At 40.6% G+C, this 230,686-nt stretch carries 204 protein-coding genes, 1 tRNA gene, 3 pseudogenes and 1 CRISPR repeat array (1 of these 209 cut by a window edge); of the genes and pseudogenes, 107 read left to right on the forward strand and 101 right to left on the reverse strand.

Annotated elements, in window-relative coordinates; all coding sequences use genetic code 11:
- Positions 1–1,159, forward strand: the 3' portion of a protein-coding gene (locus tag OKW21_RS06645) for an AI-2E family transporter (RefSeq protein ID WP_277487619.1). 74 nt of this gene lie to the left of the window's left edge; only the last 1,159 of its 1,233 coding nucleotides appear in the window; its start codon lies off the left edge, out of view; the stop codon is at positions 1,157–1,159.
- A 24-nt stretch (positions 1,160–1,183) separates the two neighbouring features.
- On the opposite strand, the gene OKW21_RS06650 is transcribed toward OKW21_RS06645, so the two are convergent.
- Together OKW21_RS06650 and OKW21_RS06655 are read right to left on the reverse strand one after the other, a co-directional pair.
- Entirely contained in the window at positions 1,184–2,236 is a 1,053-nt protein-coding gene (locus OKW21_RS06650; RefSeq protein WP_277478495.1) for a PA0069 family radical SAM protein, read from the reverse strand.
- 778 nt (positions 2,237–3,014) lie between these two features.
- A complete protein-coding gene (locus OKW21_RS06655; RefSeq protein ID WP_277478497.1) occupies positions 3,015–3,749 on the reverse strand; it encodes a hypothetical protein in 735 nt (244 codons plus the stop codon).
- A gap of 429 nt (positions 3,750–4,178) precedes the next feature.
- On the opposite strand from OKW21_RS06655, the gene nudK reads away from it, so the two are divergent.
- From nudK to OKW21_RS06675, 4 genes are all read left to right on the forward strand, one after another.
- Positions 4,179–4,760, forward strand: a complete 582-nt coding sequence (gene nudK, locus OKW21_RS06660; protein WP_277478499.1) for a GDP-mannose pyrophosphatase NudK — start codon at positions 4,179–4,181, stop codon at positions 4,758–4,760.
- 175 nt (positions 4,761–4,935) lie between these two features.
- Positions 4,936–5,145, forward strand: a complete 210-nt coding sequence (locus tag OKW21_RS06665; RefSeq protein WP_277478501.1) for a hypothetical protein — start codon at positions 4,936–4,938, stop codon at positions 5,143–5,145.
- A 50-nt stretch (positions 5,146–5,195) separates the two neighbouring features.
- Positions 5,196–5,882, forward strand: coding sequence for a GOLPH3/VPS74 family protein (locus OKW21_RS06670; protein ID WP_277478503.1), 687 nt, complete (start codon positions 5,196–5,198; stop codon positions 5,880–5,882).
- Between the two features lie 114 nt (positions 5,883–5,996).
- Positions 5,997–7,421 carry an alkaline phosphatase D family protein gene (locus OKW21_RS06675; RefSeq protein ID WP_277478506.1) on the forward strand — a complete coding sequence of 475 codons (1,425 nt, stop codon included), beginning with the start codon at positions 5,997–5,999 and terminating at the stop codon, positions 7,419–7,421.
- Positions 7,422–7,442: 21 nt separating this feature from the next.
- Here OKW21_RS06675 and OKW21_RS06680 read toward each other — a convergent pair whose 3' ends face one another.
- Both OKW21_RS06680 and OKW21_RS06685 read right to left on the reverse strand, forming a co-directional pair.
- Positions 7,443–8,177 carry a hypothetical protein gene (locus OKW21_RS06680; protein ID WP_277478508.1) on the reverse strand — a complete coding sequence of 245 codons (735 nt, stop codon included), beginning with the start codon at positions 8,175–8,177 and terminating at the stop codon, positions 7,443–7,445.
- A 151-nt stretch (positions 8,178–8,328) separates the two neighbouring features.
- On the reverse strand, positions 8,329–10,155 hold the full coding sequence (locus OKW21_RS06685) for an alpha-amylase family protein (RefSeq protein ID WP_277478510.1): 1,827 nt from the start codon (positions 10,153–10,155) through the stop codon (positions 8,329–8,331).
- 329 nt (positions 10,156–10,484) lie between these two features.
- Here OKW21_RS06685 and OKW21_RS06690 point away from each other — a divergent pair, with 329 nt between their 5' ends.
- The gene (locus OKW21_RS06690) at positions 10,485–11,324 is read left to right on the forward strand and encodes an outer membrane beta-barrel protein (protein WP_277478512.1); all 840 of its coding nucleotides are present in this window, start codon (positions 10,485–10,487) and stop codon (positions 11,322–11,324) included.
- Here the strand turns inward: OKW21_RS06690 and OKW21_RS06695 are convergent.
- The 11 genes from OKW21_RS06695 to OKW21_RS06745 form a co-directional block, all read right to left on the reverse strand.
- Positions 11,321–12,067, reverse strand: a complete 747-nt coding sequence (locus OKW21_RS06695; protein ID WP_277478514.1) for a sulfite exporter TauE/SafE family protein — start codon at positions 12,065–12,067, stop codon at positions 11,321–11,323. The two genes, OKW21_RS06690 and OKW21_RS06695, sit on opposite strands and share 4 nt — an antisense overlap.
- A 240-nt stretch (positions 12,068–12,307) precedes the next feature.
- Positions 12,308–12,928: a YdeI/OmpD-associated family protein gene (locus tag OKW21_RS06700; protein ID WP_277478516.1), complete on the reverse strand. Its 621-nt coding sequence runs from the start codon at positions 12,926–12,928 to the stop codon at positions 12,308–12,310.
- A 9-nt stretch (positions 12,929–12,937) separates the two neighbouring features.
- Positions 12,938–13,324: a DoxX family protein gene (locus OKW21_RS06705; RefSeq protein WP_277478518.1), complete on the reverse strand. Its 387-nt coding sequence runs from the start codon at positions 13,322–13,324 to the stop codon at positions 12,938–12,940.
- Positions 13,321–13,794, reverse strand: a complete 474-nt coding sequence (locus OKW21_RS06710) for an SRPBCC domain-containing protein (protein WP_277478519.1) — start codon at positions 13,792–13,794, stop codon at positions 13,321–13,323. The genes OKW21_RS06705 and OKW21_RS06710 overlap by 4 nt, the downstream gene beginning before the upstream one ends.
- Before the next feature lie 6 nt (positions 13,795–13,800).
- Positions 13,801–14,124 (reverse strand): ArsR/SmtB family transcription factor, encoded by a 324-nt coding sequence (locus tag OKW21_RS06715; RefSeq protein ID WP_277478521.1) that lies wholly within the window; start codon positions 14,122–14,124, stop codon positions 13,801–13,803.
- 228 nt (positions 14,125–14,352) lie between these two features.
- A complete protein-coding gene (locus OKW21_RS06720) occupies positions 14,353–16,005 on the reverse strand; it encodes a hypothetical protein (protein ID WP_277478523.1) in 1,653 nt (550 codons plus the stop codon).
- Between the two features lie 285 nt (positions 16,006–16,290).
- Positions 16,291–16,506, reverse strand: a complete 216-nt coding sequence (locus tag OKW21_RS06725) for a hypothetical protein (protein ID WP_277478525.1) — start codon at positions 16,504–16,506, stop codon at positions 16,291–16,293.
- Positions 16,507–16,618: 112 nt separating this feature from the next.
- Positions 16,619–17,380 (reverse strand): hypothetical protein, encoded by a 762-nt coding sequence (locus tag OKW21_RS06730; protein WP_277478527.1) that lies wholly within the window; start codon positions 17,378–17,380, stop codon positions 16,619–16,621.
- 474 nt (positions 17,381–17,854) lie between these two features.
- A complete protein-coding gene (locus tag OKW21_RS06735) occupies positions 17,855–18,421 on the reverse strand; it encodes a lipoprotein (RefSeq protein ID WP_277478529.1) in 567 nt (188 codons plus the stop codon).
- A gap of 118 nt (positions 18,422–18,539) precedes the next feature.
- Entirely contained in the window at positions 18,540–18,959 is a 420-nt protein-coding gene (locus tag OKW21_RS06740; RefSeq protein ID WP_277478531.1) for a hypothetical protein, read from the reverse strand.
- Positions 18,956–19,333 (reverse strand): hypothetical protein, encoded by a 378-nt coding sequence (locus tag OKW21_RS06745; RefSeq protein ID WP_277478532.1) that lies wholly within the window; start codon positions 19,331–19,333, stop codon positions 18,956–18,958. The genes OKW21_RS06740 and OKW21_RS06745 overlap by 4 nt, the downstream gene beginning before the upstream one ends.
- Before the next feature lie 794 nt (positions 19,334–20,127).
- On the opposite strand from OKW21_RS06745, the gene OKW21_RS06750 reads away from it, so the two are divergent.
- Positions 20,128–20,772: a PQLLE family protein gene (locus OKW21_RS06750; RefSeq protein WP_277478535.1), complete on the forward strand. Its 645-nt coding sequence runs from the start codon at positions 20,128–20,130 to the stop codon at positions 20,770–20,772.
- A 15-nt stretch (positions 20,773–20,787) separates the two neighbouring features.
- On the opposite strand, the gene OKW21_RS06755 is transcribed toward OKW21_RS06750, so the two are convergent.
- Entirely contained in the window at positions 20,788–21,000 is a 213-nt protein-coding gene (locus tag OKW21_RS06755; RefSeq protein WP_277478537.1) for a hypothetical protein, read from the reverse strand.
- Positions 21,001–21,074: 74 nt separating this feature from the next.
- Here OKW21_RS06755 and OKW21_RS06760 point away from each other — a divergent pair, with 74 nt between their 5' ends.
- Positions 21,075–21,401 carry a GIY-YIG nuclease family protein gene (locus OKW21_RS06760; RefSeq protein ID WP_277478538.1) on the forward strand — a complete coding sequence of 109 codons (327 nt, stop codon included), beginning with the start codon at positions 21,075–21,077 and terminating at the stop codon, positions 21,399–21,401.
- A gap of 296 nt (positions 21,402–21,697) precedes the next feature.
- Here OKW21_RS06760 and OKW21_RS06765 read toward each other — a convergent pair whose 3' ends face one another.
- Together OKW21_RS06765 and OKW21_RS06770 are read right to left on the reverse strand one after the other, a co-directional pair.
- Entirely contained in the window at positions 21,698–21,865 is a 168-nt protein-coding gene (locus tag OKW21_RS06765; protein ID WP_277478541.1) for a hypothetical protein, read from the reverse strand.
- A 468-nt stretch (positions 21,866–22,333) separates the two neighbouring features.
- On the reverse strand, positions 22,334–22,723 hold the full coding sequence (locus OKW21_RS06770) for a hypothetical protein (protein ID WP_277478543.1): 390 nt from the start codon (positions 22,721–22,723) through the stop codon (positions 22,334–22,336).
- A gap of 62 nt (positions 22,724–22,785) precedes the next feature.
- Between OKW21_RS06770 and OKW21_RS06775 the strand changes: the two genes are divergently transcribed.
- On the forward strand, positions 22,786–23,082 hold the full coding sequence (locus tag OKW21_RS06775; RefSeq protein WP_277478544.1) for a hypothetical protein: 297 nt from the start codon (positions 22,786–22,788) through the stop codon (positions 23,080–23,082).
- A gap of 37 nt (positions 23,083–23,119) precedes the next feature.
- Here OKW21_RS06775 and OKW21_RS06780 read toward each other — a convergent pair whose 3' ends face one another.
- A complete protein-coding gene (locus tag OKW21_RS06780) occupies positions 23,120–24,346 on the reverse strand; it encodes a S8 family peptidase (protein WP_277478546.1) in 1,227 nt (408 codons plus the stop codon).
- A 373-nt stretch (positions 24,347–24,719) separates the two neighbouring features.
- Here OKW21_RS06780 and OKW21_RS06785 point away from each other — a divergent pair, with 373 nt between their 5' ends.
- Positions 24,720–25,109 carry a DUF302 domain-containing protein gene (locus OKW21_RS06785; RefSeq protein ID WP_277478548.1) on the forward strand — a complete coding sequence of 130 codons (390 nt, stop codon included), beginning with the start codon at positions 24,720–24,722 and terminating at the stop codon, positions 25,107–25,109.
- 12 nt (positions 25,110–25,121) lie between these two features.
- On the opposite strand, the gene OKW21_RS06790 is transcribed toward OKW21_RS06785, so the two are convergent.
- A complete protein-coding gene (locus OKW21_RS06790) occupies positions 25,122–26,375 on the reverse strand; it encodes a sterol desaturase family protein (RefSeq protein ID WP_277478550.1) in 1,254 nt (417 codons plus the stop codon).
- 146 nt (positions 26,376–26,521) lie between these two features.
- On the opposite strand from OKW21_RS06790, the gene OKW21_RS06795 reads away from it, so the two are divergent.
- Positions 26,522–26,983, forward strand: coding sequence for a hypothetical protein (locus tag OKW21_RS06795; RefSeq protein WP_277478553.1), 462 nt, complete (start codon positions 26,522–26,524; stop codon positions 26,981–26,983).
- Positions 26,984–26,988: 5 nt separating this feature from the next.
- Here the strand turns inward: OKW21_RS06795 and OKW21_RS06800 are convergent, their stop codons facing one another.
- Positions 26,989–28,821: a TonB-dependent receptor plug domain-containing protein gene (locus tag OKW21_RS06800; RefSeq protein WP_277478555.1), complete on the reverse strand. Its 1,833-nt coding sequence runs from the start codon at positions 28,819–28,821 to the stop codon at positions 26,989–26,991.
- Positions 28,822–29,005: 184 nt separating this feature from the next.
- Here OKW21_RS06800 and OKW21_RS06805 point away from each other — a divergent pair, with 184 nt between their 5' ends.
- A complete protein-coding gene (locus OKW21_RS06805) occupies positions 29,006–30,136 on the forward strand; it encodes a glycerate kinase (RefSeq protein WP_277478556.1) in 1,131 nt (376 codons plus the stop codon).
- 45 nt (positions 30,137–30,181) lie between these two features.
- On the opposite strand, the gene OKW21_RS06810 is transcribed toward OKW21_RS06805, so the two are convergent.
- Positions 30,182–31,123, reverse strand: coding sequence for a universal stress protein (locus OKW21_RS06810; protein WP_277478558.1), 942 nt, complete (start codon positions 31,121–31,123; stop codon positions 30,182–30,184).
- Positions 31,124–31,330: 207 nt separating this feature from the next.
- Entirely contained in the window at positions 31,331–32,410 is a 1,080-nt protein-coding gene (locus tag OKW21_RS06815) for an aminotransferase class V-fold PLP-dependent enzyme (RefSeq protein ID WP_277478561.1), read from the reverse strand.
- A gap of 174 nt (positions 32,411–32,584) precedes the next feature.
- Here OKW21_RS06815 and OKW21_RS06820 point away from each other — a divergent pair, with 174 nt between their 5' ends.
- The 3 genes from OKW21_RS06820 (at position 32,585) to OKW21_RS06830 (ending at position 34,280) form a co-directional block, all read left to right on the forward strand.
- Positions 32,585–32,899: an ArsR/SmtB family transcription factor gene (locus tag OKW21_RS06820; protein WP_277478563.1), complete on the forward strand. Its 315-nt coding sequence runs from the start codon at positions 32,585–32,587 to the stop codon at positions 32,897–32,899.
- A gap of 86 nt (positions 32,900–32,985) precedes the next feature.
- Entirely contained in the window at positions 32,986–33,444 is a 459-nt protein-coding gene (locus tag OKW21_RS06825; protein WP_277478566.1) for a DUF937 domain-containing protein, read from the forward strand.
- A gap of 47 nt (positions 33,445–33,491) precedes the next feature.
- Positions 33,492–34,280, forward strand: a complete 789-nt coding sequence (locus OKW21_RS06830; RefSeq protein ID WP_277478568.1) for a YwqG family protein — start codon at positions 33,492–33,494, stop codon at positions 34,278–34,280.
- On the opposite strand, the gene OKW21_RS06835 is transcribed toward OKW21_RS06830, so the two are convergent.
- Complete coding sequence (locus OKW21_RS06835) at positions 34,277–36,094, reverse strand: S9 family peptidase (protein WP_277478571.1); 1,818 nt, start codon at positions 36,092–36,094, stop codon at positions 34,277–34,279. The genes OKW21_RS06830 and OKW21_RS06835 overlap by 4 nt on opposite strands.
- Before the next feature lie 8 nt (positions 36,095–36,102).
- Positions 36,103–36,858, reverse strand: coding sequence for an arylesterase (locus OKW21_RS06840; protein WP_277478572.1), 756 nt, complete (start codon positions 36,856–36,858; stop codon positions 36,103–36,105).
- Positions 36,859–36,952: 94 nt separating this feature from the next.
- Between OKW21_RS06840 and OKW21_RS06845 the strand changes: the two genes are divergently transcribed.
- Complete coding sequence (locus OKW21_RS06845; RefSeq protein WP_277478573.1) at positions 36,953–37,669, forward strand: ABC transporter ATP-binding protein; 717 nt, start codon at positions 36,953–36,955, stop codon at positions 37,667–37,669.
- Between the two features lie 9 nt (positions 37,670–37,678).
- Entirely contained in the window at positions 37,679–40,222 is a 2,544-nt protein-coding gene (locus OKW21_RS06850; protein ID WP_277478575.1) for an ABC transporter permease, read from the forward strand.
- A gap of 69 nt (positions 40,223–40,291) precedes the next feature.
- Here OKW21_RS06850 and OKW21_RS06855 read toward each other — a convergent pair whose 3' ends face one another.
- The 4 genes from OKW21_RS06855 to OKW21_RS06870 form a co-directional block, all read right to left on the reverse strand.
- The gene (locus OKW21_RS06855; RefSeq protein ID WP_277478576.1) at positions 40,292–41,887 is read right to left on the reverse strand and encodes an amidohydrolase family protein; all 1,596 of its coding nucleotides are present in this window, start codon (positions 41,885–41,887) and stop codon (positions 40,292–40,294) included.
- A gap of 276 nt (positions 41,888–42,163) precedes the next feature.
- Positions 42,164–42,574 (reverse strand): hypothetical protein, encoded by a 411-nt coding sequence (locus OKW21_RS06860; protein WP_277478578.1) that lies wholly within the window; start codon positions 42,572–42,574, stop codon positions 42,164–42,166.
- 473 nt (positions 42,575–43,047) lie between these two features.
- Entirely contained in the window at positions 43,048–44,172 is a 1,125-nt protein-coding gene (locus OKW21_RS06865) for a Gfo/Idh/MocA family protein (protein ID WP_277478580.1), read from the reverse strand.
- Between the two features lie 1,139 nt (positions 44,173–45,311).
- Positions 45,312–47,414, reverse strand: a complete 2,103-nt coding sequence (locus tag OKW21_RS06870; RefSeq protein WP_277478582.1) for a tetratricopeptide repeat-containing sensor histidine kinase — start codon at positions 47,412–47,414, stop codon at positions 45,312–45,314.
- A gap of 261 nt (positions 47,415–47,675) precedes the next feature.
- On the opposite strand from OKW21_RS06870, the gene OKW21_RS06875 reads away from it, so the two are divergent.
- Complete coding sequence (locus OKW21_RS06875; RefSeq protein WP_277478585.1) at positions 47,676–48,809, forward strand: sugar phosphate isomerase/epimerase family protein; 1,134 nt, start codon at positions 47,676–47,678, stop codon at positions 48,807–48,809.
- An 89-nt stretch (positions 48,810–48,898) separates the two neighbouring features.
- Here the strand turns inward: OKW21_RS06875 and OKW21_RS06880 are convergent, their stop codons facing one another.
- The 8 genes from OKW21_RS06880 to OKW21_RS06915 form a co-directional block, all read right to left on the reverse strand.
- The gene (locus tag OKW21_RS06880) at positions 48,899–49,711 is read right to left on the reverse strand and encodes an ABC transporter permease (RefSeq protein ID WP_277478587.1); all 813 of its coding nucleotides are present in this window, start codon (positions 49,709–49,711) and stop codon (positions 48,899–48,901) included.
- Entirely contained in the window at positions 49,704–50,609 is a 906-nt protein-coding gene (locus OKW21_RS06885; RefSeq protein ID WP_277478589.1) for an ABC transporter ATP-binding protein, read from the reverse strand. Before OKW21_RS06885 ends, OKW21_RS06880 begins: the two co-directional genes overlap by 8 nt.
- Complete coding sequence (locus OKW21_RS06890; RefSeq protein ID WP_277478591.1) at positions 50,606–51,139, reverse strand: DUF4252 domain-containing protein; 534 nt, start codon at positions 51,137–51,139, stop codon at positions 50,606–50,608. The genes OKW21_RS06885 and OKW21_RS06890 overlap by 4 nt, the downstream gene beginning before the upstream one ends.
- Before the next feature lie 82 nt (positions 51,140–51,221).
- The gene (locus OKW21_RS06895) at positions 51,222–51,755 is read right to left on the reverse strand and encodes a DUF4252 domain-containing protein (protein WP_277478593.1); all 534 of its coding nucleotides are present in this window, start codon (positions 51,753–51,755) and stop codon (positions 51,222–51,224) included.
- Positions 51,756–51,850: 95 nt separating this feature from the next.
- Entirely contained in the window at positions 51,851–52,354 is a 504-nt protein-coding gene (locus tag OKW21_RS06900) for a hypothetical protein (protein WP_277478595.1), read from the reverse strand.
- Entirely contained in the window at positions 52,335–52,862 is a 528-nt protein-coding gene (locus OKW21_RS06905) for an RNA polymerase sigma factor (protein WP_277478597.1), read from the reverse strand. Before OKW21_RS06905 ends, OKW21_RS06900 begins: the two co-directional genes overlap by 20 nt.
- A gap of 721 nt (positions 52,863–53,583) precedes the next feature.
- Entirely contained in the window at positions 53,584–55,191 is a 1,608-nt protein-coding gene (locus OKW21_RS06910) for a CHASE3 domain-containing protein (RefSeq protein ID WP_277478599.1), read from the reverse strand.
- A gap of 165 nt (positions 55,192–55,356) precedes the next feature.
- Positions 55,357–56,469 carry a transporter substrate-binding domain-containing protein gene (locus OKW21_RS06915; protein WP_277478601.1) on the reverse strand — a complete coding sequence of 371 codons (1,113 nt, stop codon included), beginning with the start codon at positions 56,467–56,469 and terminating at the stop codon, positions 55,357–55,359.
- 94 nt (positions 56,470–56,563) lie between these two features.
- Here OKW21_RS06915 and OKW21_RS06920 point away from each other — a divergent pair, with 94 nt between their 5' ends.
- The gene (locus tag OKW21_RS06920; protein ID WP_277478603.1) at positions 56,564–57,208 is read left to right on the forward strand and encodes an HAD family hydrolase; all 645 of its coding nucleotides are present in this window, start codon (positions 56,564–56,566) and stop codon (positions 57,206–57,208) included.
- Between the two features lie 26 nt (positions 57,209–57,234).
- On the opposite strand, the gene OKW21_RS06925 is transcribed toward OKW21_RS06920, so the two are convergent.
- Positions 57,235–57,894, reverse strand: a complete 660-nt coding sequence (locus OKW21_RS06925; protein WP_277478605.1) for a hypothetical protein — start codon at positions 57,892–57,894, stop codon at positions 57,235–57,237.
- Between the two features lie 164 nt (positions 57,895–58,058).
- On the opposite strand from OKW21_RS06925, the gene OKW21_RS06930 reads away from it, so the two are divergent.
- Together OKW21_RS06930 and OKW21_RS06935 are read left to right on the forward strand one after the other, a co-directional pair.
- Positions 58,059–58,670: an RNA polymerase sigma factor gene (locus tag OKW21_RS06930; RefSeq protein WP_277478608.1), complete on the forward strand. Its 612-nt coding sequence runs from the start codon at positions 58,059–58,061 to the stop codon at positions 58,668–58,670.
- Entirely contained in the window at positions 58,663–59,505 is an 843-nt protein-coding gene (locus tag OKW21_RS06935; RefSeq protein ID WP_277478611.1) for a tetratricopeptide repeat protein, read from the forward strand. Before OKW21_RS06930 ends, OKW21_RS06935 begins: the two co-directional genes overlap by 8 nt.
- On the opposite strand, the gene OKW21_RS06940 is transcribed toward OKW21_RS06935, so the two are convergent.
- Positions 59,473–62,271, reverse strand: coding sequence for a CHAT domain-containing protein (locus OKW21_RS06940; RefSeq protein WP_277478615.1), 2,799 nt, complete (start codon positions 62,269–62,271; stop codon positions 59,473–59,475). The two genes, OKW21_RS06935 and OKW21_RS06940, sit on opposite strands and share 33 nt — an antisense overlap.
- 14 nt (positions 62,272–62,285) lie before the next feature.
- Entirely contained in the window at positions 62,286–63,326 is a 1,041-nt protein-coding gene (locus tag OKW21_RS06945; protein WP_277478617.1) for a hypothetical protein, read from the reverse strand.
- Positions 63,327–63,927: 601 nt separating this feature from the next.
- Between OKW21_RS06945 and OKW21_RS06950 the strand changes: the two genes are divergently transcribed.
- The 5 genes from OKW21_RS06950 (at position 63,928) to OKW21_RS06970 (ending at position 67,672) form a co-directional block, all read left to right on the forward strand.
- A complete protein-coding gene (locus OKW21_RS06950) occupies positions 63,928–64,638 on the forward strand; it encodes a sensor histidine kinase (RefSeq protein ID WP_277478618.1) in 711 nt (236 codons plus the stop codon).
- Between the two features lie 152 nt (positions 64,639–64,790).
- A complete protein-coding gene (locus OKW21_RS06955) occupies positions 64,791–65,471 on the forward strand; it encodes an SCO family protein (protein ID WP_277478620.1) in 681 nt (226 codons plus the stop codon).
- Between the two features lie 119 nt (positions 65,472–65,590).
- The gene (locus OKW21_RS06960; RefSeq protein WP_277478623.1) at positions 65,591–65,935 is read left to right on the forward strand and encodes a c-type cytochrome; all 345 of its coding nucleotides are present in this window, start codon (positions 65,591–65,593) and stop codon (positions 65,933–65,935) included.
- A 266-nt stretch (positions 65,936–66,201) separates the two neighbouring features.
- On the forward strand, positions 66,202–66,741 hold the full coding sequence (locus OKW21_RS06965) for an RNA polymerase sigma factor (RefSeq protein WP_277478624.1): 540 nt from the start codon (positions 66,202–66,204) through the stop codon (positions 66,739–66,741).
- A 4-nt stretch (positions 66,742–66,745) separates the two neighbouring features.
- Positions 66,746–67,672 (forward strand): hypothetical protein, encoded by a 927-nt coding sequence (locus tag OKW21_RS06970; protein ID WP_277478626.1) that lies wholly within the window; start codon positions 66,746–66,748, stop codon positions 67,670–67,672.
- Positions 67,673–67,709: 37 nt separating this feature from the next.
- Here OKW21_RS06970 and OKW21_RS06975 read toward each other — a convergent pair whose 3' ends face one another.
- From OKW21_RS06975 to gpmI, 12 genes are all read right to left on the reverse strand, one after another.
- Positions 67,710–68,291 (reverse strand): sugar transferase, encoded by a 582-nt coding sequence (locus tag OKW21_RS06975; protein ID WP_277478628.1) that lies wholly within the window; start codon positions 68,289–68,291, stop codon positions 67,710–67,712.
- 14 nt (positions 68,292–68,305) lie between these two features.
- The gene (gene serA, locus OKW21_RS06980) at positions 68,306–70,198 is read right to left on the reverse strand and encodes a phosphoglycerate dehydrogenase (protein ID WP_277478629.1); all 1,893 of its coding nucleotides are present in this window, start codon (positions 70,196–70,198) and stop codon (positions 68,306–68,308) included.
- A 6-nt stretch (positions 70,199–70,204) separates the two neighbouring features.
- Positions 70,205–71,125: a mechanosensitive ion channel family protein gene (locus OKW21_RS06985; RefSeq protein WP_277478631.1), complete on the reverse strand. Its 921-nt coding sequence runs from the start codon at positions 71,123–71,125 to the stop codon at positions 70,205–70,207.
- Between the two features lie 860 nt (positions 71,126–71,985).
- Positions 71,986–72,606 (reverse strand): HmuY family protein, encoded by a 621-nt coding sequence (locus OKW21_RS06990; protein WP_277478633.1) that lies wholly within the window; start codon positions 72,604–72,606, stop codon positions 71,986–71,988.
- Between the two features lie 97 nt (positions 72,607–72,703).
- Positions 72,704–73,372, reverse strand: coding sequence for a TonB-dependent receptor domain-containing protein (locus OKW21_RS06995; protein ID WP_338130112.1), 669 nt, complete (start codon positions 73,370–73,372; stop codon positions 72,704–72,706).
- Positions 73,332–74,993, reverse strand: coding sequence for a TonB-dependent receptor (locus OKW21_RS07000; protein WP_277478635.1), 1,662 nt, complete (start codon positions 74,991–74,993; stop codon positions 73,332–73,334). The genes OKW21_RS06995 and OKW21_RS07000 overlap by 41 nt, the downstream gene beginning before the upstream one ends.
- Before the next feature lie 41 nt (positions 74,994–75,034).
- Entirely contained in the window at positions 75,035–75,361 is a 327-nt protein-coding gene (locus OKW21_RS07005; protein WP_277478637.1) for a DUF6686 family protein, read from the reverse strand.
- A 205-nt stretch (positions 75,362–75,566) separates the two neighbouring features.
- The gene (locus tag OKW21_RS07010; protein ID WP_277478639.1) at positions 75,567–76,652 is read right to left on the reverse strand and encodes a hemin-degrading factor; all 1,086 of its coding nucleotides are present in this window, start codon (positions 76,650–76,652) and stop codon (positions 75,567–75,569) included.
- A gap of 22 nt (positions 76,653–76,674) precedes the next feature.
- On the reverse strand, positions 76,675–77,484 hold the full coding sequence (locus OKW21_RS07015; protein ID WP_277478641.1) for a heme ABC transporter ATP-binding protein: 810 nt from the start codon (positions 77,482–77,484) through the stop codon (positions 76,675–76,677).
- Between the two features lie 4 nt (positions 77,485–77,488).
- Positions 77,489–78,574 carry a FecCD family ABC transporter permease gene (locus OKW21_RS07020; protein ID WP_277478643.1) on the reverse strand — a complete coding sequence of 362 codons (1,086 nt, stop codon included), beginning with the start codon at positions 78,572–78,574 and terminating at the stop codon, positions 77,489–77,491.
- A 6-nt stretch (positions 78,575–78,580) separates the two neighbouring features.
- A complete protein-coding gene (locus tag OKW21_RS07025; protein ID WP_277478645.1) occupies positions 78,581–79,480 on the reverse strand; it encodes a heme/hemin ABC transporter substrate-binding protein in 900 nt (299 codons plus the stop codon).
- 285 nt (positions 79,481–79,765) lie between these two features.
- Positions 79,766–81,289: a 2,3-bisphosphoglycerate-independent phosphoglycerate mutase gene (gene gpmI, locus OKW21_RS07030; RefSeq protein WP_277478647.1), complete on the reverse strand. Its 1,524-nt coding sequence runs from the start codon at positions 81,287–81,289 to the stop codon at positions 79,766–79,768.
- 152 nt (positions 81,290–81,441) lie between these two features.
- Between gpmI and OKW21_RS07035 the strand changes: the two genes are divergently transcribed.
- Both OKW21_RS07035 and OKW21_RS32690 read left to right on the forward strand, forming a co-directional pair.
- Entirely contained in the window at positions 81,442–81,609 is a 168-nt protein-coding gene (locus OKW21_RS07035) for a Uma2 family endonuclease (protein ID WP_277478648.1), read from the forward strand.
- A 15-nt stretch (positions 81,610–81,624) separates the two neighbouring features.
- A pseudogene (locus tag OKW21_RS32690) lies at positions 81,625–81,864 on the forward strand (Uma2 family endonuclease); the annotation flags it as partial.
- 117 nt (positions 81,865–81,981) lie between these two features.
- Here the strand turns inward: OKW21_RS32690 and OKW21_RS07040 are convergent.
- Positions 81,982–82,662 (reverse strand): endonuclease III domain-containing protein, encoded by a 681-nt coding sequence (locus tag OKW21_RS07040; RefSeq protein ID WP_277478650.1) that lies wholly within the window; start codon positions 82,660–82,662, stop codon positions 81,982–81,984.
- Positions 82,663–82,792: 130 nt separating this feature from the next.
- On the opposite strand from OKW21_RS07040, the gene OKW21_RS07045 reads away from it, so the two are divergent.
- The 3 genes from OKW21_RS07045 to OKW21_RS07055 all read left to right on the forward strand — a co-directional run bounded on the left by OKW21_RS07045 (position 82,793) and on the right by OKW21_RS07055 (position 87,132).
- Positions 82,793–83,788 carry an aspartate-semialdehyde dehydrogenase gene (locus OKW21_RS07045; RefSeq protein WP_277478652.1) on the forward strand — a complete coding sequence of 332 codons (996 nt, stop codon included), beginning with the start codon at positions 82,793–82,795 and terminating at the stop codon, positions 83,786–83,788.
- Positions 83,789–83,892: 104 nt separating this feature from the next.
- The gene (locus OKW21_RS07050) at positions 83,893–85,083 is read left to right on the forward strand and encodes a THUMP-like domain-containing protein (protein WP_277478653.1); all 1,191 of its coding nucleotides are present in this window, start codon (positions 83,893–83,895) and stop codon (positions 85,081–85,083) included.
- Positions 85,084–85,170: 87 nt separating this feature from the next.
- Positions 85,171–87,132, forward strand: coding sequence for a transglutaminase family protein (locus OKW21_RS07055; RefSeq protein WP_277478655.1), 1,962 nt, complete (start codon positions 85,171–85,173; stop codon positions 87,130–87,132).
- Between the two features lies 1 nt (position 87,133).
- On the opposite strand, the gene OKW21_RS07060 is transcribed toward OKW21_RS07055, so the two are convergent.
- Positions 87,134–87,961 (reverse strand): DUF2797 domain-containing protein, encoded by an 828-nt coding sequence (locus OKW21_RS07060; protein WP_277478657.1) that lies wholly within the window; start codon positions 87,959–87,961, stop codon positions 87,134–87,136.
- A 72-nt stretch (positions 87,962–88,033) separates the two neighbouring features.
- Here OKW21_RS07060 and OKW21_RS07065 point away from each other — a divergent pair, with 72 nt between their 5' ends.
- A complete protein-coding gene (locus OKW21_RS07065) occupies positions 88,034–88,870 on the forward strand; it encodes an SDR family oxidoreductase (protein WP_277478659.1) in 837 nt (278 codons plus the stop codon).
- A 53-nt stretch (positions 88,871–88,923) separates the two neighbouring features.
- On the opposite strand, the gene hemA is transcribed toward OKW21_RS07065, so the two are convergent.
- Positions 88,924–90,216 carry a glutamyl-tRNA reductase gene (gene hemA / locus OKW21_RS07070; RefSeq protein ID WP_338130032.1) on the reverse strand — a complete coding sequence of 431 codons (1,293 nt, stop codon included), beginning with the start codon at positions 90,214–90,216 and terminating at the stop codon, positions 88,924–88,926.
- Between the two features lie 413 nt (positions 90,217–90,629).
- Between hemA and OKW21_RS07075 the strand changes: the two genes are divergently transcribed.
- Positions 90,630–94,121, forward strand: coding sequence for a pyruvate carboxylase (locus tag OKW21_RS07075; RefSeq protein ID WP_277478661.1), 3,492 nt, complete (start codon positions 90,630–90,632; stop codon positions 94,119–94,121).
- Positions 94,122–94,224: 103 nt separating this feature from the next.
- Here the strand turns inward: OKW21_RS07075 and OKW21_RS07080 are convergent, their stop codons facing one another.
- Positions 94,225–94,509, reverse strand: a complete 285-nt coding sequence (locus tag OKW21_RS07080) for a hypothetical protein (RefSeq protein WP_277478664.1) — start codon at positions 94,507–94,509, stop codon at positions 94,225–94,227.
- Between the two features lie 142 nt (positions 94,510–94,651).
- Positions 94,652–95,326 (reverse strand): TetR/AcrR family transcriptional regulator, encoded by a 675-nt coding sequence (locus OKW21_RS07085; RefSeq protein ID WP_277478667.1) that lies wholly within the window; start codon positions 95,324–95,326, stop codon positions 94,652–94,654.
- Between the two features lie 212 nt (positions 95,327–95,538).
- Here OKW21_RS07085 and OKW21_RS07090 point away from each other — a divergent pair, with 212 nt between their 5' ends.
- The 3 genes from OKW21_RS07090 to OKW21_RS07100 all read left to right on the forward strand — a co-directional run bounded on the left by OKW21_RS07090 (position 95,539) and on the right by OKW21_RS07100 (position 98,016).
- Entirely contained in the window at positions 95,539–96,621 is a 1,083-nt protein-coding gene (locus OKW21_RS07090) for a hypothetical protein (RefSeq protein WP_277478669.1), read from the forward strand.
- 165 nt (positions 96,622–96,786) lie between these two features.
- Positions 96,787–97,044 carry a hypothetical protein gene (locus tag OKW21_RS07095; protein ID WP_277478671.1) on the forward strand — a complete coding sequence of 86 codons (258 nt, stop codon included), beginning with the start codon at positions 96,787–96,789 and terminating at the stop codon, positions 97,042–97,044.
- A 60-nt stretch (positions 97,045–97,104) separates the two neighbouring features.
- Entirely contained in the window at positions 97,105–98,016 is a 912-nt protein-coding gene (locus OKW21_RS07100) for a mechanosensitive ion channel family protein (RefSeq protein ID WP_277478673.1), read from the forward strand.
- Positions 98,017–98,122: 106 nt separating this feature from the next.
- Here OKW21_RS07100 and OKW21_RS07105 read toward each other — a convergent pair whose 3' ends face one another.
- Positions 98,123–98,455 (reverse strand): YegP family protein, encoded by a 333-nt coding sequence (locus OKW21_RS07105; protein ID WP_277478675.1) that lies wholly within the window; start codon positions 98,453–98,455, stop codon positions 98,123–98,125.
- A gap of 186 nt (positions 98,456–98,641) precedes the next feature.
- Here OKW21_RS07105 and OKW21_RS07110 point away from each other — a divergent pair, with 186 nt between their 5' ends.
- Entirely contained in the window at positions 98,642–99,214 is a 573-nt protein-coding gene (locus OKW21_RS07110; protein WP_277478676.1) for a DinB family protein, read from the forward strand.
- Between the two features lie 52 nt (positions 99,215–99,266).
- Here the strand turns inward: OKW21_RS07110 and OKW21_RS07115 are convergent, their stop codons facing one another.
- Complete coding sequence (locus OKW21_RS07115; RefSeq protein ID WP_277478678.1) at positions 99,267–99,809, reverse strand: hypothetical protein; 543 nt, start codon at positions 99,807–99,809, stop codon at positions 99,267–99,269.
- 943 nt (positions 99,810–100,752) lie between these two features.
- Here OKW21_RS07115 and OKW21_RS07120 point away from each other — a divergent pair.
- Positions 100,753–101,208 carry a CBS domain-containing protein gene (locus OKW21_RS07120; protein ID WP_277478680.1) on the forward strand — a complete coding sequence of 152 codons (456 nt, stop codon included), beginning with the start codon at positions 100,753–100,755 and terminating at the stop codon, positions 101,206–101,208.
- A 352-nt stretch (positions 101,209–101,560) separates the two neighbouring features.
- Here OKW21_RS07120 and OKW21_RS07125 read toward each other — a convergent pair whose 3' ends face one another.
- The 3 genes from OKW21_RS07125 to OKW21_RS07135 form a co-directional block, all read right to left on the reverse strand.
- Entirely contained in the window at positions 101,561–101,830 is a 270-nt protein-coding gene (locus tag OKW21_RS07125; RefSeq protein WP_277478682.1) for a hypothetical protein, read from the reverse strand.
- 527 nt (positions 101,831–102,357) lie between these two features.
- Complete coding sequence (locus tag OKW21_RS07130) at positions 102,358–104,769, reverse strand: ribonucleoside-diphosphate reductase subunit alpha (protein ID WP_277478684.1); 2,412 nt, start codon at positions 104,767–104,769, stop codon at positions 102,358–102,360.
- A gap of 150 nt (positions 104,770–104,919) precedes the next feature.
- Complete coding sequence (locus OKW21_RS07135; protein ID WP_277478686.1) at positions 104,920–105,915, reverse strand: ribonucleoside-diphosphate reductase small subunit; 996 nt, start codon at positions 105,913–105,915, stop codon at positions 104,920–104,922.
- 467 nt (positions 105,916–106,382) lie between these two features.
- On the opposite strand from OKW21_RS07135, the gene OKW21_RS07140 reads away from it, so the two are divergent.
- The 18 genes and pseudogenes from OKW21_RS07140 to OKW21_RS07215 all read left to right on the forward strand — a co-directional run bounded on the left by OKW21_RS07140 (position 106,383) and on the right by OKW21_RS07215 (position 126,015).
- Entirely contained in the window at positions 106,383–106,880 is a 498-nt protein-coding gene (locus tag OKW21_RS07140; protein WP_277478688.1) for a replication/maintenance protein RepL, read from the forward strand.
- Positions 106,881–107,058: 178 nt separating this feature from the next.
- Positions 107,059–107,361, forward strand: a pseudogene (gene rplU, locus OKW21_RS07145) (50S ribosomal protein L21); the annotation flags it as partial.
- A 111-nt stretch (positions 107,362–107,472) separates the two neighbouring features.
- Positions 107,473–107,664, forward strand: coding sequence for a helix-hairpin-helix domain-containing protein (locus OKW21_RS32515; RefSeq protein WP_338130113.1), 192 nt, complete (start codon positions 107,473–107,475; stop codon positions 107,662–107,664).
- A gap of 28 nt (positions 107,665–107,692) precedes the next feature.
- Complete coding sequence (rpmA, locus tag OKW21_RS07150; RefSeq protein WP_277478690.1) at positions 107,693–107,956, forward strand: 50S ribosomal protein L27; 264 nt, start codon at positions 107,693–107,695, stop codon at positions 107,954–107,956.
- Between the two features lie 271 nt (positions 107,957–108,227).
- Positions 108,228–112,283 (forward strand): tetratricopeptide repeat protein, encoded by a 4,056-nt coding sequence (locus tag OKW21_RS07155; RefSeq protein WP_277478692.1) that lies wholly within the window; start codon positions 108,228–108,230, stop codon positions 112,281–112,283.
- A gap of 106 nt (positions 112,284–112,389) precedes the next feature.
- Positions 112,390–112,887 (forward strand): lycopene cyclase family protein, encoded by a 498-nt coding sequence (locus tag OKW21_RS07160; protein ID WP_277478693.1) that lies wholly within the window; start codon positions 112,390–112,392, stop codon positions 112,885–112,887.
- Positions 112,838–113,548: a lycopene cyclase family protein gene (locus OKW21_RS07165; protein WP_277478695.1), complete on the forward strand. Its 711-nt coding sequence runs from the start codon at positions 112,838–112,840 to the stop codon at positions 113,546–113,548. Before OKW21_RS07160 ends, OKW21_RS07165 begins: the two co-directional genes overlap by 50 nt.
- Before the next feature lie 127 nt (positions 113,549–113,675).
- Positions 113,676–115,589, forward strand: coding sequence for an asparagine synthase (glutamine-hydrolyzing) (asnB, locus tag OKW21_RS07170; RefSeq protein WP_277478697.1), 1,914 nt, complete (start codon positions 113,676–113,678; stop codon positions 115,587–115,589).
- 328 nt (positions 115,590–115,917) lie between these two features.
- Positions 115,918–117,720, forward strand: coding sequence for a translation elongation factor 4 (lepA, locus tag OKW21_RS07175; RefSeq protein WP_277478698.1), 1,803 nt, complete (start codon positions 115,918–115,920; stop codon positions 117,718–117,720).
- A 26-nt stretch (positions 117,721–117,746) separates the two neighbouring features.
- Entirely contained in the window at positions 117,747–118,625 is an 879-nt protein-coding gene (locus OKW21_RS07180) for a bifunctional 5,10-methylenetetrahydrofolate dehydrogenase/5,10-methenyltetrahydrofolate cyclohydrolase (RefSeq protein ID WP_277478700.1), read from the forward strand.
- 196 nt (positions 118,626–118,821) lie between these two features.
- A complete protein-coding gene (locus OKW21_RS32695) occupies positions 118,822–119,037 on the forward strand; it encodes a four helix bundle protein (RefSeq protein WP_420870133.1) in 216 nt (71 codons plus the stop codon).
- Positions 119,038–119,152: 115 nt separating this feature from the next.
- Positions 119,153–119,785: a 7-carboxy-7-deazaguanine synthase QueE gene (locus OKW21_RS07185; RefSeq protein ID WP_277478703.1), complete on the forward strand. Its 633-nt coding sequence runs from the start codon at positions 119,153–119,155 to the stop codon at positions 119,783–119,785.
- A 138-nt stretch (positions 119,786–119,923) separates the two neighbouring features.
- A complete protein-coding gene (locus tag OKW21_RS07190; RefSeq protein ID WP_277478705.1) occupies positions 119,924–120,175 on the forward strand; it encodes a type B 50S ribosomal protein L31 in 252 nt (83 codons plus the stop codon).
- A gap of 120 nt (positions 120,176–120,295) precedes the next feature.
- A complete protein-coding gene (locus OKW21_RS07195) occupies positions 120,296–121,531 on the forward strand; it encodes a DNA polymerase III subunit (RefSeq protein WP_277478707.1) in 1,236 nt (411 codons plus the stop codon).
- A 43-nt stretch (positions 121,532–121,574) separates the two neighbouring features.
- Positions 121,575–122,507 (forward strand): hydroxymethylbilane synthase, encoded by a 933-nt coding sequence (gene hemC / locus OKW21_RS07200; RefSeq protein WP_277478709.1) that lies wholly within the window; start codon positions 121,575–121,577, stop codon positions 122,505–122,507.
- Between the two features lie 76 nt (positions 122,508–122,583).
- Positions 122,584–123,396 (forward strand): peptidylprolyl isomerase, encoded by an 813-nt coding sequence (locus tag OKW21_RS07205; protein ID WP_277478711.1) that lies wholly within the window; start codon positions 122,584–122,586, stop codon positions 123,394–123,396.
- A 20-nt stretch (positions 123,397–123,416) separates the two neighbouring features.
- Positions 123,417–124,340, forward strand: coding sequence for a dTDP-4-dehydrorhamnose reductase (gene rfbD, locus OKW21_RS07210; RefSeq protein WP_277478713.1), 924 nt, complete (start codon positions 123,417–123,419; stop codon positions 124,338–124,340).
- 145 nt (positions 124,341–124,485) lie between these two features.
- Positions 124,486–126,015 (forward strand): alanine/glycine:cation symporter family protein, encoded by a 1,530-nt coding sequence (locus tag OKW21_RS07215; RefSeq protein ID WP_277478715.1) that lies wholly within the window; start codon positions 124,486–124,488, stop codon positions 126,013–126,015.
- A 3-nt stretch (positions 126,016–126,018) separates the two neighbouring features.
- Here the strand turns inward: OKW21_RS07215 and OKW21_RS07220 are convergent, their stop codons facing one another.
- Positions 126,019–128,898, reverse strand: coding sequence for a WG repeat-containing protein (locus OKW21_RS07220; RefSeq protein WP_277478718.1), 2,880 nt, complete (start codon positions 128,896–128,898; stop codon positions 126,019–126,021).
- Positions 128,899–129,076: 178 nt separating this feature from the next.
- Here OKW21_RS07220 and OKW21_RS07225 point away from each other — a divergent pair.
- The 3 genes from OKW21_RS07225 to OKW21_RS07235 all read left to right on the forward strand — a co-directional run bounded on the left by OKW21_RS07225 (position 129,077) and on the right by OKW21_RS07235 (position 130,067).
- A tRNA-Pro gene (locus OKW21_RS07225) sits at positions 129,077–129,151 on the forward strand.
- Positions 129,152–129,451: 300 nt separating this feature from the next.
- Positions 129,452–129,670 carry an Arm DNA-binding domain-containing protein gene (locus tag OKW21_RS07230; protein WP_277478720.1) on the forward strand — a complete coding sequence of 73 codons (219 nt, stop codon included), beginning with the start codon at positions 129,452–129,454 and terminating at the stop codon, positions 129,668–129,670.
- Between the two features lie 163 nt (positions 129,671–129,833).
- Positions 129,834–130,067, forward strand: coding sequence for a cupin domain-containing protein (locus OKW21_RS07235; RefSeq protein WP_277487625.1), 234 nt, complete (start codon positions 129,834–129,836; stop codon positions 130,065–130,067).
- Here the strand turns inward: OKW21_RS07235 and OKW21_RS07240 are convergent.
- The 4 genes from OKW21_RS07240 to OKW21_RS07255 form a co-directional block, all read right to left on the reverse strand.
- A complete protein-coding gene (locus OKW21_RS07240) occupies positions 130,042–130,554 on the reverse strand; it encodes a recombinase family protein (protein WP_277478721.1) in 513 nt (170 codons plus the stop codon). The genes OKW21_RS07235 and OKW21_RS07240 overlap by 26 nt on opposite strands.
- Positions 130,490–131,047, reverse strand: coding sequence for an IS630 family transposase (locus tag OKW21_RS07245; RefSeq protein WP_277478723.1), 558 nt, complete (start codon positions 131,045–131,047; stop codon positions 130,490–130,492). Before OKW21_RS07245 ends, OKW21_RS07240 begins: the two co-directional genes overlap by 65 nt.
- Positions 131,048–131,144: 97 nt before the next feature.
- Complete coding sequence (locus OKW21_RS07250) at positions 131,145–131,453, reverse strand: COG3415 family protein (protein ID WP_277478725.1); 309 nt, start codon at positions 131,451–131,453, stop codon at positions 131,145–131,147.
- Positions 131,454–131,524: 71 nt separating this feature from the next.
- Positions 131,525–131,734 (reverse strand): hypothetical protein, encoded by a 210-nt coding sequence (locus tag OKW21_RS07255; protein WP_277478727.1) that lies wholly within the window; start codon positions 131,732–131,734, stop codon positions 131,525–131,527.
- Between the two features lie 182 nt (positions 131,735–131,916).
- Between OKW21_RS07255 and OKW21_RS07260 the strand changes: the two genes are divergently transcribed.
- Positions 131,917–133,266 (forward strand): IS4 family transposase, encoded by a 1,350-nt coding sequence (locus OKW21_RS07260; RefSeq protein ID WP_277478160.1) that lies wholly within the window; start codon positions 131,917–131,919, stop codon positions 133,264–133,266.
- Here the strand turns inward: OKW21_RS07260 and OKW21_RS07265 are convergent.
- The 8 genes from OKW21_RS07265 to OKW21_RS07300 all read right to left on the reverse strand — a co-directional run bounded on the left by OKW21_RS07265 (position 133,251) and on the right by OKW21_RS07300 (position 142,151).
- The gene (locus tag OKW21_RS07265; protein ID WP_277487627.1) at positions 133,251–134,303 is read right to left on the reverse strand and encodes a hypothetical protein; all 1,053 of its coding nucleotides are present in this window, start codon (positions 134,301–134,303) and stop codon (positions 133,251–133,253) included. The genes OKW21_RS07260 and OKW21_RS07265 overlap by 16 nt on opposite strands.
- Positions 134,192–135,100, reverse strand: coding sequence for a beta-N-acetylhexosaminidase (locus OKW21_RS07270; RefSeq protein WP_277478729.1), 909 nt, complete (start codon positions 135,098–135,100; stop codon positions 134,192–134,194). Before OKW21_RS07270 ends, OKW21_RS07265 begins: the two co-directional genes overlap by 112 nt.
- A 171-nt stretch (positions 135,101–135,271) precedes the next feature.
- Complete coding sequence (locus OKW21_RS07275; protein ID WP_277478731.1) at positions 135,272–136,528, reverse strand: 3-keto-disaccharide hydrolase; 1,257 nt, start codon at positions 136,526–136,528, stop codon at positions 135,272–135,274.
- Positions 136,529–136,571: 43 nt separating this feature from the next.
- The gene (locus OKW21_RS07280) at positions 136,572–137,891 is read right to left on the reverse strand and encodes a Gfo/Idh/MocA family protein (RefSeq protein ID WP_277478732.1); all 1,320 of its coding nucleotides are present in this window, start codon (positions 137,889–137,891) and stop codon (positions 136,572–136,574) included.
- Positions 137,892–137,951: 60 nt separating this feature from the next.
- Positions 137,952–139,001 carry an amidohydrolase family protein gene (locus tag OKW21_RS07285; RefSeq protein WP_277478734.1) on the reverse strand — a complete coding sequence of 350 codons (1,050 nt, stop codon included), beginning with the start codon at positions 138,999–139,001 and terminating at the stop codon, positions 137,952–137,954.
- Between the two features lie 67 nt (positions 139,002–139,068).
- Positions 139,069–139,887, reverse strand: a complete 819-nt coding sequence (locus OKW21_RS07290; RefSeq protein ID WP_277478736.1) for a class II fructose-bisphosphate aldolase — start codon at positions 139,885–139,887, stop codon at positions 139,069–139,071.
- Positions 139,871–140,830 (reverse strand): carbohydrate kinase family protein, encoded by a 960-nt coding sequence (locus tag OKW21_RS07295; protein WP_277478737.1) that lies wholly within the window; start codon positions 140,828–140,830, stop codon positions 139,871–139,873. The genes OKW21_RS07290 and OKW21_RS07295 overlap by 17 nt, the downstream gene beginning before the upstream one ends.
- An 88-nt stretch (positions 140,831–140,918) precedes the next feature.
- Complete coding sequence (locus tag OKW21_RS07300) at positions 140,919–142,151, reverse strand: SIS domain-containing protein (protein WP_277478739.1); 1,233 nt, start codon at positions 142,149–142,151, stop codon at positions 140,919–140,921.
- Between the two features lie 248 nt (positions 142,152–142,399).
- Between OKW21_RS07300 and agaR the strand changes: the two genes are divergently transcribed.
- From agaR to OKW21_RS07365, 13 genes are all read left to right on the forward strand, one after another.
- Complete coding sequence (gene agaR, locus OKW21_RS07305) at positions 142,400–143,179, forward strand: transcriptional repressor AgaR (protein ID WP_277478741.1); 780 nt, start codon at positions 142,400–142,402, stop codon at positions 143,177–143,179.
- A 537-nt stretch (positions 143,180–143,716) separates the two neighbouring features.
- Positions 143,717–146,905 carry a SusC/RagA family TonB-linked outer membrane protein gene (locus OKW21_RS07310; RefSeq protein WP_277478743.1) on the forward strand — a complete coding sequence of 1,063 codons (3,189 nt, stop codon included), beginning with the start codon at positions 143,717–143,719 and terminating at the stop codon, positions 146,903–146,905.
- A 29-nt stretch (positions 146,906–146,934) separates the two neighbouring features.
- Positions 146,935–148,602, forward strand: coding sequence for a SusD/RagB family nutrient-binding outer membrane lipoprotein (locus OKW21_RS07315; RefSeq protein ID WP_277478745.1), 1,668 nt, complete (start codon positions 146,935–146,937; stop codon positions 148,600–148,602).
- 196 nt (positions 148,603–148,798) lie between these two features.
- A complete protein-coding gene (locus OKW21_RS07320; RefSeq protein ID WP_277478748.1) occupies positions 148,799–149,665 on the forward strand; it encodes a DMT family transporter in 867 nt (288 codons plus the stop codon).
- A 60-nt stretch (positions 149,666–149,725) separates the two neighbouring features.
- On the forward strand, positions 149,726–152,008 hold the full coding sequence (locus OKW21_RS07325) for a fibronectin type III domain-containing protein (RefSeq protein WP_277478752.1): 2,283 nt from the start codon (positions 149,726–149,728) through the stop codon (positions 152,006–152,008).
- Between the two features lie 140 nt (positions 152,009–152,148).
- Positions 152,149–154,368 (forward strand): alpha/beta hydrolase-fold protein, encoded by a 2,220-nt coding sequence (locus tag OKW21_RS07330; RefSeq protein ID WP_277478754.1) that lies wholly within the window; start codon positions 152,149–152,151, stop codon positions 154,366–154,368.
- Between the two features lie 7 nt (positions 154,369–154,375).
- A complete protein-coding gene (locus OKW21_RS07335; protein WP_277478755.1) occupies positions 154,376–156,601 on the forward strand; it encodes a hypothetical protein in 2,226 nt (741 codons plus the stop codon).
- A gap of 150 nt (positions 156,602–156,751) precedes the next feature.
- Positions 156,752–157,414 (forward strand): RNA polymerase sigma factor, encoded by a 663-nt coding sequence (locus OKW21_RS07340; protein ID WP_277478757.1) that lies wholly within the window; start codon positions 156,752–156,754, stop codon positions 157,412–157,414.
- Between the two features lie 222 nt (positions 157,415–157,636).
- Entirely contained in the window at positions 157,637–158,659 is a 1,023-nt protein-coding gene (locus tag OKW21_RS07345) for a FecR family protein (RefSeq protein ID WP_277478759.1), read from the forward strand.
- A gap of 84 nt (positions 158,660–158,743) precedes the next feature.
- Positions 158,744–162,190, forward strand: coding sequence for a SusC/RagA family TonB-linked outer membrane protein (locus OKW21_RS07350; protein ID WP_277478762.1), 3,447 nt, complete (start codon positions 158,744–158,746; stop codon positions 162,188–162,190).
- 29 nt (positions 162,191–162,219) lie between these two features.
- On the forward strand, positions 162,220–163,947 hold the full coding sequence (locus tag OKW21_RS07355) for a RagB/SusD family nutrient uptake outer membrane protein (RefSeq protein ID WP_277478764.1): 1,728 nt from the start codon (positions 162,220–162,222) through the stop codon (positions 163,945–163,947).
- Between the two features lie 15 nt (positions 163,948–163,962).
- Entirely contained in the window at positions 163,963–165,354 is a 1,392-nt protein-coding gene (locus tag OKW21_RS07360) for a sulfatase family protein (RefSeq protein WP_277478765.1), read from the forward strand.
- A gap of 87 nt (positions 165,355–165,441) precedes the next feature.
- Positions 165,442–166,917 (forward strand): sulfatase family protein, encoded by a 1,476-nt coding sequence (locus OKW21_RS07365; protein ID WP_277478767.1) that lies wholly within the window; start codon positions 165,442–165,444, stop codon positions 166,915–166,917.
- Between the two features lie 118 nt (positions 166,918–167,035).
- Here OKW21_RS07365 and OKW21_RS07370 read toward each other — a convergent pair.
- The 4 genes and pseudogenes from OKW21_RS07370 to OKW21_RS07385 all read right to left on the reverse strand — a co-directional run bounded on the left by OKW21_RS07370 (position 167,036) and on the right by OKW21_RS07385 (position 173,550).
- A pseudogene (locus tag OKW21_RS07370) lies at positions 167,036–168,282 on the reverse strand (IS256 family transposase).
- A 57-nt stretch (positions 168,283–168,339) separates the two neighbouring features.
- Positions 168,340–169,182 carry a hypothetical protein gene (locus OKW21_RS07375; protein WP_277478769.1) on the reverse strand — a complete coding sequence of 281 codons (843 nt, stop codon included), beginning with the start codon at positions 169,180–169,182 and terminating at the stop codon, positions 168,340–168,342.
- Positions 169,183–169,317: 135 nt separating this feature from the next.
- Entirely contained in the window at positions 169,318–172,065 is a 2,748-nt protein-coding gene (locus OKW21_RS07380; RefSeq protein WP_277478771.1) for a hypothetical protein, read from the reverse strand.
- Positions 172,066–172,773: 708 nt separating this feature from the next.
- Positions 172,774–173,550 carry an AfsR/SARP family transcriptional regulator gene (locus tag OKW21_RS07385; RefSeq protein ID WP_277478773.1) on the reverse strand — a complete coding sequence of 259 codons (777 nt, stop codon included), beginning with the start codon at positions 173,548–173,550 and terminating at the stop codon, positions 172,774–172,776.
- A gap of 255 nt (positions 173,551–173,805) precedes the next feature.
- Here OKW21_RS07385 and OKW21_RS07390 point away from each other — a divergent pair, with 255 nt between their 5' ends.
- Positions 173,806–174,657 (forward strand): HARBI1 family protein, encoded by an 852-nt coding sequence (locus tag OKW21_RS07390; protein ID WP_277478775.1) that lies wholly within the window; start codon positions 173,806–173,808, stop codon positions 174,655–174,657.
- Between the two features lie 36 nt (positions 174,658–174,693).
- Here the strand turns inward: OKW21_RS07390 and OKW21_RS07395 are convergent, their stop codons facing one another.
- The 8 genes from OKW21_RS07395 to OKW21_RS07430 form a co-directional block, all read right to left on the reverse strand.
- Entirely contained in the window at positions 174,694–175,293 is a 600-nt protein-coding gene (locus tag OKW21_RS07395; RefSeq protein WP_277478777.1) for a hypothetical protein, read from the reverse strand.
- 135 nt (positions 175,294–175,428) lie between these two features.
- Positions 175,429–176,190 (reverse strand): hypothetical protein, encoded by a 762-nt coding sequence (locus OKW21_RS07400; protein WP_277478780.1) that lies wholly within the window; start codon positions 176,188–176,190, stop codon positions 175,429–175,431.
- Positions 176,187–176,798 (reverse strand): hypothetical protein, encoded by a 612-nt coding sequence (locus OKW21_RS07405; RefSeq protein ID WP_277478782.1) that lies wholly within the window; start codon positions 176,796–176,798, stop codon positions 176,187–176,189. The genes OKW21_RS07400 and OKW21_RS07405 overlap by 4 nt, the downstream gene beginning before the upstream one ends.
- A 42-nt stretch (positions 176,799–176,840) precedes the next feature.
- A complete protein-coding gene (locus OKW21_RS07410) occupies positions 176,841–177,791 on the reverse strand; it encodes a TraJ family protein (protein WP_277478783.1) in 951 nt (316 codons plus the stop codon).
- 113 nt (positions 177,792–177,904) lie between these two features.
- The gene (locus OKW21_RS07415; RefSeq protein WP_277478784.1) at positions 177,905–180,448 is read right to left on the reverse strand and encodes a VirB4 family type IV secretion system protein; all 2,544 of its coding nucleotides are present in this window, start codon (positions 180,446–180,448) and stop codon (positions 177,905–177,907) included.
- 18 nt (positions 180,449–180,466) lie between these two features.
- Positions 180,467–180,793, reverse strand: coding sequence for a hypothetical protein (locus tag OKW21_RS07420; RefSeq protein WP_277478785.1), 327 nt, complete (start codon positions 180,791–180,793; stop codon positions 180,467–180,469).
- Positions 180,793–181,170, reverse strand: a complete 378-nt coding sequence (locus OKW21_RS07425; RefSeq protein ID WP_277478786.1) for a hypothetical protein — start codon at positions 181,168–181,170, stop codon at positions 180,793–180,795. Before OKW21_RS07425 ends, OKW21_RS07420 begins: the two co-directional genes overlap by 1 nt.
- Positions 181,171–181,223: 53 nt before the next feature.
- Positions 181,224–181,511, reverse strand: coding sequence for a hypothetical protein (locus OKW21_RS07430; protein WP_277478787.1), 288 nt, complete (start codon positions 181,509–181,511; stop codon positions 181,224–181,226).
- A 441-nt stretch (positions 181,512–181,952) separates the two neighbouring features.
- Between OKW21_RS07430 and OKW21_RS07435 the strand changes: the two genes are divergently transcribed.
- Complete coding sequence (locus OKW21_RS07435; protein WP_277478788.1) at positions 181,953–182,957, forward strand: Fic family protein; 1,005 nt, start codon at positions 181,953–181,955, stop codon at positions 182,955–182,957.
- A 186-nt stretch (positions 182,958–183,143) separates the two neighbouring features.
- Here OKW21_RS07435 and OKW21_RS07440 read toward each other — a convergent pair whose 3' ends face one another.
- Complete coding sequence (locus OKW21_RS07440; protein WP_277478789.1) at positions 183,144–183,848, reverse strand: DUF4397 domain-containing protein; 705 nt, start codon at positions 183,846–183,848, stop codon at positions 183,144–183,146.
- Between the two features lie 304 nt (positions 183,849–184,152).
- On the opposite strand from OKW21_RS07440, the gene OKW21_RS07445 reads away from it, so the two are divergent.
- From OKW21_RS07445 to cas2, 14 genes are all read left to right on the forward strand, one after another.
- A complete protein-coding gene (locus tag OKW21_RS07445) occupies positions 184,153–185,040 on the forward strand; it encodes a helix-turn-helix transcriptional regulator (RefSeq protein WP_277478790.1) in 888 nt (295 codons plus the stop codon).
- A 69-nt stretch (positions 185,041–185,109) separates the two neighbouring features.
- Positions 185,110–185,898 carry a CRISPR-associated endoribonuclease Cas6 gene (cas6, locus tag OKW21_RS07450; protein WP_277478791.1) on the forward strand — a complete coding sequence of 263 codons (789 nt, stop codon included), beginning with the start codon at positions 185,110–185,112 and terminating at the stop codon, positions 185,896–185,898.
- Positions 185,899–185,912: 14 nt separating this feature from the next.
- On the forward strand, positions 185,913–187,889 hold the full coding sequence (locus OKW21_RS07455) for a hypothetical protein (protein WP_277478792.1): 1,977 nt from the start codon (positions 185,913–185,915) through the stop codon (positions 187,887–187,889).
- 27 nt (positions 187,890–187,916) lie between these two features.
- The gene (locus tag OKW21_RS07460) at positions 187,917–188,849 is read left to right on the forward strand and encodes a type I CRISPR-associated protein Cas7 (RefSeq protein ID WP_277478793.1); all 933 of its coding nucleotides are present in this window, start codon (positions 187,917–187,919) and stop codon (positions 188,847–188,849) included.
- A gap of 21 nt (positions 188,850–188,870) precedes the next feature.
- Positions 188,871–189,659, forward strand: a complete 789-nt coding sequence (gene cas5b, locus OKW21_RS07465) for a type I-B CRISPR-associated protein Cas5b (RefSeq protein WP_277478794.1) — start codon at positions 188,871–188,873, stop codon at positions 189,657–189,659.
- Between the two features lie 13 nt (positions 189,660–189,672).
- The gene (cas3, locus tag OKW21_RS07470; protein WP_277478795.1) at positions 189,673–192,402 is read left to right on the forward strand and encodes a CRISPR-associated helicase Cas3'; all 2,730 of its coding nucleotides are present in this window, start codon (positions 189,673–189,675) and stop codon (positions 192,400–192,402) included.
- A 19-nt stretch (positions 192,403–192,421) separates the two neighbouring features.
- A complete protein-coding gene (locus OKW21_RS07475) occupies positions 192,422–193,000 on the forward strand; it encodes a plasmid pRiA4b ORF-3 family protein (RefSeq protein WP_277478796.1) in 579 nt (192 codons plus the stop codon).
- Between the two features lie 57 nt (positions 193,001–193,057).
- On the forward strand, positions 193,058–193,327 hold the full coding sequence (locus OKW21_RS07480; RefSeq protein WP_277478797.1) for a DUF433 domain-containing protein: 270 nt from the start codon (positions 193,058–193,060) through the stop codon (positions 193,325–193,327).
- Between the two features lie 29 nt (positions 193,328–193,356).
- Positions 193,357–193,668, forward strand: a complete 312-nt coding sequence (locus OKW21_RS07485) for a nucleotidyltransferase domain-containing protein (protein ID WP_277478798.1) — start codon at positions 193,357–193,359, stop codon at positions 193,666–193,668.
- Positions 193,659–194,048 carry a HEPN domain-containing protein gene (locus OKW21_RS07490; protein ID WP_277478799.1) on the forward strand — a complete coding sequence of 130 codons (390 nt, stop codon included), beginning with the start codon at positions 193,659–193,661 and terminating at the stop codon, positions 194,046–194,048. Before OKW21_RS07485 ends, OKW21_RS07490 begins: the two co-directional genes overlap by 10 nt.
- 29 nt (positions 194,049–194,077) lie before the next feature.
- Complete coding sequence (gene cas4, locus OKW21_RS07495; RefSeq protein ID WP_277487629.1) at positions 194,078–194,569, forward strand: CRISPR-associated protein Cas4; 492 nt, start codon at positions 194,078–194,080, stop codon at positions 194,567–194,569.
- Positions 194,570–194,621: 52 nt separating this feature from the next.
- Positions 194,622–194,828, forward strand: a complete 207-nt coding sequence (locus OKW21_RS07500; RefSeq protein WP_277478800.1) for a hypothetical protein — start codon at positions 194,622–194,624, stop codon at positions 194,826–194,828.
- 52 nt (positions 194,829–194,880) lie between these two features.
- Complete coding sequence (gene cas1b / locus OKW21_RS07505) at positions 194,881–195,885, forward strand: type I-B CRISPR-associated endonuclease Cas1b (RefSeq protein ID WP_277478801.1); 1,005 nt, start codon at positions 194,881–194,883, stop codon at positions 195,883–195,885.
- Positions 195,886–195,936: 51 nt separating this feature from the next.
- On the forward strand, positions 195,937–196,197 hold the full coding sequence (gene cas2 / locus OKW21_RS07510; RefSeq protein WP_277478802.1) for a CRISPR-associated endonuclease Cas2: 261 nt from the start codon (positions 195,937–195,939) through the stop codon (positions 196,195–196,197).
- A 211-nt stretch (positions 196,198–196,408) separates the two neighbouring features.
- Positions 196,409–198,481: a CRISPR direct-repeat array (repeat unit 30 nt; unit sequence CTCTTAATCGCACCATACTGGAATTGAAAT).
- A gap of 130 nt (positions 198,482–198,611) precedes the next feature.
- On the opposite strand, the gene OKW21_RS07515 is transcribed toward cas2, so the two are convergent.
- Positions 198,612–199,463 carry an HARBI1 family protein gene (locus tag OKW21_RS07515; RefSeq protein ID WP_277478775.1) on the reverse strand — a complete coding sequence of 284 codons (852 nt, stop codon included), beginning with the start codon at positions 199,461–199,463 and terminating at the stop codon, positions 198,612–198,614.
- Positions 199,464–199,725: 262 nt separating this feature from the next.
- On the opposite strand from OKW21_RS07515, the gene OKW21_RS07520 reads away from it, so the two are divergent.
- From OKW21_RS07520 to OKW21_RS07565, 10 genes are all read left to right on the forward strand, one after another.
- Positions 199,726–200,322, forward strand: a complete 597-nt coding sequence (locus tag OKW21_RS07520) for a TetR/AcrR family transcriptional regulator (RefSeq protein WP_277478803.1) — start codon at positions 199,726–199,728, stop codon at positions 200,320–200,322.
- The gene (locus OKW21_RS07525; RefSeq protein WP_277478804.1) at positions 200,319–201,458 is read left to right on the forward strand and encodes a hypothetical protein; all 1,140 of its coding nucleotides are present in this window, start codon (positions 200,319–200,321) and stop codon (positions 201,456–201,458) included. The genes OKW21_RS07520 and OKW21_RS07525 overlap by 4 nt, the downstream gene beginning before the upstream one ends.
- Before the next feature lie 6 nt (positions 201,459–201,464).
- Positions 201,465–202,169, forward strand: a complete 705-nt coding sequence (locus OKW21_RS07530) for an ABC transporter ATP-binding protein (RefSeq protein ID WP_277478805.1) — start codon at positions 201,465–201,467, stop codon at positions 202,167–202,169.
- Positions 202,170–202,174: 5 nt separating this feature from the next.
- Entirely contained in the window at positions 202,175–202,741 is a 567-nt protein-coding gene (locus tag OKW21_RS07535; RefSeq protein WP_277478806.1) for an ABC transporter permease family protein, read from the forward strand.
- A 24-nt stretch (positions 202,742–202,765) separates the two neighbouring features.
- Complete coding sequence (locus OKW21_RS07540) at positions 202,766–203,332, forward strand: ABC transporter permease (RefSeq protein WP_277478807.1); 567 nt, start codon at positions 202,766–202,768, stop codon at positions 203,330–203,332.
- Positions 203,329–204,603 (forward strand): ABC transporter permease, encoded by a 1,275-nt coding sequence (locus OKW21_RS07545; protein ID WP_277478808.1) that lies wholly within the window; start codon positions 203,329–203,331, stop codon positions 204,601–204,603. The genes OKW21_RS07540 and OKW21_RS07545 overlap by 4 nt, the downstream gene beginning before the upstream one ends.
- A 65-nt stretch (positions 204,604–204,668) precedes the next feature.
- Positions 204,669–205,403, forward strand: coding sequence for an outer membrane lipoprotein-sorting protein (locus OKW21_RS07550; RefSeq protein WP_277478809.1), 735 nt, complete (start codon positions 204,669–204,671; stop codon positions 205,401–205,403).
- Between the two features lie 462 nt (positions 205,404–205,865).
- Positions 205,866–206,426 (forward strand): helix-turn-helix domain-containing protein, encoded by a 561-nt coding sequence (locus OKW21_RS07555; RefSeq protein ID WP_277487631.1) that lies wholly within the window; start codon positions 205,866–205,868, stop codon positions 206,424–206,426.
- A 439-nt stretch (positions 206,427–206,865) separates the two neighbouring features.
- The gene (locus OKW21_RS07560; protein WP_277478810.1) at positions 206,866–207,219 is read left to right on the forward strand and encodes a cupin domain-containing protein; all 354 of its coding nucleotides are present in this window, start codon (positions 206,866–206,868) and stop codon (positions 207,217–207,219) included.
- A gap of 84 nt (positions 207,220–207,303) precedes the next feature.
- Positions 207,304–207,501, forward strand: coding sequence for a hypothetical protein (locus OKW21_RS07565; protein ID WP_277478811.1), 198 nt, complete (start codon positions 207,304–207,306; stop codon positions 207,499–207,501).
- Between the two features lie 688 nt (positions 207,502–208,189).
- Here the strand turns inward: OKW21_RS07565 and groL are convergent.
- Positions 208,190–209,812, reverse strand: a complete 1,623-nt coding sequence (gene groL, locus OKW21_RS07570) for a chaperonin GroEL (protein WP_277478812.1) — start codon at positions 209,810–209,812, stop codon at positions 208,190–208,192.
- 436 nt (positions 209,813–210,248) lie between these two features.
- Positions 210,249–210,470, reverse strand: coding sequence for a hypothetical protein (locus OKW21_RS07575; protein ID WP_277478813.1), 222 nt, complete (start codon positions 210,468–210,470; stop codon positions 210,249–210,251).
- A 281-nt stretch (positions 210,471–210,751) separates the two neighbouring features.
- Between OKW21_RS07575 and OKW21_RS07580 the strand changes: the two genes are divergently transcribed.
- The 4 genes from OKW21_RS07580 to OKW21_RS07595 all read left to right on the forward strand — a co-directional run bounded on the left by OKW21_RS07580 (position 210,752) and on the right by OKW21_RS07595 (position 214,103).
- Positions 210,752–211,417, forward strand: a complete 666-nt coding sequence (locus tag OKW21_RS07580) for a sll1863 family stress response protein (protein WP_277478814.1) — start codon at positions 210,752–210,754, stop codon at positions 211,415–211,417.
- Positions 211,418–211,465: 48 nt separating this feature from the next.
- Positions 211,466–212,116, forward strand: a complete 651-nt coding sequence (locus OKW21_RS07585) for a porin family protein (RefSeq protein ID WP_277478815.1) — start codon at positions 211,466–211,468, stop codon at positions 212,114–212,116.
- Positions 212,117–212,284: 168 nt separating this feature from the next.
- Positions 212,285–212,437, forward strand: coding sequence for a lmo0937 family membrane protein (locus tag OKW21_RS07590; RefSeq protein WP_277478816.1), 153 nt, complete (start codon positions 212,285–212,287; stop codon positions 212,435–212,437).
- Positions 212,438–212,630: 193 nt separating this feature from the next.
- The gene (locus OKW21_RS07595) at positions 212,631–214,103 is read left to right on the forward strand and encodes a glycoside hydrolase family 130 protein (RefSeq protein WP_277478817.1); all 1,473 of its coding nucleotides are present in this window, start codon (positions 212,631–212,633) and stop codon (positions 214,101–214,103) included.
- On the opposite strand, the gene OKW21_RS07600 is transcribed toward OKW21_RS07595, so the two are convergent.
- The 3 genes from OKW21_RS07600 to OKW21_RS07610 form a co-directional block, all read right to left on the reverse strand.
- Positions 214,095–215,099 carry a glycosyltransferase family 4 protein gene (locus OKW21_RS07600; RefSeq protein WP_277478818.1) on the reverse strand — a complete coding sequence of 335 codons (1,005 nt, stop codon included), beginning with the start codon at positions 215,097–215,099 and terminating at the stop codon, positions 214,095–214,097. The genes OKW21_RS07595 and OKW21_RS07600 overlap by 9 nt on opposite strands.
- 124 nt (positions 215,100–215,223) lie before the next feature.
- Positions 215,224–217,494, reverse strand: coding sequence for a glycosyltransferase family 4 protein (locus OKW21_RS07605; RefSeq protein WP_277478819.1), 2,271 nt, complete (start codon positions 217,492–217,494; stop codon positions 215,224–215,226).
- Between the two features lie 84 nt (positions 217,495–217,578).
- A complete protein-coding gene (locus OKW21_RS07610; protein WP_277478820.1) occupies positions 217,579–218,736 on the reverse strand; it encodes a sensor histidine kinase in 1,158 nt (385 codons plus the stop codon).
- 474 nt (positions 218,737–219,210) lie between these two features.
- On the opposite strand from OKW21_RS07610, the gene OKW21_RS07615 reads away from it, so the two are divergent.
- The 3 genes from OKW21_RS07615 (at position 219,211) to OKW21_RS07625 (ending at position 222,634) form a co-directional block, all read left to right on the forward strand.
- Complete coding sequence (locus OKW21_RS07615; protein ID WP_277476649.1) at positions 219,211–220,203, forward strand: IS4 family transposase; 993 nt, start codon at positions 219,211–219,213, stop codon at positions 220,201–220,203.
- A gap of 217 nt (positions 220,204–220,420) precedes the next feature.
- Positions 220,421–221,398, forward strand: coding sequence for a fatty acid desaturase family protein (locus OKW21_RS07620; RefSeq protein WP_277478821.1), 978 nt, complete (start codon positions 220,421–220,423; stop codon positions 221,396–221,398).
- Between the two features lie 120 nt (positions 221,399–221,518).
- Positions 221,519–222,634 (forward strand): AI-2E family transporter, encoded by a 1,116-nt coding sequence (locus OKW21_RS07625; protein WP_277478822.1) that lies wholly within the window; start codon positions 221,519–221,521, stop codon positions 222,632–222,634.
- A 111-nt stretch (positions 222,635–222,745) separates the two neighbouring features.
- Here the strand turns inward: OKW21_RS07625 and OKW21_RS07630 are convergent, their stop codons facing one another.
- The 7 genes from OKW21_RS07630 to OKW21_RS07660 form a co-directional block, all read right to left on the reverse strand.
- Complete coding sequence (locus tag OKW21_RS07630; RefSeq protein ID WP_277478823.1) at positions 222,746–223,924, reverse strand: glycoside hydrolase 100 family protein; 1,179 nt, start codon at positions 223,922–223,924, stop codon at positions 222,746–222,748.
- A 9-nt stretch (positions 223,925–223,933) separates the two neighbouring features.
- A complete protein-coding gene (locus tag OKW21_RS07635) occupies positions 223,934–225,076 on the reverse strand; it encodes a glycosyltransferase family 4 protein (protein WP_277478824.1) in 1,143 nt (380 codons plus the stop codon).
- Positions 225,073–225,714, reverse strand: a complete 642-nt coding sequence (locus OKW21_RS07640) for a PIG-L deacetylase family protein (RefSeq protein WP_277478825.1) — start codon at positions 225,712–225,714, stop codon at positions 225,073–225,075. The genes OKW21_RS07635 and OKW21_RS07640 overlap by 4 nt, the downstream gene beginning before the upstream one ends.
- Positions 225,715–225,765: 51 nt before the next feature.
- Positions 225,766–226,239 (reverse strand): Dps family protein, encoded by a 474-nt coding sequence (locus OKW21_RS07645; protein WP_277478826.1) that lies wholly within the window; start codon positions 226,237–226,239, stop codon positions 225,766–225,768.
- A 309-nt stretch (positions 226,240–226,548) separates the two neighbouring features.
- Positions 226,549–226,737, reverse strand: a complete 189-nt coding sequence (locus OKW21_RS07650; protein ID WP_277478827.1) for a CsbD family protein — start codon at positions 226,735–226,737, stop codon at positions 226,549–226,551.
- Positions 226,738–227,168: 431 nt separating this feature from the next.
- Entirely contained in the window at positions 227,169–227,636 is a 468-nt protein-coding gene (locus tag OKW21_RS07655) for a carbonic anhydrase (protein WP_277478828.1), read from the reverse strand.
- Between the two features lie 474 nt (positions 227,637–228,110).
- Positions 228,111–228,527 carry a SulP family inorganic anion transporter gene (locus tag OKW21_RS07660; RefSeq protein WP_277478829.1) on the reverse strand — a complete coding sequence of 139 codons (417 nt, stop codon included), beginning with the start codon at positions 228,525–228,527 and terminating at the stop codon, positions 228,111–228,113.
- Positions 228,528–229,207: 680 nt separating this feature from the next.
- Here OKW21_RS07660 and OKW21_RS07665 point away from each other — a divergent pair.
- Positions 229,208–230,632 (forward strand): tyrosine-type recombinase/integrase, encoded by a 1,425-nt coding sequence (locus tag OKW21_RS07665; RefSeq protein WP_277478830.1) that lies wholly within the window; start codon positions 229,208–229,210, stop codon positions 230,630–230,632.
- Positions 230,633–230,686: the final 54 nt, after the last annotated feature.

A 230,686-nucleotide genomic window follows, 5' to 3' on the forward strand; every position in this document is an offset into this window, starting at 1 on the left:
ACAGGCAAAGGCATTCTTGGTTCCTCTTTCCGTAGCTGCCTTACTTGCGATGGTAATGCTGCCTGTCTGCAGATGGTTTGAAAGAAAAAAAATAAACAGGGGGTGGGCTTCTTTTTTCTCAGTTTTGATCATCATGTCTTTCTTTCTCATTCTGTTCACATTAGTCGGGAGTCAGGTTGAGAGTTTGGCAGATGACTGGCCAGAGATCAAGCAAAGAATTGAGCCTAAGATAGAGCAGTTGCAAGAGTACATTGCTAAAAAGACGGGCATTTCAGTGCGGGAGCAAGAGCAGAAAATAGCGGAAACCATCCCTGGTAATGCTGATTCGGCTTCGCCAAAAGCTAAAGGGGAAAATCAAAAGGCTGCGCCTCAGGATAGCACACAGCAGCAGGCACAGAGCAGACAAACTTCCCCATCTTCAGGAAAAGGCACATCCGGCGCTATTTTACAAAGCGCAGGAAGCGTGGCAGGTAAATTCATCGGTTTTCTGGGCACTTTTCTGCTTACCTTCATCTATATCTTCTTCTTTCTGCTTTACAGGAAAAAATTCAGGCTTTCCGTTCTGAAAATGATACCTGAACATAAGAAAGGTGTGGCACAGAAAATTCTCTATAAGTCAACTGAAGTATCGCAAAACTATCTTTCTGGCAGGCTGATCCTGATCATTTTCCTCGCTATCCTTTACACCATTGGCCTGACAATCTCGGGAGTGCCTAATGCCATGTTGATAGCGCTGCTGGCCGCTGTGCTTTCTCTTATTCCTTATCTGGGTAATGTAATAGGCTATGTTCTGACAGTTGGGATGGCCCTTTTCTCTGCTGCGGGCATTACGGGTGTCATTGGAGTAAGCATTACTTTTACAATTGCCCAGTTTGTAGAAAGCTATATCCTTGAACCTTATGTTGTGGGCGACAAGGTAAATCTTAATCCTGTGGTGACTATCATTGTAGTAGTATTGGGAGAGGCTGTATGGGGAATTATAGGGATGCTGATCGCCATCCCTGCCCTGGGCGTGCTGAAAGTAGTATTTGATAATATTCCATCGCTTCGGCCATTTGGCTACTTGTTTGGTTCTGAAGACATCAGCCAGGAAGACGATGAGGATAAAGATAATTTTTTCTCTAAAGCCAAACATTGGGCATTGAAGCGGTTCAAATAAACTGCTGTTCTATTGCACTAAAATTTAGAACAGCCGTAAAGTACCACTCGGTCTGAATGCAGATGTGTTGTAGCCGGGCATACCCTTCTTACCTAAATATTTATTTAAGGCTAAAGTGAAGAGTTGATGGATACTGTCTGAGATCACACCTTCCCCTTTGATACGCCTGCCAAATTGTGAATCGTTGAGTTGTCCTCCATGCATCGCTTTGATTTGTTTTTCTACTTTAGAAGCCCTGTCAGGAAAGTTTTTGTGCAGCCAGTTTAAAAAGATAGGACCGATAGCGCCATTGAGCCTGACCACGGTATAACCGGCCGCCAGGGCACCTGCATCAGCAATTCTTTTCATGATCTCAGGAATCTCATGGTCATTCAAGGCCGGAATAATAGGCGCGATCATCACCCCGCAGGGGATACCGGCTGCCGATAACTTTTCCAGCGTGGTCAGCCTCTTCGCGGCACTGGCTGTCCGGGGTTCCATCCGGGAGCGGAGTTTTTCATCAAGAGAGGTAATAGAAATGTAGACATGTATCAAGCCTTCTTCCGACAGGGCTTTTAATATATCCAGGTCTCTAAGGATGAGGCCGTTTTTAGTAATCATACTCACCGGGTTACCAAACTTCAGGAGTACATCAAGTAGCTTACGCGTAATCTTAAGCTCTCGCTCTATGGGTTGGTAACAGTCGGTGTTGCCCGATAAAGTGATTGGCTGCCCCTGCCATGATTTCTTCTGTAGATGTTGGATCAGGAGTTGGGGAGCGTTGGGTTTAGCCACGATTTTGGTTTCAAAATCCAGTCCGGCACTGAAGCCCCAGTACTCATGCGAGTTGCGGGCATAACAATAGATGCAGCCATGCTCACACCCCTGATAAGGATTGATAGAAAACATATTTCTCAGGTCAGGGCTATCACTATAGCTTATGATCTTTTTGGGATGTTCTATAAATACCTGCCGCTGAGGGTGGCGCAGATGAGGCTCATCCAGACCTTCAATATGCTCCTGTACATATTGCTGCCTTTCAAATTTGTTGTGCGCATTGTATTGGGCTCCCCTCCCTTTCAAATAGTCGTCTGTCATGGTGTAGATTTTGATCAATGTACTTATTAAAAGTATATTTTGTAAGGAATAAACCTTAAAGTTCTTAAAAAAAGCATGAATTGCTAAAAGCAAAGCGGAAAAGCAGGCATGAGCAGGGATGGATGTTAGGCTAAAAAGGGGGGCTTACACCAAATATTGCTCCTCAAACAGGGGATGGCTTACCTTTTTGTGTGAGCTAAAGTTATTTATGCTTAAGCACGCTTTTAAGTAAGATTAAATGATTACCTTCGGCAAGAGACACTTCTCGTGCGATTCAAGTATGCTGGCTTTTCAAAATGATCGGTGCAAGTGAGCAGGATAGCTAACAACCATATTTAAGTTCATCATTAAGCCTCTCATCAATCAGATTGTCCTTTACAGGTACAACGGGCAGTTCGTTTGAATCAAAGGTTTGCCTGTCTGATAAGCCTGGGGGGTAGTTATTTTTTCACTATATAAACTTCACGATTATGTCTAAAGACAAAGGTGCCAAGAAAGATGTCAAAAAAGCTCCGGAAAAGAACCTGAAAGAAAAGAGAGCCGACAAGAAGGCGAAGCGTAAAGAAAAGCAGAGGGAGCAGTAATTTTCGCCCAATCACTATCAAACCTTAAGCCTTGAAAATATACGTCTAACCCACGTATATTTTTTTTTGCCTCGCTCATCTTCATCCGCCTACCTTCCCTTAAATTGACAGCACTTCAAAATACTCTGCTGGCAGGGCAAAGTTATTGATGCTCACATATTGCCATCATTACTTCAGCTTCATATGCTCAATTTCTATTGCTCCAGAAACTGCTGACAATAGAGGATGAGTGCTTTAAGGTCTTCTTCCTTACTAAAATTGGTTTTGTTTTTACTGATAAAATCACGGAGACTTTGTCGGTACTGAGGAAAGATCTTCCAGAGGCTGGAACGTACGGCAGGGTAGAAGCGGATATTTTTATCAACAAAAAAGTAATTTTCCTGATAGCTGATGCGCAGATCTTCCAGACTGGGTAAATTGTAAAACTCGTATAAGCTTTCAGCTATTATCCGGTTGTCCTGCTCATAAACAAAATTTTCGTAAAAGGTTTTGTTGGCATCCACATACCCCTTGATCATCTGCGTGTTACGGTCAAAGACCTGATAACGCTTGTAGATGAGCAGGCTAAGCACCTGCGACTCATACACAGCTTCCAGATAAATATCATAATCAGGATGATAGTAGAAAGCATGATCACCAATAAAGACATACCTTACCAGAGGTTCGGGGGCAATAGAAAGCGTATCCCCCCGCACATCTATGAACTGTATTTCGCTGTATAGATAGTTATAGTTAAGGCGGGAAGAAGCAGTATTTCCTTTGGCAAACAGTACTGTGCCTTTTCGAAAGCTTTCAAAGCGATACTGATCCTGATAGGGGATTCGCTCAGTGATAATTTCTCCCTTTTGTATGCTGTATGAAGCAGGTGTCTGAGCAGAGAGGAAGTGAAAAGCGGAAAGCAGACAAGAGATAAGTAAGCTTTTTCTCATAGAAATAGAGTTACATACAGATCCAATCTTCGGACTATTACTACTTTTTCATGCTCGGTGAAACTGTTTCTGGAATACAGTAAGCTTAAGAGTGCTAGCGATAACCTGCTATACTTAACTGACAAGCAGATGTTAATGTTTGGCAGGCACCTGCTCTTCCCCTTGTTCTTGAGTTCCTTCGGGAGTACTGATAAGTGCTGGCAGTATTGCTTAGAAAATTAAGGGAAGAGTAATAAGTAGGGTTAGAAGGATTACCCTGAATGAAGAGGATGGGAGTAATACAGAGCTTAGAATGTTATTACTGGCTGGGGCAGCTAACGTATGGAATATCTGTGGATATATAATTCACAATATCTACCTACAGTAGCATTAGAAGAAAGAAAAAGAAGTATGTTTGTTTAAAATATAATCAGGTAAAATGTAGTAACAATGAATAATGACAGAATTGTTATAAAGGAGACAAAAGTACTCTCTGATAACTGGTATATACTGAACAAGGTTACTTACGATTATCAAAAAAAGAACGGTGAATGGGAAACTCAATCCCGGGAAGCTTACGATAGGGGAAATGGCGCAACCATCTTATTGTATAATAAAGAGCAGAAAACTGTCATACTGACGAAGCAGTTTAGACTGCCAACCTATGTAAATGGAAATGAAAGTGGAATGATGATAGAAGCATGTGCGGGTCTACTGGATAAAGATAATGCTGAAGATTGCATCAAGAAAGAAACTGAGGAAGAAACAGGATACAAGATATCTAAAGTCAGAAAAATATTTGAATCTTATATGTCACCCGGTTCTGTAACTGAGATGCTTCATTTTTATGTGGCTGAATATGACAAGGCCATGAAAGTACATGAAGGAGGAGGATTAGCCGAAGAACAAGAAAATATTGAAGTATTGGAATTGGCATTTGATGAGGCTTATAGCATGATCCTTTCAGGAGAAATCAGAGACGGAAAAACTATTATGCTACTTCAGTATGCCAAAATTCATGCCCTCTTATGAAGAATTTGGATACAGCAACATCTAAGCGATCATGTGCTGGAGCATTTTGAACATTAAAACCCCTATTATCCAGACACTAAGCCACTGGAAAAAGCATTCGGCAATATCATTGGAGAAGTGTTAGAGATTCTGTTTATTCATTGCTGAAACTCCTGAGTAAGTAAACGCAATCAGCATGAAAAATAAGCGGGAGATAGTACAAAGACTGGTAGGCTTTATCATTAGCCTAAGCTTTATCATCCTGAGCATACATAACTTTTTTGAGGCATTGGAAAACATGATTACCTGGAAGATGGTATTTTCAGTGATTGGCTTCATGGGTTTTTTCTGGATAGGAAGTATGGCTTATCATCAGTTGTTTAAACTACTGGCAGAAGATGAATGAACAGACCGCTTTATCATAGCTACTGATAAAAAAAACAGGATACTCAAACCATGAAGTCCTTTACACTTGCCGAAAAATTTCTGCTGCTCATCCACCATCCTGAAAAGTCACGCTACCTCATTACCGAACAGATGAGAAATACAGGCTTGATAGGAGCCCTGCTGCTGGACCTGGCACATGAAAAGAAGATTAGGCTGGAAGCTGACAGCATGTGGGCTACAAGCCACCAGACAAATTTATCCCCTGTCCATCAGCAGATACTAGCGCGGATAGCAGCCTACGGCAGGCCCAAGAAGGTAAAGTTTTGGATATCTAAACTTTCCAATAAGAGCAGAACCTACCGACATGCTTTGTTGGCCCGGCTGGAAAAGAAAGGCATACTCAGCGTAGAGCATAAAAAGTTTTTATTCATTTCCTACCTCAATACCTATCTGTTGGATCAGCAGAAAAGGTACACGCTGCTTCAAGACATCAGAGCCGTGATTTTTGAAAAAAAGGAGATAAGAGCAGATGATGCCGCCCTGCTGGGGCTGATTGAAGCCTGTAAAATGCATAAAGTAATTTGCGAAGACAAAAGCGAAATCAAATACTGTAAAGCCAGACTGAAAGCACTGGTACAGGAAGATGCTATTGCCCAGGGTGTAGACAAGGTGATCAAAGAAATACAGGCGGCTTTGATCGCGGCTATGGTTGCCACCACTGCTGCTTCAACAGCCACTACAGCAGCTTCTAACTGAAAGGATTGTGTTCGCTGAGGATACTTACAGTATAAAGTACTGCTAAATCTGAATAGATATTTGGAATAAGCCTGCTGCATTTGTTAGATTAAAGCCGTTTATAACCTAAAACTTATGAAGACACGATGCCTGGCCCTGTTTGTACTTATCCTTTTGTCCATTCAACCACTGTCAGCACAGCAAATAGATAGTGTATACTTTACCACTGGCTTTAGAACGGGAGAACTTACCGATACCAGTGTGGTTGTCTGGACAAGATTGTGTAAGCAGCCAGAACCTGTTCCCATCTGGCATGAGCAGCATGAAGCACCTTTTAAGGACCCAGTCGATTTTGATAATGATATGCCGGTACTCGAGATGGATGGAGCGGTAGAAGGGATATTTGGCCAGGTGAAAGTCATATTACGTTCTGATGACAGTGAGATCGCTACTGACTGGGAATATGTCTCTTCTTATAAGGATTATACCTTCAAAAAAGAATTTGGTGGACTACAAGCCGACACACGCTATAGCATAAGGATACTGGGCAGGCACAGGGAAGAGGGGCCGGTTACTGAGATCAGTGGCCATTTCACTACTGCACCCTCACAGGATAAAGCTATTCCGGTGCTTTTCACTTCCTCTACCTGCCAATATTTTTGGGATTATGATGATCCGGTGAGAGGCTTCAAAATCTACGACCAGATGCTGGCGCTTGAGCCGCTCTTTCATTGCCAGACCGGGGATTATGTGTATTACGATAAGCCCGGCCCTATGGCATATACTGTGGAGATGGCAAGACATAAGTGGCATGCCATCAATGCCTGGCCTTCTTTGTCAGACTTCTATGCAGAAACCCCCTTGTACATTCAGAAAGATGACCATGACATCAGCTGGAATGATGCTTCTCCCGCCAGTTCTCCCTTCGGAGAGATCACTTTTCAGGATGGGCTGGCCCTTTGGTATGAGCAGACTCCCACTATTACCGAACGCCCTTACCGTACGCATCGCTGGGGTAAAGACCTGCAAATCTGGTTCGTAGAAGGCAGGGAGTACCGGAGTGATAATGACAAAGCCGATGGAGCAGACAAGACGATCTGGGGAGAAGCGCAGAAAGAATGGTTTACCCGAACGATTGAAGCTTCTGACGCTACTTTCAAAATATTAATGTCGCCCACACCGGTGGTAGGACCCGACCGGGCTAGTGGTAAAAGTGACAATCATTCCAACAAAGCTTTTTCTTTTGAGGGAGAATGGCTGAGGAATTTTCTGGCAGAGCAGGAGAACACCTATGTGGTCAATGGTGACCGGCACTGGCAGTATGTTTCTGAGGATGAAGCCACGGGAGTTTTGGAATTTAGCCAGGGACCATCCAGCGATGCGCATGCCCAGGGATGGAAAGAAGGTGATGTACGTCCCGAGCATAAGTTTCTGCGGGTAAAAGGGGGCTTCCTGGCGGTAAAGGTATATCGCGAAGGAAATAGTGCCTTCATCAGCTTCATGCACTATGATGTAGATGGGAATATTGTCAATGAAGAGGTTATAGAAAAAGCGCTATAACCTCTTCAGGAAAAAGCCTGTTTATTCTTCTACCGTCCACACTTCGTGAAGGGGATCACCTTTGCTGCTTTTGCCTTTATGGTACCAGTCATCGCCTTTACGTTCAAACTGGAAAGACAAAGAAGCTCCTACGCGGCTATCATCACGGGAAAAGAATTCTATATTTTCTGTATAGGTGCCGTCTTCAGCTTCATAGGTTCCGCCTCCGGTACCCATGAACTCTTTGGTCTCATAATTGAAAGCTGCCCACTGAAAACGGCCGCCTCCCAGTAGTTTTACGGTTTGCCGGGGGCCCGGTGTTCTTCTGTTTCCTACATTGCCATCTTCATCTACCCGGGCAGCAAAACGCCAGTCTCCATCCAGGGGAGCAGGCTCTGCATCTAACTGTTCCCATTTTTGGGTAAATTGTGTGCCGCTTATATTTCCTTTCAGCGTAAATTCATCACTGGAGAGGTCAAGACTGTAATTCTGAGGTACCCTTACAATAGAGTTGTCGTCAGTGTAAAAATCAAAGGTTAGCTGTATCGCATCACCATTGAGTTCGTATGATCCACCCCCGGCGCCAATAAACCGACCATCTTTGTAGTAATTGCCAAACATAAAGTAGTCATCACTGAAAATGGCAACCATTTCCCGCTCTGATGCTGGCTGTACGTCATCGTAAGTAAGCCTCCACGCACCTTGAAGCGGCTGGCTCAAAAGAGGTGTAAGAAGAGTGAGACAAAACAGATATAAAGCTAAAGTCAGTCTTTTCATAGTTGTAGGTTTAGGTTTGAAGAAATAGCTTAAAAGATAAATACGTTAGAGGAGATATTGTGTTATAATTCTTATAGTTATTGAGTGCTAGTTTTAACAGTGATTTTTAGACGGTATACAAGCTTCGTACTTCTCATTTCCAACGTATCCCTCACTTAATCTCGAAAACAAAAGACTGAAGAGGGGCCAATTTCATAGGTATACCAATTTCGCCCTCACTGATAATGACCTCGGAGGTGTTCATTTCCAACTCAGTATCGGTAAGAAGTATGTCTGTTAACTGATAAGTTTCGTTTTGTGACATGTCCATGGCTTCAATAGCTGTACTTGGGATCTTTAGCTTAAACGCCTGGCCATGATTTGCATCAAAATTACTCACTATGAGTAGCTTTTGTGCTTCATTAAAACGCAGAAAGGCATATATCATATCATGGTATCCTTGCGTAAAATAGCTGTTGTGCCTGTGCAGATCGTAGAAATAGCCAGAGGCAATTGCTGGCTCCTGACTTAAGTTGAGCACCTGGCTGTAATAGTCCCTTAAGCTTGCCTGGCTTTCACTGAGCTGTCCTCCATCATAAGCATGCTCGTTGAGCCATTTCTGATGCTCAGGCACCCCCCAGTAGTCAAAGATGGTGGTACGTCCGTCATCACCGCTAAATCCGGAATCACCTTCTGCCGGTTCTCCTACTTCCTGACCGAAGTAGACCATAATAGGGCCGGTGTGGAGTAAAGCGCTAACTACCATTGCTGGTTTAGCCTTTTCAGGGTTTCCTGCAAAGAAGCGGGAAGCAATGCGTTGCTCATCATGATTTTCCAGAAAGCGCAGCATATGATGGTTTTTTCCTCTCAGGTACTGCCAGATGTCAGTAATATGCCGAAGGTCAGCATGGCCTTCCATCACTGCCCGCAGTGTATCGTATAACTGTACCTTATCGTAGAGATAATCAAAGCGGCCGTGATCAATATAGTTGCGGTACTGCTCAGGATTATAGATTTCTGCGATAAAAATAAGCGCTGGGTATTCTTTTTTAACCACAGGGATCACCCAGTGCCAGAATTCCACAGGAACCATCTCTGCCATGTCACAGCGGAAGCCATCCACTTTTTTAGCAGCCCAGAAAAGTAAAACATCCCGCATCTTGAGCCAGGTATCGGGTATAGGGTCAAAGTAGGTCTGGCGGTTGTTCAGGTAATCTACGCCATAGTTGAGTTTTACCGTTTCAAACCAGTCGTTGACGGTGGGGGTAGCGGTAAACTGATCGTTGCCGGTAGCCTTGGCAGGATATTCCTCAAACTTGCCATCCTTGCCTGGAAAAGAATGATCACCTAATGGATTATATGCTGCAGGAACCTGAAACGCCTGTCCTGGTATATAGTAAAAATTGTTGTTGGGGTCAAAGGCCTTGGATGTGTCATCGGAGGCACCAAGATCCTGTACTCCATCAGGCTTGGCATTTGAGGAATATTGCCGGGCTACATGATTGGGAACAAAGTCAATGAGTACTTTCATTCCGGCAGCATGGGTTCGTTCTACCAGCGCTTCAAACTCCTGCATACGCTGCTTTACATCTTCTGCCAGATCGGGGTTGACATCATAATAATCTTTGATCGCATAGGGAGAACCTGCCCGTCCTTTGACGACATCCGCATCATCCAGCGGCACACCAAAATCAGTGAAATCCGTGAGTACCGCATGCGCTATAATGCCAGTATACCAGATATGGGTACTACCCATTGCCTTGATGCTTTTTAGCGCAGCCTCATTGATGTGGTTGAATTTACCTACACCGTTTTCTTCTACTGTACCGTAGGGTATATTTCGTTGATTGGTATTGCCGAACAGGCGGGTAAAGATCTGGTAGATCGCTATCTTTTCATTCCCTTCTACCTCCTCAAGCAGCAGATTTGGATCTTGCCGGGCTATGGTTTCTAATTTTTCTCTCAGCGTCACTTTTTCTGATGTTAGGTTTTGTGGCATACAAAATACAGGAGCAGTTAAGACTGATCCAGCGAGTAAACTTAATGATATGCATACTTATCCCCATAATAAAATAAATAATTCTAAGGAAATGCAGTCATGTTACTAACATTATCCGATGAGTAGACTTGTAATAGTATAATCTTGCTTAAGTGCTACTTTCATGGAGGGTAAAGAAACTCTGTAAAGCTTACAATTTATCCTTTTTTAATCATACAGTTTCATATTTCTAGTGTGATTTTCTAGTGAATGACAATAAAGCTCATCAGCTCAGGGTTATACTAATAATTTATTTAACTTCGTAAAAACTACATCAAACTTACATGCTCATGTTGCTAAAAGCCCAAAGTAAGAGCGTACAAGTGTTTACAAGCTGCGTCATCTTAAGTTGCCTCACTATATTCATATCACTTCCCACCCAAGCTCAGGACTGGAGCTTTGCAGTAGGTCCCGGTATCAGTAGTTATATAGGTGATGTAAGCGACCAAAAATTAACGAAGCCCGGTTTTGCGCTCAATGCGGAGGCCTGGTATTACCTCAACGATAATTTCCAACTCAAATCGGGACTTAGCTTTTACAATATAAGTGCCGATGATGTGGATTCTACCCGTATGCGCAGTTTCCGCGCCAGTAATTTTGAGGTATATACTTCAGCGATGTATTATTTCAAACGTGGTTTTATTACGCCCTTTGCCTATGTTGGGATAGGCTTCACCACGAATAATCCTATGGGGCAAAGTACCATTGGAGAATGGGATTTGAGAGATGTTGAACCGGAAGCTGAAAAGGTACCTGGATTGGTGGGTATTGTACCTTTCGGTATGGGACTGGAATACGAAATTACCCCCGTATTATCAGTAGTAGCTGACCTGTCTTTACGTTATGCACTCAGTGATCAGCTGGATGCCGTAAGCAAAGAAATTATTCAGGTGGATGCGCTGGGCGCAGATGCGCTGGAATATCATTCATCGCTGTCTGAATACGTAGAACGTCAGGTGAATGAAGAGCCTGCCCTGAGAGGGGGCAGTTCTTCTGAAGGTGATATGTACGGCATGTTTAGCCTGAAAATCAAGTTCATCCCCACAGCCTCTATATTCGGCTGCATAGACCCTTATAAATACTCACGTCCCGACCGAAGACGAAAGCAAAGAAATTACGATCCACTTTAGAAAAATAACAGAAGTGAGGAAATCGCGGTTGTGAGGATGATGAAGATACGAAAGGCACGCTCAGGAAACTTCTTGACCAATACAATGCCTAACATAATGCCTCCCGCGATCACAGGGCTCATTGCCAGATTTACCACCAGGCTTTTTAAGGTGATCGTGTGCCAGATGAACATCTGCAAAGGTAGCTTGAGTACATTGATGATCAGAAAGAACCATGCTGCCGTACCGATGTAATGATTTTTAGGCAGGCGCATAGATAAAAGATACACTGCCATGATTGGGCCTGCGGCATTGCCAATCATGGTTGCGAACCCACCTCCCAATCCCACAATCGCGGAAAATATCCAACTGTTAGGCACGCTGAGCTTGCGCTTTCTGCTATCCTGCCAGACCATCAGCGCCAGGCAGATGAAAATGATGATCGCGATCATCTCTTTGAATACCTGATCGGATACGATGTCGCCTATCCAAACGCCTATGCCAATGCCGGCAAGTGTCCAGGGTAAGAGGCGGAAAAGGTAAGACCATTGCGCATGCCGATGATAATAGCGTACCGCAAATACATCAGCAATCACCAGCATGGGTAGCAGAAAACCGGTAGATTGCTGTCCACCGAAGATCTGTGCCAGTATGGGTATGACTACAATACCTGCTCCTGATATACCTGCTTTGGAAGTACCCACCATCAAGGCACAAAAAATGACTAGTCCCCATTCGGCGGGAGGAAGATCTATCCAGCTCATGTTTTTACTTTGGTCTAAACAGGCAAGTTAAGCAGCAGTGCCATATTTCACCAGGCCCTGATAGAAAGAATCCTTATCTAACTTGTATAAAGCTTCTTTGACTTTGTCTGCCAGGGTAGCTTAAAACTGTTATGCACCCATAAAGACATATATAAAGCCTGACAAGATTCTCCGCCTGCGGCTACAGAATGACAGGCTGGTTTTTTCCGGAACTGATGCCTGGTCTATCGCTTCCTTTTATTATCTGTCATTCAAGCCTTTTCCATTGAGGATATTAGGTATACATTTTTCAATTCTGCTAAACCTTGTCTCAGTTTTTTTAGGCTGAGAAAAGTGTATAATGTATCCTCTTTGACGTCCTGGTGTCAAAGCGTAAAAGGCTTTTTTTAATGCAGGGTTTTCATCAAACTTTTGAAATAGTTCCTCAGGAGTGGGTTCAGGATTTTTCTTGAACTCAACTTTTACCCCTGATTTTTCAATTTCAATGGCTTCTAAAATATAGGTTTTCAGAACCTCCTGCTGTTGAATGATCTGCTCGGGATTTGTAAACTTTATCAATCGGGCAGATTGTGAACTTTTACCTTGTTGTTGAAGAATTTTTTTTGGGTCTTTTAACAATACACCTTTAAAAAAACTGAGCGAGGAGTAGTCTTTAAAGGCACTAACTAAAGCGATGTTTTTATTGCCTGAAGTATAGCAAGGAACTCCCCATTTCAAGTCTTCGGTTAAGCCACATGCTAACATAATATGTCTTAACAGTACCAATTCTTCTTTCCAATTATTGACTTTACATTGAGGTGTTCCTCCATATTTGCAGCGCATACAACCATCAATAAGGTATTGATCTATTTTTGGATTCATAATTTTCTCTTAATTCTGCGTGCTTGTGATTAGTTTTCTATCTGCTGGCCTGAAATACCATGATAAGCAAGTGAGGATTAATAGCAATGTCGGACCAAAGAGCGTAGCGGGGGCATCTCCGTTGGCTAAGTGCGAAATAATAGCCCCTGACATGGTAAAGAAAAAGCCAGCATAGGCCCATTCCTTAAGCAGTGGATATTTAGGTATGAGCGTGGCGATAACGCCCAGTATCTTCCAGATACCCAATAGGGTCAGCAGATAAAGGGGATAGCCTAATTGGGTAAAGTTAGCTACTTCCCCTTCCATTTTGATGAGCTGCACTATTCCGGTGGATAGCATTCCTAATGCCAGCCAGAGCGTAGCAACCCAGTAGATGATGTTGTTTCGCTTGCTCATGTTGCACTATTTTTTTTACTCATTATTTCTTCCAATCGTATGTGTGCCATATTGATGCCTTGTGCAAAAGGTAACTTTAGCATCTTGTCTCTGTCGGCAACTGATTTATAGATGATATGCATATTGAGTTTGCTACGCTTGTCACTCAGTGGTTCAAATTCCAAAAACTCTAATTGAACAGGAAAGGAGGTGTTGTCCATTTCAAATGTACGAATGATTCTTTGGTTTGTGCTGAACTCATGGATCACACCATTGAAGCCATGCTTGTTCCCCTGAGGATCGGTGGTTTCAAACTGCCAGCTACCATGTTTTTTACACTCAAGTTTCAGCACTTTAGTGCCCATCCATTGCTCCACAATTTCAGGCTCTATGTAGGCTTTGAAGAGTAATTCCAATGGTAAGTCAAACTCTCGGCTGATGCTTAACTCCTGCTTTCCATCTTCGGCATGTACTTTTGTTTTGAGCTCCATAGACTTTTATTTATCAGTTTGATGTTTCTTCATGATGGTCTCCAGCTTATTGAATCTGTCATCCCACATTTTGCGGAAGGGTTCTATAAAGTCAGCTATTTCCTTGAGCTTAAAGGGGTTTAGATGATAGTAGACCTCCCTGCCTTTTTGCTCCTGGGCAAGCAGTTCGCACTCAGTGAGAATTTGCAGATGCTTTGAAACCGTGGGCCTTGCTGTATCAAAATTTGAAGCGATAGCGCCGGCTGTCATAGATTGTGAGGTCACCAATACCAGTATGGCCCTCCTGGTCGGATCAGCGATGGCCTGAAATACGTCACGTCTTAAATTCATTATGTAGCTATTTGACTACAAATATATATGTAGCTATTTAACTACGCAAGTCTTTGTGGTGATTTCGTAGAAAATTAGCGGAAACAGATATGTCTGACGAAAGAAGGGGTGAGGGAGAGTGAGTTGCTTAAGGTACGTTTGCCATTTTTCTGCTACATTTTGTAGGTGACCGTAGTGCCCTCCCCCTCTTGAAGCGCTGCACTAAGGGCAAAAGCTGACGCACTCCTCTTATTCAGTGACTACTTCTACATCTTCAAACATGTACGGATTGTCACTGATCTTCAGGTCTTTACCGCTCTCAGTGGTCACATTCCTGAGAATGACTTTCTCGCTTCTGACATAGGGGTACTTCTCCTCATAAGATTCGTCTGTCATTTGTGAATTGAAATCAGTGAAAATAGCAGGTCCCTGATAATCCTCCGGATGATTGGAGTCGTCAATATGAAGATCTTCTACGATAATCTGTTCCGGCATGTAACAGGTGTAGCCGAAATCATGCTGACCGGAATACGATCCGCTGATCAGAGCAGCGCTGGCAGTTCTACCGTCTTCAGGCACAAATACGCAGTCACGGATGATAAATTCTCCCTGCCAGGTGCTGCCGTAGTCGGAGCGCAGGTTGATGAAGCTCCTTCCCCTTACTGTGGTGTTCTCCACCGTCAAGGTACCGCTACCAATGGCATTGATGCCCATATGACCCAGGGTAGAGTTGCGGATGGTGGCATTGGCTACTCCCTTATGGGCATCAAAGCGGGAAAAGCTGCAATTATCATAAAGAAGATTCTTACAGTAGTTAGAGCCCAGGATTCCCCAATAGGTACGGTCGTTGATATCATTAGTTTGACTACAATTGATGAATGATACATTAAGAGCACGTCCGACTGAAAGATCATATGAGCCCATAGAGACAGGCTTGCCTGCTGAGCCAATGGTACGGTATGTCTTGTGGCCGGTCAGGATCGTGTTTTTTACTGTCACATAAGCACAATCACTAATACTGATGAAGCCTCTGTAAGGCGCACCATGCTCTCCTTCGCCCATGATGCGATGTTCCAGTCCATCAACCACCACATGGGAGCGACTGATCGCGAGGTTTCGGCTGTGGTAATTGTACTTGGATTCGGCCTGGTTGGCAATGGTGGTAAAGCGCCCTCCGCGGATGGTCAGTGTATCTTCATCTATAGGAAGTGCTGTAATCTCTGTGATCTCCTCAAAGTCCCAGATGATGGGAGCGTCCATGTCCACATTGCCGTTTTTATCTACCACAAAAATATCGGTCTGCGGAGATCCATTGTCCTGGTTCAGCCCATAGCGGATGTAATGATTCACATTGGAGTTGTTGACTGTGACAAGACAGGGGCCGGGCAGGGAGGTATCAATTTTTTCCTGATTTCTTTTAAGCTTACTAATACCATCCAGTTCAAACGCCTCCTGGCTGGAACTGACCATGAAAACTGACGCATTACGATTTTCCACCTTGGTATCGTCAATGAAGAAGACCGCAGTTCCAAAATCAGTGTCAGTGCGGATCACTGCGGTACGCTCCTTTCCTCCTATATAGTAGATGGCACCTTCGTCAGCTTTTACCGGAAGGTCATGTTGGTTGGCGAAGGCATGAGCGGCAGCGATAGCATCTATGTCATCGGTTATGCCGTCGCCTTTGGCGCCAAAATCACTGTAGCGAACTGCAGCATGGGCCTTGAATTTACGGACATCTTCTGGGGATACATTCACAAGTAATTCTCCTTGTTCATTGGTGCGTACTTCAGTTTTACCTTCCTGGCTGGTGATCATTACTTTTTCCAGTGGGTCTTCGTTTTGCCCATTTGCCAGTATGACGCTGCATAAAAAGAAGAATAGTAGAAGCTTGAATTTCATCATGAGTAGATTGTATAGGTTATTAAGTATCAGATTGAAGCATCTTGTGCGGTACAAACTGGCAATATTCATGCATAAACGCAAAAAAATATGCGATGGGATGTCGAGCTTACCTAATTTTTCAGGAGAGGAAAAATTGGGGGTAACTGATGTGTGTGTATTACACTTTTGATGGTATGAAAAAAATTATAAGCTTAGAATTGATAATGACATAAGCGAGGTGCTTTCGCCATTTCTGACTTAAGTTTATTTTAACGGCCACAATGGAATTGAAGCCTACTGATACTGTCAAGTTAAAACTTGACATGATCCATAAGCTTCAGTAGCATACTGAAGCAAGAGAGGAGCATTAAAACCTTCAGACATTTGAATTTTACCTTTATACTTTCCGACTTCCCTCTCTCCTTTGACCGGGAGGTGCTTTCGCCATTTCTGACTTAAGTTTATTTTAACGGCCGCAATGGAATTGAAGCCTACTGATACTGTCAAGTTAAAACTTGACATGATCTATAAGCTTAAGTAGCATACTGAAGCAAGTGAGGGCTGCGCTACGATGGCTACGCTAAGCGCTCCCGAAAGAGGGGGACATGGTTGCATTCCATACATAGTAATCATGCTAATAGTTAACGGATGCTGAAAACATATTTTCCAAATGCTTTATAGAAGCTTCAATGGATTGCATCTCCTGATCAAGCTTCATAAGTTCCCCTTTCTGATTAATCATGATCTTATCCAAAGCTTCAATACGAGATTGCTTAGCAATTTTTTGGTTGTTGAGTGCATACTTCTTAGGCCCTTCCGACTTGTCTGAAGCTAATTGTTTGTCAATTTTCTTCAGGCTTTTATTTAATTTTCTTTGCTCACGCTTATCTTTTTTATAATTACGTTCTACGTTTTTTTTCCTGCTTGCCAGTACAGATAATTGTTCCTGATATTGGCCAATTTTGTACTGCTTTACGAATTCCTCAACGAACTTGCGAAGGTTTGCCATCTCTGTTCTATTATCTGCCGAACTCAATGCAATGTCATAACCCGGCATAAAGGCTAGTGCCAGCATATTTTCCTTGTTTTCAGTAAAAAATCTGGCTTTCAGGTCGCCCTGAAGTGCTGAGATAGTAGGTATTTTTGCGGCCCTGGCAATGAGCATGTCTCTACCTTCTTTTTTTGCCTTTACTTTTAACTGCTTTCTAGCATAACGGACAAAATCTTCTTTTAAAACATCTAGAGGCTCATTGCCTACAAGCATGACCCAAGCATTCACGGATTGCTTATCCATTTGCACTAATTTTTCTACAGTTCTGTATTGTTGGGTAAAGGCTGTAGTGGATACTAGAAGAGCCAGTATCACCAGTAGTAGTTTAAAGGTTAATCTTTTCATCGTAAATAAATTTCGGAATTGATTTTCATAATCGTGCGCCAGAGAAACTATGATAGTATTTGCTATCAGTGGCCGGAACCATCCAGGATGAAAGCGCTGCTTGCTTTCAGCAATTTAATCCTTGCTATTTATGTTAAGGTTCTCCTAAAATGGTCATTGATACTGCTATATTCAATGATGTAAATCATCAGCAGTAATAATTGATATCATCATCGCCAGTATAGCTGGTCTTCTTAGGGGTTTACTGCTTTATTTTGAATGCGAAGGTAACCTAGACCTGACTTAAAATAGTCTAGCGCTTACCACATTTAAACTGCATTCAACTTAGGGTAGGGGTAGAACTGGAAGAAGCGAACGTATTGTGCCGGGTCATGATGGCTAAGCTAAACGCGGAGTGGAAGACCCAAGCGGTATGCTTGAGCTAGTTTGGGGCAATGGATACCTGAATCACCTTACCATATGTGCCGCTTTCTATCATAGACTGTCTTGTCTATTTTCATACAGTTCTATGGCTTTCAGGTAGTTTTTTGCACCCTTCATCGTCAAGTCATGAATGAATCCATCCAGTTCAGGGTGATGCATATTGATCCAGTTAACCAAGGAATCTCTTTCATTTTGCCAGACATTCCAATCGGCATCTAAGCATTCCAGTGCTTCAAGCCTGCTTATTTTGTCCGACTCAAATGATACCTTAAATCTACAGGTCAAAGGATCATTTTTCAGAAATGCATAACGTTTGGAACTTGAAGCTACTGTCGCAATGATCTGCTCATTTTGGTCATCTAAGTTGACAATTTTATAAGTCGTCTGGAAGACAGAATCCCACTTAAAATTTTCATAAAAACTTTCATGGGAGAAAGGCATAATATAATCTCCTTCCACAATGGTGATGCTATCCGTAATCAGTGGGACAATTTGAGAAAAGTCAGAAGCATTGAAAGCATCGTAATATTGTGTTACCAGCTCAGTGGGACATAATTTTTTGTTACCACATCCCGTCAGGAAGGCTATGAGAGAAAATAGGATAAAGTACTTTTTCATGAATTGCTACTAATGTGTGCTTTGTAACAAACCTACTGGTTCATTTTGATTGCAATGGAAAATTGGAGCTAGCTTAACTGTATTTACGCTTCGCTAAACTTGCGGTAGTGGATGAAGCTCAGTTTTCACTGGATTTAACTTCGTCCAAAGCTTTTCTTTCTAGCTTTTTAGCTAGCTCCTCGGGAGTATAAATATTAAGAGAAATAAGTATTAAACATAAACCTGTTATTCCCGCAATAGTTGAGATTATCCAATTCTCATAGTTATGCTGAATGATGAATATAGTCGTTCCCAATAGTAGAAATAGAGCTAGAATTGAAATTTTCGTCAAAACCGGGTTCAGTAATCCAATCCAAACAACGCAGCTTAATATGAAGAAGCATGGAATAATGATCGCAAGCCAAGTTTTGGAAATGGTCTTCTTTACCGGTTTTTGATTTAGATATGTTGATATATCAAAACCCAAGTCTTTACACAAATTAGTGATTTGTTTAGCATCACCCTCAATATCCTTTATTTTTATCCTACCCTCATTCATGATGCAGTCTTTTGAGGGTTAAGTATTTTATTAACATCTTCAAATGCCTGTTTTTCAGTCCATTCCTTATCCGTAAAATCCTTAACTAAAGCTACTTGGTTGTTATCCATTACCAAGTTCGTTCCATGAAATATAATATTTACAGGATTTTCCCCAAATATTGTTATTTGAGCTTTCTTCAGTGCTTGAGCAATATTGCTGGATTTTGCACGGAATTCATCCTTATTTTGGAGGTTTATTCCAAACTCAAAAGAAAGTAAGACTCCCTTATCGTACTCATAGACTATTGTACGAATACCTACATTAGGCTTAAGAAAACGACTAATTGATCGCCTGAAATTATTTATGTAATGTTGAATATTTTCTCTACTCATCTATTTATCACTCAATTGAACCCGACGGGTACTGTATAAATGCAATTGCGTTCATTTTCTATAAACACCTTAATCCATGTTTCGGAGATATTCCACCCAAAGCTTTCTAGTTGAGTTGACTATAATATTTGGTAACCTTCATATTAGGTGATTTAATCCTTATAATAGCAGCTTACCGCTAATACTATTGCTTAAATTAAGCAATTCTCTAATCCTTTTCACAGGAATTATGTGAAATTATCATGATAAGTATGAGTTTCTGTCATGCATCAACTTCATGAATGCAAAATAAGGTATGCATCAGACTGTAATGATGTCTCTATAAAGGTATCCCTACGACAAATCCATACTGTTCTGCCTACCTCAAGCCAAAATAGTTGACAGGTTCAGGCTGCGCGATGTCTGATTCCTGAAAATAAGTGGTAGAACGTGCGCGCATGATGGGCCGCAACTGACATTCTGGCGTAAATCCTCCGTGAATCATCACTTATTTTACAAAATAACTGACAGAACACACTGAATCTTAGCCTTATATGTAAGATTCAGAGGCTGCGCAGTATGCTTGTGCATGGTCGGTGTAAGAATCATGCATAGAATCACAGTGATGTGTGAGTTATTCTCCAAATTCAACGACCAAAGCCCTGCATTCTTTCATATATTCTTCGGTCATTGCTTAAGTATTGTTTGCTGAATATCAGTCAGATATGTAATTAATATTCGTACGTATTTTGTCATACGCTGAGGGATTATACCCTAGATAATCCTTATGAATTGATAACTAAACAGATTAGATCATGAAACTTAATACCGTGGATGGCGTAATGCTGGCGGCTCGCCTGATTCTTAATAATACCAGCAAAGACGCCGAAGTCAGCAAACTAATGGGGCAGTATAATTTTAACGCCAGGCGCATGCAGGAAGGGGAGAACCTGATGCTGCTCCTGAAGGATATACAGGCGTCCAAGAAAAGCGCCTATGACGCGCAGTGGAACATTTCTAACCGTATTTCACAGGAGGTAAGCAGCCTGCGTCCACTTTTTATGGAGCATGTGGCAGTCGCCCGCTTTGCCTTCAGGCGTGATCCCGAGCTGCTGAATGCGCTGAATATAAGCAAGGTTTCCAGTAACCAGTGGGCCTGGATAGCGCAGGCAGAAGCCTTTTACCAGCAGATCGCGGATCATACTGATAAAATGCTGCCCTTCGGCCTAACGGTAGAGGAACTGGAACAGGCCAAAGCTTCAGTAGAGGCATTGCTGGCCCTGCGTGATGACCGTATGCTGAAAAAAGGAGAGGCAGAAAACTGTACGGTCAGCAAGAATGATGCGGCTAAGCAGCTTAGAAGCTGGGTCAGGGAGTTTCATGCCGCCGCCCGTTTGGCGCTGAAAGATCAGCCACAGAAACTGGAAGCCTTCGGCATCAGAGTACGCTCTCTTCAGTAAGGGGATTTCAGAACATTAATAAACCACCGAACTGTCATTCCGTAGCATAGCGAAGCCGCCGTGGCCCGGGAATCCTGACCATCCCTGAGTATCAAGGACTTTCATAGTGGTTAAGATCCCTATCGGGATGACTTCAGGACGATAATATAACTCCGAACTATCATCGGTAAAGCAGCTGCTGCGGAGTGAAGCTACCGAGTTTCGGGGGACGCCTAGAGGAGATTGCAAAGCTAGAGTCTTCTTAAAAGCTGAAAACTAGGTAGTTTATATCGGTTGGTAACAGTTCATTTCTTTGAGTCATTATGGGAAACTATTTTGTATATATCATCACAAATTCCAGCAAAAATGTACTATACATTGGAATGACTAATGATCTTGAACAAAGGGTAACAGAACATTATCTGAACAGGGGGCAACCACAAACCTTTGCCGGAAAATATTTCTGTTACTACTTGCTGTATTACGAAAGATTTAATTCTCCTACCCATGCTATTGAAAGGGAAAAAGAACTTAAGGGCTGGAACAGGAAACGAAAAGAGGCGTTGATTTCTGCTCTCAATCCTCAATGGAATTTTTTGAATACTGAGGTTATGGAATGGCCTCCTCACCCTGATATCACTTCCAGATAAATATTACAGGATTTGCATTGCGGCCTTCGTGTGTGGGTTAGAATATCTCACTTTAATGCTGATGATTTTCATGGTGGCCGCCACGGAGTGGTTAAGATCCCTTAGGGACGACTTCAGAACGATAAAATAACTCCGGACTGTCATTCCGTAGCCACAGGCGAAGCCACCGTGGTGAAGGAATCTTGACCACTCTTCCAGGATCAATGACTCACATTGCGGCCTTCGCGTGTGGGTTAGGATATCTCCCTTCAATGCTGCTGATTTTCATGGTGGCCTCCACGGAGTGGTTAAGATCCCTAAGGGACGACTTCAGAACGATAAAATAACTCCGGACTGTCATTCCGTAGCCACAGGCGAAGCCACCGTGGTGAAGGAATCTTGACCACTCTTCCAGGATCAATGACTTGCATGGTGGCCTTCGTGTGTGGGTTAGGATATCTCCCTTCAATGCTGATGATTTTCATGGTGGCCTCCACGGCGTGGTTAAGATCCCTATCGGGGTGACTTCAAAACGGTAATATAACTCCGGACTGTCATTCCGTAGCCACAGGCGAAGCCACCGTGGTGAAGGAATCTTGACCACTCTTCCAGGATCAATGACTTGCATGGTGGCCTTCGTGTGTGGGTTAGGATATCTCCCTTCAATGCTGCTGATTTTCATGGTGGCCTCCACGGCGTGGTTAAGATCCCTATCGGGATGACTTCAAAACGGTAATATAACTCCGGACTGTCATTCCTTAACGCAGCCACTGTAGCGCAATGGAGGAATTCCGGCCTGGAAGGCTTGACCAACCTGAATTTCAGAAGTTTGGGTTGCGGTAAAGATCCCTAGCGGGATGACTATATGAAATAAGTTACACTAAAATATAATTCTGCAGCATAGCGAGGAATTTTAGCCTAGATGGCTTTAGCACACCACTGCAATTTGCAATTCAATAATTCTTAAAACTAATCTCATTGGCCAGCCCTACTGAATTGAAACGTACGTACATGGTGAGCGGTTCTTCGTCTGTAGTATTGCCTTCACAGGAGGGAGCGGGTTCTATAAAGTAAATCAGGTATTTCTGGCTGCGGTTGGATAACTCCTGCCGGTCAGCCTTCCCCAGCGTCTTCTGGATTTCCTGCTGGCTGAGACCACTCAGGTGCTGAGGCAGTTTGAGTATCTGCTCCTTCATCTGTATACGCTGCCCCAAGCAACCTTCAGCATCTTTCATAAAGGCAGCTTCATCAAAATTTTCTATATCCACCGCCTGCTGGCACCGGAAGAAAGTGGTAGTGAATAAAACCAAAAGGCCGCATCTTTTCAGGAATAAGTAAGGCATAAATCCATCCGAAATTTGTGTACACAATATTAACTACTGCGTATACTAATAAAAATAATAAGATGAATGTTTTAGCGGTAAAAGGTATGATTATGCAAAGCGGTAAACTGAGCGAGGAACTCAAAGCATATGTGGTGAAAGCGGACAGCGATGCCCTGATCCCTGTATTGGTCACTACCCATGAAGAGGTTACTGATAAGGAAACTCTAAAACAGGCGGGATTGATCATCAGCAGAAGTATAAGCAGCATCCCCTTGCTGATGGGCAAAATCCAAGCTGCAAAACTGGATGACTTAGCCGCACTGGCAGCAGTAGAAAAGGTAGAACTAGATAGCGAAATTAGTCTAGAGCAGGGCTGAGCCTGCCATGTGAGGGTTTACATCATAAACATGCGGCCTACGGCAGTCCGGGGATAGGACTTGGCGCGGTATTGGAAAAAGCCGCCTGATGGGGATCTACCCTGCCATAGCCGAAGTCATCATCATGCCCGGGATTCCCCAGCTCATCAGCAGTACGGGCCAGCAAACTGCGGATCTCCACATTGGAGGCATAACGGTGCGTACCCTTGGCAATCGCCGCTGCTCCCGCTACATGCGGACATGCCATACTGGTACCTGAGTACTTCACATAACCCCCTCCAGCTTTGGTAGACAGTACGTTTACTCCGGGAGCGCAAAGCTCCACTTCCGAACCACGACAACTGAAGGACGCCAGAGTATTGGTATTGTCAATAGCGGATACGGCTATTACCGAAGGAAATAGGGCAGGGGCACCTACCGGGCCTCCGCTATTACCTGCTGCGGCTACCAGTATTGCGCCTTTCTTCCAGGCGGCCAGGCAGATAGTTTCTACTGCCGATGGTGCGCTGCTGGCCCCCAGACTCATGCTGATGATGTCCATGTTCTTTTTGTTGATACACCAGTCAATCCCGGCGATAAGGTTACTCCAGGCCCCTGAACCGGTTCTGCTCAGCACCTTAACCGCATAGAGATAAGCAGAGGGAGCTACGCCGACCACCCCTTCACCATTGATGGCAGCAGCAACTGTACCCGCGCAGTGGGTGCCATGTCCGTTATAATCCATGGGGCTGCTTTCATCATCTATAAAGCTGATGCCAAATCTGTAGTTGTCCTTCAGATCAGGATGATTATAATCAATGCCGGTGTCCAGTATGGCGACCTTAATTCCCATGCCTTGTGTAGCCTGCCAGGCATTGGGGGCTTTGATCTGGTTGATGCCTTCGGGGATCGTCTCTGACTGGACGATAGGCTGCCCTTCATACTGCAGGTGAGAAAACTGTCCATGCTGATGGAAAGCATGCATTTCACCATCTTCCTCTACCTTCGCGATATTATTGTTCTTTTCCAGTTTCTTGATTTCGTCATCGGTGAAAGAACCCATCACGATAGGGGCTTCATATTGATTCACATCGTAACCAATCTGTTCTGTGGGCATGCCCGAAGGCACCGCCTGACCGCGGGACCAGTCATTGGCATTGAAGAAATGAGTATCGGAAGAAGATATGGTATTTTTTACGATATCTACCTTATCCTCTTTTTTATCAGCACGCTTTTCTTTGGGTTTAAAGGTGATGATCACGCGTTTTTTCTGTGATTTTGCCATAGTAATGTGGGTTAAAAATGAATAAAATCAATGATTCGTATTATATATTAGGTGTATTTAAGTGCATTTTTGTAACCCGGCTGTAGCGTTAATTTAGCGCTTAGCCGAAAATCTATCCCTTTAGTTATCTCCACACAATGAGCCGCTGAAGCCCGGGAATCTTATTCAAGGTCTGAAAAGATACCTGCGCAGCGTCCGCTTACACCTCGGTATGATATGCAGAAGGAAAAGATAAGTTTTCGGGTAGACGCTTCATGCATTGATGATACAGATCATTTTTATAGTGGTCAAAAAGCATCACTTTGAAGGCGCGCACAAAATTAGAATAAACACTAAGCGTGTAGCTTGGTTAAAACCTAAAACATAAAGAACTATGCAGTATTACTTCAGTAAAAAATTAACCAACACCACTTTTGAACAGGCTTTGGAGAAAGTAGCAGAAGTATTGAAATCCAAAGGTTTTGGCATACTCACCGAAATTGACGTACAGGCCACCATGAAAAAGAAGCTGGATGAAGACCTAAGGCCCTACAAAATCCTGGGAGCCTGTAATCCTTCCTTTGCCTTCAAAGCATTGCAGGCGGAAAATAAAATAGGCACTATGCTACCCTGTAATGTCATTGTGCAGGTACTGGAAGATGGCGTAGTTGAAGTGGCGGCAGTTGACCCTATGGCTTCCATGCAGGCGGTAGAAAATCCAGGGCTGGAAAGTATCGCAGGAGAGGTGCAGGACCAGTTAAAGTCTGCGATAGAAGAGCTTTAATCAAACAGTTAATTAAGCTCCGGCAGTAAATGAATGGCTGCTTTTCTTCGCCCTGACAGCAGTGTACAGCCAGTAGGTTGAAATCAGCACATAGCTTGAACCGAACACCAAAATGGCGTTGATCCACTGCTCATTCTGACCAAAATACAGGACAGCGAGCAGGGTACAGACTATGCGGACAATTTCCAGTGGAATCGTCCTGCCGGGTTTTTCAAAGAGGCTGCCCAGACTGAGTAGCGAAAATAAAACCAGACCCGCCATCGCTACTTTTTCAGGCATCAGCAGCTGAGCTTCGGTGAAGAGGAAGAGGGCTGTCCCCAGCAGTGCGATGATATACTGAAAGAAGATGTAGTAGTTCAGGCGTGGAGAACCTTTAACATCATACTTCCGGTATGTATTCTTATCCACTTCCTGCGGAGCCTGATAGCCTCCTATATTGGCGGGCCTCCAGCCGGGCCTCCAGCCGGGCCTCTTAAAAAGGATACGCATACGGTCATCCCAGCGAGGCGTTTGCTGTAGTTGCTTACCCATCGCTATATAAGGTTTGAGGTTGGCCCAGATGGGGTTCCAGCTATCCAGCGGCTGGGTAACACCGTAGGTAGGTTTCTCCTCTTCTTCCTGAAAAGTGCCAAACAGTCTGTCCCATATGATAAAGACACCCGCGTGGTTTTTATCAATGTATTTGGGATCACGGCCGTGATGTACCCGGTGATGAGATGGGGTATTAAAAATCCACTCTAACCCGCCCATTTTTCCAATGGTTTCGGTATGTATCCAGAACTGATAGAGGGTAACGAAGGCAGAAACCGTTACAAAGGTAAGGGTATCAAAGCCAAGAAAAGCAAGTGGGAGGTAGAATATTGAGGTCCAGAGTACTTGAAATGAACCCTGACGCAGGGCCACGGATAGATTATAATCTTCACTTTGATGATGCACCACATGCCCGCCCCAGAATAGGTTCACCTCGTGGCTCATACGGTGTGCCCAGTAGTAGCAAAAATCTACCAACACAAATAGGATGGCAATTGTCCACCAGTTGACAGGAATCTGAATAATCGCCAGGTATTCGTAGACCAATTGGTACATGGCAATCACGATGACTTTGAAAAACAAAGCGCTTACCTGCTGTGTTACTCCACAACCCATATTGGTAAGTGCGTCATTAAGACGGTACAATTTCCTTTTCTGTATCACCTGTATGATCAATTCAATGCCAATCAGCAGAAAATAGATAGGGATAGAAAGTATAATAGGGTTAATGTCCATAATGCTGATGATCTATAGCGCATGCAAAAAAAAACAGAAGCGCTAAGGGTTTTAGATCATTTTGGTAAACTCAAAATAGCATATTTCCCGAAAAAGACCATAAGTTTGCAGCCTCTTTGAACGTATTAGAATTTTAAATATATCTCATGTTAAAGTTTTTCAGATTACTGTGGGTTTTAACGGCATTGGTTTACTTTGCGGCACTGATGTTGAGCTATGCTTATCTGCCTGAACTCGTTGGGATTCATGCGGATATGGAAGGGGTGGCAGATGATTTTATAGAAAGGGACACCTTCTTCTATTTTGGCCTGGGTTTCTTTATCATCTCTAACCTGCTGGGTTCAATGTTGCTGAGTGTTCTGACCAGTGTGCCAGAGACTTCGGGCTTCTATTTTAATAGCGAAAATTTTAAGGAAGGTGTCACTTCCTGGCTCAGCGCTTTTATCGCGATTATCAATGTATTTCTGACCTCTGCTGTAATGTATATTGCCCTCTTCAACAACCAGGGAGACTACAGTATGAGCCAGTTCAACTGGCTGATCTATGTAGCCCCTGTATTATTGTTTTTTAGTCTGATTTGGTTGGTCAGTATTATCGTCAGGCGCTGAGAAAATCATTGAAGGTCCAGGCCGGTTTTGAAAGTAATGCCTGCCCTGAACCAGCGTCCCGGCATAGGCACATAGCCCGCTTCACGATATTCTGTATCGGTGAAGTTGGTCGCTTCCACAAAAATATTGAAGCGCTCATTTTGGTAGAATATCCTGCTGTCCAGCAGCGTATAATTGCTCAGGGTAGCACGATCCAGATAGCGCATACGGAACGAATGATTCAGCCTGCCAATAATCTTATGCGTAATGCCCAAGATAAGTTGGTGATTCAGGTTATCCAGCGCATAGCGCGATTCTACGCCTTCGGTATTCAGGAGTTCGGCATCCAGATAAGTGTAGTTGAGGTTTACTTTCTTAACCCAGGCAGCCGTTGATTTTGAAAAGTCAAAATTGAGTCCGGCTTCAATGCCCTGTATATCTACATTGTAGAAGTTCTGGGGTTGCCAGGGTACTTCATCACTACTTCTTACCCAGTCAATGAGGTTGGAGGCGTCGCGTTTGAAATAGCTTAATTGTCCCCAAAAGCTACCTTTAAAATATTTGAGCCCTCCTTCGTAAGTGATGGCATCTTCAGGTTCCAGTTGGTCATTACCGATATTATTGGGGCCGGCATAGTAAAGATCGGTATAAGTAGGAATACGGAAAGAGCGGCCAACATTTGCAAAGACTTTCCATTGTGGAGAAATCTCATAGCTGGCGTCCAGGCCGGGGAAAAGGTTCCAGCCATAATCTGAGTACCAGTTGAGGTATAAGCCGGGGGTAATATCCAGTCTGTTGAATAAATAAAATCTATGTTCAGCAAAGATCCCCAGCATGCTACGGTTTCGATCGCCTAAGTTGGTGCTGTTGATATCTTCATAACGGTACTCCAAACCAAGACCGGTGAGTCCAAAATCACTGCGGTAGGTAGAGTGCACTTCAGCGCCCCCCACATGCGTGGTATGAAGATTGTTAAAGAAGTCAGGATCACTTCTGATGAAGACATAGTCATCATGATTTCTTCTCCAGTAGAGGCGGGGTTGCAGAGTCCAGTTATCCTTCTTCAACTCGTAGTCAGCGCTGAGAAAGAGCGTATTGACTTCTTCATACTCTTCAGAGTCAGGAACATAGAAACCGGCGGCACCAAAAGCCCTCTGGGTATAGCCACCGAGAAAGTTGATTTTACCCTCTTCCAGTTGGAGGTATGACTGGTAGAAAGCATTGGTAATCCTGTAATCAGCATTGGCTCGGTAGCCTTCTGACTGGTCGCGGGAAACAGCGAGATACTGACCGTATTGCTCACCGGGCAAAGCTACAGATACATTTCCCCCGAAAGTCTCAAAATCTCCTCCATAGCCGCTAAATATTGCCATGGGTGCTGAAGGTACTTTGGTAATGATGTTGATGGCTCCGGAAAAAGCGTTTTGCCCGTAGATACGTGCTCCAGGTCCTTTGAGGACTTCTATTCTCTCTATATTATCAATATCTAGTGGTAAATTCATCAGGTGATGGCCCGTTTGCGGATCGCTCATCTTGATACCGTTGATCAGGATCAGGGTTTGTTCAAAGGTGCCTCCCCGTATGCTTACATCGGCCTGCACACCCGCCGGTCCTCTCTGCCGGATATCAACCCCTGGTACATAGCTCAAAGCTTCGTTCAGACTTTGCACAGGCATTTTTTGCAGTTCTTCCCGGCTCACCACATAGATGCTACGGGCAGACTCAGAAAAAGGGGTTTGCATACGGTTTTCAGTGATGGTAAGATTATTCAGTTCAATCACTGTGCTGTCTCCCTGGGCGATACTGATGTGTGTGGAAAACACTATGCCCCCAAATATCAGGAGTAAAAATCTTCTCATATTTTTTATTCTTTCTGCTACTTCGGTTGCTTCGCTTACGATTTATCTTTACGCTTAAAATGAGTAAGGATTAAGGCTGCAATACTACAAAAGACATGGGCATGGCACAACAGATTAATCTCTAAAGCCTGTAGAAGCCCTAAGATTATTTTTTATCTTCATGCTCTACTTAAATCTACTGAAATTGAAAGTACTCATCGCACCCAACGCTTTTAAAAATAGTCTGGACGCTGTAAAGTCAGCAGAAGCCATCGCTAAAGGTTTGAACAATAGTAAATTAGAAGTTGAGTGCCTTCAGCAACCCATTGCTGATGGTGGAGATGGCATGCTGACCGTAATGCTGAGTCAGGAGGGAGGAGAAATCAGGCAAGCTGAAGTGGATGATCCGCTGGGACGTAAAGTAGTAGCCTCATTCGGTTTGATCCATGATGGTAAGACCGCGGTAATAGAAATGGCTGAGGCATCCGGTATACGTTTGCTTAAGCAGGAAGAACTGAATCCCATGAAAACATCTTCAGTTGGTACAGGTCAGTTGATGAAAGCAGCCCTGGATGCCGGTGTCAAGGAAATTGTCATAGGCCTGGGGGGAAGTGCTACGGTAGATTTAGGGCTAGGCATGGCACAGGCCTTAGGGGTAAAAATGTATGATGCATCAGGAAACTCAATACCTGAGGGAGGAGCGGGAGTACAGGCTTTGCACGAAGTGGATTTAAAAGGTGTGGATAGCAGACTAGCGGGAGTAAAAATCGTGGTGACCTGTGATGTAACCAATAAGTTACTTGAGGCTCCCTCTGTATTTGGTCCGCAGAAAGGGGCTGATGAAAGTATGGTCAAAACACTGGAAGAACAGTTTGAAAGAGTGGCATATCTTCTTGAGAAGCAGATTGGTAGAAACTTTATGTTCGCGGAAAGTACGGGAGCAGCTGGTGGCCTGGGAGCGGCACTGTATGGTTTCTTTGATGCTGAGCTCGTAGATGGCACCAACTATCTGCTCTCCCGTACAGGATTTCATCAAGATCTGAAAAATGCTGATTTGGTCATCACTGCCGAAGGCGCATTGGATAAGCAGACGCAGGCAGGCAAAGGCCCTTATTATGTAGCAAGTCAGGCAAAAACATATAAGAAACCGGTGATCATGCTGGCAGGTAGCTTGCCAAAAAACTATCGTTCTAAGGACTATGAAGTATATGATGCCGTGTTTCCTATTGGCCCCAGACCGCAATTATTGGATGAAGCATTAGCTCATACCGCTGAGAACCTGGAGAGGACAGCCTGCCAACTTGGAAACCTGCTGGCCCTGAAAGTAAAAAAGTGAGTAGCACCAGGTACTACTCACTTCATATTATTCAATTGTTGGTACTTATATTCTCTGAAGCATTTCCATCAGACCGGCATTTTTGTGCTTAGGCCTTACGATTAGTAGAGGAATATTAGCATCCATACTGATCAGCTTCTCAGTATTGGTTCCAATGGGGAAGAATGCAGTAGAAGCTGCTTTTCCTTTTCCACCAATTACAATGCAGTTGATATTAAGCTCAACCGCTTTCTCATAAATCGTAGACACCGGGCTTTCCTGTCTGCTCAATGAGAAAAGAGGTGTAACCTTAACTCCTTTTGTGTCAACTTTCTTAATAAACTTATTGTAGTTCTTTTCAGCGTTTTGACGCATGACTTCACTACTTTCATCAAAAGTTTTACCTGTGTAATGATAGCCAACGGGTACCTGATACACATGATGACAAATAATTTCAACCTCTCTTCCTTCATTTTTGCCATAACTAGCTACGGATATGGCTTCTTCCAGCGCTACCAGTGAATCTTTTGAGAAGTCGGTAGCCACCATAATACGGTTCATGCTGGAGTACTCTTTTTCAGGTACTATCAATAACGAGCAGGTAGCTCTGCGTGCCAGGCGCTGCGTTACTACGCTGCTGCCTTTAAGCATCTCTTTTCTTCCTACTACAATGGCATCTATATTATGCTTCTCAGCAAGCTTTAGAATATGCTTGGAGGGAAGAAGTCCTTGCTCAACGGTAATCTTTACGGTAATTTCCTGATTTGTCATATCAAACCTTTCAATTACCTTTTTCTCCATCTGCTTTTTACGATCTTTGATGGCATCTTCCATAAGATTAGGAAATTCCTTTCTCAAAGCATTTGGAAGCTGAGTGTTCTTAATCACGTTCACAAAATGAACAGACTCGGCAGACGTTGATTGTGCCAGGAACGAGGCAAACTCAATAAGAGTGTCATCCATGGGGGTTGCATCAAGTGCTACCAAAATTTTCTTTAATGGATACATATTGCTATTTGAATAAGGTTCTTTTTATCAATCTGTTGATTTAATACTCTTTGTCTTTAAGAAAGGGTAACAGATGTAAAATAAACCATGTTTCATTAATTGCTAATTTCTAATTCAAGACAAACGTTATACGTGTAATATATAACTTGGTTTAAGGTATATTATTAATTTATTCTACCCTCATCTATCAATTATTAGACCGAGAGCCTATTTCAGCGCATTTATTTTATCAACCAGGAGTTCAAACTGCTCTTTTGAATGTGTAGGAAAATTGGCAATTCTTATATGTTTTGCTTTGTTGGCACCATATCCACTTCCTATGATCAGGCCATCTTTTTTCAGTTCATCAATAATTTCTGAAGAGGGCACTTCTGTTTCTGCCACTATAACAGTTTTTGAACGATAAATACTGTTCTTTACAAAAGGAGTTAGCTTTGGGTGTTGCTCTACAGCATGATACATAAGGGCTGCCTTATATTCAGTCTCTTGCCTGATCTTCACTATGCTCTTGTTCAGCATATCGCCGCACACTTTGGCCAGCAGATAAATGTTAAGCACATTAGGAGTTTCAGGCGTTTGATTTTTTTCTCCTTTGGCAAGTAGTGAAGGCAAAGAATGGTAAGAGCCAATGCTCAAACCTTGATCAGCAAGTTGTTGCGCTTTCTCTACGCTTCGCGGACTTACGACCCACACACCAAGTCCAGCCGGTAAGCCAAAAGCTTTCTGTACTGAGAAAAAAACACTATCAACTTTCGTATAATCAAGCAGTGAATGCGGTAAAACGGAAACGGCATCCACGGCAATCAACTTATCAGGATGAGCTTTTTGGATAGCATATATATCTTCCAGAGGTTGTGACGCACCGGTACTGGTTTCATTGAGGGTAAAAGCAATCAGCTCGGTATCGGAGGAGATATGCTCAGGGGTAGGTGCACTACAACTTCCTTCTTCGGCTATAGATCCTTCAGTTTTCCTGCCCAATTCTTCTGCTGTAGCCTTGAAACGTTCAGAAAAGGCCCCATTGACATAGTGATAGCTTTTATGGGCTACACCATTCTGAATGATACGTTCCCATATCTCGGTAGCCGAAGCTGTGAAAAAAACATGATAATTTTCAGGTACATCCAACACTGCTTTGAGATTGCTCACAGCTTCCTGATAAATATTCTGAAACGCTTTGCTGCGATGAGAAATGGAGGGAACCTGTTCCTTTAGTGCGTTTTTGATATGTCCCTCTACTGTAAAATATAGTTCAGCCGGACCGGGAGTAAAATAAATATTTCTCATGATATCCAAATTTGCTTTTATTAGCGTGGATTTGATTTATGGCGGCAAAGGTAGCTAAATAATTACTGCTGTCTAATGTAAGCGTATGTATTTTTGCAATGCCCAGAAAAAGAACAAATTCATAGTGCAAACGTTAATTTCTTAACAATTCAACGTATTTTCGTAAAAATCATAATGGAGTCTGTGACAAAAAAACAGAGAAGTATCGAGAAGTTAGAAAAGGTAGCTTTTATTCTGAAAACTTTATCTCACCCTTTAAGGCTAAGTGTGGTAGATTTACTCTCTCAGCATACTAAGTTGTCGGTAAATGAGATTTGTGAAGCATTGAATTCAGAGCAATCACTTACCTCCCACCATTTATCTAACATGAAACTCAAAGGAATATTGAATAGCTCACGAGAGGGGAAAAATATCTACTATAGCCTCAAAATGAAGGAGGTAGTAAAAGTATTAGCTTGTATGGATAATTGTGACGCGATAACTATTTGATAAATCGGAGAGTTCTTTTTATTGTTGATAATATATTTATCAGTATTTTAATCATATACTTTTTTACAAACCAATAAAGAAAACATATGCTTGATCAGATAATTAATTCATTAAAGGGTGAGCTTTCCAAAAAGTTTACCGGAGATTTTGGTATGCAAGAGGACAAAGTGGATGATGCTGTCGCAATTGCCAAAGATGATATTTTTGAAACGGTAAAAGATGAAATAGGCAGAGGGAATATTGGGGGGCTGATGAGTCTTTTTCAGAATAAAGAGCAGATTGGCAGTAATCCTATTGTTACTAATATTATCAAAAAATACGCAGGAGACTTGGGTTCTAAGCTGGGTCTGGATCCTAATCTTTCGAGTACAATCGCTAATTATGCGATTCCATTTATTTTAGGCAAATTCATCAATACAGCTCAGGAAAAAGGAGTTGATCAGGCAAGCCTCATGTCTATGCTTGGCGGAAGCGGAGATGGCAAGGATATTGGTGATATGTTGAAAGGACAATTCGGAGACTCCTTAGGGGGGCTTTTTAAATAAATATAATTTTACCCAAAACCAATAATTGAGTAGTCGCGATTGACTTTATGATGTCTTCTAAGTTACAAATTCCTGCTTTGCTGGAGCCTTTTCGCAAGCAAATTGAATCTTCGGTAAAACCTTTTGTCAGAATTTTTGCCAAGCCTGATAATGATCTTGAACTGACGCAGAGTAAGTTTGGCGGGTTCCCTTATCTTCCTCAGGGCTATGAATACCCCAATGGAGATAATGGGCAGCCATTGTTTATGCTTGCTCAGATCAATTTTGAAGAAGTTCCGCATCTGGCAGGCTTTCCTAAGAAAGGAATCCTTCAATTTTATGTTGGAGATGATAATATGTACGGACTGGATATGGATGATCCTTTTGATCAGGCCAACTACAAAATAATTTATTTTGAGGATGTAGATGCTGATAATGCCCAGGAAGATTTTGATTTTCCTGATTTTGATAATGTGCCGGTCCTGGAAAGTCATACACTGCGTTTTGAGATTCAATATTCGCCAGTCTCTCCAACAGACAGAGCATTCGATGAATACTTTGGTACTCCTGCTTTTGACTTTTTTGACCGCTTCGGCAATGACAAAGTTGAAGTACGCAGAGCATATGCCCGATTGGCTCAAGGGAATGGACATAAACTGGGTGGATATGCACACTTCACTCAGGAAGACCCCAGATTGGTTCAGGAGTTTGAAGAGGCCATGCTATTACTTCAGATAGATTCAGACCATAACAGCATATTGTGGGGTGACGAAGGAATTGGTAATTTCTTCATACACCCCGAAGATCTGCAGGACCTGGAATTTTCCGAAGTATTGTATAACTGGGATAGTCCTTAAGCCAGGTGTTTGGCTAGAAACTTTTCCATTTCTTCATAAAACTCAAAGCGGTTTTCTTCATTATGAAAACCGTGTCCTTCATTTTCTTTGACCAGGTAGTCTACATCTATGCCGCTCTCTTTGAGGGCTTGTACGATCTGGTCAGATTCAGCTTTGTTGACACGTGGATCTTTAGCGCCCTGAGCAATAAGCAGGGGCGCTTTTATTTTGTGCGCTTGCAGGGCAGGTGAGGTTTGCTCAAACTGCTCTTTCATTTCTTCCGGATGGCCTACCATTTCATACATCATCTCCAGCATAGGTTTCCAGTAAGGAGGGATGGTTTGCATAAAAGTGAAAAGATTGGACACCCCTACATAATCAACACCACATGCATACAGCTCTGGTGTGAAAGTCAAACCGGCCAGGGTAGCATAGCCTCCATAACTTCCTCCGTAAATGGCTACTTTCTTAGGGTCAGCGATACCTTCATCAATCAGGTATTTTACACCATCACTGATGTCATCCTGCATTTTGAGTCCCCACTGCTTGAAAGAAGCTTCCCAGAAAGCCCTGCCGTAGCCGGTAGAACCGCGGTAATTCATTTGCAGTACTGCATAACCCCGGTTAGCCAGAAACTGTACCTCAGGATTGAAGCCCCAACTGTCACGAACCCAGGGCCCGCCGTGGGGATTGACTATTAGCGGAAGTTTGCCTGAGCCTCTTTCCAGAGGCAAGCTAAGGTATCCATGGATGGTAAGGCCATCTCTGGACCGATAAGTAATAGGTTTCATTTCAGCCATTTCATCTGCTTTAAGCCACGGACTTACCTCTATCAGCTTTTCTAATGTCCGGGCAGACTGATCGTAGAAGTAATAGCTCCCCAAAGTGCGGTCGCTATAGGTGCGTACGATAAATTTGTCTTCATTTTTATTGTGACTGGTAATGGCGATTTCAACTTCACCTAGTTTTTCTTTTAGCCATGTGTAGCGTTTTTTTGCTTCATCATCCAGATAGGTTCTTTCGGTTTTCCAGGTAGTATAAGCAATACCGGTCAGGACTTTTCGCTTTTTGGAGTAGCTCAGGCTGCTTACATCTACTTCCGGATGCTCAAATATTTTTTCTACTTCCTTTCCGCTCGTAGTATCCAGTATGACAATAGCGGATTTGTCTCTTCCCAGGTTAGAAGTAGCAAAGAGGTTTCTGTTATCAAAAGTGAAGAAAAGGGGAGAGGCGCTTTCCTTAAAATTGGTAGTGAGCAGGGGCTTAAATTCCTGTTCCTCTGTTTCACGGTGTAGCAATGTGGTATTGACGCCGTCCGATGTCATAGCTACTCTCAAGGCACCATTATGGTCAGTAAGCCAGCCTACGATATTACCGGGGTTTTCTGCAATCATATCCATCTCACCACTGGCAAGGTTCAGCCGATAGGCATCAAAAACTTCAGGCTTACGTTTGTTCAATCCAATAATGACTTCGTTAGGAAAATCTTCCAGATCATCAATCAGCTGAGTACGTACATTGTCAAACTGTGTAAGCACCTTTTCATTATTGCCGTCTTTGTCAATGGCAGTAAGGTAGTAGTTTTCATCTCCACCATTGTCTCTCAGGTATACAATACGATTATCATCTGCCCAGAAATAGCCAGCGATGTCTCTTTCGGTTACACTTGTGATCCGTGTTACATTGTCTTCGCCTATCTTCTGTACATGGATGTTCATCCTGTCCTTATAGGGAGCCAGAAAGGAGATATATTCCCCATCAGGCGACAAGTCAAAACCGGACTTTTCGGGATTTCTAAAAAATTCTCTTACTGGTATTTTTCTTATTTGGGTCATATCAATGTTTAAGAATTAGGAATTTCTTCAATAGCATCTTTCATTACCTGCCAAACGTTGTTGGCAACAATTTCTTGGCCTTCGGCAGTAGGGTGGATGCCATCACCCTGATTTAACTCAGTTTCTCCCGCGACATTCTGCAACAGAAATGGAATTAGCATCACATTTTCTTCTTCAGCGATTGCGGGATAAAGTTTCTGAAAACGATTGGAGTATTCAGGTCCCATATTCGGAGGCACCATCATGCCTGCCAGTATGATTTTGGCATCAGCATTTGCCTCTTTTACTTTGGCAATCATTGAGCGTAAGTTACGGTTGGTTTCTTCAGTAGGAATACCTCTCAGGCCATCATTGGCACCCAGCTCCAGCACAAAAATGTCTATATCCTGCCGCTCAAGCACCCATTCCAGGCGAGAATCTCCGCTGGCCGTTGTTTCTCCACTCAGGCCTGCATTCACTACCTGATAGTCCAGATTCAATGAATCCAGTTTTTTCTGAATTAGAGCAGGAAATGCCTGCTCGGGTTCCAGACCATAACCAGCAGTCAGACTGTTTCCAAAAAACAGAATAACTTTCTTATCCTCGCTTTTTGTTGTATTTTCAACATTTTCCTGGGCTGTATTCTCAGTATCTGTGGTTGAATCTGCCGTACTTTGTTCCTGTTTCTGTCCACAGGAAAACAGCATGAGGGAAATGGCCGTACTCAATAAGAGGGTGCTGAAATTCCTGGGTATACAATAATATCTCAAGCTTTTTGTCATCATAAGTAAAAGGACTTTACGAGCTAGTAATAATTTTTGTTCTGATAACTTATACGGCGCTACAATAGTTAAATCTCGCAAATAAGCATAATATTTTATGTCATCAATTCTGAAAGTAAAAAACCTTAGCAAGACCTACCGCAGTGGTGATCATCAACTGACTGTATTGGATCAAGTCAATCTGGAAATTAAAAAGGGTGATACCTGCGCTATCGTAGGGCCTTCCGGTAGTGGAAAGACCACACTATTAGGCCTATGTGCCGGCCTGGACCGTGCCAGCTCAGGCTCTGTCATTCTTAATGAAATAACATTAGATAAGCTCAATGAAGATCAGCGAGCAGAAGTAAGAGGAAAATATGTAGGCTTTATCTTTCAGAATTTTAACCTGATGCCTACCCTTACGGCTCTGGAAAATGTAATGGTTCCTCTGGAGCTTCGCGGTGAAAAAAACGCAGGTAAAATCGCGATTGACTTATTAGACAAAGTAGGACTTGCTGCCCGAAAAGATCATTTTCCAACACAACTTTCCGGGGGAGAGCAGCAGCGTGTTTCTATTGCCAGGGCTTTCTCCAACAGCCCGGCTATCCTATTTGCTGATGAACCTACCGGTAACCTGGATGAAGAGACCGGCCAGCATATAGAGCAACTGATATTTGAACTGAATCGGGATGCGGGCACCACACTAGTGCTGGTAACTCATGATATGAGCCTTGCCCGTAAAACGCAGCAGATTGTGAGTATTAAAGGGGGCAAGATAGTAGAGAATAGTCTGCACGCCCAGCCGCAGGAAATAGATCAGTTGAAAGAAAAATAGCCTTACCTTATGAACGAGCAAAAGCCCAGTTTTTCCTGGATATTAAAAATGGCATGGCGGGATAGCCGTAAAAACCGTTCAAGACTACTGCTATTCATCAGTAGTATTGTGTTGGGGATTGCGGCATTGGTAGCCATCAACTCTTTCAGCGATAACCTGCAACAGGATATTGAGGGAGAAGCTAAAGCCCTGCTGGGTGCAGATCTGGTGGTGGAAAGCCGCCAGCCTATCCCTGACTCTACAGTTCAGTTTTTTGATGCATTGGATGCGGAACAGTCTCGCGAAGTTAGTTTTGCTTCTATGGTACTTTTTCCCAAAAATGATGGTACCCGCTTAGTGCAGGTAAGGGCTTTGGAAGGTGAGTATCCGTACTACGGAGATATAGAAACTGAACCACTCTCTGCCAGCAGGGAGTTTCGCGGTCAACTGAAGGCCCTGGCAGACAATACTTTGATGCTACAGTACGATGCTGAGCCAGGCGATTCTATCAAAGTAGGAGAGCTTTCTTTTTTGTTGGAGGGAAGAATCAATAAGGTACCTGGGCAGCCGGGAATTACTGCTACTGTGGCGCCTCCGGTTTACATTCCAATGGAATACCTGGAAGAAACAGGTTTGTTGCAGAAAGGCAGTAGGCTCAATTATAAATTATATCTAAAATTTCCTGATGGTACAGATGTTACGGCTTTGCTGGATGAAACAATTGAGCCATTTCTGGATAAAGCGGATCTCAGATTTGATGATGTAGAAGAGCGTAAGGAGGAGATAGGAGAGACTTATGAAAACTTGACCGGATTTCTCAACCTGGTAGCTTTTGTCGCACTTTTACTGGGCTGTATAGGGGTTGCCAGTGCTGTACACATTTATGTGCGTGAGAAGCTGCTTTCCGTGGCTATTCTGAGATGCCTGGGAGGTAAAGGGAAGTATGGGTTCGGGATTTACCTTATTCAAATCGTTATCATGGGGCTGTTGGGCTCTATACTCGGAGCAGCCTTGGGAGCAAGCATCCAATTTGTATTGCCTGAGATATTTGCAGGGCTATTGCCAGTAGAAGTGAATCTTTCCATTTCCTGGCCAGCTATCATCCAGGGTGTACTTATCGGTTTGATCATTTCCATTCTCTTTGCGCTTTTACCCCTCATTTCTATACGAAAAATTTCTCCATTACGTACCATCCGGGCATCTCATGAGGAAAGTGAGGGGAGTGACCCATTACAATTAATCATCATCGGGCTAGTAGTGGTATTCGTAGGAATTTTCTCCTATTTCCAGTTAGGAGAATGGGATAAGGCCGCACTGTTTACCTTGGGAGTTGTCGTTGCCTTTTTGCTCCTGGGAGGTATCGCTAAGCTGATGATGTGGGCAGTGAAAAAATATTTTCCTACCACCTGGCACTATGTATGGCGGCAAAGTCTTTCAAACCTTTATCGTCCAAATAATCAGACCCTGATTTTGATTGTCACGATCGGTTTAGGAACGGCGCTGATCAGTACGCTATTCTTCGTACAGAACCTGTTATTAGAAAAAGTTGAGCTGACTGCTAAAGAAGATCAACCAAACATGGTACTTTTTGATATACAGGACGATCAGGAAGAATCTCTGGTAGACCTTACCCGCAATTATGATCTACCGATATTACAGCGAGTGCCGATTGTTTCTATGCGTATGCATGCCATCAAAGGTATGACAATACCTGAAATCCGAGAAGATACTTCGCAGCACATCAGGGGCTGGGTTTTGAACCGTGAGTACAGAGTCACATACCGAGATAGTCTTACTGACTCAGAAACTATCACGAAAGGAAAATGGAGAGGTGAAGTAAAGTCTCCTCAAGATACGGTATGGGTTTCTCTGGAAGATGACATCGCTGAAGATATGAAAGTGGACATAGGAGATAAGGTGACATTCAATGTGCAGGGCGCAATTATTGAAACCTACGTGGGAAGTATCCGGGAAGTAGACTGGCAGCGGGTACAGACCAATTTTCTGGTTGTGTTTCCCCGGGGTGTTTTGGAACAAGCGCCTAAATTTCATGTATTGATTACCCGGGTAGAGTCTAATCAAAAGGCAGCCACTTTCCAGCAGGCAGTGGTCAAGTCGTATCCCAATGTTTCTGTTATAGACCTGCAATTGATCTTAAAGACAATTGATGAGATTGTAAGTAAAGTCTCGTTCGTAATTCGGTTTATGGCCTTTTTCAGTATCATTACAGGGATTATCGTGCTGATAGGTTCAGTGATCATCAGCAAGTTCCAGCGCATACAGGAAAGTGTACTGCTCAGAACGATTGGTGCGAGTCGCAGACAGATTTTGAATATTAATGCACTGGAATATTTTTTCCTGGGTAGTCTGGCTACATTTACCGGGGTGATCATCGCCCTGATTGCCAGTTGGGTGCTGGCACAATTCAGCTTTGAAACCCCCTTTTCACCTACTATACTTCCAGTAGTACTTACTTATTTTATTATCACGAGCTTAACCGTGCTGATTGGACTTTCCAACAGCAGAGAGATTGTCAATAATCCTCCCCTGGAAGTGTTGAGGAAAGAAGTATAAAGAATTGTAAAAGATCATTTGATAAATAGTGGGAGCTAATTCCCACTATTCTTTTTTGCTGAAGCTGATTTATTCTCCTGCTCCAGGTTGGGCAAGTTCATTGATTCCTTCTTTCTCCTTGGCCTCATCCACAATGGCTTTTACATCAGCGAGTAGTTGCTTGGCATCATACACCACGCCATCTTTAATGGTATATTTTACACCTCCTACGCGTTCTACTTCATTGTTGTCATTCAGTTTGACTGCGCCTGTTCCATACAGCACTTTCAGATTGGCCAATGGGTTTTCTTCTACTAATATCATATCAGCAAGCTTGCCCACCTCAAGGGAGCCAATCTCATCTGCTCTACCCAAAGCTTCTGCTCCTTTGAGCGTTGCTGCCCTGATCACTTCCAGCGGATGAAACCCTGTCTCTCTAAGCAATTCAAGCTCCCGGATGTAAGCGAATCCATAAGTCTGGTAGATAAAGCCCGAGTCGGAACCAGTGGTTACTCTTCCTCCACGATTTTTGTATTCGTTGACAAAAGTCATCCACAACTGATAGTTTTTTTTCCAGTTCACTTCCTGTTCAGTGCCCCAGTCATGCCAATGTGATCCATGTGAAATTCGGCTGGGTTCAAAGAAACTCCAGAGTGAGGGAAGAGTATAATCCTGATGCCACTCCGCTGTACGGGCACGCATGAGGTCACGGTTGGCTTCGTAAATATTAAATGTAGGATCAAGGGTAAAGTCCAGAGCAATGAGTTCATCCATGACAGCATTCCATTTTTGAGAATAAGGTTCAGCGGCCTGCTCCCAAAGCTTACCGGCTTCTCCAAAACGATCTTGCTCATTCTGGTAATTATAATCTGCCGGGTAATCCTGTATGGTTCTATCCGTAAATAAGGCTTCCGGCAGCCCATACCAATGCTCCATACTTGTCAGCCCCATACGTGCGGAATGGAGCACATTAAGCCAGGCTACGTTGAGTTGAGCATGGTGACAGGCAGACCTTAGCTGATACTTTTTGGCTTCATCCAAAGCTGCTTCCATAATATTGGGGCGGGCACCGAAAAACTTGATGCCATCAGCGCCTTCTTCAGCGATGGATTGTACCCAAGCACGAGCTTCTTCCGGTGAATTTACACCATTTTCCAGTCCTTGTCCAAAGTAAGAATAAGCTTCTATTCGGGGTGCGGTGATCTGATTACTATTGCTTTTCGCTTTCTGATCTAGTACCCACTCCAGACCATTACCGCATGAAGGATCACGAATGGTGGTAATGCCGTGGGCCATCCACAGCTTAAATACATATTCGGCAGGCGTACCTTGCCCGGAACCACCGATGTGACCATGCATATCAATAAATCCAGGAAGTAAGTACATGCCATTGGCATCTATCTCCTTTGATCCTTCAATCGCTTCAGGTCGCTTGTCTTTATTTATCTTTACTCCGGGGTAGCCCACAGTTCTGATCGCAGTGATACGATTATTTTCAACCACTACATCTACTGGTCCTATGGGAGGAGAGCCAGCACCATTGATTAATGTAGCGCCGCGAATAATTAATTGCTTAAAAGGACCCTCTCCCTCAGTTCTTTCTGGGGCCCTTGGGACTTCATCTTGTGCCAGTAATACAGCAGAATAAAACAGAAACAAAAGGGATAGAACTGGTCTGGGTGTCATCGGGCTTAAGCTAGGTTCAGGTAAGCTACTATGATACTCCAAAAAGTAAAAACATACAAGCCATAATAAAAAAGAGCTACTCATTAAGAGTAGCTCTTGATGTATTTCTTAGTCGCAATATGTTTATTATAGCGATCAAAAAAAGCTAACCATCTACACGTCATTTTTTTGGGAGGACTCCCAGACTTTTAAGTCATCAAAGAGAAGAATTGAATAGAAAAAGGTAGGAAAGCATGTAAGGATGGGGTCTATCTTTTGATCAGAAATAAACCTGCATTAGAAGCTAGCCAAAGCTTTATCAAGATCGTCAACCAGTTTCTTGGAAACTTTTTTAGGACTATCTTTTCTTACTTCTTTCAATAAATCAGCTGCCTGGCTTCCATACTGTACCAAGCCATCCGGATTCTTATCATAGTTGTAACTTCCTATACACCATTCAAGTTTCTCCTGAATTTCTTTGTATTTTTCACCATCTAATTTTTGAAATTTAGCAGCAGCATCTTTGCAGGCTTTTTCAAGCTTTACTGCGGGATCTACTTTGGCAGCCGCTTTTTTTGCTGGTGCAGCCTTCTTAGCAGGAGCAGCTTTTTTGGTAGCAGCAGGACTTTTTGCAGTAGCTGCAGCCTTCTTTGGAGCTGTCTCTTTTTTCGCTGTAGTAGAGTTTGTGGTCTTTGTGGTTTTAGCCATTGTAAAACGGATTTAAGTCAAACATTACTGTTGTTAAGTGATGTCCCAAATTTAGAGAAAAATATGTTGAAAATTGCAACACTTACTTTACTTAAACTACTTGAAAATCAGGCAGATTGTTATCATTTAAGCAATATTTTAAGTCTCCAATGATTATATGTTTTCAAGCTAATATCCATATTTGTTGGCATTTTGATACCATATATATACTGCATTTACAGGAGCATCAAAATAAAGCATATTTTGTTCTCTTTTTTTTAAAAAATGATATTAAAGATATAAGTCATTTATACTGAATAACTTAGCTTTTTCCCTGTAATAAATTTTTAAAAAAATGATAATTTTTTTGATAGTTGGTAAAGAATGAGTCAATAATTTAGCTTTTTACTTAGCATGTAGATGAAAGTCTGGCGACATCATCTCCCTTAGATATTTTTTTTGTTGGCTAATCTGACTGATTCTTAGCATCAACATCAGAACGCTAGGTCACTCAGCATAACTTTTTCACCAGTATCTATAGATTCCAGAATTGCCTCAATAATCTGCACGTCACGCTTTCCCATTTCACCTGGCACAGGTGTTTTTCTGTCATTGAGAATACAATCAGCAAAATCATCCATTTGCAAAGCCTGCTGATTAACCTGAGGATACACTATAGGACCATTACTACTACTACCTTTTATACCGCCGTAGGGTGAAAACGGATCAAGTTCAAACCATCCGCTTTCACAGGAAGCATACAGTCTGTTTGTACGTGCATTATGACTTGTTTGTAAGTTGGCCACTGTTCCACCGGGAAACTCAAACTGAAAAGTAACGGTTTCGTCGACTTCTTTGAATTTCTCTGGTTTAGTTTTGAACTCCTGGGCTCGTACGTAAAGAGGATTCTCACCTACCGTATAGATTACTCCCTGTATGGCATACACTCCCATATTACCAAGTGCACCAGTTCCGGCAAGTTCTTTCTTAAGTCTCCACTGGTCCCAGTTATCTCCCATCAGGTAGCCTGCGCCGCAGTCAATAAACATAATATTTCCCATTACATTATTCTGGCCCAGGCGCATGATTTCCTGATTATGAGGTTCAAAATGTAGTCGGTAACCAATAGATAATTTTACATTGGCTCTCTCACAGGCATTTATCATTTGCTGGCATTCTTCTGAGGTGATAGCCATAGGCTTTTCACAAATGACATGTTTACCTGCCTGGGCAGCACGAACGGTATATTCGGCATGCATGGCATTGGGCAGCACCACATATATTATATCTATATCTTCATTGTCTGCTATGTTGTCAAAGTTTTCATAGTTGTAGATATTTTTCTCAGGTAGGTTGTACTTTTCTGCCCAAACTTTTTCTTTGGCGGGCGTACCCGTCACAACTCCGGACAAATAGCAATTCTTGGTTTCCTGTAGTGCAGGAGCTAACTGTCCTGTACTGTAATTTCCTAATCCTACTAAGGCTACCCCCAATTTTCTATCTTGATTAACCTTCCGGAAAGATGAAGCGAAAGTTGTTTGAGGAGTGAGGCCAAGACCTCCAATACCGGCGGTTAGTGTTTTATTAAAATTACGTCGGCTGATCTTGTGGTTTTTCATTAGAGAGAAAAATTTAGTTTACCCTGACACAACTGTATTAATGGTTGCCAGTTTGAGAATTTAGCGCAATCATGTTTTAAATACTACAAAATTTTAAGATAGTAAAGCGAAATGGATTTTAAGTAGCGAACAGTATTTATTATGGTAGACCCTATAATTTTTCTGTACTTGGTTATAAGGCGAATATAAAGAGCATTAATCGCCACTATTGAGAAATATGCTGGTTCTATTCTTTTTTTCATATTGGTATATCGCATCGTAATTTACCTGACCAGATAGCAGATTTGGTTTTACGCAATGGTGATCTATGGGCTGGCAATTCTACCCAAATAAATGCTAAAGTGATTGCTATTGGAAATGAAGACAAACGCGCAATAGGTAATCAATTCAGAATCAAAGCGTTAATTGGAGATAGCAATAGTGTTTATGATTTAAAAACAAGTTTCGTAGTGCGATGCTTACTCAGCTGCATTAAATACGGCAAGGATTAGGAGAAATATTGGAGATGAACCGGGAAAGAAATCATAAAGGAAAATTCAGTGAGTTGACCGGAATCTTACCAAATGTGCATCATATGAGTGGCTAGTTGGAAGCTTTTGAATGTTGTATGATGAAGGAAAGCTTATTAGCAGGATTTATACGTCAACAAGCCGAAAGGAGAATTTTGAGAAAAATGCAGAAGCAAGGCGCAGGAGACAAATGGCTACGCATCGGTAGACTTAGATGGTGTATAGTGGATTTTTAGATTCATGTACGGCTGCTTTCTTTAAGCCATTTACAGATTAAGCGGAAGGTGCAGCCTTTTGTAACTGATCCTGATCAGATGTATGAATGGATATATAAAGCCCTCTTGAAGGAATTTATGTTGTAGTTTCTCCAGGAACCTTATATGATAAAAAATCACAGTGCTGTTTTGCTGAGCGGAAGATAGCTTTAGCAGAAACGTCAATAGCTTAATCCATCAATGCGGTTATTTCTTCATCTGAAGAAAATACCAGAGGCACGCTGGAAGTGGTAAACTTGCTGACATGCTAGTGACTTAGCAGCACATCCTCAAGCCCATAACAATCAAAGATGAAAACGTCCTCATGATGATGGTAGGCGGAAAAGTAGATTACAAAAGAGGGAAAAACGAATAGTTATGAAATTTTTACCTGTTCATCTACAGGAAAAGTAAGAATAAATTGGCTTCCTTTTCCAATTTCACTTTCTAACTCAATACAACCATGCATTTTGTCTACGAGTGTCTTAACAATTGCTAACCCTAATCCGTGAGAGCTTTCTCCACTGGTAGGTCGGGCACTCAGTTTAGTAAACTTCTTGTAGAGATGCTTTTTATCCTCCGGGCTGAATCCAGGCCCCTGATCTTTCACCTTGATTACGACTTGTTCCTTTTCTGTTTTCTCACCGATGAGATGAATGCTGGTTTTTGTAAACGAATATTTGATGGCATTTGAGAGCAAATTATCTAAAATTCGGGAGAGGTATATGACATCAGAGCGAAAGTATATGACCGGATCGCAGTGAACTTCCAAATTAATATTTTTTGACCGGGCATTAGATAAATGCGTATTAGCTTGCTCATCCAGAAACGCTTTAAGATTGACGCTTGAATAATTAATCCCTAGCGTATTAGTAAAGGCATTCATATCGAGTAAATCCTTGACGAGGTTTACTCCTTCCTGGGAGGTTTCTTTTATCAGAGTCACATATCTCTCTCGCTCATCATGATCTTGTCCCGGCAACAGTAACAAATCCGAAAGTCCTGAAAGACGATTTAAAGGAGACTTCAAGTCATGAGCTACCATATTCATGAGCGTATCTTTTTCCTGGTTTAGTTGCTTTAACTTTTTGTTCTGTACTTCCAGTTGTAGATACTGTTCGCTTATCTTTTCATTCTGAAAACTAATCTCATTGTGCTGTCTCTCAATCTTACTTTTCCTAATTTCTAGTAATCTATTTTGAGTTTTGCTGCGGTTATAAAAAATGACAGCTACAGACAAGAGTGTAAGGATCAAAATGATGATGATACTTTGGGCTACATTTTTAGTCCGTTCCTGTCTAAGTGTAAACTCTTGTTGGGCAGCGGAATCCTCAAGCAGGTTATATTCATATTCCTTTTGTTTCAGCAGGAGGCGTGTTTCCAGGCGTTCCATGTTTTTAGCCTTTTCTACATTGAAAAGAGAATCTTTGTAGTCTATATATCTTTGATGAAAGAAAAGGGCTTTCTGATAAGCTTCAAGTTGCTCATAAACTTGAGCCAGATAACAATGTGCTTCTGTGAGGGGGCCTAACAGTTTAGCTTGTTCTGCGGACTTAATTACTTTTTCTAAGTGCTGACGTGCAGTATATAGGTTTCCTTTATGAAGGTAAATTTTGCCAAGTATCAGGTTGATATTGGTTAATAGCTGTTGATTTTTTACATTTTGTGCAATCGTCAAGGCAGCCAAACTGGTAAGCAGTGCTTTCTTATATTTATTCTGTTTCAGATAAAGGCCTGACATGCTTAAGTCAATTTCAGCTACGCTGATCTGATCTCCGGCGCTAGTACTGATTTCCTTCGCTTGTTGTAGATAATTATGTGCGCGTGCGTAGTCTGACTGCTGCTGAGATACACTGGCAAGCTCCTCATATGCTGAAACCATGCCCCGGTTGTCATGAAGATTTCTGCGAATGATTAGGGTTTTTTGAAGCATCTCTTCAGCACGCTCATATTCATTACGTAATGCGTACAGTTGAGCCAAGCTTTTATAGCAGTAGCTGGCACCTTGTTTATCGTTGATCTTCTCAAAAATTTTGAGGGCTTTATGGTAATATTCAAAAGATTCAATTTGGTCCCCTTGCGTGTAAAAGAGGCGTCCTAGACTATTGTAAGCATGGGCAATTTGAGAAGAGTCTTTGGTAGCTTTAGCTTCAAACAGAGCCTGTTTATGGAAGGTGTAAGCCTCAGAATATTTACCCTGATATACAGAAGCCACGCCCATATAATTTTTAGCTTGCGCAATACCGTATTGGGTGTTAAGCTGATTGCCTAACTCAATTGCTTTTTGGCAATAGAATAATGTACTGTCAGGGTAGGAGAGGCGGTATTCCCAACCGACCTGATTGAACAGGTCAATTTTTTCTCTGTTAGTAGATAGCGCTAATTGTGAAACAAGGCTATCTATTTTTTCTATTTGCTGTGCAAATAAAATAGTACTGCACAGCAGTAAGAAAAAGGAGAAAAGAATAAATCGTTTCATGATTCGGACATGAAAATTATAAAATTGTTTCGATATAAATGCCTACAGCCTCATCAAAACAATTCCAAGTTATAAAACATTTGGCTTCTTTCTTATAAAATATTGAATAGAATCTTACTTAATTTTCTCGTTAAGCAGTGACTGATATTTTTGGTATTTACTTTCTCTAACGGTTTATTAAAGTTTGAAATGATATTTTTCTTGCTTTATTATGCACAATGTAAGTTTTACTAATATTCAACAAACTAAAATATAGTACATATGAATAATCCGATTTGGGTCATGAGTTCCGCACTGGATAATCTAAGTTTCTCTGAAGTGCTGCAAAAAGCAAAAAGCGTTGGTGCACAAGGAGTTGATCTGTGTGTGTTTCGTCGTGATGGTACCCGTACTGATCATGTTGCAACTCACCTTGAGTATGAAAACTTTACACTGGAGTCAGCCAGTAAAGTCATTGATGCACTTAATGAAAAAGGTTTAAAAGCTTCAATTGGGGCCTTTGAAAATTGCATCGGTGGTGAGCCTGAGCAGCAGCTCAAGAATCAGAATCATTTACTACGCCTGATTAGAATCGCGCACCTGCTGGGTGGAGATGAAAATGATGTGACCGTAGGTACTTTTGTAGGGTACAATCATGAACTGGGAAACCAAGAAAATGGCTTCCAGAAAAACCTGGAAAGGTATCAGAAGATATTTACACCCATCATCAAGTATGCTGAAGATCTGGGAGTAACCGTAATTTATGAGAACTGTCCAATGGAAGGCTGGCGGTCAGCTGGCTATACCAGCACTTTTAATAATCTTAGCGGCGTTTTGGCTGCTCGTAAGCTGATGTATGCTATGATACCCAGTGATGCACATGGTGAAATCTACGACCCTTCACATGATGTTTGGCAGCACACTGATCCTGTAGAGGTGATCAAAGCTACAGATATGAAGAAAGTAAAGCGGGTGCATGTTAAGGCTACCCGTAACCTGAGCAGTTCCAAACAAATTCATTGGGGAGGAATGTATCCGGTGCAGGATGTAGATAAATCCTTAGCACAGAAAGCAGGCGTGCCTGTACCTGATCATGAGTGGGACCGTCATAACTACGAGGCGATGTTGCCTGGATTTGGCGGTAGTGATAGCATGGACTGGAGAGCCTTTGTGGAAGTACTTAAAGATAGAGGGTTTAACGGACCCTATGAGATTGAAAACGAAGCAGCATTATCTAAAGCAACCGGTAATCTGGCTGCTACCTTACAAGGCTATGAAGCAACTATTATGTTTCTTTCACCTATGCTTTGGCCTCTGACAGAAGAAGGTTATCAGTATGATAGAAAAGACTATCAGCCGTTAAAGCAAGTGGCTCAGAAGAATGGGCCGGAGGTGAAGATGGAGGATCTGAGCTAGGGATTATGAATGACAGAATGTTTAAATGGTTGGGAATTGACATGAAGAAAAGAAAGCAATGCCAAATACCCAACCATCTATCTCCGGCCCTACGCTACATCTCTGGTCTTGAGAATACGGAAACTCAGGTAGAGGAAAACTACAGAATAAGCTAGTACCAGTAGCACTTCATGCCATACAAGATAATCTTTCACTTCCTGAAAAGCGTACTTGGTATAGGGCAAGGTAATCAGCTTATTGATAGCGCTGATTGGGAAATATTCATAAAAAGTATATTGCTCATATACATTGGATAGAATAAGCACGCCGATTGGCTCAATGAATAATCCGTACAGCGCCAGCAATACAATCGCAAAGCCGGTTTTCTTGATGAGCATACCTACAAACAAGGAGAAAATTAGGAACACAAAAACATCCAGAAAATAGGCGGGTATAAACTCAAAGTTGATAAACATCACATCCAGGCCAATTACCGGAGAATAGATGCTGCCTAATATTAGCCCTAGTATAAAAATGAAAAACACATTGACCAGGGCGAGTAGAAATAAGATGATCAGTTTGGAAGCCAAAAACTCCCACTTGTCCAGGCCATCAATAATATTTTGTTGGATCGTGCGGAAACTCCATTCATTGCAAATAGAAATGACGACAACAAACCCCAAAAATATTTTAAAGAAAGTAGCCAGATAGGTGATATTGTGCCAGATGTCGGCAAAGTCATAAAAGGGAATCATGCTTGGGGTGATGCCTTCAAAGGAGGCTCCGCGGCTTTCCAGATATTCAAAGTAGAACATCATGCCTGAACATACCAGAGAGAGTAGCAGAAAATACAGCCCTGTCAATATCCAGAAAGGTCGGTAGTGCTTCAGTTTGAGCCATTCTATGGTGAGTAATCTATTCATGGGATGAGGCTAAGAGTTCTAAAAATTGTTTTTCCAGGCTTTTGGTCTGTTGCCTTAGGTGAGATATGATCATCCCTTTTTCCACAAGATAGCGATTGAGGTCTCCACTGTTTTGACCTTGATCCAGTTGTAATTTAAGGTGACCGTTTTCTCTGACTATAGCTTTGGTGTGAGGAAACTCGGCAGCGATTTTTTGTAATTGCTCCATATCAGTAGCGGCCACTTCCACCGTATCCGAACCATGAAGAACTTCTGCTACACTGCCACTGTAAATTTTCTTTCCTCTTTTTAGAATAGCAAAGTGCGAACATACTTTCTGCACTTCATCCAGCAGGTGACTGGCCAGTATAATGGTTTTTCCTCTCCCTGCTATCTCTATGATCAACTGACGAATCTCAGCAATACCCTGAGGGTCTAAGCCATTGGTAGGTTCATCCAATATCATGACTTGAGGGTCAGCCAGAAGTGCCGAAGCGATGGCGAGACGCTGCTTCATGCCTAAGGAATAATGCCTGAAAGCATCATCTTTACGTTCCAGCAGACCCACTGTTTTCAGCACCTGCTCTATCCTTTTGTGATCAACGCTTTTGATTGTGGCTACAACCTTCAGGTTCTGAACGGCTGAGAGATAGGGATAAAAGGTAGGTGTTTCCAGAATTGCTCCGATTTGTTTGCGTACCTCGGTAGAAGGGGGCTGGCCAAACCATTGAAAGGTACCACTGTCTTTGGTAACCACATCCAGCAGAATACCAAGCGTAGTAGACTTACCGCTTCCGTTGGGTCCCAGAATGCCGAAAACCGAACCTTCCTCAACGTCCAGGGAAAGTCCGTTAACCGCATGTATTTTGCCGTAGCGTTTGTGCAAATCCTGTATTGACAATGTAGAGTTCAAGCTCATTTCGGTTGGTGTTTTACCTCTATTTGATCATCATCTTTAAAAAGCTGGCTAGATAATTCAGCAATCTTTCCAAAGTTAAAATCACTTTGGATCAGCTTCATCAGAGAGGGAAGATGAGGGGCTCCCTGCATGTCAAAAAGCATCAGTGAGCTTTCATTTTCCACTAATGAGATATATGCTTCAGGCTCATCTCCTAGAGCGTACAGATGTATATGGTTACCCTGGTCATCCATGGTGAACAACTCTTCAAACTTCTCTGAAGCTAATTGTTTCTTCAACTCCTGAAAATCTGATCTGCTTAAATTTGAGCTCCTCTTCTCAAAAGTCAGGAAGCTTAGCTTTTTAATATGGCGGACCAATCGCTGATAATCAGGGTTGTGTTCCAAGTTGATCATTCGTAGTGTACTTGGATAAAAATATAGCGAAGTGTTGGGCTTATGCTTTTCTAAAAACTTGCTAACGGCTTTGCTTTGGGCATGGCTCTCCAGGCAGAAGATGAAGGTTAATGCTGCAATCAAAAATGGTTTCATCTTGGATTGGGTTGAAGTGGATACATGAAGGTGGAAGTTCATTCGTAGGGCACGTATTTATCACGTGCCTACAATTGATCATTTACTGCTTTCCTTTCTTCTCGTCTATATTTTCAAGGTATTCCATGCCATTAATATTCATGCCTTTGGATAATTTGGATATCTGTTTGAGATCAATTTCGCCAAAGAGACTCATGGCTACAAATTTGTAGTCTCCACCTACCAGCATCAGCAGTTCACTGATTTTTCCTCCTTCTTCCTGTATCATGAAAATCATATCGTCTTTGCCATCACGGATAGACATCAGCTCTTCAAATTTACTGTTCTGGATACTAGCTTTAGCTTCTTTATAGTACTTTTGCGCATTTCCGATACTATCTGCAGCGAGGATTTTCAGTCCTTTGAGTTTACTAATGGCATTAGCCATCTCCTTAGTATCCGGATCATCAGGTTCAAACTCAGTGAAGAGATCAAACATCTTACTATTAATTGTGACCTTGGTAAAGTCTTCATTGTCTGCATATTTATTAAACAGAGAAGCGATGGCTGAATTTTGTGCCTGCACACTGAAGGCAAGCAGTTGCATTGCAATGATCGTTATTATAAGCTTTTTCATATTAATGTTACTTTTTAATGGTGAGCGATTCCCCGCCGGGATGGCATGCCCTTCAAATATTTGAATTCTCATAAAGAATTTTGTGTCAGCACATTTCATAATGTGTTTTCTTTGACTTTTTCCTGTGCGTCACTAAAATTTTCTAATTTTTCTATGTGCTGTGCGCCTTCATTCATCATGCTTGAGATGAGTAAGAGTGCCTGCTTAGTCTGTTCATAGGCCAGCTTTGGGTCTTCATAAGAGTTTTCAAGATTTTCTGGTACTTCAGCTGTTTCTCCTGTTTGGTCATAGATATAATCTTTTACCAGAAAAACAGAAAGCAACAATAAAGTCACTGCAGCGGCTATTCTCAGGAGCGTTCTAAAACTCCAGGCAGAATCCGATTTCTCAATTTTATGAATAATGGTTTCATCAAAGCGATCATCCAGAGTTTTAAACTGACGGTCAGTTCTGAGTTTCCTGAACAATATGGCCACGCCTTGCAGGTGTTCAGGTACTTCTACTTCAGTAAAGAAGTTTTGTAGTATCTGCTCCTCTTCCAGGCTGGTATCTCCATCCCAGTACTTGTCCAGTAGCTGTTCAATTTTTTGTAATTCCATAGGCATTAATGCTTTGCAGATTCTTTTTCAAGCTTTGTCTGGCCCTGAACAAATTAATTTTAACCTGTCCCGGGCTGACATTCAGGATCTCACTGATTTCATCATACGAATAGCCTTCTACGTCACGTAATTCCAACACCTGCTTTTGCAAGGGCGGTAGCTGTTTCATAAAACGCTGGATGTTGTCCAGCATATCCTGAGTTTCAGTACTTTCGTAGGGTGACTGAACTTGAAAAGTCAGTGTTAGCCCATCTTCAAGTACCTCTGTTTTACTGTAGTGTCCGGACTTTAGTTTGTTGAGTGAAATGTTACGGGTGAGCTTCATACACCAGGCCTCCACACTGCGATAGAGGTGTAGGTCTGCACGCCTGTCCCAGGCCTTAATGAAGACCTCCTGAACCACATCCTTGGCTTCGTCTTCATTACCTAAATAGCGTAAGGCAAAGCGGTAAAGCTTATTTTTTATAGGGAGGACGCTATGTTTAAACTCTTCCAGTAGCATATTCATGGGCAAGACAAGCGAGCAGAGTAAAAGTTACAGACAAAATGAGATTTTTTTTGAATTGATCTATAAATATTGACGCGAAGTAAAAAATGCTCTTGGCTGGACCGCTACTAACTATTTACTCATATAATCATGATGAGATATAATCTGGGAAAGTAAATCAATGACTTGTTCGTAGAAGAATTTGAGCGCCTTGTACTGGGTGAATCCATACTAAGTTTTAAAAAATGATTAAGTCTGCTCATTGAAGCGGATAAATGGCATTAGCCAGATGAAAATAATTAAGTATAGGTTAACTTACTCTTTCATTTATGCAATAGTGTCAGGCAATGGGTATTGTGTGGAGTAGGGGGTAGGGGGTAGGGGGTAGCCCGATTTTCGGAAAAGGAATAAAGAATTTGAAGAATGAGGCCCATTAATAATCAAAACAAGCTTATTCAACAAGTATACAACTTAGCCGAAGAGTTTAAAAATGAATTTAATCAACGCATTCCCGACCTCCTTTTAGACAAAAAACCAGTGCAAATATAGGATGAAATGGTATTATTAACTTGGGTAAATAGTATAGAGGACTTTTCTTACCCTAGCGCTCAGATCACTATGCTCACCAAATGCCTCAAAATGTAGATACTCTATAGTAGGGTAAGATCGCCCGCCAACCTACTCAGAAATGAAAAAGCCCTTTCAGAATACTGAAGGGCTTCACTAAATGACAGCAAAACATTTATTGGGTGACGTTATTATCCTGCTTTTGCTGGTATTCATTTATGACATCTTCATACTCTTTGGTTTTTCTTTGCATTTCTTCCTGCGTAGCCTGAAGCTCTTCCATATTCTGCCGCATTTCTTCTTCCTGAGCACGCATTTCTTCTGCCTGCTCCTGTGACTGTTCCAGTAAAATACGGGTTTTTTCATTCGTTTTGACCGTAGAAAGTGTGGAAGCAATGATTTCACCAAGGTTTTCAGCGAACTCAATCTGATATTTTTTAAAAGGTTGAAAAGCCGCAATCTCAAGCACACCCATTACATGCTCGTTATATTTGAGTGGTATGATCAGAATACTAGAGGGGGTAGCCTTTCCTAAACCTGAAGTGATGTAAACATAGTCATTCGGTATTTCTGTCAAATAAATGGTATCTGCTTCCAGATAGGCTTGCCCCACTAACCCTTCGCCAATATCAATACTTTTCTTCAGGTATTTCTTGCGATCATAGGCATAGCAGGCAATGAGGTCAAGCTGCTTATGATTTTCATCTTCATCATTTAGTACAAATAAGGCTGCCTGGTTAGCATTTAAATATTGTACTACTTTTGTGACCAACTTATTCCCTAGTTCATCTGTATTATGCTGATATTTTCTGGTAATTTCAGCGGCAATAGACAAGCCTTCTGTTGACCATATACGCCTATTATCCTCTTCTTTAACTTTTTTCATTTGCTCACGCATTTGAATCAACTCTCCAGCCAGGTTGTCTTTGTTTAAATCCCGATTGTTATCATCTAAACCTATCCATTGAACATTATGGTCACCTGAAGTGATTTTTTTGATGAACTCAGAAGCTTGCCTCAGGTTTTTAATAATGCTATCTATGATGCTCTCTTCGTTCAATGCTAGTTCATCAGTACCGGAATCAAAAATATATTTCTTATTACTTATGGCAAGTTGTTTAAAGAGTGCTTTGCGAGACCTTTCACTTCTTCTAATCCTAAATATCACTAATAGTAAAGTTGGTAATCCCAGTATCAAAAGCAACCATTGGATGTATCCAATCAAATCAATGTATAAACCGGCTCTTATATTGGTATCCTTGAGTACTGCTTCTTCATATTTATTTATCTTATTACTAAATCGACCATAGTTTTGCATCAGACTATGGCCCTTATCTTTGTACAAAATGGAGAGTGCTGCTTCATTTTCGCCTTTATATGCTAAATCATACATATTGTCCAAAAGCTGCATGTAAGCACTCATATCCTCTTTAATAATCTGCATGCTATCCAACTCGCCATAATTTTGGGAGATGAGGGTTTGTTCTATACTATTCAGGGTATGTAAATAAGACCCTTTTGCAAATTCAAAAGGAGCAATAAACCGTTCTTCCTGAACCAGCATATAGCCTCTCACCCCTACATCAGCCAGCATGATATATGTGCTAAGCTGTTTGAGATCAAGCAGAACTTTTTGAGCATGTTTACTTTTTATCTGTTGTTCCTCTATGATGTAGCGACTGTAAAAAGTAAATAAAGCACCAAAAATAATGGTTAGGATCACTAAGGACATGAAGAAGTTGATCCCTTTCTTCTCAAGCCAGTCTAATAATTTAGCTTTCATCTTTCTTTGAACTCGTGAGTAAATGATCAATAAAAGTATGATCAAAACAGGCAGTGCTCAAATCAAGATGGGTAATAACAAAACATTGTAATATTTAAAAAAAATCAGAATAAATTATACTGTTGGGTATAAATCAGGGTGTAGTGATGTTGTTTGCTTATTAGTTTATTCGATATTATCTCTACCTATATATCGATTGATGATACTTCGGTATTCAGGTGAAGTGAGCTTTCTCAGTATAATCACATTCAGGTCATTGCGAAGCGGGCTATCTTCAGGGATTGCAAAGCCGTAATTACTAGGAAGTATTCTTCTGGGTAAAATCTCGAGGTCTTCATATGCATCTGTTTGATTTAATAAATATTGAAGAATAGGCTTATCATAGATCACTACCTTTAATTCTTCGTTTTGCAGTGCTTGCAACGCATCTTCAGTAGTATCAAATAACGTTGCAAATATACCCTCCCTGGTAAGGTACTCTTCACTATTGCTGCCTCTCACCGTTCCTACTTTCACATTGGCAAGGTCTTCAATTGATTCAATATTTTGACTTAATGTATTCACAGTGAGGGAAGAGGCTATAGCGGCAGTAAGCGTAGAAGTAATTACAATAGCCGTAAACATCCAAACAAAGGCAATAGCTCTACCACCGGCAGTGATGGGAGCCTTATCACCATAGCCTACTGTAGTCATCGTTACTGCTGACCACCAAAAAGAGCTTCCTATTCCGCGCATACGTCCTTTTCCAAACATTTCTTTATTCCTTTTTCTTTCAAACAGCCACAACAAAATACCGAAGATCAAAATGACAAGACAGAGGACGCCAGCGGCTTTTACAAAGTCCCAGGAAGCTATATTCATGAGTTGGTGAAAGATTCCTTGCTGGCCCTGACGCATGACTACGCCCATGCCAGAGGAAAAGTAGGAGTGCGTAAAATCCATTCTTGTTTCTCTTTCATCAGTAATCGTAATGGCACCAACAGCCAGGTCAACTTCACTAGCAGATACTGCATCTAGCAGCGCATCAAGATTCTCATAAGGTTTATATTGAAAGGTTAAATTTAAGTCCTCAGCTACCTTCTCAAAAAAAAGGATACTTATCCCGCTATAAACACTGTCGGCATTATCAATTACAAAGGGCACAAGAGGTTTAATCCCAACCGTGAGGGTGTCGGGAGAATTTTCTTCCTGAGCTAAAGTAGGGGTTGAGCATAAATAAATAATACATAATGATAGGAATATGATTTTTCGCATGGTTAAAAGAAATAATTTTTCCATTTAGAAAACAAGCTTAGAAAGCTATTGTTATTTATCTGAAATAGTAATCTGCTACTAATTTTTTTTACTGAAATAGTAATTTTTTCAAATTTTCATGGCTGATCAAAATCATTATAAGGTAGCTGTTTTTGATATCAACGGAACACTCTATCGCAAATCTTCAAAGGAAGAATTTTTTAAATATATCTGCTTTAAGAAGGGGTATAAACTTCTGAATATTTTTCAACTGATCATTTTCAAGATTATCGGTAAGGCACGATTAATCAATCAAACTGAGTTTAAGGAAAACTTTTTCAATTACCTGGATAATCTATCACCAGAAGCTGTAAAAAAATATGCCCAGGAATACTGGCACATTGAGTTTCCGCAATATTTCAATGAGAAGCTGATGAAAAGAGTAGAAGAGTTGAAAAAAGAGAATGTAAAGGTAATCTGTATTTCCGGCGGACTGGATGTGTATATGCGTCCACTATTTGAGCGATTTGATGTGGACCATTACTTTTATACGAAAACTAAGTACGTAAATAATACTTATAAGATTGATGGACAGGCATGTAAGGGAGAAGAGAAGGTTCGCTGCCTTGATAATCATTTTGGTAATAATAATTATACCATCGTTGAAGCATATTCTGATGATCCCGAGGTGATTTTAGACCATGCTGAGAAAGCATATTTAATAACGCCTGAGGGTGAAATAAAAAACTATAAGCCTGATCAAACAAAGCTCGCGCATGCATAAATGCTGCAGGAAATGCCCTGAAGATTTTACAAATTTGCTGAAAAAGCAAACTGCTCATTGCTTTGGTTTTGAATATTGATGGCTCTATTGGCCTTATCAAAATCTAGCTGAGTGATCCTTGTAGAAGAGCTGTACAGGGTCCCTTTTTCACTGTTATTTAGATTTACAAATCTCAGACGATAAGTGTATATGCCATTTCTGCGTACTTTGGATAAATAAAATAACATCTGCTGCTCAGGAGAGAATGAAATATGGTATGGAATTTCATTCTCTAAAGAGGCTACAACCTTTACCACAGTCCCCTCTGCATCTGTAATTTTAATAGCACTGTGTCCACTTTGTAAGTCCATCAGATCTGTGAAATAAATGCTGTCTTTAGATGCATTGAGACAAAAGTCTTCTATAAATGTCACATCCTTCCATAATTGCTGCCCTTGGTTAATACGGCGGTATGTACTGCCGTTTTGATTTGCTGTATGCAAATTTCCCAGAAAACTCAGCCAGAATACCTGCCCTTTTTGATCATCGTAGACCATTTTGACCGTCTTATTATTATGCGACAGGGTATCTATCATTTTCGTGATGGACTCAGGGAGGGCATCATTTTGTAAATTGTTATGTGCCTGTATAACGAGAGAAAGTATAATTAGGGGTATGATGATACTGCTTAACAAAAAAGTTTTCATGAGGTTTTTCTCATTTGTCAAGTTCGGGCCATAAATGTAACCTCTATGGAAAATATTTAATTAAATCTCTATTTCCTCAACTCAGCTTGTAAATCATATCATAACTTAATTTATTTCAGTATTTTGGTTACAAACAAAGCTTCAGCACCTACTAACCAATAGCAATGAAAAAGGCAGTAAATCAGGTTTCTGATCAAACTATCATTGATAGTATTAGAGACGGTAAAAAGATTGAGCCTACTGTGCGTTTTTTATACGCAAATTATTTTGAAAGCCTGGCCAGTTATGTCAGGAGTAATAATGGAAATGACCAAGATGCAGAAGATATTTTTCAGGAATGCATAGTTGTATTCATGGGAACTGTGAGAGAAGGAAAGTTTAGAGGGGATAGCAAGGTGAAGACTTTTTTATATGCCATTATGCGAAACCTTTGGCTCAATGAATTGAAAAGGCGTAACCGCGCAATACATCGTGAAACTAAGTATTATGATGAAAATCCAAAAATTGAAGAAAGTATACACGTAAGTTTGCGAGAAAATGAAGTTAAAAAACAGGTAGCTTCATTGGTAGCCCAACTGGGTGAGAACTGTCAAAAGATCCTTAATCTGTTTTACTATCAGGATATGCCTATGAAAGAAATATACCAGGAAATGGGATACGAAAACGAACAAATCGCCCGTAATATGAAATACAAGTGCATGAAAAAAATGCATGCCTTACTGGACGCAAATGAAGATATGAAACAGCACTTTAAAAGTTTATTTGTCCATGGATGATCAAGCAATACAATTGGCAGAAAAAATAGATCGTTACCTGCAGGGTAAGATGACAGAGGATGAACAAAAATCCTTTGAGTATCAGCTAGCTCAGGATGCCAACCTACGAGAAAACGTTGAAAACACCGACATAGCGAGAGAAGCAGTTCTTCAAAGAGGCTTAAGAATGGAAATTAAGCAGATTCGGGAACGCATTTTACAGGAAGATGATGAAGAAAGACCTCCTTCCGAAAGTATAATTCCTGAAAGTGATGAACCTAAAGGCAGGGCTGAAACTAAAATCAGAAAGCTTTCTTTTTTACAGTATAGTTATCGGGTCGCAGCAGGATTTTCTCTGTTATTAGTAGCATTTGTAGCTGTGCAAATGGTGATGGTAAGCTCAGAAGATTTGTATGCAGACAATATAGCGTTGAGTGATTTGAGTGAAGTAACAAGGGGAGGTGGTGAAACGGCCAGCCAGACTGCTTTGCTGGATGCTTATCAACAAAATAATTTTAGTCAGGCTACTGAAATTTTTAGAAATCTTGAAACTCCCACTTCACTAGAGCTTTATTTTGCCGCCGCATCTTATCTTCAGCTTAATCAGTATGATGAAGCAATTAATATTTACCAGAAAGTTCTGGCTAATAATCAATTAGATAATGACAATGATTTTTTAAAACAGGAATCTTCTTATAAGCTGGCATTAACTTATATTAGAACAGGTGAATACAATCAGGCGCTGCCTATTTTAAAAGATTTAGATGAGAATTATCCTTATTATGACAATTTAATAAGTAGCTCCTTTATGTTGAAGCTTAAGTTACTTCAGTTTAAGGAAAGTCTTTTTAACTAGCCAATATACCCCTCCCAGCAGTATCAAACCCAACATTAGCCACCAAAGCCAGGTCCCTGAACTTTCGTAAATAGGGGCAGTATCACCAATGAAAACGAAATTTGCCCAGTAATAAGGCGTTTTCAGCAGAGGGTGAATATCGTCAGCATTAAGGTAATCCAGTTTTGCCTGACGCAGCGCTTTGTCCTTAGGAAAACCTCGCTTAAGGTAATCGTGTAAGTTAGCGGCAATTGTAGCCGTAGATTTATCCTGTGCTTTCCAAAGCGTAGTCACGATGTTAGGACAGCCAGCATAGGCAAAAGCCCGCGCCAGACTGATTATCCCTTCTCCTTTTACCAACTGACCATTTCCTGCTTCACATGCACTTAAAACCACCAGCTTGACACTGTCCAACTGTAGATTGTACAATTCCTGTGTATAAAGCCGGTAACCGGCTAGAGACTCATCTTCGTCGGGATAAAATGCTATAAATGACTGTAAAGGGTCATTATTATCTATGCTGGCATGTGTTGCCAGATGAATAATTCCATAGGAGCTTACAAGCTCAAGAAACAGACGTTTAGTTGCCTGGTTTTCAAGGTAAATGCTTCCTCCGATATTTTCCACTTCTTCTTTGGAGCCAAATAATAGGCTGAAACCATTACTACGAATATTACCTTCTTCGTCACCGGCAAAAGGGGCCATCGCAAGTATTCCATTAGACTCCTTTGCTTTACGAGTGCGTACTGCGTCTTCTAGAAGAGATGCAGAATAAGCGTAACTAAAGGCGTAGTCATAGATCAAATAATGATTTGAAATTGGGGCATCATTGAGCATCTCAAAAGGAATATAGTTCAACTGCCCATCCGGAACGATAATTAATTTTTCTTTGCCAGAAATTTCTTTTTCAAAAGGTTCAATCAGTTTTTGGTATAATATGTAGGCTTGTTCACTTTCTTTGTAAGCTTGTCCCATCTGGTATTGATAGAGCTCAGATTGAACAAGCTGTATAGCCTGAAAAAATGCAGAGTCTACATGTTGCACTTTTAGCAAGAAATTATCTCTAGTCAGCAGAAAGCAGTAGAGACTGTCTTTTCCTAAAAAGTATTCAAGCAGAGCATCATCTTGATCCAGCAAAGTACGCTGAATATCGGATGCATGAATTGTATCCTCCTGATATTTTAGTCTAAAATACTTTTCATCAGATTGTAATGATCTAAGTGTTCGGGAGAGATTGATTTCCAGATCGTTTAATTTGGTCTTGAGGCTACTGTTTTCACTTGAGTCCTGAGATTCAATCAGTCTGAGCCTTAATTGAGAAATTTGTTGTTTTTGCCGCTTTTCTGCTTGTATTAAACTATCAATATTCGGTAAAGTGGATTTGATATCCAGATCATCGAGAATTTCTGAGAGTATCGCAGCTTTACTGTTCTCAGAAAACTGAAATGCCAAGTCAACGTATTTTTGATCTTTGGTTAATCTGTAAAGTTGATATGCAGTGCTGATTGCAATTTCATAGACAGGGTAAACGTTCTGCACCAGAAAAAGCTTAGCCTCATCATTATCATAAGTTTTCTGAATATACCTCGCTACTTGAATTGCATTATCATAATTTTGTAAGGATGCTTCTAAAGCGGTAAGAGAAGCATTTTGAGCGTACAAAGACTTAAAGGCATTTCCTTTACCTTCATAAATATTGAAGAGAGTAAGAAGAGATAATCCTGAGAATAGATTTTCAGGGTTGGTGTAATAATCCTGATTATCAAAATTGAAAGCAATAGTATTTAAAGCCCTCTGATATAGTATTAAAGACTCTTCTGCTTCACGATTGTGCAATTCTATTGTAGCTAAACCTATGAATGCGCCCCCCAGATTGATCCGAGATTGGTTTGAATAAGCTTGGTTAGTTTCTATTGAACGCTGATAGAGGTATCTCGCAGAATCCGTCTGATTTTTTTGAAAATAGACATTTCCGAGATTATTTAATGCAGCAAGTTTAGTGTCAATATTTTGACTAAAAGTGGCTTTAAGAAGATACAGTTTAGCACTGTCGTACTTACCCAGTTCACCGTATGCTTTACCTATATTCTGATATATGGCTTCAGGAATATTTTTATTTGAAAGCAGAGATTTATAGATAGGAATGGATGTATTATATTTTCTGAGCTTATCGTATGCTATGGCAAGATTATTTTTAATAATAAATTCTGCGTACGGATTGTTCCTTAGCAATGAAGCACCCTTTTCAAGATAATTTATTGCTTGCTGGTAGTTTCCTACATGAAATTGCAAGAGACCAGATGAATTATAAAGCCGGGCTGATTCTGCTTCTTTGATATTGGGAGGGATATTAACTTCTGCTTGACTATAAAAGTACTGGGCAGAATCAAACATTTCCAGGTATTGAAATGCATCTCCACAGTACAGGTTAGCATAAAACTTCAATGTATCAGCGGGTGGAGCAAGCAATTGCGCTTTGCGCAAAGAGCTTTTGTAATGGTATAAAGCACTGTCAAAAAGTAGGTTCATTTCGTAAAGGTTACCGATTTTTTGATGTGCTTCTACCTGAAGCTGTAAGCTGTCTTCTCCAAAACTTTGAATGGCTTGCTGAAAATTGAGTATTGACAGGCTATCCGTATCAGGAGTAGCATCAGGGAGATGAAAAAGACTATCTGCAGTATGAAAGAGGCGATGAGCCTCCTCCGTACGCAGTTTTTGTGCATGTATTTTAAAAGTACATAAGCACAGTAATAGAATAAAAAAAGTAAGCAGTCTTGATAAGTACATACATACTAATAGGTTTACTGAAATTTATTCACACCAACCATAATAGAATGTCGGTGCATCATACGTCCATTGTTTGATTCCTGATTTTTTCTACCGATCCATTGTTGAAGTTCCTCAGGGACTTCCTCTTCAAACCAGTATATTTGAATAGGTATGCTTCCTTCCACGACTGTATTCCCACCTCTGTAGATATATGGAACAATGAACTCTCGGGTGAACCCGTCCGTGATTTCTACTCCCAATAGTTCAAGGTTGATAAAAGTCTGACGGAGGTTGATGGTACCTGGAGGCGTATCCTCATCAGTTTCTGCAAATGAAATACCCTGCTCCTGAACCTGACCTTGCGGATCAAAATCTATGGCTGCTTCAAAATCCGGATTATTCCGATTTATGGCAGGTTCAATGAGAGAAGTCTCTTCAGGGTTGCTGAAATCAATTATCACATCGGGATAGTCAATACCAGCAATCAAAATTTGAGTTGTACATCTTGTAAGGCCATCCTCAGAAATAAAGCTTACTTCATAAAGTAATCCTGGCTCACTTAAATCTATGTTGATTATTCCTGTTTCGGGATCAATATCCAGTCCGTTTGGCTTTGCGCTAAATGTTCCTGTAAATTCCTTTTGATCTGAATTTTGAGGGGATGCAAACATATCTTCTCCCGGAATAAATAAGATTTTACCATAATCAAGTTTACATTCTGTGATTACTGGCTCAGCTTCCTGTATTACTATTGTGGTGCTGCAATCAGGGTCGCCATTTTCGGGTGTATAAGTAATGGTATACTCCCCCGGATCACTGGTGTTAATGTTGATTACACCCGTTGTATCATTTAAGACTAGGGTATTGGGTGAAGCACTAAACGTTCCTTCTGATTCACCCTCAGTAAATGTAGGAGATATTAACTGCTCACCAGTGGTGGTTTTAGTATATGAAACACCATCATAAGAAAACAGGCAGGGCTTAGGGTCACAATCACAAAGTTCTTCACAGGAAACAAATAAGCACAAGGAAAGTAGAGCCCATAAAATTGTAGGTCTAGAAGTGTAGTTCATAGTTTAAGGTTTAGTATGTGAGTATTAGTGTACGCTAAAGCAGGAAATGTAAACTGATTCGGGCAAGATTTTTAATATCAAATGTGTTTTCTTGCAATCAGACATAGTATCCCTTAAATATTTATATCAATTTAAAAGGATTTAATGACATTATTGCGCTTAAGCTTGTATTTGATTCAGTCAGGCAGTATTAATGCCATATTATTTATCCCTTATTTATATTTTAAGGGAATGAGGCAGAGGTTAAGCTGAGCTATCAACGATTAAACGAATAATATTCACCTACAATCCGCTATCACATAACTGGATTGTTTTACTTTTTTGTACTGATACAAGATTTGTCAAGAGGTAATACTTTAGATTAACTTTTGTTTTTTGGATATGGAATTCACCCTTTCCTCTATTCGGTGTTGGTAATGAATCCTGCTTCATTTATTCATGAGAATATTTAACAGCAATTCTTAATAAAATAAAAATGCACTTTTTTGTGAAGCAAGAAATTACATTGGCAGTTCAGCGGCTGTTTTTAAAGTTTTTTTTGTCATTGCTTTATTAAACTTGTGAAAACAAACAATGATTACAGTAACATAAATTTCCGCTGATGATCAAAAGTGCCGAAACCAATGAAGAGATATTAGTCCAAATAGGTCGTGATCTCAAAGGTATGTTAGCCAGAATTCGTTCTTGTAACTATACTCTTTACAAAAATTTTGAAAAAGATCTGGATGAAGATAGCCGAAAGTTTTTTCAGACTATTGAAAGGGATTGCGATTCAATAAAAAGTATCATTCACAATATGATCTCAGTGGATTCCTGTTTTGACGATGATTATGAACAGGCACCTAAAACTGTAGTACTCAATCATATCATAAAAAAAATAGTAGACGAGTTTCCTGCACAGACTTTTAAAGAGAAAAATATAAAGATTGTTTATGAAGATCTTGATGAGGAAATCTACATTTATATTGATGAGCAGGCAATCACTAAAGTACTTGAGCAGTTACTAACCAATGCTTGTAAATTCTCTTACACTGATGGTCAGGTAGTCGTCAAATTGGTAAAGTACGCTAATGTAGCTAATATCTCAGTATCTGATCAGGGAATAGGTATTCCAAAAAAACTGAGGCCATACATTTTTAATAAGTTTAGTAAGGCTACCAGAAGGGGCACAATGGGTGAGGAGTCAAGTGGCTTAGGCTTATATTTAGCCAAAAATATCATAGAGAGACACCAGGGGAGTATCTGGTATGAGAGCCAGGAAGATAATGGGTCCAACTTTTTTATCAATCTTCCCTTACGTGACAGAATATAAAAAACCAATTGAAGGGCTGTGAAATTTTCTCACAGACTTTTTTGGTTGCTACCTCAGGGGATTAAGTTTGGTGGTCAAAAAATAATCAGCAGATTCTTGAATTCAACTTGTTTATTGTTTGTTTGAAAATAACTTGCAAAACAAAAATTCAGATGAGCCCAAAAACCCTATTTTACCTATCTATTTTGTTGATCAATAGCACTTTTGTTGCTTGCTCTATAGACTCTGGAAAAACAGAATCATCTTCCCTTCCATATTTAGGTAGGCATAATTATGTTGAAAAAACTATTAACGATCAGAGTGTGGTGGATACTATTTATCATCAGGTATCTGATTTTCGCTTTGTGGATCAGGATAGTAGTGTTATTACACCCTCCACATTTGATGATAAAATCTATGTAGCTGATTTTTTCTTTACTTCTTGCCCTACTATCTGTCCAGTGATGAAGACACAAATGTTAAGAGTATATGAGGCATTCAAGGAAGAAGATGAAGTTGTACTTTTATCTCACACTATAGATCCTCAGCATGATACCGTTGCACTATTACATGATTATGCTGAACGGCTGGGTGTATCAAGTGACAAATGGCATTTTGTGACCGGCGAGAAGGAAAAAATTTATGAGATGGGCCTCAATAGCTACATGGTCACTGCGATGGAAGATGATGAAGAACCAGGTGGCTTTATACATAGTGGTGCTTTTATTTTAGTAGACAAGGAGGGGCACGTTCGTGGAATGTATGATGGCACTAAAGAGGAAAAGGTAGATATCCTGATCAAAGACATGGAAAAATTACTAAATGAGTACCGCAATAAAGATAGAGGTGTCTAACATATATGGGTAAGAAGCATATCTTATTATTCCCTTTTCTCTTCGTTTTTCTAACTTTTATTGGTTGTGATAGTAACCATGAAAATGCAGCTATCAGGAACTTAAATAGTGTAGAAAAAATGCATTTCAAGCAATATATGGTTTATGGGCAGCAACTGTATACTCAGCACTGTAGTAATTGTCATCAAAATGATGGCAGTGGGTTAGAAATGTTAATACCACCTCTTGCCAGTTCAGATTACATGCTGGAGGATGTCGGTCGTACGGTTTGCCTGATTAAGTTTGGATTAGAGGGAAATATTGTGGTTAACGGAGATTCTTATAATCATAACATGCCTGCTAATACTGAACTTACAGATCTGGAAATAGCACAGATCACTACTTACATACTTAACTCCTGGGACAATCAAAAAGGGTATGTTTCGGTGAAAGAAGTCACAGAGCACCTAAAAAGTTGTGAATAGCAAATAGCAATAATTGTAATTCCTAAAGATACAGTTTAATTTTTATTATTTTGTTACAAGCTTTGAAGTACTATGCATCAACTTTTTATTATTAGCTTTAAACAACTAAATTGTATCTTATGAGAAAACAGACCTTGCAATTGTAAAAAATCAGCGTTTGCATTTATCCAGATTCATCAAACATATTAGCTTTTATACAATTCTAATATTACATGAAGGGTTACCTTATTGAGAGTTATCGTATTAAATAATGAAGGCTTTTTGCAATGAAGGATAGCGTTGTTCTTGAAAGAATAAGTAAAGGTGATGAAAAAGCCCTTGACTATTTGTATCGTAAGTACTATAAAATGATGACTAATATCATTCTTAAGAACAACGGTACAGAGCAAGAGGCAAAAGATATATATCAGGATGCGCTTGTTGTGTTTTGGCAAAAAGTGATTAGCAATCAACTAGTGCTTACTTCCAAAATCAGTACTTACTTGTATAGTGTTTGTCTGAATTTATGGAGGAAAGAGTTAGAAAGAAAAAGTAAGCTTTCAAATGAAGAAAAAGATGGGGTAGAATATCTGGACCAGGAAAGCGAAGAAAGAAGTTACATTATTCGTAATTGTATAGAACAATTGGGAGACACTTGTAAAAAAATATTAATGTATTACTACTTTGACGATATGTCAATGCAAGAAATCGCTGATAATTTGGGGTTAGCGAATACGGAAACCGCTAAGACAAAAAAATATAAATGTAAGAAGAGGCTTGATAGCCTCATTAAATCTAAGTATTCAGAAAGTGACTTTTTAGATTAAGCCTATGAAAGACTTTATCTATTCGGATAAATTTGATAATTACCTTAAGGGTAAGTTGTCTAAAAATGAGAAAATTGCTATCGAGGATGACATCCATCAGGATCCTCTTCTTCGTAGTGAAGTGAAATTACAACAAGACATTTACAAGTCTCTTGGCGAGGCACGTCGCTCGTATCTCAAAAGCAGGTTGGACCAGGTAACTCTACATACCAATGTATGGTATGAATTTACAGGTATCCAGTTTGCAGCTGTACTTACATCTTTAATTTTTCTTACCGGTGGTGGATATTATCTCTATCAATATTCTAAGGAAGTTGAACCAGAAATATCTCTAGTAGAAATTGAGGTGCCTAAGCAAAATTCTTTAATTCCTTCAGGTAATATTAGCCCAGATCTTCCCATTGTTGATTTTAGGGACGAAGAACCTGACGAGCATACACTGTCTGCTTCATCAGAAAATGATTTTATACAACCTGAGGTTGAAGATTTAAATGAAAGTAATGAAAAGTCTGAAATAGCACTCACTGAGGATAAAGCTGATGTAGAATTGCCGAACTTAGTTAGACCTGAAGTTCTTAATAGTTTTAATGATGAATCTCAGAATATTGATTACGAAGATTTTGAGGCTCCGGATAAAACTTTATTACAGGCAACTGAATATTCAAATGCTGACGTTGAGATAGAAACGCTATTGGATAGCAAGTATAATTTTCATTACCAATTATATAATAACAAACTTTATCTTCATGGCAATTTTGAAGGTGTTCCTTATAGAGTTATTGCATTGAATCAAGAAGAAAAAAAGAAAAAGCTGTTCTTAAATTATAATGGAGCTTTTTACAAACTTAAACTCGATCAAAAGGAAGTAGCTTTGCTTGAAGCAATTCAAGATAGTACTGTCATTAAAGCTTTAACTAAGATTAGCAAATAATCAAATTCTCCTTTGACTTGTAGCTTTCAGCCTAGGCTTAATTTCCCTTAAATTTCTCTTGTTGATTTAAACCGTTAGGTTTGACATCTCTAATCCTAAAAATCTTGAATAAGGTTTTTACTAGAATTTTCAGGTCTAGTATAAATGATTGGTTTTGAATATACCATATGTCATAAGTAAATCGCTTTTTCCAATCAATTGTGTTTCTTCCGTTTATTTGTGCCCATCCGGTGATACCAGGCTTAACGTTGTGCCTTTGCTGTTGATAAAGATTATATAGAGGCAGATATTCCATCAACAATGGACGTGGGCCTACCATTGACATCTCACCTTTGAGTACATTAAAAAGCTGAGGTAGTTCATCTATTGAAAAAGTACGTAATAACCTTCCAAAACACCTCAGAAAACGAAAATTAGCTACTTCATCTTCTTTAAATAATGTTTTCAACTTATACAAGGTAAAAGGAATACCTAAATGCCCGGGTCTTTTCTGCCTAAAAAAAGGGTAAGAACCCGATAGTATAAATATGAGTATGCTGGCAAGCATAATACATGGTGCAGCAAGAATAAGCGCAAAGGATGCTACAAGTATATCAAATGTTCGCTTGCCAGTATACATATAAGGTTGAAACTCTAATAAAGCACTCTAAACCTGATAGTATTATCTATACTTTTAAGCGCCTGAATTACAGCATCATCGTATGCTTTGTCAATATCAATGATCACATAGCCAATGGTTTCATTTGTTTTTAAATACTGACCAACAACATTGATATTATGCTCTGCAAGTATATTACTGATTTTAGCAAGTACTCCGGGTACATTCATATGGATATGCATCAGGCGGTGTGCATTTTGAAGTAGAGGAAGTTGTAAATTAGGGAAATTCACACTGTTGGTAGTACTTCCGGTATTTACATACTCCATAATCTTATTAGGCACAAAGTCTGCAATATTCTCCTGTGCTTCAAGTGTGCTTCCGCCAACGTGTGGAGAGAGTATTACATTGGGAAGCCCTCTTAGTTCAGAAATAAATTCTTCATCATTACTTTTAGGTTCTTCGGGAAATACATCTATCGCTGCTCCTCTTATTTTGCCATTTTCAATATTTTCCTTAAGGGCTTCAATGTCTACTACTGAACCACGGCTAAGATTTAAAAGAATCATGCCATCTTTCATTTGCCTGAATGCATAAGCATCAATGATTTTTTTGTTGGAAGCGCGTCCATCTACATGCAGGGTAACAACGTCTACTAGGCCTAGCAGCTCCTCCATACTGTTGCATTTTGTAGCATTTCCCAATGCCAACTTTTCAATAAGATCATAGTAGTAGACATCCATTCCTAAATTCTCAGCCAAAACGGATAGTTGCGCTCCAATACTACCGTACCCTATAATTCCCAGTTTTTTACCTCTGACTTCATTGCTGTTAGAAGCAGACTTTAGCCACTTACCTTGGTGCATTCCCATACTTTTGTCATGGAAGCCACGCATCAGGAAGATGATTTCAGCGATAGCCATTTCTACCACTGAACGAGTATTACTGTAAGGAGCATTGAAGACAGCGACCCCTTTCTTCTGACAGGCAACAAGGTCAATTTGATTGGTACCAATGCAAAATGCTCCTAATGCTATAAGTCGGTTTGCATTTTCCAATACCTTCTCTGTCACATGTGTTTTGGAACGGATGCCCAAAATGGAAACATTCTTGATTCGCTCAGCCAATTCTTCTTCGTCCATGGCGGCCGGGTGTATCTCTACATTATATCCTTCTTCACGAAGCTTTTTCTCTGCGTCGGGATGGATATTTTCAAGTAATAGTACGTTAATTCTATTTTTGGGATAGGAAATTGCAGTATTCATTTTGTTCAGGTATAAAAATTCGTCAAGTGAAGGTGTAATGTGATCAGCCTTTTCCAAAATGCTTTGTCTTTCAATATTTTCAGTAAAGGCATAAAATTTATTGGCAAAACCGGCAGCTTTAATCTTATAATCATTGTAGCCATCCCCAATGACATATACATCTCCGTGAAGATCAAGGCTTTTGATGATCTGTGACTTTCCATCGTCCCCAGATAATAGATTATTCTGGTCGTAGCCTACGATGTTGCCTTCTTCATCAAATTCAAACTCATTGGCAAAGACATGTGGCTCCTTTATGCCGTACTCTTTTACAATAGGTACGATAAAGCTTTTAAAGCCATTGGAGATGATGTAAATGTTGTCTGAATAAGTTTCAAAAAATTCACGGTTACGCTTAAAAGATACCGACACATTTTCCCTGAGATAATCTATCAAAGGGGTAAGATGTTCCTTGTGGGCATTAAGCAAAGCAAGCCTCTTTTCCAGAGACTCGCGGAAAGAAAGGTTGCCTTCCATGCAAGTATTGGTAATATCCTGCACCTGCTTTAGAATATTATCTTTCTCAGGATTACCCTTGAGTGAAATTTCACATAGGATATCTAATGCTTCTACCTTGGTAAAAGTACTGTCAAAATCAAAGACAAAATACTTATCTGACTTCATGTAAATTTAGTTTGCTAGTCCTTTTTCTTTTTTTATTGATACAGATAATTCCCCGCTCTTCACGTGCAGATCACGTTGAGAATAGGGTATTTCAATATGATATTGCCTAAACTTGGCAAAGATCGCGTAATAAAGCTGGCTCTTTAGATACTCAGGGCGCTGTACAAATTGGGTAGTCCAGACCATTAAGTTGAAATTCAGTGAACTGTCTCCAAATTTATCAAACCAGACTTCAGGGGTGGGGCTTTTCAGCACCCCTTCATTTTCCAGCATTACCTCTAGCAGCAAAGCTTTTACTTTTTCAGGATCTTCCTTATGAGCAACACCTACCGGAAACCTGAAGCGTATTCTTCGGTCGTTATGACTCCAGTTGATTACTGAAGAAGAAATGAATTCTGAATTGGGTACGATGATAGAGATATTGTCATTGGTCACCACTGTAGTGGAGCGTGCTGAGATGTCAACCACATCACCATTGACACCGGCCACTTCAATACGGTCACCTACTTTGATGGGGCGTTCAAATAGTATGATAAGGCCGGATATAAAGTTGTTGACAATATTCTGAAGACCAAAACCAATTCCAACACCGAGCGCCCCAAACAATACAGTAATTGCAGTTAGGTCAACACCCGCAGCATTAATGATGACGTACAATCCCAGTACAATCAGGATGTAGCGTGTAATGGTGCCAATAGATTGCCTTATACCTATGTCCAGATTGTAGCGGGCAAGTATCCGGTTGACCAGTAGTTTGTTAAACTTGTCAGTAAGGAAAAAGAGCAGAAAAACAAAAAGGAAGAACTGGAAGAGCGACCAGATACTAATAGGTACACCTGCAAACTTAGTAAAATCATAGGTAAAGACGCTAAGTACTTTCAGTACTGTTTCCTTGATCTCGTTCCAAAAATTAACAATCTGTTCCATGCCCTTTAAGCTAACAAGCATCAAAGTTACATAAAGGATACATAAAATAAAGTAGCTGCACCGTATTTGTTGAGAAGTGTATCCTGAAGCAAGTTCAGCTTTAATTTTGAATCTGACGGGCCTTATTACAGCACGGATGAGCGTGTACTTTAATGTTCTTAGGATAGTCTCTAAATTTGGACAAAGTCCCGGACATATGTCTGATTTCCTTTCTGAATAGTCAGCTTATTTATTGAAAACCACCCCTGAAAAAGTTCAAACAAGATAAAATCAGACATCCTATACCTAGATAGTAAGCATCATTTTAAAAATAGCACTAAGCAATTGAGAAAATTCTTGGAGACTTTTGGCAAATGATTTCAAGAGCTTAAATAGCTTTTCTGCAAAGCCGTAATTATTCTCTCTCATTAAGCACATAAAGGCTTCATAAAGACTTTACGCCTTGGAATCCTTCCGCCAGGTCCTTTAATCATTGGGAAAATTAAGGAGGTGGGGCAGACCTCATACTAAGTTTTTACTAAAAGTAGTTATGTCGTACTGAGCGGGTCATTTACCCTTAGGGGTGACAAAACATTTTGGTTCCTAGAGACTCCACTGCGTTACAGAATTACGCTGAAATTTTAGCTTAATTGTTTGGCCCAGGTGCTTTTGAACTGTATGTTGACAAAGGAAGAGCCCAAGAATGATATCTTAAGCTTGTTTTCAACGCCCAATCTGGTATACAGCCAGGTCAGAAGAAGAAGACATGAGCAGACTTTTGAGCAGGTCTACTAAGCACCAGAAATTGTGCCTGTGCTGCCAGTAGTTTGTAAATTGGAAAAGACCACCGGGACTGACAGCAACAGGACTTCAGTTTTTTTCTAGAAGTCAACGCTTCCATTGGGCTGTACTACATACTGAAAAGTAAAGTGTCCGCTTTCAGGGCGCGTTTCTAAACTGGCAAACGCTTCTGTAGTAGTATCAGGATTACCTTCGTAGTAGCTGATAATTTCTAGCTTGGCATAGTTGCCTTCTACCGTTTTCAGCAGGATGATCTTACCAGGAATTGGCAAAATAGCATGTGCTGGGTTGCCAGTAGTTCCTGTATAGTTATACCAGCCATTACCACCGCCAGAAGGAATTGCCAGAGACTCTTCGTTATCGGTAGCGTATCCACTGCTGGGTGCAGCGTCTATTTTCTCAAAGACACCATATAAGATCTGGGCACCGCCTTCACCAGGACCGGAAATGCCGCTGTTGGTGATGATTGATGTACCATCAAAAGCCAGGTCCCATCGCGTACCGACGGAGTCTGATTTGCTTAGCTGCTGACCGCTTTCCAGGTCATAAAAAGCATAGCCCTCGGCTTCATATACATCAGTAGCAGTTTGTACTTCCAATGTTACATCGGGAGCAGGCTCATCGCTATCTTCTTCGCAGGCCGTAAACAGGCTCAGGGCTAATAAAAGTATTAAGTAAAAGTTGTGGGTTTTGTGAAACATGATGGTTAAAAGTTAATTATGGTTAAATATTTTATACAGGACATAGCTGTTCTTTTAATAGGTGTATATTGCTCTTGAATATGCATTGACTAGCTTATCATTTGAAATCAGCGAAATTGATGTTGATACCTCCGTACCAGATTCTCCCGGCCAAAGAAGGCTCTGCTGACAGAGTTTTAGCCAACAGATTATTAGCGCCTGCTTCCAAAGTAATCCAGCCCAGTATTTTTTTATTCAGCGCCAGGTTCAGCAGCAGATAACCATCTGCAAATTCATTTTCTGTATCAATGACACCATTGCCATTTGCGTCTCCCAGTCCCCATTTACCTCTGTAAATTGCTCTTAAGGACAGGTCAAATTCAGGGCGACTGTTGACATAAAACAGCTTGGCATTACCCGAATGGCGAGAACGATTTACCAGGCCGCCATAGTCCGACAGCGGCACTCGTTCGGAACGATTGGTAAATGCATTACGCCTAAATACTTCTCCATTCCTGATCTGTTCTACCGCTTCCACATCTCTTGAGTCCAAATACTGGTAGCCCAGCGAGAAATTGATATCAGTAACGAGCTGATAATTTGCTTTCACTTCCACTCCCTGTGTAATGACTTCATCCATATTGAAGTAACTGAACACATTCTGTCCATTGGTTTTTAGGGCTAGGGGAGCAGCGTTGATCATATTGCTGATCCTATTTCTGAAGGCATTGATATCAGCTTTCAGTTTATTGGTAGGAGAGAGACTTAGCCCGAAGTTGTAAGCGATGGAGCTTTCCCGCCTGTATCATTTCTATGGTGATAGGGTCAATATAGATGGTTTGTATCTGTCTCTGTGCTTCAAGTTCAGCCATCCTTTCTTCCACGATACTTGAGCCGATCATGGTGTAGCCAGCAGTAGGATTGCTGAAGTTGAGTAGCAGTTGGCGGAAGTCTGGGGCTTTGTATCCTCCTCCGAAGGAAGCCTGTAACTTCAGCCAGGAATTAAGCTGATAGCCAGCCGCCAATTTTGGGCTGAAACGTGAGGTATATTCGCTGTGTGTATCAAAGCGTCCGCCTAGTACCACATTAAAACGATCATTAGGCAACCATTGATGTTGTACAAAAACATAGTTGGCGTGAAAGTTATTGACATCATCATAGCGGGTGGCTTCCACTGTCTCTATGGTATGCCCAAGGCCAAGTGTACTGATATGCTGATGGCTGATGTACCAATCGTACTGAACTTCGAAGCGGTTAAAGAGCTGCTGAAAGTAGCTTTCATCGTAGACTTCTTTATCTTTCTGATATACAATGCTGGACTCGGTATCGTAGCCGGTGGTATAACTTCTGAGCTGTAGCCGGTGCTGATCATTAAGCTTGAGTTCCAGCGCAGGCATAATGTTCCAATCTTCCCTATTGCCTTCCTCACCCATGACATGAACATTGTCCTCAATGATTAACTCGGAAGCATTGTCTTGACTTTCAGTATAGTAGCGCCCATTTATACTAAAGTTGACTTTGTCCGAGAAACGGTAGGCAAACTTGGGATTAATAGTAAAAGCTTCATAAGGTGGAGAAGTCATGCCAAGCGTTTCTTCATCCAGATCATAACCGGCGGTACTCAGTCGGTCTACAAACAGCCTGGCAGTTAGCTTTTCACCCTTGTAGCCTGCGCCGGCACTTAGACCAAGGGAATTGAAGCTTCGGTACCTGGCTCTGAGAGAGGAATTAAATCCCTGCTGCCCACTTTTGGTAATGATATTGACTACGCCTGCCATGGCTTCACTGCCGTAAAGAGAAGAAGAAGGACCACGAATGATCTCAATTCTGGCGATATTATCCACTGCGATGCGGGTCAGGTCTAGCGTACCTGCAGTACGTCCAATCACAGGTTCATCATCAATCAGTACCAAAATATAGTCAGATGAAAGTCCCTGCATCTGCAAGCCGGTGCCATGATCACTGACAATCTGTAAGCCAGTCTGTTCCTGTAATACTTCGTTGAGGCGGAATGAACCTATCTGTTCTATCTCTTCTCCTGAGATGATGTCTACTGGCATAGGAATGCTCTCTACAGAGCGTGTAGTACGTGTAGCCGTTATGGTAACCTCATCCAACTCCTCATTGAGTTCTGCCAGCTGAATGTTTAAGCTTTTAGGATTGCCATCGGCTATCGTAAGCTGCTGTACATAAGCCTCATAACCTACACGGCTGACTACCAAACAGTAATTGCCGGGGGCAAGCCCATCAAGCGTAAATGTACCATCGTCATTGGCGACAGTTCCTTGCGTTGTGCCTTTGATCATGACATTGGCAAATCCTACCCGTTCACCATTCTGGTCAGTGACGATGCCGGATAGCTGTATGCTTTGTGCTGACAAAAGCCCGGGTACTAAAAGCAAAGTCATTAGCAATAGCCTAATATTGAGGGGATTAACGAGCATTGCCATCACTCTTTTTTATCAAGAATACTTTGCACTTCCAGCATAGTCAGCGTATTCACCATAATATCATGCATATGGCATAGCTCATCGTAGCTGAACAGGAAGGACATATTGGTGACGCTGGTCTTGATAAAAATATCCCGGCAATGAGGGCACCTGATATCTTTTATATTAATCAGTGTATCCTGAACATGCTTCTTTAGCAGAGAAAATTCTTTGGGAGTCATCATCAGACTCACATTGCCGAAGCTCATTTGTAAGTGGGAAGTCTTCTGGCATTGTGCCGAGTAGGCAAAGTCGTTCTGTTCTATCAGTTGAAGTGAATTAGACATTTGTCTTGGTTTAGGATGAAAAAAATGAGAAAATTTGGGTTAAGTTGATATTCATGTTGTTATGTATTTCCGGTTTGTGGAGGTCGGGACTCAGAGGCACAAAGCTGGCGTACTATGATCTTAAGCCGTGGGTTGAGCCTCACAACCCACTTGCTAAAATGGAAGCTTAAGTATGATTGCTGCTTAACATGTCTACTTTTCAGGCTTACAGCAATTTGGGGAGCCAGGAGACCAGCTCTGCCCACTTCTGATGCTGTGGAATGCCGGGCTTTCTCAGGCCGAAGAACTGAGCGATCAGTTTACGGTCTTTGTCAAAAAGCTCTACCGCTGTGACGATGCCATCCTTGGTAGTTTTTTTCACTACCCAGGCAGTGTTTATCAAATCTACCTTGAGGTGCATATTGAATTCAGGGTCAAGGACGTTCAGCCACTTCTCTTTGACGGTATGTCCTCTTTCCAGTAGCCGGATGGTGTGCACCTTGCCCTGGTGAATTTGCAGGTTCCCGTGGTTACCGGCAAAGATCATGATGGGCAGTTTGGTACGGGAAGCTTCTTCCAGTATCTGCTGAACAGCATCAGTCTGGATCTGATAAGTGTACTTCTCTACTGCCAACTCCAGTGCCTGAAAGCGGTCAACCTGATGCTTCTTGAGCATTGGAAAAAAATCATGTGTGTCCTGCAATGCTTCCCAGTCCTCCAAAAAAGACTGCTGATCTACCTTTTTGCTAAAGGATGCTTCCGTATAAGCTTTTACCTCCTGCACCGGGCTTTGGTCGGGAGAGCGAAAAGCTTCTATGAGTTCGTAGAAGGCTTTTTCATTACTTAGGTTCTGCAAATAGATTTTGCTAATGGCAGTACCCGCTTTATCAAAGACCTGAATACTTTTGAGAATTCGGTTCTTTTTATCCTGAATTACCGCAAATGCTACATGCCAGCTCTTAAAGAAAACTCTGGTCTCAATGGGGCCAATGACCAGCCCCATCTGATGATCTTTTTTACCAAAGGTGCTGACTTTCTGAAAGCTTCCCTTATGTTCAAGGATGCAGGCATCATTACGGGTAAGAGACATTACGTAGCCCAGCTTCTTAAACGCTTTGAGGAGCTCCGTCCATTCGCCGGCAAGTCTCACGCAGTCGGGGCCAATGGTAGTAGCCAGCAATTGCGCTTCGCTACTTTTTAAGGCAATGGCTGCTTCTCTGATGCGTATGCCGGGATTTGTGTGCTCCAGTTCCTGCCAGGCTTCTTTCAGGCTTTCGGCATTTTCCTGGGTTAGGGATGCTGTGTTATCCATGATATAATTTGTTTGCGTGATTCTAAATTTTTTTGAGTTGAGGATGAGTGGTCATAGGGGCTAAAGGAATGACATATGCTTGTTTGTTTGTCGGCAGATATTCCAGCCGTACCGGATGCTCATAGGCGTTTTCTATGTTTTTCTGGGTATAGACTTCGTCCATTGTACCCTGCGCTACTTCCTTTCCATTCTTCATCAGCAGTATATGATCGGCATACTGGGCTGCCAGATTGAGATCATGCAAAACCGCCAGTACACCAATATTTTCTCCGCAGAGTGCCTTGGCCTGGTAGAGTATATGGTGCTGACAGGCAATGTCCAGACTAGCGGTAGGCTCGTCCAGTAATAAGTATCGGGCAGTAGCAGCGTCCTGATAATTGATCTGAGCCATCACCCGAGCAAGCTGAACCCGCTGCTTTTCTCCTCCTGAAAGGGAATTGTAGATTCGGTGGCTAAAGCCCTGCATTCCCACTTTTTCCAGCATACTATAAGCAAGGCGTGTAGTTTCTCTAGTTTTGAGTTTGTGGGCAAAACAGCCCAGGCTGACGATCTCCAGTACACTATAAGGAAACTGTATGTGTACAGATTGTGGTAACACTGCTCTGATTTTCGCTAACTCCTGATGAGAGTATGCTTTACGGGATTTTGCATTGATCTTTACTTTCCCCGCATGTTTGCTGATATCTCCGACCATCACTTTGAGCAAAGTAGATTTTCCTGCTCCATTAGGACCAAGGATGGCGGTAAAAACTCCAGGTTTTACTGACAGGCTGATTTGCTGAAGTATGGCTTTGTTTCCGATTTGGTAATGAATATTTTCAAGTTTGATCATGGGCTCAGAGCATTCTTTTATGTTTGGATTGTAGTAAGAGAAAGATGAAAAAAGGTGCTCCTGTAAGCGCAGTAATAACACCGATCGGGATTTCTGAAGGTGCTACCATAGTTCGGGCCAGCAAATCTGCCAGCGTAAGTAAAGCGGCACCCAGCAGGATAGAGGAGGGGAGTAGCAGGCGGTGCCCCGGACCGATCACTGCCCGTATCATGTGGGGCACCACCAATCCTACAAAACTAATAGTTCCGGCCATAGCCACGGAAGCACCAACCGCCAGGGCAGACAGTATGATAATAGTGTATTTAACTCTTTCAACATGAATTCCCAGATGGCCGGCTTCGGCTTCTCCCAATGCAAGTGCATCTAGCGCAGCGTGATATAAAGTCAGTAATGCTACTGGAATGGCAATGATGAAGAGAGAAAAACCAATCTTTTGCCAGGAGGCCCCACCCAGATCGCCCAGGCTCCAGAAAGTAAAAGTGCGTAGTGCTGTATCATCATCATAGTAGAGGACCAGGCCAATCAGGGCAGCGGTAAGCGCATTGATGGCCACTCCCGCAAGAATCAGCAGGGCTATGTCTGTTTTTCCCTGTCGCTGACTGATACGGTAAGCCAGAACAGTGACGAACAGACTACCCAGAAAGGCAGAGAAAGGCAGCAGGTAAGTTCCGAATGCAGCTGATAACTGTTCCGGTAAGTGCTTAGAAAAGACTATGACAATGATGGCGCAGAGCGCGGCTCCATTGGATACTCCAATCAAACCGGGCTCTACCAATGGATTTCTGAACAAACCTTGCAGGGAAGCACCCGCAATTGCCAGCGCAGCCCCGATGAATACACTCAGCACTACACGTGGCAATCGGATGTTCCACAGCACTACTTCCGTTTGCTTGGTAAAACCCTCTTCAGTCCCTCCTAATGGGTGCAGCAGAATAGAAAATATTTGATCTACTGTAATGTTGACTGCACCTGTACTTACAGAGAGTAGGGTTGCTGTGAGGAGTAAGGCTCCCAGCCCGGATAGTACCAGAACTTCTTTTGTAAGTAGCTGCTGACGTTTATTTCGGTATGAAGTAATTATGGTTGCCATCTTTATCTAGAGAGAAGCAGTAGTTAATTCAGGATGAATAAGTTGCGCTAAGTTATAAGAGGCTTTTCCCAGTCTTGAACTGAAGCCGGACAGCAAGAGCCCATCCATTGCAATTATATTTTTGTTTTTACCTGCATTGGTTTGCATCACGCCCTGTATTTCCAGCGCTCCCTCTATACCACCAAGACTTTCCAGGCCGGAGTTAAAGAATAGGATGAAATCGGGGTTTGCTTTAATGAGTGCTTCAGGGGTTAGAGGCTTATAACCTTCAACTTCAGGAACAGCAAGCGTACCTCCGGCAAGTGAAATGATGGTTTCGGCAAATGTCTCTTTTCCACAAATGCTAAGCGTACCATGGCCACGAGCGTAGACAAATAAGACTTTGGGTTCTTCCGTGGTTTGGGCCAGGAGGCTGTCTGTTTTTTGTAACGCTATTTCAAGTTCTTCATTTAATACTTTTGCCTTTTCTTCTTTTCCCAAGACTTTACCTATCTCCTGTATCATAGTAAAGGTTGAAGCAGTATTCGTTTTGTTTTCAAAGGTGTGAAAAGGGATTCCGGCGCTCTCCAACTGCGTATAGATGTCAGGACTCATATATGCTGCTTCGGCAAGAATCAAGGTAGGGTTCTGAGCAATGATACCTTCGGCTTTGATCCCATTGCGATAACCTAAAGAAGGTAAGCTTTGCATTTCAGGAGGGTAAGTGCTGGTGCGGTCAGTGGCTACAATCTGATCACAGGCACCCAGGGCACAGGTGATTTCAGTTATCGTACCCCCTATGGTGATGATTCTTTCACTTTTGTTGGCCTCAGTTGCTTGTGGGGCGTCAGCACTTTTGGAAGCACAGCCAAAAAAGAATGCTAATGCAAAAAGGCAGCTAGCAGTATATAAAAATAAAGTTCTCATATTTATTTAGACTAATTATAAATTATGACAAAGGTAATTGCTGGGTGTATACTCGTCAATTCTTATTATTAGCTAATTTTATACTGCTAGCACTAGTATGGCGTACTAATGATGGAAGGAAATTTTACTAAAAGTAGTGATTACTCTTATTGCTAAGAGTAGCTAGAAGGAGCACTTATGAATAGCTTAGGTAAGCACTCAAAAGCTTGTAATTCAGGAGGGTGATCAATAAAAAACGCCTGACTGCATTAGCCAGGCGTTTATGGTGAGAAGAGCGTTTTAAAACTAATGCTCTAGCAAAGATTCACCAGTCATCTCTTTAGGTTGCTCAATACCCATCAACGCTAAAATCGTAGGGGAGATATCTCCCAGTTTTCCATCTTTAATTTTGCCTTTGTAATCATTGTCAACCAGGATACAGGGGACAGGTACGGTAGTATGTTGCGTATGCGGGGTACCATCAGGGTTTTTCATCTGATCTGAATTACCATGATCGGCAATGATCAGTACAGAATATCCATTTTCCTGAGCTACCTCGGTGACAGCCTTGGCACATTGGTCAACGGTTTCGCAGGCTTTTACTGCCGCTTCAAAAACGCCGGTATGGCCTACCATATCAGCATTGGCAAAGTTCAGACATACAAAGTCTACTTCACCTTCCTTAAGTTTGGGAATGATACTATCGCGAATATCTCCCGCACTCATTTCGGGTTGTAAGTCATAGGTGGCAACTTTAGGAGAAGGGCACATGATACGTTCCTCACCTTCAAATTCCTCTTCGCGACCGCAGTTAAAGAAGAAAGTAACGTGCGGATACTTTTCTGTTTCCGCGATACGAATCTGTTTCTTTCCATGTGCTGCCAGCACTTCACCCATCACCTGCGTGATTGCTTTGTTGTCAAACAGAATGTTCACTCCTTTGAAGGTCTCATCATATTCTGTCATGGTGATATAGTTCAGATCCAGCTTCTTCATATTCTGTTCAGAAAAATCTTTCTGTGTCAGCGCCAGCGTAATCTGGCGGGCACGGTCGGTGCGGAAGTTAAAGCTGATAACCACATCACCTTCCTGAATGGTGGCTACTGGTTTTCCGTTTTCAGTACATACAATAGGTTTGATAAACTCATCAGTTACATCCTCATCATACGATTCCTGTACTGCTTTAACGGCATCCTCAGCCTGCTTACCTTCACCATTTACCAAAGCATCGTAGGCCAGCTTGGTCCGTTCCCAGCGTTTGTCACGGTCCATGGCGTAGTAGCGACCAATAACTGTGGCAATCTTGCCGGTAGTTTCTTTGGCATAAGTTTGAATTTCCTCTATGTTACCTTTCCCTGATTTAGGATCGGTATCGCGGCCATCGGTAAAAGCGTGAATGAAAACCTTCTCTAGTTCAGCCTCTCCGGCGGCCTTGCAGAGTGCTTTTAGGTGATTGATATGAGAATGAACTCCTCCGGTAGAGGTCAGCCCCAGAAAGTGTACCTGCTTATCGTTCTCTTTGGCATATTGAAAAGCCTTTTTCAATACATCAATGTTGAAAAAGTCACCTTTTTCAATAGACTGATTAATTCTTTCCAGCATCTGGTAGACAATACGGCCAGCACCCAGGTTCATATGGCCTACTTCCGAATTTCCCATCTGTCCATCAGGCAAGCCCACGGCTTTGCCCGAAGTAAGAAGCTTGCTATGTGCGTATTTGGTATATAAAGAGTCCACAAAGGGCGTGTTGGCTTTATCTATCGCAGATACCTCGGGGTTTTCAGCTATGCCCCAGCCGTCCAGTATCATTAGTATAACTTTCTTGTTCATAATTTAGTAAGATTAAAAAGCGAAATTGGTATGTCTGCAATTTAGCGAAGCAGGCCTATGAGATACAAATTATACGTATATTTATTGTGAGAGTACAATACTTACAGCTTTTGTCAAAATTCAGGTATAGTCATGGAGAAATTTGAGATAATGTGGAGGCCTTAGTTGGAATGTTAGAAGATGAGTTTTTTCGTTTTTGCCAGGATAATGATCATCTGCGCATTGAAAGAGAAGCTACAGGAAAAATTATTATAAAGTCACCTACCGGAAGTAAATCAGGATATCGTAGTTTAAATCTTAATGTACAGCTCGGTATATGAAACCAGCAACATCAAAAGGGATATCTATTCGATTCTTCCGCTGGCTTTACCCTGCCAAATGAAGCTATACGCTCGCCAGATGTTTCATTTGTCCTCAAAGAAAAGTTGGAATCTTTGAATGAAGTACAACAGGAAAGTTTTGCTCCTATCTGTCCGGATTTTGTAATTGAACTAAGGTCAAAAATGATCAGCTTAAAGATTTGCAGGCCAAAATGGAAGAATACATCAGCAATGGAGCGGCTTTTGGTTGGCTGATTGATCCGTATGAGCAATTTGATCAGCCTTTCAAGGAAGATATTTTATGAATGATTTTTCTATAGTTGTGGATAAAATTTTGCAATAGAGAATGAGTATACTTATGTCACAATAGCATCAAACTGCAAAGCTCTTTTTCTTGTAATAATCACAAATATCAGTGAGATAACACTGCCGACATTTGGGATTGCTCCAGGTACAAATACGCTGCCCGTGTTTGAAGAAGAGCTTATGAAAATTGAGCAGTTCGGCTGCATCGGCAGGAAGCATTGCTAGCAGTACCCCATGGGCTTTAGCTTCAGTCGTTTTTTTTCCGATAATACCCAGCCTTTGTGTCACCCGATACACATGTGTGTCTACAGGAAGCACCGGTTTGCGAAAGGTAAATAATAGTACAAAAGTAGAGGTTTTGTAGCCAACACCCGGCAGAGCCATCAGCCATTCCATAGCCTCTTCAACAGGAATTTCTCTTAAAAAATCTAAATTAAAATCACCCTTTTCTGCTTTGATCTGTTTCAATATTTGTTGAATGCGGGGAGCTTTCATTTCAGCATAATTTGAGGTGCTAATAGCTTTTGTAAGCTCTTCAGTAGGGGCAAGCATAATATTTTCCCAACTCCCAAAGCGTTCCCACATATTGTCAAAAGCTTGTTTTTCATTAGCATAGGTAGTGCGCTGAGACAAGATAGTAGCAATTAGTTGGTGCATGGGCCCTTTTGCTGAGAAGCGGGTTTGCCGGCCAAAATGAGCTTCCGCTCTTTGAAGGGCAATATTTAGTTTGTTTTGATCATTTTGCACAAGTTTTAAAACCTGCCATCGCTTTATTAGTTTGAATTCAGTAATTAGATTTCTATTTTTGCCAAGTTTAATCAAAGATGAATCTTTAGATTAGTGAAAATCAATTTAAATCCTTAATCACGCAACAGACATGAAATTAGCGGTCGTAGGAGCTACCGGTTTAGTAGGTAGCGAAATCCTCAAAGTTTTAGCAGAAAGAAATTTTCCATTAGACGAGTTACTTCCCGTAGCTTCAGCCAAGTCAGCCGGTAAAGAGATTATTTTTAAGGATAAGGCTTATAAGGTGATTACGATGGAAGAAGCCATTGCTGCCAAACCAGATATCGCTATTTTCTCAGCAGGTGGCTCTACTTCTCTGGAGTTCGCTCCCAAGTTTGCTGAAGTAGGTACTACGGTAGTAGATAATTCATCTGCCTGGCGTATGAATCCGGCCAACAAACTGGTAGTGCCTGAGATCAATGCAGATGTACTGGAAGATGAGGATAAAGTAATTGCCAACCCTAACTGCTCTACCATTCAGATGGTACTGGCTCTGGCACCTTTACATAAAAAATATAAAGCCAAGCGTATCGTAGTTTCTACTTATCAGTCAGTAACTGGTACCGGTAAAGCCGCAGTAGACCAGATGATGAATGAGCGTGAAGGTAAAGAGGGAGAAAAAGTTTACCCCTATCGTATTGACATGAATGTGCTGCCTCATATTGATGTTTTCTTTGATAATGGTTACACCAAAGAAGAGATGAAAATGGTCAATGAAACTGTGAAAATCTTTGGGGATGATAGCATCAAAGTAACCGCCACAGCGGTTCGTATTCCAACCATGGGTGGGCACTCCGAGGCCGTGAATGTTGAATTTGAGAATGAATTTGAGTTGGATGAAGTTAGAAAACTTCTATCTGAGACTCCTGGAGTTGTGGTAGAAGATGATGTAAAAAACAACGTTTATCCAATGCCTATCAATGCGCATAATAAAGATGAGGTGTTTGTAGGCCGTTTGAGAAGAGATGAAACGCAGCCTAAGACATTGAACATGTGGATAGTAGCAGACAACTTACGCAAAGGTGCAGCGACCAATGCGGTACAGATCGCTGAGTACCTTGTAGCGCGTAAGCTGGTACATGCTTAAGCAATAAGCACTAATATTTGAGAACAAACGTCATTGATGGCTAAGAGAAAAATGCTAAAAGCCTTATCTCTGAAACTATCAATGACGTTTTTATTTTTTTAGCCTTGACTGACATTTCAACCTTACTCAAAGCGGAAGTACAGGCTTTCATACGAGCACACGAAAAAGATGATCCTGCCCAGCTGGTGCTGGCCGGACACAAATTTCCTGAAATACCCATCAAAGAAGTAGCGGCCCAAATTCAGGCACGCCAGAAAGCGAAGCAGAAATTTCCGGAGTGGTACGAAACTTCGGGTATTGTTTTCCCTCCATCATTATCCGTAGAGCAGGCATCTTCGGAAATTACTGCCCGCTACAAAGCTACATTGGTATCAGGCAGTCATTTGCTTGACCTGACAGGAGGAATGGGTATAGATACCTATTATTTGAGTCAGTCATTTCAGAAGACCGATTATGTAGAGCAGCAGTCAGCGCTTTTTGAACTCGTCAGGCATAATTTCAAAGTTTTAGCCAATACCAGTATACGTCCACATCATGCAAATGCAGAGGACTTTCTTGCGCAATTAAATCATACAGTAGATTGCATATACCTGGATCCTGCCCGTAGGGATGACCAGAAAAGAAAGGTTTTTCGCCTGGAAGATTGCACACCAAATGTTATAGAACTTCAATCAAGGCTGTTAGAGGAAAGTAAGCAAGTGCTGATCAAGACAGCTCCGTTGCTGGATATTCAGGCCGCCTTACGGTCGTTAAAGCATGTCAAAAAGATAATTGTAATTGCGGTCAATCAGGATTGCAAAGAAGTGCTCTACTTGTTGGATAAAAGACATGATGATGAGCCTGAATTAGAAACTGTCTACTTTTTTGGGGACGCTTTACAGACCTTTAGTTTTAGCAAAAGTCAGGAAGAAGCGGCAAAAGTATATTACGCTGAGCCTCTCAATTATATCTATGAGCCGAATACCGCCATTCTTAAAGCAGGCGCTTTCAAAGTAATTGCCGAAGCTTTTCAATTGAAAAAGCTTCATCCTAATAGCCAACTGTATACCTCTACTATATTGAATGCTGATTTTCCTGGAAGAATATTTCAGATGAAAACCATATGTAAATACAATAAAAAAGCATTGAAAGCTGTCCTGCCTTCCCTGAAAGCTAATCTTAGCACACGTAATTTTCCAGAAAGTGTAGCCCAGATAAGAAAGAAAACTGGTCTGAAAGAAGGAGGAAATACTTATGTTTTTGCTACTACAGATATCCAAAATAATCACATTCTCATTATTACTGAAAAAGTGTAAATTATTATTATTTATATACAGATGTTATAAAATTGATATTATTTATCATATAATTATGATATAATTCATATGCAATCGTAATTTTAGATGAATAAGCTCATATTAAGTTTTCTATCTCTTTACTGTATATTAGGTACTTGCACCCGAAAAATAGCTGCGCAGGAAATCACTTTCGGTAGGATTAGCGCTGAAGAGTTACATGATGAATTTTACGATAAGGATTCTTCGGCTTCTGCTTTGATTCTATACGATCATGCTAAGTCCAACTTTAGACATCTGGAAAACCATGGATTCAGAGTAGAAACTACACGTACCGTCAGAATAAAAATCTATAATCAGGCAGGGTCTGGATGGGGAAATGTGGTTGTGCCATTATATCAGGATGGGTATAACCGCACTGAAACGGTGAGAGATATCAAGGGCTATGTGTATAATCTGGAAAACGGAATGATCCAAAGGGATGAGTTAGACAAAAAAGATATTTTTGAAGAAGATGTAAGTGAAAAGTGGCACCATGTCAAGTTTGCCTTTCCCAAGGTCAAAGCCAGCACCGTTGTAGAATATCAATATACCCTGGTTTCACCCTTTCTCTTTAAACTTGAAGACTGGGAATTTCAGCATGATATACCAGTGCAATGGAGTGAATATGTACTTACCGTACCTGCTTTTTATGAATACATGATTCTGAAGCAAGGATATTTTGATTTTGAAATTCAGGATGCCAGGTCCCTGAACGATGAACAGCGGCTCGGCTCGTATACCTACGATAACGTTAGGTATCATTGGGCGATGAAAGATGTACCTGCCTATCAGGAAGAGGAATACATGACTACCCGGGATGATTATATCGCCAAAATTATTTTTCAGTTATCCAAAGTGAATTATCCGGGTAAGCATGTAAAAGATTTTATGACTACCTGGCCTAAGCTGGTGGAAGATCTGATGAAACTCACTTACTTTGGAAAGAACATCAAAAAAAATAACACCAGGGAGATTGTGCAAAGCCTGACAGAGGGACTTGGTTCTGAAAAAGATAAGGCAACTGCTATATATGAGTATGTCACCCAGAATTTTGCCTGGAACAAAAAAAATAGTTATGCTCCATCTACTTCCTTAAATCAACTGTTAAAAGATAAGTCAGGTAACTGCACCGATATCAATTTGTTATTGCTGAATATGCTCAAAAAAGCAGAAATAGAGGCCCATGCTGTCTTGCTCAGCACACGTCAGCATGGCAAAATCACCACTTCATTTCCCCTGATTGATCAGTTTAACTATACAATCGTATTTGCCCAAATAGAGGGGCAGGGCGTTTTGCTGGATGCCACCCGCCGGGACTTGCCATTCGGAATGATCAACGAGGCCTGTCTAAATGGATATGGCTTAGTAGCTAATGAAGATGCGAAAGTCGAGCAGTGGATTGATGTAGGTCAGCAGGGTGTATACTTCGTAGATATTTATTGCCAGCTGAAATATGATGAAGAAAGGGGAAGTTTAACTGCCCAGGTCAAAGAGAGTTTTCGGGATTATGCAGCTTTGCGCGCACGAAAACTTTATCAGGAAGATGAAGCACAGCTTTACCAACTTAATGATGTACAGGAGTTAAAAATTGAGGGTGCTGAAGTCAAGTCAAAACCATTTAGCTTGAGTTATACTGCCCCTTACCCGGCTGAAGAGTTAGGAAGTCTGCTTTACATTGATGCTTTTATGATGATTGATGAGGGAAACCCTTTTAATGCGCCCAAACGCTTCTATCCGGTAGATTTTGGGCATAGAATGGCAGTGAAATATAACTTTAGCTTCACTGTTCCGGAGGGCTATAGCCTTGAGGAGTGGCCACAGGATATCAATCTTAAGCTAGAGGATAGCTCCATTAGCTATGTCTCCAAATCTAATTTTGCTTTCAACACATTACAAATCGTAAGCCTTTTTCAGATCAACAAAACAATGATAGGGGTAGATCAGTATCAGGACTTAAGAGAGCTGTATGCGGATATGCTGAGCAAGCAGATGGAAAAAATAGTATTGAAGAAAACAGAATCGGAGTAGATCAGTACGAAAACTGAACATAGTAGCCACTATGGTTACGAATGTTGAATACTTCACCTTGCTCAAGAATCAGGTATTGACCACGAATACCCAGTAATTTTGATGAAATGACCGGGTTTTTTACTAGGCCTAAACTCTTCACCTTGGTAGGATATTCCGTTACCGGATAATGAATCTCTGTAACAGGACATTCATCCAGAACATATTCCTGAACATCATCGCTGAGGAACATTTGGGCTTCTTTACAATAGTTTTCAAGCTGTACACCTTCCTTTTCCACATCTTTAAGCATGTTTCGCCAGTTGGTTTTGTCAGTAAATTGATCTTTAAGTTCTACCTCAATTTTTCCGGCAAGATATCGATAAGGTACTTCAGCAATCGGCAAGGCTCTTCTTGCTCCCTGATCAATCCAGCGGGTAGGCACCTGTGTGCTTCTGGTTACCCCTACCTTAATAGCATCGGTTTGTGCCAGGTACACAATGTGGGGTTGTAAATGGTGTTTTTCTTCCCATTCTATATCTCTGCCTTCTCCCAGGTGGGCCCGGCAAAGCTCCGGCCTGATGATGCATTCAGAATTTTGTGGTGCATTGATAAAACAAGGATAGCAAAAACCTTGTCCAAAAGCTTTCTTGATGGCTCTGCCACAATTGATACAGTTAATTCTACCGTCAAATGCAATATGAATTGTTTGCCCTAACAACTGGTTCATGTCAATTTCATCGTCCTGTAGTTTAAGCGTATATCGGACAGGATCTTCTAAAGCCACACGCATTTTCAGTAAATTGCCTTCGTAAGTCACCGTATCAATTCTTTTAGTTAAAAGCTGCAAAATTAAGGCTTTTTAAAAAGAATACTAAACAAATAGGATGAAGATCATTTTAAGAGTATATAATGGAATGACATGAACAAAGGAGAGAAAACAATTAGTATATTGGGTTGTGGATGGCTGGGGCTTCCACTGGCTGAGCGCTTACTTGAAAAAGGCTTTCTGGTAAAAGGATCAAGCACCAGTACGGAGAAGCTTCAAGGCTTATCTGAGAAAGGTATTCAGCCTTTTCACATTCATCTTAGTCCTCAAATCAATGCTGATTATCAGCCTGAGTTTTTTGAAAGCCAGGTGCTGATTTTGAATATTCCCCCGGGTCGGCGCCAGCCTGATATTGAGACAATTTATCCTCAACAAATCAGCGAGCTAATAAAAGTTGCCGGAGAGACTTCTCTTAAAAAAATATTATTTGTCGGTTCTACCTCTGTTTATCCTAATCTCAATCGTGAAGTCACAGAAGAAGATGCGGGAGGGCAGATCAGTTCGTCTGGTAAAGCAATTTTGAAAGCAGAGCAAATACTCCACAACCAAAACCGTTTTCAGATCAGTATTCTTAGGTTCTGTGGATTGTATAATCGTGAGAGAAATCCGGGAAGGTTTCTGGCCGGCAAAGAACTCAGCAGTAGCGGGAAGGACAGAGTAAATCTGATTCATCAGGAAGACTGTATCAGGATTATCATGAAATTGATAGAGAAAGAAAGCTGGGGTGAAACATTTAACGCCTGTGGTGACCAGCATCCAGAAAAAGAGCAATTTTATCCAGTCGCTGCAAAGCATCTTGGCCTTACACCTCCCAGCTTTGATGACAAAGCTTCAGCGTCATATAAAATAATTAATAGCGGAAAGCTCAAACAGAAGCTGGACTATAGTTTTGCCTATCCCGATCCTGCTAAAGCCCTTGAGAAATCGTAGAAAAACCGAAATTTATCAGAAAAATGATTTTAGAAAGCTTTTGAAAAGACTAATTACTTGGCTTTGGGAATATTATGCCTTTCCAAGTCAAAAAGGTCGTTGAGGACATCAATCAGAGTTTCTGCTTCACCACGCTTGCAGGCAGCTTTCAGTTGCAATACCGGAAGCTTCATGATTTTCTGCATCATCCCTTTGGTAATTTTTTCCACATAATCCGCCTCTTTCTCATCCAGGTTTTTCAGGTAACGGGCAATTTCTTCCTGACGAATTTGCTCCAATGCATTTTTCAGTCTATGGATAGTAGGGGAAACTTCCATTTCCTGTACCCAACCTTCTATATCAGTGAGTGCTTCTTCAATGATGGCTTTCACATGGGGTATGGCATTAATGCGCTTCTGCATGGCCTCATCCGACTTGTTTTTGATATCATCTACATTATAGACCAGTGCACCGGGTACATTCTCTACATCAGCATCAATGCTTCTGGGAACGGAAAGGTCAATCAGATACTTATAGCTGATTTGCTTTCGCTTCTCAAAAATGGATTTGGTAATTAGAGGCTCCTGTAGTGAGATTGCTGAAACAATGATGTCAGCTTCTAAAATGGCATCTTCAACTTCTTCGTAAAGGCGGGGGACAAAGCCGTACTGTGCAGCCAGCTTTACTGCTTTCTCATGGGTGCGATTGACGACTGTCACTTTAAACAAATCATCAATATTGTCAGAGTCGCCAATGTTTTTACACACATCGGTACCGATTTCACCTAAGCCAATAACCAATAGGCGGGGCTTAATAATTTCAGCTGCCAGATCGTACACCAGTTCTGAAGCGGCGTACGAAACTGAGGCTGCACCATCGCGAAACGGGGTTTCCTGTACTACTCTTTTGTTGGTAAAGAAAATGGTGTGCAGCAAGCGATGGAGGAAAGGACCAGCCATATCTTCGTCAGCGGAGGCCTGATAAGCTCTTTTGACCTGGTTGGATATCTGCATATCACCCACTACCTGGGATTCAAGACCAATAGCCACATGAAAAAGATGACGCATTACTTCATTTTCGTCATTACAACTTACAAAGTACTGATGAATGCTATCGGCAATATCGGTAAGTCCTTTCTCAACGATGATGAGCTTGATGATCTCATCGCTCAAGTCATGCTCAGCAGAATAATAAACCTCTGTACGGTTGCAGGTAGAAAGGACAAGAGCCTCAGAGATATTAGTAATGCTTTTGAGTTTACGCAGTAGGTCGGAATACTGCTGTTCGTTTAATGCAACCCGCTCACGAATCTCAATAGGGCTGTTCTTATAAGTTAAGCTAACGAATTTGAAGTTGTTTTGCATCATGAAAATAAACTCAATGGGCAAAGATAATTTCAGTTCTTTGAACTTTAAAATGAACCTTGGTATGAAAGCTAATTTAGAATAATTATAAACAATATAGGCTCATTTTTTTCTTGATCTTTTATCACAACATGAACTTCCGTGACTAAGGTTCAAAGAAATGATCAAATATTTATACCTAATAATTATTTATACAAATTAAGTATCTTATGCGATCATTAGAAATGACAAAAGTCATATTTTCGTAGCCTATGATGGAAAAATACTATGAATATCAATTTATAACACTAAAGAAAGGTTAAACTGAGAAATATGGAAAGATATAATAAGATGCTCTTAATATATTACGCCTTTCGCAATAAATTTTTTAATTTTAAGCACTAAAGAATATCATTTTTACACTGAAACAACTAACCATGCCTAACGACCTCAAAAAACTGAATAAGATTCTGGTAGCAAACAGAGGTGAGATTGCAATTAGGATTCTCAGAGCAGCCTCAGAACTGAGAATAAGAACGGTTGCCATCTACACCTACGAAGATCGTTATTCATTACACCGCTATAAGGCAGACGAAGCTTATCAGGTTGGAGAAGATAATGAGCCTCTCAAACCTTATCTAGACATAGAAGAAATAATTTTACTGGCAAAGCGTCAAAATGTTGATGCAATTCATCCGGGCTATGGCTTCCTTTCCGAAAATGTTAAGCTATCTCGTCGCTGCAAAGAGGAAGGGATCATCTTCGTAGGCCCCGAACCTGAGGTGATGGAGAAACTGGGAGATAAGGTATCAGCCAAGAAAATTGCCATCAACGCCAAAGTGCCCGTCATAGAAGATAGCAAAGAAGATCTGACGACTGAAGAAGTTGCGCTCAAAGAGGCTGAGCGTATCGGTTTCCCGGTGATGCTCAAAGCTGCTGCCGGTGGGGGAGGGCGTGGAATGCGCGTCATCCGAGATGCTAAAAGTCTTAAAAATGCTTTCTCCGAAGCCAAGAGTGAGGCTAAAAAAGCCTTTGGAGATGATACCGTTTTTCTGGAAAAGTTCATTGAAGAGCCCAAGCACATTGAGGTGCAGATCATGGGCGATAACTACGGTAATATCGTTCACCTATTTGAACGCGACTGCTCGGTGCAGCGACGTTTTCAGAAAGTGGTGGAAGTAGCGCCATCTTCCAACCTTAAGCAGGAAACCAAGGATAAGCTCTATGAGTATGCTTTACAAATTACCCGATCTGTTGATTACAATAATGTAGGTACGGTTGAATTTCTGGTAGACAAAAATGAAGGCATCTATTTCATAGAAGTTAATCCGCGCATACAGGTAGAGCATACCATTACCGAAGAGATTACCGGCGTAGATATCGTTCGTTCGCAGATTCTAATCGCACAGGGACGGAAACTTGCTGATCCGCGCATCTACATCCGCAAGCAGGAAGACATTAAGGTGCAGGGTTATGCCATACAGTGCAGGGTAACTACTGAAGATCCCAAAAACAATTTCCGTCCTGATTATGGTACCATCATCGCCTACCGAAACGCCGGTGGTTTTGGGATCAGGTTGGATGAAGGTAGCTCTTATCCGGGTGTTACCATTTCTCCCTTCTTTGATTCCATGCTGGTCAAGGTTTCAGCTACCGGCCGGACTTTAAAAGGCGCTTCACAAAGATTGCAGCGGACATTACGTGAGTTCAGAATCCGGGGGGTTAAAACTAATATTGGCTTTCTGATCAATGTGATTTCGCACCCTACTTTCTACCGTGGTGAGGCAACCGTAAATTTTATTGAAAGCAATCCTGACCTTTTTGATATTCGTGAAGGACTGGACCGTGCCACCAGAACGTTGATGTATCTGGCGGATGTTACGGTAAACGGTAATCCTAACGTCCGATTCATGGACCCGAATAAGGTGTTCAGAGCGCCAATCCTGCCTTCACCCATGATGCAAGACCCTGAGTCTGGACAGAAAGTAAATTATCAGTATGTGCCTTATCCGGAGGGAACGAAAGACAAGCTCAAGCAAATGGGCAGAGAAAAGTTTGTAGACTGGCTGAAGAATGAAAAGAAAATCCAGTATACCGATACTACTTTCCGTGATGCACATCAGTCACTTCTGGCTACCCGCATGCGAGGCATAGATATGCTGAGGGTAGCAGAAAGCTTTGCCAAACATCATCCGCAGGTCTTTTCTATGGAAGTATGGGGAGGGGCTACTTTTGATGTGAGCATGCGCTTTCTACATGAAGACCCCTGGGTACGTTTGCAGCAAATCAGAGAAGCAGTACCTAATATTCTTTTGCAAATGCTCCTTAGAGGATCTAATGCGGTTGGCTACAAAGCTTACCCTGATAACCTGATAGAGAAATTTATTGAGAAAGCCGCCGAGACCGGAATAGATATTTTCCGCGTGTTTGACTCGCTCAACTGGGTTAATGCCATGAAAGTAAGCCTACGTGCTATCAGAGAGCGTACAGAATCAATTGCTGAGGCAGCCATTTGTTATACTGGAGACCTGATGTCGCCCGACAATAAAAAATATACGCTTCAGTATTACCTGGATATGGCGAAGCAGTTGGAAGATGAGGGAGCACATATTCTGGCGATCAAAGATATGGCAGGTTTGCTCAAGCCTTATGCTGCCGAGCTACTGGTCAGTGAGCTTAAAAAAACAGTGGATATTCCAGTACATCTGCACACCCATGATACCTCATCCGTACAACCTGCCACGTATGTCAAAGCCATTGAAGCAGGTGTGGATGTGGTAGATGTAGCAATTGGTGCCATGTCCGGACTTACCTCGCAGCCAAACTTCAACGCTGTGGTGGCGATGATGCAGGGACACGAAAGAGAGCAGCCTATTAATCTGCATTCGCTCAATGAGTATTCAGTCTATTGGGAAGCAATTCGTGAATACTACTATCCCTTTGAATCTGGCTTAAAAGCAGGTACTGCTGAAGTTTACGATCATGAGATTCCCGGAGGACAGTATTCTAATCTGCGCCCGCAAGCTACGGCTATGGGGTTGGAGCACAAATTTGAAACCATCAAAAAGAATTATGCGGCCGTTAACAAACTCTTTGGAGACTTGGTGAAAGTAACTCCCTCTTCCAAAGTAGTAGGGGATATGGCAATCTTTATGGCATCCAATAACCTTACGGTAGAAGATGTGCTAAACGATGGTAAAAATCTATCATTTCCAGAGTCTGTCGTTAGTCTTTTCAGAGGTGAGTTGGGGCAGCCAGTGGGTGGATTTCCTGAGAAGATACAGCAACTGGTGCTGAAGGGAGAGAAGCCATTCACCGATCGACCAAATGAGCACCTTGAACCCATAGATTTTGATAAAGAATTTGAGGAATTTAAACAGCGTTTTGATGAGAGTCGCAGCTTGCTGGACTTCCTGTCTTACAAATTATACCCTAAAGTATATGAAGACTTCTATAATTATCAGAAAGTATATGGAGATATGTCTTCATTGCCTACGCCAGCATTTTTCTACGGACTCAAGTACGGTGAGGAAATACTGGTCAAAATAGCTGAAGGTAAGGTTATCATGATCAAGTTGCTTTTCATCACCGAACCGGATGAGGAAGGCTATCGCATGGTCACTTTTGAACTCAACGGGCAATCTCGCAGGGTTAGGATTAAAGATAATAATTTCCAGTCCAAAGTAGTGGCGCATCAGAAGGCTGCCAAGGAGAGCGATACGGAAATCGGCTCACCTTTGCAAGGTAGGCTTTCCAGTCTGATGGCTAAGGCAGGGCAGGAAGTTGAAGAAGGTACTCCTTTATTTGTCATAGAAGCGATGAAAATGGAATCTACCATTTCCGCGCCAAGAGCAGGTAAAGTGAAGAAAATTCACCTGGAAGTGAACACGATGGTAGAGCAGGATGATTTGGTGGTAGAACTTGAGTAAATATTGGTTTACAACCGAATAAAAACATGGGGCTGATTTCTAACATATTAGCCCCTTTTCATATTTGGATGGAAATGGAGAAATGCGTCACTTTAACTATTGGCTAAAACTCAATATCTTCTATAGCCCAAACTGGAATAGTACGCCCTCCCTTAAGGCTAATGTATTTCTCCCCTACAGTCCAAACTGTAGTTTCAACATTGTGCAATACATTTTTTTCGTCTCTGAATTTGATATTCACTTTCCCATGATAAAGGTTACCCAACAACATCGCCCTCCTCAGTTGATATTTTCTTTTTGCTTTCTTAAGCGCAGTATTCAATACATCTTTTCTAATAAAATGTAGGTTGCCAATCTGTTCTTTAGGGGTAGGAAGAGATGATTCCATAACTTTTACTGGTTACAGATAAAACTTAAACATTTTTTAATAGTATAAGCACTCCTATAAAATACAAATAATTGAGATGGAAGTCAATCTAACGGATTGATTATCAGGAGAAACTAATAATATGTTATTTTTACTAATGTAGTTAAGCCCGGTTGATTGCACTCATTACCAGATGCTGGAGAAATACGAATATTTTGTTATACATGTCAGGGTCGTCTCTTTGTACTTCCGTCAGTGATGGCAGATGTTGGGCAAAGAATGCTTGCTGGTGAGATGCTTCAATAACAGTACTGATCAGAGCATGAGGATACATAAAATCAGGATTATACTCTTTTACGAGATTGGCTATCAGCCGGCATAACGATTTGTAACCCCTGAAAAGTCCTTCTTTATTATCTTCATCCACATGTTTGGTAAGGTATGTCTTGTTCGATTCTGATACTACAATTCTTCGCAATGCGATCTCATCAATATTTACAAAATTAGGATCAAAGTTGACCTCTTCACATAGCGTTTTAAGCGCAATGTCAAGTTTACGCTCTGCTTCTTCAATGTTATTGATACGATAATCTATCAGGTATTCCATCCATTTCCAGTACCAGGCAATCAGGTACATGAGTAACTTATGCTTATTCTCAAAATACCGATAAATGGAAGCTTCTGTAGAATGAATCTCTTTTGCTAATTTTTTAAATGTAAATTGTTCAAAGCCTAATTCATCAATGAGCTGAATGCTGCTACTTACTATTTTTGTTCCCAGATCAGTATGTTGGGGGTCCTTTAAAAAATATTTTTCGTTTAAGGCAAGTGTTATCATAACCAAAAAATCAAACTGAAGATACAGGCGAAGGTGATCAAAATTAAAGTAGTGGCAATATAGCTATTATTTAATTTAGTATAACTATCCTTTAATTTTGAATATCACTTAAAGCAAATAGTATTACTATTAAGAGTGTTTTTTTAGGAATCTATCAGTGAAACCCATATTTTGATATCTTCAATAATACGTACATACCACAACCTAAAATAATGAAATTCACATCTTGGATAATAGCGCTTGTTTTTCTCCCCGCGCTGGTACTGGCTCAGAAGCGTACAATAGTAAGCATAGAAGGCGAAAAATTTTACATCAACGGTAAACCCACTTATGAGGATAGAAGCTGGCAGGGATATCCTGTGGAGGGGCTTTTGTTCAACGCTCGCATGGTACAAGGTATTTTTGACGATCTTAATGAGGCAAGTAGGGCTCAGTGGAAATATCCTGATACGCATGAATGGTCTGCTGATAGAAATACGAATGAGTTTGTAGCAGCCATGGATGAATGGAATAGATATGGTTTGCTGGCATTTACATTGAATTTACAGGGTGGCAGTCCATTAGGGTATGGCAATCGGGATTGGATCAATTCCGCTTTTGATGAAAATGGTAATCTACGCACTGCTTATTTTCAGCGTCTGGATAAAATTCTTCTAAAAGCAGATGAACTGGGTATGGTGGTGATACTGGGACTTTTTTATTTTGGACAGGATCAGCATCTGAAGAATGAAACAGCAGTATTGAGGGCTGTGGATAATACGATGGACTGGCTATTTGAAAAGGAATACCGTAATGTGCTGATTGAAGCATGCAATGAAACGGATGTCAACAAATATGACCATGATATTCTTAAGACAGAGAGGATCCATGAGATCGTTAAAAGGGTGAGGGATAAAACTAAAAAAGGATATCGGTATCTGGCTACCACCAGCTATGGAGGAGGTACTATTCCTACCTCTAATGTAGTAAAGGTTTCAGATTATATCCTTATCCATGGCAATGGGGTAGGGGAGCCCGAACGAATAACGCAAATGGTTAAAGAGACTAAGGAAGTTGAAGGGTATAGCCCTATGCCAATCGTTTTTAACGAAGATGATCATTATGATTTTGATGAGGACATCAACAATATGGTAGCTGCAGTTAAATCATATGCCTCATGGGGCTTTTTTGATTTCAGAAGAGAGGGTGAAAGCTTTGAGGAAGGCTATCAGAGCGTACCGGTTGATTGGTCAGTAAAGTCTGAAAGGAAGCGGTCTTTTTTTGAGAAAGTCGAGGAAATAAGCGGAGGAAATTGAATAGTTCATCTAAAATGCTTCGTTTAGCCAACAAAAGATTGTTATCTTAGTTTTAATTCTTTACTACCAATTATTTTTTAATGTAAGCTAGCCAGTGCTAGCAGTCATCTTCTATAAATTCAGGCACATTATTGTTTAACCATATAATTTTTAAAAATGAGACTTTTGACCGGAATCTTAACTGTAGCAGCAGCAGCAATTGCAGCCAGTTTTATTTTTTCACAGGATAGCAATACTAAGTCAAGGGCTAAAAGTAGATTTAGTAAAGACAGTAATCGAATCAAATCAGATTTTGAAAAGACTATCAACGAGGGAATATATAATTTGCTAAATGTACTTGGAGAACTAATTGCTGATTACGCTAAGCGTAGCCAGAAATCCATCAAACAAGCCAAGAAGAAAAAACAGTACGTGAGTTTCTAAATGTTTTTTATAAGAAAAGAGTAATCAAGCTCTTTTCTTTACTTTTTAACCTTTAACTAAATGGATTTTGATATTGAAAACCCTCTAGAGCTTGTTACCGATAAGCTAGAAAGTTGGTTGAGTGCAATGATAAAAATGTTGCCTAACCTTGTGGTAGCGATAATCATTGTAATTGTTTTTTACCTTATTGCCCGCCTGGCCAGAAATGGTGTTAAAAAATTATTCCAAAGGGTTTCTTCTAACTACGCGGTAAACAATCTATTTTCTAACATAGTATTTATTGGGCTTTTCATCGCCGGAATTTTTATCGCATTGGGCATATTGGACCTTACTACTTTAGTAGGTTCTTTACTGGCAGGGGTCGGTATCGTAGGTTTAGCGTTAGGATTTGCTTTTCAGGACATCGCAGCCAATTTCATTTCAGGTATCATCATTGCTTTCCAGCAGCCCTTCAAGGTGGGCGATATTATAGAAAATGATGGTCACATGGGAATAGTGACTGATGTCAGTCTTAGAATAACTACCATCAAAACCTTCCAGGGTTTGGAAGTGCTGATACCCAACAAGCAGCTTTTCCAAAATGTAGTAACTAACTATACCCGCACTAATGAAAGACGTGTGGACCTGGGCGTCGGTGTTTCCTATGGGGATGACCTGGCCAAAGTGAAGAAAGTGACCATAGATGCAGTTTCTAAATTGGATAGCATTGACAAAAACCGCGATGTAACGCTCTTTTTTAATGAATTTGGTGATAGCTCCATTAACTTTTCTGTACGCTTCTGGGCTAAATCACCTAAGCAACCCGATTATCTAGCCGCACAAAGTGATGCGGTGATGGCAATACAACATGCGTATAACGAAAATGATATTATGATACCTTTCCCTATACGTACTTTGGACTTTGGAATTAAAGGAGGAGAAAAGCTTTCTGAAATGGTGTTGCAACACAGTAATGGAAATGGTAAGCATTAGATGGAATATCAGCAAGTAAATTATCTGGCTTTAAAGTGATTACTATTGAAAAAACCCGAGTTAAAGTCGGGTTTTTAAGTATCATTGATTTGCAAGAATAATTGTATTACGTTGTTTGATCATCAATTTCTGCCTCAGGAGCATTTACCTGAACCGAATGGATTCCTTTCTTGCAGGAGGCATCACTGGCGTACATCTGACTACTACCAATGATTTGTCCGTTTGAAGATTTCAGGTTAAAGAAAATCTTGCCGTTTGAAGCGGTTTTCTTTTCAAAACGGCTATCATCTGTAGCATTTTTCTGTACAGATTCAACCCCCTTTATACAGCTTGGCTTGGTTTTATACCCCTGACTGCTAAGTATAATCTGACCGTTACTTGCCTTCAGGCTAAAATGGAACTCACCATCTTTTCTTTTACTTACGATAAATTTTCCCATAATTTTGATTTGAGTAGTTATAGAATTAAAATAATTAACACATTGAATAAAATCTAATTTTTTAAAGTTAAAGGCACTCCAGATTATCATTATATCAGTGCGCAAGCCAAAATTTGAGTTTTTATGTGTTGAGAGTGATTATTAGAAGTAATTCTTTTACCTTCATAGAAACAAACTATCAACCAGATGAAAACTATGAAACCCCTGCTTTCCATTGTCCTGGGAGCATTTCTCTTTACTTATTGTACACCGCAGGAAGCACCTTCAGAGACAACTGAAACTGCCGGACCTAGTTATACCTTTGTAGAAGCGCAGGCGCCCGTCTGGGAAGAGGCGATAGCTCAGATAGAAGAACTGGCAAATGCGATGCCCGAAGATATGTATGATTACAAACCGCATGACAGTGTACGAACATTTGCTGAGCAACTCCTGCACATCGGTGGTTCTTCAAAAGTGATTGCCAATATGTTTTTAAAAGATGTTCAGCCCTCTGGCCCTCCCCCGGAAATGGACGCTTCATCCATGAGCAAAGATGAAGTTGTAGAATATGTGCTCACTAACCTTCGTGAAGCAGGAGAAATCATGAGCAGTGTTTCTGACGATGCACTAAAGGAAGAAACACAAAGTTTTTCAGGAAGAACAATTACACGTATGCAGGGAATGCTTTTGGTACATGATCATCTGACCAACCACAAAGCCAAGGCAAACTTATATGTGCGCATTAGTGGGAATAACCCTCCGGACTATCGGTATTACTAAAATTGATGGATTTACTGAAAATTTCAAGGTGTGCTTGTCACACCTTTTTTTGTCAAAATGGTTGAGTGCTTTCAATTTCAAAAAGCTCATCTACATAATAAGCTCGGGTAGAACTACTATAGAAGTCAAAGCACTCGCCATTGCCGCTACGCATGATACTCTTGCAAACCCCATTGAAAAAGCTTGTTTCCAGATGAGATCGGTTGAGTACGCAGTGTCCCAGCTCGTGAAATACAATAAACTCTTTGTAGGCATCTGAAAAATGGTCCCAAAATGTCTTATCGATAGTAATTTTTCTGGGATTGGTAAAGCGGCTGTATGCACATTGACCTGCTATATGTTCTTCATCAATTTCCTCTATCACTCCACTGATGCCCAGCTCAGATAAATCATAGGATAAACCTCTTTGCCGGGCTTCATCTTCAAATCGGCTGAAATAAGTGTGCAAAGCATCATCTACATCAGGGTATAGCGGCACATCCGACGTTGTAATCTTTGGTACAATTAAATCATTATCCTGTGTACACGCCTGTAAGAGAGTAACATATACTATTGATATGGCATAGATATAATTTCTAGCAGAAAGATAGCGCATAAGTCAAATGATTTAATTGGAACAATCAGAAGTAAATCTTTCGCATAGGGTAATTTTTGATAATGCCAATGACTAACAATGGTACGCCCACATACATTAAATATTGTATTGATATTTTTCAATGATGGACTTGAAGATCGTTTTGTTATCTACGCGACAATATGGATTGGTATCAATTCAGGCTATTTAAGTAAGTTGACGCTATTAGTTTATATCATTGCTTTGTAGCAAGATATTCGCTTCAGTTTCTAATTGAAGTGGCCAAATGAAGCAAAGTCTCAGACTTTGCCTTCATTCATGATTTCAGTCTTCAAGACTGAAACCAGTTTTAGTTTAATGTAAATAAGTCTTCATACTTAACCTGATTCTTGTTTTATTGGTACTGATATTTTCTATTTAGATGCGGTAACAACCTCTTTCATTTTTCAAAAAACAGCTCTACCCAAAAAGGGCAAGTGCAGTCAACTGCAGATCAGTTCAATCAATTAAGCTCCAACGAAAAAAATCAAGCCCCCATTGCTGTGGCTCCTTATAGCCGCCATACTCATGGCAGGTCATTTTCTAAAACAAGGGTAGTAAATTCAAAGAAATTTAATCTTCACATGGGAGCAAAGCATAGAAATTATTTAGCCTATCCGGTATTGATTGATTACCTGCAAAATAAAAAGTGTTTAGGTTTAAATCTTACCAAGCCTACTTCGCATATGCCTATGCCAGCTCCAAAAACACGACATTATCATCTTGCGAATTGAAATCTGAAGAAATGCTCAACCTTCAGATCTTAATGAAAAAGCGGGTTTCTAGCGCGATTGTATTTAAAATATTATAAACGAAGATGGATTGTTTGCGAATGTGATAAATATTTAGTAAAATCTATGGATGATTTTTCTTTGATTTCATCTTACCTATTTTTATTTAATCAACATTTTAAACATCACTCGCCATGAATTTTACAGGTTCAAAAGCAGAGAAGCCACAAGCTAGTGGGATGACCTTCCCATCAGTTGAAAAATTTATGGCTTCTGATGAAGTCACTCTCACTCCGGAACTCACCATTGATGAAGCGATTAATACTATATTAGAAAATAAACTTACTGGAGCGCCAGTTTTAGATCATAACCGCGCCATTGTGGGTATGCTTACTGAGAAGGATTGTTTAAGGCTGATTGTGGATGCTGCCTATAATAATCTTCCTCATCATGATAAAACTGTTTCGGACTATATGTCAAAAGTAGTCAAAACTGTAAGTACCGATCATGATATACTGGATGTGGCCAATGAGTTTCTGACTACGCACTATCGTAAATTCCCGGTGGTGCATAACGGAAAGCTGGTGGGTCAGGTAAGTAGGAGAGATATATTGAAAGCCATGCGTGAAACCAAGATCACGACCTGGTAGTCACATACTTCCATAACTTTCCGTAAATAACTTTTTTGCTGAGTGCACAACGATTTTTGGCTAACTCTTTCGCCGGGAAAATGCCTGCGTAATTCTTTATCTTGAGGTTGTTCGCTGTTTGTTTTCTTAAAAACAGCTATGCTCATGCTATGAGCCAACAAATAAGGGATTTGTTACGCTATCACTAGCCAAGTCATGTAGAGTTCATACGATTTGTTCGGCTGACTTAAAACAAACAAGTAAAGGAGCTTATTGCATCTAAGCTCCTTGCCACCAATTTATCATTAGTGTTTTGAGTCAATCCTAATTTTTACCGGCTTGAAAATGATGTGTGTTTGCATCACTCAATTCCTTAGCCAATGGCGTCCTGTTGCTCTACATGCGTGGAATCTACTGTCTGGCTGCTTGTTTCTATGCCATTTTCAGACAGCTTGACTAAATCCAGTTTTATTTCGGATGACTCTCCTACGCCCCATTCTTCTTCTTTGTCTTTCTTTTTTTTGGGGGTGTACTGTTTGAAATAATCGTATGCTTCCTGTTCAGTATTAAAAAATCGCTCAGAGGAAGGTTTACGAGTTCCGCTTCTTCTAAAACTCACTTTATATTTTTCTGTGCTTTCCATAACTTATTGTTATTAGGTTAAAAAAATCATTCGCAGATGTGCTTCACACCTGCTTTTGTACTTGTTGCTGAAAAGTAGATCTGTGACCATTATCAGCAATAAAAATTGAGCTTTTTCACTCCTATAGCCATAACCTTCTGAATTTGGTGATGTTTGGGGAGCTTGTAAGAATTTCAGGAATCCGGCACAGCGAGAGGAGAAAATGGAGGGGCGCTATGGGAATGCTAGTTTCTGCTCCCATAATTTAAACGGTAGTCAGGGTGATCTGTATTGGCCGTTTGCAATGCTGAAATGATGTGAAATTAGTACTCATATCATCTTATTGTTTCCGCTTCTTTGATATGAAATTGTCGGCCGTATGATTTCTTAAAAGATACCTTCTTATTCTACAGTCGCTCGCATCTCACCGGGATGCGTGGCCGAGTGACAGTTATCTGCAAGGGCAACCATGTAATTGCCGCTGGCCCGAATCATACCAAAATAAAAAAGCGCCACCTTCTTGAGGTGACGCTTTGTGATGATTGGTTTTAGCTTCCGCAAGCTTCGCAGTTGTCGGGATCGTCCAGGGAGCACTGCATGTCCGACTGGTTTTGATTTCGCTGCTCGCTGACGGCAGCCATCTGCTGCTGAGTGGCCGTTTGCGGCTGTCCTAGTGCGGCTTTGTCTACCGTAAACTTGATGGCATCGGTGGCTGCCTTAGTACGCAGATAGTACATGCCGGTCTTAAGTCCTCGCTTCCAGGCATGAAAGTGCATGGATGTCAACTTGCCGAAGTTAGGGTCCTGCATATGTACATTGAGGCTCTGGCTCTGGCAAATGTATGCGCCACGGTCAGCGGCCATGTCAATGATCGTCTTCTGAGATATTTCCCAGGTGGTTTTATACAGATCCTTCAGGTGCTCAGGAATATCATCAATATTCTGTATAGAACCGTTCTCAGAAATCAGGCGATTTTTCATGCCTTCGTTCCACAGGTTCAGGTCTACCAGGTCTTTGAGTAGATGCTTGTTTACTACCACAAACTCACCTGACAGCACACGGCGGGTGTAGATATTAGAAGTATAAGGCTCAAAGCACTCATTATTTCCGAGGATCTGAGAAGTAGAAGCAGTAGGCATAGGCGCCAGCAATAGAGAGTTGCGTACACCGTGCTTTTTTACTTTTTGCTTGAGCGCATTCCAGTCCCAACGTCCGCTGTCGGGAGTTACGCCCCACATATCAAACTGGAAGATACCTTTAGATACCGGTGACCCTTTAAAGGTCTCATAAGCCCCTTCTTTTTGCGCTATTTCCATAGAAGTCTCCATGGATGCATAGTAAATAGTTTCAAAGATATCTCTGTTCAATCCTTTTGCTTCTTCTGACTCAAAAGGCATTTTGAGCATGATGAAAGCATCCGCTAATCCCTGTACACCGATACCAATAGGACGGTGACGCATATTAGAGTTTCGTGCTTCAGGTACCGGATAGTAGTTGACATCAATCACTTTGTTCAGGTTACGGGTCACTACTTTGGTGATCTCGTATAGTTTCTGGTGGTCAAAGCGTGGAGCGCCTCCTTCGCCATCATCTGTTACAAACTTAGGCAATGAGATAGAAGCCAGATTACATACAGCCACTTCGTCAGGAGACGTATACTCCATGATTTCAGTGCAGAGGTTAGAAGAACGGATGGTCCCCAGGTTCTTCTGATTAGACTTGCGGTTGGCATGGTCCTTATACAACATATAAGGGGTACCGGTCTCTATCTGAGATTCAAGAATTTCAAACCATAAATCCTGTGCTTTTACAGTACGACGGGCCTTGCCTTCACGCTCATACTTTTCGTATAGTTTTTCAAAATCATCCCCATAACTATCGTAAAGTCCGGGAGCTTCATTAGGGCAGAAAAGAGACCACTCTTCATTGCTTTCTACTCGCTTCATGAAGAGGTCAGGAATCCACATGGCATAGAAAAGGTCGCGGGCACGAAGTTCTTCCTTACCGTGGTTCTTTTTCAGGTCCAGGAAGTCATAAACATCCGCGTGCCAGGGTTCCAGGTAAATGGCGAAGCTTCCCTTACGCTTTCCGCCTCCCTGATCCACATAACGAGCGGTCATATCAAAGTTTCTCAACATTGGTACAATACCGTTGGAAACACCATTGGTACCCCGTATATACGAACCTGTAGCCCTTACATGGTGGATGCTCAAACCGATACCTCCGGCAGACTGTGAAATTTGTGCACACTGCTTTAGCGTATCATAAATGCCATCAATGGAGTCTTCCTTAATCGTTAAAAGGAAGCAAGACGACATTTGTGGCTTAGGCGTACCCGCATTAAAGAGGGTGGGGGTAGCGTGCGTAAACCACTTTTCTGAAAGCAGATTGTAAGTTTCAATCGCTGCTTCAATATCCTCACCATGAATTCCAACCGCTACTCTCATCAGCATATGCTGAGGACGTTCCACCACTCTACCGTCAAGTTTCATCAAATAAGAACGCTCCAGTGTCTTGAAGCCAAAGTAATCATAGTTATAGTCGCGGCTATATATGATAGTAGAGTCCAACTGAGCCGCATGCTTTTTGATGATGGCATAGGTATCCTTTGAGATCAGCGGCGCATGTTCTCCGGTTTTAGGGTCTTCATATTTATAAAGACGCTTCATGGTATTGGAGAAAGATTTACTGGTCACCTTATGCAGGTTGGAAATAGCAATTCGTGCAGCCAGGACGGCATAGTCAGGGTGTTTTACCGTGAGGGTAGCAGCAGTTTCGGCAGCCAGGTTATCCAGCTCTATAGTGGTCACACCATCATAAATACCGGTAATTACCTTTTTGGCTACTTCCACCGGATGAACGTGATTTACGTCAAGGCCGTAGCAGAGTTTCTCAATTCTGGCCGTAATCTTATCAAATTTGACCGACTCTCGCCTGCCGTCTCTTTTGATTACTAGCATAGGGTTTGGGGATTAATGGTTATAAAATTTTGAATGAACGCTCGTTCTTGTATTACCTTTTGGAGCGCTTTTATGCCACAGCATTATCACTGTCTGGCATGATACGCGCTCCCTTAGCTGTAAATGATATTTACGACTACTTATATGTTTTTAGAAGTCTTCGTCAAGAGAGAACTTTGGCTTGCCCTGATCTTCTGAGCTATTTTTAACGCCTGCCTTCTGGTATTCGCCAACACGCTTTTCAAAGAAATTGGTCTTACCCTGAAGAGAGATCATCTCCATAAAATCAAACGGATTACTGGACTTGTAGACTTTATCACAGCCCAACTCAAGTAGTAAACGGTCAGCGACAAATTCAATGTACTGGCACATCAGGTCTGCGTTCATGCCAATAAGACTTACAGGTAAGGCATCACTTACAAATTCCTTTTCAATAGCTACAGCATCAGTGATGATCTTAGTCACTGTTTCTTTGGGCAGTTTATTGATCAGGTGATTCATGTAGAGGTGGCAGGCAAAATCGCAATGCAACCCTTCGTCACGTGAGATGAGTTCATTGGAAAAAGTCAAGCCAGGCATCAGGCCACGCTTCTTGAGCCAGAAGATAGAGCAGAAGCTGCCTGAGAAGAAGATTCCTTCTACGGCAGCGAAAGCGACCAGTCTTTCAGCAAAATTACCTTCATCAATCCAGCGAAGTGCCCAGTCAGCTTTCTTCTTCACGCAGTCCATAGTTTCAACGGCGCGAAACAGCTTATTTTTTGTTTTAGCGTCTTTAATATAGGTATCTATAAGTAGAGAGTAAGTTTCAGAATGCACGTTTTCCATTGCAATCTGAAAGCCGTAGAAAAACTTAGCCTCAGTATATTGTACTTCGTTTACGAAATTCTCTGCCAGGTTTTCATTTACAATACCATCACTGGCAGCAAAGAATGCCAAAACATGAGAGATAAAATGACGCTCATCGTCAGTCATATTGTTCCAGTCTTTCAGATCCTGGCTTAAGTCTATCTCCTCAGCGGTCCAGAAGCTTGCTTCTTCCTTTTTGTACCATTGCCATATATCGGGGTGCTCAATAGGGAATAATACAAAACGGTTTGGGTTCTCCTGCAAAATCGGTTCTTGCGCTTCTAGTGTTTTCTGATCCATATCTATCTGCATTTTATGATTAAAGACTTATTGTATTTCTATACTTAAATGAAAGCACATTTTTAATTTCTTCCGAAAAAGAAGCATTTTAGAAAAATTGCCTTCGCACTAAGACAAATATGTTTATTTCGCTTCGAAAGAAAAAGTCAATTTTATGTTTTCAGGTCATCCGAATGTTCGTATGTTTAAATTTTATATTTAAAAAAAGTAATGTAAATGCCTGAAAATCAATTAACTATTTAAATTTGTATGTGATTAAGAATTTTTCCAAAAAAATGCCTTCTTAAAATTTTGAAAAGCTAATTGCTTTGTTATGTAAATAAATACTGCGATCAATTGTTATGAGAAGTCAAATTATTTTGATAAAACACAGAATAATTCCGCTTTTATTAATTACATCATTTGCTTTTAATTATGAAAGCAAATACTTTAGTATCAGTTAGCGGTAAATTCCCAAGTCTAATAGTATGGAAGATAAAACGAGAAAGGCAGCGAAAATACAGAAAGAGAAAGACGTAGTGCGTTACGAACGCTGGATCAATGCAGAAACAGGTGAGGAGAGAGAGTTTGCAGTGGTGGAAAAACCAGTGTACAAAGATACTCACTTTTATCTGACTTTTTTGCCCGACCTCCTGCAGGCTTCTCGGGAATTCGGAAAAGGTAAAAAAAAGGTGCTCTTATACATCATAAATAGTATTGATCAGCAAACTCACTTATTTATTGGTAAGTATCGCGACATTGCGGATTTTACAAAGACAAGTCAGCGAACCATTTCAGAAACCATAGCCTACCTACTGGAAATTGATTTTCTCCGTAAAAAAGCACAATCGGTATATGTAGTCTCTCCTCGCTATATCGCAAGGGGAGAAGCTGTCAAAAAAAGAGATTTGATGGTGAAATACCAGCAACTGGCGTATACCAAACAGGAAGCTGAAGCTATGGCCAGACAGTTATCCCTGATATAATAAAGCAGGATATTTAGGTGAAATTATACGCTTTTGTGAAGTATATAAGTATCTCTAAATACAATCGCTGAAATGCTGCGCAAATTTTTTTAAAAAGACTAAACGAAAGCCAGCTTTGATTTGTATTAACGGAGTCTAACTTCTATATTTGCGCCTCAATTGAAAAAAGTAAATTATAATGTACGCAATCGTTGATATAGCCGGAAAGCAATTTAAAGTAGCTAAAGATCAGTTTGTTTATGCTCCTTCTGTAGCAGGAGAGACTGGCGCTTCCGTCGAGTTTGATCGTGTCCTCCTTTTAGGAGATGATAATGGCATTGAAGTGGGTACGCCCGTAGTAAATGGTGCCAAAGTAACAGGAACTATCCTGGATCACGGTCGCGGTGACAAAGTTATTGTATTCAAAAAGAAAAGAAGAAAGGGATACAAGAAAACGCAGGGTCACCGCCAGGGGTATTCAAAAATCCTGATTGAGGATATCCTTGCCAAAGGGCAGAAAGCTTCAGCCAAGAAAGCTGAGTCTAAACCTGCTCCTGCCAAAGAAGAAGCTCCTAAAAAGGAGACAAAAGCCAAAGACAGTGGCAAAGATGACCTGAAAAAAATCAGCGGCATCGGTCCTGTGTTTGAAAAAGAGCTGAATGCCAAAGGTTACACAACTTTTGAGCAGATTAGCAAGCTGAGTGAGGAAGATATGGAGAAAATAGCTGATATTGATGGCTTGACTGCAGATCTTATCAAAAGTGAAGACTGGGTAGGGCAGGCTAAAGAATTGATGAAAAAATAAAAAAGTATAATCATAAAATTACGATACCATGGCACATAAAAAAGGAGCCGGTAGCTCGAAAAACGGTAGAGATTCAGAAAGTAAACGCCTAGGCGTAAAAATATTTGGCGGTCAGGAAGTGGTCGCTGGAAATATCATTGTAAGGCAGCGTGGTACCAAGCATCATCCTGGTAAAAACGTAGGAATCGGTAAAGACCATACGCTTTTTGCACTTACTAATGGTACTGTAGTATTTAAAAGAGGATCACAGAGTCGTTCGTACGTACACGTAGATCCGGTAGCTGAAGCATAAACAAGCAAGCTATTTTTATAAGCTAAAAAGCTCTGGCCAATAAATGGTCAGAGCTTTTCTTTTTTAAACCCTTAATCCACGTATTAATCTTACGATAAACAGAAAAACGCTTTTTTCAACGGAGGAACGGTATTTGAAAAATTAAATTTGACCTTAATCGTTCATAAGGGACAATGGATATATTTTAGGTATGATCAAGCGTTTTCTTTTTTCAATAATATTTGCCACAGCTCTACAGTGTGTATTTACTCCTTTGCAAGCCTATCATTACTTGCAGGATTCTGTAGACTATTTGGCTGAAGGCAATGCACTGCTTAAGTCTAATCAGTTTGTAGAAGCCAAGACTGCTTTTACCCGCCATATCATTGCCCGCTCCGAAAGTCCGGAAGCCTATCAGGGAAGGGGAGTCGCCAATTATAAGTTGCTGAAGCTTGATGCTGCTTTAGAAGACCTGAACAAAGCAGTTACACTCAGAGCCTATAACGCAGAGGTATTTCTTTATCGGGCATTGTGCTTGTATGAAAAGCAAGAATATAAAGAGGCTGTCAGTGACCTGAATAAAGCTATTAAAGAAGGAGTTAGTGATCCCAGCGCTTATGTACACAGAGCCAATATTTATTTTATGTATGACAAATACAATGAGGCTATAGGGGATTACGATCAGGCAATAGCGATGGGACAGCGGGATGAAATCGTATATAACAATCGGGGAAAGGCAAAACTGCTGGCTGGCGATGCAAAGGCTTCACTTGCAGATTTTGGCGAGGCTGTAAAGCTTAAAGAAAGTTATCAAAAAGCCTGGCTCAACCGGGCAACGGCCTATTTTCAGCTTCAACAATGGGAAAGCGTAGTAGCTGACCTAAATAAAGCTGCAGCACTTGGAAGTCTGGATGCAGAATATGAAATGTACCGTGGCATAGCACTATATGAAAAAAAGAGTTATGCTGAGGCCATAAAAGCCCTAGATCAGGCCCAGCAGGGAGGGGGCAAAGAACCGGTCTTATTTCAAAAAAGAGCATATGCCAGATTTGAACTTCAACAGTATGATCTGGCAATTAGAGATTTAAAAGAAATTGAATCTTCCGAAAGCCAAGCATTGCTTGATGGGTATTATTATCAGATCTTAGGTTGCTCTTATGCTGCCAGAGCACAGCATCAGAGCACTATTGTAGCACTGGAGAAAGCGATAGAACTGGGAACTACTGATGAACAGGTATTTCTGGCTTTGGGAGCCTCCTATTTTGCTGAAAATCAGTATGATCAGGCCATCAATACTTTGACAAAAGCAAGCAGTTCTCCGCAGGTGGAAGGCATGCTGGGACGTGCATATTTCCAGAATGAAGATCGTGAAAACGCGCTGGTACATCTCAACAAGGCCATTAGTGGAGGCATCAACGAAGCCCACTTGTTCTCTGCCCGGGCAGATATTTATTACACACAGAAAAAATATCAGCAGGCACTTCTGGATTATGAGAAAGGACTATCTCTTGGAGATAACAGTGGCAAAACCTATACAGGTATAGGGAAAAGCAAATACCATTTGCGAAAGTATAGGGAGGCTATTGCTGAACTTTCCACCGCAATAGAAAAAGGTGAAAAGGAAGCTGACTTATATTATTGCAGAGGAAATGCAAAGGTGTACCTGGAAGAATACAGTTCAGCGCTTCCAGACTTAAAAAAGGCCATTGAACAGGGGGCAGGTGATGGGCTGAGCTATTACCATCTGGGCAAAGTAGAATATGTCCTTAAAAATTATCAGGCAGCAGTCAATGCTCTGGGTGAAGCACTTAAGCATGGCGAAACGAATGTGGACGTCTACCTGATGCGTGGTAACGCAAAATTTGCTAATGAAGATGTTTCAGCAATTGATGATCTTAATCAGGCGATCAGTTTAGGAACGCAGGATACATTAGCGTATGTCAACAGAGCTGCATTAAGACTGAGACAGAAAGAAACCCCGGAGGCTTTACAGGATCTTGAAAAAGCGATTGGTTTGGGAGCTTCCAGCGCGGATTTGTACCTTAAACGTGGAAAAGCATATCTCAGTACACAGCAAACCGAGGAAGCGCTAGCTGATTTTGAGAAGGCTATCCAGCGGAAAGCTCGTTACGCTCAGGCCCACTTAGAAAAAGGGGTGGCCTTTTATATGCTAAAAGAACAAAATAAGGCGGTAGAAAGCCTACAAAAAGCCAGTGAGCTGGGGGTAAGTGATTTAAGACTGTATCAATATCTAGGGTATGCAAACTTCGAGATCGCTGATTATGAGCAAGCAGAAAAAGATCTTTCAGAAGCCATTACGATGGGACTGAATGAAATTCAGGCTTACCTTTATCGGGGAGAGATTTATTACTACCGCAGTGAATTTAAGGAGGCTTTAGCAGACCTGAGCAAAGCATTCAGCCTCGGTGCTGATACCAAAAAGGCATTTGAGTTTAGCGGATATGTGAATGAAGCATTGGGCAATCATGACAAAGCAATTGCGGATTTGACACGGGCAATTGAAAAGGGAGCGGATGCACCAAAAGTATACAGTGACCGGGGGAATGCGTACTATGCCACTGGAAACAATACAGACGCCGTTAAAGACTTGGATTTTGCTGTTTCTAAGGGAGTAAAAGATTTAATGAGCCTTTATAATCTAGGCAATGCTAAATTCCTTATTGACGATTACCCGGGAGCGATAAGTGCTTATAATTTGGCTTTGTCAAACGGGGGAAAAGAAGATCAGGAAAAAGCGCCCATTATTTATAACAATAGGGGAAAAGCCAAGGCTATGCAGCAAAATTATAATGCAGCCCTGCTGGACTACGATCAGGCTATCAATCAGAAGCCAGACTATGTAAAAGCATTGTTAAACAGGGGAAATACACGCTTCGCCACCCAAGATTATGCTGGTACTATCAGTGATTTGCAAGAGGCACGTGAGCTGGACAGTCAGGATCAGGATATTGCCCGATTGATGGGAATTTCATTGTACGAAACAGAAGCCTATACAGAAGCACTGAAAGAACTGAACCACGCCGTTGAGAATAATGTAGCTGATGCCAGAACTTTTTTTAGTCGGGGTGTGAGTCAATATCAGCTGGTAGAAACGCTTGCTGAAGAAGAAAAAGCGAAAGCTTATGAAGCTGTAATTGCTGATCTGGATAAAGCTATTGAGCAGGGAATGATCAATAAGACAGCTTTATCTTGTCGTGGAAATGCAAAGTTTTTTCTTAAGCAATACAAAGAAGCACTAATAGATTTAGATAGGGCAATAGAAATGGGAGCGGATGATGCTCTCACCTATTTTCGTCGTGGTTTTGCACGCTATGAAGACAAAGCGTTTGAAGAAGCCTTGCAGGACCTTACCAATGCGATAGGTAAACAATCAGACTTTGGAGAGGCCTATGCTGTAAGAGCCAACACCCGCTTCAGGTTAAAAGACTATCAGGCTGCACTAGACGATTACAATCAGGCAATTAGCTTAGGTGTAAACGATCCGGTAATATATAACAATCGGGGTAAAACTAAATTCTTGCTAAAACAGTATGAGCAGGCAATACCGGATTTTGATCAGGCTCTCGCATTGGATACAGAATACATAATAGCTTATGAAAACCGGGGGTTAGCACACTTTAAGCTGGGCAACTATGAAGCTTCAAAAAATGACCTGCGCAAAGTAGAAGTTGCTGAAGCAGCCACTACCAGTATCCTTTATTATATGGCAGATGCTTACTATGAACTAGAGCAGTATGCGATAGCCATCGGCTACTATGAGCTGGTGATTGAAGGAGGAATCCGTGAAAAAGATGTGTATCATCGCAAAGGGAAGGCTCACTTTAAGCGGGAAAATTATGAGCAGGCCAGTGTAGACTACTCCAATGCGTTGACAATGGATAAAGAAGATGCGCAACTCTACATTGACAGAGCTACTGCTTTTACTTATATGTATGCTTTTCAGAATGCATTGTCAGACTTCAACAAAGCACTGAAAATTGATCCTACTAATACTAATGTGTATTATAACCGCGCTTATTTGAAAGAAGAGCTAGAAGACTACAAAGGCGCATTGGAAGATTATTCCAAAGTGATAGAAAACGCTCCCGACGATGCAGCAGCTTACTATGATCGTGCTAACGTGAAAATTTTGTTGGAGGATGTAGAAGGTGCTGTAAAGGATTTCAGCAAAGCCATAGAATTTGATACTGAAAGGGCAGAGTACTATAAAGGAAGAGCTACAGCTTATTATCAATTAGGCGACGAAAATGCCTGTAACGACTGGGAGCAGGCAAGAGCATTAGGAGATGATAGGGCGGATTTCTTTTTGAAAAAGTATTGTGAGTAATCAGCAACTGAATGAAAAACAGATAGCTGTTAATGTAAAATTAGTATGTTTGGTAAAACAAGCGCTTATTTAACTTGTTCCCATAGCTGAATTTTACTTATTGTCCATGTCCTTTTTCAAAAGTTACGACTATATCATTGCTGGCGGTGGCGCGGCTGGCTTAAGCTTACTTTTTCACTGCTTGCAAAGCGCATTAAAAGAAAAAACTTTTTTAGTAATTGATAACTCATCCAAAGAGACCAATGATCGTACATGGTGCTTTTGGGAAGTAGGGGATGGCATATTTGAAAATATAGTTCATCATCAATGGCAACAGCTTGATTTTTACAGTGCAAGCTTCTCTAAAAGTCTTGACATAGCCCCTTATTCATATAAAATGATTAGGGGAATTGATTTTTACAGCCATGTAAAAAAAAGTGTTGCTACGCTTGAAAATATTCATTTTCTGCAGTCAGAGGTGTTATCAATAATAGACACTGAAGAAGGAGCTGTTGTAAAAACTGATAAGGGTAGTTTTAACGCAAAATGGGTTTTTAACAGCATCAGAGAAAAGGATGAAAGAGAGCAGGCAGAGGCTTATCATTATCTGCTGCAACATTTTTAAAGGTTGGATCATCAAAACCCCTGACGCATTTTTTGACCCGCAAAAAGCAACGCTGATGGATTTCAGGGTCGTTCAGAATGACGATTGTCGGTTTGTATATGTCTTACCTACTGACAGTAAGACCGCCTTAATAGAATATACAATATTTTCTCATCAGCTACTCAAAGAGGAGAGTTATGATCAGTCTTTGATAGATTACCTGAGGACCTATTATCAGTTAGATGATTATACCATTGAGCATGAAGAGTTTGGTGTCATTCCTATGACTAATATGCCTTATCCTTCTTCAGTGGGTAAGCATATTGTAAATATTGGCACTGCGGGTGGTGTTACCAAGCCTTCAACCGGCTATACCTTCATGCGTATACAGGAAGACAGTAAAAGGATTGTAAAACGACTGATTGAAGGAGAAAAACCGCACCGTGCGCCTAGTGCCTGGCAACAGCGATTTATGATCTATGACAGTACCCTTCTCAATGTCATGGCCCTCAATTTACACCCTCCAAGTGATGTTTTTACCCAGCTGTTCAGGAACAATCCTCCCCATAGAGTTTTCAGGTTTTTGGATGAAAAAACTAATTTCTGGGAAGAGATTAGAATAGCAAACTCAGTACCTAAAATTCCTTTTATTCGCGGCCTTAGCAAAGCCCTCAGGAAATAATGTTAGTCAATCGCTTTTTCCTTATTTGATATTACACTTACTTTCGTATTAGCACCAATAGAAAAATACTCATATGTGGCAGAGAAATATGCTCTGCAATTCTTAATTTGTAATTGTCAACCAAACTATGTGCGGAATAACGGGTATTTACGCCTTCAATGAAATAGGTCGCTTTCATATGATTAACCTGGCGGCTGCTACTGATAAACTAAGCAAGCGAGGCCCTGATTTTGGAAGAAGCACTTCAGTCCACAGGGTAGGATTAGGTCACAGACGCCTCTCCATCATTGATACCAGTGCCCATGGAAATCAACCCATGAAAGACAGTAGTGAGCGTTTTACCATCATTTTTAATGGAGAGATTTATAATTACCGTGAGTTAAGAAAAGAGCTTGAACAAAAAGGCGTAAATTTTCAATCAGCTACTGATACAGAAGTACTTTTACAACTCTATATCCATGAAGGAAAAGCATGCCTGGGTAGACTGAATGGATTTTTTGCATTTGCTATTTACGACGAGCAGCGCGACAATCTTTTTATCGCCCGTGATCGGTTTGGTATTAAGCCTTTGCTTTATTATGCTGATGAAGATAAGGTGTTATTTGCTTCCGAGATGAAATCTCTGCTGGCTTATGGGATTGAAAAAGAGCTGGATACAAATGCTCTCTATCAATATCTGCAATTTAATTATACGCCTGCTCCGGCTACGATGTTAAAAGGTGTGCAGAAACTACTGCCAGGACATTACCTGGAAATTTCAAAGGCAAATGAACCCAGGGTAAGAGGCGGTAAGTATTATGAAGTTCCATTTAATGAAACCTTACTGAATCCGGAAAAACTAAGTTATGAACAGCAGCAAAATCGCTTGCATGCGTTGATGGAAGATTCTGTTAAGAATAGATTAATAGCGGATGTGCCGCTTGGTGCTTTCTTGAGCGGAGGTATTGACTCTTCAGTAATTACTGCGCTGGCCAGCCGCCATGTAGACAAGCTCAATACTTTTTCTATTGGCTACAGGGACGAGCCTTTTTATGATGAAACAAAATATGCCCAACTGGTAGCGGATAAATATCAGACCAATCACACTGTTTTTTCACTTAGTAATTATGATCTATATGGTCACCTCTTTGATATACTGGATCATATAGATGAACCTTTTGCCGATTCTTCTGCGATTCCGGTGTATATCTTAAGTAAAGAAACCAAAAAGAAAGTGACCGTAGCCCTTTCCGGGGATGGCGCAGATGAAGTGTTCTCCGGCTACAATAAGCATCATGCTGCATGGAGAGCCATGCAGGCGGGCACTGGAGAAAAGATGGTCAGTGGCTTAGCACATCTCTGGAAAAGTCTTCCTAAATCCCGTAACAATCCACTTACCAACAAGGTACGGCAGTTAGCGCGTTTTTCAGAAGGAATGCAACTCAGTCCGAAAGAGCGATACATCAAATGGGCTACTTATTTGAATGGGGAGGAAGCAGTAGCACTGCTGAGTAGTAGTGTATTAGAACATTTAGCTTTTGAAAAGCATGACAGGCAGATTGGAGCTTTGACCCAGGCCATCAATGATCAGCATGAAACAATTAACCAGTGGCTATATACCGATGTAAACCTGGTGCTACCCAATGATATGCTTACTAAAGTGGATTTGATGTCTATGGCGCATGGACTTGAAATTCGTGTGCCTTTCCTTGATCATAAGGTAGTAGAGTTTGTTTTCACGCTTCCTGAAGAATCCAAGATTAACCGTCAGATGAAAAAGCGTATTTTACAGGATACTTTCCGAAAGCTGCTACCTCCTGAACTATACAAAAGACCCAAACAAGGCTTTGAAGTTCCCTTGCTAGGCTGGTTTCGCACCGAACTGAAAAGTACCATTGAAGAGCTATTATCAGATGATTTTATTGCAGAGCAGGATATTTTTGACCTTGCAGGAATTCAGGCAATAAAGCAGAAGTTATTTTCTAACAACCCTGGCGATGTGCATGCCACCATCTGGGCGCTGATCGTATTTCAGCACTGGTGGAAACAGTACATGGCATAAAAAAGCACGCCCTCCGAGGGCGTGCTAAAACTACTAAACAACTAAACCTAACTTACTCTAACAATTATCTCTCTCCTCAATTACGCTCACTCTAAATACTACTTATCTTATACTTACATATACGTTAACTTTAATGTTTTTGTTGGAAGAATTGAAACAGAAAAAATAAATATTCATCATAAGTGAAGGCTAGATACTCATTGCCGGAACAAGCCTTACCGATTCACTGTTGAACTATTTTAGGGCAAATTCAATTAACTCCTGATCCACATTATTACAGGAATAAATTATTGCTATTTTTGTGCATCTTAACAGTGGCGAATTGTACATGAAGAACATTAGAAATTTTTGCATTATAGCACATATTGACCATGGGAAAAGTACCCTGGCCGATCGCCTGCTTGAGTTTACCGGCGCTATCACCGAGCGCGAGAAGCAGGAACAATTACTGGATAATATGGATCTGGAGCGTGAGCGAGGCATTACGATCAAAAGCCACGCAATTCAGATGAACTACAAATATCAGAAAGAAGGCCAGAAGGAGGAGCAATTCGTTTTTAACCTGATTGATACTCCCGGACATGTTGACTTCTCTTACGAAGTTTCAAGGTCTATCGCAGCCTGCGAAGGTGCTCTATTAATTGTAGATGCTGCACAGGGCGTGCAGGCGCAGACGATTTCCAATCTTTATCTCGCGCTGGAGCATGACCTGGAGATCATTCCGGTACTCAACAAAATTGATTTGCCCGGAGCCATGGTTGAGGAAGTAGGCGACCAGATTATTGACTTGATTGGCTGTGAGCGTGAAGATATTATTGAGGCGAGTGCCAAAGAAGGCATTGGTGTTAAGGAAATTCTGGAGGCAATTGTTGAACGTGTCCCACATCCCACCGGCGACCCGGATGCACCACTACAGGCGATGATTTTTGACTCAGTTTACAATCCTTTTCGGGGTGTGGAAGTATATTTCAGGATTTTCAACGGGCAAATCAGCAAAGGAGATAAGGTAAAGTTTGTCAATACTGGCAAGACCTATGAAGCTGATGAAATAGGAGTACTGAAACTTTTGCAGGAACCTGCTCAAACTATAGGTGCTGGTAATGTTGGCTATCTGATCTCAGGAATTAAAGTCGCCAAAGAAGTCAAGGTAGGTGATACCATTACCCATGTCAATAAGCCCTGCGAGAAAGCAATCAGCGGTTTTGAGAATGTAAAGCCCATGGTGTTTGCCGGTATCTATCCGGTAGACACATCTGAGTTTGAAGAATTGCGCGCCTCCATGGAAAAACTACAGCTCAATGACGCTTCGTTGGTGTGGGAACCTGAGACTTCTGCCGCTCTGGGCTTCGGCTTTCGTTGTGGATTCCTGGGTATGCTGCATATGGAAATTGTGCAAGAGCGCCTGGAGCGGGAGTTTGATATGACAGTGATTACTACTGTTCCTTCCGTGCGTTTCCATGCTGTCATGAAAGATGGTGAGATGAAGCAGGTGAGTGCTCCTTCTGAAATGCCCGATCCCACCGAATTATCGCATATAGAAGAGCCATTTATCAGAGCACAGATCATTACCAAGTCTGATTATATCGGTAATATTATGGAACTGTGCATGGATAAGCGGGGCATGATCAAAAATCAGGTTTTTTTAACGCAGGATAGGGTAGAGCTTTCTTTTGAGCTTCCCCTGGCCGAAATTGTATTTGACTTTTTTGATAAACTCAAAACGCTCTCCCGAGGCTATGCATCCCTAGATTATCATCCGATTGGTTATCGCCAGTCCAATATGGTGAAGCTGGACATCATGCTCAACGGAGATAAAGTGGACGCACTTTCGGCCATTGTACATCGTGATAAAGCCTACGAATGGGGTAAGCGCTTATGCGAAAAACTCAAAGAACTGATTCCTCGTCAGATGTTTGAGATCGCTGTACAGGCAGCCATTGGTACGAAGGTAATTGCCCGCGAAAGCGTAAAAGCTATGCGGAAAAACGTACTTGCTAAATGCTACGGCGGTGACATTTCCCGTAAACGTAAACTTTTGGAAAAGCAGAAGAAAGGAAAGAAGCGTATGCGTCAGGTAGGTAATGTTGAAATTCCTCAGGAAGCATTTATGGCAGTACTCAAACTTGACTAGCCGAAACGATAAACTAACCTAATCATATGAATTTAATTGACGGTAAGCAGACCGCTCAGCAAATCAGGCAGGAGTTGGCCGAGGAAGTAGAAAAAATTAAGAAAGAAGGTGGAAAAATACCTCATCTCGCAGCTATCCTGGTGGGAGAAGATCCGGCCAGCGATACCTATGTGCGCATGAAGGTGAAAGACTGTGAGCAAATCGGTTATAAATCTACTCTTATCCGTTACGATGCGGACATTTCTGAAGAGGAGCTTTTGGCTAAAGTAGAAGAGATCAATAATGATGATGATATTGATGGCTTAATCGTACAGCTCCCTCTTCCCGACCATATCGCGGCAGAAAAGATCACATTTGCCATTCGTCCCGAAAAAGACGTAGATGGCTTTCATCCGATCAATATTGGGAGAATGGCTAAAGGCTTAGCCGCCTATGTTTGTGCTACACCACATGGCGTATTGGAATTGATCAAACGCTACGAAATACCCACTGAGGGTAAACATTGTGTAGTAGTGGGTAGAAGTGATATTGTCGGTACGCCGGTAAGTATCCTGATGTCGCGAAAAGCTTATCCCGGTAATGCTACAGTAACCGTTTGTCACAGCAGAACCCCCAACATTCCTGAAATCACCAAACAGGCTGATATTCTGATTGCGGCTTTAGGTAAACCGGAATTCATCACTGCTGATATGGTAAAAGAAGGGGCTGTGGTAATTGATGTAGGAACCAGCAGAGTACAAGACTCCTCTAAAAAATCTGGCTTTGGACTGAAAGGTGATGTCAAATTTGATGAAGTGGCGGAAAAATGTAGCTATATCACACCCGTACCCGGTGGTGTTGGCCCCATGACGAGAGCGTCTCTTCTTTATAATACCATGCTTGCAGCGAAGGGAGAAGTTTATTAGAGTTCAGGGTTCAAGGATTTAGAGTTAGAGAGTTTTTTGGTTTAGCGTTGGGAGCGTTTTTAGTTTGGAGTTAATTGGAATTATGTGATGGCTACGATAAGTAGGTTTGAGGATATTGAGTGCTGGCAGAAGGCGAGAATGTTGTGTAATTTGATTTTCAAACTAGGGGGTAGAGAACCATTTTGAAGGGATTTTCATTAAGGAATCAAATCCTAGAAGTAGGGGTTCAGTTATGGATACTATGGCGGAAGGCTTTGGAAGAGGTAGCAATAAAGAGTTTGTTCAGTTTCTGTATATATCGAAAGCCTCCTGTATTAAAGTAATGTCACAGCCCTACCGTGCAAAAGACAGTACTTGTCTGAATAACAACGAGTTTGATGCTTTATGTAAGCAAATGAGTCAGCAGGTATGATACAGAACATGGCTACTTATTTGAAGAGGGCCTCTATTACCGGACATTAATACAAAATATCTTAACCAAAAAACTCCTTAACCCAGAACCCAAAATAGTAATAACTAAATTGGAGATGTTTAAAGAAGTTAAGCAAAAAGACATTGTTGTTGGAAGTTTACCCCTCATGGAAGCTTTCTATACCGTACAGGGAGAGGGCTTTCATCAGGGCAAATCTGCTTATTTTATTCGTTTAGGAGGCTGTGATGTGGGTTGTGTCTGGTGCGATGTAAAAGAATCCTGGGATGAAACGCAGCATCCATTGATTGCGGTGAGTGATATCGTGGAAAAAGCTGCTTCGTATCCGGGCCGGCTGGCCGTGATTACAGGAGGTGAACCGCTGATGCATGACCTGAGCTTTTTGTGCGATGCGCTACATCAAGAGGGTTTTACCATTAACATTGAAACCTCCGGAGCACACCCGCTCAGTGGAAAGCTGGATTGGATTTGTCTTTCTCCAAAAAAATTTAAAGCCCCTTTACCGGAGATCTATCAGGAAGCTGATGAGCTGAAAATCATCATTTATAATAAGAGTGATTTTAAATGGGCTGAGGAGTTTGCGCAGAAAATGCGTGCAGACTGTCAGCTCTTTCTCCAGCCTGAGTGGAGTAAATCGGATAAGGTGCTACCTCAGATCATTGATTATGTAAAGGAGCACCCTCAGTGGAGAATCTCTTTGCAGGTACATAAATATATGAACATACCCTGACATGAAAATTTGTGTAAAGCATTAGGCTTATATTTATGAATGCCGAATAAAAGTTTTTATATTTGCAACTCTTTTGAGAAAACGAACTTAAATAACGGCAAAATCCGTTAAAACCATAGAAAAAGAAAAGCTAAGGCTATGAAAAAGGATATCCACCCAGAATACAGAAAAGTCGTATTTCATGATACGTCTAGTGATTTTAAATTCATTACAAGATCTACCATGGACTCTGAAGAGACTATCAAGTGGGAAGACGGTAACGAATACCCTGTAGTGAAGGTTGAAGTAAGCTCTGCTTCTCACCCGTTCTACACTGGTAAGAAACTGTATGTTGATACTGCGGGACGTGTTGAGAAGTTTAACAAGCGTTATAAGCGTGAGAAAAACTAGTTTCCAGCACTCAAAAAATTTTAGAGTCTTCAGTTTTCTGAAGACTTTTTTTGTTTCTTAAAGGTTCAGGAATTAATACTTGTTTATTAATTTCGGCAAGAAAAGACTCACATCCTCACTATGCAGTTTTCAGATATAAGTGGCCTGGAAGAAATTAAGCAAAGTCTGATCAATACAGCCCGGGAAGGGCATGTAGCCCATGCTCAGCTCTTCCTGGGCCCTGAGGGTAGTGCTAACCTGGCAATGGCTGTTGCTTTTGCCACATACCTGAATAGTTACGCTCCTGCTGGGGAGGAAAGCTCTGGCAAGGTGTTTCAGGAAGAAGGAACTGAGCACGCAGGCCTGTCTGATAAAAAGGAATTGGATAAGTCTAGTCTTGAAAAGCTCAATAAGTTCATTCATCCCGATGTTCATTTTGTCTTTCCTGTTAGTGCCACTAAAAATATATCAGGGAAAGACGTAGTAAGCGATAGTTATATCAAAGAATGGCGTTCTTTCCTGGCTGAAAATCCATACGGAGATACTGTAGACTGGAGTGCCTATTTTGGTGCTGAGAATAAGCAGCTTAATATTTCTAAAGAAGAAAGCCGTAATATCATCAGAAAGCTCTCCTTAAAATCTTTTGAAGGTAAGTACAAGATTGTTATCCTCTGGCTACCGGAACTATTACATCCTTCTGCAGCAAACGGTATTCTTAAAATTCTGGAAGAACCGCCGGACAATACGCTCTTCTTTTTGGTAGCCAATGATGTTGAGAAAATATTACCCACCATTCTCTCACGTACCCAGATCGTAAATATAAGAGCTTTTACTAATGATGAAATCGTCTATGACTTAGCCAAAAGAGAAAGAATAGCAGATCCTCAGGACAAAAGAATGTTACAACTGAGGCAGATTGCTACGCTAGCCGATGGCAACTTAAACCAGGCCCTCAGACTGTCGGAAGAAGTAGAAGAGGATAGTCATAAGTTCTTCAGAGATTGGATGCGCACCTGTTATGTTCAGGATTATTCTAAGTTAATTCAAATGATGGATCAGGTACAAAAAATGGGGAAAGAAGCACAGAAAGGATTAATGCAGTACGGGTTGAGTATGCTGCGTGAAACCCTTATGGTGTTAGCTGCTGATAATACAGCTGAGGGAAATGATGATGTGATGTTGAACGATAAAATATTGATCAGGGTACAGGGTGATGAACTAAAGTTCATTGCCAATTTTAGCAAAGTAATGTCGTTTGATAAGGTTGAAAGCATAACTAAGCTCTTGAATCAGGGGTATTATCATCTGATGAGAAATGCTAACCCAAAAATTGTATTTCTGGATATTTCACTAAAAATAGGCCAGGTACTACGATAGAGTAATAAGAGTAATATTAGATTGGAATTAACCGATAGAAGATATGAAGTTAAAAATTGGGACCAGAGGGAGCAAACTTGCGTTGTGGCAGGCATATTATGTGGCAGAAAAGTTACAGCAAGGAGGCGTAGAGACTGAAATAATTACCATAGATACCAAAGGGGATAAGAAACTGGATGTGGCAATTGCTGAGATTGGCGAGAAAGGGGTATTTACACAGGAAATAGAGCAGCAACTCCTCGATGGTGTAATAGATATAGCAGTACACAGTGCTAAGGATATGCAATCTGAATTACCCAAAGAATTTGAACTTATCGCTTTTACAGAAAGAGAGAAGGTTCACGACGTATTGGTAAGTCATCAGCAAGTAAACCTGGCTGATAAAAGTAGAGAATGGTTGATCGGCACATCTTCTGCTCGTAGAAAAGCAATGCTGAAGCACTATTACCCACATGTAAATACTGTGGAAATCAGGGGTAATTTGCAGACTAGATTTACAAAAATGGAATCCGGTTTATGTGATGCCATGCTACTCGCCTACGCAGGAGTACATAGGATGAATTATCATGATAAGGTGGTTCACGAATTTGATACGGAGGTTTTTATACCCGCTGTAGGGCAGGGAAGTGTAGCAGTAGAAGTTTTGTCAGCCATGGAAAATGATAAAAAATCAAAAATAAAAAAACTGGTCAGCCATGAACAGACAGAGTATAGGCTACTAGCTGAAAGAGCTTTTTTGAAAACACTTAGAGGGGGGTGTAGTATTCCTGTTTTTGCCCTTGCAAAGCTTGAGCGTGACGCATTACATCTTACCGGAGGGGTTATCAGTCTTGATGGGCAGGAATTAATTAAAGAAAATGTCTATGGCAAAGCTGATCAAGCTGAAAAATTAGGAAATCAGTTAGCCCTAAAAATTCTGGACAATGGGGGAGACGTTGTTCTTGAAAAAATTAAAAAACAAATGAATATTTGTTAGGTTTGTATTTTAAATAGTTGTTACATTTTTATTGATGAGGAAATATATTATTGTTTTCTTTTTTTGTTGCTTATGGATGTTTACTGCCTGTAGTGCTGAGAAAGATTACCTAGTAACTATCCATACACCTTATGGTGAGATGCATGCTGTACTATATGACGCGACTCCTGAACATAAAGAAAATTTTATAACCTTAGCTCAGGATGGCAAGTACGATAGTACGACTTTTCACCGTGTGATTGAAGATTTTATGGTACAAGGTGGGGATTTAAGTACCAGTCCCCGCTACAATCCGGAAGAGGATTCTGTAGATTACACCATTCCTGCTGAGTTTGTTGACACACTTTTTCACAAAAAAGGAGCATTAGCTGCAGCACGACAGGGTGATCAGATTAATCCTGAGAGAGCATCCAGCGGAAGCCAGTTTTACATCGTGCAGGGAGTTGTATATTCCGAGGATGAACTGCTTACTGACATGAATAAGCTTGGAAAAGGAATACAGAAGCTTATCAAGGAGGCCGATTATAAAGAGGTAGGCGAAGAACTGATTGGCTTGTATCAGAGCGGAGATTTTGAGGCCTATACCCAAAGAATGGTAGAACTAAAGCCTGTAGTTGAAGAGGAATTAAATATAGAAGTGGACCGAAAATACCCAAAAGAACGTTTACAAGCATATACAACTATCGGTGGAACGCCTCACCTGGATGATACTTATACCGTTTTTGGTGAGATTATTGATGGTTTAAGTATAGTGGATTCAATTGCTACACAACCAACAGGAGCTAAAGATAAGCCTGTTGAGGATATTTACATGACAGTAGATGTTGAGGAAATGTCCAAAAAAGCAATTTCAAAGAAATATGGATATATGTATCCATCAGCAAAATAGATATTATAAAATTCGTCACTATGAAAATATTGATTACCGGAGCAAATGGTCTCTTAGGTCAAAAATTAATTGCTTTACTTTCTCACGAACATAACATTGAAGTAGTTGCTACCTCAAGGGGTGAGAATGTAAATTATTATGATCTTCCTGAATATCATTTTTGCTCATTGGATATAACAGATCGGGAACAAGTGATGCAGGTGATTGGTGATGAAAAGCCGGATGTAATTGTCCATACTGCCGCCATGACAAACGTAGATGCGTGTGAGCAAAACCAGGGTGACTGCTGGAAAGTCAACGTACTGGCTGTTGAATGGCTGCTGGAAGCCGCTAAAGAGATTGATGCCTTTTTTATACACCTGTCTACTGACTTTGTATTCTCAGGTTCTAATGGTCCTTTAGCTGAAGATGCTGCCATCGGCCCTGTGAACTATTATGGAAAGTCAAAAGCTGAAGCAGAGCTCCTGGTGCAGCAAAGTGAAGTAGATCATGCCATCGTAAGGACAGCGCTGGTATATGGGGTTGCTCCCAGTATGAGCAGAAGTAATATCGTACTGTGGGTGAAGGAAAGTCTGGAAAATGGTAAAAGTATAAAAGTTGTAGATGATCAGTTCAGAACACCAACGCTGGCCGAAGACCTCGCTCAAGCCTGCTGGCTAATAGCACAGAAGAGATCCAGAGGTATCTTCCATATCTCTGATGAAGAAGTTTTTACACCTTACGAATTGTCGCTCCTGGTGGCTGAACATTTTAACCTGGACAAATCCCTGATCAGCCGTACTGATTCTGGTGAGTTTACACAGCCGGCCAAACGTCCGCCCAAAACAGGCTTTATCATTGAAAAAGCAAAAAATGAGCTTGGGTACCAGCCACATACATTTAAAGAGGGCTTGGCATATCTAGAAAAACATCTAAAAAAAACTGAAAAAATCACTGCCTCATAGTTCAGCAGCTTGATGAAAGCCCTGAAAAATATTTATTAGCATAACTTTAATAATTAGCCTAATTTGTTGGTGCTTTATTCAAAATGAAGCACCTTTATTTTGTCTTAAACAATTTGAACCAATTACTAAGTATAAAAATCAAATTATGCGTAAGCCTTTACTGCTCTGTCTGATGTTCCTGACGGGAACGCTCCCCGCTCTTGCTCAGGACCAAGATATTGAAGAGAAAAGCATTGATATGATGATCAATGAGTTTTTTAATCCCGCCGCCGATGCAGTTTTCTCTGTAATTTTTTATCCCATTATTACTCTAAAGGGCGTTGAAGTCCCCTTTATTTTACTATGGCTCATCACTGGGGCTATTGTTTTTACATTTTACCTTAACTTCATCAATATTCGCGGCTTTGGTACGGCCCTGGATATCATCAAAGGAAAATATACGCACGAAGGTGATCCCGGGGAAGTGACTCATTTTCAAGCCCTTACGGCTGCTCTTTCAGGAACTGTAGGCTTAGGAAATATAGCTGGAGTAGCAGTGGCCATTGCTACTGGAGGACCAGGTGCTACCTTTTGGATGATGCTATTTGGTTTATTTAGCATGTCTTCCAAGTTTGTTGAGTGCGCTCTGGGCGTAAAGTTCAGGGATGAACATGCTGATGGTTCAGTTTCCGGTGGGCCTATGTATTACTTGCGTAAAGGTCTGGCAGGCAAAGGTATGGGTAGGTTAGGAGGATTTCTGGCTGCTTTTTTCTCAGTAATGGCGATAGGTGCTTCATTTGGAGGAGGCAATATGTTTCAGGTTAACCAGGCAGCCCAACAGTTTGTCGTGATTACCGGTGGGCAAGACACTATGATTGGGCAGAATACCTGGATATTTGGGCTGATCATGGCGATACTAGTAGCAGTGGTGATCATTGGAGGAATCAAAAGTATTGCCCGTGTAACTGAGCGCATTGTACCCTTCATGACTGCCTTTTATGTGATTTCAGCAATTATCGTGATTGTTACCAATATAGGACAGGTACCTGATGCTTTCGCCACTATTGTTACAGGTGCCATTAGTGGAGAGGCTTTTGGGGGAGGTTTGATTGGAACGCTGATTACTGGGATGAGACGTGCTACCTTTTCCAACGAAGCCGGTGTAGGCTCCGCGGCCATCGCCCATTCAGCAGTAAAAACAAGTGAGCCGGTGACTGAGGGTTTCGTGGCCTCGCTAGAGCCTTTTGTTGATACAGTGGTGGTTTGTACCATGACCGCTTTGGTGATCGTAATTTCAGGAGCGTATAAGGGTGAAAATGTAAACGATGGAATTGCCCTGACTTCCGAAGCATTTGCTTCAGTTATAGATTGGTTTCCCTATATGCTTTCAGTAGCAGTAATATTATTTGCCTTTTCTACCATGATTTCATGGTCATATTACGGAGTCAAAGCCTGGACCTATGTTTTTGGAAAGTCTAATATTTCGGTAACCATTTATAAATTTATTTTCTGCATTTTTATCGTGATCGGTGCCTCAGTGAGTTTGAGTGGTGTGATCAACTTCTCCGACGGAATGCTCTTCGCAATGTCATTGCCTAATATTCTGGGTTGTTATATATTAGCACCGCTTGTAAAAAAGGATATGCAGTCTTTCCTCACCCGGATCAAAAAAGGAAATATAGAAGTTTACGACTAATCTTTATTCTTCACAATAGACCCTGTCGTATTGCTCAGAAGTAAGTGCCTGTCGTTTGATAATCTTACCTGTATAATCCATATGGATGATAATATACAGCTCGGCCTCAGGCACATACTTTTCTGAATAGTAAATACTTTCCTCATCAGAGATACTTCCAAAAAGCCTGATATCATCGTAAGTAGGGCCAAGAATTTCACCTCTCTGATTGCTGAGGATACCATAGCCACCTTCTTTGTAAATCTTGATAACCATTTCCTGAGCAGCGGTTTCTACAACATCAAAGTCACTGATACCCTCATACAATACATAGTCCCCTTCTTCCTCGTACTTTTTTGTAGGTGAAAAGCGATAGATCATCCATTCCTCATTTGCTCTGACCAAGGCAGATGTATCATTCCAATACCTGATTTCATCAAAGATAAAGTCAGTTAGCTGGGTATTATTCTGGTTGATCAAACCATATCCATTTTTGTTTTTAGCAACATAAACTTCGTAATAAGATGAGTCCTCATGACTATAGACGGGCAGCCCGTAGGGCTGAAGCATGGCATCGTATTTAGGTTCAATCAAGGTATTGCTTGAATAACGGTAGATGCCGAATTTTTTATTTTGAAAAATGGCCAGTGTACTATCTTTGTAATTGCTGATACCCTGATAACGTATAGGAATGAGCTCATTGCCCAGGCTGTCAAGTAGGCCTTTTTTACCTTTATCTTCTACTACAAACTTTCCTGATGGATAAAGGCTAAGATTAGAAAAACGACCAGTCAGTACACGTTTTCCTGATTGACTCCAGACTTCTTTAGGCCCATTTTGAGGAGAGATAAGTAAGTATTCTTTTTCTTTTTCACCTGAAGAATTTCCTGGCTTAAGCAGTAAAAAATTGATTCTTTCGGGAGAAACTAATGCAAGTTTTCCACCGTGCTGGAATAACACCTTTACACTGTCTTTAGCATCCTGATAACTTTCAAATAAGAGTGCGAAACTTTCACCCACCAGTTTAACAGAGTCATACACTACCTTTTCATGCTCAGCCTGTAGGTCAAACAAATGGAAGCCTTCCTTATTTTTTAAAGCCAACCAACGGTTATTAAAATATGCTTTCTGATATATGGTTTCAGGCTGGTCAGCAAGCTTTTGCTTATCGTAGAGGTAATAGACGGCTTTTTTTCGGTTGAGTAAGCTATCATTCTTTACATATGCTTCTGTTCTATTCTCACGCAACAACCACTTCTTATGCTGACTTCCGTCTCCTTTGATCAGGCGGATAATATTGTGCCGGGCAAGAGGCACTGAGGTATCAAAATTAATATCTAATGCTGTTTCATATTCATCTGTAAATGCAGCAATATGCTCCTGGTCAATGAGTGCTACATCCTCATAAATGAAAGACAGCTTAAGCTTGTGTTGATCTGCTGATTCTATTATTTTTTTCCTGCTAGTAATGGCTTTTGACTTTTGCTTGCCTACCACTATAAAATTTCCGTAATCTTCAATTTCTTCATATATCGGTTCTAAAAGAACCCGGCCGGTGAAACTTATCAATCCCCATAATCCATCAGCTTGTATTTTGACAAACTGATAAGGCATGGATTCTGAGGATATGCCTGATACCAATAGTGCTGTGTCCAGAGGGTAGACACCGGGAGTTTTGGGATAAATAGTAGTCCCGGATTGGTGCATCAATTGATATTTTCCTTTCTCATTTTCAATGAGCATGAGCCCGGCATCCATAGCATGTACTTTCTGACGGTATAAATATCCAGGATGGCTAATATTATTAATGGGTAAGCGGTATTCGTATATCGTCTCATTATTTTTAGTCAGCAAACGATGGAAGACGTTACGCGCATCAGTAGTAGCCAGATGAACGAATTGGTTTGAAATACCCTCACATAAATAGCGGTTTGGAATCAAGTCATAGCTTGTTTCAATACTATATTTACCCTGACTGTTCAGAAGGCCATAATGTTCATTTTCAAAAATCGGAGCGAGAACACGCTTACTAACTTTATAAGCTTGGCGCAATGAATCTATGAAAGGGTAGTTATTATATTGAGTAAAAAAACTTTCTTCGTCTTGATCAACAAGGTACAGATGGAATAACAAATTTACTGCGAGTCTGAGGTGCTTACTTTCAGGATACTTCTCAATAAAGTCCTCATAAGCACTCAACTGGTTAGAGGCAGTAGTAATTTGTAATATTTGTTCTTCAGCCTGAGCACGGAAGGGCGAATCCGGAAAGGCTTCTAGAAATTCTATGTAACTCGCTAAGTTGCCGGCTTGGGTCTTATCACGAAAAACTAAGGTGTTAAACTTCTCGTTGGCAAGCCTGTATTCATCAGCTTCAGGATAAGTATCCATGAACTCTTTATAAGCCATATAGGTGTCCAAATTGCTTGCTGCCCTGTAGGCCAGGCTATTTCTGCTTTGAATTACTTGTTCTAGCTGGGATTGAGGAGCATCAGGGTGCGTATCTAAAAAATTTTGATACGACTGTACATCATGAGATTCTTGCGCTCTTTTGAAGGCTAAAGTATCGTTGAATAATTTTTGCCTGACGAGTGTGAAGCTATCAATACCTTGTTTATGCAGTTTTTCTTTTGTCTTTGCATCTGAAGATTGATAGTCTTTGATGGCTTGTTTGATAAAATAAAAAGAAGAGTCAATATCGTAAGCTTGGTAAGCAGTATCAGTGTAAAGGATGGAGTAAACATAATAGAGGTCTGCGTTGAGGCTATCTTTTAAGATTGCCTTATCAATTTTTCCTTTGGCTTCAATAAATTTTTGTTTTTGAATGAGTTTAAATGCCTGTTGACTGCTATTACAGGCAGACATTAGAATAGCTACAAGGAAAAAGTATAGTAAATGTATTTTCATGTATAAAAGCTGAATTTACTGCCAATATCGTAAAAAAAGGTGAGCAATAATTTTACCTAACTCACTAGCGAATCAACGAATTTATATAAGAAGATCATATGAAAGGTTTGGCAAGTTTTAAGAAAGCTTTATCTTTGCAACTCTAAAAAATCAGAAGGTGTTTTTAAATGCCTTATTACGGGATGTAGCGCAGCCCGGTTAGCGCACCACGTTAGGGACGTGGGGGTCGCTGGTTCGAATCCAGTCATCCCGACTTAGCAAAGAACAAAAGTCGGAAAAACCCCTTAAATCGTATGATTTGAGGGGTTTTTTGTTTTTCTACCCTCCAAATCATGCATACTATTTCAATAAAAATGTGCCTATTTCGTGGCCACCCTGGCGGGGTCTATTTTTTCTACTTACCTTTTAGGTACAGAAATGAGTGTAATGTATTGAAATACAGTTTGTTGCGCTCATAAAAATTAAACTGCTTTAGTTCGTTTTGAACGCTATTTGTGCCTAAATCAAATTTAGGCATACTAAAAGTATCTAAAACCTCTTAAAAAAAAGTAGTATGCGAAGTAACAAAACCTTTGGAATTTCTTTTTTTGTCAAGAAGTACCAAAAAGACAAGAACAACCAAGTGTCTATCTATGTGCGTATCTCAGTGGATGCTAAACGTCTGGATATGTCTATGCAACGAAAAATTGCTTCGGACCGATGGGATGATGTAAGGGGTATGACGCGGGGCTCAAAAGAAGAGATAAAACGACTTAACAATTATCTGGACTAAGCGAAGAGTCAGTTAATTGCCTGTAAAGAATCCTTAGCTAAAGAAAGGAGACTGATCACAGCAGAAGCCATCAAGAACCGTTACCTGGGACAAGACGAACGAGGTAAGACCTTAAAAGAATTGATTGAGTACCATAATGAAGAGATGAAAGACGAACTGGCATATACATCCGGCAGGACAGATTATACTGGCTACCGGAGGCGTGGGCTACTATCAGGAGAAAGGCAGTCCGAAACGAACCCTTGAAAAAGGAGATGTGGTAAAGTGTCCACCCAATGTCCCCCACTGGCATGGGGCAAGTGCGGATCAGGTGTTTATTCAAATCGCAATTACCGGCAGGCAAAATGGTCCTACTGAATGGTTAGAAGTAGTTACTGATGAGGAATATTTGCAGTGATTTCAGGTGGGTTTTCACGCACGATTTTATAGAGTGTAGATTTAGAGATGTGGAACATCTCCAGGATTTCGGCAATGGTGTGATCCTTATCATGATAGAGCTTAACCAATAACTTCTGCTTCTTTTTATCCAGGGAAGGAGGGCGGCCACCCATTCTTCCTCTGGCTCTTGCAGACAATAAGCCAGCCTGAGTTCTTTCCCGGATCAGATTACGCTCAAATTCTGCAAGAGCTCCGAACATATGGAAAATCAGTTTTCCTCCGGAAGTAATGGTATCTATAGATTCTTGCAGGCTCTTGAAAGCGATACCCTCACTTTCCAACCAGGTCACCCATTCAATCAGATTTCTTAAGGTTCTACCAAGCCTGTCTAATCTCCAAACCACCAAAGTATCTCCCGCTCTGAGCTGCTCCCTTAATTTGTCAAGTCCTGGTCGTTCGGCGCTTTTTCTTGAGCCCCTCCATATTCTGATAAGCTTGCAGATCAAACCAGTAGTATTTGATAAACTTCCATAATATCTCAATCTGATTGAGCTCAGGACAGTAGGGTGGTATGTATTGAAGAAACAATCCTTTCTGCTTCCAATAAGAAATATTTTGTGCTACTTTTTTGCTTGTATGGATAGATGCCCTGTCCAGAACTACTACCGTTTTTTTGGTGATTTGTTCGGCAAAAGCATCCAGACACGCGATGACTATACTGCTGTTGGCAGCACCATCAAACAAGAAGCTTTGACATTGGCATTCTTTGTTTATAGAACCTAGGATGGTGAGGTTTTGGCTTTGGCTAGAAGGTAGTTCGTAGCATGTTTCCTTAGGTTGCCAGGCGTATGGAATGGCAGGTGTTAAATTAACACCTGCCTCATCAAAATAGTATAGATCTAGTTCTCCTTGTTCTTCTAATGCCTTAAGGGGCTTGATTTCCTCTTTAAAGAAGGAAAACAGTATTGCATCTCGCTTACTCTTCAAACTCCTTCGCATGCGCTAATAACGATACCCAGCTGCTTTCAGAATGCGTTTAATCGTCCAGATACTGACTCGCTTACCAAAATGTTCAGCTACTTAAATCACCAAGTGTTTAATCTGTCGAATAGCTTTGTCTACATAGGCTAATAAACTTTTTTTCCTGTGAATCAAAGCTGCTTGGCCTACCAGAATGGGTAGCATCTGATAGACTGGTTAGTTTATTCTTTTCCCAACCAGTAAACCACTGACCAATAGTATCGCGGTTTACCTGACAAATATCAGCGTTAATTTTGAGCTCATACCCTTTATGGCTAAGCAATAGAGCCTGGGCATGTATCCGTTTTCGGTGGTTTACACTATCATGAAGCATCGTTTGAAGTTGCTCTCTTTCTTCTTGGGTTAAAGGAATTATGTAGCGCATGAGCATTTTTTATTATAAGGTAGAAAATACCTGTAAACTTTTGCTCTCCTACTTATCTCTTCAAGGAGTTACTAATTAGGTACAGGTACTTCTTGCTGAAGCATATCACCTTTCAGAAAAGTATTTTCATAAAAAGTCATATATTCCTGAAGATTGTCTAAGTAGTCATCCATGCCCAGAAGCTGTTCATCATAAATGAGGTAAGTCATATCAGGACGACGGTTAGCATAATGATAGGCACGATCTTGCTGATAGAAATAAGCTTTATACGCTGTAGACATCCCTTTGGGCAAACGCGTCTTCTCCCAGGTATCTACCAGTTCGGAAAAAACTTTTTTCCTGCGTTTCAGGCTTTCTTCTACAATCTTTTCAGCCTTTTCCAGATTTTTGTAAGCAGCTTCATGACCTATTCATGTCTTATAAAAGTTGTAAATTAGGTTGAAAAAAAAAGGGAGGTAAACAGATGGAAGAGAGTTGGGGCATGCAAGAGTTTATGGGAAGTGCAGTAGAAGATAAACGCGAGGCAAAGAGTTTGTCACTGATGGCTGATCGTCTTTTAGCTAACCCTGAGCTTTCCTTTAGTAGTGCAGTAGGAGAGAATTTCCGTAAATCAGCCTGGCGGATATTTTCCAAACAGGAAGTAGACGTCAGCTACGGCCACTATAGGCAAACGAGCAAGCGCTGTGCCGACCAGGATGTGGTTTTGGTGAGTCAGGATACAACAGACTTGAATTATGCCAGTCATGTCGCTACTGAAGGTCTGGGCGACTTAGGCGGCAGTCATGTAAATCCAGGGCTTTGCCTGCATACGGCCATGGCTCTGAGTGAGCAGGGAACGGCTTTGGGCCTGGTAGGACAAAAGCTGTGGCCTCCCCAATCCACAGGACGTACAAAGCAGGTGCAGTTTTATCCTTTAGAAGAAAAAGAGAGTTATCGGTGGGTAGAAGCCCTACAGTGGGTGGATCAGCATTTAGCTAAAGCCAAGAAGGTGATCGTAATCTCCGACAGAGAATCTGATTTTTATGAGTACATGACTGCTCGCCGCTCCAAACATGTAGAATTACTCTTCAGGGCACATCATCTCAACCGAAAGGTGCATTATGAGCAAGAAAAGATGCTTCTTAAAGAAGTGGTTTTTCCCAATACTACTAAAGTAGAAGTTTACCTGCCCAGGACCAGCAAGAGAAAAGAGCGTAATGCTAAGCTGCAGGTAAGCTGGGGTAAGATCACATGCCCTGTCCCTACTTATAAAAAAGGAGAAGATATTGACTTATGGGTGGTAGTAGCTCAAGAAACACATACTCCGGCAGGAGAAGAACCGCGCAGCGAACCGCCTCTGCTATGGTATTTACTCACTACCATCAATATAGAAGATCAAGCTGCTGCTTTGCTGATGATAGATTATTACCGGAAACGATGGGTGATTGAACGCTGGCATATGGTGCTGAAGAGTGGTATGCAGATAGAAAAGCTACAGTTTGATACTTTCACACGACTATCTCATGCCATTGCTATGCTCTGTATTGTAGCCTGGCAATTGATCTGGCTTAAGCATCTGGCAGCAGAAAGTGCCCAATTAGCTGCAGAGAAAATATTTGAACCGCTACAAATAGAAGTCTTAGAAAAGCATAGTGGCAGAAAAGAACTCAGTGTACAGCAGGCATTGATCATCATCGCTGCCCTGGCCGGGTTTACGCCTACTAAAAAGCAGCCCTTCCCTGGAGAAAAAACCATGTGGAGAGGGTGGGCCATCTTCTCTCAACTCTGCCATGGATACCTTCTCGCTTCGCAGATAAATTATGAGACAGGATAAGCTTCATGACTCAAGAAATGCTGTTTATGTGCTTCAGTAATGGCCTTTTCTAGCGCTGATAAGTCCAGATAGGTATGAGCAGTGTGTCTAATTAGCTTGGCAATGGTGGCAAATACTTCAAAATCATAAGTATTTTTTATATGCCTCTTTATGTTTTCCTGGCAGATCAATATTGCCCTGTCCATTTTTTCATACATTTCTTTTGACTTTTCTATCCGCTCCGCATATTCCCGATTCCAGTAAGGATCGTACTCAAGGGCATCACCCCGAGGTAAGTCGGGTAAATGTGTTTTGCCCACATTGGCATGATGCCATATCTTCCGCTCAAAACTTTCCATATAATAAAAAGCTCCCTCGTTCAGCAACATAAAAAGTTCATCCACATCCTTTACCGCATCACCGTAATAGTTGAAGAAGAATTTTTCTTTAAACTCTTCCAGTCCCGGATTATCGGCACTCCATGCGTATTCAGCGGAGGTGGCGAAGCTGAGCATCCATACCTGATTGTGCAAACCCGCATCATCCCAGGAAGTGTTGATCATACCATCAAATAGGCCAGAACCAATGTTGGAGGTTAAAAAATTATAGGAGCGCTCCAGACTTCCCATAATTTTTTTATCTCTGTTTTTACGAAAATAATAAGGAAGAAACAGCTGCTCAATGCCAGGATTAGGGTCGTAAGCATATAATGTATACCCCAGCGCTTTTGCCTCTTTGGCATATTGAAAGTCAGGAGTTTCATAATCATAACTTTCAGTAAGAATTACATCCTTTTGAGGAACAACTCCTTTGGCTGGTGAATCACTCATTTTCCAGCCCATAGGTCTCTCCCAAACCATAACTTCACGGCCCGTTTTCTGTAAATACTTGGCTGCTCTATTCACAAAAAGGTGATAAATACCACTGTTACCTATTTCTTTTGCTTTCACCTGGCATTCAGGGCCCATCCCAAGCTCAAAGGTTTCATCAGAACCAATATGAATGTATTGAGAGCCCGGAGTGGCTTCAATAGCGTCTTCCCAGAGATCAAAAAGCAGATCATAGGTGCCATCTTTAAGGGGGCAAATTCCCAATTAGATGCAGGGATTTCTCTCAGGTGAGCATACTGAGGCCATTTAAGTATGAAGCTCACATGACCAAGCCCCTGTACCAGAGGTACGATCTGGACATGATGTTGCTGAGCATATCTGGTAAACTCCTGCATTTCTTCCATGGTAAAGGCTCCGGGAGCGCCAATTTCAGGATGACTTGGATAAGCGAATTTATCTTCCCACTCCCACACCAACATATTGATTTTATATCTTGCCAGGTCCCGAATGAAGCTTTTTACGTATTCCTTTTTGTCCTGATGATGCTTGGTATCATAATGAGCTGCTCTTTGTGGCGTATCCGGCCAGTCTTTGATTTCCATACCTTTTATATAGGGAGCTTCTGAAGCATTTTTTTGAATCAACTGTAGCAAAGTTTGAGCGCCATAAAACAGACCTGCTTCTCCCTGAGCATGAATACTAAGCTGCTGGTCGTTGACAGTTACATGATAACCTTCTTCTCCAATATCCTTAGGCGCACCTTTTCTTGTCAGAATAATGGCATTCGTTTTAGCTGTTGATGTGATATTGGTTTGTTGTTTATACTCTTGATGTAAGGTGTTTGAAAGCTCATGGGCTGCAAACTTATCTTTTTCAGTAGCATTAGGATCTATTACTATATGATTATTGAGTATAAAATCAGCACCTTCTAAATTAACTTCCTGAGGGTAGGGGATCAGATGAATGCCAATCTCTGACAGCGCCGTTGGCTTATCTTGTGCCAGAATGTTTTGTGATAAGATCATAACTAAAAGCAGTACTACGAACCACTGTAGTTGACGGGTGCAAATGAACCTGATCAAGCCAATAAAACTGATAACACTTTTACAGCACTTTGCCATTAGGATTTTTCTCATCTTTTATTTCTGTAAGTAGTTTAGATCTGAATTTTGTGTGGAATTAGGTTGGCCCTAATGTCATTTTAGCTCTTTGATAAATAAGTTCGCAAACTGAAAAGTATTTCCTTCAGCATGATCATCCTGCAAGGCAATAGGCCCTTCATCAGGAATTCCCGGTAGTAATGCATCCTGAATTACCTCTTGATTATTCAGTTCTATACTTACTCTCTTATCCTTCATGGTAATGATAAACCTGTTCCATTCACCTGGGGGGTGGTCTGCTTTGACTTTTGGTACCACAGAGGCTCGCACTTCAGGCGAAAGTTTTTTATCTACCCGATACCCATAGATTTCACCGGAACCAATGTTTCTGATGCCTATGTTGACCTGGCTTTTAGAACTTCCTCTCAAATAAATTCCAGTGTCACCAGCATAAGCTACCGGAGCTTGTTTTTCACTGCCATCTTCTAATGTGGCATTTTCTCCGTTGGGCAGTACTACAGGCAGCATGGTCGTTTCAGGCTCTCTTGTCAAACGAACATCTGCTATAAGCTCAAAATCTTTATACGATTTCCGGGACCAGAGACATTTGTCTTGCTCTTCGCTTTTACCGTCATAATCCAGTTTCCAGTCCTGTGCTGTCCAATGTCCTTGGTGGCCTGGCTTCATTTCCCATTGCGATAAATCCACTCCATTGTAAAGAGATACAAAGCCCTGATCTAGCGTGGCAATTTCGTGTGGCTCAGGATGCGTAGAAGGAAGTTCTTGGATACGTATATTTCGGAAGTGCACCTCAGAACCTTCAGACTCCAGGCATATATAGCCTTTCCTTGGATTGCTTTGAAAACCTCCGGAAACCACTTTTCCATTGACGGCCAGGCTTATGCGGCCATCACGGCTCTCAATACGGTAGTGGTTCCATTCACCAGTTGGCTTTGCACGTTCTTCAGCGGGTAAGGAACGCATCCAGCCCTGGGGATGAGGGCGGTCAGGTTTCATTGTCGCTCCATGAATGGCAAAGACATCCCCATGATTGCCATCCATTACCTGACACTCAATTGCACGGGTAAAGGGTTGACCGGGAGCGGGTAGGGCATCGCTATGAATGAATACGCCTGCATTGCCATCTTCTTCCATATGTCGCCACTCTACCTCAAGGATGAAGTTTTCATACTGCTGTGTGGTTCTTAAAACTCCGCTAGGGATGCCTGAACAGACAATCATTTGGTCTTTCACCCGCCAGGTAGTAGGGGCTCCGTTTACATTGGTCCATCCACTAAGGTCGTGCCCATTGAATAAGTCCTGAAAATCATTTTCCTGATGGCATGAGCACATGAAAATGCTTAGCAGAAAGATGAGAACATATTTTAAATTCATTTTACATTACTTTAGTTTGTCCGGGAATCGGAATGGGATAATTGCCATCCGGGCCGGGTAGCACGGGAGGCTCAGCATCCCATGCGAATCTTTCAGGGAGCAGGCTCAGCTCTGAGTTGATAGCATCCTCCCACTGTATCATTTGGCCTGAATGGGCGGCCATACGTCCCATGATGGTCATCATACTGCTTTTTGCAGCCCATTCCGTATCATTGATAGGGTTTTCTTTGCGGATTGCGGCAAACAGTTCATCATGTTCCTGCTGGTAGGGATTAATTTCTTTTATTCCTCTGGTCCTCCAGAGAGATTTACCCTGCATATCTACTAATCCCTTCTTCATATCACCTGAGCCTTTTGTACCCTGAAAGAATGAACCTCCCTGATTATAGGTCCCGTCAATGGTACGTATCTGGCTATGGAGTTTACTGCCATCCGCATATTCATACTCAATATAAAAGTGATCAAAAATATCTCCTTTGTCGGGTCCTTGATAGGCTGCACGACCTCCTACACCTTGTGCTTTGACAGGATAAGCGCCTTTCACCCAATTGACTACATCGGTATTATGTATCTGCAAGCCTGCCGGTGAGCCTGCCCATAACCAACAGAAATAACGCCAGTTGCGCATCTGATACTCCATCTCCGACTGACCAGCCTGCCGGGGCAACAATGTGACATGCCCTATCATGTAGTAGCAGGTAGACGAAATGATCTCACCAATGGCTCCATCTTTTAGGCGACCTACAAATTCCTGGTAAACGGGATCATAGCGATTCTGTAAGCCAACAACCACACTCAGGTTTTTCTTTTTAGCTTCCTTTCCGGCAGCCAGTATTTTGCGAATACCGGGCGCATCAGAAGCCAGCGGTTTCTCCATAAAAACATGTTTGCCGGCATTGATGGCTTGTTCAAAATGCATGGGACGAAAAGCAGGAGGAGTGGCCAGGAGCACAACATCCGCGAGTGCAATGGCATCTTTGTAGGCATCAAAACCTACAAATTTATGTTCCTCAGGTACTTCTACTTTCTCTTTGACATTTCCTATCTTCTTAAGATTACCGTAAGTCTCATCCAGCCTGTCGCGAAAAGCGTCGGCCATAGCCACCAGTTTTACATTTTCATCGGCACTCAATGCCTGTACTGCAGCACCTGCTCCTCGTTTGCCACAGCCAATAAGGGCTATTTTCAAAGTATCATCACCCGTCGCATAGGCACTGGCTTCTACCGGAAGTTGGTAAAGGACTGCTCCTCCTAAAGCCGCAGAAGAGGCTTTCATAAAATGACGACGGCTGGAAGTATAGTTTTTTGATATATCTTTCATAATTAGATTGCTTTATATATTGGTCATGATTCCATAGCTTCTTTTTTCGTGTAGGATGACTTACATTCCTGGAAACCATTTTTTAGCGTTTTCACGATATATTTTATCTATCACCTGTTTAGGTAATTTTAGCCCTTTAAATTCATTTTCAACTTTAGGAACATTCATGGTTTCATCACTTGTGAAAAACTTCCAATGCCGAAGACGGATCTCATGGGCCTCCTTTTTCAAGTCTTCCGGGCTCATTTCACCATCAGTTTGTATATCTGTACCGTATAGTATTCTATCCTGATATTTGATAAAGAAGTCATGAACTTTTTGCCAGTCCGTTACTGCCTGATACTGAAGGTGAGAAATACGTGCGGCCATATCCACGGCCATATTGGGATATTCATCCAGTCGCTCTGCCAACGCATCTACACTCCATTCCAGGCTGCCGAGGTGAGCTCCTACAAACTTAAGATCGGGATGCTTTTCCAATAGTTTATCCCGGAAGTTGAGCTGATCTTCATAAGAAGGATATTCCGGGTGCAAATACATATGATATTCCGGATGTGTAGCAAAATAGTTTTTATCACCTGCTACAGTCATTTCTTCAACCGGCAACCAGCAGTTTTTAGGTTCACCCAAATGGCCAATTACAGTAATATTGTTTTCCTCCAGAAAATTGAAAATAGCGTCAAAGCGAGAATTATTAATCATGACAAATTCCCCATGCTGATCTTTCAATTCCATGCCTATGTTTTTCCAGACTTTCACAGCGATGGCACCATTAGAAAAAGATTGCTTTAAATAATCAAGAGCGATCTTTTGCCAGTTTTCATCTTCCCAGTTGTTCACTGTAAAGGCAGTAGCATAGTGCAAGTGATCTGGAAAAGCTTTAGCCTGGTGTAACGCATAATGCTGCTGATCCTCTAAAGAGGGATAAGAAGGGACGTCCACATTGATAGTAAGGAGCTTAAAATTATCCTCTGCTGACGAATTAACGAAAGATGAGTCAAAAGTCATGACGTGCACATGTACATCATATTTTGCTATGTTCTGATAGTCATCCATAGAATAATAGGTAGCAGAGGAATCCTCTTTTGGTGAACAATGTTGAAGCGTCATGAGAATGAATATACTTAAGACAATAAAAAAATTAAAGTTTCTCGCTGTTTTCATCAGTTGGATAAAATTATATGCTTACAATTTCCAGTTTCTCTTTGACCAGCGCAGTGACCGCAAGAATAGCCGGTGGAAAAACCTGGCGCAAATCAATTTCCTGAGTATCGCTCAAGTCTGTTTTCAGATGGGTCATAAATGTGTTTTTAATCTCAGTAGCTAAGTTGACCTTACAAACCCCTCTTTTGATGGCCTCCTTTAACTGAGGTGATGGAATCCCGGAACTACCATGCAGTACCAGAGCCGCCTGTGTAACAGCATGTATTTTGCTGAGCCTCTCCATATCAATTTGGGGAGCTTCAGTATAGAACCCATGCGCATTGCCTATTGCAACTGCCAGAGCATCTACTCCGGTCTGTTGGGCAAAATAACAGGCTTCTTCGGGCTCAGTGAAGCCAACTTTCTCTTTTGACTGACCCAGTTTGGCTACATATCCAAGTTCAGCCTCTACATTAGCATCATACTTTTTGGCAAGAGCAACTACTTGTAGTGTGATCGCAATATTTTCTTCCATCGTCTTTTCACTGGCATCGATCATGACAGAGTCAAAACCTGCATTCAGACATTGGGCAATTAATTGGTATGAGTCGGAATGATCCAGATGAAGCCAGCCTTCTACTTTATATTGTTTCAGTGCAGCTCTTGCCATGTTCACCGCTACTGGCAAACTTAAGTAATCAATGGAACTTTTGGTAAGTTGCAGGATGATGGGACACTTCATTGCGGAAGCTGCCTCTACCACACCTTTTAAAGTTTCATAGTTATAGAAATTGGTGGCAAGCAGGGAAGTCCCATTGGCTCGCATTTCTTTGAGTTTATCTTGCAGTCTCATGAGCCTGGTATCCGAATTTTTCTTTTGCAATCCTGGTAAAGTGGTTACGATCAGCGAAGGCTGAAGTACCTCCGACAGCGGTAGTGGAAATAGCGCCAATCAGGTTTCCGTACTCCTGGCAAGTTTCTACATCTGATTTTTGAATAAACTTATGGATGAAACCGGCGTTGAAACTGTCACCGGCACCGATAGCATCCACCACATCTCTGTTCAAGAACGGCTCCTGATAAAGTAGTCGTCCTTTGCTCCAACTGACTGAACCCTTATTTCCTCGTTTGACGACAATGGTATTACTAAATGCTTTTACAGAGTCAATCGCTTCAGTGAATTCATGCTTGCCTGTTAAGTGAAGAAATTCAGTTTCATTGGGTAGAAAAACATCTACAAAAGGAAGAATAGACGAAAGTTTTACATCCCATTTTTCTGAAGGGTCCCATTGGGTATCAAATGAGGTGCTTAGCCCTAAATTTTTAGCTTGTTGAAAAAGCTGTTGAACTTCCTCCTGAATTCCGGATTGTAAGAAGAAAGAAGAAAAGTGTAAATGGCGCGCTTGAGCAAGTTGTTCAGGCTGGATATCTTGTATACCCAAATGGTTCATGGCGCCAGGATGCGTGACCATTGCCCGGTCTTCACCAAAGTTTAGTACCACAGTCGCACCGGTTTGCAGATCTTTACTTTGTTTAATGTGACTGGTATCTACTCCTTTTGAATTCAGACTTTGCAGTATGAACTCACCAAAATGGTCTTTGCCAATTTTTCCTATAAATCCTACATTACTCCCCAGGCTGCTCAGATTACTGGCAAAAATGGCTGAAGAACTCCCTAGGGTTAGGGTCATTTGTTCAGCCAGTACCTCTTTCCCCACTTCGGGTAAGGGATTAATTCTGTTGAAAATCAGATCTACATTAAGTTCACCGACCACTAGCACATCAAACTTTTTCATAGGAGATGAAATTTTTAGAGTTAGTTGATAATCCTAGAATGATATTTTCTTACGGTTGCCATTCTGTTCACTTTTCCAGGCATTTAAATTACGCTTCAGGCGGACCTGCTGAATGATAAGGATAAATCGTGACACCCTGCACTACTCTGGAAATGGCTCCATTCACAGAGGGAGAGTCTGGTTTCAAACCCAGGTGAAGTGATTTGTAAAACCCGATTATCTGGGCAGGTATGACACTGCATACCGCAAGAAACTCTTCTTCAATTTTTTCATTTCCTGAAGATAATTCTATCATCAAATCTGGTTTCAAATCCTTTTGAGGAGATTCAGTCACCCCAATCTGAAACAAACCTTTTTCCCCCTTATTAATAGCTTTTATTAAGTCAACTTCATAGGGATGAACATATTCTCTATTGGAAAATAAATAAACCAGGAGTGTATGTGAGTTGATTACTGCTTGTGGCCCATGACGTAATCCTAAAAAAGAGTCATAGTTACAAATAACCTTGCCATCAGTAAGTTCCTGTAATTTCAGTTGTGACTCTCTGGCTGTTCCAAGTAGTGGACCAGAGCCCAGAAAAATTGCTCTTTGAAAGTCAAGTGTGGCTACTTTTTGTAAAGACGAAGAATACTTAGAAATTATCTTTTCACCATAAATAGCTAGTTGCTCAACTTGGTTTTTTAGTGCTTCTAATCGTTCAATTTGGGAGATTAATAAGCCTGTTAGCAACATTGAAGTAAAGCTTCCTGTCATGGCTAAGCCCAGATCATTTGATTCTGGTGGCAACAAAAAGATAAAGGTATTTTTGTCATATTTATTAGTAGCAAGCTGTCCAGAGGGGTTGCAGGTAATGATAAGGTGATAGACCTTTCTACAACGGGTATTAACTAAATTAACTGCTGCTATACTTTCAGGGCTATTCCCGGAACGGGCAAAAGAAATAAGTAAAGTCGGGTGCTCAGGGCGTAGATAATCTTCTGGATGAGATACTAAATCAGTAGTGGCAATAGCATAAGTTGATTTACCGGTATTTCTCTTAAATGTACCCTGAAGAATATTGCCTATAAAGGCAGAAGTGCCTGCCCCTGCTATGATAATATCCAGTGTTTCATGAGCATATATATTTTTGAGAAATTTGGCAAGACTAGCTTGATGATATGCAACTAATTTCCAGGTTTTGAGCCAGAGTTCCGGTTGGGTAGAGATTTCTTTTGCTGTATGCAGTGCTCCTCTATATTCAAGTTCAGGAAGGTCATACCCCAGGTATTCCTGCATTGTCTCCTGATTATCTTTTAGCTTATAGTTGTTTTCAAAACTCATATTGTTATTTCGTTACGATTCAAATATAAAAACTTAATTATTTGTTTTCAAAACCTTTAATAGTTATTTTAAATGAGTCATTTAAGTTATAAAAGCTTATTAATATACTTTCTTTGCCATTATTGAGCGAAAAGTAGCTATGTTAAGTTTTTTTTGAACCTGAAGGTTTTTCTTACCCTTTTTAATATTATTACACCATTAAAAATAATTTTCTATCTATTGGAAGGGAGTTAATAAATTGAGAATCAATGTCTGAGTTAGATAAAAAAACTACAGTAGAACGTCGGGTAATTATCCTGGATAGGCTAGAGTCAAAAGGTCAAGTAGATGTGAGTTCACTAAGTAAGGAGCTGGGAGTGAGTGAAGTTACTATTCGTAATGATCTAGCACGCTTAGAGGAAAAGAAAATGCTGATCAGGGCACGTGGAGGGGCTATCAGACTAGATCGGGTAGCAGTTGACTTTGATTTATCAGATAAAAATAAACAGCATTACGAAGAGAAAATGCGAATTGGTGTGACGGCAGCCAAACTGGTTGAAGAGGGTGATACTATTATCTTAGATTCAGGCACTACTACTATTGAAATCGCAAAAAATTTATCTGCTTCCAATACCTTGACCGTAATTACTAATGCCCTCAATGTGGCTAGTATCTTAGCAGAACATAAAAATGCAAATGTGATTATTCCGGGTGGCTTCTTAAGAAAAAATTCATTGTCTTTAGTAGGTGCGACTGCTGAAGAAAGTTACCGTAATTATTTTTGTGATAAGCTATTCATTGCCGTTGATGGCTTCAGTGCAGCACATGGCTTGTCTACACCTAATGTAGAAGAAGCACATCTAAATCGGGTAATGATAGAAATCTCCAAGAAGGTAATTGTGGTGGCAGATTCTAGTAAATTCCTTAAAAGGAGTTTTGCTTTTATTGCGCCTATCTCTGATATTGATGTGGTAATTACCGATTCCGGTATCCCTACTGAAGAACACAAAAAGCTTGAAAATGCCGGTGTGCAGGTTGTTATCGCTTAACTTGCTATACATGTTAAATAAGTAATTTTAAATGCTATTGCAGAGGGGGTATTTGATAGTAATCTCTCTGCGTTTTTTTGCTTTTATTTGATTTGCTTTATCACTTTTATCCTTCCTCTGGAGGTTTACATTACTATAAAGTACAGAGGGGTTGCAAAATAGTTTTATCTTCTGATACAGGAAGTGCTTATCAGCTATATTTCTCTCTGTTATCTTTGCCCTTTTTCTCCTAGTACACGCATAACTTAGGTTTTGAGGCTCTTCTTCAAACACGGACTTATATATTTGTCAGGCATAGACAGTTTCAATAATTTGCCATTTCTTCCTAATCCTTACCATAGCTCACATCAGGCGCCATTTTTTATAACTTCATGAAGAATATCAACTTTGTATTCTTTCATAACCTTGTTAATTTAATTTTTAAAAGCTTGAAAAAGAAAATAATAATTAATAATATTAAAACGAAATGAAACGAAATGAAACGAAAGGTATACGCGACCTAAAACAAATAAACACACATTCCTAAATTTTTCATTTATGAGGAACAACTATCTAACGATGATCACATTGCTATTTCTTTACTTTTCGTTTGGTTTTATCTTAAACGTTCAGGGACAAGCAAATGTGGTTTCAGGTAAAGTAACTTCAGGGGAGGATAATGCGCCTTTGCCGGGAGTTAACGTTATAGTGAAAGGTACTACTACAGGTTCTGTAACTGACATAGAAGGTAATTATAGCTTTTCAGTTCCTGATCAAGCGACTGTAATAGTTTTTTCTTCTATCGGTTATGCAATGAAAGAGGTTGAAATCGGTGGCCGCAGTGTAATAAATGTGAGCTTAATGCCAGATGTTCAGTCACTTTCAGAAGTAGTAGTGACCGCTTTTGGCATAGAAAGAGAAAAGAAAGCATTAGGCTATGCTGCTCAGGAGCTAGAACCCAAAGCCCTGGAAGATGCCAGAGAAGTGAATGTCGCTAATTTTCTCACAGGAAAAGTAGCCGGTGTTCAGGTTACTAATACCGCTTCCGGTACTGGTGGGTCCAGTATTGTCACTATTAGGGGGAATAGTTCACTGACAGGTGATAATCAACCTTTATATGTAGTAGATGGAGTACCCATAGATAATTCTAAATTTCAGGAAGCAGGTACATTCGGAGGTAATGATTTTGGAGATGGGATAGGTAATCTTAATCCTGAGGACATAAAGTCAATTTCAGTATTGAAAGGACCCAATGCCTCCGCACTCTATGGCTCAAGAGGTAGTAACGGAGTAATTCTGATCACTACAAAATCTGGTAGAGCAAGAAAAGGAATTGGCGTGGAAATCAATTCAAATGTAACTAGCCAAAGGATAAATTTGATACCGAATGTTCAAAATAAGTTTGCTACCGGCTATGAAGGAACCAACCTGTACGGACAGTTGGTAGAAATTGATGGTAAGCAGTATGAAACCATGGAGCCATGGCATGGTGACAGCTGGGGACCTCCGCTTGATGGAAGGTTAGTGGTGAATCCCTTTGTGTATCCGGGGGAAGAACCGTCTACTTTTCCTCTACTACCTCAACCTAAAGATAATATCAGAGATTTCTGGGAAAATGGTTTGGTTACCAACAATTCAATTGCACTGACTGGCGGCAATGAAAAATCAACAGGAAGGTTATCATTTGGAAATACCACAATTAATGGTATCACTCCTAAACATCATATTAATCAGCAAACCGTCAACTTGAGGGCCACAACCCAGCTTACCAGCAAATTATCCTTTGACGCAAAAGTGAACTACATCCATAAGCAGGGAGAAAATACCCCTGAATTGGGTTCAACAGGGGATAATGTTGTATATGGTTTGTCCATTTTAGGAAGGTACGTTCCTCTTGATTTTCTGGAAGAATACTATAATGAAACCGGGGATTGGGGTAGGTGGCCAGGTGTACAGTACAATCCCTATTATGTTGTCAATGAGTTGACCAATACCAATAACAGAGACCGGATCATTGGCTTTGCCGAAGCAAAATATCAGTTCAATGATTGGCTAAGCGTGAATGCCAGAACCGGTATTGACTTTTACACTGAGAAAAGGAAAAAAATCTGGCCGGTTGGTGCGAGAGGCAGTGCCAACAATCGCGGACGGATTTTGGAAGATACCTATTTCGTTAAAGAAAATAACAGCGATATATTACTGACAGCAGCAGATAACCTTTCTGATAACTTTAGTGCTTCTTTTTCGGTAGGGGCAAGCCTATTGACTCGCAAAAGAGAACGCACTGGATGGGATGCCAGAAACTTTAAGGCAGAAGGAGTTTATGATGTGAGCAATACACAGGATGCACGACCTTCTTATTACCTATGGCAAAAAGAAATGCAGTCCGTGTACTTCATGGGACAAATAGGATATAAAAACTATTTATTCCTTGATGTGACAGGCAGGAATGACTGGTCTTCGGCTTTAGGTAAAAATAATTACTCCTTTTTCTACCCTTCAGTAAGTACAAGCTTTGTATTTACGGATGCCTTTGAGATAGAATCAGATATTTTGACTTTTGGTAAAATCAGAGCCTCTTATGCACAAGTAGGTAATGATTCAGATCCGTATTTAACTCAAGCTGGTTTTAACTCCTACACTTCTACTTTTAACGGACAGAGTTATGCTTCAATGAGTAGCAGAATACCTTTGTTTGATTTAAAAAACGAGTTAACAGAATCGATTGAATTTGGTACAGATATCAGGCTGTTTAACAATAGATTTGGTGTAGATGTCACTTACTACGACGGAAGGACAAAAAATCAAATTCTTCCGGTATCCATTTCAAATGCCAGTGGCTATTCTACTGTGGTCGTAAATGCCGGAGAAATTCGCAATTCTGGTTTGGAGGTCTCCCTGAATACGACTCCGGTTCAATTAAACAATTCATTCCGCTGGGATTTATCCTTTAACTTTGCAAAAAACAGATCTACCATTGTTGACCTTGCCCCTGGCATAGAGACCTACCTCCTTTATGATTCCTATCCCAATGATATTGAAGCCAGGCCAGGAGAAGCATTCGGCAACATCATTGGCTATAAGTATAAGCGTAGCCCTGATGGACAAAGGATTGTAAATTCGGGAGGTACTTATGAACGAGAAGCCGAAAGAAGTGTTTTGGGCAACATTACCCCAGACTGGACCGGCGGATTAAATAATACCTTCTCATTCAAGGGCTTTACCTTAAATGCTTTGATAGATTTTGTACAAGGCGGAGAACTTACTTCCTCCACCAAGTACCAAATGGTAGCCAAAGGAACAGGTGAATTTACACTGGAAGGAAGAAGAGCATCAGATGATCTTCCTTATGTAGGCGTGTTGGATGGTGTTGTAGAAGTCACAGATGAGGGAGGTAATGTGATTGGATACGAAGAGAATACCAAAGCGGTAGATGGCCAGACCTACTGGGCAAATAGGGCCTGGAGTGACATAGGAGAAGAGTTTGTGTTAGACGCCAGCTACATAATGCTCAGGGAAGTGATTTTAGGATATAACTTCCAACCTTCTTTTATTGATAATACCCCATTTACCGGCATTAGAATTTCTTTAGTAGGCAGGAATCTGTGGTACATAGAAGAACACATGCAGAATATGGGAATTTCTCCTGAATCGGCAGTGAGCACTTCAGCTCCCGCTCAAGGAGTTGAGGCTCTCTCCATGCCTACTACACGAAGTTTTGGGGTAAATGTTAACCTTACTTTTTAAGCGAACCTTAGCTGTAAAATCTTTGAGAAATGAATATTTTAAGAAAAATAAAATTTATTTGCTCCCTTACATTGGCTGTGTTCTTATCCAATGCTTGTACGGAGGATTTTGAAGAACTAAATACACCTTCTGATCTGATTACAGAAGACGTCATCAACGTTAATCTGCTTTTTACGCGTGTTGAGCAACAGGCAGTTGTAAGTGATAGTCCTAATGGCAGGGGAACCATTGGTAACTATTCAGGAATATCTGTCTCAGGTGCCAACCGTCCTTTCCAGGATGGTACTTTTGATGATGTATGGAATGATACATACATTACCTATACAAATAATTTAGCCTACATCATTCGTTTGACGCAGGACGACCCTGAACTTGTCAATAAAAAGGCTATTGCCAGAATATTGAAAGTGTGGGCATTTGCCAGAGCAACCGATATTTATGGTGATATTCCTTATTTTGAATCTAATTTACCGCAAGACGAGGCTATTTTTACACCTCAGTATGATACACAAGAGAGTATCTACAGAGATTTTTTCAAAGAGCTGAAAGAAGCCGCCGCTGAGTTAGATCCAACTATGGAAAGTTATGGAAGTGCAGATTTGATTTATCAGGGAGATATAGAAAAGTGGAGGAAGTTTGCGAATTCGCTACGACTCAGATTGGCGCTAAGAGTGCGTTATGCAGATGAACAACTTGCCAAAGAAAATATGAGTGACCTGCAGGAATCAGACCTAATCACCAGTAGGGAAGATGATGCCTACATCATGACCAGCACCGATCTGCCGGAAAATCAAAATGATGGATATAACAGCGTAATTAATAGTGGAGCCAGCTTCAATCCTGCTATGATTGGAAAAACATTACTGGATGCTTTTCATGACAACAATGATCCTAGAACCAAGCTATTTGCGGATACCGCCAAAGCTGAATTCCCGGCAGAGATGCCTGATGTTGACTATTTTGGCTACAGGGGGCACCCACTGTTAGGTCTGGTGCCTGTGGAAGAAAAATATCCTTACGGCTATGAGTCAGTCTCCAGGCTGAGTAGCTTTTGGTTCGTCCCTGTCATTGAGAGACCATTGCTCAGAAGTTCTGAGGTATACTTTGCCTTGGCTGAAGCATCCCTGTTCGGCTTAAGGAGTGGAGATGCGCAGGAATATTACAGAAAAGGTATAGAAGCAGGAATTCAGTGGGCACAGGAATTTTATGAGATGGGCGAAAGCCAGCTTCCCGAGGTGTTAAAAATCATACATCCGGAATGGACAGATGAAGACATAAATAAGCTGTTAACGCACAAAGCAATGACTGCTGAGGAAATTGATACATTTTTAGCTTCTCCGACAGCTACTTTATCAGGATCACAGGAAGTGAAGTTAGAACAGATCATGACACAGAAACTGATTGTATTGTATCCCATGGAATATCAGGCCTGGGCTGAATGGAGGAGAACCGGATATCCTAGGGTTTTGGTAGGAAGTGATGATGATGACTTACAAGGAACTATACCAAGAAAGCAGCGCTGGCCCGATACAGAGATGTCAGTGAATAGCCAAAGTTATCAGGAAGCATTGTCTAGAATTGGGGGAGAAGATGGCAAATTGATCAGAGTTTGGTGGGATGCTAACCCGAATGTGCCTTATAAGCATCCGGGTGAAGTAGAAAAAAGAGATGAACCCTGGGTTACTACAGATGAATAGTATTTAGCTATTGTTTAAAACAAAAAGTAAAGGTTATTCCCAAGTTTGGAATGCCTTCGCTTCTATTATCTGGGTTTAGGTTTACAGATCAACGATCAGTTAGAAAACTTGAGCTTTTTAGTGTAAAAGCATTATTCAAAATTGTAGTTAGTGTCTAAATCAGAAATTAAGAATTCTTATGTATGCAGTTTCAGCTATGAGAACTCAGCTATGGCTAACATATGCTTTGATCACTACCATATTTTGGGGAGTATGGGGGGCACTGATTGAAATACCGGAAAAAGCAGGTTTTCCAGCTACTTTAGGATATTCTGTATGGGCGATAAGTATGATTCTTCCAGCGATTTTTGCACTTAGAGTCATAAAATGGAAGCTGGATGTACATCAAAAAGCTATACTACATGGCATTATCATAGGACTAACTGGGGCTCTGGGTCAATTAGTGCTATTTCAGGCACTAAAAACAGGGCCAGCTTACCTAGTCTTTCCCTTTATTTCTCTGGCACCTCTAGTTACCATATTGCTTTCCTATTGGCTAATTAAAGAGAGAGCAGCTTTTCGTTCATGGATTGGAATCATATTGGCTTTACTGGCCATCCCCCTATTGTCATATCAATCGCCGGAGCAAGGGCAAACCTATGGGCAGTTGTGGATATTGCTTTCACTCTTTGTCTTTCTGGCGTGGGGGGTACAGGCTTACTTTATGAAGGTCGCAAACGAGCATATGAAGGCAGAAAGCATCTTCTTTTATATGATGCTTACCGGCATTATGCTCATACCCATCGCGCTGATGATGACCGATTTCTCTCAGGATATTTACTGGGGATTTGAAGGACCATATCTGGCGACTGGTATACAGTTATTAAATGCTGTAGGTGCTTTATGTTTGGTATATGCATTCAGGCATGGTAAAGCGATTGTTGTGAGTCCACTGACCAATGCAGGAGCGCCGGTGATTACCATCATTCTTTCTTTGGTGATTTACGGGTTTTTTCCGCATTGGGTGATACTCAGCGGAATGATACTGGCAGTGATTGCCATCCTTCTGATGGCAGAATCCTGAATTTTATGAGGTGGCTCAAATCGTATTTTTTATTGTATGAAATTTATAGAACAAGTATTGATGATTAGACTAGTTTACCTGATTAATTTTTTGATGTTTTTTACAGTGAACTGTAAAGGGCAAATTCATGAAAAAAGAAGTAGTAGTTCATTAGAAACAGCTCATCAAAAAGAAGCTGAAGAAGTTTTAGAGGCTTTCAGCCAGCTTACTGTTGATACACCCCCGGATACTGTTTATAAAGTGTTTAATCAGTTTTGCCTTAACTATTATGGGGCTAAGACAGATTCTCTTTATCATACTACATTTGGGCATCGTCTTAAAATTTCTGAGGAAAGCAGATGGAATTACATCTCAGAAAGATCAGCTACCATTGCATGGGAAACTAATCTGCCCACAAAAACTTATGTAGAGTATGGAAAAACCAAAGATTATAGACAAAGAACACCTATACCCGAGCGTTATTTTTTTATTCATGTGCACTATCTAAAAAATCTGTCTCCTAATACCCAATATCATTACAGGCTAGTCTCTATTGATGAAGAAGGAAGTAGAATAGAATCTACAGACCAAATTTTTTACACCCAGGAAATCATAGACGCAATTGAAGTTCCTGGCACATTAGGCAAGCCTCCCTATGTGCTAGACCAAGCCAATACAACTTACTTAGTGACCGAGGATATTACTGCTGATAAAAGTGCTTTTGATATTCAAGCTGGTGGTATCACCCTGGATTTAGGAGGACATACTATTACCCATGCTAACCAACTGATTGATGATCTTGATTATGAAAATATAAATAAATCCGGTGTGGGCATACGGCGAGTCAATAATGACCAGCAATCAGGATTGAAAATCTTTAATGGCATTATCAAACAGGGTAAAGCCAGAAACAATCAGGATTATGTAGCGGGAGAAAATATGTTAAACCCTGATCCGGAGAAAGCAAAACTGCTGGAAAGGAATTCCAAGCGGGGTTTTAGCAATATTGAAATTACTGGTAAGGATGATGTGGAAATTGCCGGAGTCACTGTAGAATATCATTTGCCTCAAAGTTGGGGAATGCGTTTTGATGATGCTTTTGGAGAATATGATATACATCATAATGTATTTTTAGATAAAGGAACGCAGATGTTTAACCGTCATGGCTTGGGAGGAGCACGTTCACTAGGATTTAAAGGCTATGACAAAGGTAAGCTGGATCAAAATGGAAATGATTTGCAGGTGCATCATAACCTGATCAAACGTACCCGCCAGAATACTATCAATGCAGCCCAGGAGATATTTCACAATGAAATATATGTTGATAGCTGGGTTGTAAACTCTTTTGCTATACAGCCTAGCAAAGAACAAGGTCATGTATATGGTAATAAGATTTTCCTCACTGGTTATTATTCTTGCGGAATCCTATGGGCTTCCAAAGACCTAAACGTAAATGGTAATTTTATCCATATGGAAGGAGTGAGAACGATGATTGAAACCCCCAACAAGGGGATGAGGCTGATTGAAACTTGGGGTGAGCAGGATGTGCTTGCAGGTATGAGAGTTACTAATTATGGAGAGGGAGGGCAGGCACGTGAAAATTTACATTATGAAAATAATGTGATTTTTGGTAGATCCCGCCAAGGAGGAGAGATGAGAGGTACGGAATTCTTTTCTGACTATTCCATAAAAAACCTGGTATTTAAGGGTAATATTGTAAAAGTGCTAGCCACTGATAGCATGAGTACCATAGCAGCCTGCATTGATACTCAGGGAGCTTACAATGACCGATCTACCCATCTGCCACTATTCTACAAAAGCAATAAATTAATTTCTAACATTTGTAATATTCGTTTTGGAGACGCTTACGGACAAGGGAGCAACCATCATTTTGTCAATTGCAAACTTATAAAAGCAGGAAATCATCCCGAGTACCACACCTTTGTTTTTGATGGGCATAACTCAGTTTTTAATCACGTGCTACTTGATTGTGAGTTTGGAGAGGGGACAAGTTATGATGATGTATATTGGAAAGACACCGGTTCTCTCAGCAATTATCAGATACAATGGACGCTTACAATAGATACACATCCTGGAGCAGAAGTAAAGATTAATGATAGATTCGGGAATCTGTCTTATGCTGGTATTGCTGATGCAGAAGGGAAGCTTAGTACACCTCTTGCCCAATGCACAATACGTCCGATGGAATGGACTGAGCAGGGGGTAGAGGTGATAGTAGAGAAAAAATATGAACATCAGGCGGATGAGTTTTCTCCTTATAATATTTCTGTTAGAATAGGTAATAAAGAAAAGACAGAAACTGTTGACATGAATGGAAAAAAGACAGTCAGAATACAATTTTGAGGCATTTGGCTAGTGGAATAAAGGTATAAAAAGCTAGTAATTAGCGTGTTATAGACTTTACGATTACCTTTAGTATAATGACGCAATGAGAAGTTATGAAAGAATGTGATAAAAAAATAGGGCGGAGCTTGGCAAAGCTAATGTTAGTTATCTGTATTTTCTTTTGCTCTATAGAATTGTATGCTAATGATGCCATCATTATTGATGCTCAGCATTATAGTCATGTAATGGGAGAGATGCGAAACTACAGGGTCATACTGCCTCCGGGTTACTACGAAAATACCGATAAAAAATATCCAGTAGTGTATTTCTATCATGGTTGGTCGCAAAGGTATTTTGGAAGCTTGGTCAGAAATGAAGAAGATCACTCCAAACCAAAGATTGATGATGAATTATCAGCCCTGGTGGCTAAACATTCAATAATAATAGTCAAGCCGGATGGCTATAATGCTGATCCGGACAACTCATATTATTTGCGTCCTTACAACATAGGGCCGGTGGAAACGCATCGTCAGTTTCCGCTGTATTTTCCTGAGCTGGTAAATTATATAAATGGTCATTATAAGACGATAGCGGATAGAAATCATCGGGCTATATCAGGCTTTTCCATGGGTGGCTTTATGAGTTTCTGGATTGCTGGAAAGTACCCTCATCTACTATCCGCTGCGGGTAGTTTTTGTGGCTCTTCTGAATTTGTGGTAGGCCCTAAAGATTTTCCGGTAGAGTACCATCATAAAGATATGTATAAGAATTATGAAGGGCTGAAGTTGAGATTGCATTTCGGAAAAGATGATTTTATCCGTGCCTATCATCGTGACATTGACCGCATCTGGCTCCAACTTATGGATAATTACGACAGCCAGGTATATGAAGGTGGGCATGCCGTGAGCGGCTTAGCAGATATGTTCAGCTTTTACGCAGACGTGTTTAAAAGTCCTCCGAAAGTACCACAGCAATGGCATCATACGGATGTATATCCTGAGTTTTCTGTCTGGGGGTATGAAGTCAGTTCTGACCGCAATGTTCCTGGCTTTACCGTACTGGAAAATGTTGATAAAAACGGGTTTCAGCTCAGCGTCCGTAAATTTTTGCCCCAAGGTGAAACACTTCCCAGCGTAAAGCTATCAGTGCTTACTGCGCCTTTGTACAAAAAAAATACTGAATACATCATCAATGTTGTCAACCTGTTTACTCAACAAAAGTCCCAGCAGAAAATAAGATCTGATGACAGTGGAAGGTTAAAAATTAAGCTGAATGGTGGGTTTCAGGAAGTAGGGATAAGTGAATCTGTTGGATCACCAAATATTTCCATTGCTTCAGTAAAGGTTGAAAATCCAGACTGGGCGACCGCAAACGATGATATGTCTGTTTTGATAGAGCTGGTAAATAAAGGAAGTGGTGATGCTGAAGATGTGACAGCCAAATTATTGCCCTACCGCAATACTGCCAGGATTAAAAAAGATGTTTCCCATATTGAAAATATAGGTGTAAACGAAGTTACATCCCTCACTTCTCCTTTTGTGTTTCGTACTACTTCTGACAGTAGCGGAATACTGAAATTCAAATTACTACTGACTGATCAGAAAAATCATCAGTGGCAGGAATCTTTCACAGTGGATATCAAGCCGGAGAGTGCTCCAACTGGCAACTTTGAAATAGCAGATGGAAGAGAAATTACTTTTGTGCAAGGAGGAAAAGACACAGTCACTAGTGTACTTGGTGTAGGTAATGGTGATGGAGAAGTAAATCCAGGCGAATCCATTGCCATCTTGGTAAAAGATGAAGGTATACTTTGGCCTGCTTCCTTATATTCATCAGACCCAGATGTAGATCTTTCTGGCAGTCATACAAGAGTCTCTGATAGCTGGACAGAATTTGACCATGTAGGAGGATCTTTTAAGTATAGTGTACCCACAATTTCCTCTGATTGCTCGGGCAAAACAATCCATTTATTGGCTGAATACTGGATACCAGATTACCCTGACCATCATATTAGAAATAACAAAATTTCAATTCTGGTTTCAGGTAAAGACCAAACTCCACCTAAGATGGCATGGGCAGAAATTGGAGATGATAATATTATTCAGGTCAGGCTTTATGATGGAGGAAATATTTCACAAGCTTCCGCTACGTTTCAGTTGGAAGATGAGCCTGAAACGAAATTCCTGCTTGACTTGAATGACGAAGGTATAGACGGCGATAGCGTAGCTGGGGATAAGGTTTTTAGTAGGCAAATTAAAGCTCCAAAGTTTGGCTTGTATCAGATCAGTGTTACTGCATCAGATTTTTTAGACAATACAACTACTATACAAATTCCTGAACCTAGCACTCTTTATGGAGCAAAATTATATTATAAATAAAACAGCTATGTTAAAGCATTTATCAGCTTTGCCTAAATCAATAGCAATAGGTTTGATAATTTTCAGTTTTTCTCTGCCATTAGCAGCACAGTATACCCAGCCTGAACCTCAAGTAATAACAGCAAATGTTATTCCGGTGAGTGAGCCTGGAAGCTATGGTAAGGCAGGTGCGACCTATATGCTAACAAGTGACATCTCTAGCGATAGAAGTGCAGTTTTTTTGGGAAAAGATGTAACTCTTGACCTGAACGGTTATACCATTACTTATGCCGATGGAAATTATAGACACATTCCCAATTATGGCTTTGAAGAAGGAGTGAAGGGCTGGAACATTTCAAAGGCACCGGGAGCGAAAGTCGTTAATACAGCAGATGTACACGCTTTTATTGGTGAAAAACTGATGAGCCTGGAGGCAGGAGATGAAATTGTGTCTCCATATATTGATTTACCTGTGGCTCATCGTTCTTATTTTGCCATGTGTGGTGTGACTGGGCGCTATTATCAGGATATGGATGGAGACATAAACAATAACATGCAAGTGAGTATCTATGTGGAGGATGAAAAGGGGGATATAGTTCAATGTATCACAGAGTATGGAGATACCACTTTAATAAGCAGCCCAATAGAAAATAAATCCCCCCGTCTGGGAGGAGGTTTTATTACGGCACATCTCAATAATATTCCTGCAGGAAAATACCGCATCAGGGTAAAAGCCAATACCGATTGCTTGGTAGATGAAATTGACATTCGGCCAGCAATGGATGTAGGAATTGGTATTGTGGATCAAACGCATCCTTATGGGCATTACGACCATTTGTATAACATAAAACATGCTGCTTTTTTTGATTATACTGAAGATGTATCAGAGTCAATTCCTCTGTCAGATATGCCGCAAGTAGAGGGAGAAGGTACTATTACCATCAAAAATGGTATAATCAAAAACGGTACAGTTGGGGTCATGTCATGGGGTATTCAGTCTACGGCCGAAAAAGTAAAGATCATATTAGATAATGTGAAAATCATTTCCTCAGGTATCAATACCACTGCGGTTGATGTTCCCTCAGCTACCATCACCAATTGTACATTTGACATTGATAATCCTTTTATCATCAACCGTCATGGGGCACAGTTCTATGCTGTGGATTTAAGAGGGGAACAAACTTCAGAAGTATCTTATTCTGAGTTCTTTGGAGGGCAAGGTTGCCTGGTATTTAAGGGTGATCATTCCAGCATCCACCATAATTATTTTGTCAATCATCAGCTGGTTACCAACCACTATAGCATTATGGCGATAGGAGATAGCTCTAAGATCTTTGAAAATCGTATTGAGCCTAAGGTGGGTTCTGGCATTGAAATCTATCGGCACAGAGGTATTGAGATATTTAATAATGTTATAAAAATAGAAGCTGCTCCTCCATCCTGCGAGTATAATGACCTTTACAGTACCAATGCGATAAGAATCGCTGATTATGGAGCAGAAAAAAAATCTCCCAGGGGAGCGTATGGGAACAGAGTTTATAATAATAGTTTTTATATCACCGGAAAGAAATACCCTCAATACCCAGATTATATTCCTCTCGCCTCAGCTATATTTTATAGTGCCAGCGCAGGTGACAATTATATTTTCGGTAATGAAATAATACTAGAAAACCAGGACCCTGAGACTGATGCGGAAGCATATGCTTTTTATATTGGAAATACTGACGGAGGACAAATTTACAACAACGAAATCACAGCCAATGTAACCCCGGTATGGATAGCTAGTGCTTATGGAAGTGCAGCTAATACTCATTTGTATAACAACAGGTTCAGTAAATCTCCAAATACTACCCGCGATTTTATTCCTATTAGGATGGGGTACTCTGAGCGGAGTGATTGTTTTGCCAAAGACATAGAATTTTGCTCAAATGCGTTTGAAAACCTAGCATTTGCTATTGAAAGAGAAGGAGAGGCACCAGTCAGTTACGAAGTCTACTGGACCTTAACTGTAGAGCTAATAGATAGCCAAGGTAACAAGGTGAAAAATGAAGCGGTAAAGATTATAAACAATAATGGGCAGGAAGTCTTCAGGGGAAAAACTGATCAAGATGGATTGTTACAAACAGAATTAGCAGCGTATGCAGTAGACAAATCAGGTAAAAATTATTCATCACCTTATAAAGTATTTGTTAAGAACCAAAAGAAGAAAGTTTCTTTGGATGATAATCGTAAAATAACAATTCAGGTGCAATAAAACTTGAAATGTAAAAGTGAAGACAATTTATGGATTCGCGAAAAGTAGTTTTCTCTATAACCTTGTTTAATAAATTTTTTGTAAAAGAGTTGTTTACTTGCGATAATGTAAAAAAGAGTGTAATTATAAACACTTGAATTACGATCTACCATGCCTGAGAGCCATTTGTCCATCGTCTCCAAGCTTAACCGACTGCCAAAGGATAAGCATGATAGTGCTATTGGAAAATCAATTACACATCTAACCCATAAACGCTCTGAGCAAGAGTTGTGGGAGTCCTTTATAAAAGGTGATGATTCAGCTTTCGATTTATTGTATCAGATTTCTTTTCGCAGCTTGTATAATTACGGGATGAAGCTATGCAATCAGCATGATCTAGTAAAAGACAGCATTCATGATTTATTTATTAATCTCTGGAAGTACCGCTCTAAACCCTCTCGCATCCGTGCTATCAAACCTTATCAGTACAAAGCTTTAAGAAATATTATCCTGAAGGCTCAGGCACAAAACTCACCCTCAGTTGCTGTTGAAGCGGCTTATCATTTTTCTTTTGACACCTCAGTTGAAACTAAATTTATTCTACGGGAAACCCAGGACGGGCAAAGAGACAAACTACAAAATGCGCTCAACCTACTGACCCAGAAGCAGCGTGAGGTTATCTTTCTTAAATTTTTTGACCAACTTTCCTACGAGGCTGTAGCGCATGTGCTGGGCATCTCCACCAAAGCAACCTACAAACTGGTAGCTAGGGCCATAGCCTTTCTCCGGGAAAAAATGATTCTAATTACTGCTCTTTTTAGCCTGCTGGGATAACAATATTGCCTTAGCCATTTTTACTGTTATCAAATCTGGTATTAAGCTTTCTGGAATTTTCTCTCCCATTAAAATTATAGATTAAGCATCAAAACCTTCATTTTGTTGATTTAATGTTAAAATAGCTCTCTTTTTTTAGTACAAACCATAAACTTTGAAATATTTCTTCTAAGCCATGGGGTAAAATGGGTGAATCAAAGAACTTATAATAAAACACCCATTATGGATTACCGCAGCTTTTCAATAGAAGAATTTGTAGCAGACGCCTATTTTCAGCGTTGGGTCTTGTCCGAAGAGGAAACAGCAGACATCTATTGGAAAAAATGGCTTCAAGACCATCCTGAGCAAAGGCAGGATATTCTGGAGGCAGCTGCTATTTTGCGAAGTATGCATTTCACTGCGAATGAACCCACAGAGGAGGATGCAGCGCAGGTGTGGCGTGATATAGTAAAGAATCGTTCTACAGGCAGGTATAAAGTCAAAAACCAAAAAATTATGGCTTTTCCATGGTATGCCGTAGCAGCCTCTATAGCCTTGGTGCTCGCCGTAACATTTGTGATGCTAAAGGTACAGGATGTGAATCATGCTCTGTTTGGCATCAGCTACCAAACTGAGTTTGGCCAAACTCAGGAGCTTATACTTCCTGATGGATCATCAGTTGTCTTAGGGGCTAATTCCAGTTTACACTACTCCTCAGGATGGCTCGGTGATAGTGAACGGACTGTCTCTCTGGAGGGGGAAGCTTACTTTTCTGTAGTGCATACCGAAGATGATCAGAAGTTTGTCGTCTATTCGGATGAGGTCGCAATTACTGTGTTGGGAACGAGGTTCAACGTAAACAATCGTCGTGATGAAAACCAAATACTGCTTGAAGAAGGGAGTATTCGCCTCAGTTTACCCCAGGCAATCAATAAGTCTGAAAAGGTAGAGGTGAATATGCAACCGGGCGAACTCGTCTCGGTACAGGAAGGAAAAATCACCAAAGCCATAGCTCAAACAGAAAAGTATATATCCTGGACTGCGGGAGTCTTTGTATTTGAAAAAGCCCCTCTTTCTGAGGTGATAGAATTGATTGAAGACCACTTTGGCTACACTGTCATTACTCAGGGCGTTGAGCCTGAGGAAATGATCATGACGGCAGAACTTCGTACCACAGACCTGGATATGATGCTTCGCTATTTATCCGAAATTTTTCAACTTAAAGTAGAAAAAACACATGAAACGATCACCTTAAGCAGTACTTAAAAGAAAGCCCGACAAACATAAGGGTGGGGAGCATTTGCCTGACAGGCTATGCGATTCATTTACACAATCCTAAAACTAATCAACATGTATTATAATGTACTTTCTGTAGCAAAATTTTTACTGTTCCTACTGCTATGTGGAGTGAGTGTTATTCCTTCGCTGGCCCAACAACCTTTGGCTTCGGTGAGATCAGTGGCCAACACGCATGCTCAGGATGATAAGACGATGAGCCTGGATCAGGTGCTGGAAAAAATCAAAGCACAGCACCAGGTCACTTTTGGTTATCAGGAAGACCTGGTAGCCGGAAAAACAGTTGAAACCCAGCGCTGGAAAAAACAGGAACTTAAGCAGGCTTTAGAAACGGTGTTGAAACCGCATGGACTGGAATTCAAACAGTTGGATGAGGTACACTTTGTCATTACACCTAAAGAAAATAAACTGCCTAAAAAAATACTTCCCAAAGAGGTAGGTGCAGATGACAATCAACACGTACCAAACAAAGTTAGTATGCTGACAAGCTTAGATCCTTTGTCCGTTCAGGAACATATGAGGCTGGCACAAACCATCAGCGGCCAGGTAACCGATGGAGAAAGTGGAGAACCTCTTCCTGGTGTCAATATTCTTGCAAAAGGGACAACAAAGGGCACTATTACAGATGGTGGAGGAAATTATAGACTGACTGTAAATGATGACGTTAAACTTTTGGTTTTTTCCTCAATTGGTTATTTGAGTGAAGAAGTTGAAATTAATGGAAGAAGCACCATTAATCTTTCACTAATGCCCGACATACAATCCCTTTCAGAAGTGGTAGTCATTGGATATGGGGCTCAGCGAAAAAAAGATCTGACTGGTGCCGTATCTAGTGTGAATGAAGAAGTAATACAAGAAAGGCCTGCTACATCCGTAGTCCAATCTTTACAAGGAGCTGTTGCAGGATTGAATGTTGGACAGGTAAATGCAGCAGGCGAAGAACCCACCTTATCCATACGTGGAAGAACTTCAATTTCGGGATCTCAAGACCCTTTAATTGTTTTGGATGGAGCTATTTTTAGAGGTAAGCTGATTGATATCAACCCAAATGATATTCAATCAATAGATGTGCTAAAAGATGCTAGTTCTACTGCTATCTATGGTTCACAGGCAGCTAATGGAGTTATTATTATTACAACCAAAAAAGGGGCAGGACGTGAGGGTTTGACTGTAAACTTTTCTATGTATTATTCCCTTATGGAGCCTACTAAAAAGTTTATACCAGAGAGTCCTAACCAGCTTAAAGATAGAGTTACCAGTGCTTATTTTATGGATAGCCGTACTGCTGCTTCAGGCTATTTGGATCCAAATCCTGATTTTGATGTAACATCAACTTCTAGGACCACAGACATCGCAAGAGCTTATGCTGAAAATATCGTTACAGATTGGTACGGTATTACCACTAACAAAAACTTAAATGCTCAAAATTATGACTTCTCCATTGCTAATCGAAATAGCCAGGGAGGATACTATTTATCAGCAGGGTACACTCAGCAAGATGGATATATGGTGAATGAAGATTATAACCGATTTAATACAAGAATAAATATAGATCATGATCTCACTGATTGGTTGGAGATAGGAGTACAATCATTCCTTACTTCCAGTGATTATTCAGGTCAGGAGGTTCCACCAAGCAACAGATATCTTTATATGCTTTATGCTCCTGCTTACGAAGCAGATGGGGTCACACTCTTACAAAATCCCAGAGGAGTAGGCACTAATATTTATAATCCGCTATTACTTATGCAGAGTGAAGATTTGGACAAACGTTTGAACCTATTTGGTAGCGCTTATGCAGATTTTAAAATCCCTTTCATTCAAGGGCTATCTTTCAAATCCAGGTTCAATGTCAATTCTATTAGGAATAGCCAGTACTATTACCAGCCCTACGCCAACAACTTTCTGGCTGAGGGGCAGAAGTATGAGGAAATAGGTGATAATTGGGTGAATGATAATATCTTGACTTATAATAGAATATTTAATAACAAACATAATATCAATGCGACAATTGCATATGGGAGAGAAAAGAGAAGATTTAATGCTACAACAGCTACAGCGTCTAATTTTATTTCTGATGCACTAGGATACAACCGCCTACAAGCAGGTAGTGCTGATCTACAATCTGTGGAAACTTTTGCCTGGGAGGAAACCAACTTATACCAACTCAACCGCTTATTTTATGGCTATGATGACAGGTACTTGCTTACATTTACAGTTAGAACGGATGGCTTCTCTGGATTTGGTGAAGATTATAAATACGGTACCTTCCCTTCAGCATCTTTCGCCTGGGTTTTGAGTGAAGAAAGTTTTTTTAAAGACAGGTTTGAATTTATAGATAATCTAAAAATAAGAGGCTCCTATGGTGCTAATGGTAATAGAACTGTAGGAAGATATGCAACCCTTTCCAGAGTGGCAGGTGGGTTTGATTACATCAATGGAGATGATGTGCCTGTTTATACCCAGGGAAATGCCACCCTTGCCAATCCCGATTTGAAATGGGAAACTACTATTGGGTACAACATTGGACTGGATTTCTCATTATTCAATGCAAAAGTTAGTGGTTCAATAAATTATTACAATACTAATACGGAAGATTTACTTTACGATGTGGATATTCCTGGAATCACAAGATTTGAAACTATTGCGGATAACTTAGGCAAACTCCATAATGAGGGTATGGAAGTAAATGTATCCACACAGAATATAAACAAAAGTAATTTCCGCTGGTCAACAGATCTTAATTTCTCCTATAACAGAAATGAGTTAAGGGAACTACTGGGGTTTGATAATGATGGAGATGGAGAAGAAGATGATCTGATTTCTGAAGGTTTATTTATCGGGGAGTCTCTGGATGCTATATATGCTCTCGAGACAGATGGTGAAATATGGCAAATTGATGAAGAGATTCCCAATACGGCAGATATTGGAAGCTATAAAATCACCGATACGAATGGTGACGGACAGATTACGCTTGATGATAGGGTAATACTGGGTAACGCCTTACCTGCCTTCCGGTGGAGTATGAATAATCGCTTTACATACAGAAATTGGTCTTTGTCAGTATTTATTAATTCTGCAATGGGAAATGACAACTATTATCTGGGAAGAGATGCTTTGGTAGGTACAGGGTTTAATGGTTTAAACGATATGCTATGGGATAATACAACTTTTCCTCAAGGATTAGATTTCTGGTTACCAGAAAATCCTAATGCACGTTACCAACGCTTAGGAGTAAGCGTACCTAACGCTTTAAATGCGGCTAGATATATTGACAGAAGTTTTGTGAGATTACAAAATGTGACACTCTCTTACTCATTAGGTCAAAATGTGCTAGATAAGTTATTTGATATTGAAAATATTAGGCTTTTTGTAAGTGGAAGAAACTTGCAAACCTGGACAAAATGGCCGGGGTGGGACCCTGAAACGGGAGAAGGAATAACGATAGGAGGAAGGCCAGTATTACGATATTATACTTTTGGTCTTGATGTGAGGTTTTAATTTTGATTAATATTCTAAAAGATATTCCGATGAAAACTTATAAAGTAAAACAGTTCGCTATTTATAAACTATTGTTACTATTAAGTCCGCTTTTATGGGTTGCTTGTGACAATGATGAATTTTTGGAAGAGATACCACTGGATTTTTATTCACCTGATAACTCCTATACATCTTTCGATAATTTTGAAGCATCGTTGTATGAAAACTATGAGGTTTTTCGGCAATCATTTTATACGACAAGAGATGCCTTTCAGTCGCCTAGAAATACGGTAAATGGTACTGATATGGTGCAATACGATCAAAATGTAGGTAACCTCAATAATCTACTTGTGCCTACTAGTGATTTTGTTTACACCTCCTATTGGCAACCAGCCTATCAAATCATATATAATGCAAATGTAATCCTTGAAAGATCTGAATCGGAGGATACAGAATTGACTGCAGAAGAAAAACTGAAAATTCAGGCAGAAGCAAGTTTCTTTCGTGGCTATATGTATAAGCTACTTGCAGATATTTATGGTGGTGTTCCAATAGTTCTGCAACCGGAAACAAGTCCAAGAAGAGATTTTGTCAGGGCTACCCGAATGGAAACTTATCAACAAGCTGCTGAAGATTTGCAATTTGCAGCCGAGAATCTGCCTCTAATCACTGAAGTAGATGACTCACGCATAAGTAATTTGACTGCATACCATGCTTTGGCTGAAGCCTATCTTTCATTAGAACAATGGGATGAGGCAGTTACAGCAGCCAGCATGGCAATTGATGACCCAAATACTTCTCTCATGACGGAGAGGTTTGGTTCTCGTGTAAACGATGAATTTAATCCTAATTTTCCCTGGGCCTCGGGTGGTGATCCCTACTGGGATCTTTTTAGACAGGGTAACCAGAACCGTTCTTCTGGTAATACAGAAGCACTATGGGTTATTCAATATGCCTACAATACTCCAGGTGGTGCCGATGGTGGTTACAGATGGGAAACAGCCTCCTGCCCCAGGACCTGGCGACTAAATCATCTTAATAATGATGGAAGCTACTCTAATATAATTCCCTTTCCTAATACATACTACGGTGGAAGAGGAGCCGGGCAAACCAAACCGAGTCATTACGTATATGAGGTAGTTTGGAACAGGAGTGGATACGACGAGGATTTGCGAAATGCAGATTATAATATTATCCGAGATCTAAAAGTAAATAATCCTGAGTCAGATTATCATGGTCAATGGGTTTTTGGAGATAACCTGCCTGGTGTGATAGAAAGTACAACTGATACTATCCGTGACTGGTTTCCTATACTGGCTAAAATAGCCACAATGGGAGATCATCCTCTGGATATATGGCAGGATGACCAAACCATATTCGGCTCTATATCAACTTCAGGAGGACCTGCTAACACTACGCATCGTGACATTTACCAGATAAGGCTCGCCGAAACCTACCTGGTAAGGGCTGAAGCCTATCTTGGGGCTGGAGATTTAGAATCAGCTGCCCAGGATATTAATATCGTAAGGATGCGTTCAAATGCCCCTTCCATAGATGCAGGAGATGTGAACATAGATTATCTATTAGATGAACGAGCCCGGGAACTGGCCTGGGAAGAGAACAGGCTGCAAACTCTGTTAAGGCTTGGTAAACTAGTGGAAAGATCAAGGGAGTATGGCTGGATAGACTATTATGACCATCAAAAACTATGGCCTATACCACAAAGTGAAATTGACAAGAATACAGAAGCTGTATTAGAACAAAATCCCGGGTATTAAATTTCAGCCTTTTTTATGAATACTATCAGTAGAATTTTGATTATTTGCAGTTTAATTTTTGGGAATACCTATGCTGTTTTTGCACAGGAAATACTATCTGATCAATCGGGGATGCCTGACTCAGAGATGCCTAATATTGTACTAATCATGGCAGATGATATGGGGTATGAAAGTTTGGGTTGTAACGGAAGCACTGAATATAGTACTCCCAATCTTGACCAATTAGCAGCCCAAGGCATCCGTTTTGATCATTTTTTTTCACAGCCCTTATGTACTCCTTCACGGGTGAAAATAATGACTGGGAAATATAACTTTAGAAACTATGAGGATTTCGGCTATCTTAATCCTAACCAGACAACCTTTGGTAACCTCCTTAAAAATGCTGGTTATGAAACATGTATTGCCGGAAAATGGCAGCTCAATGGATTGAATCAAGACAATCCGGGCAATGAGGATGTAAAGCGCCCTTATCGCTTTGGTTTTGATGAGTATTGTTTGTGGCAACTGTATCACGAACGAGCGGAGGGAGAAAGGTTTGCTAATCCATTGATTACCCAAAACGAAAAAGATCTACCCCGGGATAAAGACGCTTACGGACCACAGATTTTTGCTGATTATATTAAGGATTTTATTGATAGGAAGGCAGGAAAACCATTTTTTGTCTACTATCCCATGGTGCTGGTACATGATCCCTTCGTACCGACACCTGATTCCCCAGAATGGGCAGATCCTGCAAGGCGTTACGAAAAAGATACAGCTTACTTTGCTGATATGGTAGCATATACTGATAAGATAGTTGGGCAAATTGAAGACAAACTTAAAGAAAAAGGAGTTTGGGACAATACTATCATTATTTTCACTGGTGATAATGGCACCCACCCTTCTATTATTTCTGAAACTGTAGATGGAAATGTGAAAGGAGGAAAGGGTAAAACCATAAATACAGGTAACCATGTCCCTATGATTGTTAGCTGGCCACAGCAGATAAAAAATGGAAGAGTATATAATGGTGTATTAGATTTTGCCGATATTCTGCCTACTCTTGCTGAGGCTGCGAAAGTTAATACGACACAATATCATACTGACGGTCAAAGCTTTTTGTCAGTTATCAAAGGCAATAGCAAGCCAATCAAGAGTGAAACTTTTATACATTATACCCCTAGATGGGGTAAAAATACTGACCTACACAACCGGTGGGTAATGGACAGAAAATATAAGCTATATCAGGATGGAAGATTTTATAACACACAGAAGGATCCTGATGAGAACAAAACCTTATCTAACCTAACTCCCAAAGAGCAAGAGAGAAGGGAAAAGTTTGAGGCTATTTTACAGGCAAAAGAAAAAGAATTTCCTTATCACTGGAATAAAGAAGAGTTTAAACCAGGAGGAGAGCAGGGAAATTGATAACGGGAAGAGTGTGTAAATTCATGGTAACTTCAAGAATAGAGTGAAATGGAAAAAGGGAATAATATAAAACTTATTTTTGCAATTATGATGATTGTATTGCTGATCGTTGACGGATGTAGTTCAGCAAAGGAGAATGAGCCAAATAGACCTAACATTTTGTTATTAATGTCGGATAACCACTCCTGGAATCACTTGGGCTGCTATGGAGATCCTGTAGTAAGAACACCTAATATTGATAGTTTGGCTCAGCAGGGAGTAAGGTTTACCAATGCTTTTTGTGCCGCGCCTTCATGTACTCCTGCTAGAGCAGCTATGCTTACAGGTCAGGATATCTGGAGGCTTGAAGAGGGTGCTAACCTCTGGGGAACCTTACCTTCTGATTTCCAAACATATACAGATTTGCTAGAAAAAGCAGGGTATTTAGTAGGCTATCAGGGAAAAGGATGGGGACCTGGTAATTACGAAGCAGGAGGAAGAGGTCGTAATCCGGCAGGGAATCAATATGATTCGTTTGAAGCATTTTTTAATAAACGTGAAAAGGGACAGCCATTCACATATTGGTTTAGTTCTCGCAACCCGCACCGCCCTTATGAGCTAGATGCTCAAGGAGCACAGATTGACTTGGCAGCAATTGAAGTGCCTCCTTACTTACCTGACAATGATATTGTCAAAGGAGATATGGCTGATTATTATGCTGAGGTACAGGACTTTGACCAACAAATTGCTCCTTTCATCCAATTTTTGAAAGAGAAAGGAGAAATGGAAAATACAATAGTTATTATATGTAGCGACAATGGCTGGCAAATGCCTCGCGGATTAGCTAATCTATATGAATTTGGAACAAAAATACCACTGATCATTACCATGCCAGAAAGATTTACGGGAGGTCGGGTTATAGAGGATTTTGTAAGCTTGAATGATCTTGCCCCCACTTTTCTGGAGCTTGCAGGTATTCCTTTGCCAAATGAGATGACTGCAAAGAGTCTGGTGAACCTATTAACATCAGATAAAAGCGGAAGGATAGAAGCTGAGCGTGATTATATGGTTACTGCCAGAGAACGGCATGCTTTTGTTCGGGAAGGTGGTGTAGGTTATGGTGGACGTTCCATTATTACCAAGGATTTCCTGTATATCCGAAATTATGAACCTGAGCAGTGGCCGGCAGGTGATCCGCCTTTGTACGGCGATGTAGATGCCCATATGTTGCATTATCCTAGTCCTACCAAAGTTTATATACTTAAGAATAAGGATAGGGAGGGTGTGGAAAAACTATTTAACCTTGCTTTTGGAAAAAGACCTGCTGAAGAATTGTACGATCTTCGCGATGATCCTTATCAGATGGACAATGTTGCAGAAAAGGCTGATTATAATCAAACGAAAAACATGCTTTCAGAGAAACTAAATGCATATCTAAAAAGCACGAATGACCCCAGGGTAGTAGGGGGAGAGATGGCATGGGAAGGCGCTAAATATTTTCAAGAGAGAGATAAGACGCCCACGCCAAGTAAATCATTACAAAAAGAACTCAACCTAAAAGAAGAATATGATTATGTAAAGTAATTTTTGGAGGCCTACAATGAACTGTGCTTTTCTAGTTTTTTTAACGTTTGTTGTTATTGCTAAGATGTGAATTTCGTGGTAAACCCGCTAGGGTTTTCCCCAAATTCACATCATCCCTTCAGATTTTTAGATGCCTACCCAGCCGATCTTCATAAATAATGGCTAGTTGCTGGATCACTAGGGCCCAATTGTGTACAGGCATACTCCACTTAGCCATAATATTCCGAGAGAGGAGGTATACCAGTTTAAGAACTGCTTGATCAGAGGGAAATACTCCTTTATTCTTGGTATGTTTTCTAACTTGGCGGTGATAACTCTCTATTGGATTATTGGTATAAATGGCTTTCCGGATTACTTTGGGAAAATCAAAGTAAGTAATTAGCCTTTCCCAGTTATTGAGCCAAGAGCGGACCAAGATCGGGTACTTGGCTTTCCATCTACTTTCTAGTTCCAACAGATTGTTCTCCGCTACCTCAAGAGATGTCACCTAATATATAGCTTTCAGATCTTTGAGGACCTGCTTGCTATCTTCATGAGTCACATAGCGGAGGCTACTACGAATTTGATGTACAATACATAACTGTACTCTGGCTTTGGGAAAGATACTCTCTATCGCCTCAGAAAAACCCGATAAATTATCAATACAACAGCCGCTGCGGCAGCAGATCAGTACATCTTCTACACCTCTGGTCTGGAGATCACTTAAAACGCTGAGCCAGAACTTAGCACCTTCGTTTTCACCAAGATACAGCCCCAGCAGTTCTTTATGCCCATCTGTACGAATAGCCAGAATATTGTACATAGCTTTATTGACTACCCTGCCATTTTCTCTCACCTTAAAATGAATGGCATCCAAGTAAACAATCGGATATAGAGCTTCCAGAGGCCTGGAACGCCACCCTTCAAGTTCAGGGATAATCTTATCCGTAATCTGGCTCAGCTTTCCAGCAGCGGCAGCCGCGCTGACACTTCCAAATCGTATATCTCAGCCAGATGTGCGCGAATGTCTTCGTAGCTCATCCCTCTGGCGTAGAGTTTAATAATCTTCTCTTCTAAGTCTTCTCCGAGGTATACCTCTCGCTTACCGATAATTTCAGGCTCAAAATTACTATTCCGATCGCGGGGAGTCTTCAAATCAACCGGTCCACTGGTCGTTTTAATCTGCTTCTTAGAACTTCCATTGCGGCGATTGCCACCACTACGCTCTTCCTCATCTAAGTGATGATCAAGTTCTGCTTCCAGCGCTTTTTCTAAAAAGCGTTTCAGCAATGGTGTGAGTACGCCTTCTTTACCAAGTAAACCTTGGCCATCTTTGAGGCTTTTAATAGCCTCTTTTTCAAATTCATTAAAATCAAAATTAGTCATGTGTCAAGAGTATTAAGTTATCTCTTTTGACACAGTTCAGTGAAGTGTCTCACACTGTTATTTTGAAAAATGAATTTGCCAGCCAGTCTGTTTTAGATTTTTCCTTTCAGGATAGCTGTGGTCGCGAATGGATTTCTTGAACTGGTTATCAGAAATTAATCTTGTTTCTTTTTTCCCTTTGATTCCTCTTCTTCCACGATCACCATTTTTGCCATCTTTTTCTTTTTTTGCCTTTATGGATATTTTAGAACTCTGAATTTGGGTGCCCCTACCTGGATCCGGTTGGATAGGGTCATTAGGTGGTTGGGTTGGCTCAGAAATCATTGCAAAAAAGGTAGTACCCTCTAAACCCCCATCACCTCCATCTCCACCTTTGCCACCTGGCGCTGTCAAACGTACTTTATGGTCTTCATCCTGAGTATAAACTGAAAGTTGACCTCCATTACCTCCATGTCCACCATCCTCTCCATTGTTACCAGGAGTTCCATTACTAACGTCTCCGATTTTATTAATTTCTCCTTTCTTCCCATTTTTTCCATTCTTTCCATCCCTTCCTTTAGTGCCCTCCAGGCCTGGTAGGTGAAAGCGAACCTGACCGATATCTCGGGCAATGACCTGCACCTCTTTTCCGTGCTTTCCGTCAACTCCACTTCGACTTGTATTAGTTTCAGCAGGAAGTACTTCTACTTGCCTGCCTTTGGTAGTAAAATAATTTGCTACCAAGGTGACATCTACTTCCTTCAATGTTATTTTATCCTTGATGAGAATAGTATCAGCAATGAGCGTGACCTGGTTCGCATCATCTAGTTTTGCCTGAGCATTAATATAGTCAGCTAACTCTTTATCTATGATTAAGGTCGTCTCCTTTTTTTGAACATCCTGACTTTCATATGTCGGCAAGTTTATGATGTTAGCTTCTGATATTGGATGAGTGTCTGGTGTTAGAAATAATATTGCCAGAAAAATAGATATTAAAAGTATCAGGTTCATAATGGTGTATTTTTCTATTCGTGATTAGTTTCCGAGAAAGCTTATTTATTCTCTGAATAGCACAATAAGCTGAGCTAATTCTTCTCTGGAAAGCTCTGTACCTTGCTTGTCTAGGGTGCTGGAAGCGATCATGCGCATTTCACCCAGTTTGTTGAGTAGCTGGTCTTTCATAGCTAAAAGCTTAGTAATGGAAGAAGGATATGCAAACTCCAGATTTCTTTGATAAATTTCCTCATCAATCTTGTCATCCATCACTGGAAGATAGCCATTGAAGAGAGGAATATTTTGCTCGGGATTCGCCTGATCGGTGAGACTTACCACAAATACAGGTTGTTTATTTTCTTCAAATAGATATATGTTGTATCCCTCCCTAACAATCCTTAAAGGGGACCTTCCCAACCGATCATGCTCAACCAAATCTTTTATTTTTTCAAACCCTACTACTTTGTCAAGGAAATAAGCAGCATAATTTTTTCGCAGGTATGGGTTAAATGAAAAAGCATCCTGTAGTGTAAAGTTTCCACGCTCATCAAATCCAGAAATGCCATGTTCCAGTTTGTTATCTATGGCCTGGAAAACCCCGTTTCCCGCCATTAGGGATTGCTGAAAAATGGTATGATTGATAAGGTCTACTGCTCCTTCCAGTTTAGTGATCATCAACTTAGTTCGCTCCTTAGATAATCCGGGGTTTTGCCTGATCTCTTCAGGCTTCAACAAACGCCCCTGGTCATAAAGCTCCATGAAAGGAAAAAGGGTCAACAAATAATGAGCATAATCTAAAACGGCTTGATAATTACGATAGTACCTGTCTTCATTCTTTATGTCAAAAGCAGCAGAATCAGGTAGAGAGGCTAAAGAACTTTTTAATGAATCCAATACCCTTACATTTTTCGGAACAAACAGTAATGAATTCATGGTACCTTTATCATTTAGAGCCTTATCCATAAGTTGATTGTAAAAATAATCGTATACCCTATCGGGTGATGATTTATTATTCTCACCTTCAGCATCACACTGAGTATAGCGGAAAAAAGGTGAATTAGTATGATTGTTAACATTGAATAAAGCATCTATGCAACTGTTACAAGAGCCTCCCCTGAAGAAATTATTCAGGTCCTGGAAATTGCTAATCTGATCCTCTGCAAGCCTGTTTATAAATGCTTCTGCCGGAACCTCACAAAGGTCCTGATTCTGCTCCAATGTTACCTCCAGGATAAGGTCCTGGATACATTCGTTTTGATTGACAATGTAATTTAGTTTGGTATCTACCCGGCTAAGACTTTGCAAAATTTCTAAGCGGGTTTTAATCATTTCCTGGGTAAGCTGATTTATCTTTCCATCAATAATATTGAGACGATTTACCAGATTATCTTCTATGACAAACAAATGTTCGTGAACATTCCGGAAGCCCTGGTTCATGTTGGCTTCCAGGCCTTCCAGTTGTTTACTAATCTGATTAAGTATTTTTAATTCCGGGCTAGGCTCTGGTTTTTTGAAAATACCTAAAGCTGCCAGACTGGCCTTGGCCCAATTGCCTGTGGTGATGTTACCTACAATATTGGATAAAGTTACTCCTACTTCTAATCCCGTTGAAACTCCTTCAGGACAGTCTCCGCCCTGCCTCTGGCAAAATACACTAATAGCCTCCTGGCCTATTCTTCCCAATTTGCCAATGGTATTGCACACTTTAACTAGGTCCTGCTTTTTTTTGACGGTTTTCAGATTGTTCAATAGTTCTACCCTTTCTTCTTGACTTAATTGCTGGCTGATGGCGCTACTTTTATTTTCCAGTTCCTTGATCTTCATACTAATAGGTGAATTGTTGAAAACTTCCTGAATTTTCTCAATTCTCTGTTCTTGCCGCATTTCAAAAAAGGATTCTGATAAAGCGGTTAATCTGGTATCTATTTCCACTACTCCTTCCAGGATAGTATTAGAAACGAACAGGTTTTGCTGTTGTAAAGCTGTAATATTATCTATTTTCTCATCTATATCAATGACAAATCCCTTCAGGTTTTCTAAAGCAATGGTATGTTCCTGTTGTACATGCATGATTCTGGCGGTGTTTCTGATCATGCGGAACTGATTCTTATTAACCTGCTCGAAGTTATCAATTAAGGTGTTTTTTACATCTGATACTGCTGCAACGACCGTAGCCTCAATATTTTCAATTTTTTGAACAGTACCATCATAATTGTCTAAAGATTTTTCCTGAGCATTTTTCACGTAGGCTCTGGTTTGTGCTTCATCAAAGGCTCCCAATGCATCAGCTTCTTGCAATTCCTTTTGAACCTCTGAATCATTCAATACACTGTTGAAAACTGCCTCTGAGCAATCCACATCCCCAGAACAATAGTCCTCTACAATAGCTGTAGCAGTACGTTCAAATGTTTCCCTTACTTTAAAGTCCCTTTCCCGTGCATACTCTTTTGCTTTTTCTTCAAAATACATATCGCCTACGATCTTATGAATACCCGTAGCGCTGGATAATTTTGACAAGGGAAGGAATTCGTTAGCATACTGCATCACAGTACCCGCTTGGTAAAATAAACGGGTCGGAGTATCTTTCTCGCGTTCATATTCATTCCAGTACTCTAGTTCTTCAGCAAGTTGTTCTATGATTTCCTCCCGTTCTTCATATGAAGGGGTAGTAGTTTGTGAAGATAAGGTAAACTCCAGCGTCTGAAAAGATTGTTGCACAGACATTTGATCCTGCCCCCTTACAGGCTGAAGAGCATGAAATGTAAAAAAGCTCAATAGGGAAAATTTGACAAGGACGAAAAATAATTTCATTTGAAATTGGTGTTAAATGCTAAAATGGATATGGAGCAAATCTAAATTCTACTGGGGACTCCTTATTAGAGCTACAGATTTTAAAATAGTAAGGTGAATTGAAATTAGCTTTGAATATGCTTAAAGCTTGACCAGTTCCAGTTATATAACTATTGAGGAATAGCTTGTGAGACTCTTCAGAAAGAATGAAAGGCAAAAGCATCTAAAAAATCTTCATATCATTTTTTACTCATTCTTTTACTTCGGAGTTCTCGCTTAATCTTAAGCGAATAAAAATTTGTTTTAAGGTTTTAAAATTTTGAATATGACTTAATCATTAACATATATCTATTTTAAAAATACTTCTTCCGCATAACTTCCGTTTTTCTTCCGATAGTTATGTGAATAATTCGTTGCTGTACTCACCTGCAAGTTTGAGATCATTTTATATAATCAAACAGTATTGTAGCTTTTGGTTATTAGAAGGTTTAATTTGCTTTTCATGAGCACTTCAGCCCATATAATTCCGTAGAATACTACAGTTATTTTTTCCATGTAACCTCATCAGATACAAAGTTTCAGATGGGTTATCTTAAGTCATAGTTTGTGTTGACTCATACATTCCATAATTTTCATCAAGTTGTCTGTATGACCGGTAGATATTTCCTGCTCGCAAAAACTTAAATGGAGGTTGCAGAGCCACATAAGGTATTTTATTGAGTATATTTCTTAACAGAACTTTCCTTCCTGAACGTCATCCAAAGTTTTATTCGTTTGAGGAGAGAGAGCCAGCCCAAGTTCTTCCTGGAGAATCTCTTTGCAAATATTATATTGATGAAATGCACGTGTGCTTTGTCCTTTTTTTGCAAATATCCGCATTAATCCCTGATGAGCTGCTTCAAGTGTAGGTTCCTTATCCAGAGCATACCGCAGCATTTCGGCAGCTTCAGAAAATTCTTCTTGTTCTTCATACACTTCTGCTAGATAGGTAAGTACGTCAAGATAAAGTTGGCGGAAATGTTCACGGGGAAATGAAGCCCATCCTGCATAGCGCTCCATAGGTAAAAATTCTCCACCATAAATAGAAGCAGCACTTTCCAATTCAGTTTTTTTCTTATCCTTTAAACCTGTTCGTGCAAATTTTTGAAAAAGATTTAAATCTGTAACTAATCCTCCAGGGGGAGCAATTCGTAGGAAATTCTCGGAAATCTTAATCCAATCCTCCGCTCCTTTATTATGCTTCCTGAAAGCCTGTCTTATGTGGTATATCGCTTTATACAGCTGTGTACTAGCAGCTTTTACTTTCAATTCAGGCCATAATATATCTATTGCATGTTCCCTTACTATTTGGTACTTCCTTTGATGGGCTAGTATTTTGAGAAGCTTACGTGCTTTTCTACCTTTAATTGCTGTATTAGAAAGTTTTTGCCCATCTATAAAAACTGTAAACTCACCAAGAAGCTTAATTACAAGCCGGGAAGATGAAAATGCTTTTGAAGTATTCATGTTCCGGTTTTAAGTATTAAAAAAATATATAGAATCTTTCGTCTATATAATTAATATAATGAAAAGTCTCGTTTTAGGCGAATTTTTTCACCAATACATCAAGATGAGATGTTTTCATTAGAGAATATTACGGTTGATTTTACAGGGGAATGAAAAAGGGCTATTCGCTGTCAATTAATTATGACAAAAACAAACAGCTTACTGAACAGCCCTATACAATTTAACGCAATAACTGGCTTAAGCCAAAAGGAATTCATGGATTTATTATACCATTTTGCGCCAATAGTTGAAGAACATTATCGTCATCACGATATGAAAGGGCAACGTCGCAAGATGGTACGCTATCAGGAACGAAGTGACAGTAGTTTGACCGGTCCGGTCAATAAGTTACTTTTTATTCTTAGCTACATGAAAGAAAATCCCAACCAAGCATACCATGGAGTGATGTTCTCTATGAGTCAGGGAAAAGTTAGTTTATGGGTAAATCAGCTATCTTTTTTACTTGAAGAAGCTTTAAAGAAAATGGGTAAAATGCCCCATCGTGAAGTGAATAAGTTCTATAATTTCCTCTATGCCTACGTTGAATTGGTTATGTTTATGGATGTAGTGGAACGCAGGATAGGCCGTTCACCAGATTACCAAGTTCAGAAAGATCACTATAGCGGAAAAAAAGGGTGCCATACTTTGAAAAATCTGTTGATTGCCAACCTTGAAGGAGAGCTTATTTACTTAGGAGAAACTTTTGAAGGTAGCGTACATGATAAATCCATGTATGATCAGGCAGAACTTAAGTTTCCTGACCATCGGATCGCCGAGCGATGGCATAGTCTATGGGTGGACTTGGGTTTCCTGGGCCTTAAGGCAGAAGGCGTAGAAGTTTACATGCCTGAGAAGAAGCCCAAAGGAAAAGAACTTTCCAACTTCCAAAAAGAGCTGAATACACTCATTGCAAGTATTAGGGTTAAGGTGGAGCATGCTATTGCTGGAGTAAAAAGACTAAAAATTATTAGGAATCAGGTCAGAATACACGGATGGCAGAAAAGGGATAGGATGATGTATATCGCCTGTGGATTGCACAACCTCAGATGTCAGCGCTGGGCTACATAAAAAACTAACCGTAATAAACTCTATTATGCTCAGATTTTATAATTTACTCTTATGTTCAGTAGTCGGCACTTCGGATTTTTTTTCCTTGGGGGTTTCTGTAGTTGATACTCTTCTTTTCCTCTTCCCTTTTACTTTTCGGAGTGGAGAGTTGACTTTCTTGAGTGTATCAGCTGCTAAAGACTTTGGCTTGAGACTTTCTTTTTGTACTGTATCAATTGCTTGAACAGTATCAGTTTTAAGCGATGATCCTTGGTTGATCTGCTTCCAGTCAGGCCTAGTTACCTGGGGCTTTGCTATATTTTTACCTTGATGGGAGAATTCCTGTCTTCTGTCTTTTTCCTCTTTTTTGAGAGCTTCTTTATAGACTTCGGTTTTGTCCGGTAAGACTTTGGGCTGTATGCTTTCTTCCCAGCCAAAGCTAGGCAGCGGGGTAAGCCGTATTGCCTGAAGAATGTCTTTACCTTGAAAGTGAAGTACAGTGATTGCAATTGCTGCTGCCCCCACAATAAGTAGTAGCCAGGATCTTGAGAGGAATTGCAGGGCCTTATCCTTCCAGCTATTGGAAGGCTTGGGAGCTTGAAAGCGGAGCTTTTCAGCATTGATATGTTCTTCATCAATATTGTCTTTAAAATTCATGGTGTTTTTGGGGTTTGGGGGTTAGGGAGTTTTGAGTTTAGGGGGGGTGAGTTGGAGCATTTAGATTTTGATTTTAAATAACCCAAAACTCCCAAACCCCTGAACTTATTAAACGGCTCCACCGGGGATCCAAACTCAATAAAGATTCGCCCGTTTGATCAGCTGATACGGAAGCTTAAGTGGTACACTTCGGCGTGCCGCTTTTTCTCTTAAAGTGGCGATGATAGATTCTTTTCTTTCCAATGCCTGAAGGGGTAGTACATAATAGAGATTAGCTGAAGAATAGGGCAGGATTTCTTTGATCTGCCAGCCTTCAGCCGCTATGGGAAAGTGGGCTACTTGCATTTTGGCAAATAAGCCTTTCTTGTACTTTTTGAGTCTTTCAAAACCTATAAACTCAGTATGATAGATCACCGAAGTATGGTTCTTTACCCTGAACTTGAGATAAGTAGCCTGATGATCATGCAGGATACCTACCAGCTTGAAACTAATACCATCTGCTTTGTTGCCAACATAGAAAAGATCTGCCTGCTCATTGAGTACTTTGAATCTCTTTTCAATTTCATTACCTATTGATTTTTCATGCTCTGTTACATCTTTTCTAAAATCATAGAAGACTTGTGGGTGCGAATGAAAGATAAGCACCCCTTGAAAAGGTTGATCTCCTACTACAGCATAAAATGGCGTAGGAGGGACACTATCTTTTTTGGCAATCACCATAATGGCTTTACCTTCAATACTCGCTTGAAAAAGCATAGGGTTACCAATGTCTGCCAGACTCACTGCTTCATCAAAGAGCAGATAAGACTTTGACTGATTAGATACATAAATTGTGTCCTGACTATAGCTGAAAGTAGTTACCAACAACAAAATGAAAATTAAACTGTATCTGATCATGGTTTCTTTGCTTCTTTACGGGGATAAGCGATAAAGTCAAAATCGGTGAGCAAGAGTCCATAAGGATTTTTCTCATGCTGGTAGGCTTGCACTACCTTAAAGCTTGCTGCAATAGGTAGCGTGCGGACATTATCTCCGATATGCACTTCCTGCAAGGCATAGAACTTTCCTTCTATGGGCAAAGTATTCATGTCAAGTACGACTGAATCTAGTTTGACTTCTGTATGGGAGCCATAGCGGACATAGTTTTTCTGCACTTCTCCTTCTTCAAAGTCATGGTAGATTCTTTTACCAGATTCTTCATCAATCAGGTTTAAGGCATAGTTGATATGCTCATAGTAAGTCTCTGCACTATGGGCGAACATATGCTTGACAAAAGTCTCTACATGATTCTGTATCTCAATGCGGGATACTTTTCTTCCGTCATAATAGCTGGCAGGAAAAGTACCCCAGGAGGTAATCACATAAGTCTGCTGCTGATAATACTCTTCTACTTTTCGGTACTGTATGATGTAGATCACAGTAGAAATCATAAAGCCCAGGATACTGACTGCCGCCAGCATCTGCATAGTCTTGAAGGTTTTGTTAAAGTCTTTTACACTTGACATGGTGGTTAGGGGTTTGAAATTTGAATATTAGGTTTTAGTAATTCATTGGTTTCTGCGATGAGCGTATCTGGCTGCCTGAGCACCAGCATTGACTGATGTACTACCGGCTGCTCCAGTGCCGACGACTACTTTGTTAGCCTGCATAGCAGCTCTTCCCTTTTGGTAGGCTATTCCTGCGCCTAACATAGCAGTGCTAAACACTCTGCTCTGAAAAACAGCCGCATGCGAATGCCCGATGATGTAACTCGTCAGATGGGGTACCATAAAATAGAGGATGACGATCACCAGACTGACCAGCACAAAGTTGGTGGTGCTTAGCTCATCTGGGAATAAGTAGCCATTGAAATAGAGACTGTTGAATTCAGAGACTAATGTATCTAAAATAATGAGTGTAATGCTCCAGAACTGCACTGTCAGATAGCTTTGCAGCCACTTCATGGCAAGACTGTTCAAACCAGGGATCACAGACAATCCAATCGCCAGCGGTCCGACGATGTAGAGAAAAGCCAGCAGTACCAGACGGATCAACTCAATCCCCTTTCTTACGATATGCACGAAAGAACCTTCCAGTAAAGCCAGGAGCCAGTTGACCAGGTCAAACTGCATGAGTCGGGTGAACGATGCATACAGCTCTTCCATATTGCTGGGCAGCTCTCCATTCTGACTTCCCGGCAAGAGCAGGTTCCACATCTCAGCCAGTTTCTGCATAAAAGTCCTGTCTGGTCCGATGAAATCTGAGATGGCTTGAATCGTTGCACTGATCACATCCAGAAAGTCGGTGTAGAAAGTAAGTCCAATCCACAGCACCACGGCTCTCACCATAGGCTGAAAGTCCAGGCGGAAACGCTGAGAAAAGACCAGTGCCGCAAAGATCTGGTTAAACATGACGATCAACAGAAAGACAGGGATCATTGCCAGTCCTATTCCTAAAGTCCTTTCCAGCAAAGTATTGACAGCCGCTAAAAACTCAGCGCTCGCGCTTAAATTGTTCATTGCAGATTGAAAATTTCAAATTGTTAAAACTGATGGTTAAAAGATCTTAATGCTCTAGTAAAATTTATATGAGAATGAAAAGTAAGATGAATGATGTCGCCAGTTCATAATTTTCAATTTGGAATTTGTAATCGCTCGATCCGACTGGAATTTTGAACAAACTGATTGACAGCAAAAGGCAGATTCCCCTGATAGCGCTCTATGAGCTTCTTGAGATAGTTTCGCTCTTCGGGTTTGGAAGAAAGTACCGCATCCAGGTGAGGAGAGGTCTCCAGTCTGAATACGCTGGACTCTTCTCCCTGCTTGATGAAGAGTTCTCTAAATGTCTTCTCAACTCGCATGGAGTGGATCAGGTCTACCTCATGATCGGTAAAGCCAAGATGAGCCGCTAGTTCACTCACCAGCCTTTTGTCCTGATGCTTTAGAATGATCTTGGTATCAGCGTTGACCAAGACTGCTTCTCCAACACTGGACTTTTTGATCTCTCCCAAACCTTGCGTGATGATGCAGACAGCACCATTGTTCTTTCTGATCGTTCTAAAGAGTTCATTGATAAACTCCTGTAAACTTCCGGAGAGCATTGCCCAGGCTTCATCCAGATAGAGATATTTGATTTCATCGGGATACTTTCTAATCTGGTCCAGGGCAAGTTCTGTAATCAAGAGCGTTACCAGTGGATACAATACCGGATCAGTATTGATCTTATCCATGTCAAAACAAACCAGTTTGTGTTCACTAATGCTGATCTCTTGTACGGCATTAAGAACCTGCCGGTACTCACCTGATACAAAAGGTCTTAGCACAGTTAAGAACTGCTCCATGTCAAAGTACCTGATCTCTGAGCGGTATTCTTCTTCCGTATGGTGCAATCTATGGTACTGCCGCAGGAAATGATAGAAAGAATTAATCCCCGGATAGGATGCCGGGTTCTCATCCAGATGTTGGTAGTAGCGGGGAAGAATCATCTTAAAGATGGCTCTTTCAGCAGGAGTGAGGTCCTGACTTGTTGAACCTTCTGATTTACCTCCTTTCCAGATGGTGCTTAGCACAGCAATCAGGAAGTTACTCTTCTCAGCAGTGAAGAGATACTTTCCTTGCTTGTCTTTTTCCAAAAGAAAAGGATTAAAAGCCAGCGGCTTATCAGCGCTGTATTCAAAGTAAGTCTGCTCAAACAACTTCCCATTCAGCGCATAGATCACATTCCTGTAAGTTCCTCCTTTGTCAATGATGATTTGTCGTGTACCGCGCTCTAGTCTTTGGGCAATGAAGTTTCCCATGGTGTAGGACTTTCCTGAGCCGGATGGACCAATGACCACACAGTTCTGATTGGCTTGCCGGGTGTTGAATAGATTCACCTGCAAGAGATTGCCAAAGCGATCACAGAGGTAATCGCCAGTTTTATCACCATTCCAATTCGTCATAAAGCTCAGATAACAGGCTGCAAGATCAGCGGAAGTTATGAGCCATCGGTAGTGCTGAAAACCATTACCGGGTAAAGAAGCAAAAAATAGGTTAGCCGTATCAAAGCTCTCTACAATAGCTTCCGCGCCATAGAGCTGTCGTATAGCTGAAACCACTCTTTCTATATAGGATTTCCTCAAATGCTCATCACTTTCAAAGACCATCATTGACTGATGCAGGCTAACCAGGCCAGTGTTACCAGATCGGACATAAGCAGTAAATTCTTCTAGTTCCTTTGCTTTCAGCTCATGATCCTGGGTAGTGAGCCATTCCAAAGAGTCATTGAGCTTTCGCTCAAAGTCCAGGTTCTTGAGTTCTCTTTCCGTGTCTTCCACCAGCAAACACTGCGTCACCACATGAGGGAACTGCATGTACTGAGAAAGTTGATAAGTATAGGGACTACTTACCCCATAGTGGTTCTTGACACTGCTAAAGACTTCACTGCCTTGCCCGCACATGGTAATCACATTGGCCTTCTTTTCACCAACTGCTAATGCTGAAAGATCATTGTAGATCACCCGGTTGAGTGAGGTACTGGGCTCGTCAAAAGAGAGATTGATGTAGCGCAGGTACAGGGTTTTTAATTCATCTTCTTTTAATCTGGTAAACGACACATCTTTTAAGCTATACAGACCTTTGATAAATGAGGCAGCCAAACTCTCGGCTTCTTTGAGCAAGTTTTCTATGCCATCAAATGGATTCTTCAGGATTGATCCTCCATAAGCGAACATGCTGCTCACGGGGTTGATCCGGTGAGGCGTCACCCGGTGAGGCGTCACCCGGTGTGGACGCACCCTGTGTGATGAAGTGTTATTTAATTTGGTCCTCGCTCTACTAGGAAAAGAAAGAAACAGGTAACTTTCATGCAATAGCGTCAGACGAGCAAAGAAATGCTCCTGTATTTTGGCTTCGTAATAAGCGGATTTCTGTATATTTTCTGCTTTGTATTCTTTGTCAAAGTAGACATCCGTCTTTTGTACGACAGTGCCCACCGGCAACATCTTGAGCTGCTGGCCGAGCACATCATTGGCTTGGGCATATTGACTTTCTGTCCAGGGTTCCAAAGGAGCCCCGGAAACACGAAAACCAATACCTACTCTTCCGTCTTTGAAGATGACTTTGTCTTCTTCCAAAGCAAAGATGGGAAGCCTATCCCTTAGATAGGCGGATTTTTTCTTAATGGGTTTGATGAACATGTTTTAGTTAGAATAGAATCATTGTAGTTGTTTACTTCCGGTATCCAGACTGCCGTATTCTGTTCTTCCCCATACTTCTAAATGCTTGGGTTGCCATAAGCGATAAGAGATGAGAGAAAAAAGAAAACTGGGGTGCTTTCGCAGGTTGATACGTTTCAATAGAAAGAAAGCTCCGAAGGTCGCAATAAGCACGGCAAAGAAATAGTACTTGGATACCGGCAAAAAAAAGTTGATCACAATGCCCAGCACCATCGCAATGGAGAGACCAAAGAGCAGGGTAAACAAGTCCTGCATAGGCAGTCCCAGAATCTGGGCTTTCTTTTCAATGGATTTGAATGTTTTCATTACCCTTGCGTATCATCCAGTAAAATATCTCCTCCTAAGAACGCTGCCAGGTCATCTACGATGAACTGAAAACCTCCGAAAAGGGCAATGGCTATGACGATCCCGATCATGAACTCTACCTTGTCAGGAGCACCGGTGAAGAATTTCATGGCGGCTTTGAATATCCCGATAGCAATCCCAATCAGAAATGCGACATTCAGAATAATCACAATCCAGCTTTTGATGCTGTTCATGGCATTTTCTACCATAGCTTGTCCGAAAGACTGCTGGATGGTCAGGAAAACAAAAGCCATAAGTAGCATTAAAGGCTTACTACGGAAGATCTGCGCTGAGTAGCGCATAGCATGAGCTTTAAGAAAAGTACATAAATTTTGCATGGTGTAAAATAGTTTGGTGTATAAAATGATTTGATAACAACACTATTGATTAATCACACATCCCAGGCATTCCTGAGCGAAGCCAATCGCTCCCTCTGCTTTTCCAGGTTGAGCTGTGAGTGCTTAAGCTGACTTGCTGGTTTAGGTTTGTTCTTACCAACTTGCTCATCACTCACCTCAAACTCAGAAAGTTTATATTCTTTCACTGGAATTGCCGGGTGGTTTTGATAGATAATTTTTTCTTTCCTGCTCGCTTTTGTCCACTTTCTATACTGCCGAATCGCCAAAACCAGCAGTATTCCCCACAGTAGAAGTGCTACTATACCCAGCGGCGAATTCATAAAATTTAATAGACTTTGTGTCATTTTGGTTTATAGTATTAAAATACAATTTTATACATGAGGGTATATTGCTATAAATAGTGACAATCTGTATGAGTGTAATTAATTTAATAACTTGATTATAAAGTGATTATAATGATAAATGTCATTGACTTGCAAGAAGTGTAGGTGAATTTCGTCCAATATGATTCGTAGATATAAATATGAATTTATTGTAAAAATACAATTTAATGTAGCTGTTAGCTCAACAACTTCTCTGAGCTAAACTGAAGTATTATTTACCTTTGATGATAAAACAAGGGTAATTTTTTTATATTTTTACCTTCATTTATATAACGAGTGTAAAAGTTACCTCTAATGAAGGCTAAATTTGATAGAAGTCTCCCATATAACAACCTGCCTTTACTTCCTCCTCAATAGGAATTGGAAACCAAACAAGTATTGCTTAAAACAATCTCTGCGAGCAGAGCTTTGGCTCAGCTCAATGGGGCATTGAGCAACTTACCCAATCCCAGCCTTTTTCTGGATACCATACACTTACAGGAAGCAAAAGCAAGTTCTGAAATCGAGAATATTATCACCACTAATGATGATTTGTATAAGTCATTGGTGGCAGACAAAAAATTTGAAAGTGCAGCTACCAAAGAAGTACTAAGTTATAAGGAAGCGCTTTGGTTAGGATTTGATCGCCTAAGGGAAAAGCCATTTATAACAACTAACCTATGTATTGAGATTGTACAATGCATCAAGAAAAATACCGCTGGTATCAGAGTAACTCCGGGTACCACGCTTTCAAATAGTCATGGCGAAGTTATTTATACGCCTCCTTCGGGAGAGGAGATTATCCGTAAAAAATTAGCCAACTTAGAAAAATTTATTAACCAGAATGATTCTCTTGATCCATTGATCAAAATGGCATTGATGCACTATCAGTTTGAAGCCATTCACCCCTTTGCAGATGGTAATGGAAGGACCGGAAGAATTCTTTTGCTACTGTATTTAAAAATGGAAAAACTACTGGACATCCCGGCTATTTACCTAAGTGAATATATCATCCAGCATAAACATGCCTATTATCAAAAATTGAGAGCAGTGACTAAGGATAATGATTGGGAAGGGTTTATCCTCTACATGCTTGATATGGTTGAAATTACAGCAAAGAAAGGCCTGCTCAGGTTAGAGGAAGTGATCAGATTGATGGAGCAAATGACAGAAAAGATCAAAGAAACACTACCGAAAGTCTATTCTAAGGATTTGATAGAGATCATTTTTAGATTGCCCTATACCAAAAGACAATTCTTAATCAATGCAGGCTTGGGAACCCCTAAAACAGTGGGTAATTACCTGATGTCACTAGAAAAGGAAGGCTTCCTGAAATCCGTCAGGGTTGGAAAAGAAAAACTGTATCTGAATGACCAGCTGATGCAAATACTGGATGATAAGTAGTTTTTTCTTTCTCTTCTCAGTTACAAGATGGGAGGGTATTGTTAGAACTCTCTTTCAGCTTAAATCTTATCTGGAAAAAACGCTCCATAGTCCTAGACTTTTAACCAGCCAAAGCAATAAAATCTATGTCCAACTCATTTTTTTAGTCAAAAAAAGTATGCAGCTCCTTTGCTGCATACCTCCCATTTATTGATTGCGTACGACCTGAATACTTAAAGCATTGGAGTTGCCTGCTGGAGGATCAGCATAGCCCCTTACCACAACTGTATAAACCCTCTCGGATTCCAAATCAGTTTCAGGTACAGCTACCAGTTCTTCATCGTTACCCGTAGCGGTTAGCAACATGCTGTAAGTATCAGCGTCAACCTCAGTGAACGTACTCGCCTCTTCAAAGGATTGATTGGTAAAGGATTCAGTGCTATTCTCTCCTTCTATCAAAAAGTCAACGACAGGAGCGTCAGGAGATAAATGAACGAAACGTATCCAGGCCTTTCCTTCAGCTGGAGTGGAAGTGCTATCCTCCACAATCAAGGTGGTAAGTTCATCTACTTCATCGGTTACGAAGACTGAATATGCTTTATCTGCCTGAAAATTAAAAGTAGTGTCCATAAACACCGTGCTGGCATTATATTCACTAAATTCCAGCCTCCTGTTTCCGGTATAGAACTGTAGGTAGCCGGTATAATCTGTATACTCCAGAGGTTGATTAAATAGGAGCTTGTTGTCTAAAACTACATCAAGATCCGGGGCATCCGGAGAAGCACCGTAAATAGAGACATAAGCAATAGGAGTAGGTTCTACTGAATCATCCTCCAGGCAACCAGATAATATAAGCGGTGCCGCCAAATAGCTTAACATTCCAACAAACTTGTGGAAAACATTAGAATTCATTTTCATGGGTTTAAAAAATTTAGTCACAAAGTTTACTTCTTCTTGCTATCCTTTTGACACTTCTGTGAGGCTAAAAGTTGGAAACAGCGTAGCCATAATTATTAAGTCGTAGATGAAAGGGAGAGAAGGGATTTTCACTCTAGTTAAACTATGTAGAATGCAAATACACTTACCCTTATACTAAAATTAAATTTAAATGAGGGGTGCTAGGGGTTTATACTCTTGCAAAATCAATTATTTAACAATAATTATTGATATTTAATGATATAATTGGCTATTATTAAGCAGAATGAATGAATGAAGAATGAGTGAACCTCGCAGCCTATTACGCATATTAAAATTAATTTCACTCTTAGCCAGCCCTTATAAACGCACCGCTAAGGAATATGCCGAGCATTTTGAAGTTGATAAATCTACCATCTCACGCTATAAAAGAGTGTTGGAAGATGTGGGTTTTGTGATACACCAAAATCAGGATTTGCAATTGTATCTGGATCGTGAAGCGCTGCGATCCCAACCCCACATAACTTTTAACGAAGATGAAGCTAGTCTATTAAGTGATCTGGTAAGAAGCTATCCTGGCCCTTTACAGCAGGACCTGCTTACTAAAATCTATATCAGTTCTCCCTTACCTGAGCTGGCAGAGCGTACAAATCAAGCTAAGCTTGCTCGCTGCTTTCGCCTGATCAAGGAAGCCATTTCTGAAGAAAAACAGGTCATTTTAGTGGAATACGTTTCTGTCAATAGCAACAACCGAGCTAATCGCAAGGTGGAACCTTTGCGCTTTATTCAGCAGGATACGAGCCTGGAAGCTTTTGATGTGGAGAAAAAAGCCATTAGACATTTTCATCTGGACCGCATGACCGATGTGAGATGTTTGCAGACGCCATTCAGATTCAAGAAAATGCACTGTGCCCAGCATACCGATCCTTTCAAGATTGGAGATGTAGAGTTAGTAGAAGTAGAACTGGAATTAGCATTAAATGCCGCCCAGCAGTTAAAAGAAGCTTATCCCGACACGCAGGCTTACCTGACACCCAATGGAAAAGGAGAGTTGTATAAGGGGCCGGTGAACGCGAAGTTTTTACAACTGGATCGTTTCCTCTTGAGCATGTGCTGTGAGGTACAAATCATGAAGCCAGAAAGTCTAAAAGAACACCTTAATACATTATGGCATAAAAAAACTTTATAAATAATTTTTGCTTGTGCGCTATTTGCATCAACCTCATACTACACTTGTACCATTAATCAAATTAGAGCTATGCGATTTAACCTGATACTCAATATTACCAGCCGTAACAAAGTGCTTCCTATCAATTATCAGTATCCCCTGCACAGCTGGATTTACAAAGTGATACAATCTGCTGATGCAGAATTTAGCCAATTTCTCCATGATGAAGGCTATGCTTTAGGGTATAAAAAATTCAAGCTCTTTACTTTCTCTCCACTGAACTCTCGTCCGTTCAAAATCTTTAAGAAGGATGAGCGAATAGGTTTATACGGTGATGAAGTACAATTGCAGATCAGCTTTCTGGTTAACCAGGCAGCAGAGAAATTTATTATGGGTTTGTTTATGGGGCAGAAGTTTTCTTTGGGAGATCAGGTTAGCCAAGTAGATTTTGAGGTGGTACGGATAGAAGCGCAGCCCCGGCCTGAATTTCAGGAAAGCATGCGTTACCGTTGCCTCTCCCCGGTGGTAATTAGTGTAAAGGAAGAAGGCAAGGAGAAGCCACAGTATAAAGGACCTGATTATCCAGCATATAAAGCTCTTTTTCTGAAACACCTGTTTCAAAAAAGCTTGGCTGTGCCACAGAGTGCAGAAGTTGAACAGGGACAATACATGGAAGAAGGTTGGCGATTTTGTTTGCTAAATCAGCCCAGAATGAAAGGAGTACATATCAAACAGCATACACCAGGCCATACACAGGTGATTGGCTACCAGTATGACTTTGAGCTTAGCGCTCCACCAGAAGTACACAAAATGGCCTATTACGCTGGTTTTGGGGAGAAGAATAGCTTGGGGTTTGGGTTTGCTTTATCTATTAAATAAGATGGGATTTTATTATGATTTATGAAATAAAAAACTTTGTAGATAACTTAGCTAAAGAAGACTTTTTAAGAAATCTGAAGCTAAGAGAAGGTATATACATATCAATTGATATTGATCTATCGGGAAATGTTGTAGACTATGATTATCAGGTTTACAAAAACAATGATCCCTTAAATTACTTTACAAAACGTTGGTTATTCCTGCATGTAAACACTAAGCCAGTATCTAATGCAAAAATATTTAACCCAGGAAAAAAAATTTTTAACGCCTCCTGCTCACCTTTTGTCTTTGCTTTTAATAATAAAAATACTTTAAAGGAAGTTAGGGATCTTAGGAACGATTTGAATGAAGAGGTAAAAAAAGAAAGGTCAAAAATAAATAAGTTAGAATCTGAAGAAAAAGATGAAGGTAAATCCTCTTCTGAAAAAAATAAAATAAAAAAAAGATTAGAACTGAGACAAAAAGACATAGAAGATAGTACAATTCAATATTTTGATACTGCTAAGAAATATGTCAATGAAGCATATGAGCACTTATTTTTTGAAAGCTTTAAAAAGTGTGTATTTAGGTATTTCCATAAAGGGGACAATATTTATAGCCTTCCTTTTGAATTAAAAAGAATTTTAGCTTCAGCAAAAGCAAACCAGTTAATCTCAATATCACCACGTAGTTTAATATTAGACAGAAGTGCAAAATGGATTTTAACGGATATTACTGTCACGAACAGTCATAAAGAATACTTAACCTCCAAAGTTTTTAATAAAGAAAAATTTAATGAAAATACGACAGAGGGTCTATTTGGAATTAGCGACAGTTTGAGTGGTTTTAATGACAAGAAGATGTTCCTGAAACATCATTCTGCACCTCTAGAATTCAATTACCGAGTAAGTGGTGAGGTTGCTATGCAGCTCTGGCGTTTTTTCCAACTCCAACAGAATAAGCAAATCCCTAATCCAGTTCCCATCTTTATAGATAAGCAAGAGCTGAACGAAAAAATGATCAGTATTTTTAACAGTGAAGAAAAGAAGATTGGACATGCAGAAATGGTAAAAAAAATTCTGAGTCATTCAGGTCAAAAGGATCTACAGAATTATTATCTGATCTATTTTCTTGGTACAAAAGGCAGCCGGATAGGTGATATAGATTTTATTCCAGTTTTTAGATATGAAGAAGAGAAGGCAATATTACAGCCGGTATTTGGACAACAGGGAGTCAAAAAAATTGAAAGTGTTTTTGACATGGAAGAACATATTTTCAATAAAATTTTCAATAATCAGTTAAAAACAGATTCGTGGTTGAAATACTTCGGTGAGATAAAATATGATCCAAAATATATTACAGATACTTGTTATAACCAGCTTCTAAAATACCGAAAATCCATTTATGACTTTGTCTATAAGTCCAGAAGGCAAGCCATCACGGCAGTAATGTTTGATGATATGATGCAGCAAGGAATAATAGATGATTTACGCCACGATGATGTAAAGGATGGAAACCATACTAAGGAATATGCAATCAAAGAAAAACTTAATATATGGTTCAGTCTGTATGATTTTTTTATAAACCCAACACCATTAATAAGAAAGAATATGGCAAACCGAACAAATGAACTACTCCTTCAACTCAAAGAATTAACAGAAGCTGAAAATAACTCACATATTAAAGATGGTGATGATGAGACTTTTGCTTTTGCTGCAGGACAAATTATATGGAAGTTGCTCATTCAGAGCCAGGCCTCAAATCGTACTCATGCACTACTAGAACCTTTTCTACAAAAGGTGGATGTGTCACAATTTAAATTAGCAATAGCGAGAACCTTTGAGATGTACAAGCATGAATTTACTCTTTATCCAAATAAGTATGGGTTTGATAAAATCATGAGTGAGGTGATGGGTTATGAGCCGAACGAAACTAACATGAAAAAGCTACTCCCATTTATTTTAGCTGGTTATTTTGCAAAATCAGTCTTTTCCAAGGAACAAGAGAAATAACACAATTCAATTTAATACTTCATACTTATGAACTTTAAAAACAGAGTTTTTGGATGCGCAGTAGTACGCGCAATTAATGCAAATTACAATGCAGATTTCAGCCATCAGCCTCGTACTTTACCTGATGGGAAAGTTTATGCAACTGACAAAGCTTTTAAATATCTGGTAAAGAATTACATCAAAGATTTATACCCTACCGAAAAGGTTTTCTACTTCAAAAGCCAGAAGGAAGACTTCAATCCGAGAAGTTTAGAAGAAACGTATGACTTTCAGTTTCCTGAATCAACTAAAAAGTCAAAAACAGAATTTGCACAGGATTTACTAAGGTGCATAGACATTCGTTGCTTCGGTGCAACCTTTGCCATGAAAGCCAAAGACGGAAATAATGTAGCTATATCCATTCATGGGCCTGTACAGGTTAATCATGGAATCAATATTTGGAGTGAAAACAATATTTTTTCAGAACAGATAATGTCACCTTTTGCAGATAAAGAAGGGGCAGAAATGACAACCTTAGGGCGCCAATCTAAATTACAAGAGGGGCATTATTTGCACCATTTCTCAGTCAATCCTAAAAACCTTGAAGAAATAGTAAAATTAGCAGGAGAAGGTAGCCAAGATCTTATTGGGGATGATATTTCAAAACTTAAAACAGCATTTCGTTTAGGTGCTACATATTTTGATTCAGCTGCGAAAGCGGGAATAGACAATGAGGTTTTACTGTGGATACAATTAAAACCTGAGTCTAAAAAAGTGCTACCTTCTTTTTCCAATCTGATTAAAATGGTTAAAGAAGATAATAAAGCTGTTTTTGATTTTTCTAAAGTAAAGTCTCTTGTGGAGGATAATCAGGATGATATTCATGCCGTTGAGATATACTCTTTGAAAAATAGTGTTGTGATTAAAAATAAACCTGAAACTGCAAAGAGCTTTGATATTATATCAGGTAAAAAAATATAAATGAAGTAGAGGGATAAAAATATGCAAAAGCTTGTCTCATTTGATATTGAATCAGACTTTGGATTCTTAAAAAAGCCTGACACTAATGAACCAATATACATCACTTATAATATGCTGCACAAGCCAGCCTTACTAGGCATTTTGGGTGCGATCATAGGTTTAAGTGGCTTTAAAATAGTCTTAGAAACTGGCCGGAGAAAAAAGAGGGCCTATATTCCTGAATACTATGAAAAGTTGAAAGATTTAAAGGTTGGTATACAGCCTTTAAATGCTGAAAATGGGAATTTTATGAAGACTGTAATTAGGTACAATAATAGCGTTGGCTATGCCAATAAAGATGGAGGTACCTTAATTATTGATGAGCAAACGCTGATAAAACCAAGTTACCGATGTTATTTACTACTAAACTTAGAACAAGTTCTTCATGAGAAACTTTATCAAAACTTAAAGAAATCTGAAGCTGAATTTTTGCCTTACTTGGGGAAGAATGATTTTACTATCTGGTGGAATTATTTTAATGATGAGTATCCGGTCAACCAATTTGATTTTTCCCAAAATTTCAAAGTATCCTCGTTGATAAAAAAATCTGAGATCTTAAATAAGGCAATTGTACAATCAATGGGAAGAGCAGCAAGAAGCCAAACACAAAAAGAATTTACTTTTTTTGAAAGGCTGCCAATTGGATACCGTACTGATCTAATGCAATATGAATTAGCAGATTTTGCACTCACAAATACAACTTTAGACCAATCTTTTGTCTTAGATGATCTCTTTCAAATTAATCCTAATGAAGCCATTCAATTATTTTAAAACTTTTGTAGAAATGGCATCTCTTAATGAAGGAGAGCCTTTGTTGCGTACATTAAAAGACAGAGATAAATATTATGCACATACGCATATAAGCAAGCCTTATGAAACACTTGATCAGCACTTAAAGCTTGTAGTTAGATATTTTCTGAAGCTCATAGAAGAGCACCATTTAGAACCCATAATTGATGCATTGATACTTGACGGTATACCTGAAAATATTACTAATAAGGAAAAGGTGGGTAACTATATCAAAGAGGCATTCTTTCTAACAATATTGTATCATGACTTCGGCAAAATAAATCATCTTTTCCAGGAAAAAAAGATGAAAAATTCCAGAGGTGACTTTGAAATCGTAGAACATAAAGTTGATTCACAGCACTCTATCATAAGTGCTTACATCTATCTTATGCATGTCTTGGACAATGACTTTCTAGAATATAACGATATAGAACAGACTTTCACAGATGCGATCATCTCAAGTTTTGCCTATCCAATTGTAAAACACCATGCTAAATACCTTGATTCCGTTCTAGATATAGATTTTGATAGCCAAGAGAACCTCTTCTATAAATACTTAAAGCTTTTTGAAAAAGATATGCCTCAAAATGTAGAGGTACTACATGAGATAGTAACTGATATAGAGACCTCTTTTAAACAGTTTGATAATTTAAAGGTAAACCATTTTAATTTTTATGCCTTACTAAAACTAAACTTTTCTCTCCTTACAGCTTCTGATTATTACGCTACGGGAGAATATATGCAAGACTTAAAGGTAGATGATTTTGGCTTGGTAAAAGGAAAGTTAAGAGAAAAAGTCATCCAAAACTTTAAACATATCAAATCCTACAACAAAAATCTTTTTGAGAAAACAGAGCTACTCAAAAATATTTCTTTTGAAGATTTACAGGAGCAGAGCAATAATAATTTAAATCTACTCCGGCAAAAATTAGCAGCCCAAGTTCTGACCAGTTTACGGCTCTATTCAGATGATCATTTATTTTATTTAGAAGCACCTACAGGAGCTGGAAAAACAAATGTTTCGTTGGCATGTGCCATAGAGTTACTGGAAAGTAATGAAAGATTGAACAAGATTTTTTATGTCTTTCCATTTACAACCTTAGTAACACAGACTTTTGAGGCAATAAAAGGAAGCCTTGCTATTGATAATGAGTATATTATTCAATTGCACTCAAAGTCAGGTTTTCATCAAAAAAATGAGGAGGTTAATGATGGAAATTATGGAGAAAAAAGATTGAATTTTATTAACAACCATTTTGTCAACTACCCTATCACATTACTGACTCATATCAAGTTTTTTGATATACTAAAAGGTAACAGTAAGGAGACTAACTACATTTTTCATCGCTTAGCTAATTCAATTGTAATCATTGATGAACTACAATCTTACAATCCTAAACATTGGGATAAGGTCATATACTTTCTGAGCAACTATGCAAAATTGTTCAATATGAAAATCATACTGATGTCAGCGACATTACCTAAGATAGACAACCTGTTGGAAAAAAATTCACCAATGAAAGGAAAGGTAAAATACCTCATCAGTCCTGAAAGTAAGACCAAGTTTTTTCAAAACAGCAATTTTGCGGGCCGGGTATCTTTTGATTACAGTATATTAGATAAATATAATTGGAAAAGACCCAATGGTGAGGCTCAAAAGGAAAAGTTTTTACAAGACTTGGTGGAAAAGATATTTATAGAGAGCGAAAAGTATGCATCAACCAATAAACAAAAAGTCAAATCCGTTAGATCTTTAGTAGAATTTATCACAAAAAAAACTGCTTCTAAAGTTTTAAAAATGCTGCAAACAGATAGGCGCTTTAACGACTATAAGCTGTATCTGATTTCCGGTGAAATTTTAGACCCAAGGAGAAGGCAAATAATTAATGCCATCAAAGCGAATCAAGATGATAAGGTTATTCTAGTTACCACACAAGTAGTGGAAGCTGGGGTAGACATTGATATGGATTTAGGTTTTAAAGACCGATCATTGATTGACAGTGATGAACAATTGGCCGGGCGAGTCAACCGTAATGCAAGTAAAAGTAATTGTAAAGTTTTCTTATTTGATTATGATACTACATCATTTATCTACAAAGGTGATAAACGCTTAGATGTGGGTTCTATGTATCAAAGAGAGGTTTACAAAAACATTCTTGAAAGCAAAGATTTTGACACCAATTTTTATGAGATAGTTAAAACCGAAATCATAAGCCTAAATCAAGCCGAGGCAGTGCAGAATTTCTCAGATTACTTTCAGCATTTTAAGCGGTTTAGGTTTAGGGACATCAACACTAATTTCAAGTTAATAGAACAAGAAAATGAAAGTATTTTTGTCCCGCTTATCATCCCGATAGACCATTTCTCATCTGAAGACCAAAAAGTAGCATCATATTTTTGTGTACCTAATATTGAGAATGAAAACGGAGTACTATATATTGATGGAAAGGATGTTTGGTCAAAATATGTAGATATAGTTACAGAAAATCAAGAAAGAAACAATGACTATTTTTCTAATCAAACCCAACTTAAGCAGATATATGGTTTACTAGCTAAATTTATGTTCTCTGCTTTTTCAAATCAGGTAAAGGAACTTTCAACTTATTTTGATTTGGAAGTTTCTGAACAATATGGAATTAGGTATATGAGCCACTGGAAGAAAATTTACTCCTATGAAAAGGGGATTGATGTTGATATGTTAGAAAGAGGAGACATATTTTTATAGCTTAAAAACAAAAAACACGATGGCCTATCAATTCAAGATCAAGCTGGAAGGGACGAGCAAGCCGCCGGTATGGCGTAAGTTGCTGGTGCCGGAACATTATACTTTCGCGGAACTGCACATGGCCATACAGGGAGCTTTTAGTTGGGAGAATGCCCACCTCTTCCGCTTTCACGATGGCTACGGTGGCAACATCAAAATTGGCATTCCTTACGATGATGGTTTTGGTGAGGCCATGGATGAGGATGCTGAAAAGATCAAAATCAGTAGCCTGTTTGTGCAGGAGAAACAAAAGCTGCAATACCAATATGATTTTGGGGACAGTTGGGAGCATTTGATTACGCTGGAGAAGATTATTGATGAGAAGATCATGCAGGCCCGTTGCCTGGCAGGTAAGGGTGCCTGTCCTCCGGAAGACTGCGGTGGTATCTGGGGCTACTATGCTCTGGTAGAGGCAGTCAATGATCGCACGGCGAACCGTCCGGAAAATACTGAGCATGAAGATATGCGGGACTGGCTGGGCATGGAAGAAGATGAAGATTGGGATGTGCATGCTTTTGACCTGGACGAAACCAATGCACGTATGCTGGCTTATTTGTAAAATGATCTTCCGTGACCTTTCATACGTTTATGCTTATATTGTAGCAAATATGATCCAATGACAGATTACAGAAAATATATCACCATTAATCCCGATCAGCGAAGTGGCCAGCCTTGTATTAGAGGCCGCCATGGCAATGGTCCCGGCGGGGAACCGCACCGTGTTAAAAGTTTACGCATTACAGTGTATGATGTGCTCAGTTACCTGGCTGCCGGAGATAGTATTGAGGAAATTCTGGAGCATTTTCCAATGCTCACCAAAGATGATGTGCTGGCATGCCTGGCTTTTGCCGCAGATGCTGAAAAGAGATTTCAACCCAATGCTTAGTATTTCGGTATCCTAAACTCATTTGAAAAATGAAGATACACAACAATATTCCCCAACAGGTAAAAGAAGCAGTTCTGGCCCTGGATTCAGAGGCTGAAGTAGTGCTGTTTGGCTCTCAGGCCAGAGGCGATAGCCATGAGGAATCGGATTGGGATTTTTTGATTATCAGCGATAAACTTGCTCAAAAAGAAGAAAAAAGAAGGCTCAGAAGCGTATTGCTAGACATGGAACTTCAGGATGAGGTCATTATCTCCCAAATTGTCATGACTCCTAATGAATGGAAAAGATCTACCGGCATGCCTTTGTATGAAGAGATTACAAATGAAGGTCAATGGGTGTAGATAAAGAAGAATATATTCGGTACAGAATCAGTCGCTCAGAAGAAGCTCTAGATGAAGCCCAAATTATGGCCGAAAACAAGCACTGGAATACTGCCATCAATAGACTATATTATTCATGCTACTATATTGTGGATGCATTGCTAAGAAAAAATGATATCAAGCATAAAACACATGCCGGTACTAGAAATCAGTTTCACCTCTATTTTGGTAAAACAGGATTGGTAGATCGTGAATTGCTACAGTATTATGCCAACATCTTTCAGGACCGGCAGGAAAGTGACTATGGAGAAATAGTGCATTACACACAGGAAGATGTGGATTATCTGATGCCTAAGGCACAATCCTTTCATCTAGCTATCAAACGGCTTATTCTTGAGTAATAAATTCATGCTTCTAACCCCCCACCCATATCAACTACTTTCATGTATGCCAGTGTAAACTCTGGCTGTTTCATCATGGCATCCGCATGGAGCATAGTTCTGATATGGTGACAGAGGGTAGGCTGATCCACGAGACCAGCTATCCTCAGAGAGCAGCCAAGTATACAGAGCTAGAGTTGCCCGGAGCCAAGATTGACTACTATGATGCCAAAAATAAGACCGTACATGAGGTAAAAAAGTCGGACAAGGTAGAAGAAGCGCATATCGCTCAGGTACAGTATTACCTCTACCTGCTGGAAGAAGCGGGTATTGAAAACCCTCAGGGAGTGATAGAATATCCTAAGCTACGCCAAACCCAGCAGGTCGTATTGGATGATCAGGTAAGAGCAAACATCCGAAAATGGATGGCTGACATAGAAAGTATCATTGCTCAGGCGCAGTGCCCACCGGTGATCAATAGCCGAATCTGCAAAAGATGTAGCTATTATGACTTCTGCTATGTAGCAGAAAGCGAAGCATGAATAAGCAAGCTGTGTATTTCGTTTGTATATTGTACAACCAAAGAAAACAGAGATGACTAAGATTACCATAGAAGTACATAATGAAGAGGATAAAAGGCTTTTGATAGATTTGCTGCATAGGATGAACCTCAAATATGAATCTGTTGAAAAGGAGCAGGACGATCTTATCAGCATAATTGACAAGGGGGGAGATGGAAAAAGCATCAAAAATCCTGTAGCCTGGCAGAGAAATGAGCGAAAACATAGAAGACTTCTTTAGCATTAAACAAATATTGCTGTATTCCCCAACTTCAAATCCAGAACTCTAATCGTTGGAAAAGACCTTTTACCTCTTTAATCCCGGCAGGCTCAGCCGCAAAGACAATACCCTGAAGTTTGTACCCGTAGATGAAAACGGAAAAGAAGGACAGGCTCGTTACTTGCCGGTAGAAACAGTTGGACAGCTATTTGTATTTGGTAGTCTGGATACCAACAGTGCATTGTATAATTTCCTGGGCAAGCAACAGGTCAGCGTCCATTTTTTTGACTATTACGAACACTATACCGGGTCTTTTTACCCCAAAGAATACCTACAGGCAGGTAAGATGCAGGTTTGCCAGACACTGCATTATGCTGATCCCCACAAGAGGCAGCGCATCGCTAAAAAGCTGGTGGATGGAGCCGCTTTTAACATGCTGCGCAACCTGAAGTACTATCAAAGCAGGGGTAAAGACTTGGAACAACAGATTGAAGGAATTACACTGCTACAACAGAGTATCCCTATAACCGATGATATCCCTATGCTGATGGGCATAGAAGGAAACATACGGCAGGTTTATTATACTGCTTTTGATAAAATTCTCAACGATTTTAACATGGGAGGACGCAGCAAGCAGCCTCCACAGAATGAAGTAAACGCCTTGATTTCCTTTGGGAATATGCTCTGTTATACTGCCTGCCTGGATCAGATCTACCATACCCAGCTTAATCCAACGGTCAGCTTTCTGCATGAGCCGGGTACCAGACGATTTTCATTGGCCCTGGATCTGGCAGAGATATTCAAACCATTGTTGGTAGACAGAACTATCTTTAAACTGCTCAACAAAAAAGTGTTGCAGTCCAGAGATTTTGATGATAAACTGAACAGGGTAGTGCTGAAAGAAGCGGGTAAAAAGAAATTGATAGAAGCCTGGGAGGAGCGTTTGAAAGAAACGATTAAACACCGAGCCCTTAAAAAAAGTGTAAGTTATAAGCATCTGATTAAACTGGAATGCCATAAAGTGGCAAAACATGTCATGGATATGCAGGGCTATGAACCTTTCAAAGCCTGGTGGTAAAGATATTCATGACAAGAAGTACTTTGACATATTGGAATAAACCTTAAAGCTATGTACATCATTTTAGTCTATGACGTAGGACAAAAAAGAGTAGGTAAAATGCTAAAGCTGTGCCGCAGGTACCTGAGCTGGATTCAGAATTCTGTGTTAGAAGGTGAACTGACTGAGGTACAGCTTAAGCAACTCAAAGCAGAAGCTAAAGATCTCATGGAAAAAGAAGACAGCCTGATTATTTTCAGTAGCAGGAACGAGCGTTGGCTGGACAAAGAAGTAATAGGAGAAGAAAAGAGTTCTACCGGTCAGATACTCTGAAACTGTCGTCGTATTAGGGTTAATTCGGATGACTAGTAGCAAAAATAGTATAGGCCAAAAGCTAAGTATTTCAAAATGAGCTGTTTAATATGGTCGTCGGATCCCGGGTAAAATCGTAGTATCGAGGGTAGACGACAGCTTAAGGGTTAGATAGAGCTTCTAAAATTGGAATACAGGCAGATTTGGTCTATTATTATACCCAGAGCCACGGCTCTTAATCGCACCATACTGGAATTGAAATTGGTTTTATAAAATGGTGTCTGACATAATTGACGCCTCTTAATCGCACCATACTGGAATTGAAATTGAACTTCTTTTTTTCTTTCTTATGACCGGCCTTCTCTTAATCGCACCATACTGGAATTGAAATGAAATAAATGTTCTTTCCCCCCTTATTGATTTAAACTCTTAATCGCACCATACTGGAATTGAAATATCCTGGTAATCATTTGTTATATCAATGCCGGCATCTCTTAATCGCACCATACTGGAATTGAAATCGTACATCAATAGTCATCAAAGTCATCAAATTTCCTCTCTTAATCGCACCATACTGGAATTGAAATCAGTCTTTTCCTAATTTTTGTAAAACTCTAATAGATACTCTTAATCGCACCATACTGGAATTGAAATACAGTTGGCCGCTAATATGAACGTGGACGAAAAGAAACTCTTAATCGCACCATACTGGAATTGAAATCATAAAAGTTTTTTTCTTACTCGTGTAATGTTTATACTCTTAATCGCACCATACTGGAATTGAAATGCAATTAAAAGGAAAGGAGCAAGTAAAAGGCCGAAACGCTCTTAATCGCACCATACTGGAATTGAAATTTTCTGAACTGATAAGCACTACCACCGTTCAATCCTTCTCTTAATCGCACCATACTGGAATTGAAATTTAATAAGACTGGTAATAGTAGCAACGGGAGCCTCAACTCTTAATCGCACCATACTGGAATTGAAATTTGGTAGGGCTATTGAAGAGTTGCTAGGCCCGGCACTCTTAATCGCACCATACTGGAATTGAAATTTGCCGTTCCCCTTGATGTGTACATGGATGTAGAAACTCTTAATCGCACCATACTGGAATTGAAATATGCTTGTATATAGCTCTCCAACACGCAGTTGCTAACTCTTAATCGCACCATACTGGAATTGAAATAAGCGAGCTAAGCGACGAATTAGGCTTTCTTACGTCCTCTTAATCGCACCATACTGGAATTGAAATCAAGATGAAGACACAAGATGGCAGAAAACCTTCCACTCTTAATCGCACCATACTGGAATTGAAATCAAGATGAAGACACAAGATGGCAGAAAACCTTCCACTCTTAATCGCACCATACTGGAATTGAAATATTATTTTTGCGGATTCGTATGAGCTGATTTTTGAACTCTTAATCGCACCATACTGGAATTGAAATCCAGGTAGACCGCCCTCTATCGGCAAAGTAGCGTACCTCTTAATCGCACCATACTGGAATTGAAATCGAAATTCCAATCCACATCACCTGAATCCTGAAGCCCTCTTAATCGCACCATACTGGAATTGAAATAGAGGTTTTAAGGTTAACATTGATGCTCTGGCAGACTCTTAATCGCACCATACTGGAATTGAAATGGATTTACAATTGCGCTTATCTTCCTATTGACTCCTCTCTTAATCGCACCATACTGGAATTGAAATAACGAACGCTGTCTCTTACCTTCTCATCATCGGCTACTCTTAATCGCACCATACTGGAATTGAAATAAACTGAGGAGTTGTGTTAAATGCATCAGCGAGACAACTCTTAATCGCACCATACTGGAATTGAAATGGAGGTAATGTTGCTTTTATTGAAATTCAGATCAGCTCTTAATCGCACCATACTGGAATTGAAATACCTCAAGCGTTTCGGTAAGATCATTTTCATGTGCCTCTTAATCGCACCATACTGGAATTGAAATCACCTGATGTGCATGGCCCTCATGAGCTGGACGATGCTCTTAATCGCACCATACTGGAATTGAAATGCCGTTCACCGACACCTCATCTGTTATATTACCTGCTCTTAATCGCACCATACTGGAATTGAAATAAACTGAGGAGTTGTGTTAAATGCATCAGCGAGACAACTCTTAATCGCACCATACTGGAATTGAAATAGTAATAGAGGCGCTGAGTTTGGTGAGGAATTTTTTCTCTTAATCGCACCATACTGGAATTGAAATCAGTAAGCGATGCCATGCGCTTCATTGCCTACCACTTCTCTTAATCGCACCATACTGGCATTGAAATTTTTTGAATTTGATTATTTGTCGGTAGGAGAAGCACAATATGTCTTTATAACATTATAAGACAGTATACCGAACTGGTAATTCTCCCCGAAACTTATTGAATATCAATAGAGTTTATTACGGTTAGTTTTTTATGTAGCCCAGCGCTGACATCTGAGGTTGTGCAATCCACAGGCGATATACATCATCCTATCCCTTTTCTGCCATCCGTGTATTCTGACCTGATTCCTAATAATTTTTAGTCTTTTTACTCCAGCAATAGCATGCTCCACCTTAACCCTAATACTTGCAATGAGTGTATTCAGCTCTTTTTGGAAGTTGGAAAGTTCTTTTCCTTTGGGCTTCTTCTCAGGCATGTAAACTTCTACGCCTTCTGCCTTAAGGCCCAGGAAACCCAAGTCCACCCATAGACTATGCCATCGCTCGGCGATCCGATGGTCAGGAAACTTAAGTTCTGCCTGATCATACATGGATTTATCATGTACGCTACCTTCAAAAGTTTCTCCTAAGTAAATAAGCTCTCCTTCAAGGTTGGCAATCAACAGATTTTTCAAAGTATGGCACCCTTTTTTTCCGCTATAGTGATCTTTCTGAACTTGGTAATCTGGTGAACGGCCTATCCTGCGTTCCACTACATCCATAAACATAACCAATTCAACGTAGGCATAGAGGAAATTATAGAACTTATTCACTTCACGATGGGGCATTTTACCCATTTTCTTTAAAGCTTCTTCAAGTAAAAAAGATAGCTGATTTACCCATAAACTAACTTTTCCCTGACTCATAGAGAACATCACTCCATGGTATGCTTGGTTGGGATTTTCTTTCATGTAGCTAAGAATAAAAAGTAACTTATTGACCGGACCGGTCAAACTACTGTCACTTCGTTCCTGATAGCGTACCATCTTGCGACGTTGCCCTTTCATATCGTGATGACGATAATGTTCTTCAACTATTGGCGCAAAATGGTATAATAAATCCATGAATTCCTTTTGGCTTAAGCCAGTTATTGCGTTAAATTGTATAGGGCTGTTCAGTAAGCTGTTTGTTTTTGTCATAATTAATTGACAGCGAATAGCCCTTTTTCATTCCCCTGTAAAATCAACCGTAATATTCTCTAATTATTTCAGGCAAAGCCCAATATCTCAGGTATAAAACGTAATATTAATATGTATACGATTTTTGTTAAAATAAAACAAATTCGTAACTTTAAACGTATATAGTATTGTATTCAAAAATAAGTATATGATCGAGCAGATAGATTCACCCAAGGCACTACAGATTAAAGACACTGCCAAAACCTTATTCTGGAAGCACGGTATCCGCCGGGTAACGGTGGAAGAAATTTGCCAGGAAGCAGGCGTGAGCAAAATGACCTTTTACCGGATGTTTGATAACAAAATTGAACTGGCCAAAGCGGTGCTGGATGAAGTGGTGGAAAGTTCATTAGAGAAATACCGAAAGATCATGGGGCAAGACACCCCTTTCGCTGAAAAGATCAGGCAGATGGTACTACTCAAACTGGAAGGCACCGAAGCGATTAGTCAGGAACTGATCATGGATATCTACAAAAATGAAGTGACCGAGCTGATTGATTTTATGGCCGAAAAAAGAAAGCAAGGCATGGAGGCTACTTTACAGTTTTTTGCCCAGGGACAAAAAGAAGGGGCATTAAGAAAGGACGTCAAACCGGAGTTTATCATGCATATGATCAACCAAATCAATGATATGGCTACGGATGAGAAACTGCTGGCAATGTACGACAGCCCCCAGGATTTGATCATGGAACTAACCAACTTTTTCTTCTATGGGATTTCATCTGCCGATGAAAAAAAATCATGAAAAGACCGGCCATTATATTATTTGCGATAGCGCTCTTCTTTGCTTTTACAGCAAATGCCCAGAATAAATTTGAGTTTAACGGGCAGGCACAAAGCTGGATGAACTATAGCAGTGGCAATGACCTGGAGATAGGGATGGGGCTGCGTTACATCCCGGAATTTAACTACAGCATACCGCTGGAAAATGAAGGGCTGATAGACTTTAAGGCTTCGCCCAACATGGTAGCTTCGCTCAATTTCCATCCTTTTGATACTGCCAACACTGATGCTGATTTATCACCCTACCGGGCCTGGGCACGCTATTCTACTAACCAACTGGAACTTCGTTTGGGACTGCAAAAAATCAGCTTTGGTTCGGCTTCCGTGCTTCGTCCGCTGATGTGGTTTGACCAGATAGACCCCCGTGACCCATTGCAGTTGACCAATGGCGTTTGGGGCGCTTTGGGAAGGTATTATTTTCTCAACAATGCCAACATCTGGCTGTGGGTACTGTATGGCAATGAAAATGTTAAAGGCTGGGAAAGGGTAGAAACCTACGAGCAACACCCTGAGTTTGGCGGCCGTATCCAGTATCCTGTTTCTAAAGGGGAAGTTGCGCTCTCTTATCATCACCGCACCGCTGATTCGCGCAGTCTGGGGGTGGAAAATTTAGCCTACGCCCAGATACCTGAAGACCGGATTGGGCTGGATGGAAAATGGGACATCGTTGTGGGCTTCTGGTTTGAAGGTTCCTGGACGCATAAAAGTAAAGACGTGGGGATTTACACCAACCAAACCCTGCTGAATGTCGGAACGGATTACACCTTTGGTATAGGCAATGGCTTGAATGTGGTGGCCGAGCAGCTCATGATCTCTCTGGACAAAGATGCTTTTGCTTTTGACAATACCAGCATGCTTAGCGGGATTTCAGCCTCTTACCCCAGTGGACTTTTTGACAATATAAGTGCGGTATTTTATTATGACTGGACCGGTAGTAATCTTTATAGCACTATCAACTGGCAGCGGGATTACAATAAGTTTTCTGTCTATCTGATGGCTTTTTCTAACCCGGTGAGCGGTGCGTCTATCCAGCAAAATGAGCTGGTCAACCCACTGGCAGGCAGGGGTATACAAATTATGTTAGTTTATAATCATTAATCCATCATGCAAGAGCACATCATTACGATAGAAAATCTCACTAAACGCTTTCCTGTCGGGAAAGGTGAGTTTACTGCCTTGAAAGACATCAATTTACAGTTTGGCAAAGGGGAGTTCGCCGGTTTGGTAGGCCCCAGTGGCTCGGGCAAAACTACTTTGCTCAACATCATCGGCTCGCTGGATAGTCCCACCGAAGGAGAGGCTATTGTTTTAGGCAAATCTATTTCAAGCTTGAGCCACAAAGAGTCGGCCCAGCTTCGTAATCATAACATCGGCTTTATCTTTCAGGAGTATCATCTGCTGCCGGTATATACGGTATATGAGAACGTAGAATTTTCCCTGCTTCTTCAAAAGATGGTCGCCTCAGAACGCAAGAAAGCAGTGATGGAAGCACTGGAATGGGTAGGTTTGACCGATAAAGTGGATTCCAAACCCGCTAATCTGTCGGGAGGTGAGAGTCAGCGGGTAGCCATTGCCCGGGCGATGGTCAAGCGACCGGCGATTTTGCTGGCGGATGAGCCTTCGGCCAACCTGGATGCCAAGAATGCCCACAACATTTTGCAACTGATGAAAAAGCTGAATGAGGAGCTGGAAACAACTTTCATCTTCTCTACCCACGACGAAAAGGTGATGCAGTACCTGGACCGGATTATCTCATTGGCAGATGGGAAAGTGGTGAAGGATGAATTAGTAGAACACGCAAACGCATAGAACTTATGCTTACGTTCAGATTAGCTTTAAAAAATTTACTGGGAGCAGGGATGCGTACCTGGCTCAATGTAGCCGTGCTATCCTTTGCCTATGTGATCATCATCTTCTACAATGGGCTTATTGACGGCTGGAACGAACAGGCACGGAGGGACAGCATCCAATGGGAATATGGCCAGGGACAAGTCTGGCATCAGGATTATGACCCTTATGATCCTTTTACTTTACAAGACGCCCACGGAAAGCTGCCTGAGAAAGCTGATACGGAAAATCTTGTTCCGGTACTGATCACCCAAGGTTCCATCTATCCGCAAGGCAGGATGCTATCCATTCAAATCAAAGGCATCCCCACTGATCAATCATTGCTGGAATTGCCCACCGCTGCCTTAGACACTTCCTCCAATGCGCTTCCTGCTTTGATTGGTAAACGTATGGCCAATGCAGCCAAGCTCAAGCAAGGCGATCAGGTACTCATCCGCTGGCGAGACAAGAATGGTACTTACGATGCCCGCGAGATTCTCATTGCCCAAATCTTTGATTCTAATGTGCCCAACATTGATAACGGTCAGGTATGACTTTCTTTACAGGCCTTGCAGGAGATGACCGGACTGGAAGATCAGGCCACGTTATTGGTAGCCGAAGAAGGGTATGAACAGGCTTCGCTGAATGGCTGGACATTCAAAAGCCAGGATGATCTGCTGGAAAATATTGATGCCATTATCCAGTCCAAGAAAGCCAGCGGAGCGATTATGTATGGTTTGTTGCTCAGCATCGCACTGCTTGCCATCTTTGACACACAGGTACTTTCTATCTTCCGCAGACAGAAAGAAATCGGTACCTATATCGCCCTGGGCATGACGCGCTTGCAGGTGATGGCTTTGTTCACCATAGAAGGAGGTGTCAATAGTTTATTGGCTACTATAGTAGGTTCATTGTATGGTATTCCATTGTTATTATACTTGTCCAATACCGGCTTTGCCATGCCTGAGGCTACCGACAGCTATGGTTTGTCTATTGCGGAGCGCATTTATCCGGCCTATAGCTTTGCACTGATTCTGGGAACAATTGCCTTGGTCGTTATTTCCGCCACCATCGTAAGCTTCCTGCCTTCACGTAAGATCGCTAAAATGAACCCAACGCTCGCACTTAAAGGAAAATTACAATGATCAAGTTCTTATTCAAAGGCGTATGGCGCGATGCCAGCCGAAGCCGTCTTCCCATCATTATCGTAAGCATCGGGGTGTTTTTGACCATTGTCATGTCGGCTTTTGTCACTGGGGTGATGGGGGATATGGTAGATACCAATGCCCGCTTTACCACCGGTCACGTCAAGGTGATGACCCGGGCCTATGCTGAAAATTCAGATCAGTTGCCCAATGACCTGGCTTTGATCGGAGTAGATTCTGTTGAAGATGCTTTGAAAGCTAAGTACCCCAATATGCAATGGGTACAGCGTATCCGCTTTGGCGGCCTGATGGATGTGCCTGATGATACTGGTGAAACCCGTGCCCAGGGCCCGGTCAGTGGACTGGCAGTTGAACTGTTTAACAAAAATAGTGGTGAGCAAACAAGGCTCAACATAAAAGAGTCCCTCCGCAGTGGAAAGGTGCCCAGTAAGTCCGGCGAAATATTGATCAGTGATGAACTGGCCACCAAACTGGATATACAACTAGGTGACGAAATCACTTTCTTCGGTACCACCATGTACGGCAGTATGACTTTTAAGAATTTTACGGTTGCTGGCACACTTGCTTTTGGCAGTACCGCCCTGGACCGGGGTGGGATCATCATAGATATACAGGATGCCCGCGAAGCTTTGAACATGGAGGATGCTACCGGCGAACTGCTGGGTTACTTCAATGATGGACAGTATGATGACGAAAGGGCACAGCAGGTAGCACAAAGTTTTAACCAAAAATATGAAGGCTCAAAAGACGAATTCGCTCCGGTCATGCTGCGCCTCAAGGAGCAAAACCAGTTGGCCAGCATGATAGATTATACCGATAACATGACCGCGATACTGGTAGGTATATTTATATTCGCCATGTCTATTGTGTTGTGGAACACCGGCTTGCTGGGAGGCTTGAGACGTTACTCAGAGTTTGGCGTAAGGCTGGCTTTAGGTGAGCCCAAAGGCCATATCTACCGTACCCTCATTTACGAATCAGTCCTGATCGGAATCATTGGTTCTGTGGTAGGAACAGCAGTGGGCCTGGGCGTAGCGTTCTACTTACAGGAAAATGGCCTGGACTTTAGCGAAATGATGGAATCTGTCTCCATGATGATGCCTACTACCTACCGTGCCCGCATTACAGCTTCTACTTTATATATAGGTTTCATTCCCGGCTTGTTTTCTATGGTCTTAGGCCAGGCGCTGTCAGGCATTGGCGTATACAAAAGAGATACCGCTCAGCTTTTTAAAGAACTTGAAGTTTAACAAAGAAATGTTGAATGTTTAATGAGATCAGTTCATACAAAATTCAACCCTAAAAACTTATAGAAATGAAATATATCATATCAGTAATTATCGCAAGCATGTTTTGGTTTCAGGGAGAGTATCCTGATGCGAATCAAATTCTGGAAAAAGTAGATCAGAACATGATCTCCAAAAACCAGGTGTACGAATCCAAAATGACAGTGCATGGCCGCAGAAGTGACCGCGTCATTACTTCCAAAGGCTGGACACAGGGTGATGAAAAAGCCTTGACTGAATACCTCTCTCCGGCCAGGGAAGAAGGCACCAAAATGCTCAAGCTGGAAGATCAGCTCTGGATCTATTCCCCCAGTTCCGACCGTACTATTTTGATTTCCGGGCACATGCTCCGCCAGTCAGTAATGGGTTCTGACTTGTCATACGAAGATATGATGGAAGACCGCAAGCTACAGGAAATCTATACTGCCCAAGTAACTGGCGAGGAGGACGTTGACGGAAGAAAAACCTGGGTGATGGAATTAGAAGCGAAAGTAGACGATGCCGCTTATCAAAACCGCAAGATATGGGTAGACCAGGAACGCTTCGTTCCTCTCAAAGAAGAACTGTATGCCAAAAGCGGTCAGTTGCTCAAGAAAACCACCATGCAAGATGTAGCGCAAATAGACGGTCGCTGGTACCCTAAGACTGTGGTGTACAAAGACATGCTCAAAGAAGGGGAGGGGACTGAATTTACCCTAGTTGAAGTCAAATTTGACCAGGATATACCGGAATATATTTTCTCCAAAGCCGCGCTGAAGAGGTGAATACTGCAAATGATTGTAGGCTTGGATGCCTCTAGACAGTTAATTATGTGATATGAGGAATCTAGTATATTAATAAAAACAAACCATACAAAATTGTAGTGAGTAAAGAATAATGGATGGGAAGAGTTTCTTGTTAGTACTCAAACCTTGGATCTCAACTTTTTTCAAGATTTCACTGTTGCGGACGATCGTTCAGCAAATTGATAATCAGTTTTTTATACACTTTCCTATAACCCTATAGCTAATTCAAGCTCCTTAACATGCAAGCGATTATTTCACCATATTCTTATAGCAGAAAGCATAGCAATAAATATAGAGTAGGAGAGCTGCTATGCCCAGACAATTTTCACATTAGTTTCTGGAAAAGATAAATCCCTACAACTTGATCTCACTTTTCTTATTTTAAATCAGTATACATGATTTAATCTTGCGGTAATTCTGTTGTTAGTAAAACATAGAATGATGAAACTCTATATCAAATATATGGTCAGCCTGCGATGCAAGATGATAGTGAAGGAGGAATTGAACAAACTAGGGCTTCATTTTATAATCGTAGATCTGGGCATGGTTGAGATTCTGGAGGATATTAGCAACGAACAGCGTGAGCAATTGAAAAAAAATCTACTTAAGTCAGGTTTAGAGTTGCTGGATGATAAAAAAAGTATCCTGATAGAAAAGATCAAAAATGTGATCATTGAGATGATCCATTATTCAGAAGCATTGCCCAAAGTGAATTATTCAGATTATATCAGTGAAAAACTAGATTATGACTATACCTATCTTGCCAATACTTTTTCGGAGGTAAAGGGCATTACGATTCAACAGTTTATCATCATGCATAAAATTGAGAGGGTAAAAGAACTGCTGTTATATGAAGAACTTAATCTTACGGAAATATCTTTTCAGCTGCATTACAGTAGTGTTGCGCATTTGTCTAACCAGTTTAAGAAAATTACTGGCCTTACCCCTTCTTATTATAAGAAACTAAAGCAAAAGCGGAAGCGTAACCTGGAAGACCTGTGATATATATAACAATCTTCAAATGATATGTAATGTTCCATAGCAAAAATAAAAGCACTTTTACAGTTAACCAAAGTACTACCTCATCGTGTAAACCTGGAAATTATGGAAATTATACATAGCAAAATAAGTGAATTATTTAAAGTGCCCAAGAGTTGGAAAAAGCCTTTGAAAATAAGCAAGAGAGATTTATTGATTCAAGATAATGACCAAAATGAATCTGAAGAACACGCACATATAAGTCACCAAAAGATTAGGCTTTATAGAATGCGGGAAAATGTAACTATCAGTGTCAATAAAGATAGCATAACATAGGTAATTTGGCTTTGATTGGAGAACGTAGTATTTAAAAGATAGTACGCATATAATTCATGGCAAAGTAAAGGATAAGCTTTCTACAGCTGCCCTTTTAAAATAATGAGACTCTTTTACTACAGAACCATTGGAACATCCAGAACAGGAAAAAGCAAAAGTCTTTATCATTGTTGAAATCATAGAATACATTCCTAATTCAGTGGTAATAAAAACAATCATAAAAAAGACAACCGGTAACGTTACAGCCGTTTCATTTGACTCCGGTGAGGCATTGACCGATAAAATATCTCCTTTTGATACTTTCATCCAGGTGATTGATGGAAAGGCAGAAGTTGTCATTGATGGTAAGTCTAACATTTTGGAGACAGGGCAGTCTATCATCATTCCGGCACACTCGCCTAATACCATTAAAGCTAATGTGAGGTTTAAAATGATATCCACCATCATTAAAAGTGGCTACGATGAAGTGGGGCTAAGCTAAATTCTCTCCATCTGAGTGTCATTTAATGGTCAATAACAAAACGAAAGAAGGTAACATAGCTTCATTTCCTAAAATACCAGAAGGATGAAAAAAAGTATTACTGACAATCTATATAAAGAAGGGCAGGCAGTTTGTGCCATAAATGCCCCTTTGGAGAGGCTTGTGATCAGACGATATGTGGATAGGATCTATTACTGCATGTTTCTAGATGATCCTGAACGAAAGGAACTGGCTCTTTTTGAAAGAGAACTGACTTCTAAAGTGCCTAAACTCAAGGCATAAAAGCACTCAGCATAGGAGTGGGAGAAGTTTGTAAATAATTTTTAAAGACTGAACATGAACAGAAGCTGGAGAGAACTAAAAGTGATGCTCAAATGGAGATATCCTCATCTTAAAGAAAAAGACTTTGCTTTTAAGGAAGGTAAAAAAGAGAGTATGCTTGTCAAACTTGCCGTCCGAATTAAAATGACCCGATCAGATTTAGATTTGCTTTTAAGCAAATTGCAACATTATTAGGCCGATAGATATTGCCTGGTTTTCATAAAAAAACACTTTAATCAATTGAATGGTGTTCATTTCTGCATTCATTACTGGAATGCAAAAGTCATGATTAGAGTATGTTTAAAAATTCTCTTTTCAGCTTTGATTGACTCCAAACATTATCCACAATTGTGACTAAACCCTTGGCCACAGTACTCCAGGGTGATTTTTACAACAGTCTTAATGATACGGGCCTCCGAAGTTAGCAGCAAAGGCTCTCCAACAGCATAAGAAAGATGATGGCAAAACTGTAGAGGAAATAATCCATATCAGTAATGGAAAAAAGGGGCATCACTAATAGCGGAAGAATCCCCCCTACGGTAAATGTAAATATAGTTTCTGAAGCGAAAGCTGCCTGCAAGAGTTTAGCTTCTCTTTGAAGAAAGTAACACAGCCTTAGTATCTCTATCAGGATTGCTGGTTATAGCCATTAATATCTTCCATCAAAAGCAGGCGCATCAATTTCTCCGTCATTCTGATACTTTTCAAAAATTATACATTCTGTGATGAGCATCAATCCCGCAATGGAGGCCGCATTCTCTAGTGCAATTCTGGTTACCTTTGTGGGATCAATAACCCCTGATGCATATAAATTTTCATACTTTTCATTCTGTGCATTAAACCCATAATCACCCTGACCTGATTTGACCTTTTCAATAATTACTGAGCCACTAAGCCCTGCATTACGAACGATTTGTCTTAAGGGCTCTTCCAGTACTTTTTTGACAATGTTTATCCCGGTGTTTTGATCTTCGTTTTCTCCTTTCAAGTTTTCAAGAACGGCAATGGATCTGATATAGGCCACACCACCACCTGGAACTATCCCTTCTTCAACAGCTGCTTTTGTGGCACTCAGTGCATCATCTACCCGGTCTTTCTTTTCTTTCATTTCTACTTCAGTAGCAGCGCCAATATATAATACTGCCACTCCGCCGGATAATTTTGCCACTCTCTCTTGAAGCTTCTCATTGTCGTAATCAGAAGATGTGTTTTCCATCTGTGCTTTCAACTGACCAACTCTTGCAGCAATTTTATCTTTTGTGCCCCGGCCATTGATCAATGTAGTGGTATCTTTGTCAACAATTACTTTTTCAACCTTTCCCAAGCTATCAAGCTCAGTACTTTCCAGTTTTAAACCGGTATCTCCCGAGATGACGGTTCCACCTACAAGTATGGCAACGTCTTCCAGCATTTCTTTTCTACGGTCACCAAAACCAGGAGCTTTGATCGCTGATACCTTCAGTAAACCTCTGAGTTTATTAATTACTAAGGTAGACAGGGCATCTCCTTCTATATCTTCGGCAATGATGAGAAGTGGATTTCCAGACTGTGATACCTTTTCAAGGACGGGAAGCAAGTCTTTAATACTGGAAATTTTTTTGTCATAGAGTAAGATATAAGGGTTTTCCAGCTCACCTTCCATTTTCTCAGCATTGGTCACAAAATAGGGAGACAGGTATCCTCTATCCAGTTGCATCCCTTCCACTATTTTGACAGTGGTGTTCATTCCTTTAGCTTCTTCTACGGTGATCACTCCCTCTTTTCCTACTTTCTGTACTGCTTCTGTAATGAGTTTGCCAATAGTAGCATCTCCATTGGCAGAGATGGTCGCTATCTGATGAATTAACTGAAAATCGTCTCCAACCTGTTGGGACTGTTTTTTCAGATTCATGATCACTTCAGCTACTGCTTTGTCTATGCCTCTTTTCAGGTCCATGGGATTTGCACCGGCTGTTACATTTTTAAGACCAACGGTAAATATGGCCTGAGCCAATATCGTGGCGGTGGTCGTGCCATCACCCGCCAGCTCAGCAGTTTTTGAAGCCACTTCTTTGACCATTTGAGCACCCATGTTCCTGGAGGGGTTCTTTAGCTCTATTACTTTAGCTACCGTCACGCCATCTTTGGTGATGGTGGGAGCGCCAAAATGATTGCCAAGTATCACATTTCGCCCCTTAGGACCTAAGGTTACTCTTACTGTATCAGCCAGGGCATCTATCCCTGCTTTCAGAGCATCTCTTGCTTCTTTTCCGAAAATTAATTGTTTTGACATTTTGTCGTTCTTAATTGCTTTTTACTTATCTGATAACTGAATACCGAAAATGAGTCTTATTAGGATAATGAGTATTGTGATGCCCAACAGTACGAACACAAAACTGATAAAGTTGAACCTCCAAAAAAATAATACTTCATATTACGATCAGTAAGCCTGAAATGACATAAAGTAAATTTTTCAAGATGGTTATGAATTTAATTCACATGATAACAATTCATCTTAATGGATTATTTAAAGTAATTTAATCCGTTTGGTACTACATTACATACTTCATAAAAATACTTACATTTATCTCACATTTTCAGACCTTATTCCCTGACAAACTGCGATAGGTCAACTAAATCAATAGCTTATATCATGATTCGTTTTGGGCAGAAAAGGGAATGCCTGCCGGTTACGTTTTTCTTAAATGATTTCCAACTATGCTTATTCGTTAGGATGCATTTACCTTAAACCTATTAAAGGTTTTGAATTGAGATCTGAGTGACTCAAGATACTCTTCAAAACCCCCTGCATGTATACCTTTCCTTTGATCCCTAAGAAACAAAGGAGTTTCGCTCAATTGCTCATAATGCTCAGGAAATTCTTTTTGGATCTTTGCGGTGATCGTCAGAATCTCAGCCATGAGTCTCTGCTGTGTTGATACCTTTTTCATATGTTTCTACAGTCGCGTAGTGCTTATTTGTTGTATGAATTAAGCCTTGCCGTTATTTGGGTAATGTATCAATATCTACACGATGGTAGTTTACATTTTTATTAAAATGATTTACATGAATCCCACTTTGTCCTAAAATCCAAAAGGAATAAACTTTTGAGATTGCCAGCCCTTCCCATCCTATATGTGAATGATGTAACTAATTGATATAGATATGTAACACTTATGAGTATTAAGATGAGCACATTTGAGGTGTGAAAATTTAATTCACACAGACAATCATGAAAAACACTAAAAGATTTCAAGAGAAGTGGCAGACAGTTAAAAAGAGGATCAAGAAAAAAATTGATCTACTATCCCTAAACAATGTATGGATAAAGGAGGGCGGTAGGGATGAAATATCAGATAATTTATGGACTGTACCTGACAGGACAAAAAGAAAAGTGCATAAACTTGTTCAAGAGGTATATCCTACAACTCCCAAGTCTATGCAATTACAACCCATTCAAAACAGAAAAATGAAAAAATCAATATTTATACTGGCAACATCCACTTTAATGACAGCTTCAATCTTCATTGGCTGTGATGGACCTGCCACCAGTACAGAGAGTAGCCAGATGATGATGAATGATACCATCAAGTCCAATGAAGCCCATATGGCGGACATGAAAAGTTACAGAAAAGAGTCAGCCATGAAACTTGCAGCTTATGACCAGGAGATAAAAGCTTATAAAGCTAAAATGGAAAACAAAAAGCAGGAAAATAAAGCTGATTATGAAAAAAAAGTAGCTGCTCTTGAACAGCAAAACAGAGACCTGAAAAAGAAAATGAACAGCTATACAGAAGAAGGAAAAGAAAAATGGGACACTTTCAAAACTGAAATGAATAAGGATATGGATGAATTAGGTAAAGCCCTAAATGACTCAAGCCTTGTTAAATTACAGTAAGCCAAAATTCATGAAAGTGCAAAAATTCACAGTCTACGCTTTACAAAAATGAAAAAGATAATATTCATGTTCGTAGTCATGACTTTCCTGGCTTACCAAAGCAATGCCCAGGAACAGGAAGACAGAACCATAAAACAAGAAAGGATTTTGTTTGGCCTTAAAGCAGGCACGAATTACTCTAATGTCTATGACACCAAAGGGGAAGCATTTGATGCAAAGGGTAAAATTGGTTTTGTGGCAGGAGCATTTTTAGCAGTTCCTTTGGGTAAAATGATAGGTTTTCAGCCGGAAATCTTATTTTCCCAAAAAGGGTTTAAGGCAGATGGCGACCTTTTTGGCACTTCATACTCACTTAAGCGAACTACCTCTTACCTGGATATCCCACTATTGTTTGCCGTAAAACCCGTGGGGTTTCTAACGCTATTGGCCGGCCCCCAGTACTCTTACCTGTTGAATCAGAAATATGATTTTGTCAATGCAAGCTCTAGTATTGAACAGGAGGAAGCGTTTATCAATGATGACATTCGTAAGAATACCCTGGCGTTTCTGGCGGGAGTGGATGTTAACCTGGAACATATAGTAGTAGGGGCAAGAGTAGGATGGGATATCTCAAATAATAGGGGAGATGGTTCAAGTACCACGCCCCGATACAGAAACACCTGGATACAGACCACCCTGGGCTATAGATTCTATTATTAACCTTAGTCAAAAAGTGTCTAAATACACTTAATAGCTGTACGTAAGTAGATTTATGAGATGTGCTTTACAAAGGCAGGTCTCATTTTCCTTTAGCTTACAACTGACCAGTTTTCAAGCATTTCTTTTTAAGACATCTTCAATTTTTCAATTCATATCAATATCAAAATTATGGGAAACTTACTTTATCTCATCGCAGTCATCCTGGTAATAGCCTGGTTAATAGGGTTTATTGGTTACAGTGTGGGTAGTTTTATACATATTCTCTTAGTGATTGCTGTAATTGCCATCATATTCAGGCTCATTCAGGGAAGACGCATCTGAATTCTTGGTTCTTAATCCCTCCGGATGAAGTTGATTACTTAATGAGTTAATAGCTCTTTCCTTTTATATATAGCTTAAAGATTAAATCATTTTTATCTGACTTCAGGAAATAGTTGTACAACTCATAGCATAAAAAAGTGTACCTTCTATCATATATCATACTTACACTATTTTCTGAATTCTTCTTCCCCTTATGAGACTCACCATTGAACGAAAAGACTTAAAAGTTTACCCTGATCCAAAGCGTGTGATTGCACGTTTCTTTTTTAATGGGGATGTACGTGCCAGGCAACTTATACAAAAAGTGATGGAACTCAGTGAGCAGGAGGTATTTGAAATCACCTCTCCCATTCTTCAGGAATTTTCTAAAAGACATAGGAACATCACCAAAGTATTGATCCGCCATGCCAGTCGTTTAAAGTATCTTTTAAAATCTATGGAAATAGAGTATGATGATATTGAGCTCAACAGGAGATTATTAATCGGTACTTTTTTTACCCATGAGTATTCTATAGAGTCAGCGGCATTTTTTAATCCTTCCATAGTAGAAGATCCCGACCAGACCGAATTAGAAGAGGGGCAGAAACGCGTTATTATGAGTTTTAGAGCAGTAGGAGAAGGTCATATCTCTTCTATTGCCTTTCGTAGAGCTTTACTTGATCAAGAAAATAACATTGTGGTGAACGCTGTAGGTAACTATGTGGATGAAGCGGATATTATCCACAGTGCTGCCTATCAAAAGAAATTGTTTTTTGATAATGAGTTTAGTGGCCAGATAGACAAAAGAATATTAAAAGAAGTAGGAAATCATCTGGAAGAACACTTTGACTATAATAGGCTTAAATCACTAATCAACGATAAGGTAAGTGCGAACACAAACGAGCAAATAAAGCTGGAATACGAAAAAGTATTGTGGCTAGCTGACGCTTATTATGAAATTACCTTTTCCATGGATACCGACATCTCTGACCGGGTAATCTTTCCTATATCAGAATTTGAGCGAAAAGGCATTGAAGATGCACGTTTTGTGAGATTTACCGAAGATGATGGAAGTATAGTATACTTTGCCACTTATACGGCTTATGATGGGGAAATCATAGTGCCTAAACTTTTAAAGACACACGATTTTTACAACTTCAAGATAATGCCATTGTATGGTGCGGGGACACAGAATAAAAACTTTGCCCTCTTTCCCAGAAAGATCAACGGAAAATTTGTTATGGCTTCCCGTAATGATGGTTGGAATAACTATATCATGTATTCGGATAACATCAACTTATGGAAAAATCCTATACAGATACAGGCTCCTAAATACCCCTGGGAATTTATTCAGGTTGGTAATTGCGGCTCACCCATTGAAACTGAGTATGGCTGGTTGCTGATGACACATGGGGTAGGGCCGATGCGCAGATACTGTATAGGAGCAAGTCTATTACAATTAGACGATCCCACCATAGAAATAGGCCATTTGGATGAACCCTTATTGATTCCTAATAAAGATGAAAGGGAAGGCTATGTTCCGAACGTGCTGTATTCATGCGGTTCTATTGTCCACAATGGACAGCTGATCATTCCCTATGGACTGTCTGATTACTGCTCTTCCTTTGCTACGGTAGATCTCAATGCTTTGGTGGATAAACTGTATAATAAAGCTGCATCACCATAAAATTTGCTGGTACAGCGCCATATAATCATCCACCATTCTTTTCTGTGAAAACTGAGATACTGCCCATACCCGGCAGTTGAAACGGCTAATGTCACTGAGTTGATGTACTGCCTCAACTGCTTCACTTACATTTTCAACCAGGAAACCTGTCTTTTCATGACGGATCAGTTCAGGCATAGCTCCTTTGTTAAAAGCGATGACGGGTGTACCACAAAGCATGGCTTCGGCTACGCTCAGACCAAAAGGCTCGTTAAAACAGATGGGGTGTAACAGGGCAGAAGCCTTGCCCAGAAGTTCGTTTCTCTTCTCAGGTCCGGCAGCCCCTAAAAATGTAATCTGATCTCCTAAAAAAGGCTTTACTTTCTCATCAAAATAAGCTTGATCCTGGATGATACCCGCAATGAGCAGTGCTTTTTTGCTCTGCCTGGCAATCTCAATGGCTTCAGCAGTACCTTTGTCAGGGTGAATACGCCCGAAAAACAACAGGTAATCTTCCGGAGATTCTGTAAACTCAAAATCATCTACCCTAAGTCCATTATAGACAGTACCTATATAGTGAATACCAGAATAACGGTCTGCATTACTAATTGATACATAATGATTGCTCGCATTGTATTTTTGGTAAACAGGGATTATCCTGGGTGAGGAAAATCCATGAATGGTGGTTAGCATAGGCGTAGCAATGAGCCCGGAGTAGGATAGCGGTAAAAAGTCAAAATGGTTGTGAATAATATCAAACTGCTTGGCTTTTTCCATCAGGTTACTGATGTGCAGGCATTCTGCCACTTTAGCATCCTGGGTGCGATCTTCTTCATAACCTTTGTCAATCACCGATTCCAGTTTTCCTGAGGTAATGCTGTCAGCAGTAGCAAAAAGAGTCACATCCATGTCAGCATTTACCAGCCCTTCAGCTACATTGGAAGCTACCTGCTCCCAGGGCCCGTAATGACGGGGTGGTGTACGCCATGCCACAGGAGATAATATCGCTACTTTCATCTATTTATAATTTTGGTTTTATCAGTCAGTGGTGCCCAATCCACAGTAGACGCAGCGGGATGGAACCTCGCAAAATAATCATCTCAGAGTGTGAGAAACTATTTTCATGCTCAGTTTCATGTCACTAAGCGGGTTCCAGATCCTGGCTGGCAGGATTGTATTCATACTCAAATTCCAAAGCTTTCAGTACAGCCAGATGAGAAATCAGGTAGGCAAGGGTACTTTCTGCTCCCTGATTCCGGTTGAGAGCTGTTTCCTGCAAACCATCACAGCAACCTTTGGTTTCGTGGTCGTATAAAGGAACCCTGAGTATATTTTCTCCCAGAAACCATTGATAACTGACAAACATTTTTTCAATATAAATGGGAAGATGCGTGCTTTGGTAAGCCTGAAGGTACATGAGCACCATCGCCATGGTTTCAATGGCCTGCTGATCAAAAACCGGGACACTTCCCCCACGATTGAACCATCCATGGTTGCCTACCGGACTAAGAAAACCATTTTTCAGGCTCAGCTTATCCAGAAAGGCCAACGACTCCATAGCTACTTTTTTCACATTTTCATCACCTGTAATCTCGTAGGCATGAAGTAGGGCCAGGGGTAAAATGGCGTTATCGTAAGTGAGTTTTTCTTCAAACCAATGCCAATCTTTGCCCCGATGCTTTTGATAAGCCTGCATCAGAGGGGTGGTCAGGTCAATCAGCTCACGGACCAGCACTTCATCTTCGGGATGTGCTTTCAGATAATAACTAATGCCAATGATGGTATTAGCCACTCCCCGCAAATGATGCAACTGACTGAAATGAGGAACCGAACGGTGAAAGAGTTCTCCGGCGAATTCCCGGTAAGAGTTATTAGGTGCGCAACTGACAAGATAACCTAAGGCCCATACCGTACGTCCAAAAGAATCTTCTGAGCCTACCTCATCCAGGTACTCACGCTTGAAGCTCAAAAAATTACGAAAGTTACCATCGTCACCTTGCATATAGTGAATAAAACTGAGGTAGATGGGTAACAGATCCAGCGCTTCCTGACTTTTATTACGCTGGTAGGCCATGAGTGCCATAATCAAAGCCCGGGCATTATCATCCAGACAGTAGCCTTCTTTTAAATTGGGAATACCGTATTTGGCATGCTGTACAATACCGGTATCATCGGTAAGTCTGGATACATGATTGAGGCTAAACTCAGGCATGATTTCCGGATCTATGATCTGGTGAAGGGTTTTTTCAGCAAATGCTTCCTGCTCAATCACCGTATTCATCATACGGATATAGTCAGCCCCTATTTTGGGCCAGCGTAAATGCAAACCATAATCATATGCATTACGCCTTAATAGTTCAAGTTTATCAGGTTGCTCCAGCAGTTCGTTAACGATTCGGGATAGCATGTCTACATCCTTAAAAGGGAAAAGAGCGCCCCGCTGATCAGCCAGCAACTCAAGCGCATGCCAGTAAGGTGTAGACACTATCGCGGAACCGGCACCTACAGCGTAAGATAAAGTGCCGCTGGTGATCTGGGCTTCATTGAGATAGGGCGTAACATAGATTTCAGCTGCTGTCAGGTAATTCATCAGCTCTGCTTCTGACACAAACTTATTAATGAAGGTAAGATGCTTTTCTACTTTCAGACGGATAGCAAGGCGTTTTAAATGATCACGATATTCCTCTCCTGAGGTCCGCAATACCCCGGGGTGGGTCTTTCCTAGTACTACATACATCACATCGGGATGATGCTCTACGAGCTTAGGCAACGCCTTGATTACGGTTTCCAGACCCTTATTGCGGCTTAGCAGCCCAAAAGTGAGCAGTATACGGTATTTACGAAAAGGTAAAACTTTTTTCAGCGGGTTAACAATGGGCCTTTCCAGATCAGGAACCCCATGTTCAATGTACTGTATTTTCTCAGGTGTAATGTTATAAATATCAGTCAGAAATTCCATGCCACGGTGGCTCATCACAATCACTTTGGCAGAACGCTGCGCAATTTCCTGTATAATTAGCTTTTGTATATGGGAAGGCTCTTTGAGTACGGTGTGTAATATAGAAAACAAAGGTTTTTCCAATCGGTGTAACATGGGTAATATATACACACCACTCTCTCCACCATAAATCCCGAATTCATGTTCTAATATCACAGCATGAACATCACTGGTATTGATAAAATTAGCCGCCTGGATATAGTCCTTTTGCTGGTTCTGCCGAATAACAAATTTTACGTGACTGGGATAAGCATAGGTTTGCAGGTCTTCTGAGTCGTTGACAGCGATCCCAAAGCCTCTTCCCGAAGGTATCTGGTTTTGGAAGTTAGCCTGAATTGCCCGTTCTACATTATTGTTAAAGGTTGCAATCCCGCATTCTCGGGGTAAATAAGTGGAGATACTGGCAATTTTCATGGCTCAATAGGTTAATATGTGAAGTTGTGATGATGATCCTTCAAGTGAAGAACATACTATATTTTAAGATGCTTTGGTAACTCATTATTGCTTAAAGCACAAACTAAATTTGCTCCCTATGCCATATTCGCTTTCTACTTCTATTTTTCCTCCTGCAGCTTCCATAATATTATTCACCAGATACAAGCCAATTCCTTGTCCATCTACCTGCTGCCCTAGACGATAGTATAAGGTAAAGATGCTGTCCAGTTGATCTGCCTTTATTCCCATCCCATTATCACTCACTATCAAAGTTAGAAAGCCCGGTACGGTATGAGTGCTGATCGTAATTATAGGGTTTCGTTCAGAGGATCTGTATTTGATCGCATTGCTCACCAGGTTATACACTAAGCTTCTTAAATTCTTTTTGGAAAAAAGAATCTCTTTTTCCCTGAAATGCGTAACAATGCTGGCATGGCTGGAAAGTATTTCGTCTTGCAAACTCAAGATTACGTCTTCCAACAATTCATTAATATCAATACTGTTTGTTTGAGTTATGAGGTCCGATTCTACTTTTTCTGAATCAGCTAATTCCTGCACTGCTTCTTTAAATTTCAGGATAGATATTTTGATTAACTGTAAATAGCTTTCGCTATCTTTTGTCAGTATTTCGTCTCCGAGCAATTCAATCAGCCCTTCAATCCTGGACAAAGGCGCTATAAGGTCGTGGGAGGAAGTATACACGAAATTGCTTAAATCTGAGTTAACTCTTTCCAATATTTCATTTCTTTCAAGAAGTTCCCGGTTCATCATCAAAAGTGCTTCCGTTTCATCACCCGATATGGATTTCGCCCCTGATACTGACTTTTTCTGAGTGAAGAAAGTTATCTTTTTTTTGCCTTTTTCCTTTTTATCATTATCCACGATAATAGTTTCGATTTCACGCTCAACATGATTATCATGTGGATGTTTTATTTGACCAAATATCAATTGATTGTTTTCTATTGAAAGCTTAAGTATCCTGAAGAAATGCCTGCCAATAGGGCATAAAATCAAGTAAGGTTTGGCACTTACTGTTAACACTTCTACTACTCCTTGATGCTTATCATGGCTAACGATGACTTTGTTATCATGGTGGTTAAATTTCACTCTCTGTACTTTACTCCCAACCTGATAAAATATAGTCTCATGAATCCCGGATAGTATTGACGTATCAGGCCTCGATAAGATCACATTAATTCCATCATGTAAGATAGCATCCATAGGCTTTCTTTGGTTATTCCCTTTTTTAGGTGCGGTGCTACTTCTCAATACTTTACAGTATAAGCAGAATATGTGTTTCTTGCTTCCAGTATAACAATCGCTTTATAGTTGTTATAAAAAAGATGAGCTGGTAATAACAATTTAGGTATTTATTCTTCCAATAAGACAAAATCATGGAGATAAATTTCCTCATTCGTGAAATGTGGGAATGATGTAAATTATCTAAAAATATATGTAAGACTTTATGATTTAGAGACTGCTATATTTAGTGGTTTTTAACTACAGTACTCTACCCGATGATTTTGAGTAAGAAAAAGAAAAGCTGAATTTTGAGGTTACCATACACTCTAAACTCAGCTTTACCATGAAATATTTATTAGAATCAAAGATAAAAAAACTTTGAATGCCTTTCCTGTTGTCCGCCATTTGTCACGACAGAAATTTGTCTGGCAGTTTGTAAAAACAGTTATCAAAATGCGCACTGTGCAATTCTGTGAGTTAGCTACGGAACTGAATGATGAAGTACGAGAGACTTCAAATGAACGGCGCATCCAAGCTTTTTTCAAAGATGCTCTTCTTGATTATCAACAAGTAGCGGCCCTTCTATCTAGGTTTCTACCCCCCGGAGAAGTGAGTCTGAGTCTTGACCGTACGGAATGGGATTTTGGCCAGTGCCAGGTTAATATTTTATGTATCACCGCTTGTGTAGGTAAAGTGGGCTTGCCTTTATACTTTGAGATGTTGGATAATAAAAGTGGGAATAGCAACTATCAAGATCGGATCGATCTACTGAAGCAGTGTGTAAGGCTGCTAGGTAAAGCACGCATCGCTTCAGTCATTATGGATAGAGAATTTATCGGCCATCAGTGGCTGACTTGGCTTCAGAAGGCTGAAATTCCCTTCTGTGTCCGCGTTCCTAAACATCATACTATCACCTTGCGTAACGGTGAAACCTACCAAGCCGAAGAATTAATGGCTCACCAGTCTACACGGTACTTTCAAAATGCTATTGTGGATGGAGTAAGAGTTAATGTAGCTATTAGAAGACTGGCTAACCGAGAAATGTTGTATGTCATCGGTACTCACTTTGCTAAGCAGCTTCCGCACATATATCGCAAACGCTGGACCATAGAGGTTTTCTTTCAAAGTTTGAAAGGACGCGGTTTCAAATTGGAAGGTTCACATTTACGAAGTCTAGACAAGTGGAAAAAACTATTTGCTTTAGTGTGTATTGCTTTTGCTATTTGCCTGTCCTTAGGCAGAGAGTTCTTGGATAAAACACAAAAAGTAGCGATCAAAAAGCACGGCTATCCAGCCAAGAGTACTTTCCGCAGAGGGTTAGATTGGTTCCGGCAGTATTTAAAAGGCAAGCATCAAGCTGACTTTGATAGGCTGCTTAAACTATTTCTGCGAAGAGTAGAGCGAACTGGGGCCTGCGATTATCAACTGATAAATATCATCGGGTAGAGTATAACTACAGTTTAGTGCTGGGAAAAAGTACTATTAATATGCCTATGATGATAATATACAACTGTTACAATTCTTTTCGTAAACCGATTATCTCATCATGAAAACGGCTATTAAATTCATCAATAAAAATCAATCAAATTTTTTCCCCATATTAAGGCAGAGGGTAAATGCTTATTTTAAAAAAAATAACATATCCCAATTTGGTAATGGCGAAATGATTATCAAGACTGCGATTTTGTTAGGACTGTATATTTTATCGTACCTGGCTATACTGGTCCTTCCTCTCAATGCCTGGCTGTTGCTATCTTTTGCTTTACTGATGGGTATTAGCAAGGCAGGGGTAGGGATGACCGTAATGCACGATGCTTTGCATGGTTCGTATTCCAAAAACACCTTTGTCAATAAACTGATGGGTAACAGCATTTACCTGCTGGGCGCCAATGTCCATGTCTGGAAAATACAGCATAATGTACTGCACCATACTTTTACCAATATACACGGCGTGGATGAGGACATCAGCAGCAAAGTAGTCATTCGCCTGTCCAAACAATCTCTTTGGAAAAAATACCACCGTTACCAGCATATGTACGCCTTCTTCTTATATGGCCTGATGACACTGCTAATGCTTACCAATGATTTTATCAAAATGCTGAGGTACCATAAGCAAGGGCTCATCCGAAAACAAAAGTTCAACATTAACAATGAGTATAGCAAACTGCTGGCATTCAAGTTACTTTACCTGTTTTTTGTCATTATTTTACCCATAATGCTCACTACTTTGCTGTGGTGGCAGGTATTGATCGGCTTTGTGATAATGCACCTGACTGCAGGTTTTATCCTCAGCATCATTTTCCAGATGGCCCATGTCGTGGAAGGCGCAAACCAACCTATACCTGATACTGAAGGAAATATAGAAAATGCATGGGCCATTCACGAACTTCAGACCACAGCTGATTTTGCGCCTAACAACCGTTTTCTCAATTGGTACATTGGAGGACTTAATTTTCAGATCGAGCACCACTTCTTCCCGAATATCTGCCATGTGCACTATCCTAAGATTGCGCACATTGTAAAGCAGACTGCAGAAGACTTTCAGCTTGATTATAATGTGAAGCCTAATTTTACAGAGGCACTTAAATCGCATATCAGTATGCTTAAAATGTTAGGTAGTCAGCAAAAAAATATTCAGTGAGCTGAAAAAAAGTTCAGTTTATCTCGAGGTTATAGAGAGCGGTTTCATTATTTCCAATAATAAAGGCTTATACCTTAAAGCCGGTTTACATAAATCATCAAACGTCAATCCACTTAAAGAATGAAAGCTATCCCCGGCTATGTTAAGTATTTTATCATATTATCCAGTATTGTCCTTACGTGTTATATCCTGATACTAGGCAAGTCTATCCTAAGCCCCTTGCTGACAGCACTGATCATAGCATTGCTGCTTCGCCCACTGAGTACACAATTGGAAAAACTGAAGGTTTCCAGGCTTTTTAGTTCCCTATTATCCATCTTTATCGTTTTTATTGTCTTGGCTGGATTATCTTACTTCTTTTCCTTTCAGTTGAGTAACATATCTAATGATCTCAATTCAATTGGTGCCCGCTTCAATGAACTTATTGATCAGGGGGCTACTTGGATGGGAAGCACATTTGATATTGACCAACAAAGGCAAACGCAATATCTCAAAGATTCGCTGAATCGCTTTTTACAAAACAGTTCTTCTGTTTTCACTCAGACCGTTTTTGCTACTGCCGGCTTCGTGACCTCATTCTTCCTGTTTCTCATCTCTTTATTTTTCTTTTTATACTATCGCAGATTCTTTGCAACATGCATTTATCAATGGTTCAGTCCGGAAGATCATTATACAGTGGGAATCACCATTCATAAAATTGAGAGAGTGGTCAGAAGCTATATTTTAGGTGTTTTTATGGTAATTTCTATTGTGGCTATCCTAAATTCTTTAGGGCTTATGCTGCTGGGCATTCAGCATGCTATTTTCTTTGGTGTACTGGCTGCTATACTGATTATCATCCCTTATATCGGTATTATTATTGGCTCTCTACTGCCTATATTGTTTGCACTGGTTACCAAAGATTCTTTATGGTATCCTGTAGGCGTGCTCGGTGTACTATGGGGTGTACAGGTACTGGAAAGTAATTTCATTACGCCCAATATTGTAGGAGGCAAGGTGAGTATCAATCCTTTTGCTGCTATCCTCGCATTATTCTTTAGCGGTATGATCTGGGGTATACCGGGAATGGTTTTATCCATCCCATTGCTGGCCATCTTCAAAGTTATCTGTGATGCCATAAAGCCTTTGCAATCCATTGGCTTTCTCCTGGGAGCTCCTCCCAAAGAAGATGATGGTCCTAAATTCAAGCCTGTTCACTTTCACTCTGTACTCAATGGAAATAAGTTAAAAGTCTGATATGGAATAAGAAGAACATCCTGAGCTGACTTTTTCGTACATGAGAAAGTATCATGAAACAGAGGAACTAATTTCTCCAGCAATCACAGGAGAATGGATATGCGTTTTACGTCAGTTCCTGAAGTCTCTGATTTCTTCAAAAAATGGTGTTCTTTTGTCTTCAACGCATTTCGTCGCATACAGATAAAGTGCAGCAGACCAGCTTTGCCAGTCTTGTCCCATAGGCTTGCCATTTTGAGCTTTAATCCACTCGTTAAAGCCAAATTCCAAGCTCTTGTTATTTGAAGTTCTGATAGCGTCTGTGAGTGCCAGTAGCTTTTTTTCGGCTAGCTCATGCTGCCCGACTGCAACCAGTGCGGCCACATAAAATCCACATATAAAAGGCCAGATACCTCCATTATGATAATTTCCCGGCATATTAAATTTTTCATATCTACCCAGCCAGTCAGGGTCTTCAGGATTGATAAAGGGAAAGAAATTCGGTGGAAGTTCAAGCGCAAGATCACCTTTTTCCTTCATACTCCTACACTCCCCTTCAATCCAGGAAACCATCTTCTTGGCCCTGCTAGGCGATGCTACTCCGGAAAGGATTGCCAGGCTGTTGCCTAGCAGGTCAAACCTTTCGCTACTGTAAATTTTATAAGACCAGAAAGCATAGTAAGGTTTATGAGTGACGACTAGCCCTTCGTGAACATGTCGGTGCTGAACACCACCCAGGATAGTAAACTTGCTCATTAGTCTATGTACAAAACCTGCCTTCTCATGTTGACCAAAGAGACGCAGATAACTATATACAAGTGTGTTAACAAACAGGCCATAGCCTGTTGCCCATAGCTCATCACGCCAGTCACTGGTAGGTTGCTGCGCCACTAGATGACGGTCTGAAGGGCTTTGATAGTCCATCCAGGTTAGAGCCTTATTTGCGGCTTCAGAAAGGAAGGCAGGTTCATCATTAACTATTCTGAAGATGCCTATTGCCAGTAAAAACAGAGGTGTAGTATCACTTGCCCCCCGGTCTTTACTGTCATGTACCAGCGAAGGAATGTGGCCATTCTGAGTCTGGTTTTTTGCCAGTGTTTCCAAGACTTTTCGCATGCTTTTCATAAGCTGCCTATTGTCTGAAACGACAATGCCTAATATAGAAATCAGTAAATCTCTGGTATAAGGTTCGGGATATCCCCAGGCAGCAGTACGGGGAAGTCCGTGGTATGGGCCGTGCATATTGTTAATAAGTACTTTGAGGGCTGCCTCTTTAGCTTCTTCTACTTTTTGTCTATTTGTCAATTTCATATCTTAAATCTATGATATGCCCAGCTTTTCTTGGATAATATTAACAAATTTGCTGGCGACCACACGATAATCAAAATGTTGTACCACACGTTTTCTTCCTTCTTTTCCCAGTTGATCCCGCAAGCTGGAGTTAGTCATTAGGTCCATCAGATAATTAGCGATATCATGAACACTGGCACGGTAATCTACTGTTCTGGGAGATTTAAACACCACTTTATGCTGATCTTCAAAACCTGATTCATTACCGAGAATCACTTCATTCACCACAATTTCTTGGGCTACATTTGCCAGTAGAGCGGTTTGCTGGTGGACAAGCGTATCCAGCATGCCCATTGCCTTAATACCAATCACTGGTTTTTCACAGGCGCCAGCTTCCACCTGGGGCATGCCAAAACCTTCCAGCCTTGAAGGGGCAGCATAAATATCACAGGCACCTATCAGATAAGGCATAAAGTTACGGGAAATGGTATTGGTAGCGTAAGTCACATTTTTTTCAATACCCAGATGCGTGGCCATTGCCAGGTCAGCCAGATTTTGGAGTTTGGTTCTGGGTTGTGGCCATACTTTACAGACATATTTCCAATCCGGAGCTTTTTGATCTATGATGGCCAGTGCCTGCATCACCTCCTGCGCCCCTTTTGATGCGGCATCCCCACCTACAGTAAGAATCATCAGCTGTTCTTCAGATATACCAAGGGCCTCACGAACAGCCGTAATTTTAGGGTCGTCTTTGGTACGGGGAATGAATATGGAAGTATCACAACCCACTGGCAGTACTTCTATTTTATCCCCCTGTATACCATCCCTGACGTACATATTCTTCACCCAATGAGAAGTGACAAGTATTAGGGGAAGAGAATTCAGCGTTTCCTGATAGTTGGCAATATAACCATCAGCGACCAGCCAGGGGATGGCTTGTATGCCATACCGCTGAGGATGCAATATAAGGTGGGGAGTATGCCCCCAATAGCCTACGCCTACTACAATATCTGGCTCGAACCAACGGTAGTACCATTCTTTTTCCTGAGCAGATTCAAAATGGACAGCATGGGCATCAACCCCTGTTTCCAGCAGTCCTTTATATAAGAGGTCGCCCTGGGTAGCAAGCCCTCCCGGAGAGGGAGGGTAGTCGTAGAGTACAAGCACTTTCATGACAGAATTCCTCCATGAATAAGTACCTGCATCGCCTCAGAAGAATTTGTCATTTTCCAAAAAGACTCTGCCCGGGGGGTGGTTTCAGCCTCAAAGCTGTTTTCTTTAAAACCATAGGTCTCAGTAATGATTCTATGTTTCTTCAGCCAGGTTTTCTCTGATAGCTTATAATAAATATTTGCGGTTTTAATAGGTTTCGGTAGATATTCTTTACTTCCGTCTTCATAGGCAAAAGCCCAAAGTTCATGAGCAGAAATCTTACCGGCTAACCATAATTTGATGACAGCCTCCCCAATCTCTTCATGTCTGATATGCCTAGTGTACTCTCCGGCAGGGTTGTGAGAGATAATGATATCAAAATTCTGTACAGGTAAAAACTGTAGTATCATTTCCTGAACTTCACTTTCGTCTATAGGTTCTAGAACAGGACTATCATCCAGATCACTCATTTTTCCTCTTGATCCCAGCAGTTTAAGGGCCTGAAAAAACCTGGGAGCCCGCTCAGTGTCATGTGCCCTGCACAATGAAATAATAAAACAATCCCAGGAAGGGTGAGCTAATATTGTTCCTCCTGCCCAGAGTGTTTCATCATCGGGATGGGCTACAATAATAGCTACTAACTTGTTTTTTTTGATCATTTTTCCTGAAGATTAAATAATAGATGCCGTGTTCAATCAGATAGCATGAAATCAGGATAAACTGGCGTTCAGCATTTTGGCAATATGTTCATGTTTTGTTACCAAACTGCCTAAGAATTCCTGGTTCTTTATGTCATTTACAATGATCAATGCTTGAATATCTTCCTTTAAGATCTTGATGATCTTTTCATGATCTCCTACTAATCCCTTTATGATTTGATCACCTTCCAACTCATCCTTATCTTCCCATTCGCTCAGGCGAGTGATTTTGAGAAACTTTCTCATTGAGATGGGTACTGTATACCGGATCTTAAGTACACGTTCAGCGATATCATCAATGATAATATCCAGAGCCACTACTTGCTTTTCTATGAAACGAGGTAAGTTTGTAAAGCTTTGTTGCTCCATATACCAATGCGCATTTCTGGTTTTGGTATATAGTAAGTACTCATCAGCCAGTAGAGTATTGAGCAGACCGAATGTTCTTTCTTTGTTTAGTTTGGGATTGCTGATTTCCGATTTCATGCTGACTTTAGTGTTTATTTAAGATGATTAGTCACTTAATCAACTGCTACATTTATGTCATTTAATAGGTCAACTCATAATAAAAACAACAATTTGTGTTACTTTACTACTATTGGAAAAACATGTGAAGCCTTTCCTATTACTTCAGGGATTAATCCATGAGTATAAATTTCTTTTCAGCACCATGAATGTTTAAAAAGGTACTTATAAGGAGGAAAAAAATGAAGAAAGAACTATTCTCCTTATGAATTTGAAAAAGTATAAATACCTCTTGGGATAAACAGATTCTACACTATAGTAAAACACATTTTAAAGAGAAGTTAATATGGCACCAAGCTCATTCCTGGAAACACCTAATTTAGCTTGTAACTTCTCTAGCATTTCTTCTTTCCTACCATCAAAATACATAAGATCTCTATCCGTCAAAGCAGGGAATTTTTGCTTAAGTTTGCCTTTTTGCACATTCCAGTTTTCTAATAATTCCGTATCGTCAGACATAATTTTTGTTTTTATATTATTAAAGTTACCGCAGGCCTAGCTCATATACATTACATATGGATTTAATAAAGTTACATTATTCACACATGTCGTCACCCTGGAATTTAATTTGATCTGCTGGTTATATAATATCAAGCATTGCAGAAAAACAAGTACCTTAGTTTAATTTGAAAATCACGAAAGCAAAAGTTAATAAGTACCTAGCGTATCAGAGAACCAGCTGAGAAGAATTATATTACAAATTATTTATGTGATTGAGATATTAGAAGTATAAAACTCATTGAATGTCTCAAGAATCATTTGCTACCTGAGGATTGACTTATAGATCTCAGAAATAAGGAAGAAAACTCAATTTTACCTGTTTTACGATTAAAGAAAGCTGAACACAGACCTAAATTGCCTTTACTTACCCGCTCACTGAGGTATGCGTTTTAACTGATAATTCTACTTTTGGACTCTGTCAGATTCCACAAGGTAATTTCGTCTACCAAAACATTGACCTCTTCATTTTTCAATTTTTCCTGGCTGAACACTCCTGAAGAAAGAGCAGAGCAAAGCAAGGGGTTCAAATAAGTATCATTACCCTTCAGATGACATTCGATTGTTTCTCTGATAAAGGAGTTTTTGGAGCTCCCCATTAGAAGGATCTGTCTAGCAGCTTGATTCTTGCAGGCCACTTCTGTACTGTATATAAGGTCGTCACTCATGATGTTTCTTAAGGCTTCCAATGGAATGAGATCACTGATACCAGTATTTAGCAGCATGTTTAAAAGTTCACGCATATCAATACAATTGATCACTACTGTCAAAGGAGTTTCTTTGATAAAGTCCATCAACTCTTTGTTTCTTAATATCTTTGAAACCAGATTGCCATCTACATAATTTTGATTTCCTTCCATAAGGTGATTTAAAATTTCCTATGGTGTGGTAAAGGCTTTTTTGAGTTTTGTTCGACTCCGTACCACCTTGATTTGACTGTTTGGATTATAACTTTCCCTTAGCCCTAATACAATGACCTCAATACCATTTTCCCGTGAAAAAGTGTTTTGAAATTCATGTAAAATCTCTACTATATCATGCTCCACATAGGTGGTAAAAGTAGCATCAATAATGATCTTTGAATTCTTGGAAAGCCCCCACAAGATTTTTTTATGGTAGGTTTATTCAGAAAAGATACTTCATTGGACAACTCAAACCGAATCTCTTTTCTCCTGTTTGAAATAATGCTTTCAATGTAGAAAGGGTTATAAAAGTTACCCTTAAGCAAAAAAATAACTGGAAGCCGTTACTATCAAGACTCCGAATAACACATCGGTAAACAGGATGCTGATGGTGGTGACTATAAATGGGATAAATTAATTCCATCCCTTTCTTTACATGTTTCTGAAAAGGGAAACTGAAGAAAGTTTATATACTACCACTAAGAGAATGGCAGCCAAAGAGGACAAAGGAATTAAATTGATCACTGAGCTGAGGACCAGTACACGAGCCAGTAATAGCATACCATGAATCAGTGTAGAGACCTTGGTTCCTGCTCCTGCCTCCATATTGACTGAACTTCTTACAATGACGGAGGTTGTTGGAATGCCACCAATGAGTCCAGCCAGGGTGTTACCGATACCTTGGGCTACCAATTCCCGATTAGGAGGGCTCCTTCTCTTATGTGGATCCAGATTATCTGCTGCTTCTACGGCCAGCAAAGAAGCAATAGAAGCAATCAAAGCGATAGTCAGGGGATAAACCCAAACTTGTATGATGCCTATGGCACTAAAATCAGTAAAGGTCAGCAAGGAAGAAAATCCATCAATATTCGGAATATTAGAAGTGTTTGAACCTTGTATCTCTACTATACTGAGAATTTAGCCATTGTGGGACGACTATTTATCAAAGCTCTCATCAGTTTTTTATACACTTTCCTACAACGCTATAGTTAATTCAAGCTCCTTTACATATAAGCGATTATTACACTTTTAAGAAAAATTACTCAATCCTATCAGGCTTTTTTACTCTATAGGTCAATTTGTCAAAGCAAATTTATCTCTCAGGCTTATGCTCTTAAGCCAGATCTTCTCTAGTAAAACTTTCCTTATTGTAATAGAGTAGGGGAGCTATGCAAATCAACATATAACCTACTCGTGTAAGGTAAGATTGGTTTGCCCAGGCATAAATATAGCCTGTAAACGCTACTTTCACCCTCTTAAGCTATGGCGTATACACAACATTATGGTAGGCTATACGCCATAGAAACACCTTCTAGATTATGTCAAAGTTCATTAGCGTAGAAAGTATGGTACATAAGGGAGAGAAGCGGATCAAGCTGATGCTCCCTTACTAGCAAGCGTATATAGATAAGGTCAAAAAGATTGAGGGCAGAAAATGGAGTCAGAGTAAGAAGTGCTGGCATCTGCCGTACAGCAAAGCAAGCTTTGAAGCCTTAAAGCATCATTTTGCTGGTGTAGAGATCAAAGTATTGGAGAAAGATAAGCCTGAAGCCTCTATTGCACAAAAAAAAGCATCTCCCCCAACATTGGTTCCAACTCAGCAAGTTAGTAATCAGGTCAAATTGGTCATTACTCCTAAAAAACTCTTTGTTCAGCTACCCAAACAGGAGGCGGACATTAAGTTTATAAGAAGCCTGCATTATGCCCGTTGGAATACCCGCACTTATTTATGGGAGGTAAGCAGGAGTGAGCAAAATCTGCAACTGCTCCGGAATTACTTTTCAACTCGACTTGAGGAACAGGAACTTTCCTCACCAGAGAGCCTGATTGTAGAAAAAAAGAAGCATTACCGCCCTCATGAGCTTACCATAGCCAGTAAGGAAAGACGTTTGCGGTTGATGTTTGCCTATGATCAAAAGCTCATCACTTATATCAAAAAGTTGCCTTACCCAAAATATGATGAGAAAAACCGATGGTGGAGTGTAGCAGACACCCCTATGGTAAGAGCAGATTTAGAAAAATACTGCCAGGATCACGGTTGGCAATTTCACTACACTGAAATAAGCCCTTCTGCCCAGCGTAAAGCCAAAATCTCAAAATCGGATGTGCCAAACTACAAAAGCTGTCCACAGAGTATGATAGACCAGCTCAATATGAAGCGCTATAGTAGTAGCACTATCAGGACCTATACCAGCATGTTTGAGGAATTCATCAATTATTACCCTCAACTAAAAGTAGAGGAAATTACAGAAAAAGAGATCATAGCTTTCCTGCGTTACCTGGTGGAAGAAAGACAAGTATCCACTTCTTATCAGAACCAATCTATTAACGCAATCAAATTTTACTACGAACAAGTCTTAGGAGGCAGAAGGAAGTTCTATTTCGTGGAGAGACCGGTCAAAGAGCGCAAACTACCGGTAGTACTGAGTGAAGCAGAAGTGGCCAGAATCTTTGCCAGTGTAGACAATCTCAAACATAAATGCCTGTTGATGCTGATCTATTCAGCAGGTCTGAGGATTAGCGAGGCCTTGAACCTGAAAGTCAAAGATCTGGACAGCAAACGTATGCAGGTAAGAGTACGCAATGCCAAAGGAAAAAAAGATAGGGTGAGCCTGCTGTCTAAAAGTATTTTACCTATCTTGAGAAGTTACTACCAGCTGTATGAGCCCAAAGAATACCTCTTTGAAGGAGCAGAAGGAGGAAAGTACTCCTCCAGAAGTGCGCAGAATGTATTGAAAAAAGCATGTGCTAAGGCAAAGATTCAGAAAAAAGCTACTTTGCATACCTTGAGACATTCATTTGCAACCCACTTGCTTGAAAAAGGGACTGATTTAAGATATATTCAGGTGTTATTAGGACACGGAAGTAGCAGAACTACGGAAATCTATACGCATGTGAGTACTAAAGCATTAAAGGACATACAAAGTCCGCTGGATAGTCTTACTTTGGAATGATAACAATACAAATATGAACCAACATACCTACCCTGACCACTATAAAAACTCCAT

Source organism: Catalinimonas alkaloidigena (assembly GCF_029504655.1).
GTDB lineage: Bacteria > Bacteroidota > Bacteroidia > Cytophagales > Cyclobacteriaceae > Catalinimonas > Catalinimonas alkaloidigena.

Bases quoted from the DNA above. Each gene is read 5' to 3' on its own strand.
- OKW21_RS07615 (WP_277476649.1), top strand. From the start codon at position 219,211: ATGCGCACTGTGCAATTCTGTGAGTTAGCTACGGAACTGAATGATGAA.
- OKW21_RS06700 (WP_277478516.1), bottom strand. From the start codon at position 12,928: ATGAATCCAAAAATAGATCAATACCTTATTGATGGTTGTATGCGCTGC.
- OKW21_RS07295 (WP_277478737.1), bottom strand. From the start codon at position 140,830: ATGAAAAAGTTTGATGTGCTAGTGGTCGGTGAACTTAATGTAGATCTG.
- OKW21_RS07550 (WP_277478809.1), top strand. From the start codon at position 204,669: ATGAAATATATCATATCAGTAATTATCGCAAGCATGTTTTGGTTTCAG.
- OKW21_RS06685 (WP_277478510.1), bottom strand. From the start codon at position 10,155: ATGCCACAAAACCTAACATCAGAAAAAGTGACGCTGAGAGAAAAATTA.
- OKW21_RS06890 (WP_277478591.1), bottom strand. From the start codon at position 51,139: ATGAAACCATTTTTGATTGCAGCATTAACCTTCATCTTCTGCCTGGAG.
- OKW21_RS06865 (WP_277478580.1), bottom strand. From the start codon at position 44,172: ATGAAAAACCACAAGATCAGCCGACGTAATTTTAATAAAACACTAACC.
- OKW21_RS07520 (WP_277478803.1), top strand. From the start codon at position 199,726: ATGATCGAGCAGATAGATTCACCCAAGGCACTACAGATTAAAGACACT.
- OKW21_RS07090 (WP_277478669.1), top strand. From the start codon at position 95,539: ATGAAATTCACATCTTGGATAATAGCGCTTGTTTTTCTCCCCGCGCTG.
- OKW21_RS07260 (WP_277478160.1), top strand. From the start codon at position 131,917: ATGGAAGAGAGTTGGGGCATGCAAGAGTTTATGGGAAGTGCAGTAGAA.
- nudK (WP_277478499.1), top strand. From the start codon at position 4,179: ATGAATAATGACAGAATTGTTATAAAGGAGACAAAAGTACTCTCTGAT.
- OKW21_RS07645 (WP_277478826.1), bottom strand. From the start codon at position 226,239: ATGAAATCGGAAATCAGCAATCCCAAACTAAACAAAGAAAGAACATTC.
- OKW21_RS06915 (WP_277478601.1), bottom strand. From the start codon at position 56,469: ATGGAAAAATTATTTCTTTTAACCATGCGAAAAATCATATTCCTATCA.
- OKW21_RS07010 (WP_277478639.1), bottom strand. From the start codon at position 76,652: ATGGATAACACAGCATCCCTAACCCAGGAAAATGCCGAAAGCCTGAAA.
- OKW21_RS06725 (WP_277478525.1), bottom strand. From the start codon at position 16,506: ATGTCAAGTTTTAACTTGACAGTATCAGTAGGCTTCAATTCCATTGCG.
- OKW21_RS06825 (WP_277478566.1), top strand. From the start codon at position 32,986: ATGCTTGATCAGATAATTAATTCATTAAAGGGTGAGCTTTCCAAAAAG.
- OKW21_RS06975 (WP_277478628.1), bottom strand. From the start codon at position 68,291: ATGTATACTGGCAAGCGAACATTTGATATACTTGTAGCATCCTTTGCG.
- OKW21_RS06895 (WP_277478593.1), bottom strand. From the start codon at position 51,755: ATGAAAAAGCTTATAATAACGATCATTGCAATGCAACTGCTTGCCTTC.
- OKW21_RS06815 (WP_277478561.1), bottom strand. From the start codon at position 32,410: ATGAGAAATATTTATTTTACTCCCGGTCCGGCTGAACTATATTTTACA.
- OKW21_RS07140 (WP_277478688.1), top strand. From the start codon at position 106,383: ATGGAAGATAAAACGAGAAAGGCAGCGAAAATACAGAAAGAGAAAGAC.
- OKW21_RS06880 (WP_277478587.1), bottom strand. From the start codon at position 49,711: ATGAATAGATTACTCACCATAGAATGGCTCAAACTGAAGCACTACCGA.
- OKW21_RS06735 (WP_277478529.1), bottom strand. From the start codon at position 18,421: ATGAAAAAGTACTTTATCCTATTTTCTCTCATAGCCTTCCTGACGGGA.
- OKW21_RS07360 (WP_277478765.1), top strand. From the start codon at position 163,963: ATGAATACTATCAGTAGAATTTTGATTATTTGCAGTTTAATTTTTGGG.
- OKW21_RS06930 (WP_277478608.1), top strand. From the start codon at position 58,059: ATGAAAAAGGCAGTAAATCAGGTTTCTGATCAAACTATCATTGATAGT.
- OKW21_RS06885 (WP_277478589.1), bottom strand. From the start codon at position 50,609: ATGAGCTTGAACTCTACATTGTCAATACAGGATTTGCACAAACGCTAC.
- OKW21_RS07085 (WP_277478667.1), bottom strand. From the start codon at position 95,326: ATGATAACACTTGCCTTAAACGAAAAATATTTTTTAAAGGACCCCCAA.
- OKW21_RS07270 (WP_277478729.1), bottom strand. From the start codon at position 135,100: ATGATCTTATCACAAAACATTCTGGCACAAGATAAGCCAACGGCGCTG.
- OKW21_RS07340 (WP_277478757.1), top strand. From the start codon at position 156,752: ATGCCTGAGAGCCATTTGTCCATCGTCTCCAAGCTTAACCGACTGCCA.
- OKW21_RS07120 (WP_277478680.1), top strand. From the start codon at position 100,753: ATGAATTTTACAGGTTCAAAAGCAGAGAAGCCACAAGCTAGTGGGATG.
- OKW21_RS07205 (WP_277478711.1), top strand. From the start codon at position 122,584: ATGTTTACTGCCTGTAGTGCTGAGAAAGATTACCTAGTAACTATCCAT.
- OKW21_RS07590 (WP_277478816.1), top strand. From the start codon at position 212,285: ATGGGAAACTTACTTTATCTCATCGCAGTCATCCTGGTAATAGCCTGG.
- OKW21_RS07180 (WP_277478700.1), top strand. From the start codon at position 117,747: ATGAATTTAATTGACGGTAAGCAGACCGCTCAGCAAATCAGGCAGGAG.
- OKW21_RS07075 (WP_277478661.1), top strand. From the start codon at position 90,630: ATGCCTAACGACCTCAAAAAACTGAATAAGATTCTGGTAGCAAACAGA.
- OKW21_RS06860 (WP_277478578.1), bottom strand. From the start codon at position 42,574: ATGGCTAAAACCACAAAGACCACAAACTCTACTACAGCGAAAAAAGAG.
- OKW21_RS07290 (WP_277478736.1), bottom strand. From the start codon at position 139,887: ATGAGACTGCAAGATAAACTCAAAGAAATGCGAGCCAATGGGACTTCC.
- OKW21_RS07300 (WP_277478739.1), bottom strand. From the start codon at position 142,151: ATGAGTTTTGAAAACAACTATAAGCTAAAAGATAATCAGGAGACAATG.
- OKW21_RS06965 (WP_277478624.1), top strand. From the start codon at position 66,202: ATGAAGGATAGCGTTGTTCTTGAAAGAATAAGTAAAGGTGATGAAAAA.
- OKW21_RS07230 (WP_277478720.1), top strand. From the start codon at position 129,452: ATGCGAAGTAACAAAACCTTTGGAATTTCTTTTTTTGTCAAGAAGTAC.
- OKW21_RS06800 (WP_277478555.1), bottom strand. From the start codon at position 28,821: ATGAGAAGATTTTTACTCCTGATATTTGGGGGCATAGTGTTTTCCACA.
- OKW21_RS07105 (WP_277478675.1), bottom strand. From the start codon at position 98,455: ATGGGAAAATTTATCGTAAGTAAAAGAAAAGATGGTGAGTTCCATTTT.
- OKW21_RS06695 (WP_277478514.1), bottom strand. From the start codon at position 12,067: ATGAGCTGGATAGATCTTCCTCCCGCCGAATGGGGACTAGTCATTTTT.
- OKW21_RS07565 (WP_277478811.1), top strand. From the start codon at position 207,304: ATGAAAAAAAGTATTACTGACAATCTATATAAAGAAGGGCAGGCAGTT.
- agaR (WP_277478741.1), top strand. From the start codon at position 142,400: ATGTCTGAGTTAGATAAAAAAACTACAGTAGAACGTCGGGTAATTATC.
- OKW21_RS06690 (WP_277478512.1), top strand. From the start codon at position 10,485: ATGTTGCTAAAAGCCCAAAGTAAGAGCGTACAAGTGTTTACAAGCTGC.
- OKW21_RS06985 (WP_277478631.1), bottom strand. From the start codon at position 71,125: ATGGAACAGATTGTTAATTTTTGGAACGAGATCAAGGAAACAGTACTG.
- OKW21_RS07065 (WP_277478659.1), top strand. From the start codon at position 88,034: ATGAACAAAGGAGAGAAAACAATTAGTATATTGGGTTGTGGATGGCTG.
- OKW21_RS06680 (WP_277478508.1), bottom strand. From the start codon at position 8,177: ATGAAAAGACTGACTTTAGCTTTATATCTGTTTTGTCTCACTCTTCTT.
- cas3 (WP_277478795.1), top strand. From the start codon at position 189,673: ATGGCATCTCTTAATGAAGGAGAGCCTTTGTTGCGTACATTAAAAGAC.
- OKW21_RS06940 (WP_277478615.1), bottom strand. From the start codon at position 62,271: ATGTACTTATCAAGACTGCTTACTTTTTTTATTCTATTACTGTGCTTA.
- OKW21_RS06775 (WP_277478544.1), top strand. From the start codon at position 22,786: ATGAATGTTTTAGCGGTAAAAGGTATGATTATGCAAAGCGGTAAACTG.
- OKW21_RS07280 (WP_277478732.1), bottom strand. From the start codon at position 137,891: ATGAAAGATATATCAAAAAACTATACTTCCAGCCGTCGTCATTTTATG.
- rpmA (WP_277478690.1), top strand. From the start codon at position 107,693: ATGGCACATAAAAAAGGAGCCGGTAGCTCGAAAAACGGTAGAGATTCA.
- OKW21_RS06820 (WP_277478563.1), top strand. From the start codon at position 32,585: ATGGAGTCTGTGACAAAAAAACAGAGAAGTATCGAGAAGTTAGAAAAG.
- asnB (WP_277478697.1), top strand. From the start codon at position 113,676: ATGTGCGGAATAACGGGTATTTACGCCTTCAATGAAATAGGTCGCTTT.
- OKW21_RS06910 (WP_277478599.1), bottom strand. From the start codon at position 55,191: ATGAAAGCTAAATTATTAGACTGGCTTGAGAAGAAAGGGATCAACTTC.
- OKW21_RS07600 (WP_277478818.1), bottom strand. From the start codon at position 215,099: ATGAAAGTAGCGATATTATCTCCTGTGGCATGGCGTACACCACCCCGT.
- OKW21_RS07580 (WP_277478814.1), top strand. From the start codon at position 210,752: ATGAAAAACACTAAAAGATTTCAAGAGAAGTGGCAGACAGTTAAAAAG.
- OKW21_RS07515 (WP_277478775.1), bottom strand. From the start codon at position 199,463: ATGGATTTATTATACCATTTTGCGCCAATAGTTGAAGAACATTATCGT.
- OKW21_RS07330 (WP_277478754.1), top strand. From the start codon at position 152,149: ATGTTAGTTATCTGTATTTTCTTTTGCTCTATAGAATTGTATGCTAAT.
- OKW21_RS07635 (WP_277478824.1), bottom strand. From the start codon at position 225,076: ATGAAAGTGCTTGTACTCTACGACTACCCTCCCTCTCCGGGAGGGCTT.
- OKW21_RS06855 (WP_277478576.1), bottom strand. From the start codon at position 41,887: ATGACACCCAGACCAGTTCTATCCCTTTTGTTTCTGTTTTATTCTGCT.
- OKW21_RS06810 (WP_277478558.1), bottom strand. From the start codon at position 31,123: ATGTATCCATTAAAGAAAATTTTGGTAGCACTTGATGCAACCCCCATG.
- OKW21_RS07115 (WP_277478678.1), bottom strand. From the start codon at position 99,809: ATGCGCTATCTTTCTGCTAGAAATTATATCTATGCCATATCAATAGTA.
- OKW21_RS06715 (WP_277478521.1), bottom strand. From the start codon at position 14,124: ATGAATTTAAGACGTGACGTATTTCAGGCCATCGCTGATCCGACCAGG.
- OKW21_RS07545 (WP_277478808.1), top strand. From the start codon at position 203,329: ATGATCAAGTTCTTATTCAAAGGCGTATGGCGCGATGCCAGCCGAAGC.
- OKW21_RS07480 (WP_277478797.1), top strand. From the start codon at position 193,058: ATGACAGATTACAGAAAATATATCACCATTAATCCCGATCAGCGAAGT.
- OKW21_RS07345 (WP_277478759.1), top strand. From the start codon at position 157,637: ATGGATTACCGCAGCTTTTCAATAGAAGAATTTGTAGCAGACGCCTAT.
- OKW21_RS07325 (WP_277478752.1), top strand. From the start codon at position 149,726: ATGATTAGACTAGTTTACCTGATTAATTTTTTGATGTTTTTTACAGTG.
- OKW21_RS07575 (WP_277478813.1), bottom strand. From the start codon at position 210,470: ATGAAAAAGGTATCAACACAGCAGAGACTCATGGCTGAGATTCTGACG.
- OKW21_RS06920 (WP_277478603.1), top strand. From the start codon at position 56,564: ATGGCTGATCAAAATCATTATAAGGTAGCTGTTTTTGATATCAACGGA.
- OKW21_RS07490 (WP_277478799.1), top strand. From the start codon at position 193,659: ATGGGTGTAGATAAAGAAGAATATATTCGGTACAGAATCAGTCGCTCA.
- cas2 (WP_277478802.1), top strand. From the start codon at position 195,937: ATGTACATCATTTTAGTCTATGACGTAGGACAAAAAAGAGTAGGTAAA.
- OKW21_RS06960 (WP_277478623.1), top strand. From the start codon at position 65,591: ATGCATTTCAAGCAATATATGGTTTATGGGCAGCAACTGTATACTCAG.
- OKW21_RS07405 (WP_277478782.1), bottom strand. From the start codon at position 176,798: ATGTCAAGTGTAAAAGACTTTAACAAAACCTTCAAGACTATGCAGATG.
- OKW21_RS06650 (WP_277478495.1), bottom strand. From the start codon at position 2,236: ATGACAGACGACTATTTGAAAGGGAGGGGAGCCCAATACAATGCGCAC.
- OKW21_RS06770 (WP_277478543.1), bottom strand. From the start codon at position 22,723: ATGCCTTACTTATTCCTGAAAAGATGCGGCCTTTTGGTTTTATTCACT.
- OKW21_RS07605 (WP_277478819.1), bottom strand. From the start codon at position 217,494: ATGAAAATTGCCAGTATCTCCACTTATTTACCCCGAGAATGCGGGATT.
- OKW21_RS06990 (WP_277478633.1), bottom strand. From the start codon at position 72,606: ATGTTTCACAAAACCCACAACTTTTACTTAATACTTTTATTAGCCCTG.
- OKW21_RS07440 (WP_277478789.1), bottom strand. From the start codon at position 183,848: ATGAATTCTAATGTTTTCCACAAGTTTGTTGGAATGTTAAGCTATTTG.
- OKW21_RS07445 (WP_277478790.1), top strand. From the start codon at position 184,153: ATGAGTGAACCTCGCAGCCTATTACGCATATTAAAATTAATTTCACTC.
- OKW21_RS07610 (WP_277478820.1), bottom strand. From the start codon at position 218,736: ATGGATGCTATCTTACATGATGGAATTAATGTGATCTTATCGAGGCCT.
- OKW21_RS07640 (WP_277478825.1), bottom strand. From the start codon at position 225,714: ATGATCAAAAAAAACAAGTTAGTAGCTATTATTGTAGCCCATCCCGAT.
- OKW21_RS07620 (WP_277478821.1), top strand. From the start codon at position 220,421: ATGATTATCAAGACTGCGATTTTGTTAGGACTGTATATTTTATCGTAC.
- OKW21_RS07215 (WP_277478715.1), top strand. From the start codon at position 124,486: ATGCGTAAGCCTTTACTGCTCTGTCTGATGTTCCTGACGGGAACGCTC.
- OKW21_RS07015 (WP_277478641.1), bottom strand. From the start codon at position 77,484: ATGATCAAACTTGAAAATATTCATTACCAAATCGGAAACAAAGCCATA.
- OKW21_RS07595 (WP_277478817.1), top strand. From the start codon at position 212,631: ATGAGACTCACCATTGAACGAAAAGACTTAAAAGTTTACCCTGATCCA.
- OKW21_RS07190 (WP_277478705.1), top strand. From the start codon at position 119,924: ATGAAAAAGGATATCCACCCAGAATACAGAAAAGTCGTATTTCATGAT.
- OKW21_RS06905 (WP_277478597.1), bottom strand. From the start codon at position 52,862: ATGAATATGCTACTGGAAGAGTTTAAACATAGCGTCCTCCCTATAAAA.
- OKW21_RS06900 (WP_277478595.1), bottom strand. From the start codon at position 52,354: ATGGAATTACAAAAAATTGAACAGCTACTGGACAAGTACTGGGATGGA.
- OKW21_RS06875 (WP_277478585.1), top strand. From the start codon at position 47,676: ATGAATAATCCGATTTGGGTCATGAGTTCCGCACTGGATAATCTAAGT.
- OKW21_RS06935 (WP_277478611.1), top strand. From the start codon at position 58,663: ATGGATGATCAAGCAATACAATTGGCAGAAAAAATAGATCGTTACCTG.
- OKW21_RS07650 (WP_277478827.1), bottom strand. From the start codon at position 226,737: ATGTCTGACGATACGGAATTATTAGAAAACTGGAATGTGCAAAAAGGC.
- OKW21_RS06950 (WP_277478618.1), top strand. From the start codon at position 63,928: ATGATCAAAAGTGCCGAAACCAATGAAGAGATATTAGTCCAAATAGGT.
- OKW21_RS06790 (WP_277478550.1), bottom strand. From the start codon at position 26,375: ATGGACATTAACCCTATTATACTTTCTATCCCTATCTATTTTCTGCTG.
- OKW21_RS07320 (WP_277478748.1), top strand. From the start codon at position 148,799: ATGAGAACTCAGCTATGGCTAACATATGCTTTGATCACTACCATATTT.
- OKW21_RS07390 (WP_277478775.1), top strand. From the start codon at position 173,806: ATGGATTTATTATACCATTTTGCGCCAATAGTTGAAGAACATTATCGT.
- cas6 (WP_277478791.1), top strand. From the start codon at position 185,110: ATGCGATTTAACCTGATACTCAATATTACCAGCCGTAACAAAGTGCTT.
- OKW21_RS07555 (WP_277487631.1), top strand. From the start codon at position 205,866: ATGAAACTCTATATCAAATATATGGTCAGCCTGCGATGCAAGATGATA.
- OKW21_RS07080 (WP_277478664.1), bottom strand. From the start codon at position 94,509: ATGGAATCATCTCTTCCTACCCCTAAAGAACAGATTGGCAACCTACAT.
- OKW21_RS07315 (WP_277478745.1), top strand. From the start codon at position 146,935: ATGAATATTTTAAGAAAAATAAAATTTATTTGCTCCCTTACATTGGCT.
- OKW21_RS07350 (WP_277478762.1), top strand. From the start codon at position 158,744: ATGTATTATAATGTACTTTCTGTAGCAAAATTTTTACTGTTCCTACTG.
- hemA (WP_338130032.1), bottom strand. From the start codon at position 90,216: ATGATGCAAAACAACTTCAAATTCGTTAGCTTAACTTATAAGAACAGC.
- OKW21_RS06840 (WP_277478572.1), bottom strand. From the start codon at position 36,858: ATGATGACAAAAAGCTTGAGATATTATTGTATACCCAGGAATTTCAGC.
- OKW21_RS06710 (WP_277478519.1), bottom strand. From the start codon at position 13,794: ATGGAGCTCAAAACAAAAGTACATGCCGAAGATGGAAAGCAGGAGTTA.
- OKW21_RS07160 (WP_277478693.1), top strand. From the start codon at position 112,390: ATGTCCTTTTTCAAAAGTTACGACTATATCATTGCTGGCGGTGGCGCG.
- OKW21_RS06670 (WP_277478503.1), top strand. From the start codon at position 5,196: ATGAAGTCCTTTACACTTGCCGAAAAATTTCTGCTGCTCATCCACCAT.
- OKW21_RS07455 (WP_277478792.1), top strand. From the start codon at position 185,913: ATGATTTATGAAATAAAAAACTTTGTAGATAACTTAGCTAAAGAAGAC.
- OKW21_RS07335 (WP_277478755.1), top strand. From the start codon at position 154,376: ATGTTAAAGCATTTATCAGCTTTGCCTAAATCAATAGCAATAGGTTTG.
- OKW21_RS07355 (WP_277478764.1), top strand. From the start codon at position 162,220: ATGAAAACTTATAAAGTAAAACAGTTCGCTATTTATAAACTATTGTTA.
- OKW21_RS07410 (WP_277478783.1), bottom strand. From the start codon at position 177,791: ATGAACAATTTAAGCGCGAGCGCTGAGTTTTTAGCGGCTGTCAATACT.
- OKW21_RS07165 (WP_277478695.1), top strand. From the start codon at position 112,838: ATGAAAGAGAGCAGGCAGAGGCTTATCATTATCTGCTGCAACATTTTT.
- OKW21_RS06750 (WP_277478535.1), top strand. From the start codon at position 20,128: ATGAAACTTAATACCGTGGATGGCGTAATGCTGGCGGCTCGCCTGATT.
- OKW21_RS06970 (WP_277478626.1), top strand. From the start codon at position 66,746: ATGAAAGACTTTATCTATTCGGATAAATTTGATAATTACCTTAAGGGT.
- OKW21_RS07110 (WP_277478676.1), top strand. From the start codon at position 98,642: ATGAAAACTATGAAACCCCTGCTTTCCATTGTCCTGGGAGCATTTCTC.
- OKW21_RS07185 (WP_277478703.1), top strand. From the start codon at position 119,153: ATGTTTAAAGAAGTTAAGCAAAAAGACATTGTTGTTGGAAGTTTACCC.
- OKW21_RS06730 (WP_277478527.1), bottom strand. From the start codon at position 17,380: ATGAAAAGATTAACCTTTAAACTACTACTGGTGATACTGGCTCTTCTA.
- OKW21_RS07220 (WP_277478718.1), bottom strand. From the start codon at position 128,898: ATGAAAATACATTTACTATACTTTTTCCTTGTAGCTATTCTAATGTCT.
- OKW21_RS07130 (WP_277478684.1), bottom strand. From the start codon at position 104,769: ATGCTAGTAATCAAAAGAGACGGCAGGCGAGAGTCGGTCAAATTTGAT.
- OKW21_RS06955 (WP_277478620.1), top strand. From the start codon at position 64,791: ATGAGCCCAAAAACCCTATTTTACCTATCTATTTTGTTGATCAATAGC.
- OKW21_RS07125 (WP_277478682.1), bottom strand. From the start codon at position 101,830: ATGGAAAGCACAGAAAAATATAAAGTGAGTTTTAGAAGAAGCGGAACT.
- OKW21_RS07530 (WP_277478805.1), top strand. From the start codon at position 201,465: ATGCAAGAGCACATCATTACGATAGAAAATCTCACTAAACGCTTTCCT.
- OKW21_RS07365 (WP_277478767.1), top strand. From the start codon at position 165,442: ATGATGATTGTATTGCTGATCGTTGACGGATGTAGTTCAGCAAAGGAG.
- OKW21_RS07585 (WP_277478815.1), top strand. From the start codon at position 211,466: ATGAAAAAGATAATATTCATGTTCGTAGTCATGACTTTCCTGGCTTAC.
- serA (WP_277478629.1), bottom strand. From the start codon at position 70,198: ATGAAGTCAGATAAGTATTTTGTCTTTGATTTTGACAGTACTTTTACC.
- OKW21_RS07285 (WP_277478734.1), bottom strand. From the start codon at position 139,001: ATGACGCTTCAACATTGTTCACCAAAAGAGGATTCCTCTGCTACCTAT.
- OKW21_RS07245 (WP_277478723.1), bottom strand. From the start codon at position 131,047: ATGCGAAGGAGTTTGAAGAGTAAGCGAGATGCAATACTGTTTTCCTTC.
- OKW21_RS06785 (WP_277478548.1), top strand. From the start codon at position 24,720: ATGCAGTATTACTTCAGTAAAAAATTAACCAACACCACTTTTGAACAG.
- lepA (WP_277478698.1), top strand. From the start codon at position 115,918: ATGAAGAACATTAGAAATTTTTGCATTATAGCACATATTGACCATGGG.
- OKW21_RS06830 (WP_277478568.1), top strand. From the start codon at position 33,492: ATGATGTCTTCTAAGTTACAAATTCCTGCTTTGCTGGAGCCTTTTCGC.
- OKW21_RS06925 (WP_277478605.1), bottom strand. From the start codon at position 57,894: ATGAAAACTTTTTTGTTAAGCAGTATCATCATACCCCTAATTATACTT.
- OKW21_RS07430 (WP_277478787.1), bottom strand. From the start codon at position 181,511: ATGAATTCGCCGCTGGGTATAGTAGCACTTCTACTGTGGGGAATACTG.
- OKW21_RS07005 (WP_277478637.1), bottom strand. From the start codon at position 75,361: ATGTCTAATTCACTTCAACTGATAGAACAGAACGACTTTGCCTACTCG.
- OKW21_RS07380 (WP_277478771.1), bottom strand. From the start codon at position 172,065: ATGAAATTATTTTTCGTCCTTGTCAAATTTTCCCTATTGAGCTTTTTT.
- OKW21_RS07460 (WP_277478793.1), top strand. From the start codon at position 187,917: ATGAACTTTAAAAACAGAGTTTTTGGATGCGCAGTAGTACGCGCAATT.
- OKW21_RS06870 (WP_277478582.1), bottom strand. From the start codon at position 47,414: ATGAAACGATTTATTCTTTTCTCCTTTTTCTTACTGCTGTGCAGTACT.
- OKW21_RS06655 (WP_277478497.1), bottom strand. From the start codon at position 3,749: ATGAGAAAAAGCTTACTTATCTCTTGTCTGCTTTCCGCTTTTCACTTC.
- OKW21_RS07540 (WP_277478807.1), top strand. From the start codon at position 202,766: ATGACCGGACTGGAAGATCAGGCCACGTTATTGGTAGCCGAAGAAGGG.
- OKW21_RS06675 (WP_277478506.1), top strand. From the start codon at position 5,997: ATGAAGACACGATGCCTGGCCCTGTTTGTACTTATCCTTTTGTCCATT.
- OKW21_RS06780 (WP_277478546.1), bottom strand. From the start codon at position 24,346: ATGGCAAAATCACAGAAAAAACGCGTGATCATCACCTTTAAACCCAAA.
- OKW21_RS07655 (WP_277478828.1), bottom strand. From the start codon at position 227,636: ATGGAAGGAAATCAAAATTATGTAGATGGCAATCTGGTTTCAAAGATA.
- hemC (WP_277478709.1), top strand. From the start codon at position 121,575: ATGAAGTTAAAAATTGGGACCAGAGGGAGCAAACTTGCGTTGTGGCAG.
- rfbD (WP_277478713.1), top strand. From the start codon at position 123,417: ATGAAAATATTGATTACCGGAGCAAATGGTCTCTTAGGTCAAAAATTA.
- OKW21_RS07055 (WP_277478655.1), top strand. From the start codon at position 85,171: ATGAATAAGCTCATATTAAGTTTTCTATCTCTTTACTGTATATTAGGT.
- OKW21_RS06845 (WP_277478573.1), top strand. From the start codon at position 36,953: ATGTCATCAATTCTGAAAGTAAAAAACCTTAGCAAGACCTACCGCAGT.
- OKW21_RS07400 (WP_277478780.1), bottom strand. From the start codon at position 176,190: ATGATCAGATACAGTTTAATTTTCATTTTGTTGTTGGTAACTACTTTC.
- OKW21_RS06745 (WP_277478532.1), bottom strand. From the start codon at position 19,333: ATGAGTAGAGAAAATATTCAACATTACATAAATAATTTCAGGCGATCA.
- OKW21_RS06665 (WP_277478501.1), top strand. From the start codon at position 4,936: ATGAAAAATAAGCGGGAGATAGTACAAAGACTGGTAGGCTTTATCATT.
- OKW21_RS07025 (WP_277478645.1), bottom strand. From the start codon at position 79,480: ATGAGAACTTTATTTTTATATACTGCTAGCTGCCTTTTTGCATTAGCA.
- OKW21_RS06760 (WP_277478538.1), top strand. From the start codon at position 21,075: ATGGGAAACTATTTTGTATATATCATCACAAATTCCAGCAAAAATGTA.
- OKW21_RS07000 (WP_277478635.1), bottom strand. From the start codon at position 74,993: ATGACTTTGCTTTTAGTACCCGGGCTTTTGTCAGCACAAAGCATACAG.
- OKW21_RS07485 (WP_277478798.1), top strand. From the start codon at position 193,357: ATGAAGATACACAACAATATTCCCCAACAGGTAAAAGAAGCAGTTCTG.
- cas5b (WP_277478794.1), top strand. From the start codon at position 188,871: ATGCAAAAGCTTGTCTCATTTGATATTGAATCAGACTTTGGATTCTTA.
- OKW21_RS06720 (WP_277478523.1), bottom strand. From the start codon at position 16,005: ATGATGAAATTCAAGCTTCTACTATTCTTCTTTTTATGCAGCGTCATA.
- OKW21_RS07385 (WP_277478773.1), bottom strand. From the start codon at position 173,550: ATGAATACTTCAAAAGCATTTTCATCTTCCCGGCTTGTAATTAAGCTT.
- OKW21_RS07625 (WP_277478822.1), top strand. From the start codon at position 221,519: ATGAAAGCTATCCCCGGCTATGTTAAGTATTTTATCATATTATCCAGT.
- OKW21_RS06945 (WP_277478617.1), bottom strand. From the start codon at position 63,326: ATGAACTACACTTCTAGACCTACAATTTTATGGGCTCTACTTTCCTTG.
- OKW21_RS06765 (WP_277478541.1), bottom strand. From the start codon at position 21,865: ATGAAAATCATCAGCATTGAAGGGAGATATCCTAACCCACACACGAAG.
- OKW21_RS06740 (WP_277478531.1), bottom strand. From the start codon at position 18,959: ATGAATGAGGGTAGGATAAAAATAAAGGATATTGAGGGTGATGCTAAA.
- OKW21_RS06835 (WP_277478571.1), bottom strand. From the start codon at position 36,094: ATGACCCAAATAAGAAAAATACCAGTAAGAGAATTTTTTAGAAATCCC.
- OKW21_RS07425 (WP_277478786.1), bottom strand. From the start codon at position 181,170: ATGCAAAATTTATGTACTTTTCTTAAAGCTCATGCTATGCGCTACTCA.
- groL (WP_277478812.1), bottom strand. From the start codon at position 209,812: ATGTCAAAACAATTAATTTTCGGAAAAGAAGCAAGAGATGCTCTGAAA.
- OKW21_RS07100 (WP_277478673.1), top strand. From the start codon at position 97,105: ATGGATTTTGATATTGAAAACCCTCTAGAGCTTGTTACCGATAAGCTA.
- OKW21_RS07420 (WP_277478785.1), bottom strand. From the start codon at position 180,793: ATGAAAACATTCAAATCCATTGAAAAGAAAGCCCAGATTCTGGGACTG.
- OKW21_RS07020 (WP_277478643.1), bottom strand. From the start codon at position 78,574: ATGGCAACCATAATTACTTCATACCGAAATAAACGTCAGCAGCTACTT.
- OKW21_RS07250 (WP_277478725.1), bottom strand. From the start codon at position 131,453: ATGCGCTACATAATTCCTTTAACCCAAGAAGAAAGAGAGCAACTTCAA.
- OKW21_RS07475 (WP_277478796.1), top strand. From the start codon at position 192,422: ATGGCCTATCAATTCAAGATCAAGCTGGAAGGGACGAGCAAGCCGCCG.
- OKW21_RS07275 (WP_277478731.1), bottom strand. From the start codon at position 136,528: ATGTGCTCATGCCATCAGGAAAATGATTTTCAGGACTTATTCAATGGG.
- OKW21_RS07255 (WP_277478727.1), bottom strand. From the start codon at position 131,734: ATGTCTACAGCGTATAAAGCTTATTTCTATCAGCAAGATCGTGCCTAT.
- OKW21_RS07500 (WP_277478800.1), top strand. From the start codon at position 194,622: ATGACTAAGATTACCATAGAAGTACATAATGAAGAGGATAAAAGGCTT.
- OKW21_RS07525 (WP_277478804.1), top strand. From the start codon at position 200,319: ATGAAAAGACCGGCCATTATATTATTTGCGATAGCGCTCTTCTTTGCT.
- OKW21_RS06705 (WP_277478518.1), bottom strand. From the start codon at position 13,324: ATGAGCAAGCGAAACAACATCATCTACTGGGTTGCTACGCTCTGGCTG.
- OKW21_RS07415 (WP_277478784.1), bottom strand. From the start codon at position 180,448: ATGTTCATCAAACCCATTAAGAAAAAATCCGCCTATCTAAGGGATAGG.
- gpmI (WP_277478647.1), bottom strand. From the start codon at position 81,289: ATGAACAAGAAAGTTATACTAATGATACTGGACGGCTGGGGCATAGCT.
- OKW21_RS07395 (WP_277478777.1), bottom strand. From the start codon at position 175,293: ATGAATTTTAAAGACAATATTGATGAAGAACATATCAATGCTGAAAAG.
- OKW21_RS07310 (WP_277478743.1), top strand. From the start codon at position 143,717: ATGAGGAACAACTATCTAACGATGATCACATTGCTATTTCTTTACTTT.
- OKW21_RS06850 (WP_277478575.1), top strand. From the start codon at position 37,679: ATGAACGAGCAAAAGCCCAGTTTTTCCTGGATATTAAAAATGGCATGG.
- OKW21_RS07630 (WP_277478823.1), bottom strand. From the start codon at position 223,924: ATGAAATTGACAAATAGACAAAAAGTAGAAGAAGCTAAAGAGGCAGCC.
- OKW21_RS07135 (WP_277478686.1), bottom strand. From the start codon at position 105,915: ATGGATCAGAAAACACTAGAAGCGCAAGAACCGATTTTGCAGGAGAAC.
- OKW21_RS07195 (WP_277478707.1), top strand. From the start codon at position 120,296: ATGCAGTTTTCAGATATAAGTGGCCTGGAAGAAATTAAGCAAAGTCTG.
- OKW21_RS07045 (WP_277478652.1), top strand. From the start codon at position 82,793: ATGAAATTAGCGGTCGTAGGAGCTACCGGTTTAGTAGGTAGCGAAATC.
- OKW21_RS06795 (WP_277478553.1), top strand. From the start codon at position 26,522: ATGTTAAAGTTTTTCAGATTACTGTGGGTTTTAACGGCATTGGTTTAC.
- OKW21_RS07535 (WP_277478806.1), top strand. From the start codon at position 202,175: ATGCTTACGTTCAGATTAGCTTTAAAAAATTTACTGGGAGCAGGGATG.